Here is a 230,178-nt window from a genome sequence, read left to right as displayed (position 1 = left end):
CTCGAACAACTCGGCCAGCTCGCGGAGTATTGCGATCCGTCGTCCAAGGTCGTGGTCATCGGCCACTACAACGATGTCGGGCTCTACCGCGAGCTCATCCGTTCAGGCATTTCCGAATATGTCGTCGCGCCGGTCTCAATGTCCGACATCGTCAGCGTCGTGTCGTCGATCTTCGTCGATCCGGAATCGGAGCCGATAGGCCGCTCAATCGCCTTCATCGGCGCCAAGGGCGGCGTCGGCTCATCGACCATTGCCCACAATGCGGCCTGGGCGATGTCGTCGCTGTTCAAATCCGAAGTCGTCATCGCTGACCTCGACCTCGCCTTCGGCACCGCCAACATCAACTTCGATCAGGATCCGGCTCAGGGCATCGCAGAGGCCGTGTTTTCGCCTGAGCGGGTCGACGAGGTCTATCTCGACCGCCTGCTCGCGCAATGCGCCGAGCATCTGTCGCTGCTTGCGGCCCCCTCCACGCTCGAACGCGTCTATGATTTCGACGCCGAGGCCTTCTCGCAGATCATCGAGACGGCGCAACGCAGCGCGCCCCTGCTGGTTCTCGATATCCCTCACATCTGGAGCGGGTGGACGAAGAGCACGCTGATCAAGGCCGACGAGATCGTCATCACCGCCACGCCCGAGCTCGCAAATCTTCGCAACACCAAGAACTTGGTGGACATGCTGAAGCGGCTGCGCCCGAACGATCCGCCGCCGAAGCTGATCATCAACCAGGCAGGTGTGCCGAAACGGCCGGAGATAGCGCCTTCCGATTTCGCCGAGCCGCTTGGCATCACGCCCATGGCGGTGATCAATTTCGAACCGCTGCTGTTCGGCAATGCCGCCAACAACGGCCGCATGCTGACCGAGATGGACGCTAAGAACCCGGTCGTCGCGACCATCAACGAGATAGCGCATGTGCTGACCGGACGTAGCGAAATCAAGACAAAGAAGAAGGCGGGCCTGGGTTCGATCCTCGGCAAGCTCTCGCGCAACAGGAAATGACGCTGTTTGAGCGGCATCGGGTAGTCGATCATGTTTGGTAAGAGAAGCAAAGACGACGGCAACCGGGTGACGCCCGAATTCCGTCCGCCGGCGTCGGCTCCCGCCGCTCCCGCTTCGACGGGAACGATGACGGCCGAGCGGCCGGCCGTGCCGGCGTCCACCGCGCCGGCTGCGCCGCCGGCTCGCCGTCCCGTGGAGGCGCCGCCGATGGCGCCCGAGCCGCCAAGAAGGATCCAGCGCGAGCGCTCAGAGACTTACTACGACACCAAGAGCCAGGTGTTCTCCGCGCTCATCGACACGATCGATCTGTCGCAGCTCGCCAAGCTCGATCCCGAAAGCGCGCGCGAGGAAATCCGCGACATCGTCAACGATATTATCGCGATCAAGAACTTCGCGATGTCGATCTCCGAGCAGGAGGAGCTGCTTGAAGATATCTGCAACGACGTTCTGGGCTATGGACCGCTGGAGCCGCTGCTCGCCCGCGACGACATAGCCGACATCATGGTCAACGGCTCCAAGAACGTCTACATCGAAGTCAACGGCAGGGTCGAACAGACCGGCGTCCGCTTCCGCGACAACCAGCAGCTGCTCAACATCTGCCAGCGTATCGTCAGCCAGGTCGGCCGTCGTGTCGATGAATCGAGCCCAATCTGCGACGCGCGCCTGCCCGACGGCTCGCGCGTCAACGTCATCGCGCCGCCGCTCTCCATCGACGGCACCGCGCTCACCATCCGCAAGTTCAAGAAGGACAAGCTGACGCTGGACCAGCTGGTCAAGTTTGGCGCCATCTCGCCGCAAGGCGCGGAAATCCTCAAGATCATAGGCCGTGTCCGCTGCAATGTCGTCATCTCGGGCGGCACCGGCTCCGGCAAGACGACGCTGCTCAACTGCCTGACCAACTATATCGACCGCGAGGAGCGGGTCATCACCTGCGAGGACTCGGCCGAACTGCAGCTGCAGCAGCCGCATGTGGTGCGTCTCGAAACCCGGCCGCCCAATCTCGAGGGCGAGGGCGAGGTGACCATGCGCGATCTCGTCAAGAACTGCCTGCGTATGCGGCCCGAGCGCATCATCGTCGGCGAAGTGCGCGGACCGGAAGTGTTCGACCTTCTGCAGGCGATGAACACCGGTCACGACGGCTCGATGGGAACGATCCACTCGAACAGCCCCCGCGAATGCCTCAACCGTATCGAATCGATGATCGCCATGGGCGGCTATTCGCTGCCGCAGCGCACCGTGCGCGAGATCGTCGTCGGCTCGATCGACGTGATCATCCAGGCCGCTCGCCTGCGCGACGGTTCGCGCCGCATCACCCACATCACCGAGGTGGTCGGCATGGAAGGCGACGTCATCATCACCCAGGATCTCGTCCTCTATAACATCAAGGGCGAGGACTCGAGCGGCCGGCTGGTTGGCGAGCATGTGTCGACGGGCATCGGCCGCCCGCATTTCTGGGATCGCGCCCGCTATTATGGCGAGGAGCAGCGCCTCGCCAATGCGCTCGAGGCGATGGAGAAACGCGCTGACTGATTTGTCTGGAGGTCTGACGCAATTCCAGGAAAAGTGTGAAGCGGTTATCCGTCCGGAATTGCGTCCAAACAAAGAAATAGGGCGGTTCGCCGTTTCTTTGAAACGGCGAAAGGGCCTAGGGGCACCGGTCGATGTTCGGAATTGACACCACCGTCCTGGCGTTCATCGTGCTCGCCGGCTTCAGCGCCGGCGCGGTGGCTTATGCTTTCCTGTTCACGCGCATCGACAACGAGAAGCAGGCGGGCAAGCGGCTTCAAACCATCAAGACAGCCGAAACCGACAGGTCGGTGGTGAAGGCCACGCGCGATCGCGCCGCGGAGGCGGTCAAGCGCCGCAAAAGTCTCCAGGACTCGCTCAAGCAGCTCGACGAGAAACAGAAGACCAACGATAGAAACCTCAAGAAACCGCCGCTGAAGGTTCAGATCCGCCAGGCCGGCATGCAGGTGCCGATCGAGCGCTTCTACATATACTCCGTCGTCTGCAGCATCATCCTGACGGCCCTTCTCTTTTTCGTCGGCGCGCCTCTGTGGGCCCTGCCCGGCGCCCTGCTGGTGGGCGGGCTCGGTCTGCCGCGCTGGTTCGTTTCGTTTCGCCGCACACGTCGCGTCAAGGCCTTCCTGGAAGAGTTTCCGAACGCGCTCGACATCATCGTGCGCGCGGTCAAGTCCGGTCTGCCGCTCAACGACGCGATCCGCCTGATCGCCAATGAATCGCCCGAACCGGTCCGGTCGGAGTTCCGCCGCATCGTCGATTCCCAGCAGATGGGCATGTCGGTCCCCGACGCCGCCATGCGCATGTCCGAGACCATGCCGTGCAGCGAGGCCGGCTTCTTCGGGATCGTCATCCAGATCCAGTCGCAGGCCGGCGGCAACCTGTCCGAGGCGCTAGGCAACCTTTCGCGCGTCCTGCGCGACCGCAAGAAGATGAAGGCCAAGGTCCAGGCGCTGTCGATGGAAGCCAAGGCATCCGCCGTCATCATCGGCGCCCTGCCTTTTGTCGTCGCCTTTCTCGTCTATCTGTCGAGCCCGAATTATATCATGCCGCTGTTCACCACCAATGTCGGCAACCTGATCCTCGGCTGTGCGGGCGTCTGGATGTCGATCGGCATCCTGGTGATGCGCAAGATGATGAATTTCGAAGTGTAGGGGCGCGGATCCGGTGACAGAACAGGTCGTCAAAACACTCACCGATCCTTCCTTTCTGATCGCGATGCTGGTCGGCATCGCCGTGTTCGCGACCGTGTTCACCCTCATGCCGGCGTTCGGTGGCACGTCGCTCAAATCGCGCATGAAGTCCGTGGCGCTCGAACGAGACAAATTGCGCGCCGAGCAGCGCGCGCGGCTGGCCAGCGAGGCTGACCGCCGGCGCAAGGGCCTGCGCGAGGAACAGTCCATCGGCATGCGCAACATCGTCGACCGCCTGGATCTGAAGCGCGCGCTTGCCGATGAAAACACGATCCAGAAGCTCAAGGTCGCGGGCTTCCGCGGCCAGAACCCGCTGACGCGCTTCCTCTTCTTCCGCCTCGTCCTGCCATTCGTGGGCTTTGCGCTGGCGGCAGTCTACCTGTTCGTGCTCGGCGGCCTGCCGCAGCAGCCGGCTTTCATCAAGCTGTTCGTCTGTGTCGTCGTCGCCTATGGCGGCTTCTACGCGCCCATCCTCTATGTCAACAACCGCGCGACCAAGCGCAAGCAATCGATCCAACTGGCGTGGCCGGACGCGCTCGACCTGATGCTGATCTGCGTGGAATCCGGCATGTCGGTGGAAGCGGCCCTGCGCAGGGTCGCCGACGAAATCGGCGCGCAGTCGGTCCCGCTTGCCGAGGAATTCGTGCTCACCAATGCCGAATTGTCCTATCTGCAGGATCGCAAGATCGCTTATGAGAACCTGGCAAGCCGCACCGGCCTGGAATCGGTCAAGTCGGTGTCGCAGGCCCTGGTCCAGGCCGAACGCTACGGCACGCCGGTGGCGCATGCGCTGCGCGTGCTCGCCTCGGAAAGCCGCGACATGCGCATGAACGCGGCCGAGAAGAAAGCCGCCGCGCTGCCGCCGAAGCTCACCGTGCCGATGATCCTGTTCTTCCTGCCGGTTCTGTTCGCCATCATTCTTGGCCCGGCCGGCATCCAGGTCAGCCAGCGCGGCATCTTCGGCGACCAGCACAGCTCCTCGAGCAAGTAAAGCAATTCCAGGAAAAGTGTCGCGCGGGTTTCCGCCCGGAATTGCGTAGAAAAAGAGAAAGCATTCCAGGAAAAGTGTCGCGCGGTTTTCCGCCCGGAATTGCGTAGAAAAAGAGAAGGCAATTCCAGGAAAAGTGTCGAGCGGGTTTCCGTCCGGAATTGCGTAAAAAGCAAAGAGAAAGAGCCGTTCGTGTCAATCAAAAAAAGCCGCGCGGCTTTTGGATTGTCGGAGCGGGCGGCGCTTGGCGGCGTCCGTCAGTTCGTGGCGACTTTCGCCTTGTTCTTGTCCCGATCCTTCAGCTGGCTCCAGGCATTCTGCTGGGCAAGCATCTGGCGCAGATAGGCGACGTTGGCCTGCGCCTGTTCGGGCGACAATTCCTGCGAGGCGATCTTCTCGGCCTCGTCGAAGCGGCCCTGCAGGCCCACTACGAGTGCAAGGTTCTGCCGCACCCGGCTGTCGGCGCTAGGCTGCTGCGCGGCCGAGCGCATATAGGTCTCGGCCGTTCGCAGGTCGCCTTCGAGCACATAGGACATGCCGAGATTGGACAGCACCGAAGGCTCGTTCGGTTTGAGTTCCAGCGCCTTGCGGTAGTCCTGACGCGCTTCGTCCTTCTGGCCCATCTGGTCGAGGATCGCGGCTTCCGCCGACACCAGCTTCCAGTCCGGATATTCGGGCGTCTGCGCGCGGCGCACGGCGTCCAGCGCCGGCTCGAACTGGCCGTTGGCGGCGAGAGCCTTGCCATAGGCTGCAAGCACCTCGCGATCCTTGGGATAGGCGATCGCCAGCTTGCGCATCACGGCGAGCGACTGATCGGCATCGCCGTCCATCTGCAGCGCCGCCGCGAAATTCATCGCCATGCGCTTGTCATTGGGATTGCGGGCGTAGGATTCGCCAAGCCTCGACGTGGCGGTGTGCAGTTCGCCGGCCGACATCGTTTCCAGCGGCCTTCTATCGGAGCGCGAGATGGAGCCGGTGGTCATCTGGCTGGTGCTGCCGCAACCTGCCACGCTGGCTGCCAGTGCCGCCATGAAGGCTGTGCTGATCAGACGCTTGGCTCTATGGTTCAACGCTTTGATCGGCATCGGCGCCCGGTCTCCATTCCTGTGCGGCCATAGGCTGGCCGTCTTCCCTCCCGCAGAAATATTCTGTTAACCCTAATGGACCGTTAAGAAGCCGACTCATCCTGTTCGGCCGGAGATCATCGCATGCCTGTCGAACTCGTCGAACAAAAGCCGCAAGCCGCCTTGCCTGTCTATCTGGTGGCAAAGGACGCCCTTGAAGCCGCGGCATTGCCGCCGCCCGCCATCGCCTGGGCAAGAGCCAACGGTTTTTCCGGCGAGGCAGGGCGCACGCTCGTCCTGCCGGGCGAGGGCGGCGGTCTCGCCGGCGCGCTGTTCGGCATCGGCGACGGCGAAAGCGCTTTGGCCCTCGGCGCGCTCGCAAGATCGTTGCCGGAGGGCGACTGGCATTTCGCGTCGGCTCCCGCGCAGCCCGATCTCGCCGCGCTCGCGCTGGTCCTGGGCGGCTATGTGTATACGCGCTACGGCAAGAGGCCGGGCAAGGCCTTACGCTTCGCGCTTCCGGAGGGCGCGAACGCCGCGCATGTCCGCCGCGTCGCCGATAGCGTGTTCCTGACGCGCGATCTCGTCAACACGCCGACCAGCGACCTCGGTCCGGTCGAACTGGAAGAAGCCGCCCGGCAACTGGCGGCCGCCCATGCCGCCGATATTTCCGCAATCCACGGCGACGATCTTCTGGCGCGGAATTTCCCGATGATCCACGCTGTTGGCCGGGCTTCCGCCGATGCGCCGCGGCTGATCGACATGAGCTGGGGACCGAGCGCTGCGCCGAAGGTGACGCTGGTCGGCAAAGGCGTCTGCTTCGACACCGGCGGCCTCGACATCAAGCCGTCGTCCGGCATGCTTCTGATGAAGAAGGACATGGGCGGCGCCGCCAATGTGCTGGGCCTCGCTTCCATGATCATGGCGGCGAAACTGAATGTCCGGCTGCGCGTGCTGATCCCCGCCGTCGAGAATTCGATCGCCGGCAATGCCTTCCGTCCTGGCGACGTGCTGAAGAGCCGCAAGGGCATCACGGTCGAGATCGGCAACACGGACGCTGAAGGCAGGCTGATCCTGGCCGACGCGCTGGCGCTGGCCGATGAGGAACAGCCCGCCTTGCTGGTCGACATGGCGACGCTGACGGGCGCTGCCAGGGTCGCGCTCGGCCCCGATCTGCCGCCTTTCTACACCGCCGACGAGACGCTCGCGGCCGACATTGCCGCAGCCTCCATGGCGGTCGAGGATCCGCTGTGGCGAATGCCGCTATGGCGTCCCTATGATGCGAAGCTTTCCTCAAAGATCGCCGACATCAACAATGTCACCACGGACGGTTTTGCCGGCTCGATCACCGCGGCGCTTTTCCTCAAGCGCTTCGTCGAGAAGACCCACAGCTGGGCGCATTTCGACATCTTCGCCTGGAACCCGGCCGACCGCCCCCACGGCCTGACCGGCGGCGAGGCGCAGGGCATTCGGGCGCTCGAGCGGATAATTACGCAGCGATTTGCCTGAGCAATTGGTAGGCGCGCCCGTTACTGAAACGGAACCGAAACAATTTGCCGGCATGCTTGGGCGATGTCGATCTCGATGCGCCCGAGCCAGGCCTTGCGACTGTGGCAGCAAGTGATGCTGGCCCAGGTGCGCGATGGCGAGCCCGATCTCACCATGCGCCAGACGGCGATCCTGTTCACCATCTATCTCGATCCGCCGCCGCACACGGTGCGAGGGCTTGCGGCAAAACTCAACGTCACCAAGCCGGTCATCACCCGGGCGCTGGACACCATGGGCGCGCTGAAGCTCGTCTCGCGCCACCGCGACGAGCTCGACAAGCGCAACGTGCTGATCCGCCGCACGGTGGAAGGCGCGCTCTTTGTCGAGCGCTTCGGCGATGGTATCGTCGCCAGGGCGTACGAACTGCCCATCTGACCTCACTGCCAACGACTGGATTATCGATTTGACCGCAAGGGATGCCCGCCTTCACGCCTTCCGCTCCGACCTTGCCGATGCGAGGCTGAAAGGCGAAGTTGCCGCCGACCGCTTCGTCACCGGCCGCCCGGCGCGGATCACGGCCTCGGTCGCCGACCTGCGCAAGGCGCCGCGCCCCGATGCGGGCGTCAACACGCAGGCGCTGTTCGGCGACGACGTGCTCGTCTTCGAGGACGCGGAAGGCTGGGCCTGGGTGCAGGCCGAGCGCGACGGCTATGTCGGCTATGTGGCGGACAATCTTCTTGGCGCGCGCGACCATGCTCCGAGCCACATCGTCTGCGTGCCGCGCACCTTCCTCTATCCCGGGCCGGATCTGCGCTTTCCGCTCAGCGGGCAGCTGTCGATGGGCTCGACCGTGACCGTGAGCGGCTCGGCCGAGACGCGGGGCACGCATTATGCGCTGCTGCCCTCCGGCCAGGCGATCATCGCCGGCCATCTGCGGCCGATCGCCGAGCTGGCCGACGACTATGTCACCGTCGCCGAAAGTTTTCTCGGCACGCCCTATCTCTGGGGCGGCGTCTCCGGCTTCGGCATCGACTGCTCCGGCCTTGTGCAATTGGCGATGCGCATGACCGGCAAGGATGTGCTGCGCGACTCCGACATGCAGGCGGCGTCGATCGGCACGCCCTTCGAGCCGGGTCCGGACTATACCGGCCTCCAGCGCGGCGACCTCGTGTTCTGGAAAGGCCATGTGGCGACCATGACCGACGAAAGGGACATGATCCACGCCAACGGCCACACCATGCTGGTCTCGCGCGAAGGGCTGAAGGAAGCGGTCGAGCGCATCGGCTATCTCTATGGTGGCCCAACCGGGTTCAGGAGGCCGTGATCTTCCTTCTCCCCGTTTCACGGGGAGAAGGTGCCCGAAGGGCGGATGAGGGGCGGCGCCGATGTTCGCGGTTGGCCGCTATTTCCCGACCTATCATCGTCTAACTAAACCATCATCTCGATCGCCGGCGCCGCCCCTCACCTGCCTGCCGGCATCCTCTCCCCGTAAACGGGGCGAGGAACGCCGATCCCCTTTTGTTCCGATTTTCCTTGGCGATCGCGTGCCGCCGCGCTACCTGTTGCGCGTGACCGAGCAGCCGCGCCTTGCCGAACAGAACGCCGCCGTCCTGCTGCCTGAGCCATTCGTCAAATGGTTCGGCCAAAAGGGCTGGTCGCCGCGTGCCCATCAGCTCGAGCTGCTGGCGAAGGCGCAAAGCGGCCAATCGGTGCTGCTGATCGCGCCGACCGGCGCCGGCAAGACGCTGGCCGGCTTCCTGCCGTCGCTCACCGAGCTCGCCAACCGTCCCAAGCGCAAGCCTGGCCAGGCCCGTCGCGCCATCCACACGCTCTACATCTCGCCGCTGAAAGCGCTGGCCGTCGATATCGAGCGCAATCTCGGCAAGCCGGTCGAGGAGATCGGCCTGCCCGTCACCATCGAGACCCGCACCGGCGACACGCCTTCGCACAAGCGCCAGCGGCAGAAGCTGGCGCCACCCGACATTCTGCTCACCACGCCAGAGCAGCTCGCGCTGCTGATCGCCTCGAACGACGCGAGGCGCTTCTTCGAAGACTTGCGCTATGTCGTGTTCGACGAGCTGCATTCGCTTGTCACCTCGAAGCGCGGGCATCTCCTGGCGCTTGGCCTGGCGCGGCTGCGCGCTTTCGTTCCCGATCTCCAGACCATCGGCCTGTCGGCAACGGTCGCCGAGCCCGACGAATTGCGGCGCTGGCTGGTCAGCCAGGCTTCTCCCGGTGCCATGTCCGAGCTCATCGTCGTCACGGGTGGCGCCAAGCCCGATATCTCGATCCTTGATTCCGAAGAGCGCGTTCCCTGGGCCGGCCATTCGGCCCGCTACGCCACGCCGGAAATTTACCGCGAGATCAAGCGGCACAAGACCACGCTGCTCTTCGTCAACACCCGCAGCCAGGCCGAGCTGCTGTTCCAGGAACTATGGCGCGTCAATGAGGATACCTTGCCGATCGCCCTCCATCACGGCTCGCTGGACGTCGCCCAGCGCCGCCGCGTCGAGAAGGCAATGGGCGAGAATGCATTGCGCGCCATCGTTGCCACCTCGACGCTCGATCTCGGCATCGACTGGGGCGATGTCGACCTAGTCGTGCATGTCGGCGCGCCGAAGGGCGCCAGTCGTCTGGCACAACGCATCGGCCGCGCCAACCATCGCATGGACGAGCCGTCGAAGGCGATCCTCATCCCCGCAAACCGCTTCGAGGTTCTGGAATGCCGCGCCGCGCTCGACGCCAACTATCTCGGCGCCCAGGACACGCCGCCATTGGTCAATGGCGGGCTGGACGTCTTGGCGCAGCACGTGCTGGGCTGCGCCTGCGGCGCGCCGTTCCATGCCGACGCACTGTTTGATGAGGTAAGGACCGCCGCGCCTTACGCCAGCCTGGACAGGCCGACATTCGACCGGGTCATCGACTTCGTCGCCACCGGCGGCTACGCGCTCAGGAATTACGAGCGCTACGCGCGCATCCGGCAGACCAGGGAGGGCTTGTGGCGGGTTTCAAATCCGGCCGTCGCCCAGCAATACAGGCTCAATGTCGGCACCATCATCGAAGTGCCGGCGCTCAATGTACGCTACGTCCAGGCCGGCAGCCGGGGGGCAGCCTCGCGCGGCGGCAGGGTGCTGGGAAAGATCGAGGAAGCATTCCTGGAGACTTTGACCCATGGCGACACCTTCATGTTCGCCGGCAAGATCCTGCGCTTCGAAGGCATTCGCGAGAACGAGTGCTTCGTCTCGAACGCGCCGGGCAGCGATGCGAAAGTGCCCTACTATGGCGGCGGCAAATTCCCGCTTTCGACCTACCTGGCCGAGCAGGTCCGAGCCATGCTCGACGATCCGCAACGCTGGAAGAAGCTACCCGAGCAGGTTGCGGATTGGCTGCGGTTCCAGGCGGACAAGTCCATCCTGCCGAAACGCGACGACCTGCTGATCGAGACTTTTCCGCGCGGCAACCGCTACTACCTCGTGGCCTATCCGTTTGAGGGCAGGCTTGCTCACCAGACGCTCGGCATGCTGCTCACCCGCCGGCTCGATCGCGCGGGCGCGAAGCCGGTCGGTTTCGTGGCCACCGACTATGCGCTGGCCATCTGGTCGCTGGCCGACATGGGCTGGATGTTCAAGAACAGAAAACCGTCGCTGGCCACGCTGTTCGATCAAGACATGCTGGGCGATGATCTCGAAGCCTGGTTTGCCGACAGCTGGCTCTTGAAGCGCACCTTCCGCAACTGCGCGCTGATTTCCGGACTGATCGAAAAACGCCACCCCGGCAAGGAGAAAAGCGGCCGCCAGGTGACCGTCTCGACCGACCTGATCTATGACGTGCTGCGCAGCCATGAACCCGACCATATTCTGCTGCAGGCCACCCGCACCGACGCTGCGACCGGGTTGCTCGATGTCAGCAGACTTGCCGAGATGCTCTCGCGCATTCGCGGTCGAATCATGCATAAGAATCTCGAACAGATATCGCCGCTCGCCGTGCCGATCATGCTCGAAATCGGCAAGATGCCGGTGAATGGCGAGGCAGACGAGACGTTATTGATGGATGCCGCCACCCTTGTCGAAGAGGCCATGGGGCCGGAGATGATCGACTGAAAGAGAGGGACGAAGAGGGGATGAATTTTTCGCTCTCACGCGCAACGCTGATCGCCGAGGCCGACCCTGTCGGTATCGCCGGCGAGCGCGCGATCTGCGATCGGCGTGGCGTTCTCTACTTCCCCGATCTGCGCCTGCTCGCGGTCTCCGACCTGCATCTCGAAAAAGGCTCTTCTTTCGCCAGGCGCGGCGCGCTGATCCCACCTTACGATACCGGTGCCACCTTGCTCAGGCTGCAGTCGGTGATCGCCGACTATCAGCCGCGCATCGTCGTCAGCCTAGGAGACTCCTTCCATGATGGTGGCGGCGCCGGGCGCATGCATTCGAGTTTTCGCGAACGCCTGGAAGCGATGATGACCGGTCGCGACTGGTTCTGGGTCGCCGGCAACCACGATCCTGAGGCGCCCGCTGACTTGCCCGGCGAGACGGTGAGGGAACTTGCCATCGGCTCGCTGCTCTTTCGCCATGAGCCCTCGAAGACGCGGATCGAGGGCGAGATATCAGGCCATCTCCACCCATGCGCGCGCATCGTCCAGCGCGGCCGCTCGGTCCGGCGGCGCTGCTTTGCCGGCGATGGCGGCCGCATGATCATGCCGGCCTTCGGCGCCTATACCGGCTCGCTCAACGTGCTCGACCGCGCCTATGCCGGCCTGTTCCGCCTGGAAACGCTGGTTGCCTATATGCTCGGCGCCGAGCGCATTTTTGCGATCTCCGGCTCGATGCTGCGGCCGGGCTGATACAGCTTCATCTGCCATAGTACAGCGTGACCGTGTGCTTCGCCTCGGCGAAGAACAGCCAGCGCTCGACCAGCATGCCGGCCAACTGACAAACAGCTGCAAGCACCGAGGCAATCGCCGCGAACGGCCAAGGCAGGGCGAAGGCGATGACAAGCAGGACGGCGGGCGCAATGAATGCCAGCGTCTGCGTGATCCGTCGTAGCTTCGCGCTATGTTTGCGCGCGATGCGGAAGCCCATCTCCTTCAGCAGATAGTTCTCTTCCGTATGCGGCCATTCGATCGACCGCACCGTGCCGCCGGCGAGCCCGGTCGCGGTGTTGGCATTTGTCGGAATCTCCAGCCGGTCATTGTAGCGCCATGTCGCGAGCTTCCAGACCCAGCCGGCGAGGGTGGCAAGCAGGGCCCAGGCCAGCATCTCCGCTGAACCCAGCTCGAACCCCTGAAGCAGGGCGTTGGCGAGAACGCTTCCGGTCATGGCAGCAAAGATGAGATAGGCCGGCAACGTATATCGGCTGTGCCATTGCGCGACCGGCTTCAGCGAAGCGTAGATCATGCCCGTCGTGCAGACAGTCACGACGGCGCCAGCCGCCGCCAGCAGGCCGGCGGCCGCCACCCAGCCGCCGCTCTTGCCGAGAAACACCCAGCCGATGCCGAACAGCACGGCCGGGATGAAGGTCGCGACCGACGCCACGCCTTCGCGCGACAGCCACGAGCTGCGCCATTGCGAGAAGGCGCGCCAGGCGCGCCTGGGACGGCCGAGATGACCGGTGGAGGACAAAAGCCCGGCCACGATCAGCCCGAGCGCCAGCGCCATGCCGACAAGCCCAAGCCGGAAATCGGCGGGAATGAACCCCAACCCGCCAAGCAGGCCGAGCAGCGCCAACAGGCCGTAGCCGGCACCGGTGGCGGTTGTGAAGAAGACGACCGAGAAAGCGGGGTGCATGATCAGTTCGAAAGCACGCGGTCGATCCAACCGAGAAAGCCGCCCTCGGCCTTGATCGGCTCCAGCGCGGGCGCGTCGACCTTCGCCGCCCGTTCGCTGCGGGCGCGCGGCGGCAAATAGCGGTTGGTCGGCTTGTAGCCGAGTTCCGGCATCAGTGCCACGCCGCCACGCTCCTCGACGAGTTGCGAGATCGCCGAGGTGGGATCGCCGAGATCGCCGAAATGCCGGGCGCTGGTCGGGCAGGCGGCGACGCAGGCGGGCACGCGATCTTCCTCGGCCAGATTGTCGTTGTAGATACGGTCGACGCAGAGCGTGCATTTCTTCATGACGCCGACATCCGCGTCGAACTCGCGCGCGCCATAGGGGCAGGCCCAGCTGCACAATTTGCAGCCGATGCATTTATCCTCGTCGACCAGCACGATGCCGTCGGAGGCGCGCTTGTAGGAGGCGCCGGTCGGGCAAACGGTGACGCAGGCCGGCTGCTCGCAATGGAGGCAGGAGCGCGGGAAGTTCACTGTCCGGCAGCCCCGCTCCGTCGTGTGCTCGTAGGCATGCACCCGGTTGAACCAGACGCCGTCAACATGTCCGCCATAAGGGTCGATGTCGGTCAGCGGCGCCATATGGCCGCCGGTGTTCCACTCCTTGCAGGCGGTGACGCAGGCCTGGCAGCCGACGCAGGTGTCGAGGTCGATGACGAGGCCGAGCTTCTTGTCGGTTTGGGCGGGAAGGCAGGTCATTCGGCGGCTTCCCTTTTCATGCGGAATTCCGCGCCGAAGCGAAGTACGTCGGGCGACGGTTCGAAATGCGGCGGCTGAGCAAAACGCTCGAATTGCGGTTCGGTGAAGCCGGCTTCCTCGGCCGAGCATTTGACGATCCGCACGCGCACGTCGAACCACGCCGCCTGTCCCGTGACCGGATCGGAATTCGAATAGCGCTTGCCGTTGGCATCGGCCGATGTCTGGTCGCCGATGATGTGGTTGAGCAGGAAGCCGCGATTGCTCTCGGCCGCATCGTCCTTCAGCGCCCAGCTGCCGCGCCGCTTGCCGATCGCGTTCCAGGTCCACACCGTGTCCGGGTTGACGCCGTCGATCAGCTTGATCTGGCCCTTCACCCTTCCGTTGATGCTTTCGATCCAAACCCAGTCGTCGTCGGCAAGGCCGAGCTTGCTGGCCGTCTGGCGATGCACGAACAGCCGGTTCTGGCTGGTGATCTGCCGCAGCCACGCATTCTGCGAACCCCAGGAATGGTACATATGCATCGGTCGCTGCGTCAGCGCATGCAGCGGATATCTTTCAAGGTCGACGGCGTCGTCCTCGAAGGGCGCGTACCAGAACGGCAGCGGGTCCATATAGGCTTCGATGCGGCCGCGTTCGGCGTCGGGTGGCTGCACCTTGCCGTGGCCACGCGCTGCCAGCCTGAACCGTTGGATCGGCTCCGAGTAAAGCTGGAAGACGATCGGCTCTGCGCAGGGGATGAAACCCATCTCGACCGCGAAATCGAGATAGGCGCGGTTGCCCATCTTGTAATAGCGCTGGTCGTCGGAAAAATCGTGGTGCCAGAAGCCGCCATTGTCGATGTAGCGCTGCAACTGGTCTGGGTTGACGTCGCCCTTGCCGATCGAGCCACCATCCTTGCCGCGCCAGCCGGCTAGAGGGCCGATGCCGGGCGTGCGCTGATGGTTGACGATGTAGTCGGCATAGTCGCGGTATGTCGCCGAGCCGTCCTCGTTGACGAAGCAAGGCAGGCCGAGCCGCGCGCCGAGTTCGATCAGCACCGACTGGAACGGCCGCACGTCGCGATCCGGCTGCACCACGGGGTGGCGAATGGCGTCGGCGGCGCCGTCGGCATGGCTGATCGGCCGGTCGAGCAGGCTGATGCAGTCGTGCCGTTCGAGATAGGTGGTGTCGGGCAGCACCAGGTCGGCGAACGGCACGGTCTCGGAATAATAGGCGTCGGAATAGATGATGAAGGGGATCTTGTAGGCGCCGGCCTCGTCCTTGTCGGTCAGCATGGCAATGGTCTCGACCGTGTTCATCGACGAGTTCCACGCCATGTTCGACATGTACATCATCAGCGTGTCGATCGGATAAGGATCGCCGGCCCAGGCGTTGCGGATCACCGTGTGCATCAGCCCATGCGCGGCCAAAGGCGCTTCCCAGGAATAGGCCTTGTCGATGCGGACAGGCCGGCCGGCCTCGTCGACAAGAAGATCATCCGGTCCGCAGACGAAGCCGAGCGGCACGCCGTCCAGCGGCGTCATCGGCTGGGCGTTTTTTCCGCATGGCTTCGGTCCCGGCGGCGCGCAGCGCGGATAGGGCGGCTTGAAGCGGAAGCCACCCGGAACGTCCACCGTGCCGAGCAGAACCTGCAGCAAATGGATGGCGCGGCAGGTGTGAAAGCCGTTGGAATGGGCCGAGATGCCGCGCATGGCATGCATCGACACCGGCCGCCCCTTGATCGTCTCATGCCGCCGGCCCGCCCAGTCGGTCCAGGCGATCGGCAGCTCGATCGTCTGCTCGAAGGCGACATGCGCCAACTCCGCCGCGATCCGCCGGATCGTGTCGGCGCCGACGCCGCAGCGCGCGGCGACCGCGTCGGGCGAGTAGCTGTCGTCCAGATAGCGATCGGCGATGAGCTGGAACACCGGCACGCAGTGCCGCCCGCCGACGTCGTAGCCGCCGGTCAGCGCCGGCTTTGCTTCGGGATCGGCTGCATTGACCGGATGCTTGGCCACCCTGTCCCAAGCCAGCGGGTTGCCGTCGGCGTCGCGCACAAAGAGTCCGTCGTCGGCAGCGCCCGGCTCCTGCACGACCAGCACCGTCGCGTTGGTGTAGCGCAGCAGATAGTCGAGATCGACGCGGCCGGCCTTGAGCAGGTCGTGGACCAGCGCCAGCACGAACAGGCCGTCGGTGCCCGGCCTGATGCCGATCCAGTCGTCGGCGATGGCATTGTAGCCGGTGCGGCACGGGTTGATCGAAACCACCTTGGCGCCGCGCGCCTTGAGCTTGCCGAGGCCGATCTTGATCGGGTTGGAGTCATGGTCCTCGGCAACGCCGAACAGCATGAAATATCGGGTGTTGTCCCAGTCGGGTTCGCCGAACTCCCAGAACGAGCCGCCGATCGTGTAGAGCCCGCCGGCCGCCATGTTGACCGAGCAGAAGCCGCCATGCGCGGCGAAGTTCGGCGTGCCGAATTTCGACGCCCACCAGCCGGTCAGCGATTGCGACTGGTCGCGTCCGGTGAAGAAGGCGAGTTTTTTCGGATCGGTGCGGCGGATCGCCGACAGCCTCTCGGTGGCGATGGTCAGCGCCTCGTCCCATTCGATCTCACGGAATTCGCCCGAGCCGCGCGGGCCTGTGCGCAGCAGCGGTTTCTTCAGCCGCGCCGGGCTGTAATGCTGCATGATGCCGGCGCTGCCCTTGCCGCAGATCACACCGCGGTTCACCGGATGGTCCTTGTTGCCGTTGATGTAGCGGACCTTGCCGTCCTTGATGTGGACGTCGATGCCGCAGCGGCAGGCGCACATATAGCAGGTGGTCTTGGCGACGCGGTCGGAGACGCTGGGCGAAGTCTCGACGCCGTCGCCCTCATTTGGCGCGTGAGTGTCGGAAAGAGGCCGTTGCGAGGGTGCGGAATTGGCGCCGCGCGGCGCGGCGTTGCTCATGATTGGCGAACGCTCTTGCCGTTCGCCATCTTGGCCTTCGTCTTAGGCCCCGGGCCGCGCATGTAGTGAAGTTCAGGATGATAGCGCTCGCCGGCAAGCTGCCGCTTCAGCCGGCGGCTCCAATGCGCGAATAGGGATTTGAAGCGCCCTGCCATTTCCCACTCTTGGCCTCTGGCGACCAATTTTTTCCAAGTCCAGCTAAAAACTTAGAACAAAGCAATTGATCCGTCTAACAAGCAGCTCTTGTAATTCCGATCGATTTTGCTTCTTAGTTGCGCTATGACCCTCGACCAGTTGCGCATCTTCGTCGCCGTCGCCGAGCATGGCCACATGACCAAGGCCGCCGAGCGGCTCGGCATCTCGCAGTCGGCTGCGTCGGCGGCTATCCGCGCGCTCGAAACCCAGCACGACGTGCGCCTGTTCAACCGGGTCGGCCGCAACATCGAACTAGCAGAGACCGGCCACCGCTTCCTGCCGGAGGCGAAGGCGGTCCTGGATCGCGCCGCGGCTGCGCGTGGCGTGCTGGAGGATGTCTCGCAGACCGTCGCCGGCAGCCTGTCGATCGCGGCCAGCCAGACCATCGCCAGCTACTGGCTGCCGCGTCGCCTGGCTGCCTTCCACGAGGCCTATCCTGCGGTGAAGCTGAACGTGACCATCGGCAACACCAGGCAGGTCGAGACCAATGTGCTGGACGGCCGCGCCGATTTCGGCCTGGTCGAGGGCCGTACCGAGTCCGACATCCTGCGTCGCGCCACGGTCGACGAGGACCGCATGATGCTGGTGGTGGCGCGCTCGCATCCCGAGATCCCGATGACGCGGGCGGGAAACCTCGACATCAGGGCGCTGCGCTGGATCATCAGGGAAGGCGGGTCGGGCACGCGCGAGGCGCTGGAGGATTTCGCGCACAGCCAGGGCGTTCCGCCGGCGGAGCTGCAGATATTCCTGGTTCTGCCCAGCAACGAGGCAGTGCGCCAGGCGGTCGAGGCCGGCGCGGGCGCCACGATCATCTCGGAACTCGTCGTCGCGCGCTCCCTGGCGGAGGGGAGCCTCAGGGCCGTGCCGGTGGAATTGCCGAAGCGCGACTTCGCCATGATCACACACCGCGACCGCCAGGCGAGCCTCGCCCAGATGGCGCTGAAGGCGCATCTCACCGGCCGGGCGGACGCGCCGGCAAACGCCGAATAATCACGCGTATTTGCGCTGCGCATCCAGCGCGAGGCCAAGGCCGACCGAGCCGAACATGTCGCCTTCGATGACGGCTGCCTGCGGCACCAGCGACAGGATTTCCCGCTTCGCCAGCGGGATGGCGGTCGAACCGCCGGTGAGGAACACGGCAGTGATGGCCGAGGCATCGACGCCGGCGTCGGCGATCGTCTGCCTGACCGTCGCGGTCACGCGTTCGATGTCGTTCGCGATGGTCTCCTCGAGGCCTCCGCGCGTGATCTCGGCCGCAAAGCGCGCGCCGGGCAGCGACACCTTCACCTCGGCCGAGGACTGGTCGGTCAGCGCGATCTTAGCCCTTTCGACCAGGCCGGCAATTGCGTGGCCGTAGCGGTGCTCGACGACATGGATGAAGCGGTCGACGAGGTCGGCGCGCTCGGCCTCGTAGCGGATCTGGCGAAGATCCGACATCGCCTTGGCGGTGTAGACGAGGTTGATGCGCTGCCAGGTCGCCAGGTCGATGAAATAGGCCGCCGGCAGATTGCGCTTGTGGTCCTTGGTCCGCGTCAGATAGCCGAGCTCGGGCATGACATGGGAGATGCTGAGCAGCCGGTCGAAATCGGTGCCGCCGATATGGATGCCGCGATTGGCGAGGATGTCCGCCTTGCGGTCGGTCGAGCGCGCGCGCTCCGGCGAGACCCGCACGATCGAGAAATCGGAGGTGCCGCCGCCCATGTCGACGATCAGCGCCAGCTCCTCGCGGGTGACCTTCTGCTCGTAGTCGAGCGCCGCCGCGATCGGCTCGAACTGGAAGGCGATGTGCTTGAAGCCTTGCGCGCGCGCGGCCTTCTCCAATTCGCCCTGCGCCTTCGCATCGGCGGCCGTGTCCTCGTCGACGAACTGCACGGGCCGGCCGAGCACCACGTTCTCGACCGGACCGCCGGCGTCTTCTTCGAGCCGCTTCTTCAGATGGCCGACGAACATGCCGATAATGTCGATGAAGCCGATCTGGCGCGCCTTGATGCGGGTCTTCTCATTGGCGAGCGAGCTGCCGAGCACGCTCTTCAGAGAGCGCATCAGACGGCCTTCGATGCTATCGGTATAGTCGCTGATCGCGCGGCGGCCGAAATAAGTGTAGCCGTCCTCGAAGTTGAAGAACACGGCGCTCGGCAGAGTGGGTTGCTCGCCCTCCAGCGCCACCAGTCGCGCCCGGCCGTCGCGGATCACCCCCACGGTGGAATTGGACGTGCCGAAATCGATGCCGCCGAATGCTGATTGCATCGCAGCCTCCTCGTTACCTTGTGGCAGGGACGCCAAGCGCGCCGTCGTCCGGATGGCCGGACCGCTCTGCCGAACAGATTGTGCTTGTTTACCTTTGGGTTGGGAGGCGGCGGTTTATCGCATGATCGCCCGCAGGGAAACCCTTTGCGGGAAAATGGTCTTCCATTTTTCCCGTGTCTTCAATCCTTGCGGAAGATAATCCGACCTAGCCAGCCGGTCAGCATGGCGAGCGATATGGCGAACACGCCGTAGAGGAAGGAATAATCATGCGCGACCCGGAAGACCGACTGCTCGAAGCCCGATTTTCGGATCTCGAGCTGGGCCGAGCTTTCCTTGACGAACATGCCGCTCTTGAACAGGAACGCGCGGGCCTTGTGGGTTCCGACTGGCACGTTCGGCGCGAGCCTCACCGTGGCGCGAAACAGGTTCTGAGACAGGAACTGCACGCCGCCGACATTCTCGCTGTAGAGGCCTGTCGCTGCCTTGCGCTCGCGCAGCGCGGCGGTGAATTCCTGGATCGTCGCCGGGCTGTCGGTCTCGTCGGCGGGCTTCATGTAGAGGTTCTGCGCCCCGAGCGAGAGCTGCTTGTATTTGGCGGGCTCGGCGATGTCCTGCAGCGGCCGCGTCGTCGCGACGGAATAGGAGACAGGCACGTTCTCGAAGGTTTCGGAGTCCAGGTTGATCCAGACGCCGAGCACGCGGTCCTTGCGCCGCACCACGACCGGGCGCGGCGGCCCTTCGAGCACGACGACCACGTCGTAGCGGCCCTGTCTGGCGATCAGCGGGTCGGGATTTTCCAGCGATCCGAAGATGGTGAGGTCGGCGCCGGAGAAGCCCGCCGTGATGGAGATCGCGTCGGTCGAAAGGCCGATCTGGATGCTTTCGGTGGGCGGCGCCTGCGCCGTCGCCGGGGAAAGGGCAAAGAGCATCGACAACGAGGCGGCGGCTCCAAACGCTCTCAATCCCGCCATCAGTTGAGGCCCGCGGCGGACAGCGAATAGAGATTTGGCGGCGTCACGAAGAGATCGACGGCAAGGCGGATGGCGACGGCCAGCACCAGCATCGCCAAAAGCGCGCGCAGCTGCTCGCCGCGCAGCCTCTGGCCGGCCTTGGCGCCATATTGCGCGCCGGCGACGCCGCCGGCCATCAGCAGGAAGGCCAGGATCACGTCGACCGTCTGGTTGGTCGTGGCATGCACCAGCGTGGTGTAGGCCGAGGTGAAGATGATCTGGAACAGCGAGGTGCCGATAACGACATTGGTCGGCACCTTGAGCAGGTAGATCAGCGCCGGCACCATGATGAAGCCGCCGCCGACGCCCATGATCGACGACAGGAAGCCGATCCCGGCGCCGAGCCCGAGCACCGGGATGACGCTGACGAACAGCTTGGAGGCGCGGAAGCGCATCTTGAACGGCAGCCGGTGGATCCAGTTATGCTGGCCGGATTTCTTCAGCACGGGCGCCGCGCCGCTGCGGCTGGCGCGCAGCGCGTTGAGGCTCTCGACCAGCATCAGCCCGCCGACCGTGCCGAGCAGCACCACGTAGAGCAGCGAGATGAAGAGGTCGAGCTGGCCGAGCCGGCGCAACAGCGCGAAGACGTAGATGCCCGCGGTCGAGCCGACAATGCCGCCGGCCAGCAGCACGCCGCCCAGCTTGAAGTCGAGCGTGCCGCGCTTGAAGTGCGAGAGCGCGCCGGAGAAGGAAGAGGCGATGACCTGGTTGGCGCCGGTGGCGACCGCGATCGCGGGCGGGATGTTGTAGAAGATCAAAAGCGGCGTGATGAGGAAGCCGCCGCCGACCCCGAACATGCCCGACAGGAAGCCCACCGCCGCGCCCATCGCCAGCAGCACGAAGACGTTGACGGAAATTTCCGCGATCGGGAGATAGATGCCCACCCGGCTGTCTCGATCAGTTTGTCTGTCGGCGCACAGTGCCGTCCCCGGACACTAAAGCACCGAAAAGCCAATTTTTTCTTGCGCCGGTGCGGCGGCGGGTCAAAACCCCGCCGCCGCACCGAAACAAAAACCATCTCAATCAGTTAACAGGCAAATGTGTGGCAGGGCGTCGTGTATGCGACGCGCCTGCCGTTATTTCTTCGCCAAGAGCGCCTTGACGAGCGGCGCGTCGATCTCGCCGGTCGGCGTCATCTTGTTGTCGGTCTGGAAGGCCATGATCGCGGTCTTGGTCTTGCCGCCCATGACGCCGTCGGCGCCGCCGGCATCGTAGCCGTTCTTGTTGAGGATCAGCTGGATGTTCTTCACCGCCTTCTTCATGTCGATGCCGGCGGTGGTCTGCGGCGTGCTGTCCTGCCAGGATTCCGGAATGTCGGCCGAGTTGGCGGCGGCGTTGAGCGGCTTGGCCTTCCACAATTCCGTGGCGGCGCGCGCCCGCTCGAGCTGCTCGGGCCGCAGCGCATTGGCGATCTCGTCGCGCTTGGCTGAGGCGTCCTTGTCGCCGGTCTTGGCGACCAGGGCGAACCACTTGTAGGACTCTTCCAGGTTCTGCTTCATGCCGACGCCCTTGGCCGCCAGGATGCCGAGGTTGAACTGGCTGTCCTTGACGCCGAGGTCGGCGGCTTCCTGGAACCAGTGCGTCGCCGATTCATTGTCGGTCACCCCGTCCGCCGCCATGGCGAATAGCACCGCGAGATTGTGCATGGCGCTGGCGTTGCCCTGTTCGGCGGCGAGCTGGTAGTAGGTCTTGGCCTTCTTGATGTCGCGCGCGACGCCGATGCCCTTTTCGTAGAAATTGCCGATGCGGTATTCGGCCGGCGCGAAGCCGAGCTCGGCCGACTGCTCGTACCATTTGGCGGCGGCCTTCATGTCTTCCTTCACGCCGCGCGATTCAGCATAGCGCGAGCCGACCTCGAACAGCGCCTTGGCGTCGCCGCCGGCGGCGGCGTCGCGTAGCGCCACCGGACCGATTTCGGACGGAATGTCGAATTTGGCGGCTGCCGTCTGGCTCCCGGCCGGCGGCACGGTGCCTGTCGTGTCGGCGGAGGCTGCCGCAGGCGCGCTGGACGCGCCGCCGCCGGCTGCCGGACCGGCCGCCACGGGCTCCTTGGCCATCGGCTGCGTGTCGCCGTCCGTGTCCGTCGCAGTAGCAGCCGAGGCGGCGGGCTCGGATGGCGTCGCCGAAGCCATCGGGGCCGGTGCGGCAGGCGCTGCAAGCGCCACCGGCGCGGGTGCCGGTTCGGCCGGCGTGGCGGCTGCTCTTTCGGGACTTGCGGGGACAGATGCGGCCGGTGCCGTCTCTTGGACGGGCTCCGCCTGTCTGACGGGACGGGCAGGCGCGCTTTCGGGCTGTGCAGCGGCGTCAATCTTCGGTGTGTCGGTCTTCTGCGTGTCGGCCTGCGGCGCGGCGGTGGCGTTGAGCGAAGCCGTATCGACCGTTCGCGTGGAGAGAGCAGGCTGGTTGTTGGCCGTCTCGACCGGATCGGACAGGAAGGCTTTGCCCAGCTGCAGACCGGCCAGAGCCATCATGATGGCCGCCGCAGCCATCAGGATCGGCTTGCGCCGCGCCTTGAGCAGGTCGCCGATCCGCAGTGCCTTCACCGGGCCGGTCATGGTCGATTGCCGCTTCAGCGTGTCGGCTTCCGCCGCTGCCGCCTGGGCAGCGCGCCGGGCCGCGGCGATGAAATCCGACTTAGCGGCATCGCTGTCGGTGCGCCGGGCCGGCTGCCCGCCGCGCTCGTCTCGCACCCGCTTCATGATGGCATTGAGGTCCGGCGCACCGGAACCGGGCTCCAACGGCCGGTTGGCCGCCTTGGGGTCGAGTGGTTCGTCGATGTCGACGCCCGGCACGTCGCCGACCGGCGCCGAGCCGGCAAGCGGCTGCGTGTCCGCGTCCTTCTTGCTCTTGAAAGCGCGCGCCAGGCCGCTGAGCATGGATTTCCTGCGGCCGGCCGTCTCGCTCCTGTCGCCGACCGCATCCGGTCCCAGCGCCGCCATGGCGGCTGCTGCAGCAGCCTCGGCGGGCGTGCGCGGTACGCTCGGCTCGTCGCGCATGATCTCCGCGGCGCGGCCTTCAAGGCTAGCCATGTCTCCGGTGAGCGGCAGCGGCTGGTCGATATCCATCGAAGGCGCGTCCTGCACCGCGATCTTGCCGCCGCGGCCGCCGCGCTTGCTGGCCGGTTGCGGATCGACCAGCTCGCTGACCGCCTCGCTGGTCTCGGTCGCTTCCAGCGAGCCCAGCCTGTCGACGATCTTGAGCAGCGTGTCGTGGATTGCCTCGAAAGTCCGCGAATTGCGTTCGTCGGAGCGGCGGGTGAGCGCTTCGAGCGTCTTCAGATCCTGGGCGAGGCCGGCAACGGCGGTCGCGTTGGTCTGCGCCGTGCTGGAGGTCGACTCGGCGAGCGATTTGACGGCGCTCTCGGCCGCCTCGCGCGCCACGCTCAGAATGGAATCGCGCGTGCCGGCCAGCGACTTCTCGATCTCGTTTAGGCGCGGACTGATGTCCTCGAACTCGGGCAGCGGCGTGCCGGGCCTGGAAAGATGCGCCGATAGGCCGGCGACCTGCGCTTCCAGGCTGCGGATCAGCGCCGGATCGATGCCGGCGACCTGATGCGCCGACGATTCCAGCCGGCTGGAAATATCCTCGAGCCGGCTTTCGAGCCCGCGGATCGCCATATCGCTGGCGGGATCGGGCGCGCGCGTCTCGATGCGCTTGGCCAGAGCGGTGAAGCGGGCATCGATCGCTTCCATGATGCCGGCGCTGTCGTCTTGACGCATGCGCTGGTCGAGCCTATTCGCCACCTCGTCCAGCCGACGCTCCAGATCGTGGAACAACGCGTTGCTTTGTTCGATTGCGTCTCCCTGGCGGCGCTCGAGCAGCATCGACAGCGCGTCGAAGCGCTGCTCCAGGCCCTGGAAGATCTGGTCCGCGTCGGGCATGGCCGGCGCGCGGTCCATCTTGTCGGTGATGGAAGCGATCTGTTTGCCCAGACGCTCCATGGCCTGCTCGGGCAGATCGGTGCGGCCGGCCAGCTGGTCCACGCGGCTGGTGAGAAGATTGAGGCGGTCGAGGACCTCGGCGCCGGGCCGCGACTGCGCGACTTCTTCGATCTGCACCGCCAGCGAGGCCATGCGCTTCTCGATCCGGCCGAAGGTCTCGGGGTCGAAGGCATTGGCCTGCGCGGCTACCGTCGAGGCGACGATGGCGCGGGAAATCTCGTCCAGCCGCTCGTCGATCATGGCGAGCGTTTCGCCGCCGCGCGCGGTCTGCTGGCCGGCGAAGCGGTCGACCGCGCCGGCAAGCGTGCGCACCTTTTCCTCCAGCGAGCGCAGCGAAAGCGATTCCGGCAGGCTGTTGACGGCGCTGCTAATCTGCTCGAGCCGATCTGTCAGCACTGAAAGGCTAGGGCCTTCGGCGCGCTTGCGCTGGTCGGCGTCGACACGGTCCTCGAAAGCGCTCCAGCGGCGGTCGAAATCGTCCCAGCGGCGGTCGACCTTCTGCACGCTTTCCTCGCGCGCCAACGTGTCCAGCGCGCCCTTCACCTGTTCCAGTTCCAGCCGCAGCAGATTGACGCTGCGGTCATCACTTTTTTCGGCGAGCGACTGGATCGCTCCCGAAAGCCGCTCGAATTCGAGGCCGAGCTCGGCGCTGCTCTTGTCGGGCATCGCGCCGCGCTGGCTGTTGGCCTGCAGGGCGCGGTCGATATCCTGGCGAAACGCCTCGAATTCGCGCTGCAGGCCGGCGGTCATCTGGTGCCGAAGTTCCTCGCGCAGCCCGCGCAGCTCGACGGCGATCTTGCCGACCATGGCGACGCTGTCTTCCTGGCCGCGCACCCGGTCGATGTCGCGCGCGATCGCCTGATAGGCGGGCGCGGGGTTTTGCGGGGCGCGCTCCTGCGGCCACGGATTCTGCGGCGCCCGGTCCAGGGGTCTTTGCACGGCATAGGGATCCTCATACCAGCGCGGCGCCTGGCCGTAAGGCTGCGTGCTGGGATAACGCGGCTCGGCGGTCGGCCGTCGCGGGTCGGGGCGGTCGGGCATGTCGGCGCGCGTCCGGTCCAGCCTCTGCTCGAGCGTTTCGAGCGAGCGGTTCAGTTCTTCGAGCGAGGCATGCGGCCGACGTTGCCTGCCGGCGTTGAGTGTATCGAGATAGGACCGCTTGCTGTTCATCGATGCGCCCGTGTTCAGAGTGGCCGGCCAAAGACCGGTTTCCCAGTAGCCTGCCGGGTACGAAGCGAGCCGAGCGGTTTTGCTGCGGAGGAAGACGAGCTTCCCGGGTTTTACCCGCGCTTCGAAAACCGTGAAAAATTCGCTACAGGATAACCACGGGTGACCGACATGCGCACATTTCGCCCAACGTGGTAAACAAGGCGTTAACCAAGCTTAAGAAGTCGCGCATAAATCGTGAGCGGCATTTCGGGTGCGGCATAAAGGTTCGCTCCGACAACGCCCTTGCGTCACCCTGCGGCTGTCGATATAGGATTGACGTAAACGTAAAAGGTGCGAAGCCGTGCCTCTTGCGATTGATTTGTTGTTGCAACCACGATTGGAAGCACGCCCCCGCTTCCATTCAGGCGACGCTTGGTCCGCGACCGCGACGCCACCAGGGGAATGCCAGTGACCATGAAACTTGTTTCGCCCGGCGAAGCCGCGGCCAATACCAATGACATACCAGCCGAGGCAGGCGAGGAATTCGTCCGCATCGGTGAGATGGCCAAGAAATACGGCGTGACGCTGCGCACGCTGCGTTTCTATGAAGACAAGGGCCTTCTCAATCCTCATCGCGACGGCTCGACCCGTCTCTACACGCGCCGCGACAAGGCTCGGCTGAAGCTGATCCTGCTCGGCCGCAAGGTCGGGTTCTCGCTGCGCGACGTCAAGCAGATGATGGATCTCTACGATCCGACCGGCACCAACACCAAGCAGCTGCGGCTGGCGCTCGACAAGTCGGAGAAGCAGCTCGCTCGCCTGCAGAAGCAGCGGGCGCTGATCGATGATGCTATCGGCGAGCTGAGCAACTCGATGTCGGTCGTGCGGCAGATGCTCGTCGAGCGCACCGCGCCGCCGCAGGCCAGCGCCGCCGGCTGATCGCCCGCTCTTCCGGAATACCGGGACGTAGAAAGCCGCGTGGCTATGGCCGCGCGGCTTTTTTGTCGTCACAATGCCTGACCGCTCACAAAAATTTCAGGCTGCGACGAAGTTGACGTTTACGCAAACGTCAATATTTGCTATCGCAACATCGACATTGGCCCGGTCTCCCTGTCCGGGAGAGGCGACTTGCCGGCCGGGCCGGGACTGTAAGGGTGGAGGAAGGCATGACGATCTACAGGGCCCCGATCCAGGACACGCTGTTCGTGCTCAACGACGTGCTGGGCTATCAGCGCTATTCCAATCTTCCGGGCTTCTCGGACGCGACGCCCGACGTGGTCGAGGCGATCCTCGCCGAAGGCGCCAAGCTCGCCGAGAACGTCATGCATCCGCTGAACCGGGTTGGCGACATGGAAGGCTGCGTGCGCCATGACGACGGCTCGGTGACGACGCCGAAGGGCTTCAAGGACGCCTACGACCAGTATCGCGAGGGCGGCTGGATGGGGCTTGCAGCACCCGCCGAGTTCGGTGGCCAGGGCCTGCCCTATGCGGTCCACACTGCCGTCTCCGAATACATGATTTCGGCCAACATGGCGCTGATGATGTATCCCGGCCTGACGCAAGGCGCCATCGCGGCCATCGTCACCCATGGCACGGACGAACAGAGGGCCACTTGGCTGCCGAGGCTGATCGAGGGCGGCTGGACCGGCACCATGAACCTCACCGAGCCGCATTGCGGCACCGATCTCGGCCTGCTGCGCACCAAGGCCGTTCCCAACGGCGACGGCACTTACAGGATTTCCGGCCAGAAGATCTTCATCTCCGCCGGCGAGCACGACATGTCGGACAACATCGTCCATCTGGTGCTGGCCCGCGTCGAGGGCGCGCCGGAAGGCGTCAAGGGCATCTCGCTGTTCATCGTGCCGAAGTTCAAGCTTGATGCCGCTGGCAATCCCGGTGAGCGCAACACGCTCTCCTGCGGCTCGATCGAGGAGAAGATGGGCATCCACGGCAACTCGACCTGCGTCATGAATTATGACGAGGCCGAGGGCACGCTGCTCGGCGAATTGAACGGCGGCTTGAAGGCTATGTTCACCATGATGAACGAGGCCCGCCTCGGCGTCGGCCTGCAGGGGCTTTCGGTCTCCGAGATCGCCTATCAGAACGCCGTCTCCTACGCCAAGGACCGGCTGCAGGGGCGCTCGCTGTCGGGTGCCAAGGCGCCGGACAAGAAGGCCGATCCGATCATCGTCCATCCCGACATCCGCCGTTCGCTGATGACCATGAAGGCCTATAACGAGGCCGGCCGCGCGCTGGCATTGTGGACGGCGATCAAATCCGACGTCGCGCATCGTTCCGGCGACGACAAGGACCGCCAGGCGGCCGACGATTACACCGGCCTGATGACGCCGGTGGTCAAGGGCGTGCTCACCGACAAGGGTTTCGACCACGCGGTGATGGCCCAGCAGGTGTTCGGCGGCCACGGCTATATCGAAGAGCACGGCATGAGCCAGTTCGTGCGCGATGCCCGCATCGCCATGATCTATGAAGGTGCCAACGGCATCCAGGCGCTCGACCTCGTCGGCCGCAAGCTGGCGCAGAATGGCGGTCGCGCCGTGCAGGCCTTCTTCAAGGAGCTCGGCGAGTTCTGCGAGGAGAACCGCACTGATGAGAAGATGGCGCCCTTCACCAAGGCGCTGAAGAAGGGTCTCAACGACCTGCAAGCGGCTACGATGTGGCTGGTGCAGAACGCCATGGCCAAGCCCGACAACGCAGGCGCCGCCTCGACCGACTACATGCATCTCTTCGGTCTCGTGGCGCTGGGCTATATGTGGGCCCAGATGGCGAAGTCCGCGCAGGCCAAGCTCGCGGAAGGCGCCAACGGCGCTGCGCCATTCTACGATACCAAGCTGGTCACGGCGCGCTTCTTCATGGAGCGCATCATGCCGGAAACGGCGACGCGGCTTGCCCGCATTTCCAGTGGCGCGGACACGCTGATGGCGTTGCCGGCGGAAGCGTTCTAGATTCGGCGGGCCGGCGCCGCCGGCCCACAATCGTCGGAACGCGGAGGAAAACGTGGCGACAAATCCAGCCGAAATTCTTGGTCTTCCGAAGCCCGCCTGGGCGGCGGACGAGGTCGGCATGCTCTACGACATGGCGTCCCGCTTCATGGCCGAAGAGATCGCGCCGCGCTATGACGAGTTCGAGAAGAACGAGATGTTCGACCGAGAGAGCTGGCTGAAGGCGGGCGCCGCCGGGCTGCTCTGCGCTTCCATGCCGGAGAAATATGGCGGCTCGGGCGGGACTTTTGCGCATGAGAGCGCGATCATCGAGGCGATCGGCCATGTCGGCGTCGACGGTTTCGGCATCGGCCTGCACAATTCGATCGTCGCCCCCTACATCCTGCACTACGGCTCCGAGGAGCAGAAGCAGAAATGGCTGCCCAAGCTCGCGACCGGCGAGCTGATCGGCGCCATCGCCATGACCGAGCCCGGCGCCGGCTCCGATCTGCAGGGCGTCAAGACCCGTGCCGAGAAGGACGGCAACCACTACAAGATCAGCGGCTCGAAGACCTTCATCACCAATGGCCAGCTCGCCAATCTGATCATCGTCGTCACCAAGACCGATCCGGACAAGGGCGCCAAGGGCACCTCGCTGATCGTCGTCGAGACCGACGAGGCCGAGGGTTTTCAGCGCGGCCGCAACCTCGACAAGATCGGGCTGAAGTCGAACGACACGTCCGAGCTGTTCTTCAACGACGTGCGCGTGCCGACCTCCAACCTGCTCGGCCACGAGGAAGGCAAGGGCTTCGTCCAGCTGATGCAGCAATTGCCGCAGGAGCGCCTGCAGATTGGCACGGGCGCGATCGCCATGATCGAGCGGGCGCTGGCGCTCACCATCGATTACGTCAAGGAACGCAAGGCCTTCGGCAAGGCCGTCATCGATTTCCAGAACACCCAGTTCAAGCTGGCCGAACTGAAGACCGAGGCCACGATCGGCCGCGTCTTCTACAATGACTGCGTCGCCCGCCACATCGACGGCGGCCTCGACCCAGTGACCGCCTCGATGGCCAAATACTGGCTCAGCGACCTGCAGGGCAAAGTCGTCGACGAATGCCTTCAACTGCATGGCGGCTATGGCTACATGAATGAATATCCGATCGCCCGCATGTACCGCGACGCCCGCGTCCAGCGCATCTATGGCGGCACCAACGAGATCATGAAATTGCTGATCGGGCGCTCTCTCTGAGCGCGGCGGCCGGCAAAGCCAAGGAGCACGAAAATGACTGAGGCTTACGTCTATGACGCCGTGCGCACGCCGCGCGGCAGGGGCAAGAAGGATGGCGCGCTGCATGAGGTGCCGGCGGTGCGGCTCGCCGCGAAGACGCTCGAGGCGTTGCGCGACCGCAACGGGCTCGACACGGGCAATGTCGACGACATCATCTTCGGCTGCGTCGACCCGGTCGGCGAGGCGGGCTCGGTCATTCCGCGCGCCGCCGCCTTCGAGGCCGGCTACGATACCAAGGCGCCGGGCATGCAGATCTCGCGTTTCTGCGCTTCGGGCCTCGACGCCATCAATTTCGGCGCCGCCAAGATCGCGCAAGGGGCGGACGAGATCGTCATTGCCGGCGGCGTGGAATCCATGTCGCGCGTCGGCATGGGCATGTCCGGCGGTTCCTGGTTCATGGATCCGTCCGTAGGCCTGCCCGGCTGGTTCGTGCCGCAGGGCATCTCGGCCGACCTGATCGCCACGAAATACGGCTTTTCCCGCGATGACGTCGACGCCTATGCAGTCGAAAGCCAGAAGCGCGCCGGCAAGGCGTGGGAAGAGGGCCGCTTCAAGAACTCGGTGATCCCGATCAAAGACCAGAACGGCCTGTTGATCCTCGACCGCGACGAGCACATGCGGCCCACGACCGACATGCAGTCGCTGGCCTCGCTCAACCCGTCCTTCGTCATGCCGGGCGAAATGGGCGGCTTCGACGCGGTGGCGGTGCAGAAGCACCCGGAGGTCGAGGAAGTGAACCACGTCCACCATGCCGGCAATTCGTCGGGCATCGTCGACGGTGCTGCCGCCGTGCTGCTCGGCTCGAAGAAGGCCGGCAAGTCCATGGGCCTGAAGCCGCGCGCGCGCATCCGCGCCTTCGCCAATATCGGCTCGGAGCCGGTGCTGATGCTGACCGGTCCGGTCGACGTCACCGAGAAGCTCTTGAAGCGCGCCAAGATGAAGCAGTCGGACATCGACCTGTTCGAGCTCAACGAGGCCTTCGCCTCCGTCGTGCTGCGCTACATGCAGGCCTTCGACATCCCGCATGACCAGATCAACGTCAATGGCGGCGCGATCGCCATGGGCCATCCGCTCGGCGCCACCGGCGCCATGATCCTGGGCACGGTGCTGGACGAGCTGGAGCGCCGCGACCTCACCACCGCGCTGGTCACGCTCTGTATCGGCGCCGGCATGGGCACCGCCACCATCATCGAACGCGTCTGAGGGAGAGAAGAGATGAGCTACACCAATTTCACCCTCGACGTGGATGCCGACGGCATTGCCTTGATCACCTGGGACATGCCGGATCGTTCGATGAACGTCTTCACCGAAGAGGTGATGCGCGAGCTGGACGCCATCGTTGATAAGGTGGTCGGCGATGCCGCCATCAAGGGCGCGGTCATCACCTCCGGCAAGGATACATTCTCCGGCGGCGCCGACATCACCATGCTGCAGAAGATGCTGGCCACCTTCGCCGCGGAAAAAGAGAAGGATCTCGACAAGGCGACCAAGGCGCTGTTCGAGAATGCCGGCTATATGACCGGCCTGTTCCGCAAGATCGAGACTTCCGGCAAGCCTTGGGTGTCGGCGATCAACGGCACCTGCATGGGCGGCGCCTTCGAGATGTCGCTTGCCTGCCACGGCCGCGTCGCCGCCGATTCCGACAAGGTGAAGATGGCGCTTCCCGAAGTGAAGATCGGCATTTTCCCGGGCGCCGGCGGCACCCAGCGCGTGCCGCGGCTGACGGACCAGCAGCAGGCGCTGCAGATGCTGACCACCGGGCAGAACCTGTCGCCGCAAAAGGCGAAGCAGATGGGGCTGATCCATGAGATCGCGGAGCCGAAGAAGCTCGTCGAGACCGCCAAGGCGATGATCAAGAACGGCCTGAAGCCGGTGGCGCCCTGGGACGAGAAGGGCTTCAAGCTGCCGGGCGGTCCGATCTATTCGGCGGCCGGCGCCAATCTCTGGCCGCCGGCTATCGCCATCCTGCGCCGCGAGACCTATGGCAACTATCCGGCGGCGGCCGCGATCCTGAAATGCGTCTATGAAGGCCTGCTGGTTCCGTTCGACACCGCGCTCAGGATCGAGCAGCGCTATTTCACCGAGATCATGCAGACCAAGGAAGCGGCGGCGATGATCCGCTCGCTGTTCCTGTCGCTGCAGGAACTGAACAAGGGCGCGCGGCGCCCGGCCGGCGTGCCGGAAACCAAGTTCAAGAAGATCGGCATTCTCGGCGCCGGCTTCATGGGCGCCGGCATCGCCTATGTCACCGCGCGGGCCGGCATTCCGGTCGTGCTGCTCGACCGCGACCTGGCTTCGGCCGAGAAGGGCAAGGCGCATTCCGACAGCCTGATGGCCGATCAGGTCAAGAAGGGCCGCGCCAAGCCGGAAGACAAGGACAAGCTCCTGTCGCTGATCACGCCGACGGCGGACTATGCCGACCTTGCCGGCTGCGACCTCGTTGTAGAGGCGGTCTTCGAGGATTCGGGCGTGAAGAAGGATGCCACCGAGAAGGCCGAGGCGGTGCTGAAGTCGTCGGCGATCTTTGCTTCCAACACGTCCACGATTCCGATCACCGCCCTGGCAAAGAACTCGGCGCGGCCGAAGAACTTCATCGGCATCCACTTCTTCTCGCCGGTCGACAAGATGATGCTGGTGGAGATCATCCTCGGCAAGAAGACGGGCGACAAGGCCCTGGCCGTGGCCTTCGACTTTGTGCGCGCCATCAAGAAGACGCCGATCGTCGTCAACGACACGCGCGGCTTCTACGTCAACCGGTGCGTGCTGCGCTACATGTCGGAAGCCTACAAGATGCTGATCGAGGGCGTCCCGGCGCCGATGATCGAGAACGCCGCCAAGGCCGCCGGCATGCCGGTCGGCCCGCTCGCTCTGACCGACGAGACGGCCGTCGACCTTGCCCAGAAGATCATGAAGCAGACCATCCGGGATCTCGGCGAGAAGGCGGTCGACCCGAAGCAGATGGCGCTGATCAACACCATGGTCGACAGGCATGGCCGCTTCGGCCGCAAGAATGGCAAGGGTTTCTACGATTATCCGGCGAAGCCCGCGAAGAAGAAGCTGTGGCCGGGCCTGAAGGACCTCTATCCGCAGCTCAACCCTGACAAGATCGACTATGAGGAGTTGAAGCAGCGCCTTTTGGTCACCATCGCGTTGGAAGCGGCGCGCGTGATGGAGGAAGGCATCGTCACCGACCCGCGCGAGGCCGATGTCGGCTCGATCCTCGCCTTCGGCTTCGCGCCCTTCACCGGCGGCGCACTCTCCTACATCGACGGCATCGGCGCCAACCGTTTCGTCAAGATCGCCAAGGGCCTGCAGAAGAAATATGGCGCCGAGTTCAAGGTGCCGAAGCTTCTGCTCGACATGGCCGAGAAGGGCGAGACCTTTTACCAGCGCTTCGACCCCTACCAGAAGGGCGAGGTCAGAGAGGCGGCCTGACGAACCCCGACCATGTATGTCTGGGGGCGAATGGCACGCACCATGGCCACGGCGTCGAGCCGTGGTCCCTATCGGGCCGGCGAGGAAAGCCGGCTGGCCTTTCGCTGCCTGCCGATCGACATCGACTTCAACCTGCATCTGAACAACGCCCGCTACATGATGCTGGCCGATCTCGGCCGCATCGACATCTTCCTGCGCATCGGCCTCATCGCGCTGGCGCGCAAGAATGGCTGGGCGCCGATGATCGGCGGGCTTGAGGTCGCCTATGTGCGCGAGATCAGGCTGTGGCGCCGCTTCGAGGTCGTCTCGTCGATCGAGACCTGGGAAGGGACGTCAGTCATCGGCCGGCACCGCTTTGTCCTCGATGGCGGCGAGACGGCGGCACTGATCCTGACCACGGGCGGCGTCTATGACCGCGGCGGGCGTCGCTTCCTCGACATCGACGAGGTCGTCGCGGCGCTCGGCCGCGCCGCCCGGCCGCGTCCGCCGACCGAAACCGAGCGCGCCTTCATGATTTCGCACAAGAATTTGCGCGAGCAGGCCAAGCAGGTCTGATCGTCGGCGATCCGACCCTTCGCCAGTGGACAATCAGATGGTCGCGCGCTAGACAGGCTTGAGGCATTTTTTCCTGTTTTCGAAGGAGAGCGGACTTGCTCTCACACGATCGCGTCTGGGCCGCAATCGACGCTCTCGCCGAGCGCTATTCGCTGTCGGCTTCCGGCCTTGCCCGGCGCGCGGGCCTGGATTCGACGGCCTTCAACAAGTCGAAGCGCCTGTCGTCCGACGGAAGGCCGCGCTGGCCCTCGACCGAATCGCTGGCCAAGATCATCGAGGCCACCGGCGCGTCGCTCGAGGAATTCACCGGACTGGTCGAAGGGCGCGCTGCCTCCGTCGCCCAACACCGCAGCGCCGTTCCCCTGCTCGGCTTCGCCCAGGCCGGCGCGGGCGGCTTCTTCGACGATGCCGGCTATCCGGCGGGGCAGGGCTGGGATCTGGTCGAGCTTCCCGCGCGGGCGACCGAGACCTCATACGCGCTGCAGGTGCAAGGCGATTCCATGCTGCCGCTCTACCGCAATGGCGATGTGCTGATCGTCGAACCCGGCGCGCCGACGCGCAAGGGCGACCGTGTCGTCGTCAAGACCACCGCCGGGGAGGTGATGGCCAAGGTGCTCGACCGGCAAACGGTGAAGTCGATCGTGCTGGTTTCGCTCAACCCCGCCCATCCGGACCGTGACATCCCGACGCGCGAAATCGAATGGGTGGCGCGCATCGTCTGGGCGAGCCAGTAGGTTCGGGCCGGTGCGGCTTCTTCAAATCATCCTGACGGTTCTGGCGGTTCCGGTGATGGCCGCGCTCGTTGTGGCGGGCGGCCGCGTGGTCAAGGGGCATGAGAGCGTCATCACAGTCGATCAGATCGATCCCATCGCCGATGCGCTCCCCATTTCCGGGGACGATGCACTCTCCGCCTCCGGCGCGAATACGCTCCCGGAAGAGCCGACGACCGCGGCCATTCCCGCGCCAGCCGCTCCACCGAACCCCGCTGTTCACTCGAGGGCCATCGATCCCGACGTCGTGGCGCCGCCCGAGCTGTCGGACCAGGAACTCGAACGGGTCGAACCGCGCGCGCCGCTCAGCGATCTGGCGCTGGCCGGACCGCCCAAGCCGCCCAAAACGAAGATGCCGGGCGACTGGAACGGCACCAAATTGTTCCAGCCGGTCGCCACCGCCGCCGGGCTGATCGAGGCGAAGGGCTATGCGGTCTCCGTGTCCGGCGTGGACGCCGTCAAGACGGACGAGACCTGCAGCGACCAGGGCCAGACCTGGGCCTGCGGCACGCGCGCCAGGACAGCCTTCCGCGCGTTCCTGCGCGGCCGAGCGGTCGCCTGCGCGGTGCCGCCGGAGGGCGGCCGCGATACCATTTCCGCCGAATGCCATATCGGCAATCAGGACATCGGCCAGTGGCTGGTCGAGAACGGCTGGGCGCGCGCCGCGCAAGGCGGCCCCTATGTCGAGGCCGAGAACAAGGCCCGCTCCGGGAAGAAGGGTATTTTTGGCCCGGCGCCGAAGCTTGACGGCCTGCCGGCGGTGCCGGCCATGTCGGGTCCGGCGCCCGTGGCGCCGGATTCGATCCTGCCGGCCGAGGGCGGCGCCGTTACGCCGCCAACTGACCAGCCAGCGCCCGCTCAATAAGCGCGCGCGTCTCGGCAATGCCGTAGAGTGCGGCGAAGGAACCGAAGCGCGGTCCGCGTTCCTGCCCGATCAGCACCTGGTAGATCATCTGGAAGAAGGCGACGGACACGCCGGGTCCGCCTTCCGGGCTCTGCTTGGAATGGTCTTGGTAGCGCTCGATCTTGCGCGCCACGTTGAGCGCGGCATTCTGGATCGCTTCGCTGTCGGCGCCTTGCGGCAGCGCGCCGAGCGCGTCGGAAAGCCTCGCCAACGCCTCGCGCTCCACCTCGTCGGCGGCGCGGTAAACCTTGGTCGGCTTCACGAAGTCGTCGAAGTAGCGGATCGCGTAGCCGGTCAGCCGGTCGAGCTCCGGATGCGTCTTCGGCGTCACGCCAGGCGCATGCCGCGAGATGAAACCCCACAGCACCGCCTTGTCATGGGCGTTGGAGGCGCTCACCAGGTTGAGCAGCAGCGCGAACGGCACCGGCAGGTCGATGGCCGGCGGGTTGCCGTCATGCATGTGCCAGACCGGATTGCCCAGCCGCTCCTTCCAGTCCTGGCGCGGATAGGCGCCAAGGAAAGCGTAATACTCGTCCACCGCCTTCGGGATGACGTCGAAATAGAGCTTCTTCGCCTGCCGCGGCCGCTGGTACATATAGAGGCCGAGGCTCTCCGTCGGCGCATAGGTCAGCCACTCGTCGATGGTCAGGCCATTGCCCTTCGACTTCGAAATCTTCTGGCCTTCCTCGTCGAGGAACAACTCGTAGACGAAATGCTCCGGCGCGCGGCCGCCGAGGATGTTGCAGATGCGGTCGTAGATCGCCGCATTGGTCTGGTGGTCCTTGCCGAACATCTCGAAATCGACGCCGAGCGCCGCCCAGCGCATGCCGAAATCCGGCTTCCACTGCAGCTTCACATGGCCGCCCGTGACGGGCAGCGTCGTCTCGGTGCCTTCGTCGTCGAAAGTGACGGTGCCGGCCTTTGCGTCGACATTTATCATCGGCACGTAGAGCACGCGGCCGCTCTTCGGCGAGATCGGCAGGAACGGGCTGTAGGTCGCCTGGCGCTCCGGCCCGAGCGTCGGCAGCATCACACCCATGATGTCGTCATAGCGTTCGGCGGCGCGCAGCAGCACCTCGTCGAAGCGGCCGGCCTTGTAGTACTTGGTCGCGCTGGCGAACTCGTAATCGAAGCCGAACGTGTCGAGGAAGCGGCACAGCATCGCGTTGTTGTGGTCGGCGAAGCTCGCATAGTCGCCGCCGAACGGATTGGGCACCGAGGTCAGCGGCATATGCAGATAGGGCTCGAGCGCGGCGCGGTCCGGCACGTTGTCGGGGATCTTGCGCATGCCGTCCATATCGTCGGAGAAGCACAGAAGCTTGGTCTTGACCTTGTCCTGCGTCAGCACGCGGAAGGCATGCCGCACCATGGTTGTGCGCGCCACCTCGCCGAAGGTGCCGATATGCGGCAGGCCGGACGGGCCGTAGCCGGTCTCGAACAGCACGGTCTCGGGGAAATCCTTGCCCTTGTACCGGGCGATGATTTTCTTCGCTTCCTCGAACGGCCAGGCCTTGCTCTCGGCCGCCGCGGCAAGCATCTCGGGATTGAGATCGATGATGTTTGATCCCGTCATATCGAAGTTCCAGTCATGGCCGTCTTGCGGCGGATAAGATTTGTCGACCGGTCTCTAGGCGCGACGGGCCGGAGCGTCAACGATTTGCGGCGGTTTTCCTTGCGGCGCCACACTCGCGTCCCTACGTTCGAGCCTCACTTCCAAATGCATGTCACCCAGAAGTGTGTCGCGGTTTGTGGGAATGACATGCACGCTGCCAGGAGTTTTGAATGCCTTTGTTGACGCCGCACGAAGCCCTGATCCACCTGATGGTCATCACCTCGGCTTCCGATCGGGACATGACCGATGTCGAGCTGGCGCGGATCGGCGACGTCGTCCGTTCCTGGCCGGTTTTCGTCGACTTCAACCAGGACAGGCTGATTCCAGTGGCGCAAGCCTGCCAGAAGGCGCTGCATGAGAAGGGTGGGCTGGAAGGCGTGCTGGCCCGCATTGCCGAAGCGCTGCCGGAGCGGCTGCGCGATACAGCCTACGCCGCCGCTTTCGAGGTCGCCGCCGTCGATCTCGAAATGCGCATGGAGGAGGTCAGGGTGCTGCAGCTCATCCGCCTCAAGCTCGATCTCGACACGCTGACCGTGGCCGCGATAGCGCGAGCGGCCAAGGCGCGCCTACGCACGCTGACTTAGCGTTGGCAGCAACCTTCAGAAGAAGCTGACGGGAAAATAGCGCAGATAGAACTCGGCGAAGGTGCCCTTGATCGAGATTTCCTGCAGCGCATAGTCGAAGGCGGCGGCCAGCGCCGGATCGCCCGCCCTGGTGGCGATCGCCATGCCCGAGCCCAGATATTCCGGCGCCAGATACGGACCGCCAGCAAAGCGGCAGCAGCCGGCCGCGTCGGAGCCGCCCAGCCAGAAGGCGAAACGCATGCCGTCGCCGAAGGCGGCGTCGACCTTGCCGGCCTTGAGATCGGCATAGAGGGCTTCCGGTGTTTCGAAGGTCACCACCTGCACGGTGCTGAAGTAATCGCGCAGCATTTTCTCATGCGCCGAGCCGGCGACGACGCCGACCCGCTTGCTGCGCAGCTTGTCGAGGATCGGCTCGGCGAAGGCCTTCGCCTTCGGCATGATGAAGCGTGCCGGGAACTGCATATAGGAGCGCGAGAAGGCGTATTTCTCGCGGCTCGCTGGCGTCGCCGCGATGCCGGCAATGATCGCCTCGCCCTCGCCCTTCTGCAGGGCATCCTCCAACTCGTTCCACGGCAGGGCCTGGATCTGGCATTTCTCGGCGACGCCCAATTCCGCGCAGATTGCCCGCGCCAGGTCGATGTGGAAACCGGACAGGCGACCCGCGCCGTCGAGGAAGTTGAAGGGCGGAAAATCGGTGGTTGTGAGGAATCTGAGTCGCGGCAGAGCGGAGAGATCGGGTTTCGGCAACCGCTCCTTGGCATCCCACAGCACCGGCACCTGCGGCTCCGCGCCTTGAGTCGCGCCGGCAAAGGGCAATACGCCGGCAAGTGCGGACATCAGGGCCAGAGTTATCCACCGCAAGATCACGATATGGCTCCGCCCTCGTCCCCGTTCGCAGGCTTTTCGTATGAAAATGATGCAGGCACAACGGTTTTTGATTTCAAGCGGTTAAATTAAGCGTATGGTTCAACCCGTTGCAAACGACCCTGCGCGCCGGAAGGGGGAAGCTACCGGCTTTGCGGAGATCATTGCGACCCGTGGTTGATGGCGAAGGGGTGTTCGAGCGTCTACTATCGGCAATGAAAAAGCAGAAGCAACATGGGGTAGATGTTGCGATGGGCCTGTTTGACAGAACTCTGGAATATATTGACCAGTTGCAGAATGCTGGCACCGCGGCGGCGGTTTGCGAGAGGCTGCTGGGCGTCACTTCGAATTTCGGCCTGACCGCCCTGATGGCGGGAACCGTGCCGCAACCTGGCACGCCACGCGGCCGGCAGAAACAGCATGTGATGCTTTGCGATTGGCCCGGGGAATGGCTGGAGCGCTACGTGGCGCGCAACTATGTCGACCACGATCCGGTCGTCAGTCACATGAAGCAGCTTCAGGCGCCGTTCCAATGGCGGGACGCGTCCAAGAACGCCGTAATCGACAAGAGCAGCGACGAGGTCATGGGCGACGCGCGCCAGTTCAAGCTGCGCGATGGTCTTGCGTTTCCGTTGGTGACGCTCGACGGCCAGATCGTCATGGTCTCGCTGGGCGGTGAATCCGTTGAACTGTCGGACCAGGAATTCGGAATGGTCTCGCTGGCGTCGACCTATGCGATCGGCCGCGCCATGCAACTGCACACCAAGGCCGACAGCGTCGTCGATCATATAGAATTGACGGCACGTGAGCGGGAATGCCTGCAATGGGCGGCCGTTGGCAAGTCCGAATGGGAGATATCTCAAATTTTAGGCATCTCGGAACATACTTCCGAGAAACATCTTCTCAACGCCAAGAGCAAACTCGGCGCAGCCAATCGGGTGCAGGCAGTCGCGGAAGCGATCAGGCGTGGCTATATTAGCTAGGTCGGCCGTGCCGAGCTGGAAAATTTCAGCCTACGCGATCACGTGATATTTCCAGAAAAGCGCAGCCGAATCTCCCTCTTGGGAGAGGGCTAATGATTTCTTAACGCCAAATCAAACTGGGCACCGCCAACCGTGTGCAGGCTGTCGCGGAGGCGATTAGGCGTGGCTATATTAGCCGGATCGGCCGTGCTGGCCTAGAATTCTTGCCTACGCGTTCGCGTAATATTTTGGGGAAAGCCCGGCCGTATCATCCTCTTAAGCCCAGGAGACGGCTAATGCTTTTTGCCCTTACCACTCAGGAATTGATGGAACGCCCCGACCTTTGGGAGGCCGTCCATCGCCTGCGCTACAAGATCTTCGTCGAGGAGATGGGATGGACCGATCTCGACCGTCCCGACCAGCTCGAGATAGATCAGTTCGACCATGACGAGGCCGAACACCATCTTGTGATCCGCAACGGCGAACTGGCCGGTTACCAGCGCATGCTGCCGACGACGCGGCCGCATCTTCTGACGGACGTGCTGTCCGATCTCTGCGAGGGGCAGTCCCCCTCGGGACCGAATGTGTGGGAACTGACCCGCTACGCGGTGGCTCCGGGTTTTCGTGACGGCAAGCGCGGCGTCTCGACGGTCGGCACCGAACTGATCGCCGGCTTCGTGGAATGGGGCCTGAAGCGCAACGTCAACCAGGTCATCATCGAGTTCGAGCCGATGTGGGTGCTGAGAGCCCTGCAACTGCACTTCCTGGCAAAGCCGCTGGGCTACCAGCGCACCTATGGCAACCAGCAGGTCGTCGCGACCCTGCTCACCTTCACCGAGCATACGCTCGAGGTCGTGCGAGCCCGCCGCAACCACTTCCTGCCGGTGCTGAACCGGGGTTATCCGGGCCTGCTTGGCCTGAAGCAGGCTTCGTGAGCCGGGAGGTGATCATGAGTTTCCATCCCGAACCGGAACTGCGCGGCCATACACTGGTCGTCACCGTGTCCTCGCATGACGGCCGGCCGGTGCTAGATCGGCATGCCTATGCGAGCCTTGCCAGGACCCTCCACGAGGCGGCCGTCAATGACGAGGTCCGCGTCGTCATGCTGCGCGGCCTTGCCGGATGCTTCTGCCTTGGCGGCGATTTCTCGGAGTTCCTCGATGCCACCAAGCACCGGGAACTGATCGCCGCGGTCACCGACATGTTCCGCATGCTGGCGACCTTCCCCAAGCCGGTGCTTGCCTGCGTCGACGGCGATGCCGTCGGCGTCGGCTGCACCATCCTGTTCCACTGCGACATGGTGATCGCCTCGAAGGGCAGCACCTTCAGGGTGCCGTTCGTCGATTTCGGCCTGGTGCCGGACGCGGCGACCAGCATCCTGGCGCCCCAGAAGCTCGGCTATGCGGGCGCCTTCCGCTTCTTCTGCCTGGGCGACACGCTCGGCGTCGAGGATGCCAAGGCCCTCGGCCTTGTCGGCGAGATCGTGACGGAAGGCAGCGCCGAGGAAGCAACGCTGGCGAGGGCGAAACAGCTCGCCAAGAAGCCGGTGGCGGCATTGCTGCAGACGCGGAGCCTTCTCAAGGGCGATACGGCGGTGTTGTGCGATCGTATCGACCACGAGATCACGCTGTTCCAGCAGGCGCTTCAGGATGACACCACGCTGAAGCGGCTGCAGCGGATCGCCCGCCTAGCCGCCTGAGCGGCCGGCATGAAAGTCTCAGCGCCGCGCGAGCCGAAAGCCGCGCGGCGCTGTAATTCATGCTCTTGATTGGTGTATCCCGTTTTTCCGGGACCGCCGCGCACCTCCGGGCGACAGTGCGTCAGTCCTTCAGGAACCCCGGCCCTTCGCCGATGATCTTCTTGTCGGGCTTGCCGACGGCATCCAGGTCGCGGCCATCATAGGGCAGCGACAGAAGGATACGCTGGATCACCGCAAGCCGGGCGCGGCGCTTGTCGTTGGCGCGCACGATGATCCAGGGCGAGAATTCCTTGTGCGTGCGCTCGACCATCTGGTCGCGCGCCTTGGTGTACTCGTCCCATTTGCTGACGCCGGCGATGTCGATCGGCGAGAACTTCCAGTTCTTCAGCGGCGACCAGCGGCGGTCATGGAACCGCTCGAGCTGGGTCTCGCGACCGATATTCAGCCAAAATTTGAAGAAATGGATGCCTTCGTTGCAGATCATCCGTTCAAAATGCGGTGTCTCGTCGAGGAATTTCTCATGTTGCTCCGGCGTGCAGAACCCCATGACCGGCTCGACACCGGCCCGGTTGTACCAGGAGCGGTCGAAGGTGACGAATTCGCCCGAAGTCGGGAAATGGTCGACATAGCGCTGATAATACCATTGCCCGGCCTCGGTCGGCGTCGGCTTGGTCAGCGCGACGTTGCGGGCAGTGCGCGGGTTCATGTACTGCCGCAGCACGAAGATCGTGCCGCCCTTGCCGGCCGCGTCTCTGCCCTCGAACAGCGCCATCACCCGCTTGCCGGTCGCCTGAAGCCAGGCCTGCGCCTTGACCAGTTCGATTTGCAGCCCTTCGAGCTCCTTTTCGTAGTCCTCGCCCTTCATCTTCTTGTCGTAAGGATAGGCGCCGGCCGTCAGCTTGTTGTCCTCGATCCAGTCCGGCAGGACCGGATTGTCGATGTCGAACTCGCGCTCCTTGCCGCCGATCTTGATCTTGATCGGTGTTGTGGCGGGTGCCGCTTCAGCCGTTTGCTTGGCTTTTTTCATCCGGACGAACCTTTCCAGTTTGCGGACTCATGCTATGGAGCCTTGGCGGCGTGGCGCTCCCTCCGGACGCTTACACGCCGTAGCATTTTGATTTTGCGCATGAACCTTCGCGAAAATCGATCCTGATTTTCAAGAAGCCCATGCGTCGGGCCGGTCCAGCGAGCCGCTGACCGGTCGACGGGATGCGGGGTAGCACGGGCCTATGGCAGAGACCGGCGCGGGGCAGGACAGCAGGGGGCAAGCCTGGGCGGCGCGGCTTCGGGGCAACCGCTGGCTGCTTGCCGCGGGCGTTGTCGCGGTCATCGCCGTCTATTCTTTCGCCGGCGCTTCAATCTACGTGCTGGTGCCGGCTTTGGCCCTGTTGGCGGCCGCGGCGATGCTGCCCGCGGACGCCGAGCGCCGGTCGACCGAGACAGGCGCGGCGATCGAGGCCAGCGGACTGCAGCGGCTCTCCGGCGAGTATCTGGCGGCCGCGGTCGCCGATCCGCTGATCATTTTCGACCATTCCGCCGCGATGGTTCACGCCAACGCCGCCGCCTTCGCCGCTTTCGGCGGCCTGGCGCCGGGCATGTCTCTGGCATTGAAGTTTCGCGCGCCGGAAATGCAGGCGCTGCTGGACGGCATCCTGTCGGGCGAGGTCGCCGCCGATGCGGTCGACTACACCGAAAAGCTGCCGGTGGAGCGGACATACCGGGTCAGCGCGTCAACGGTCGGCCATGCCACAGGCCTTTATGTGCTGGTGTTCAAGGATCAGAGCGAGACGCGCCGCATCGACCGCATGCGGGCCGACTTCATCGCCAATGCCAGCCATGAATTGCGCACGCCGCTCGCCTCGATCGCCGGCTTCATCGAGACGCTGCGCGGGCCGGCCCGGAACGATCCGGCGGCGCGCGACCAGTTCCTGCAGATCATGCAGAACCAAACGGGACGCATGGCCCGCCTGATCGACGATCTGCTCTCGCTCTCGCGACTGGAGATGAAACCTTATCTGAGGCCGGGCACTGCGGTCGATCTTCGCCAGACGATCGACAGCGTCATCGATTCGCTCGAGCCGCTGGCCAGCGAGAACGGCATCGTCATCGAGCGGGACTTCATCGATGGCCCGGTTTCCGTCCCCGGCGACCGCGACGAACTCTTCCAGGTTTTCGAGAATCTCCTGGAGAATGCCTGCAAATACGGCCAGTCAGGCGGACGCGTGACCGTATCCATGGCACGCGTCGAGGACGGTCAGGACCCAGGCATCGACGTCACCATAAGAGACTACGGTCCGGGCATTGCCGAAGAACACATCCCGCGCATAACCGAACGCTTCTACCGCATCGATGTCGAAAACAGCCGCACCCAGAAAGGCACCGGGCTTGGCCTTTCGATCGTCAAGCATATATTGAGCCGTCATAACGCAAGATTGTCGATCAAGTCGGAAGTCGGCAAGGGTGCGGCGTTCACGGTTCATTTGCCGGCTCGCTGATCGTGTACCGGTTGCCAACCGAGATTTTCTTCTTTCTGTCATGCGGTTCGCGTATCAGCGACAGATTGAGGGAACGCACCAGCCGGCACAAACCGGGAAGGCATATCGATGCAGTCCGTGCATACAGTCAGTGCCTATGACGAAGAGCTGAAATTCCTGTCCAAGCGCATCGCGGCGATGGGCGGCCATGCCGAGCGCATGGTCGAACAGGCTGTCGCGGCCCTCGTCAATGTCGACCATGGCCTTGCCCAGAAGGTCATCCAGGACGACATCGTCCTCGACGAGGGGCAGCGCGAGATCGATGACAAGGCCATCATCATCATCGCCAGGCGCCAGCCGATGGCGACGGATTTGCGTGAGATCGTCGGCGCGATCCGCATCTCGGCCGATATCGAGCGGGTCGGCGATCTTGGCAAGAACGTCGCCAAGCGCGTCGCCTCGGTCGACGGGCGCCAGCCGAACAGCCTTTTCCGCGGTCTGGAGGCGCTTGCCAACCTGGCGCTGACGCAGCTCAAGGAAGTGCTCGACGTCTACGCCTCGCGCTCGGTCGAGAGGATCGGCTTCGTGCGCGATCGTGACGACCAGATCGACGCCATGTACACCTCGCTGTTCCGCGAGCTTTTGACCTACATGATGGAAGATCCGCGCAACATCACGCCCTGCACGCATCTTCTGTTCTGCGCCAAGAATATCGAGCGTATCGGCGACCATGCGACCAACATCGCCGAGACCATCTACTACATCGTCACCGGCGACCAGATGCCCGCCGAACGGCCGAAGGGCGACAAGACCGACAAGGTGGTGCTGCCAGGCACGGTGCCGGCTAAGTGAATTCAGGCCCCTCGAACGGTTTTCTGATTTAGGCTAAGCTCTCCAGTGCGTTTCACCGTTTCACGGAAGCGGCGAAACGCCCAACTATTGTTTTTACGCAATTCCGGGCGGAAAACCGCTCACACTTTTCCTGGAATTGCTCCAGGCACGGCGAATTGTCAGTCGCAGTCTCGGGAGGTTTGCGATGGAACAAGTTCGAAACCTGACCCCGGCCCCAACGTCGGGCATCATTGCGTCCAGCGTCTATTTGGGCGGCAAGCGTGTCGCCGACATCGCGATCGAACAGGCCGGCGAATGGGCGGCCAAACCCGGCCATGTCGTCTGGATTGGCCTGCTCGAGCCCGACCGCAACCTTCTGCTTAGGGTGCAAGCGCAATTCCACCTGCATGACCTCGCGATCGAGGACGCCGAGCACCCGCATGCGCGCCCGAAGATCGAGCAATATGGCGATGCCCTGTTCATCGTCGCCCGCACCGCGCAATTGATCGACGGTCGCGTCACTTTCGGCGAGACGCATCTGTTCGTCGGCACCGGCTACATCGTCAGCGTCCGGCACGGCCCGTCGACCTCCTACGCCGCCGTTCGCCAGCATTGGGAAAGCTGCCCGCATTCACTGGCCAAGGGTGAGGATTTCGTCCTCTACGCCATCCTCGATTTCATCGTCGACAATTACATGCCGGTGCTGGAGCAGATCGAAGACGAGGTCGAGGCGATCGAGGACAAGGTGCTTCTGAAGCCGATGACTGGTTCGGATATCGAGCGCCTCTACATGCTGCGCCGCGATCTCCTGCGGCTGCGCAACGCGGCCTTGCCGCTCGTCGAGGTCTGCCGCCGGCTGACCAGCGCCGACCTGCCGCAGATCCATGCCGCCATGCATCCGCTGTTTCGCGATGTGACCGACCACATCCGCACCGTGCAGGAAAAGATCGACTCCCTGCGCGAGGTTCTGGCCTTCGCTTTCGAAGCCAGCCTGCTCGTCGGACAGAGCCAGGAAACGGCGATCTCGAAGAAGCTCGCCTCATGGGCCGCCATCCTGGCGGTGCCCACCGCCTTCGCCGGCATCTACGGCATGAACTTCTCCGACATGCCGGAACTGAAGATGGAATATGGCTATCCCATCATCCTGCTGGTGATGGCCGCGATCTGCTCGTTCCTGTATTGGCGATTCAAGAAGAATGGGTGGCTGTGAAGAGAGGGGAGTAGGGCAGTAAGGCAGTAAGGCAGTAAGGCAGTAAGGGAGTGGTCATACGGAGCGACTGGCGAAACGTCGCGCGTGAAGCGCTCTTTCCCCTATTCCCCTCCTGCCTTACTCCCCTATTCCCTTATTCCCTTATCTTGCCCTGCGCCGTTCCGCCGCCGGCTGGAACGCAACCCGGGAATGATACTTGCAATACGGTCCCGTTTCGGCGGCGTCGTTGCCGCAGAAGCTGAAGTCTTCCGAGAGCGGGTCGCCATTCGGCCATTTGCAGGTGCGTTCGGTCAGCTCGACGAGCTGCAGATTGCGCGAGATCGGAACCACCACGTTCTCGACCGGGCGGATGTAGTGGCGCGCGACCGGCTCGGCGTCGAACTGCACCTGCAGCGCGGTGGCGCCGATGGTGGCGGTCACATGGCGCGCCGGGCTCGCCGCGCGGGCCACCGATTTCTGCATCGAGGCGCCTTGCGTCGCCTTCTTCTGGCGCGCCGGGGCAGCCGTCGCGCGGCCGCGGCCCGACAGCTTCAGGCGATGCACCTTGCCGATGACGGCATTGCGGCTCACTCCGCCAAGCTGTGCGGCAATCTGGCTGGCGCTCAGGCCCTCCGACCACAATTTCCTGAGAAGTTCTACCCGCTCGTCAGTCCAGTTCATGAGACCGCGCTCCTGCTAATGCGTGCGGCAGCCAGAATCCTTTCCCGAGCCGGCTCTCGCCGGGCAAACGACACCACATGTACCGGGTGATCTAGGTCCGCCGCACGAAATATAGTTATTTCTCGACTACAATTACCTTATGCGCTGACTCGGTGACAAGAGTCCCAAAGGCAACACCGATTCGGTTTTTACGGTTTTCCCCAACTTGCCTGACCACTGATGGGCCGGAGTGGCGTCGGGGCTTGCCACGCGCTTCTGCGTGACGTTTTCGTTGACTTCATGGCCGAAAAACATGATAAGCCGCAAAGGCCGCCGCATTGGCGGCTTTTTTGATTTCCGGTTCCGGAGACGCATATAATGAGCGGTTCGGCGCTTTACGAGACCTTTGCCCGCGCACCCCTGGCCTTCGACCGTGGGGAGGGGACTTGGCTGGTCACCGACAAGGGCGAGCGATATCTCGACTTCGCGGGCGGCATCGCGGTGAATTCGCTGGGCCACAGCCATCCGCATCTGGTCGCGGCGCTCACCGAACAGGCCGCCAAGCTCTGGCACGTCTCCAATCTCTACGAGATCCCGGAACAGCGCCGGCTGGGCGAGCGGCTGGTCGATGCCACCTTTGCCGACAAGGTGTTCTTCACCAATTCAGGCGCCGAGGCGCTGGAATGCGCCATCAAGACGGCCAGGCGCTATCAGTTCGTCAAGGGCCATCCGGAGCGGTTTCGCATCATTACCTTCGAAGGCGCCTTCCACGGCCGCACGCTGGCGACGATCGCCGCCGGCGGCCAGTACAAATACCTCGAGGGCTTCGGGCCCAAGGTCGAAGGCTTCGACCAGGTTGCATTCGACGACATCGATGCCGCGGAAAAGGCGATCACGGCGGAGACCGCGGCCATCCTGATCGAGCCCGTGCAGGGCGAGGGCGGCATACGCCCGGTGCCGACGCAGTCCTTGAAACGGCTGCGGCAGCTCTGCGACCAGCACGGCCTGCTTCTGATCTTCGACGAGGTCCAGTGCGGCATCGGCCGCACCGGCAAGCTGTTCGCGCATGAATGGGCCAGCGTCACGCCCGACCTGATGGCGATCGCCAAGGGCATCGGCGGCGGCTTCCCAATGGGCGCCTGCCTCGCCACGGATGAGGCGGCGACCGGCATGACCGCCGGCGTGCACGGCACCACCTTCGGCGGCAATCCGCTGGCGATGGCGATCGGCAACGCCGTGCTCGACGTGGTGCTGGCCGACGGCTTCCTCGAGGATGTGCAGCGCAAGGCTCTGTTGTTGAAGCAGGGCCTTGCGGCGGTCGCGGACGAATTTCCCGAGGTCATCGAAGGCATCAGGGGAACCGGCCTGATGCTCGGCCTGAAATGCGCCATGCCCAACACCAAGGTGAACATGGCGCTGCGCGACCAGCATCTGCTTGCCGTGCCGGCCGGCGACAACGTGATCCGCCTCCTGCCGCCGCTCACCGTCACCGACGAGGAGATCGGCGAGGCGCTGAGGCGCATCCGCGGCGGCGCCAAGGGCCTGACCGACGCGATAGCGGCCGAAGCCGCGAAATAAGTTCTGGAACCTGCCGATGAGCGTGCGCCACTTCACCGATCTATCCGCCGTTTCGGCGGGCGACCTGCGTATCATGCTGGACGACGCGATGGCGCGAAAGACCAGGCTCAAGGCGGGTGAGCGCTCAAAACCGCTCGACGGCAAGGTGCTGGCCATGATCTTCGACAAGCCCTCGACGCGCACGCGCGTGTCCTTCGATGTCGGCATGCGTCAGCTCGGCGGCGAGACGATCATGCTGACCGGCACCGAGATGCAGCTCGGACGCTCGGAGACCATCGCCGACACGGCGAAAGTGCTGTCGCGCTATGTCGACGCCATCATGATCCGCACCACCTCGCACGACCGGCTGATCGAGCTCACCGAGAACGCCACGGTTCCGGTCATCAACGGGCTGACCGACGACACGCATCCCTGCCAGCTCATGGCCGACATCATGACCTTCGAGGAGCATCGCGGCCCGGTGGCCGGCAAGACCTTTGCCTGGACCGGCGACGGCAACAATGTGCTGCACTCGTTGCTCGAAGCCTCGGCCCGGTTCCGTTTCAACTTGAATGTCGCGGTGCCGGAAGGCAGCGAGCCTTTCGAGAAATATGTCGACTGGTCGAAAGCCAATGGCGGCAAGGTCCGGTTTGCCAAATCCGCCGAAGAAGCCGTCGACCAGGCCGATTGCGTCGTCACCGACAGCTGGGTCTCGATGGGCCAGGAGCACCGTGCTCGCGGCCACAACGTCTTCCTGCCCTATCAGGTCAACGCGGCGCTTATGGCTAAGGCCAAGCCCGATGCGTTGTTCATGCACTGCCTGCCGGCGCATCGCGGCGAAGAGGTCACCGACGAGGTGATCGACGGGCCGCATTCCGTGGTCTTCGATGAGGCCGAGAACCGGCTGCACGCCCAGAAGGCGGTGCTGGCCTGGTGCCTGGGCGCTTGAGAGCGGCGGACCTGGCTTCCGGTCCGATCGGGGTCAACTTGATCTGGGGACAGGTGATGCCTATTTGCGGGCCATCACGTAAATTGAACGCGCTTCGACGCATGCGGCTCATCGGGTTGCATGGCTGCGCCCCGGAGTTTTGTCATGTTGGAAACCCAGACCTTGGCTGAGCATAAACCCCAACTCGGTGAATTCGGCTTCGCCGGCGACGACCACGTCGTGCCTTACGAGGTCGCGCCGCTCGATGTGCGCGGCCGCACCGTGCAGCTCGGGCCGATGCTCGACGCTATTTTGAGCCGCCACAATTATCCCGAGCCCGTCGCCCGCCTGCTGGCGGAAGCCTGCGTGCTCACCGTGCTGCTCGGCACCTCGCTCAAATTCGAAGGCAAGTTCATCCTGCAGACCCGCACCGACGGGCCGGTCGACATGCTGGTGGCCGATTTCACCACGCCGCAGGCGTTGCGTGCCTATGCGCGCTTCGACGCCGACCGGCTGCAGGCGCTGACCGACGCCGGCGAGACCTCGCAGCAGGCTCTGCTCGGCAACGGCGTCCTGGCTCTGACCATCGACCAGGGCGCGCACACGCAGCGCTATCAGGGCATCGTCCAGCTCGACGGCACATCGCTGGAGGATGCCGCGCGCACCTATTTCCGCCAGTCGGAGCAGATCCCGACCGATATCAAGATGTCGGTCGCCAAGCTGGTCACGCCCGGCCCGGGCGGCGCGCGCGAGCAGTGGCGGGCAGGCGGCATCCTGGCGCAGTTCCTGCCGCAGGCGCCGGAGCGCATGCGCATTCCCGATATTTCGGGCGGCGACGGCGACGACCGCGAGCTGACGGACCACCCGGCCGACAATTCCTGGCAGGAATTGCTGGCGCTGCTGGGCACCATCGAGCCGACCGAGCTGATCGACCCGACCGTGGGCGCCGAGCGGCTGCTTTACCGGCTGTTCCACGAGCACGGCGTGCGCGTCTTCCGCAGCGTGCCCGTCGACTACCAGTGCTCCTGCTCGCGCGAGAAGATCCACGGCATCCTCCAAGGCTTTTCGGCCGAGGAGATCAAGGACTCGACCGAGGAGGGCGGCATCCACGTCGCCTGCGAGTTCTGCTCGACGCAATACGACTTCGATCCGGCCGAGTTCGTGGTGGAGTAACACCCATTCCTTCTCCCCGTTCCACGCAGGGCTGTCCGGGGAAAGGTTCGGGTGAATCGAAATGCCGCATGTGCATGCCCCGTAAGACGGGGATTTTCCGTCTACCTTCTGGTTGTCGAGACTCAGAAAGGGAACGGGGCATGCGCTTTACGCCTAGCATTCTTGGCAAGCTGGTTGAACCGATCAATCGTCGCCGCTTCCAGACGATTGTGGATAGCCATGACGGGGATGCGTATGACAAGTCGTTCAAGAGCTGGGACCATCTCGTGGTGTTGATCTATGCTCAGCTCAGCGGCGCGACGAGCCTTCGCAGCCTGCAAGCCGGCTGGAACGCCAACTGCCAGCACCATTACCACCTCGGCAGCGACCTGTTGCGGCGCTCGACCTTGTCGGACGCCAACCGGCGCCGCCCTGTAGCCGTCTTCGCCGAGACGTTCGCCCTGCTTGCAGGCCAACTCGACCGGCAGATGCGTCGCGAAGGCAGTGCCATGCTGCGGCTGATCGATTCCACGCCCATCCCGCTCGGCAAGCTTTGCGACTGGGCCAAGTCGAACGGCCGCATCCGCGGCATGAAGCTGCATATCGTTATGATCCAGACAGCGACTGTCCGCGCGTCCTCGACATCACCGATGCCAACGTCAACGACGCCCAGATCGGCCGCACCATCTCTATCGAAGACGGTGCGACCTACGTGTTCGACAAGGGTTACTGCCACTACGGCTGGTGGACGGCGATCGCGGCGGCGCAAGCCTTCTTCGTCACCCGGCCCAAAACCAACATGGGGCTCAAGCTGGTGTGCGATCGTCCCCTCGCAGCCATGCACGGCGATGGCTTCACCGTGCTTGAGGATGCCGAGGTGAGCTTTGCCAGCAAAGGCGATTCCAAACTGCCGATCCGCTTGCGTCGCATCATCGTGAAGCGAGACGAAGGCGACACCATCACGCTGCTGACCAACGATCTCGAGCGCTCGGCCGCCGACATAGCAGCCCTCTACAAGGGGCGCTGGCAGATTGAGCTCCTGTTCCGCTGGATCAAGCAGCACCTCAAGATCCGTAAGTTCCTCGGCAACAATGACAACGCCATCCGCCTGCAGCTCTTCGCCGCCATGATCGCCTATGCGCTGTTGCGCATTGCAGCGCGCGCATATCGCGTTGCACTGCCGATCCTGCGCTTCACCGACCTGGTGACACGATGCCTGTTCGAGCGGCGCCACATCGCCGCCATCGACAAACCGCCGCCCGTCAATCCAAGTCGAAGGTACCCCCGCTGCTCTCCCGATCAGATGAGCCTCGACTATGTCTAACTTTCCCCGGACAGCCCTGCGTTCCACGGGGAGAAGGTGCCCGAAGGGCGGATGAGGGGCAGCGCGAACCTCCACGAAGATTGCGCCGGCACCAACGCTGCCATCTCACTCAACGAAAATTCTCGGAAGCCGGCGCCGCCCCTCATTGCCCTGCCTGTCCAGCGGATAGATGGGTAACACTTTGAACCGGATACATAGGTAACAGTTTTCTCTCCCTATGATGCGGTCGCCGCAGCGCCAAGCGGTCGGCTTGGCGCGGCGCTGCGGCGAACCAGTTTCATGTGCTTCTCATCGATGAAGCCGAGCGGATGGGTGTGGAAGCGCATCGTCCACTCGCCATCCTCGGTCTCTTCAATGGCAATCGGTTCGCCGGCCAACGTGGCCGAGACATAGATCTCGGTGCCCCGCCATTTGACCGCGCCGTTCTGGCGCACGCCGCGCACCGCTGCCTCGGTCGGATAATCGGGTTCAGGGGCTGTCTTCGGCATCGGTCGGGTCGAGGGGCGGTAATGCTGTGCCGGGGTGTCCATGCCCAGCGCCTCGTGCGGACGCTCCTCATTGTAGCTGCGCCGGAAGTTCTCGAAGGCCCTGGCTTGAGCCGCTTTGTCAGCCTTCGGTGCATCGGCCATCGGCAGCATGGTCAGATGGAAACGCTCATGGCGCCCGTTCTGCTGCGGCTTGCCTGGCTGGATGCGCTCCAGGGCGATGCCGAGCTTAATGAAGCGCACTGCCAGCGGCGTCAGCCCTGTGACGCCGGCCGACGCAAAGGGTGGGCCATTGTCGCTTCGAATGCGATCCGGCAGACCGTTTTCCTCAAACAATCGCTCAAACACCGGCCACGCCTCCTCGTCGGCCGTCGAGCCCGTCGCCTCGAGCCCCAGCAGGTAGCGGCTCAATGCATCCATCACCGTCAATGGCTCGCAGCGCCAGCCGTCACGGGTCCGGAACCAGCCCTTGTGGTCTACCGTCCACACCGCATTCGGCGCCGCAGGCTCCGGCCATGGCCCATTGCCCACAGCCCGCCAGCGCCGGCGCCGGCGTCCCACAAGACCATGCCGCTTCAGGATCTCGCCAGCTGTCGAGACTGCCGGCCAGCCACAACTGGGCTCCGCCCGCTTCAGCCGCGCCATGATCTTCTTCGGCCCCCACAGCGGATGCGCTTCCTTCTCCGCCACGATCCGCTCCACCAGCTCGGCTGCCGTTGCTCGGCCGTGATCGAGCGGCGCCCGCGGCCGGTCGTGCAGGCCTTCCGGCCCGGTCTCCCGGTAACGCCCAAGCCATTTGTAGCCGGTCTTGCGTGAGATCTCGAAGGCCGCGCAAAGCTGCGTCATCGTCTCCTCGCCAGCTAGGCATTCAACAACAAAACGAAGCCGCTCATCCATGATGCCAGTCTCTCGCCAAACCATCGCCGGTCCTCCCGGCTGGCAAGAAAACTGTCACCCATCTAATCGGTCCATTCTGTTACCTATCTATCCGGTTCGGACATGCCGGGCATTTCTCCCCGTAAAACGGGGAGAAAGTGGCTAATTCACCGTCCGCCTTGTACCTGGCATGTCGAGTGAGAAAGCCGGAATGGCGATGTCGAACGTCTCGCCGCGGCCGTTGCGCATCGTGTAGTGGCCGACCATGATGCCCGACGGTGTCGAGAGCGGGCAGCCTGACGTGTATTGATAGCTGTCGCCGGGATTGAGCTCCGGCTGGTCGCCGACGACCCCGGCGCCGCGCACCTCCTCGACACGGCCCTGGCCATCGGTTATGTGCCAGTAGCGCGACAAAAGCTGCACGAAATCGTCGGAGCGGTTGTCGATCGTCACCTGATAGCCCCAGACATAGCGGTTCTCCGACGGATCGGATCTATCCTCCAGATAGAAGGGTCTGACCAGCACTTCGATGTTGCGCGTCACTGCGCGATACATGGGCCACTCCGGTTGCCGCCGCGGAACATTTTGTCGCGCTTCGCTGTTAAACGCGCCGCGCCGACCATCCTGCCAGCCTTGTAGCGCACGTGCCGAAAAACAATGTCATTTAAGTGACACATGACAATGTTGGTGTGCACAAACCGTGCCGGGCGACTCGGGCGCTCTGTGACTGATGAAATGGTCGCATGCGGCCAAGAGCAATTCCAGGAAAAGTGTGAGCGGTTTTCCGTCCGGAATTGCGTGAAAACAAAGAGATAGAGTGACCAGATCTCGATGGAACTGACTATCGCAGCCGGCCTGGCTTCGTCAGCCCTTCTTTTCTCGAACCTCGCCAGCATCCTGCTCGCCGCGTCGCGGCTGAAACGAAGACATGTCATTGCGCCGCCCGTCGGCGCGCAGCCGGTCTCGATCATCGTTCCTTCGCGCGGCGTCGAGCCGTTCACGCAGGAGACCCTTCAGCGCGCCTTCTCGCTCGACTGGCCGCGCTATGAGCTGATCTTCTGCGTCGCGCATGCCGAGGACCCGGTGGTGAGGCTCATCGATGCGGCGATAGCGCGCCACCCGAAGGTTCCGGCGCGGTTGTTGATCGGCGACGACCATATCAGCGCCAATCCCAAGCTCAACAACTGCGTCAAGGGCTGGCAGGCGGCGCGGCACGATTGGGTCGTCCTCGCCGATTCCAACGTGCTGATGCCGAGGGACTATGTCCAGCACCTGATGGCGGCATGGCGGCCGGATACCGGCCTCGTCTGCTCGACGCCGATCGGTTCGCGGCCGGACGGCTTTTGGGCCGAAGTCGAATGCGCCTTCCTCAACACGCTGCAGGCGCGCTGGCAATATGCCGGCGAGGCGCTCGGCCTCGGCTTCGCCCAGGGCAAGAGCATGCTGTGGAACAAGCCGATGCTGGACGCCAATGGCGGCATCCAGGCCTTGGCCGCCGAGATCGCCGAGGACGCGGCCGCCACCAAGCTGGTCAATGGCCTGGGCCTGCGCGTCAATCTCGTCGCCTCGCCTTTCGAGCAGCCGCTCGGACAGCGCAGCTTCGCCGAGATCTGGTCGCGACAGACGCGCTGGGCGCGGCTGCGCCGGGTCACGTTCCCGCTGTTCTTCACGCCAGAGATCCTGACCGGCGCGGCGGCGCCGCTCCTGCTGGCGCTGGTTGCCGCGGCAAGCGCCGGCGTCAGCCTGTCCACCACGGCTTTGTGGGTGCTGGCGATCGCCTACCTGCCGGAATGCCTGCTGGCCTTGGCCAAGGGCTGGTACCTGTCGCCGCGCAGCGTCACCGCGATGATCGCGCGTGACGCCATGCTGCCGGCCATCTGGGCGCGCGCCTGGTTCGGCGGCGCCGTCGAATGGCGCGGCAATGAGATGACCATCCGCACCCGCGCGCTGACAGAACTTGAGGAGATCGCCTGATCTCCCACGATGTTTTCCGGCTTATTTTGCCGCCTTCAGCGCCTGCTCGATGTCCTCCAGCAGATCGTCGGTGTCCTCCAGGCCGACCGAGAGCCTGAGCGTGCCGGGGCCGATGCCGAGCTCGGCACGTGCCTCGTCACTCAGGTTCTTGTGCGTCGTCGTCGCCGGATGGGTGATCAGGCTCTTGGCGTCGCCGAGATTGTTGGAGATCAGCACGATGTCGAGCGCGTTCTGGAAGGCGAAGGCCGCCTGCTTGCCGCCCTTGACGTCAAGGCAGATCAATGTCGAACCGCCCGACATCTGCTTCTTGACGATATCGGCCTGCGGATGATCGGCGCGGCCGGGATAGATGACGCGCGCGATCTCCAACCGGCCGGCCAGGAAATCGGCGATCCTGCCGGCGCTCTCGGTCTGCTGGCGCACGCGCAGCGGGAGCGTCTCCAGCCCCTTGAGCAGCGTCCACGCGTTGAAGGGCGACAGGCTGGGGCCGGTGTGGCGGAAATAGTCGTGCAGGTTTTCGTCGATCCATTTCTTGTCCGACAGGATGACGCCGCCGAGGCAGCGGCCCTGGCCGTCAATATGCTTGGTCGCCGAATAGACGACGATGTGAGCGCCGAGCTGCAGCGGCTTCTGCTGCAGCGGCGTGGCAAAGACGTTGTCGACGATAACGCGCGCGCCGATCGAATTGGCGAGCTTGGCGACCGCGGCGATGTCGACCACTTCCAGCGTCGGATTGGTCGGGCTTTCCAGGAAGAACAGCTTGGTGTTCGGGCGAACCGCCTTTTCCCAGTTGGCGATGTCGGTGCCGTCGATCAGCGTCGCCTGGATGCCGTAGCGCGGCGCCAGCGTCTCCACCACCCAGCGACAGGAGCCGAACAACGCGCGCGCCGCAACGATGTGGTCTCCTGCCTTCACGCTGCAGAGCAGGGCGGCGGAAACGGCGGCCATGCCGGAGGCGGTGGCGCGGGCATCCTCGGCGCCTTCCAGAGCGCACATGCGCTTTTCGAACATGTCGACGGTCGGGTTGGCGTAGCGCGAATAGATGAAGCCCGGTTCCTCGCCCTTGAAGCGGGCTTCCGCCGCCTGCGCCGTCTCATAGACATAGCCCTGCGTGAGATACATCGCCTCTGCGGTCTCGCCGTACTGGGAACGCAGCGTTCCGCCATGCACGAGTGCCGTTTGAGGTTTCCAGTTGCGCTTCTTGGTGCTCATAGCCCTGCTTCCAGACATAAAAAAACCGGCCGCGAAGTCGCAACCGGTCCATATAGCCTTGCGGCTCGACGGTCCTTTAGCGACTTGTTTAACGTGGCTGCAAGCCGACCGGCCAAATCACCACGGGATAACGACCCTTTAAATGAGCGCCGCGCTTGCGTCAATTGCCGGCTTCATTAAGAGGTTTGTACCAGCCGGACGGCAAGAGCCTGCCTAGGTCCTCGCCCGGCCTTGTGAACGGAGCCAGCCTTTGCGGCAGACAGGCATTCTTCCGGATCAGGACATCGCGGCGCTGTTTGAGGCGAACGCGCTCAAGTCGCCGCGCGCGCTGGACACCAACCAGATCCAGCCGGCCAGCCTCGATCTCAGGCTCGGCGACAAGGCCTATCGCGTGCGCGCCTCCTTTCTGCCGGGGCCCGATCATCTGGTCGCCGACAAGCTCGAACGGCTGAAGCTTCACGAGATAGACCTCACCGGCGGCGCGGTGCTGGAAACCGGCTGCGTCTATATCGTGCCTTTGCTGGAAAGCCTGGCATTGCCGGCCGAGGTTTCGGCCTCGGCCAATCCGAAGAGCTCGACCGGCCGCCTCGACATCTTCACGCGGGTCATGACCGATCGCGGCCATGAGTTCGACAAGATCGCCGCCGGCTATCACGGGCCGCTCTATCTCGAAGTCAGCCCGCGCACCTTCCCGATCGTCGTGCGCGCCGGCTCGCGGCTGTCGCAGATCCGTTTCCGCATCGGCAATGCCGTGCTTTCGGAAAGCCAGCTGCGCGACCTTCACCGTGCCGAGATGCTGGTCGCCACCGAGCCGCCCAATATTTCCGGCGGCGGCATCGCGCTCTCCATCGACCTCGACGGCGACAAGGACGGGCTTGTCGGTTATCGCGGCAAGCACCACACCGGCCTGGTCGATGTCGACAAGCGCGCCGCGCAGGATGTCGTCGACTTCTGGGAGCCGATCTATAAGAGCGGCGCCGGCGAGATCGTGCTCGACCCTGACGAATTCTACATCCTGGTCAGCCGCGAAGCGGTGCACGTGCCGCCGCTCTATGCCGCCGAGATGACGCCCTTCGATCCGCTGGTCGGCGAGTTCCGCGTCCACTATGCCGGCTTCTTCGATCCGGGCTTCGGCCATTCCGCCGCCGGCGGCAGCGGCAGCCGCGCCGTGCTCGAAGTGCGCAGCCACGAAGTGCCTTTCATCCTCGACCACGGCCAGATCGTTGGCCGCCTCGTCTACGAGCACATGCTGAAGCGTCCGCAGGCGCTCTACGGCACCGATCTCGGCTCGAACTATCAGGCGCAGGGCCTGAAGCTTTCCAAGCATTTCAGGGCCGCGCGCTGAGCTGCCAACCTCCCCCCTTGAGGGAGGGGGAGATGCCCGGCAGGGCAGAGGGGAGCGCGAAGGATCGCGGCCTTTGTATTTGAGGCAGGTGAGGGCTTCCGAGGTCTGAGCTTGAACGAGTGGAGACGCTGGCGGGACAGCGCCCCCCTCTGGCCTGCCGGCCATCTCCCCCACGAGGGGGAGATCACCCTTCCTACAGCGCCTTCACCGCCACCTTCACCGGATTTTCGATCTCCAGCGGATTGCGCAGCGGAAGCCCGAAATCCGGCGCCTCGATCTCGAACGTGTCGCCGGCCTCGGTCTTGATGCCGTCGGCGAAGGAGAGCGTCGCGGTGCCGAACATATGCACATGCACGTCGCCCGGCTGGCGGAAGGCCGAATATTTGAAGTGGTGGTGCTCGAGATTGGCGATGGTGTGCGACATGTTCGCCTCGCCCGACAGGAACGGCTTTTCCCAGAGCAGCTTGCCGTCGCGCCAGATGCGCGATGCGCCGCGGATGTCGGCCGGCAGGTCGCCGATCAGGATCTCGGGGCCGAACGAGGCATTGCGCAGCTTGGAATGGGCGAGGAACAGATAGTTCACCCGCTCGGTGACATGATCGGAGAACTCGTTCGACAGCGTGAAGCCGACGCGGAACGGCGCGCCATCATCGCCGATGACATAGATGCCGGCGATCTCGGGCTCCTCGCCGCCGTCCTGCGCGAAGGCCGGCGACATCAGCGGCGCGCCCGGCGCCACCGCCATCGTGCCGTTGCCCTTGTAGAACCATTCCGGCTGCACGCCGACCTGGCCTTTGGCCGGCTTGCCGCCTTCGAGCCCCATGCGGAACATCTTCATGGAATCGGTGAGCTCCTGCTCGCCGCCCTCGCTGAGCTTCTTGTGCATGGAATCGCGCGTCGCCGCGGAGCCGAGATGCGTCAGCCCGGTGCCGGTGAGATGCAGATGCGCCGGGTCCGGATGGTTGATCGGCGAGACCAGCCTCCCCCTCTTGTAGGCGGCATCGAGATCGACCGTCTCGCCATAGCCCTTGCGCTCGATTAGCGCTTCGAGCCCGATGCCGGTGCGCGCGGCCTCCATCGCCAGCGAATAGACGCTGCGCGCGCCATTGATGACCCTGGTCTTGCCGCCGCCATTGCGGGCGACGACGCGGATCGTCTCGGCGTCGTCGAGGATCTGGGAGATCAGCATGTTCGAATCCTCTCTCATTTAGCGGCCGCCCGCGGGCAAGCCTTACCCGGCGCGGCGTGGAGCGATCCCCGCCGCGGTTGAAACTCTTCGTCCGGATTGCGTTCGCGCGCTCGGTCCTTGTGCGGACTTCTTGGCGCCGACGGGTTGCCGGCAGCGTCGCGATCTGGAACCCGTATGCCTCCTGAACTTTGTTCCGGCCCTTAAGCCTTGTTCTTGTTGTAGACGTCGAAGATGACGGCGCCGAGCAGCACCAGGCCCTTGACCACCTGCTGCCAGTCGACATTGACGCCCATGATCGACATGCCGTTGTTCATCACGCCCATGATGAAGCCACCGACCACGGCGCCGATCACCTGGCCGACGCCGCCCATTGCCGAGGCGCCGCCGATGAAGACGGCCGCGATCACGTCGAGCTCGCTGCCGAGGCCAGCGGCCGGCACGGCCTGGCCGAGGCGCGCCGCGATGATCAGGCCGCCGAGCGCCGACAGCACGCCCATGTTGATGAAGACCAGCAGCGTCAGCCGTTCGGTGTTGATGCCCGAGAGCTGCGCCGCCTTGGCGTTGCCGCCCATGGCGTAGATACGGCGGCCGATGGTCATGCGCTTGGTGACGAAGACGAACAGCGAGATGAGCACACCCATCACCAAGAGCACGACCGGCAGGCCCCGGTAGCTGGCGAACTGGAACACCAGGAACAGCGCCAGCGCGCTGCCGACCAGCGTCTTGATCACGAACAGCGGGAAGGGCTCCGCCTCATAGCCATGGCGCTCGCGCTTGCGCCGCGTCCTGAAACCGAAATAGGCATAGGCGAGCACGGCGATCAGGCCGAGCACGATCGTTGTCATATGCAGCGTCAAGCCGCTGCCGACGATGGTCTTGCCGGCGGCATTGACCGTCGGCGGGATCAGCACAAGCGGGCCGATGACGTCCGGGATGAAGCCCGAGCTCAGCGCCTTGAAGCTGTCCGGCAGCGGGCCGACCGACGAGCCGCCGCCGAGCAGCGCCTGGCAGATGCCGCGGAAGATCAGCATGCCGGCCAGCGTCACGATGAAGCTCGGTATCTTGTGATAGGCGATCCAGTAGCCTTGCGCCGCGCCGATCAGCGCGCCGACGATCAGGCAGACGATCGAGACCACCAATGGATTCGAGAATATGCCGAGCGGCCAGATGACCATCATCATCGCGGCAAGCGCGCCGATGAAGCCTGCCACCGATCCCACGCTGAGGTCGATATAGCCGGCGACGATCACCAGGAGCATGCCCAGCGCCATCACGATGATGAACGAGTTCTGCTGCACCAGGTTCGAGAGGTTGACCGGTTTGAACAGCGTGCCCGACGTCGTGTACTGGAAGAACAGCATGATGACGATCAGCGCGATGATCAGGCCGTATTCGCGCAGGTTCGTCGTCAGCGCCGACACGGCGATGCGTGGACCCTGCTTGACGTCTTCGGCTGTGCCGCTTTGCGGTGCGGGAGCGCTTTCTGTGCTCATGATGCTTTTTTTCCTTCTCCGCGAACGATGGCGCGCATGATTTTTTCCTGGCTGGCTTCGCTTGCCGCCATTTCGCCGACGATACGCCCTTCGTTCATCACATAGATGCGGTCGGTGATGCCGAGCAATTCGGGCATTTCCGACGAGATGACGATGATCGCTTTGCCCTCGGCGGCGAGGCGGGCGATGATCGTATAGATTTCGTACTTGGCGCCGACGTCAATGCCGCGGGTCGGCTCGTCGAGGATCAAGACTTCCGGATCGGCGAACAGCCATTTCGACAGCACCACCTTCTGCTGGTTGCCGCCCGAAAGGTTGCCTGTCAGCTGATAGACGCTGGAGGCGCGGATATTGGTCTTCTTGCGGTAGTCGTTGGCGACGCTCATCTCGCGCATGTCGTCGATGACGCCGCGGCTGGAAACGCCGCCAAGATTGGCCAAGGTCACATTGTGCTTGATGTGGTCGATGAGGTTGAGGCCGTAGGTTTTGCGGTCTTCCGTCACATAGGCGATGCGGTTCTCCACCGCCTTGCTCACCGACGAGAGGTCGAGCGGTTTGCCGTGGAGCGACACCTCACCGGTGATGTGCCGGCCGTAGGAGCGGCCGAACAGGCTCATCGCGAATTCGGTGCGGCCGGCGCCCATCAGCCCCGCAATACCCACCACCTCGCCCTTGCGCACATTGAGGTTTACGTTCTTGATCACCTGCCGCTCGGCGTGGATGGGGTGGTAGACCGACCAGTCCTTCACCTCGAAAATGACGTCGCCGATCTGCGGCTCGCGCGGCGGGTAGCGGTCGTCGAGGGAACGGCCGACCATCGAGGTGATGATGCGGTCTTCCGAGATGTCCTTCCTCGGCAAGGTCTCGATGGTGCGCCCGTCGCGGATCACCGTCACATTGTCGGCGACACGGTTCACCTCGTTCAGCTTGTGCGAGATCAGGATCGAGGTCATGCCCTGGCGCTTGAACTCGAGCAGGAGGTCGAGCAGCGCCTGGCTGTCCTTTTCGCTGAGCGAGGCCGTCGGCTCGTCCAGAATCAGGAGCTTCACTTCCTTGCTGAGCGCCTTGGCGATCTCGACCAGCTGCTGCTTGCCGACACCGATATTGGTGATCAGCGTCTTGGGATCCTCCTTGAGCCCGACCTTCTTGAGCAGGGCGGCCGTGCGCGTCTCATTGGCGTCCCAGTCGATGACGCCATAGCTGGCGTGCTCGTTGCCGAGGAAGATGTTTTCCGCGATCGAGAGCATCGGCACCAGGGCAAGCTCCTGGTGGATGATGACGATGCCCATATGCTCGCTGTCGTGAATGCCTTTGAAATTGCATTCCTGGCCGCGAAAGATGATTTGGCCATCATAGGTCCCGGACGGATAGACGCCCGACAGCACTTTCATCAGCGTCGACTTGCCGGCGCCGTTCTCGCCGACGATCGCGTGGATCTCACCTTCCTCGACGCTTAGATTGACGTTCGACAACGCCTTCACGCCGGGGAACGTCTTGGTGATGTCGCGCATCTCCAAAATCGTCGAGGCCATCGGGTCTGCTCCTTGGCGCACGCTTTCCATCATCGGAGAATGCCATGCGCGAAATCAAAATGCTGCGGCTGCCTTCGCACCGTGACGGCGCGCTGCGCTGCAGAAGCCGGCAAAAACAATACCGGGGTCGCTTCTGAACGAAAAGGGGCCCTGCGTCACGCAGGACCCCTCGTTTCAAGCCGGATTACTTCAGCTCTTCGGCCTTGATGTAGCCGGAGTCGACGACCAGCTTCTCGTAGTTCGACTTGTCGACCTCGACCGGCGTCAGGAGGATCGAGGGAACCACCTTGACATCGTTGTTGTAGGTCTTGGTGTCGAGGCCCTCAGGCTTGCCGCCCGAGAGTACCTTGTCGACGAGCTCCACGGTCGACTTGGCCAACTCGCGGGTGTCTTTGAACACCGTCGAATACTGTTCGCCCGAGATGATCAGCTTGACGGAGGCGGTCTCGGCGTCCTGGCCGGTCACGATCGGCCAGGGCTGAGCGTCCGTCCCGTAGCCGACGGCGCGCAGCGAGGCGGTGATGCCGCGCGAAAGGCCGTCATAAGGCGACAGAACGCCATCGACGCGGCTGCCGTCCGAGTAGTTGGCCGAAAGCAGGTTGTCCATGCGCGCCTGGGCGGTGGCGGCGAGCCAGCGCAGCGTGCCGACCTTGTCCATGCCCGTCTGGCCGGACTTGATCTTGATCGAGCCGTCATCGATCAGCGGCTGCAGGACCGAGATTGCGCCATTGTAGAAGAAGAAGGCGTTGTTGTCGTCCGGCGAGCCGCCGAACAGCTCGACGTTCCACGGCTTGGTGTTCGGGAAGCGCTCCTTGAGGCCCTTGACCAGCGAGTTCGCCTGGATCACGCCGACGCCGAAATTGTCGAAGGTGGTGTAGTAGTCGACATTCGGGGTCTTCTTGATCAGGCGGTCATAGGCAACGACGACGACGCCCGCGTCGTTGGCCTTCTGCAGCGCGTCGGCCATGGTGGTGCCGTCGATCGAAGCGATGATCAGCGCCTTCGGTCCCTTGGTGATTTCGTTTTCCAGCTGGCTGAGCTGGTTCGGGATGTCGTCCTGCGCGTATTGCAGGTCGACGGTGTAGCCGAGCTTCTCGAGCTGGGACTTGACGGCGTCGCCGTCGTTGATCCAGCGCTGCGAGGTCTTGGTCGGCATCAGCACGCCGATGAGGCCCTTGTCGGCCGCGTGTGCCGAGTAGGTCATGGCAGCGACGCCAAGGGCCGCGACGGCGGCCAGTGTCTTGATGATCTTCACGATTACTCTCCCTGGTTGATAGACGCGACACCTCGGGGCTTCGCGGGCCGCGCAGCCGGGCAGATGCGCTGGCGCGCCTCCGTCGGCTTTATCGATCTCCGGTATCCTCCCAATCGGCCCCGCGACGCAGGTTCAATCGATACGAATTCGCTCGTTACCGACCCCTGCGCCTCGGAACGCGCGAAGGGTGTGGCCCTTTGACATAACTGTCAAATGCGATCTTTGGTGATTGCTATATCGAAACTGATATGGCTTAGAAGGTTGAAAGGAAACCCGCTTCGGAGGTCTAGGATCATGGCGGCGATGCAAGATTTCGGCGCGATTTCAGGTGGTTACGAGAAATCGCCGGGAGACGGCGAGACGCTGCTACGCAGCGGCCTGAGCCTCCGACATATGCGCATGATCACCGCGCTGGACGATCACGGACGGGTGAGCGCGGCCGCACAGGTCATGAACATCTCGCAGCCGGCCGCCTCGCGCATGATCGCCGAGATGGAGGCCGTGCTCGACGTCAGATTGTGCGAGCGGCTGCCGCGCGGCGTGACGCTGACCCCTTATGGCAAGGCGCTCGCGCGGCGCGCCCGCTCGATCCTGCTCGAAATGCGCGAGGCCGATCGCGAGATTTCCGAGCTCAAGGCCGGCAAGGGCGGCGCGGTTTTCCTAGGCGCGGTGACGGCTCCGGCAATCGAGTTGGCCGTGCCGGCGATTCGCGAAATCCGCCGCATCTATCCGCGCATCGAGATCACCATGCAGGTCGAGACCTCCAACGTGCTCGCCCGCGAACTGATCGCGTCGCGCCACGACTTCATCATCGCGCGCATTCCCGACGATCTTAACCCGAGGCTCTTCGAATCGCGCGTCATCGGCGTCGAGAAGGCCTGCCTCATCGTACGCCGCGGCCACCCGCTGGCGAGTGGCAAGGCAGTGAAGCTGGAAGACACGGCAGCCTATGACTGGGTCTTCCAGTCCGGCGGCTCGCCCCTGCGCCAGGCGATGGAAAGCAACTTTCTCAACCGCGACATTGCGCTGCCCGACCGCATCCTCAACACCTCGTCGCTGCTGCTCACTTTGGTGATGGTGGCGCAGTCCGACGCCATCGCGCCGGTCTCGATCCAGGTCGCCAGGTTCATCCAGGGGGCCGACGGGCTGGCCGGCGCCATCGACGTGGTCCAGACTGAGTTCGATATCGAGGTCCGCCCCTACAGCCTGATCACGGTCAGGAATCGCGTGCTCTCGCCGGCCGCGAAAATGCTGCACGACTTCATCTTGCGCGAAGTGGGGTGATGGAACGAGAACGCTACTTCTACGTTCAAACCGATCGGTCGCTCGCTCGAGCCCGTTGCGGGTGAGGAAAGAGCTGCCGAGGCTCAACAAGCTCGGGAGGTTTTTGATGGAACGTCGGTTGTTTCTGACTGGAATGCTTGGCGTTGCGGGGGCGGCGGCACTTGCCAGCCTGGCCGGACCCGGCAAGGCTGTTGCCGGCATTCCCGGTGGCAACGGGATCCTGGACGAACTCGACAAGCCGGACAACGCGGTCCTCGAAGGCGAGGATCCGGCCGAAGTGGAGCTGGTTTCCCACCGGCGTTACCATCACGGCGATTGGTACTGGCGCCGCCGCAGGCGCCGCCGTCGGCGCGGCTGGAGACATGTCTGCCGCCGCTACTGGCGTCATGGCCGCTGGCGCCGCCGCTGCTGGCGCGAGCGCTACTGGATCAACATCTGGCTGTAGTTCAGGCGCCGGTTGAACGTTGGATGTCAAGCGTTGGGTCTTGCATGGTCACGCAAGACCCAACGCCGTTGCAAAGACAATGTGGTTGCAAGACAATGTGCCGGGGCCGTTCCGGCGGCGAGCCAACACGATTTCATTTCAGGCGGGGGACTGAAGCGGGTAGCGACCCCGACGTTCAACTGGGAGCTAGCCCTTCAGCGACCTGGGGGATCGCCGAGATCATGGCCGGCTAGGAAGAAACGGTCTCCCGCATCACTCGCCGTTACGTCGGTCGCGGCGCCGCGTTTCAAGAGCGAGTCCGAAAGCCGAACGAGCCGAGGAGACTGAAGTGAGAGTAACGGCCTGATGCGGTCCTTGCGGATGAGGCAGCATGACTACCAGCTAGACGGCCGTTGCGTCTACTGCCGAGTAAATTTAGATAGCTTACCTCCCGACGACAGAACAGATGAGCATGTAGTTCCTCTCTCGCTTAACGGGACGTTGGTAATCCGAGATGGCGCATGTAAAGAATGTGGCTGCCGGGTACATGTAGATCGGAATCTTGCCCTGCGACGTCTCTGAGAGAGAGTTAACCGTCCAGAAACCTGCTGCTTGTTGCAGCTGGGGCATTTCCCTACACGATATGGAATTTATCGGCCCCTCTTGATGCCCGGTGCAAGTAAACACCCCCACCTCGCCGCAATACCGGCATCTGGCACTCACTGCCGCCGGCTTGAGTCTGAGTCCACTAACATCGCCACCTCTCAAGGCCGATGATAATCTCTGCATCAGAAGTAGAACCCCGCCATTTCATTCCCCCGCTGAAACTAGTCGGGAGGTGGTCTCAAACGCAAGTCGGTCTTCATTGGCTTAGAATTGGGCGATGGAGCCGGAATCAGAACCGCTAAGGAACCGAACGCGAACCAATTATGTAAAACCGAGTGTAAACCGGCATTTCGGCGCCGTTTGAGAATCTGGCTCGGCACCTTGCGCCACAAGCTGGAGCGGGTAGCGGGAATCGAACCCGCGCGTTCAGCTTGGGAAGCTGACAGGCTACCATTACATCATACCCGCGCGAGCCCTCGTTACCATGATGGCGCCGCCTCAAGCAATCGGCAAAACGGAGCCGGTGGCTCCATTGCTTGATGCCTTTCCGCGGAATGCGTATCTCTGATACCGCGCCGCCGAATCAGGCGGCTCGAACCGGAGGATGGCCTTGTCCGCACTGACGCGCTTTCTTGGCGACACGCCGCTCAGGGTGTTCCTGAAGCTGCTCGTGGTCTCCTTCCTCGTCGGCCTCGTCATGCATGCCTTCGGCTGGTCGCCGATGGACGTCTTCTATGGCATCCGCCAGTTCTTCGTGGATTTGTGGAATCTCGGCTTCCACGCCGTCGACCGCTTCCTCGGCTATATCCTGCTCGGCGCCGCGATCGTCGTTCCTGTGTTCATCCTGCTTCGGATCGCCAGCTACAGGAAGTAGCCGAGCGTCCCATCACGCATATCGGGAGGCAGCTTCGAACAATATGGCGTGGCGCGCGGCGAGCGCCGGCACATCGGTCGAGTAGCCGCCTCCGATGACGCCGCACAGCGGAACGTCGTGACTACGGAAATGGCCGATGACCATGTCTTCGCGGGCGCGGAGGCCATCGTCGCTCAGCGCCAGCCGGCCGAGCCTGTCCTCGGCATGCACATCCACGCCGGCATTGTAGAAGACGATGTCCCAATGCCTTTGCCCGGATAGTTCCGGCAGGATGGCGGCGAGCCGGTCGACATAAGCGTCGTCGCCGGTGCCGTCCGGCAAGGCGATGTCGAGGTCGGAAGCGATCTTGCGCAACGGGTAGTTGCGCTCGCCATGCATGGAAAAGGTGAAGGCGCGAGGCTCGTCCTTGAGAATGTCCGCCGTGCCGTCGCCCTGATGCACGTCGAGATCGACAATCAGCACGTTTTCGACCGCGCCTTCGGCCAGCAGCGCCAGCGCGGCGACGGCGACATCATTGAAAGTGCAGAAGCCGGCGCCTTGCGCCCGCCTGGCGTGATGGCTGCCGCCGGCGGCGTTGCAGGCAATGCCGTGTTTAAGCGCCAGCCTGGCCGCCAGCACGGTGCCGGCCGTGGCGAGCTGAGCCCTCAGCGACACGCGCGGGCCGACCGGAAAGCCGATCTCGCGCTCTATCGTCTGCGGCACCTGGCAGGCGATCACCTGGTCGACATAGTCAGCTGCGTGGGCAAGCTTCAGCCATGGCGCCGGCGCCGGTTCCGGCATCGAGAGCGCTTCCGGCACCGCCAGCCCGCGCATGCGCAAGGCCTCCATCAAAAGCGGATATTTGCTCATCGGAAAGCGATGGTTGACGGCGAAGCCGGCGTCATAGTCGGGGTGATGGACGATCTGTAGCGGCATGGATCGGGAGGCCTGAGCCAGGTCTGAAATTCGGTTGTCAGCCCGGCGGATGATGGTTGCATGAGGCAGGCAAACTGGGGCACATCGGGTCCTCGATCAAGCCGCAAGCAAACAGGCAGCAATCCCCTTGGACGCGACCGAAGCCAATATCAGGTCCTTCGCCGTCACCAATCGCTCGGTGCTGGCGATCGCCGTGCCGATGACGCTTGCCTATCTGACGACGCCGCTGCTCGGCATCGTCGACACGGCGGTGGTCGGCCAGTTCGGCGACGCGCCCCTGCTCGGCGGCCTGGCGGCGGGATCGCTGGTCTTCGACGTCGTCTTCACCACCTTCAACTTCCTGCGCTCCGGCACCACCGGCCTCGTCGCTCAGGCCTTCGGGGGCGGCGATGCGCTGGAAGAGCAGGCGGTGCTGTGGCGCGCCGTGCTGATCGCGGTCGTCGCGGGCGTCATCCTTGCGGCACTCGCGCCGCTCTTTGCCGTCGCCGGCCAATGGTTCATGGGCGCCGAGCCGCGCGTGAGCGCGGCCATGTCGGTCTATATCCGCATCAGGCTGCTCGCAGCCCCCTTCTCGCTGATCAACTACGCCATACTGGGCTACGTCCTGGGGCGCGGCGAGGGCGGGCTCGGACTGATGCTGCAGGCGGTGCTCAACGGCATCAACATCGTGCTCTGCTTCCTGCTCGGCCTCGAGCTCGGCTGGGGCGTCGCCGGCGTCGCCTGGGCGACGGTCACCGGCGAGTTCCTGGCCATGCTGCTCGGTCTTGCCATCGTGCTCAACCGCTTCCGCATGCTGGAGCGACCGTCACGTCGCCGCATCCTCGATTTGCCGGCCTACCGGCGCATGCTGTCGCTCAACCGCGACATCATGATCCGCTCCTTCTCGCTGCTTGCCGCCTTCGCGCTGTTCACCAGGCAGGGCGCGCAATTCGGCACGGTGACGCTTGCCGCCAACGCCGTGCTGATGAACTTCTTCCTGATCGCCGGCTATTTCCTCGATGGTTTCGCTACGGCCGCCGAGCAGTTGGCCGGCCGCGCCATCGGCGCGCAGGCGCCTGCTCCCTTCCGGCAGGCCGTGCGGCTGACGCTGATCTGGGGTTTTGGCCTCGCGGCCGGCGCCAGCCTTATCCTGCTGACCGCTGGCGCTGGTCTGGTGGCTCTGGTCACGACCTCGCCGGAAGTCCGCGAAGTCGCCGACATTTATCTGCCATGGGCGGCCTTCACGGCGCTGAGCGGCGTGCTGGCCTTCCAGATGGACGGCGTCTTCATCGGCGCCACCTGGTCGCGCGACATGCGCAACATGATGCTGTTGTCGTTCCTCGCCTTCAGCGCCGCGCTGATCACGCTGGCGCCGGCCTTCGGCAACAACGGGCTATGGGCGTCGCTGCATGTCTTCCTGCTGGTGCGCGGATTGAGCCTGCTCGCGGTGCTGAGGCTCAGGGTACGAACGGCGTTTTAGGCGCCGATTGTTCGGTTCCGGCCAGGCGCCGGTGTTCCTCAGCTCCAGAGGTCGGTCGAGAGGTATTTCAGCCCGGAGTCGCAAATCACGACGGCGATCGTCTTCCCCGATTGATCGCTGCGTAGGAGACGCAGCGCGGCGGCGACATTCGCTCCGGACGAGAAGCCGCCGAAGATACCTTCGCTGCGCGCCAGCAGGCGCGCGGTCTCGCGTGCCTCGTCGCCGGAAACCTGAAGATAGCCATCGACGGGCGCGTTTTTCAGAAACGGCAGGTCCGGCATGGCGTAGCCGCCGCCTTGAATGGGGTGTTCGGGTTGGGTGACCGTCTCGCCCGCGGCCGCCGCCGCGCCTTCGGGCTCGACGATGAAGCACTTGATCAGGGGATTGCGTTCCTTGAGCGCCCTCGCCACCCCGGCATAGGTGCCGCCCGAGCCGATGAAGTCTACGAATGCATCGACGGCGCCATGGCTGGCGTCCCAGATTTCCGGTCCGGTCCCGTGATAATGCGCAAGCCAGTTCCCGTCGCGGTGGAACTGATCGCCGCGAAATGCGCCTCTTTCCGCCGTCACCGCCTTGGTGGCCTGCTCGACAAGCGCCAGATCGCCACCCGAGACCTGCCCCGGCACCGATCCCGGCAGTTGGTCCACGAGGATCACTTCCGCGCCGAGCGCCGCCATCATGCGGGCGCGCTCTTCGGAGTTGCCCTTCGACATCACCGCGACGAAAGGGTAACCCCTGACGGCGCAGACGATCGCGAGGCCCGTGCCCATGTTTCCGGAGGTAAGCTCGACCACCGTTTGCCCCGGCTTGATTGCGCCGGACTTTTCGGCCTCCTCGATTATCCCAAGCGCCGCGCGATCCTTCTTGGAAAAGCCCGGATTAAGATATTCCAGCTTGGCGAGGATTTCGCCTTTGACGCCCGCTTGCGCCGTCAGCCTTTCGAGCCGGACCAATGGAGTTCGACCGATCGACTCTACGACGGAGTTCAGAACCTTAGCCATGGCTGTCCTCCCGATTTCGTGGGAGCTTATCAGAGTCTTTTGGACCAGTCTGTGCAACCGGTATCGCGCAGTTCGCCAATAGATTTGAGCCGTTGCCGCTCCACGAACCGTGCCATGTCGGCCACGATGCGCCCGGGCAGCGCCGGGCCGGCATAGATCATGCCGGTGTAGAGCTGGACGAGGTCGGCGCCGGCGCGGATCTTCTCCAATGCGGCCTCGGCGGAGTCAACGCCACCGACACCGATGATCGCCATCTGCGGTCCGAGCAGTTTGCGCATGCGGGCCAGAACCGCGGTCGAACGCTCGAACAATGGTTTTCCCGAGAGGCCGCCGGTTTCATCCGCCACACCGCCGCTCCGCAATCCGGTCCGCGCCAGCGTCGTGTTGGAGACGATGACGCCGTCGATCTTCTTTTCGGCGACCTCGGCGGCGATATCTTCCAGCTCCGCCTCGACGAGGTCCGGCGCGATCTTGAGGAAGACCGGCGGCTGGGCAGGGGCTGCTGCACGCGCGGCCATCACCCGCGACAAGAGCTCGCCAAGCTGCTCGCGCGCCTGCATGTTGCGCAGGCCCGGCGTGTTGGGCGAGGAGATGTTGACGGTGAGATAACTCGCATAGGAGGCGAAGCGGGCGACGCCGCGCTCGTAATCGGCGATGCGGTCGGCGCTGTCCTTGTTGGCGCCGATGTTGACGCCGACGATGCCTGGCCGCCCCTTGCGCGCGGCAAGCCGCTTTTCCGCCGCCGCATGACCTTCATTGTTGAAGCCCAGCCGGTTGATCACCGCTTCATCCGCCGTTAGCCGGAAGATGCGCGGCTTCGGATTGCCGGGTTGCGGCAGCGGGGTGATGGTGCCGACCTCGGCGAAGCCGAAGCCAAGCCTAAGCAGCGCGTCCGGCACTTCGGCGTTCTTGTCGTAGCCGGCGGCCATGCCGAGCGGGTTCGGGAACTCGAGGCCACAAAGCCTGATCCTGAGCCGCGCGTCGCGCGGCGCGGCCGAGCCGACCGGCAGTCCGCAGCGCAGCGCGGCGATGGACATGCCATGCGCGGTTTCCGGATCAAAGGAGAAAAGCAGCTTCTGGCCGATCCGGTCGAGCACGCTCATTCGCCTTCCAGCGCCGGGAAGTCGTGGCCGCCGGCGCCGGGCGGCAGCGGCTTGACCCAAAGGACGGCATCGAGGTCGAGCGGGGCGTAGAGATGCGGGAACAGCGCGCCGCCGCGCGATACCTCGTATTTCAGCGCGTTCCCCAGCTTCTCCCCGTCGATGGCGACCAGCAGCAGGCCCGTCTGGCCGGCGAAATGCTTGGCCGCTGTCTCGCGCACCTGGGCAGCGGTGGAGAAATGGATGAAGCCGTCGGCGATGTCGATCGGCGCGCCAGTGAGGCGCCCGTTCTTCTCGGCTTCGCGCCAAAGCGCCTCGGGGGCGATCTTGTAGATAATCTGAGACATTCTCGCGCTATAGTCCGAACCGAAGGAGCGGGGAAGGCTTGAAGCTCGACTCTTCCCCATTTCCGGCGCAAACCTGTGATAGCCCGCCTTCACTGGCTCATGGAGGACGATATGCGTCTGCAGCACATCCTGATCCCCGCGGCGCTTTGCTCGTTGGTTGCCGCTTCCGCCTATTCCGAGGAGACCGACCACTACCGTCTGGAGAAGTCGGCCAACGGCTATGTCCGCATGGATGCAAGGACCGGCGCCATGTCGATCTGCGAGGAGCGCACCGGCCAGCTCGTCTGCAAGATGGCGGCGGACGAGCGCGCCGCCTACCAGGACGAGATCGACCGGCTGGACAATTCGGTCAAGGCCCTCGATGCGCGGGTCGCCAAGCTGGAGAATTCGCTCTCCGCCCGGCTGGAATCGCAACTGCCGAGCGAAGAGGATTTCAACAGGACCATGGGCTACATGGAACGCTTCTTCCGCACCTTCAAGGACATCGTCAAGGACATGGACAAGGAAGACGGCGACGGCGGCGGCAAGCTGAACCAGCAGAAGACCTGAGCCGGCGCGACCGGGCCGCCCCTGGGGAAAACTCCGCGCGCGGCCTTTGCCGCTTGAAAAAGCGCCGCGCCGCCGCATAATCATTCCGGTCCCCGCAAGAAGCACGAAAATGATGATGGGATCGGGGGAGGAATATTTGCCGTCGGGCCACACTTTCGTCATTGCCGACGATCACCCGCTTTTTCGCGGCGCCTTGAAGGAGGCGCTGGCCGGCGTCGGCGACGTTGCCGCCATCCATGAGGCCGGGGATTTCGAAAGCGCCAAGGCTCTGGTGCTGGCCAATGAGGATATCGACATGGTGCTGCTCGACCTGTCGATGCCGGGCGCCAGCGGCCTCTCCGGCCTGATTGCGCTGCGCGGCATCCATCCGGCGGTGCCGCTGGTCGTAGTGTCGGCGCATGATGATCCCGTCACCATCCGCCGCGCCCTCGATCTCGGCGCGTCCGGCTTCATCTCCAAATCGGCCAGCATGGAAGAAATCCGCGCCGCGGTGCAGGCCGTGCTCGCCGGCGATATCGCAGCACCTGCCGGTGTCGAGCTCGGCGTCGAGCGCGACCCGGAAATCTCCGACCTGATCAAGCGCCTGCAGGCGCTGACGCCGCAGCAGACGCGGGTGCTCGGCATGCTGGCGGAAGGCCTCCTCAACAAGCAGATCGCCTATGAGCTCGGCGTCTCCGAGGCCACCATCAAGGCGCATGTCTCGGCCATCCTGCAGAAGCTCGGCGTCGACAGCCGCACCCAGGCGGTCATCCAGCTCTCCAAGATCGGCAATGACCCGCTGCAGCCGGTAAGTTAGCTACTTCTGCCTCTACTCCGCCGCCGGCGCCAGCGGCCTGACCCGCGCCATCATCGAGCGCAGCACGGCGGGCTTCACCGGCTTGTTGACGACCGGAATGTCGAGCTGGCTTGCGGCGGCGCGCATCTCGCTGGAGCGGTCGGCGGTGACCAGCACGCAGGGCAGGTCCTGGCCGTAGGCGGCGCGTAACCTGGCGATCGCGTCGAGCCCGGTGCCGCCATCGAGATGATAGTCAGCAAGCACGACGTCCGGCCTCACCGCGCCGGGTCCCATGAGCTCTCCCGATCCCGAAGCCGTCTCGACATGGCAGTCCCAGCCTTCGAGCAGCAGCCGCATGCCGTCGAGGATGCGCGCATCATTGTCGATGCAGAGCACATTGAGCCCGGCAAGCGTCGACGCAGAGCGGGCCGGGGCTTTGCCGATTTCGCGCGGCGGCGCCGCGACCTCCGCGACCGGCAGGATGACGGAAAAGCGCGTGCCCTTGCCCGGGTTGGAGAAAATGCGGATTTCGAGTCGCAGCACCCGCGCGATGCGGTCGACAATGGAGAGCCCCAGGCCAAGGCCTTCTGCCTCGCGTACGCCCTCGTCGAGGCGTGTGAATTCGTGGAAGACAGTGTTGAGCTTGTCGCCGGCGATGCCAATGCCGGTGTCGATCACCTGGATTTCGGCCAGTTCGCCGCGTCGCCGCACCCCAACCAGGATGCGGCCCTTGCGCGTGTATTTGATGGCGTTCGAGACCAGGTTCTGGATCAGCCGGCGCAAAAGGTTGCGATCGGTCATGACGCCGAGCGAGGACGGCATGATCTTGAGCTCGAGCTTCTTTTCGGCGGCCAAAGGGCGGAAGTCATTGCCGATCTGCCCGAGCAGCCCGCCGAGGCTGAAGGCGGTGTCCTCGGGCTTCATGGCGCCGGCATCGAGCCGCGAGATGTCGAGCACCGCGCCGAGGATGGTTTCGACCGATTCCAGCGAGGATTCGATGTTGATGGCCGCCTTGCCGGCCGGCCCCTTGCCGGCCTTCTCGATCAGCGACGAGCAATAGAGACGCGCCGCGTTGAGCGGCTGCAGAATGTCGTGCCCGGCGGCGGCGAGGAAGCGCGTCTTGCCGAGATTGGCCTCCTCGGCCAGCATCTGCGCCTGCGCCAGCTCCTCGTTGACCCGGGTGAGCTCGACGGTGCGGGTCTTGACCCGCTGTTCCAGCGATTCATTGGCCCGTTTCAGCGCCAGGTCCTGCTCGACGCGGCCGGAGATGTCGGCATAGGTGGCGACGATGCCGCCGTCGGGCATCGGGTTGGAGCGCAGCTCCAGAATGCGTCCGCTGGTCTTCAGCTCCATCTGCCATGGCCCGGCGAAGCTGGTCAGCCGGTTGAGCATCGTCACGCGCTGGTCAGCCGGGATATCGCCGCGTTCGGCAAGATGGCGCAGGATCCGGTCAAGCGACACGCCGACCTGGCCCATCTCGTCCGGCAGGTCGAACAGCTGCCGGTATTGCCGGTTCCAGCAGATCAGCCGGAAATCGCGGTCGAAGACGGTGATGCCTTGCTCCATCTGGTCGAGGGCGATCTGGAGCAGGTCGCGATTGTGCTGCAGCGCCTCGGTGGCGTCGTCGAGCAGCTTGAAGGCATCCTTGGAATCGTGGTCGTTGCGGCGGAACAGCAGCGACAGGATCAGCCGCGCCGAGGACGAGCCGACGGCGCTTGCCAGCAATTGCTCCGAGAAGCGGATGACATCCATGCTCGCTTGCTCCTTGCCGTGGAGCGAGACGCTTGCGCTCTTCTCGAAGGACTGGAAGGAGCGCTCCGTGCGCTCGACGCCGAGATAGCGCGAGATCGTGTCCTTGAGATCATTGACGGTGACGGCGGTGCGGAAGCGCCTGAGGCTTGGCATTGGGCCTGCCTCGCGCGGCACGAAGATCGCCGCCTGGATGCGCTCCAGCGGCACCGACGCGCGCGACAGGGACCCCAGCACGAAAAACAGGGCGTTGACCGAGAGGCTCCACAGCACGCCGTGGTTCAGCGGCTCGCCGACGGTGCCGAACAGCGCCTGTGGCCTCAGCGCCTCGAAGCCGAACAGCCCGTGGACGACGATGTCGGAACCCGGGCCGGCGAGCGAAGGCAGAAGAAGCGTGTAACCCCAGACAGCGATGCCCGCGACCATGCCGAGCGCGGCGCCCCGGCCGTTGGCGCGGCGCCAGATCAGGCCGCCGATCAGCGACGGCGCGAATTGCGCGATCGCCGCGAAAGACATCAGCCCGATCGAGGACAGCCGCGCGCTGTTGGTGCTCTCGCGGTAGTAGAGGAAGGCGATGAACAGCAGGATGAAGATGGACGCGCGGCGTACGTTGAGGATCAGTGTCGACCAATCCTCATTCTCCGAGGCGCTGGTCTTGATCACGCGGCGCACGAACAGCGGGATGATGAGATCGTTGGAGATCATGATCGACAGCGCGACGCTCTCGACGATCACCATGGCGGTCGCCGCCGACAGGCCGCCGACGAAGGCGGCCATGGCGAGCACGTCATGGCCGCCGAGCAGCGGCAGCGACAGGACATAAAGGTCGCTGCTGGTCTTGGTGCCGACCAGCGACAGGCCGGCAAAGGCGATCGGCAGCACGAAGAGGTTGATCGCCACGAGATAGAGCGGAAACAGCCAGGTCGCCGTGCGCAGTTCCGCCTCGCTGCGGTTCTCCACGATGGTGACATAGAATTGCCGCGGCAGCATCAGGATGGCAAAGCCGCTCAAGCCCGTCAGCACCAGCCAGGTGGCCAGCGAGGTGTTGTAGCTCATCGCCTGGCGTACCTGGCCGTTCCCGGCGAGCCTGGCGAACATGTCGCCGGGGCCGCCGAAGATCAGGAACGTGACCATCAGGCCGATGGCTATGAATGCGGCGAGCTTCACCACGGTCTCGACCGCAACGGCCAGAACCAGCCCGTCCTGATGTTCCGTGGCATCGGCGTGGCGGGTGCCGAACAGCACCGCGAACAGCGCCAGAAGCATCGCTACCACCAGCGAGATGTCGCTGACGAACGGATCGAAAGAGGGCGGCGAGCCGGTATAGTGCTCGACCATCAGGCTGACCGAGCCCGAAATCGCCTTGAGCTGCAGCGCGATATAGGGCACCGCGCCGATCGTGGCGATCAAGGTCGCGATCGCCGCGACGGTGAAGCTCTTGCCGTAGCGGGCGCCGAGGAAGTCGGCGATCGAGGTGATCTTCTCGCTCTTCGCCAGCCGAACCAGGCGGTTGAGCAGCGGGAAGCCGAACACGAAGACCAGCACCGGGCCGGTATAGATGCCGAGGAATTCGAGGCCGCGCTCGGAGGAAAGGCCGACCGAGCCGAAGAAGGTCCAGGAGGTGCAGTAGATGGCCAGGCTAAGCGCATAGATGAACGGCCGCGCCCGGCCGAGCCCCGCGGCGGCCGCGCGCCGGTCGCCGACGCTGGCAATGGCGAAAAGCAGCGTCACATAGGCGATCGCGATGATGACGACGAACCAGCCTTGCACGGCCCGTGCTTCCTCCCTGGCCGGTCTCCCATCCGGCCTGCCCAACCATTCCGGAAAAATACCAGGCGATTTGCCGTCCGGAATTGCGTCTGAACAAATACCCGGAGCGTTCAGGCATCTCGATGAAACGCTCGACCACCCCGACGCAACCACAGCTCGGGGCCCAAGTCCATCGCGGCTTTCGGCGCATATGCGGCTGATGGACGATGCGTGACACAAACCGGTGCCTTCATTGTTTTTCCGGTTTTGCAACCGGGGGTTTTTGTTATTGTGGGCTCGGGTCGGCGCCCAAGGACAACTGGTGAGGCGGCAGTGCGGCCCGCCACGGCAAGGAGGGTCGAATGCTGAAAGAATTCCAGGAGTTCATTTCCAAGGGCAATGTGATGGACCTGGCCGTCGGCGTCATCATCGGCGCCGCCTTCGGCAAGATCGTCGATTCCTTGGTCAACGACATCATCATGCCGATCGTCGGCGCGATCTTCGGCGGGCTGGACTTCAACAATTACTTCTTCGGGCTGTCCTCCAACGTCCATTCGGCAACGCTGGCTGATGCCAAGAAGGAGGGCGCGGTGTTCGCCTATGGCAGCTTCATGACCGTCGTGCTGAACTTCCTGATCCTTGCCTTCATCATTTTCCTGATGGTCAAGGCGGTGAACAATCTGCGCAAGCGGCTGGAGCGCGAGAAGCCGGCTCCCGCCGCGGCTCCGCCGCCGGCTGACGTGCAACTCCTGACCGAAATCCGCGACCTGCTCGCCAAGAAGTAACGCAGAGCGGGCGCTCTGGACCAAAACCCCGGCCCCAGGCGGCCGGGGTTTTCCGTTTGGCGATCTGGTAAGAGCGCTGACGACACGAACACGGATTTTGCCCATGAGCCTTATCGACACCTTGCGCGCCGAAGCCCGCGCCGCGCCCGAAAGCGGCATTGTCGCCGTCATCAACCATGGTCGCCTGTGCGAAGGGCTGATCCCGCTCTGGGCCGGCGAGGGCGATCTTCCGACGCCTTCCTTCATCAGCGATGCCGCCGCACGCGGGCTCGCTGATGGCGAGACCTTCTACACCTGGCAGAAGGGCATTCCCGAGCTCCGGCAGGCGCTCGCGCGCTACTACGCCAGGCATTTCGGCAAGACCTTCGCCGAGGAGGAGTTCATCGTCACCGCCTCTGGCATGCATGCCATCCAGCTGGCCATCGACGCCATCGCCGGCGGCGGCGACGAGGTGATCTACCTCTCTCCCGCCTGGCCGAATTTCGCCGCGGCCGCCGGCGTGGCGGGCGCCGTGCCGGTGCCGGTCACGCTCGACGAGTCCGGCAATGGCTGGTCCTGCGACGTCGACAAGATCGCCTCGGCAATCACGCCGCGCACCAAGCTGTTGTTCATCAACACGCCCTCCAACCCGACAGGCTGGACCGCCGACAGAGAAACGCTCCAGGCGATCCTGGATCTTGCCCGGGCAAAGGGCCTTTGGATCATCGCCGACGAGATCTATTCGCTGTTCCACTACGGCCATGGCCGCGCGCCGTCCTTTCTCGATGTCGCCACGCCCGAGGACCGCATCCTGTTCGTCAACAGTTTTTCCAAGAACTGGGCAATGACCGGCTGGCGTGTCGGCTGGATCAAGACCCATCCCGCCTTGCAGCAGGTGTTCGAGAACCTGATCCAGTACTCGACCTCGGGCGTCGCCCAGTTCATGCAGCGCGGCGCTGTCGCCGCCCTCGACGAGGGTGACGGCTTCATAGCGGAACAGGTGGAGCGCGCGCATGCCGCGCGCGACCTCGTCTGCGGCATTCTCGGCGAAACCGGCAAGGCGCGTTTCACCGTGCCGCAGGGCGCCTTCTACCTGTTCTTCAGGGTCGACGGCCTCACCGATTCCCGAAAAGCGGCCTTCGACATCGTCGACAATGCCAATGTCGGCCTGGCGCCCGGCACCGCCTTCGGTCCCGGCGGCGAGGCCTTCCTCCGACTATGCTTCCACCGCCGCCTCGATCAGCTCGATGAAGCGGCGCATCGCCTGGCGAAATGGATGAAGACGGTTTGAGCCGAGCGTCGACGAAGCCCGGATTGAAACTCGCTCCGGTGAGTCAGCCGGTGTGACTTTCGAGAACCGGAGCGCAGCGGACATTCAGGTCCGTGAGCACCGGAAGCGCAGAAAGTTGCAGCGGATGGCCGCCGGAGTAGAGTTTAAACCGGGCTTCAGCCGCCTGACTTCGGCACCAGGAGGGGAATGATCCGATCGGTCTTGGCGACGGCGGGGCGGCCGGAGCCGGCATAGGGAATGCCCAGCGCATCCCAGGTCTCGACCAGCGCATCCTGCAATTCGGCGATCAGCGCGTCGGAGTGGAACGGCGTCGGCGTGATGCGCAGCCGCTCGGTGCCGCGCGGCACCGTCGGATAGTTGATCGGCTGGATATAGATGCCGTGCACGCCAAGCAGCCGGTCGCTCGCCATCTTGCAGAGCTCGGGATCGCCGACCAGCACCGGCACGATATGGGTGGCCGATTCCATCACCGGCAGGCCCGCCACGGCAAGCACCTGCTTGGTGCGCGCCGCCTGGCGCTGCTGCGCGTCGCGCTCGGCCTGCGAGCGCTTCAGGTGGCGGATCGAGGTGGTGGCGGCGGCCGCGATCGCCGGCGGCAGCGCGGTGGTGAAGATGAAGCCCGGCGCATAGGAGCGCACCGCGTCAATCACCGCACTGGTGCCGGTGATGTAGCCGCCCAGCGTGCCGAAGGCCTTGGCCAGCGTTCCCTCGATGATGTCGATGCGGTCGGCAAGGCCCTCGCGTTCGGTGATGCCGCCGCCGCGCGGTCCGTACATGCCCACCGCATGCACCTCGTCGATATAGGTCATGGCGTTGTAGCGCTCGGCCAGCTCGACGATCTCTCTGATCGGCGCGATGTCGCCGTCCATCGAATAGACGCTCTCGAACACGATCAGCTTGGCGCGCTCGCGCCCCGCCGCCTGCAGCAGGCTTTCCAGATGCGCGACGTCGTTGTGGCGAAAGATCTTCTTTTCTGCGCCGGAGCGGCGCACGCCTTCGATCATCGAGGCATGGTTGAGCTCGTCGGAGAGCACCAGGCAGTTGGGCAAAAGCCGGGCGATGGTCGAGATCGAGGCCTCGTTGGAGACGAAGCCGGAGGTGAAGACGAGCCCTGCCTCCTTGTCATGCAGGTCGGCGAGCTCCCGCTCCAGCTCGACCAGCGGGTTGGAGGTGCCGGAGATGTTGCGGGTGCCGCCGGCGCCCGAGCCCATCTTGCCGGCCGCGGTCTGGAAGGCGGCAATCACATCCTCGTTCTGGCCCATGCCGAGATAGTCGTTGGAGCACCAGACGGTGATTTCCTGGGCGCGGCCGTTGGAACGCCAGATGGCGCGCGGGAACTTGCCCACCATGCGCTCGAGGTCGGCGAAGACGCGGTAGCGCCGCTCCGCGTGGAGCTGGTCGATCGCATCCTCGAAGAACCGCTGGTAATTCATGTCGACTTCCCAATTTTCGGCCGGATCATAGTGGCTGCCCCATGCCGCGTCCACCGGACCCAACCGGTCAAAATGCCACGCCTTTACCCTGTTCCTAACGATGCCGGATCGTGGCCTATTCCCAGCTGTTTGAAGCAGATTTGTTTCAGTACGATGCCTCGGACGGGAGGAACTGTTACCGACTTAACGTTAGAGGGAGGCCAATGCATATCGCCCAAACGTGTACAGCGGTTTTGGGGGAACGACATGGACTTTAACGGGCTTGCGGCGGGGTTTCCAGCACGGTGGCTGTTGAGACAGTTTCCGATAAATCTTGATCAGCGAGGTAGAAGATGACGGTTTTGGTGACGGGCGGTGCCGGTTATATCGGCAGCCATATGGTCTGGGAGTTGCTGGACGCCGGCGAGAGTGTCGTGGTGCTCGACCGGCTTTCCACCGGCTTCGAATGGGCGGTGGCCCCGGAAGCAAAGCTCGTCGTCGGCGACGTCGCCGACCGAGACCTGGTCGGCCGGATCATCCGCGAAAACAAGGTCGACGCCATCATCCACTTCGCCGGCTCGATCGTGGTGCCGGAATCCGTCGCCGATCCGCTCGGCTATTACGAGAACAACACCTGCAAGACCCGCACGCTGATCGAGACGGCCGTCCGCGAGGGCGTGCCGCATTTCATCTTCTCTTCCACCGCCGCCGTCTATGGCGGCGCCGGGCTGGAGCCGGTGCGCGAGGATGCCCGCCTGGCGCCGGAATCACCCTATGGCCTCTCCAAGCTGATGAGCGAATGGATGCTGCGCGACGCGGCGCTGGCGCACGACATCCGTTACACGGCGCTGCGCTATTTCAACGTCGCCGGCGCCGATCCAAAGGGCCGCACCGGACAGTCGACGCCCGGCGCCACGCATCTGATCAAGGTTGCCTGCGAGACCGCGCTCGGCAAGCGCCCCTTCATGCAGGTCTTCGGTACCGACTATCCGACGCCGGACGGCACCTGCATGCGCGATTATATCCATGTCAGCGATCTCGCCGCCGCGCACCGGCTGGCGCTGCAGCGGCTGCGCGCTGGCGGCGCCAGCCTCGTCGCCAATTGCGGTTACAGCCACGGCTATTCCGTGCTCGAGGTAATCGACAGCGTGCGCCGCGCCTTCGGCCATGACTTCGATGTCCGCATGGGCGATCGCCGGCCCGGCGACGCCGCCGCCGTGGTCGCCAATTCCGAGCTTGCCCGCAAGGAGCTCGGCTGGACGCCGCAACGCGACGATCTCGACCTGATCGTCAACGACGCCCTGGCCTGGGAACGCATCCTGACGGGCAAGAATTCCGTGAGAAGCTAAGCAATTCCAGGAAAAGTGTGTAGCGGTTTTCCGTCCGGAATTGGGTCAAGACAAAAAGTCCAGCTGTTGGGCCTAGGGCTCGTCCGGCGCCTTTGGAAGCGGTATTGAGCCTCATGCGGCGGTGCCCTCCGGGTGTGCCGCCGCCATGATGCTTGAGGGGACGGCATGAAGATCCTGGTTCTCGGCGCCGGCGTGGTTGGCACGGCGGCCGCCTATTATCTGGCCAAGGACGGTCACGAGGTGACGGTGATCGAGCGCCACGAGGCGGCGGCCCGAGGCACCAGCCAGTCGAATGCCGGCCTGGTGTCGCCCGGCGACGCCACCGCCTGGGCTTCGCCCGCCGCGCTGAAGACCTTCCTGCGCGCGCTTTGGAACCACGATCTCGGCATCAAGGTGAGACTCCGCCTCGATCCCTATTTCTATGCCTGGAGCCTGCGCTTCCTGCGCGAATGCACCGTGAAGCGGCTGCGCGCCAACACCGACATCAAGCTCAGGCTCGCGCTGCATTCCCGCGCGTGCATCAATCAACTGTCGGAGGAGACCGGCATCCACTACGACGAGCGCAGGAAGGGCATCCTCTATTTCTTCCGCTCGCAGAAGAGCCTCGACACCGGCATCGACAATTACCGCTATCTCGGCGAGCACGGTCTGCCGATCGAGATCGTCGGTCGCGAGCGCCTGATCGAGCTGGAACCGGGCCTGGCCGGCGTGAAGGAAAAGATCGCCGGCGGCGTCTATTCGCCGATCGACCAGACCGGCGATTCCAAGCAGTTCACCGACAGGCTCGCCGCCCATGCCGCCGAGAAGCTCGGCGTGAAATTCCTGTTCGGCACGACAATCCAGGGCCTCGACATCGAGGGCGACCGGGCGCGCGCCGTCATGACCTCGGCCGGCCCGGTCACCGGCGACGCCGTCGTCATCTCCATGGGACCGGAAAGCGGTCTGCTCGGCCGCCGCTACGGCATCGACCTGCCGGTCTATCCGGTGAAGGGCTACACCGCGACGATTCCCTTGGAGGACGAAAGCAAGGGCCCGACCATGGGCGGCGCCGACGAGGACCGGCTGATCGGCTATTCGAGGCTCGGCAATCGCCTGCGCATGTCCTCGACGGCCGAGTTCACCGGCTTCGACCGCAGCTTCAAGCCCAGCGATTTCAGGACCATCCTGGAAACCGGCAAGGATCTTTTCCCGGGAGCCTTCGACGAGAAGAAAGCCGTGCTGTGGGCGGGATTGCGGCCGATGATGCCGAACTCGGTTCCCGTGATCGGCCAGGCGAAATACCGCAACCTCTATCTCGACACCGGCCACGGTCATGTCGGCTGGACGATGGCCTGCGGCTCGGGGCAATTCCTGGCGGATGTCGTCGCCGGCAGAAAGCCACAGATCGATCCCAAAGGATTGCTATACGGGACGGCACGCTGAAACCTATCCAATCGGCGACGTTGGCGCTGCCCCTCATCCGCCCTTCGGGCACCTTCTCCCCGTAAACGGGGCGAAGGGGCTGGCCGTGTCCGAACCGGATAGATAGGTAACAGAATGGACCGATTAGATGGGTGACAGTTTTCTTGCCAGCCGGGAGGACCGGCGATGGTTTGGCGAGAGACTGGCATCATGGATGAGCGGCTTCGTTTTGTTGTTGAATGCCTAGCTGGCGAGGAGACGATGACGCAGCTTTGCGCGGCCTTCGAGATCTCACGCAAGACCGGCTACAAATGGCTTGGGCGTTACCGGGAGACCGGGCCGGAAGGCCTGCACGACCGGCCGCGGGCGCCGCTCGATCACGGCCGAGCAACGGCAGCCGAGCTGGTGGAGCGGATCGTGGCGGAGAAGGAAGCGCATCCGCTGTGGGGGCCGAAGAAGATCATGGCGCGGCTGAAGCGGGCGGAGCCCAGTTGTGGCTGGCCGGCAGTCTCGACAGCTGGCGAGATCCTGAAGCGGCATGGTCTTGTGGGACGCCGGCGCCGGCGCTGGCGGGCTGTGGGCAATGGGCCATGGCCGGAGCCTGCGGCGCCGAATGCGGTGTGGACGGTAGACCACAAGGGCTGGTTCCGGACCCGTGACGGCTGGCGCTGCGAGCCATTGACGGTGATGGATGCATTGAGCCGCTACCTGCTGGGGCTCGAGGCGACGGGCTCGACGGCCGACGAGGAGGCGTGGCCGGTGTTTGAGCGATTGTTTGAGGAAAACGGTCTGCCGGATCGCATTCGAAGCGACAATGGCCCACCCTTTGCGTCGGCCGGCGTCACAGGGCTGACGCCGCTGGCAGTGCGCTTCATTAAGCTCGGCATCGCCCTGGAGCGCATCCAGCCAGGCAAGCCGCAGCAGAACGGGCGCCATGAGCGTTTCCATCTGACCATGCTGCCGATGGCCGATGCACCGAAGGCTGACAAAGCGGCTCAAGCCAGGGCCTTCGAGAACTTCCGGCGCAGCTACAATGAGGAGCGTCCGCACGAGGCGCTGGGCATGGACACCCCGGCACAGCATTACCGCCCCTCGACCCGACCGATGCCGAAGACAGCCCCTGAACCCGATTATCCGACCGAGGCAGCGGTGCGCGGCGTGCGCCAGAACGGCGCGGTCAAATGGCGGGGCACCGAGATCTATGTCTCGGCCACGTTGGCCGGCGAACCGATTGCCATTGAAGAGACCGAGGATGGCGAGTGGACGATGCGCTTCCACACCCATCCGCTCGGCTTCATCGATGAGAAGCACATGAAACTGGTTCGCCGCAGCGCCGCGCCAAGCCGACCGCTTGGCGCTGCGGCGACCGCATCATAGGGAGAGAAAACTGTTACCTATGTATCCGGTTCAAAGTGTTACCCATCTATCCGCTGGACAGCCGCGCCGCCGGCGCCCATTCTGTGCGTCGAAAATTGGCGAAGGCCGGGACAACAGCGTCTTTCTCCCCGTCACTATACGGGGAGAAATGCCCGGCAGGGCAATGAGGGGCAGCACCGGACTCTCAGAAAAAGGGCTACGTCTAGACGGCCAGCCGCCACGCCTCTGCGTAGTCGCCCCAGACCGGTTCCGCTTGTGGTTCCGTTTGTTCGCCCTTGCTTGCTGTGTCAATGCCATCCGACGCCAACAGCGCGGCGCCGATGCTGGTCCCGGTCGAGGTCTCCGACGCGACGACGGATCGGCCCGTCGCCGCCGCCAGCATTTTGATGAAAAGCGGGTTGCGCGCGAATGGTCCCTCGACGGTTGTCGGCCCATCGCCGCCGATCAATTCCAGGCAGGTCGCGCTCATCAGCGCGAGATAGAACGAGATGGCGGCGAAGCGTTGCCCGGGGCTCAAGCCCCCGGCATTGACCCACTGCGCGGCGCGATGCGGAAAGGGTCCGGAACCCTGCTGCGTCGAAGGCAGAAGCTGAACCTGGCGCGCCAGCACGGCGGCGACATCGTCATCGCTCCACTCCTGCGGCTGGCCCTCGGTCAGCAGCGAAAACTCGCGTCCCCCCATGAACCGCGCAGACGGCACCGGATCGCCCAGCGCGTTGACATTGACCAGCGTGTCGCGCGCCGCATCGAGCTCGACCTTCCGGCCGCCCACGGCCATCGACACCACCCATGTGCCGGTCGAGACGACGGAGAAGGGCGGCGCGTCGGACAGCAGGTGCGGCAGCAGCGAGGCGTTGGAATCGTGCAGTCCGCAGAAAACCGGGGTCTGTGGGGCGAGCCCCGTCCGTTGCGCAATCGTTGGCAGGATCGGGCCAAGCCGGTCCTTGGCCTGCCGCACCGGCGCCATCAACCGGCGCCAGCCCATCCTGTCGACCAGCGAGGAATAGTCGGATGTCCAGGGATTCCACAGATCGGTGTGGCAGCCGAGCGACGTCACCTCATTGGCGGCGACGCCGGTCAACCGCAGCGCCCAGTATTGCGGATACATCAGCATTGCGGCGGCTCGTGCGAATTCCGGCGGGAAGCGCTTCTGCTGCCAGAAGAACTGCGCGCCGAGATTGAGGCCGATCGGCAGCCGCGGCGTGCCGGTCTCGGCGAAGGGCGGACGAACAGCATCGTAGTCGGCCGCAAGCTGGTCGGGGCCGTCGAACTCGTAGTCGAGAACCGGCAGCGCCAGTTCGCCGGCGGCGCCGACCAGCGCGCCGGTCGCGCCATGCGTGGTGATCGAGATCGCATCGATGCGCCGTTCGCGGTTGAGATCGGCTAGGCTGTTCAGGATGAACGTCCACAGCGCCTCGACATCGTGATGCGGGTAGGGCGCCTGCCGCACCGGCGCGTTGGCGATACGGCGCAGCGCGATCTCGCTCAATGTCGCGAGATCGACCAGCGCCACCTTGGCGTTGGTCTTGCCGATATCGATGACGGCGACGATCATGCCATATGGAACATTGTTTCGAGCGGCACCGCCACCGGCTCGTTATCGGGCTTGGTCTCCATGAGGTCGGCCATACGCGCCCACCAGCGCTGCATCACCGGGTGCTTCGGCAGGTCGGCCATGCCATGGTCATCGCGGCGCCACAGCACCCCGAACAGGATATTAGTCTCCTCGTCGAGATGGATCGAATAATCGGAGACGGCGGCCTCTCTCAGAAGTGCAACCAGCTCAGGCCAGATCTCATCATGGCGGCGCTTGTACTCGGCCTTCATGCCGGGATTGAGCTTCATCTTGAAGGCGTATTTCTCCATCAGGCGAAGCGTCCTTCACGCAGCCGCCGCCAGACGATCGGCAATGCAATGACGATGATCAGCAACAAGCCGATGAAGATCGACATGACGATGCCCGGCACGTTGAGCAAACCAAGCCCAAACGTCACCAGCCCCATGATGAAGGCGGCCAGCACGACGCCAAGGATGCTGCCGGCGCCGCCGAGGATCGACACACCCCCAAGCACCACCATGGTGATCGCTTCGAGCTCATAACCCTGCGCGATCGACGGTCGCGTCGATCCGAGCCGCGAGGTGATCAGCACCGAAGCGATGCCCGACATCAGCCCGGTCAGGCAGAACAGGATGAATTTTATACGGTCGACCCGCACGCCGGAAAACTGGCAGGCGACCGGATTGTTGCCAATGGCGAAGACGCGGCGGCCGAAGCTCGTGCGGTGCAGCACGAACCAGTAGATCAGCGCCGCGACGAGGAACAGCGCCAGCTCGAACGAGAAGACCCACCAGGCATAGCCCTGGCCGAAGAACGCAAAACTTTCCGGATAGCCTTTGTAGGCCTGGTCGCCGAGGATGATGAAGGCGATGCCGCGAAACAGGCTCATCGTGCCGATGGTGACGACGATGGACGGCAGGCCGAGCCGCGTGACGAGCAGCCCGTTGAAGGCGCCGCAGGCGAGGCCGACGGCAATGCCGATCGCCACCAGCACCGGCGTGCCGGCGCCGGCCTGCACCGCCATGCCCATCATGGTCGAGGCCAAAGCCACGATCGCGGCGACCGACAGATCGATCTCGCCGGAGATGATCAGCAGCGCCATCGCAAGCGCGATCAGCCCCTTTTCCGTAAAGTTGAAGGTCAGGTCCGACAGCGACCACGGGTCGAGGAAATAGGGCGAAGCAAAACTGTTCACCGCGAAAATGGCGACCGCGATGACGACCAGCAGCGCCTCCCAGGAGAAGATCGCCGAGGAAAGCGGCTTGTCGAGCCGGTCGGGGATGTGGCGCGGGGCAGGGGTGTCGGTCATGCCGCTTCCGCCTTTCTCAGGATGATGCGGCCCTGCCGGCGCTCGCCGCGCGCGTTGAGCACCACGGCCAGGATGATGGCGCTGCCCGAGATCGCCATCTGCCAGAAGGGCGAGATGTTGATGACCGGCAGCGCGTTGGAGATGATGCCGAGGAACAGCGCGCCCAGCACTGCGCCGCCGACCGAGCCGATGCCGCCGGCGATCGAGATGCCGCCGATGACGCAGGCGGCGATGATGTTGAGCTCATAGCCGTTGGCGACCTCGACCGAAGCGATCACATAGCGCGAGATCCAGAGGTAGCCAGCAAGCCCGCCGATCATGCCGGAAATGCAAAAGACGATGAATTTGGTGCGGCCGACATCGATGCCGGCATAGACCGAGGCGGTGGGGTTGACGCCGATGGCGTAGATCGAGCGGCCGATCGCGGTCCGCGTCATCACCAGGAAGAACAGCGCGATCACGATGATGGCGATCCAGGACAGCACTGGAAGGCCGAGGAAGGCGGCGCGCTGGAAATTGATGAAGTCGGGGCTCATCTGGTCGGCATTGACCCAGGCGCCGCCGGAGACGACGAAGGTGGCGCCACGATAGATGGTGAGGGTGCCGAGCGTCACCACGATCGAGGGAACGTTCAGCCGCCACACCAGGAAACCGTTGATCGCGCCAAGCACCAGCCCGACGGCGAGCGCGATGACGATCAGCACCGGGATCGGGATCGCCGGATGCGCGGCGTTGAGCATCGCCACTACCATGCCGGTGAAACAGAGATTGGACGCCATCGAGAGGTCGATCGAGCGCGTCAGGATCACCACCATCTGTCCCAGCGCCAGGATCATCAGGATCGATGTGTCGTTGAACACCTGGCGCAGATTGGCCGGATCGGCGAAGCCGGGGAAGCGCGTCGAGATCAGTCCGATCAGCACGACGATGCCGGCGAGCAGCCAGATTTCTCGGTATTTGAGGAAGCTCTTCATGCCGCGATTCCCGCTGCGGTTCGAACCAGCGTCTCGGCGTCGAGGCCCTTGTTGTCATAGGTCGCGGCGATGCGGCCCTCTCGCATGACGACGACACGGTCCGACATGCCGAGGATTTCCGGCAGCTCCGACGACACCATGATCACCGAAAGCCCCTGCGCGACCAGCTCGGCCATGAAGCCATGCACGGCGGCCTTGGAGCCGATGTCGATGCCTTTGGTCGGCTCGTCGAGGATGATGACCTTGGGCGCTGTGGCCAGCCATTTGGCGATGACCACCTTCTGCTGGTTGCCGCCGGAAAGCGTGCCGACATCCTGGCTGAGCGATGAGGCGCGCAGGTCCAGCCGCTCGGTGTAGGAACGGGCGAGCGAGAACTCTTCCGCCAGCCTCAGCACGCCGGATTTCGAGGTGCGCGCCAGCGAGGGCAGGGATACGTTCTGGAATATCGGCAGGCCGATGACAACGCCCTGCTTGCCGCGCTCTTCCGGCACATAGACGATGCCGGCCCCGATCGAATCCGCGGCCGATTTCGGCGCGATCGATGTACCGTCCAACGAGATAGTGCCTCGGCTGGTGCGGGTGATGCCGGCGATCGCCTGCATGACCTCGCTGCGCCCGGCGCCGACGAGCCCGTAGAAGCCGAGGATCTCGCCCTTGCGCAGCTCGAAGCCGATGTTGTCGAACTCGGTCGGATGCGACAGGCCCGAAACCGACAGCACCGGCGCGCCGATCTTCGGCTCGCGCTGCGGGAAGATATGGTCGACGTTGCGGCCGACCATCATGCGCACGATCTCGTTCTGGCCGGTGTCCTTGAGCAGCCCTTCGCCGACCATCTCGCCGTCGCGGAAGACGGTGTAGCGGTCGGCGATGCGGTAGATCTCGTCGAACTTGTGGCTGATGAAGAGCACCGCCTTGCCGTCGCTCTTCAGGAATTCGATCAAAAGGAAAAGCTCCTCGATCTCCTTCATCGAAAGCGCCGCGGTCGGCTCGTCCATGATGACGATGCGCGCATCGATCGACATCGCGCGCGCCACCGCAACCAGGTGCTTGTTGGCGATGCCGAGGTCCTTCAGGCGCGCGTCGGCGTCGATATGGCCGGCGCGCATCGTCTCCAGCACCTCGCGGGCATTGCTGCGCATCGTGGGCCAGTCGATGGTGCCGAAGCGGGTGCGCGGCGCGTGGCCGAGGAAGATGTTTTCGGCCACCGAAAGGTCGTCGAACAGCACGGTTTCCTGGTGGATGGCGGTGATGCCGTGGCCGAATGCTGCGTGCGCGCTGGGCAGCGTGGTGGCCTGGCCGTCGATGCCGATCTCGCCGGAATCGGGCTGGTAAATGCCGGTCATGATCTTGACCAGCGTCGACTTGCCGGCGCCGTTCTCGCCGATCAGCGCCGTCACCTGCCCCGGGTAGAGCGACAGGCTGACATTGTGCAGGGCGCGGACGCCCGGGAAGCTTTTCGAGATGCCCGCGAGCGTCAAGCGGGGGGCCGAGGTTGCGAGCCGCTCGTCTGCTTTGCCGTGATGGGCCGTCGTATCCATAGTCGTATCAAGCCCAGTGAATCGCTTGCGTGTCGCCTCCCCCTCACCCGACCCCCGCTTCGCTCGGCCGACCTCTCCCCGAGGGGAGAGGAGGTTTGCGAGCTTGGCTCCAGGCTCTTCTCCCCGCCGGGGAGAAGGTGGCCGCGAAGCGGCCGGATGAGGGGGCAGCGCCGTCGGTCCAGGATCAGTAGATCTTGGAGAACTTCTCGATGTTGGTCTTGTCGAATTGGAAGGGCGGAGCCATCGCGGCCGAGTTGGTGTCGTCGAGCGTCACCTTGCCGACGCGGCCGATCGACAGCGTGGCGCCGGGCTTGGCCTCTTCCTTCTTCACCGCCAGGTCGTGCGCGAGGTAGATCGCCGAGTAGCCGAGGTCGATCGGGTTCCACAGCGCGACCGCTTGCGATGCGCCGTTGTCGATGAATTTCTTGAACTCGGACGGCAGTGCCAGCCCGGTGACATTGACCTTGCCGATCAGGTTCTCGTCGGTGACGACCTGCGCGGCGGCGACGACGCCGACGGTGGTCGGCGCGATGATCGCCTTGAGGTTCGGATAGGACTTCAAGAGGCCCTTGGCTTCGTCGGTGCTCTTGGCCGAGTCGTCGTCGCCGTAGACGGTGGCGACCAGCTTGATCTTCGGGAACTTCTCGGGCAGCACCTTCTTGGCCGCCTCGATCCAGGCATTCTGGTTGGTCGCCGTCGAGGAGGCCGAGAGGATCGCGACGTCGCCGCCTTCCGGCAAATAGTCGGCGGCGAGCTTGATGATGGTCTCTCCGATCAGGCCGGTGTCGGACGGGTTGAGGTGGAGCTGGCGGCCTTCCTTGGCGACGCCCGAGTCCCAGGAGATGACGGTGATGCCGCGATCCATCGCCTTCTTCAGCACCGGCACCAGCGCGTCGGCGTCATTGGCCGAAACGGCGATGGCATTGACCTTCTGCGCGATCAGCGAGTTGATCACCTCGATCTGCGCTTCGGCGGTGGCTTTGGTCGGGCCGGTGTAGATGACGTCGACATCGCCCAATTCCTTGGCCGCTTCCTCGGCGCCCTTGTTGGCGGCGTCGAAGAAGCCGTTGCCGAGCGACTTCACCACCAGCGCGATCTTGACGTTCTCGGCATAGGCGGCATTCACGAACATGGCGGCGGAAAAGGCCGCCGTGACCAGCAGTTTCTTCAAAAAGCTCATCGAATATCCTCCCTTGAGCGTTGCATTCCATCGCCGCTGCGGGCGTGAGTTTCCCTCAGGCCTGCAGTGAAGATTCTTCCCTGTCGCTTGGCTGTCTGCGGGCGACGATCAGCGCCACGCCCGCCGTTTCCAGCATCTTGGCCTCCCGGTCCTCGATGCCGTCGTCGGTGATCACGGTTGCGATGCGCGATAGCCCGCACAGGATCAGGCTGGAGCGCATGCGGAATTTGGTGGAATCAACCAGCACCACCAATTCGTCGGCTTGGTCGATCAGCTTCTGCTCGGCCTGGATCAGCAGCGGATCGCCCTCCATCAGCCCGAGCGGCCCCAGGCCCTGCGCGCCCATGAACATGCGCCGCGCATAGAAATTGCGCGTCACGTCATTGTCGAAGGGCGACAGGATGATGTTCTGCTCGCGGTAGATCGTGCCGCCCGACAGCATCACCGTGTTTTTGGAATGCTTGAGCAGGTGCTCGGCGATCGGGAACGAGTTGGTGAAGATCGGCATGCGGCGTCCGGTCAGTAAATGCACCATCTGGAAGGTGGTGGTGCCGCCATTGATGATGATCGGCTCGCCGTCGGCGCACAGATTCACCGCTTCCCGCGCGATCGCCCGCTTCTGCGCGGCGTTCAGCGTTTCGTTGACGGAGAAGGGCCGGCCGGCAAGGCCGATGAATTGCGGCGGCGAGATCGCCTCGGCGCCGCCGCGCACCCGGCGCAGGCGCTTTTGCACATGCAGCGCCGCGATGTCGCGCCGGATCGTCGCCTCGGAGGAGTCCGTCAGCTCGACCATCTCCTGCACCGTCACCACAGGCTTTTCCTGGACGGCGGACAGAATGATCCTGTGGCGCTCTTTTTCGTGCATGGTTCCTCCCTGCCCAAACATCAGGCCTCAGAAAACGCGCAGTGTCAATCATTTCCGATCATATATTTTCATTGTGCAGTGCAATATGATCGATATTGATCGTTTGTGATTGACAAGCGGGGCGCTTGCGTAGACATTCCCGAGCAAGAAATGAGGAGCGCGACATGCGCTCCAAGGGAGGATACCTATGCTCGACAAGCGCTCCGGCTCGCGCCTCGCCAATCTGTGGGACGATGCAAAAGCCGAAGGGATGAGCGGTCCCGAGCTCCTGGTCTATCGCTCGAACACGCTGGGATCCGACAAGCGCGTCACCAATTATGGCGGCGGCAACACCTCGTCCAAGGTCTGGCAGAAGGACCCGCTGACCGGCGAGGATGTCGAGGTCCTGTGGGTGAAGGGCTCCGGCGGCGACAGCGCCTCGATCAAGCTGGACGGTTTCGCCACCCTCTACATGGACAAGCTGCGCGCCATCAAGGGGCTCTATCGCGGCGTCGAGCACCAGGATGAGATGGTGGGCTATCTGCCCCACTGCACCTTCAACCTCAATCCGCGCGCGGCCTCGATTGACACGCCGCTGCACGCCTATGTGCCGAAGGCTTGCGTCGACCACATGCATCCCGACGCCATCATCGCGGTCGCGGCGGCCAACGATTCCAAGGCGATCACCAAGGAGATCTTCGGCGACGCCATCGGCTGGCTGCCCTGGAAGCGGCCGGGCTTCGAGCTTGGCCTGTGGCTGGAGAAATTCTGCCTCGAAAATCCTGAGGCCAAGGGCGTTGTGCTTGAAAGCCACGGCCTGTTCACCTGGGGCTGCACGCCCAAGGAATGCTACGAGACCACGATCTCGGTGATCAACCAGGCAATCGAGTGGTTCGAGCGCCGGTCGGAACGCGTGGCTATTTTTGGTGGCGAGGCGGTGCAATCGCTCGACGCGCCGGCGCGCCGTGCCATTGCCGCCAAGCTGATGCCGAGGATCCGCGGCCTGATTTCCGAAAAGAGCCATAAGCTCGGCCATTTCGACGATCAGCCGGCCGTGCTCGAATTCGTCAATTCCAGGGATTTGCGGCCGCTGGCGGCGCTTGGCACCTCCTGCCCGGACCATTTCCTGCGCACCAAGATCCGGCCGCTGGTCATCGAGTTCGATCCGGCGAAGCCAGATATCGACGCCGTCATCGCACGGCTTGCCGACGACATTGCCGAATACCGCGTCGGCTACCAGGCCTATTACGACGCCTGCAAGCATGCGGACTCGCCCGCCATCCGCGACCCCAATGCGGTGGTCTATCTGATGCCCGGTGTCGGCATGTTCACCTTCGCCGGCGACAAGGCGACGGCGCGCATCTCCGGCGAGTTCTATGTCAACGCCATCAACGTCATGCGCAGCGCCTCGACAGTCTCGTCCTATGTCGGCCTGCCGGCGCAGGAGGCTTTCGACATCGAATATTGGCAACTCGAGGAAGCCAAGCTCCAGCGCCTGCCGAAGCCGAAGGCGCTGGCCGGCCAGATCGCGCTGGTCACCGGCGGCGCCGGGGGCATCGGCCGCGCCACCGCCAACCGGCTGCTGCGCGAAGGCGCCTGCGTCGTGCTTGCCGATATAGACGAGGCCGCTTTGGCCAGTGCCAATGACGAGCTCTCGAAAACCTTCGGAAGGGACTTCGTCCGTCCGGTGCGGATCGACGTCACCTCCGAGGAGCAAGTGCTTTCCGGCTTCGCCGAAACGGCGGTCGAATTCGGCGGCATCGACATCCTGGTTTCCAATGCCGGCCTGGCCTCCTCGGCGCCGATCGAGGAGACGACACTGGCCTTGTGGAACAAGAATATGGACATCCTGTCCACCGGCTATTTCCTGGTTTCGCGCGAGGCTTTCCGTCTGTTCCGCGCCCAGAAGATCGGCGGCAACGTCGTCTTCGTCGCCTCCAAGAACGGGCTCGCCGCCTCGCCGAATGCGTCGGCCTATTGCACCGCCAAGGCCGCGGAGATCCATCTTGCCCGCTGCCTCGCGCTGGAGGGGGCCGAAGCGCAGATCAGGGTCAACGTCGTCAATCCGGACGCCGTGCTGCGCGGCTCGAAAATCTGGACCGGCGAGTGGAAGGAACAGCGCGCCGCGGCTTACAAGATGTCGACCGACGACCTCGAGGAGCATTACCGCTCGCGTTCGATGCTGAAGCGCTCGGTGTTCCCGGAAGACATTGCCGAGGCGATCTATTTCTTCGCCTCCGACATGTCGGCCAAATCGACCGGCAACATCGTCAATGTCGACGCCGGCAACGCGCAAAGCTTTACGCGCTAGGCGCCCTTTCCTTCTCCCCGTCTCTATACGGGCAGTTGAGGAGTGGCCGCGTAGCGGTCGAAAAGCCAATTGCTTGGCTTTTCGAAGGACGAAAGCCCGAAGGGCGGATGAGGGGCGGCGCCAGCCGAACGCATTCTTGGGAGGAATTGCATGTCCGAAACAATTATCCGCGCCGACATAGTCGCCAGCCACAACACCGCGCGCCAACCCGACCTCGAGCGCGACTACGCCTCGCTCGGCGAACGCCTCGACCGCCGCGGCATCGCCATCGACGCCATCCGCGACAAGGTCGAGAAATTCGGCGTGGCGATCCCGTCCTGGGGCGTCGGCACCGGCGGCACGCGTTTCGCGCGTTTCCCCGGTCCCGGCGAGCCGCGCGACATCTTCGACAAGATCGAGGACTGCGCCGTCATTGCCCAGCTGACGCAGGCAACGCCGACCGTCTCGCTGCACATCCCCTGGGACAAGGCTGATCCGAACCGGCTGAAGCAGGCGGCCTCGCGCTTCGGCCTCGGCTTCGACGCCATGAACTCCAACACTTTCTCCGACGCCAAGGATCAGAAGCTATCCTACAAGTTCGGCTCGCTCTCGCATGCCGATGCCGGCACGCGCCGGCAGGCGGTCGAGCACAATCTCGAATGCATCGAGATCGGCAAGACGCTGGGCTCCAAGGCGCTGACGGTGTGGATCGGCGACGGCTCGAACTTCCCCGGCCAGGTCAATTTCGCAAAGACCTTCGAGCGCTATCTGGACGCGATGCGGGAGATCTATGCCGGCCTACCGGACGACTGGCGGCTGTTCACCGAGCACAAAATGTATGAGCCGGCCTTCTATTCGACGGTCGTGCAGGACTGGGGCACCAACTACATTATCGCGCAAGAGCTCGGCGCCAAGGCCTTCTGCCTTGTCGACCTCGGCCACCACGCGCCCAACGTCAACATCGAGATGATCGTGTCGCGGTTGATCCAGTTCGGCAAGCTGGGCGGTTTCCACTTCAACGATTCCAAATATGGCGACGACGACCTCGATGCCGGCTCGATCGATCCCTACCGGCTGTTCCTCGTCTTCAACGAACTGGTCGATGCGGAGCTCTCCGGCGCCAAGGGTTTCAATCCCGCCCATATGCTCGACCAGAGCCACAACGTCACCGATCCGATCGAGAGCCTTATGCTGTCGGCGGTCGAGGTGCAGCGCGCCTACGCGCAGGCGCTGCTGGTCGACCGCAAGGCGCTCGAAGGTTTCCAGGAGGAGAACGACGCGCTGATGGCGACGCAGACGCTTAAAAGCGCCTACCGCACCGATGTGGAGCCGATCCTCGCCATGGCGCGCCTGCGGACCGGCGGCGCCATCGATCCGGTCGCGGCCTATCGCGAAGCGGGTTATCGCGCGAAGGTCGCGGCGGAGCGGCCGGCTGTCGCCAGCGGCGGCGGCGGCATCGTCTGATAGGCTGCGCCACTCCCCCTCATCCGGCCGCTTCGCGGCCACCTTCTCCCCGAGGGGAGAAGAGATCGGCGCAAGCTCCTCTCCCCTTGGGGAGAGGTCGGATTGCCCGAATTGCCCTTGCAATTCGACTTGGCAATCCGGGTGAGGGGGTCTCTCGCGCTACTTCAATTGTTATTGGACTAATTCGCTCCGACGGTTTTTCCTAGGCATTTCGACGCCAGGAGCACCGCCATGCCCTTGACCCGCCGGTCGCTGATCGCCGTCAGCCTTTCGCTTGCCTCTGCCTTCATTCCGGCCGTTGCCGCCTTCGCCGGTCGCCCGTTCCGGCCAAGGGTGAGCACGGCATGGTGGTCACGGAGCAGCATCTGGCGACCGAAGTCGGCGTCGACGTGCTGAAGAAGGGCGGCAACGCCGTCGATGCCGCTGTCGCGGTCGGCTACGCGCTGGCCGTCGTCTTTCCCGAAGCCGGCAATATCGGCGGCGAAGGGTTCATGACCATCCGGCTGAAGGACGGCCGCACCACCTTCATCGATTTCCGCGAGCGCGCGCCGCTCGCCGCCGCGAGAACCATGTATCTCGACAAGGACGGCAAGCCGATCAAGGGCGCCAGCCTCGATGGCTATCTTGCCGTCGGCGTGCCGGGCTCGGTGGCCGGCTTCGAGATGGCGTGCGAGAAATATGGCACGCTCTCAAGGCAGGATCTGATGGCGCTGGCGATTGCCTACGCCAGGGCTGGTTTTGTCCTCAACCAGGGCGACGCGGCTTGGTTCGCCGACAGCGCCGACCGGCTGGCGAAGGACCCGGCGGCGGCCGCGATCTTCCTGAAAAAGACGGCAAGCCTTATGGCATCGGCGAGAAGCTCGTTCAGCCGGACCTCGCCGCCTCGCTGTCGGCGATCTCGCAAAAGGGGGCGGACGCCTTCTAAAAGGGCGCCATCGCCGACGCCATCGTCAAGGCGAGCGGCGCCAGGGGCGGCATCCTCGCCAAGGGCGATTTCGAGCAATATGCGGTGCGCGAATTGAAGCCGGTGACCTGTTCCTACCGCCGCTACGAGATCATCTCCTCGCCACCGCCAAGCTCGGGCGGCGTCATCATCTGCGAGATTCTGAACATCCTGGAGGGCTATCCGCTCTCCTATCTCGGCTCGGCTTCCGCCGAGACGGTCCATGTCATGGTCGAGGCGATGCGCCATGCCTATGTCGATCGCAATTCGGCGCTGGGTGACCCGGATTTCGTCGAAAATCCGGTCTCGAAACTGCTTGACAAGGGCTACGCCATGGACATCCGGGACAAGATCGATCCCTTCCGCGCCGGCGTCTCGAAGGACTTGATGCCGAAGGGTCTTGGCGAGTCGAAGGAGACGACCCACTATTCGATCATCGACAAGGACGGCAACGCGGCCGCGGTCACCTACACGCTGAACGGCTCCTTCGGCGCCGGCGTCGTCGCCGAAGGCACCGGCATCCTGCTCAACAACGAGATGGACGACTTCACCCAGAAGCCCGGAGTGCCCAACCTCTACGGGCTGGTCCAGGGCGAGGTCAACGCCATTCAGCCGAAGAAGACGCCTTTATCCTCGATGAGCCCGACGATCGTAACGAAGGATGGCAAGCCGTTCATGGTCATCGGCAGCCCGGGCGGCTCGCGCATCATTACCATCACCCTGGAGGTGATCGTCAACGTCATCGACCACGGTATGGACATCCAGGAAGCCATCGACGCGCCGCGCATTCACCATCAATGGCTGCCGGACACGGTCTATGTCGAACCTTTTGGGCTTTCGCCGGACACGGAGCGGCTGCTTGCCGGCATGGGCTATCATCTCGACCTCAGCGACGAGACCTGGGTCCGGGCCGCCGGCATCCTTGTCGGCGGCAAGAGCCTGGCGGAGATCGAGAAGGGCGGCGGCGCCCGCTACAACGGCGCCATGGACAGTCGCGCGGCTGCCGGCGAGGCGCTGGGAGATTAATTGATCAGGTCACCAACGTGATGGTCGAGGCGATCAGCATGACGGCGGCAATGGCCACAAACAGCGCGTAGATGCGCGGGCGGTCGAGCAGCAGCGCATTGCCGGAAATCCAGGCCGCCGTGGCGCCGCCGAGCGCGAACAGGAAGCCGTTGCGGTGGCCGAAGGACATGGAGGCGGCCATCAGGCCGCCGATGATCAGCGCGCCGAAGACGATGATGACGGCGACCGCGTATTTCTCGAAATCATTGCCGCCGCCCATCACCGGCCCCATCGCGTTGAGATTGGGCAGGTCGTCCGGATCGAAAGGGTTGGCCGAGCCGTATTCGTCTTGACCGAGGGATTCGCGCATCATTCGTTCTCCGCTGGGCGGCAACAAACCATCAACGCCTGCCAAGCGCAACCCGGCAACGCCATCGCGCCGATGCGTTCACTGGCCGGCTGGTGCCAACGTGCCACGGTTTGCCGGACAAGCTCAACGGCCGGAGATTGGATCGGGTTCCACGAGCTTGATCTATCTGGAAAAATCGCTGCGCACGATGCCGTGCCGCTGCAACTTGTCATAGAAGGTCTTGCGCGGAATACCGAGCGCCTCGATGGTGCGGCGGACGTCGCCTTCATTGCGACCAAGTGTCTCGCGGATGATGTCGGCCTCGTAGCGATCGAGCCGTTCGGGCAACGGCATCGCGGCGTCGCTCTCCATTGCCGCAGGGGAAGGCGTTTCGGCGACATCCTCAAGCCCGAGCACCAAGCGTTCGGCGAAATGGGCGAGTTCGCGTACATTGCCCGGCCAGTCGTGCTCCCTGAGATGGCGCTGGACCGCCGCCGAGGTCGCCGGCACGGCTCGCCGGAACCGTGCGGCGGCCCGCTCGGCGAAATAGCCGAACAGCAGCGGCACGTCGTCCCGCCGTTCGCGCAGCGGCGGAATGGAGAGCGTCACCACATTGAGCCGGTAATAGAGGTCCTCGCGGAAAGCGCCGCGCTGGCTGGCATTGCCGAGGTCGACCTTGGCGGCGGCGACGACGCGCAGGTCGACCGGCCTGACTTCGTTGGTGCCGAGCGGCGTCACCTCGCGCATTTCGAGCACGCGCAGCATCTGCACCTGCGTCGCGGCCGGCATGCTTTCGATCTCGTCGAGGAAGAGCGTGCCGCCGCTCGAATGCTCGATACGGCCGACGCGCTTCTTCTGCGCGCCGGTGAAGGCGCCGGCCTCGTGTCCGAACAGCTCGCTTTCGATGACCGTCTCCGGCAGCGTGCCGCAATTGAGCGCGACGAAATTGCCATTGGCACGGCGGCTCCAGCGATGCAGCAGGTTCGCCACCACCTCCTTGCCGGAGCCGGTCTCGCCGGTCACCAGCACGTCGACATCGGTGTCGGCGATCTGCCTGAGCGTACGGCGCAGCCGCTCCATCGCCGGCGTCTGTCCGATCAGCGGCAAGCCCTCCTGCGCCTGCTCGGCCGCTTCGCGCAAGGCGCGGTTCTCCATCACCAGCCGGCGTTTTTCGGCGGCGCGGGCAACGCTCTGCGCCAGCCGCTCAGTGGCGAAAGGCTTGGTGATGAAGTCGTAGGCGCCGTCCTTGATCGCCTTGACGGCCATGGCGATGTCGCCGTGCCCCGTGACCAGGATCACGGGAATATCTGGGTCGAGATGCAAGACGCGGCCGAAAAGCTGCAGCCCGTCGATCTCCGGCATGCGGATGTCCGAGACAACCACGCCGGCGAAATTCCTGTCGAGCGTCGCCAGCGCTTCGCTCGCCACCGAATAGGCCGACACAGCAAAGCCGGCAAGCTCCAGCGTCTGCCTTGTCGCCTTGAGCAGGTCGCTGTCGTCGTCGATCAGGATCACCGTTGCTGGGTTGTGCTTCGTCATGCTGCGCCGGCTTTCGACAGATGGATGGTGAAGCGTGTGCCCTGGTCGCTGCTCGAAACCTCGATGCGCCCGCCATAGTCGGCGACGATGTCCTTGGAGATGACCAGGCCGAGCCCAAGGCCTTTCTCCTTCGAGGTGTTGAAGGGCGTGAACAGTGATTTCAGGATCGCGGGTGGGATACCAGGTCCGTTGTCGGAAACGACCAGCGCCACGTCTTCGCCGGTTTCGGCGGCGGAGACTTCGACCCTTGCGCCATCACGGCCATCGAGCGCCTCCAGCGCGTTCTGGAACAGATTGATCAACACCTGTTCCAGCCGCAGCCGATTGCCCATTACTTTTAGCGCCGTCGGCGGCAGCGTGATCGCCAGGGCATCCAGCCGGCCGGCGAAGCGGCTCCTGAGCAGCACGACTGCGCCCTCGATCACGCTGCGCAATTCGACGGGCTCGGCGGCGGTGCGGCCCTTGCGGGCAAAGGCTTTCAGCTCCTCCGTGATGGCTCCGATGCGCTCGGTCAGCGCGGCGATGGCGCCAAGATTCTCCTCGGCTGAGGCGCTTTGCTTGCGCTCGAGGAACACGCGCGCATTGTCGGCATAGGCGCGGATCGTCGCCACCGGCTGGTTGATCTCATGCGCGACGCCGGCCGCGACCTGGCCAAGCGTGGCAAGCCGGTTGGCCTGCACCAGCTCCTGCTGCATGACCTGCAGCCTCACCTCGGTGCTGCGATGGTCGGCGATCTCGGCCTGCAGCCGGTCGCGCGCCAGGCTGAGATCCTGCGTGCGCTCGACGACGCGCCGCTCCAGCTCGGCGCGCGCGGCCTGTTCGGCGGCGATCCGCATCTGGGCGGACTGCCGGCGCCAAAGCAGATAGGCGGCCAAGGCGATGAGCGGCACAAGGACGCCCAGCGCCAGGAGCCGCATTTCGCGCTGCGCGGCGGCGATCGGCGCTTCGGCTGGAACAAGATAGTCGAGCTGCCACGGTGTCGACGGCACAGCGGTCGAGAGCCGCAGATATTCCGCATCGCTGCCTCCAGGCGTGATGGCATGGACCAGCGCGACATCGGAGCTCAGCGCCTCCGGTCTCGTGATCGGCAAAGGCACCAGCGGCACGTCGCCGAATTGCTGGCTGGCGCGGATCTCGGCGAGCACCGGCCGGCTAAGCGGCTCCGTCGTCAGGAAGCGCCAGGAGGGGACGCTCGTGATCAGCACCACGCCATGCGCGTCGCTGACAAAGGCCGGCCGGTTCGCTTCGTGCCAGTCGGCTTCGAGCTGGTCGAACTCCATCTTGACCACGACGACGCCGAGAGGCCCCGAGGCGCCGTCGACGCGCCGCGAGATGTAGAGCCCGGGACGTTTGCTGACATTGCCGAGCGCGAAATATTCGGCGGTGCCGGTCTGCATCGCGCCTGAGAAATAGGCGCGGAAACTGTAGTCGCTGCCGACGAAACTCACCGGTTCGCGCCAATTGCTGGAGGCGATCGCCAGACCGTCCGTGCCGGTGACGTAGAGCACCGAGGCCTTGGTGCCGGAAACCAGCCCTTCCAGCTTGCGGTTGAGCACGTCGATCGCGGCAGGGCTTCGCTGGGTCAACGCGTCATTGACCTGCTGGTCCTCCGACAGGAGCAGCGGCAGCGCGCGCGGATTTTCCAGCACCGCGCGCAGCAGCGCGACCTTGAGATTGGCGTCCGTGCGTCCTTGCGTGGCTAATGCCTCGATCTCCGTCGAGCGGCCATAGAGGCCGGCGCCGTAGAGCGCTGCCGCGATGATCGCCAGCGCCACCGCCGTGAACAGCAGCCAGGCGCGCCGCGCCCGCCCGGCAAGCAGTTCGGGCGTCGAAGCGAGAGCAGCGGCAGGGCGTTGCAGCATGGCGTATTTGTGCATGCTTTCGCACAAGGCGCAATTGTACCTATGCGGATAACCACACTGATGCCGCGGAAAAGGCACCTCGCGAGCTCGAAAAATTCAGCAAAATCAACGAAGCGAAACTCCGGGCGCCATCTGGCACGCGCGTTGCAGGTAGGTCCGCAGCAGCCGCGAGGCTGTGAAGGTTAACAGCCCCCTGGGAGGTCGAGCGTTCTCGATCGGGGGCCGAACGGAGGATACCATGCAGACAGCAATCGCTGCCGCCGAACCGCGCGGCAAGGTTCCCTTTTACCGGCATCTTTATGTGCAGGTCCTGGTGGCGATCGCCGCCGGCATCCTGCTTGGCCATTTTTACCCCGATCTGGGCGCTTCGCTGAAACCGCTCGGCGATGCCTTCATCAAGCTGGTCAAGATGGTCATCGCGCCGGTGATCTTCCTCACCGTGGCGACCGGCATCGCAGGCGTCTCCGACCTGCACAAGGTCGGCCGCGTCGCCGGCAAGGCGATGATCTATTTTCTTGTCTTCTCGACATTGGCGTTGATCGTCGGCCTGGTTGTATCGAACGTCATCCAGCCCGGCGCCGGCATGCACATCAATCCCGCGACACTCGATGCTTCGAAGGTCTCGACCTTCACCGAGAAGGCGCATGACACGACCATCGTCGGCTTCCTGATGAACATCATCCCCGACACCATCACCGGAGCCTTCGCGCAGGGCGACATTCTGCAGGTGCTGTTCTTCTCGGTGCTGTTCGGCATCGCGCTGGCGCTGGTCGGCGAACGCGGCCGCCCCGTGGTCGATTTCCTGCAGGCGCTGACCTCGCCGATCTTCCGCCTCGTCGCCATCTTGATGAAGGCAGCCCCCATCGGCGCTTTCGGCGCCATGGCCTTCACCGTCGGCAAATACGGCATCGGCACGATCGCCAACCTCGCCTTCCTGATCGGCACCTTCTACCTGACGTCGCTGCTCTTCGTGCTGGTCGTTCTCGGCGCCGTCGCATGGTACAACGGCTTCTCCATCCTGGCGCTGATCCGCTACATCAAGGAAGAGCTGCTGCTTGTGCTCGGCACCTCGTCGTCCGAGGCGGCGCTTCCCGGCCTGATGGCCAAGATGGAGCGCGCCGGCTGCAACCGCTCGGTGGTCGGCCTGGTCATCCCGACCGGCTATTCCTTCAATCTCGACGGCACCAACATCTACATGACGCTGGCTGCGCTGTTCATCGCCCAGGCAACCGACACGCCGCTCACCTTCGGCGACCAGATCCTGCTCCTGCTAGTCGCCATGCTGAGCTCCAAAGGTGCGGCCGGCATCACCGGCGCCGGCTTCATCACCTTGGCCGCCACGCTCTCGGTGGTGCCTTCGGTGCCGGTCGCCGGCATGGCGCTGATCCTCGGCGTCGACCGCTTCATGTCTGAGTGCCGCGCGCTCACCAATTTCGTCGGCAATGCGGTGGCGACCATCGTCGTGGCGCGCTGGGAAGGCGAGCTCGACCAGAAGCAATTCGCCGCCGCCATGGCCGGCCAGTTGCCGGAAGAGGCGGATCTCGCGCTGTCCGGCGGCCTGCTGCCGGCCGAGTGACAGGCAAGTTAGGCATCCCTCCCAAGCCTGTGCAGGCCGCGGCTCAGCCGCGGCCTGTTCTTTTTGCCGGCCGCCGCATACGGTGCGCGAGCCGGATTCCCGGCGAAATAGTCAGCCGAGGGCGGTCAATGAGCAGCGCGTATCCCGAGATCTATCTTGTCCGTCATGGCGAGACCGAATGGAGCCTCTCGGGCAGGCATACCGGCCGCACCGACATCCCTTTGACGGCAAAAGGCGATGAGGCTGCGCGCGGTGTGGCCGAGCGGCTCAAGGGCCTGACCTTCCAGGCGGTCTGGTCGAGCCCGTCGCAGCGCGCCTTCGACACCTGCCGCCTGGCCGGCTTCGGTGAGGGCGCGGTCAAGAAGCCGGACCTGCAGGAATGGGATTATGGCGCTTACGAGGGCGTGACGACCAAGGAAATCCTGTCGAAGCGCCCCGGCTGGCAATTGTTCCGCGACGGCTGTCCTGACGGCGAGACGGCGGCCGATGTCGGCGCCCGCGCCGACGCGATCATCGCCGGGCTGCGTGCGATTGCCGGCAATGTGCTCATCTTCTCCAGCTCGCATTTCCTGCGTGTTCTCGCGGCGCGCTGGGTCGGCCTGCCGCCCGAAGGCGGCGAGCATTTCGTGCTCGACACCGCGAGCCTCAGCATCCTCGGCTACGAGCACGACCTGACGGAGCCGGTCATCCGGCGGTGGAACCAGAAATAACGAGCGCGACTCCCCCTCATCCGGCCGCTTCGCGGCCACCTTCTCCCCGAGGGGAGAAGAGGTTGGCGCCGGCGCTTACCTGCTCCTCTCCCCACGGGGAGAGGTCGGATTGCCCCGAATTGCTCTTCGCAATTCGGCTGGCAATCCGGGTGAGGGGGAGTTCGTGGCCCGGCGTCAAGTCGCCAAGGTCGCCAGCTCCTCGCTCGTCAGATGCCGTGCCTTGCCTTTGGCAAGCTCGCCGAGCTGAAGACCGCCGATCGCCACGCGAACCAGCCTTAGCACCTCGATATCGAAAGCGCCGAGCAGCCTGCGGATCTGCCGGTTGCGGCCTTCGTCGAGCACGATTTCCAGCCAGGCTGTCCGCCCGCCGCTGCGCAACAATGCAATCGAGCTTGCCGTGAGCAACTCGCCGTCGACGACCGCGCCTTGGCGAAAGCGTTCCAGCATCGCCTCGTCGGGCATGGCCGCGATCTGCACATGATAGGTCTTGGCGACATGCGAGGCGGGGTCGAGCAAACCGCTCGCCCAGCGTGTGTCGTTGCTCATCAACAGCAGCCCTTCGCTTGCCTTGTCGAGCCGGCCTACCGGCGACACGAAGGGCAGGTCGAGCCCTTTAAGGCAGTCATAGACGGTGCCACGGCCTTCGGGATCGTCGCGGGTGGTGACCAGCCCGCGCGGTTTGTTGAGCATCAGATAGACCTTGCGCTCGGCCGCAATGCGCTCGCCGTCGACCGTGATGCTCTCGCGCTCGGGATCGACCCACAGCGCAGGGTCGCGCGCCACCTTGCCGCCCACCCGCACGCGCCCCTTGCCGATCAAAAGCTCAGCCTGCTTGCGCGAGCAGAACCCGAGCTTCGACAGCGCCCGGTTGAGGCTGACCTTCCCGGCGGTGGATCGCCGCGCGGCCTTAGAAGGCTGTCCAAGGGGCTTGCTCGTCATTTGCCCCACAAATGCCATGCGGCGCGGCGCATGCGCAACCTTCGGGTGAAGTAAGATGGATTTTTGGAGACCGGTCGGCGCCGGGAAATCATTGATCCTTCGGCGCGCTCAGCCGCCGGTAGGGGACGCCGTCGAATGTTGCCGTCACGAAGCTCTGGACCGACATCTTGCGCTTGCGCCCGTCGCTGCAGGCATAGAGCGGCCAGCCGGCTTCGCTGCACTCGCTGGCCACGCAGAGGCGGTTCACGCAGTTGCCCGTGGTCAGGCGAAAGCCGCCCTTGCCGGCAAATCCCTGAAGCAGGCTGCCGTCCGCCGAACGCCATGTCCGTTGCTGGAATTCAGGCCGCAGCAGGCGAGGCTCGAGCGGCGCGGCCAAACCGGCCTGGGTTGCGGGACCCGAATATTGAAACCGGTAGCGCGCCATGCCGGTCGTATACGCGGTGACGAGATCGGGTTGCCCCGAATAGGCTGCCGTGAGGTCAGCTCGGTCAAAAAGATGGGACGCACGCGGTTCCGCCCCTGATGATGTCATCAGGGCAGCGATGGCGACAACCGCCAGGCAGACGCGCAACATCCCCATTTCCAGCAGCCATACCCCGTCCGGCGTGCCAGGTTGCCCGGCTGCCTGCGCCTACAATCTTTCCAATCGGATTTTCGCGCAAGCCAAGAGCTGCAACGAATGGCCTCGTTTTGGTCAGCTATTGGCGGCCGGCGGCAGCTCGAACAGATGGGCGCCGTTCTCCCGCCCACGGTCGACATAGCCGATCACGCGGAACCACTTCGCCACGTCCGGCCTGTCCAGCCAGCTGCGCGAATGTATGGGAAGGTTGCCGGCAAGCGCCTGGACATGGCGGATGTGCCGCCTGCAGAAGCGGACCGTCGCGGCGTTGAAGAAATCCTCCCGCGCCGCGAACAGCGTATCTGCGGCATCCGAGTGCTCATGCCAGGCGATGATCGCGACGGCCCTGTCGCCCTCGACAAGCGCGTGCGCCCGGCCTTCCTTCAAATTCATCATCAGATTGTCATAGGCGCTTTTGCTGTCCTTGCCGGCCGCGACATATTCGTCCGACATCCGCTTGGACAGGCCGTGGAACACATCTTCCAGGTCTCCGACCGTCGCCGCGCGTGCTCTCATTTCTCCTCCTGACAGCCCGCTAGCAGTTTGCCTCAGCAAAGGAAGATCACCAAGAAAATAAAATCCTCAACTGGCCTCATGAGCGCAATCGCATTCTGCATGAATGGGTCCGATCCATGACCGCGCTCGCATATAAGCACGGGCTTGAGATTGCATTTCCGCTGTCGGATACTGGAGCTCCCGGGCCGGCCCCATCCACATCGTCTCCAGGCGACCATGATCGAGCTGATTGAAACCCTATACGAGGCGGCCTCCGTTCCGAAGTGGTGGGACGACGGGTTGGCGCAGGCTGAGGTCGACGGGCTCGGTACGCTGCTGCCGCATCCGCCCGTGCCAGCCTTGCAGCCACTGGCGCCGCAATGACCGGTAAGTCGTGTCGAGACGGCGGAGAAAGGCGTATCGTTGAATTCGTCGACGGCCTGCCATAAAAGGCGCAAGTTCTCGACCGGCTTGAGGAATTCCGGACGTGCCCGCGGGCTGTCGGCGAAAGATCGGTCCGGTTGACCACAACGTTTTGGGGGCATGGATTGACGTCGAGCAGGCCCATACTGATCACCGGCGCCGCCGGCTTCATCGGCTTTCACCTCTGCCACCGGCTGCTTGCCGAAGGCCGGCAGGTTGTCGGCCTCGATTCCATGAACGAGTATTACGACGTTGCCCTCAAGCAGGCGCGGCTCGACCGGCTGAAAGGGTTCGCGAATTTTCGCTTCGAGCATGTCGACCTCGCCGACCGCGATGGCGTCTCGGCGGTCTTTGCTTCCGACGCGCCGGAGATCGTCGTCAATCTCGCCGCGCAGGCGGGCGTCCGCTATTCGCTGATCAATCCGCACGTCTATGCGCGCAGCAACCTCGACGGCTTCCTCAATATCCTGGAGGGCTGCCGTCAGGCCTCTGTCGGTCATCTCGTCTATGCATCGTCGAGCTCGATCTATGGCGGCAGCACGCGCATGCCGTTCTCGGTCCATGATTCCGCCGACCATCCCTTGAGCCTCTATGCCGCAAGCAAGAAGGCGAACGAGCTGATGGCCCACACCTACAGCCATCTGTTCGGGCTGCCGACCACGGGGTTGCGCTTCTTCACCGTCTACGGTCCGTGGGGCCGGCCCGACATGGCCTTGTTCATCTTCACCAAGGCCATCCTCGCCGGCCAGCCGATCGACGTCTTCAACCATGGCAACATGCAGCGGGACTTCACTTATATCGACGACATCGTCGAGGGCGTAATCCGCGTCATGGAGCATCCCGCGACGCCCAATACCGATTGGACAAGCGCTGCCCCGGATCCCGCGACCAGCAATGCGCCGTACAGGATCCACAACATCGGCGACAGCTCACCCGTCCAGCTGAGCCGGCTGATCGACGTGCTGGAAGACGCGCTTGGGCGCAAGGCAATCCGCAACCTGATGCCGCTCCAGCCGGGCGACGTGCTGGCGACCTACGCCGACATCACCTCGCTCGAGGAGGTGACTGGCTTCAAGCCCAGGATCCCGATCGAGGTCGGCGTTCCGCGCTTCGTCGAATGGTATCGGGATTTCTATCAGGTCTGATTAGGCGCCCGCGACAACGTGCTAGCGGCCGAGTACTAGCGGCCTGTCGTTGACGCCTGCCTGTCGATCCACAGCGCGATCAGCGTGCAGGCGGCGCCTGAAAGCAGATAGGCGCCGGCGGCGATGAGGCCGAAAGTGCCGGCGATCAGCAGCGCGGCAAGCGGCGCAAAGCCGGCGCCGAACATCCAGGCGAGGTCCGACGTCACCGCCGAGCCGGTATAGCGGTGCTGGCGCGAGAAGCTCGACGCGACGACGCCCGAGGATTGCCCGAAGCTCAAGCCGAGCAGAATGAAGCCCAGCACCATGAACACCGTCTCCCCGACGGTGCCGCCATTGAGAAGCTGCGGGGCAAAGCCGCTGAATGCGGCGATGGCGACGGCGCCGCCGCCGAGCAGGGCGCGGCGTCCGACACGGTCGGCCAGCGGCCCTGACGCGACGATCGCGGCGATGCCGAACAGCGCGCTCACCGCCTCGATGATCAGGAAGCGCTCCGGCCCCTCATTGGTGAACAGGAACACCCAGGACAGCGGGAACACCGTCACCATATGGAACAGGGCGAAGCTCGCCAGTGGCGCGAAGGCGCCGACGACGACGTTGCGGCCTTCCGTGCCGATCATGTCCCTGATGCGGGTCGGCTGCAGGTCGCCGCTCTCGTAGAGCTTCGAGAATTCGGGCGTGACGACGATGCGCAGCCTGGCAAACAGCGCCACGACATTGATGGCGAAAGCGACGAAGAACGGATAGCGCCAGCCCCAGGCGAAGAAATCGTCGGCCGAGAGGTTGGCGACGAAGAAGGCGAACAGCGAGCTCGCCACGATAAGCCCGATCGGCGCGCCGAGTTGCGGGATCATCGCATAGATTCCGCGCCGGTTCTGCGGCGCGTTCAGCGCCAGCAGCGAGGGCAACCCATCCCAGGTTCCGCCGAGCGCCAGGCCTTGCAGGAAGCGGGTAAGCGCCAGCAGCCAGGCGGCGACAGCGCCGACGTCTTCATAGGACGGCAGGAACGCCATGGCGACGGTCGAGGTGCCGAGCAGGAAAAGCGCGATGGTCAGCTTGGCGCCGCGGCCATAGGCGCGGTCGATCGCCATGAACAGCACCGTGCCGAACGGACGCGCGATAAAGGCCAGCGCGAAGATCGCGAAGGAATAGAGCGTTCCGACCAGCGGATCGTGCGTCGGAAAGACAAGCCTGGGGAATACGATCACGGAAGCGATCGCATAGACGAAGAAATCGAAGAACTCCGATGTCCTGCCGATGATCACGCCGACCGCGATATCGCCAGCGCTGACCTGGCCGTGATGCGAGCCGATCAGCCTGCTGTCCGTTTCGGCAGTCGAAGTTTCAGCCATCTTGTTCGTCGCCACCGAGCTCAAGTTCGGAACGCGATTGTCCTCGTCCCATTATGCGTGCACAGTTTCGCCAAAGCCATAGCAATCCGGCATTGGACAAATTGTCCAATGTCGTCCCCGTGCCGGCGGCAGTAGCCGTTGGCCCATACCGCGTTGTAGCTTGCAAAAGCCCGTTGCGACGCCATCGAGGGCAGCGTTGATGAAACGATCCGGAGCTTTGCTTCTGTTTCCCCTGGCCGTGCTGCTGAGCGGCTGCGACTTCGTCGTGCTAGCGCCCGCGGGCGACGTGGCAGTGCAGCAGCGCGACCTGCTCGTCGTCTCGACCCTTTTGATGCTGCTCATCATCGTGCCCGTCATGGCGCTGACCGTGCTGTTCGCCTGGCGCTACCGGCAGTCCAGCACGACGGCGACCTACACGCCCGACTGGGACCATTCGACCAAGCTGGAGCTGGTGATCTGGGCGGCCCCTCTGCTCATCATCATATGCCTGGGCGCGCTGACGTGGCTCGGCACGCATCTGCTCGATCCTTACCGGCGCATCGACCGAATCGAACCCGGACAGCCGGTCACGCAGAACCATAAGCCGCTCAGGGTCGAGGTCGTCGCGCTCGATTGGAAGTGGCTCTTCATCTATCCGGACTACGGCATCGCCTCCGTCAATGAGCTGGCGGCGCCGGTCAATCAGCCGATCGACTTCCGCATCACCTCGTCCAGGGTGATGAACTCCTTCTACATTCCAGCCCTTGCCGGGCAGATCTACGCCATGCCCGCCATGGAGACGAAGCTGCACGCCGTCATCAACCGTCCAGGCACCTATACCGGCTTCTCGGCCAATTACAGCGGCGCCGGCTTCTCCGGCATGCGCTTTGCCTTCCACGGCGTCTCGGACCAGGCCTTCGCCGATTGGGTGGCGCAGGCCAAGAGCGCTCAGTCCAGGCTCAGCCGCGAGACCTATCTCGAGCTTGAACGCCCGAGCGAGAACGAGCCGGTCCGGCAGTATGCCTTCGTCGACCACGACCTTTATGGCGCGATCCTCAATCTGTGCGTCGAGCCGGGCAAGATGTGCATGAACGAGATGATGTCCATCGACGCCAAAGGCGGCCTTGGCCTTGCCGGCGTTCGCAACACCCTGCCGCTGCAATATGACAAGCTTGCCCGGCGCGGCTCGGTGTTCGGTAGCGATCCGTCCTATGTCGCCAGCATCTGCACGGCGGAGGAGGCGGCAGCCGCCTCTCGCGCGGCTCGTAATGACGATGAAAAGAGCTGGCCGCTCAGGGACCTGTCCCCGCTGCGCGGCGTCGGCTTGCTCGCGCCCGGCGCCGGCAGCCGCCGCGCCGACGCCGAGGCGCCGTCGCTCGGCCTGCTGCGCTTCGAATTGTGAGGAATGGCGGATGCCTGAGACGCTGACCAAATTCATCTTCGGCCGCCTCACTTTGGAGTCGCTGCCGCTGCACGAGCCGATCGTCGTCGTCACCTTCATCGTGGTGGCGCTTGGCGGCCTCGCGGTTCTCGGCGCCATCACCTATTTCAAGCTCTGGGGCTATCTCTGGCGCGAGTGGTTCACCAGCGTCGACCACAAGAAGATCGGCATCATGTACATGGTGCTCGGCCTCGTCATGCTGCTTCGCGGCTTCTCCGACGCCATCATGATGCGCCTGCAGCAGGCGATCGCCTTCAACGGTTCGGACGGCTATCTCAACGCCCATCACTACGACCAGATCTTCACCGCGCACGGCGTGATCATGATCTTCTTCGTGGCGATGCCTTTCGTCACCGGGCTGATGAACTTCGTCGTGCCGCTGCAGATCGGCGCGCGCGACGTCTCCTTCCCCTTCCTCAACAATTTCAGCTTCTGGATGACGGTGGGCGGCGCCATCCTGGTCATGGCCTCGCTGTTCGTGGGCGAGTTCGCCCGCACCGGCTGGCTGGCCTATCCGCCGCTCTCGGGCATCAATTACAGTCCGGATGTCGGCGTCGATTATTATATCTGGGCGCTGCAGGTCGCCGGCGTCGGCACGACCTTATCCGGCATCAATCTGATCTGCACTATCGTCAAGATGCGCGCCCCCGGCATGACCATGATGCGCATGCCCATCTTCACCTGGACCTCGCTATGCACCAACGTGCTGATCGTGGCGTCCTTCCCGGTGTTGACGGCGGTGCTCACGCTCTTGGCGCTCGACCGCTATGTCGGCACCAATTTCTTCACCAACGACTTCGGCGGCAATCCGATGATGTATGTGAACCTCATCTGGATATGGGGTCACCCGGAGGTCTACATCCTTATCCTGCCGCTGTTCGGCGTCTTTTCCGAGGTCACCTCGACTTTCTCCGGCAAGCGCCTGTTCGGCTACACCTCGATGGTCTACGCCACGGTGGTCATCACCATCCTGTCCTATCTGGTCTGGCTGCACCACTTCTTCACCATGGGCTCCGGCGCCAGCGTCAACTCCTTCTTCGGCATCACCACGATGATCATCTCGATCCCGACCGGGGCAAAGATGTTCAACTGGCTTTTCACTATGTATCGCGGCCGCATCCGCTTCGAACTGCCGATGATGTGGACGGTGGCCTTCATGCTCACCTTCGTCGTCGGCGGCATGACCGGCGTGCTGCTTGCGGTGCCGCCGGCCGACTTCGTGCTGCACAACAGCCTGTTCCTGATCGCGCATTTCCACAACGTCATCATCGGCGGCGTGCTGTTCGGCCTGTTTGCCGGCATCGCCTACTGGTGGCCCAAGGCCTTCGGCTTCAGGCTCGATCCGTTCTGGGGCAAGGTTTCGTTCTGGTGCTGGGTGCTCGGCTTCTGGTTCGCCTTCATGCCGCTCTACATCCTCGGCCTGATGGGCGTGACGCGCCGCATGCGCGTCTTCGACGATCCCTCGCTTCAGATCTGGTTCGTCATCGCTGCCTTCGGCGCCGTGCTGATCGCCGCTGGCATCGCCGCCTTCCTTGTCCAGATCTTCGTCTCGATCCGCAAGCGAGCCGAACTGGTCGACGTCACCGGCGATCCGTGGGACGGCCGCACACTCGAATGGTCGACCTCCTCGCCGCCGCCCGCCTATAATTTCGCTTTCACGCCGGTCATCCGCGACAATGACGCCTGGTTCGACATGAAGAGAGCCGGCTACCGGCGCCCGCTCACCGGCTTCAAGCCGATCCACATGCCGAAGAACACCGGCACCGGCGTCGTCCTGGCCGTGTTCAGCGTGGCGCTCGGCTTCGGGCTGATCTGGTACATGTGGTGGCTGGCGGCGCTGAGCTTCGTCTGCCTCATCGCCACCGCCATCGGCCACACCTTCAACTATCACCGCGACTTTGACATCCCGGCCGCCGAGGTCGCGCAAACGGAAGAGGCGAGGACGGCGCTCCTCGCCGCTGAGGGGGCTAGGGCTTGAGCATGGCATCGACGGCAATCACGGCCGGCGCCGAGCCGGTCTTCCACCTGGAAGAGGAGCATGCGCACGCCGAAGGCGGCAGCACCATGCTCGGCTTCTGGCTCTACCTGATGAGCGACTGCCTGATCTTCGCCATGCTGTTCGCGGCCTTTGGCGTGCTCGGCGGCAATTACGCGGCGGGTCCTGCTCCGAAGGACCTGTTCGATCTCAGCCTGGTGGCGGTCAACACCACCATGCTGCTGCTCTCCTCGATCACCTATGGCTTCGCGATGCTGACCATGGACAAGGGCCGTGCCGGCGCGACGCAAGCCTGGCTCGCGGTGACCATGCTGTTCGGCCTCGCCTTCCTGTCGATCGAGCTCTACGAGTTCGCGCATATGATCCATGAGGGCGCGACGCCGCAGCGCAGCGCCTTCCTGTCGTCCTTCTTTACCCTGGTCGGCACGCACGGCCTGCATGTCACCTTCGGCATCGTTTGGATGGTGACGCTGATGGTGCAGGTCGCGCGATATGGCCTGATCGAGGCCAACCGCCGCCGGTTGATGTGCCTCTCGATGTTCTGGCACTTCCTCGACGTCGTCTGGATCGGCGTCTTCACCTTCGTCTATCTGATGGGGACGTTGCGATGAGCGCTCATGATCATGCCGGTCACGACCACGCGCATGGTGGCGCCGCGCACGGCTCGCTGAAGGGCTATCTGATCGGCTTCTTCCTGTCGGTGATCCTCACCGCCATTCCGTTCTGGCTGGTGATGGACGAAGTCATCGACAACAAGCAGGCCACGGCCGTCATCATCATGGCCTTCGCCGCGGTGCAGATCGTCGTCCACATGATCTTCTTCCTGCACATGAACCCGGCCTCCGAGGGCGGATGGTCGATGCTGGCGCTCATCTTCACGGTGATCCTCGTCGTCATCGTGCTGAGCGGCTCGCTCTGGGTGATGTACCATCTCAACGCCAACATGCTGCCCGGGCTCCACGAGATGCGGGAGATGCCATGAGCCCTGTTTCGGGCGTGGGGAGGGCCAATCTCAAGGCAGAAGTCACGGTCGGCCTGGCAGATACATGCGCTCACGCCGCGCCGTCGAAAGGCTCCGCGTCGCGCTTCTTGCTTGCGCTGCTCGGACTTGTCGGCGTTCTGGTGTTTCTTGGGCTCGGCATCTGGCAGCTGGAAAGACGGGTCTGGAAGCTCGACCTGATCGCCCGCGTCGACCAGCGCATCCATGCTCCGGTCGTCGATGCGCCAGGACCCGCGACATGGGCTGATATCAACGCGGCCGGCTATGAATATCGCCATGTACGCCTCACCGGCAGTTTCTCCGGCGGAGCCAACACGCTGGTGCAGGCGGTGACCGAGCTTGGAGGCGGCTATTGGGTGCTGACGCCGATGCGCGACGATCGCGGGTTCACGGTCCTCGTCAACCGCGGCTTCGTTCCGCAGGAGCGCAAGGCCGAATTTCAACAAGAGAGCGGCGGCCCGAGGTCGCCTACGGCGATTGACGGGCTGCTGCGCATCAGCGAACCCGGCGGCGGCTTCCTGCGCAGCAACGATCCGGCTGCCAACCGCTGGTATTCGCGCGACGTCGCGGCAATCGCCAAGGCGCGCGGCCTGACCGATGTCGCGCCCTATTTCATCGACGCCGGGGCATCCGGCGCGGACAGTTGGCCGCGCGGCGGCCTGACTGTCGTCACCTTCCGCAACAGCCACCTTGTCTATGCTCTGACCTGGTTCGCCCTGGCAGCGATGCTGGCGATCGTCATCGCCAGGCCGATTTTTGCCCGGCGTCGGAAGCGGGACGCGGCAAGATGAACATCTCGATCGCGCGGCTTCATCACGGGAAGGCGTTCCCAGCGGCTCCTCTTGCCGGCCACGGAGGCGCCGCCTCGAACGCCGACGTGACGAACAGGAAGAACCTGCTGCTTCTCATCCACTTGCGTTGGCTGGCGGTGGCGGGGCAGGTGCTGACCATTCTGGTGACGCAATACTGGTTCGCCATCCCGCTGCCGCTTACCGGGATGGCTGGCGTGGTGCTGTTCCTCGTCGCGTTGAACATCTTCAGCCTGCTCGCCCTGCGCGGCAATCGCCGCATCTCCAACGGCCAGCTTTTCGTCGCGCTGATTTTCGACATGGCGGCGCTGACCACGCAGCTCTATCTGAGCGGCGGCGCCTCGAACCCGTTCGTGTCGCTCTATCTGCTGCAGATCACGCTCGGCGCCGCGCTGCTGGCGCCATGGTCGACCTGGATCCTGGTCGTGGCCGCCTCGGCCTGCTTCGTCTTCCTCATCTTCGTCTTCCAGCCGATCGCGCTTTCGCATCACGGCGGCAGCGACCTCCTGGCGCTGCATCTGCGCGGCATGTTCATCTGCTTCGTGCTGGCGGCCGGCCTGATCGTGATCTTCATGACGCGCATCAACCGCAACCTGCGCGAACGCGATGCCTATCTCGCCGACCTGCGCCAGCGTTCGGCTGAGGAAGACCACATCGTGCGCATGGGCCTGCTCGCCTCCGGCGCCGCGCATGAGCTCGGCACGCCGCTCTCGACCATATCGGTCATCCTGTCCGACTGGCGCCAGATGCAGGGCATCAAGCGCAACCGCGAGCTTGCCGAGGACGTGGCCGAGATGCAGGCGCAGATCGAGCGCTGCAAAAGCATCGTCACGGGCATCCTCATGTCCTCCGGCCAGGCACGGGGCGAGGGCACGATCCGCACCACGATCCGTCACTTCCTCGACGATCTCGTTCGGGAGTGGCGTGTCAGCCGCCAGCCTTCCAGGCTGGACTTCAGCAACGGTTTCGAGCCGGACGAGCCGATCGTGTCCGACACGGCGCTGCGGCAAGTGATCTTCAATGTGCTCGACAATGCGCTGGAAGCATCGCACGATTGGGTCGGCATCGCTGCCGAGCGGCAGGATGAGAAGCTGGTGTTCACCGTCAAGGATCGCGGACCGGGTTTCGACAAGGATATTCTGGCCGGGCTCGGCCAGCCCTATATGTCGAGCAAGGGGCGTCCGGGCGGCGGCCTTGGCCTCTTCCTGGTGTTCAATGTCGTGCGCAAGCTCGGCGGCGACGTTTCAGCGCGCAACATGGAGGAGGGCGCCTGCGTTACCCTTTCGCTGCCTCTGGCGGCGCTGACCCATGGAGACGATCGTGAAACCTGATCGATCCTTGTTCATTGTCGAGGACGACGCGACTTTCGCGCGCACGCTCAAACGCTCGTTTGAGAAGCGCGACTACCACGTCGCGGTCTGCCATGACCGCGACGCCGTGAAGGCCGCGCTGGAAAAGGCCGTTCCGGCCTATGCCGTCGTCGACCTCAAGCTCGGAGCGGGATCGGGTCTCGAATGCGTCAAGCTGCTGAGCGCACGCGACCCGTCGATGCGGATCGTGGTATTGACGGGGTTTGCCAGCATCGCCACGGCGGTCGAGGCGATCAAGCTCGGCGCCTGTCACTATCTGGCCAAGCCCGCCAACACCGATGACATCGAAGCCGCCTTCGGCCGCGACGAGGGAGATGTGTCGGTGCCGCTCACCAGCCGTCCCACCTCGATCAAGAACCTGGAATGGGAGCGCATCCACGAGACGCTGGTCGAGACCGGCTTCAACATCTCCGAAACCGCGCGCCGCCTCGGCCTGCACCGGCGCACGCTCGCTCGCAAGCTCGAGAAGCGGGTGGTGCAGTAACTATCCGACGGCCACGGCCAGCACCGAGACGCAATCGCCCGCCTTGACCAGGCCCGGGAAGTGACGCGCGGCCAGCAGCCCCGACATCCGGGCCCTGATCTCCTGCGGTGCCTGGCCGGTGCGGCCGAGCGGATGGATGCGCGCGACCACCTGGCCGTCCTCCACCGGTTCGCCGAGATCGACCATGGTCTCGATCATGCCGTCATCCTCGGCGAAGGCGAAGCAATCGGCCGAAGGCATGTCGAGCCACTGAGTTCTGCCCTTCTCGATCGCACCAGACACTATGCCGGCATGGCGAAGCACGTTGAGGATGCCGCGCCGGGCAATCCGCACGGTTTCGGCCCGCGATGTCCCGCCGCCGCCGAGCTCGGTGGTGACGAAGACCTTGCCCATCTCCTCGGCCGCCGTGTCATACATGCCGACCGCGTCGATCTCGGTCATGCGCATCGAGAACGGCGCCGAGAAGGCCCCGACCGCGGCGAAGGCCTTTTTCTCTTGCGCCTTGTCCGGCAGCGTGTGCGCGGCACAGAAGGGCACGAAATCCAGCGTCTTGCCGCCCGAGTGGAAGTCGAAGACGAGGTCCGCGCGCGGCAGCAGCTCGCGCTGGAAATAGTCGGCGATCTTCTCCGTCACCGTGCCGTCCGGGCGGCCGGGGAAAGAGCGGTTCATATTGCCCTTGTCGATCGGCGAGGTGCGGGTGCCGGCCCGGAACGCCGGATAGTTCATCGCCGGCACGATGATGATCGTGCCGGAGACTTGTTTCGGATCGAGCGTGCGGGCGAGCTCGTAGAGCGCCAACGGCCCTTCATACTCGTCGCCGTGATTGCCGCCGGTCAGCAGCGCCGTCGAGCCCTTGCCGTTGCGCACGACGCAGACCGGGATCATCACCGACCCCCAGGCGGAATCGTCGCGGCTGTAGGGCAGGCGCAAAAAGCCGTGCTGGACGCCGTCGCGCTCGAAGTCGACGGTCGGCGCGACCGGCGATGGACGCAGAGCTGACATCGTTCAGTCCTTCACGAAGAGCTTGCGCGGCACATTGGCCAGGCATTCGACGCCGGTGTCGGTGATCAGGATCGACTCGGTGATCTCCAGTCCCATCGTCTCCAGCCACAGCCCCGTCATGAAATGGAAGGTCATGCCGGGCTGGAGCTCGGTGCGGTCGCCGGGGCGCAGGCTCATCGTGCGCTCGCCCCAGTCCGGCGGATAGGAAATGCCGATCGGATAGCCGGTGCGGTTGTCCTTGACGATGCCGTATTTCTTCAGGACCGCGAAGAAGGCATTGGCGATGTCCTCGCAGGTGTTGCCGGGCTTGGCGGCGGCCAAGCCCGCCTCCATGCCTTCCAGCGTCGCCTTCTCGGCGTCGAGGAACGCCTGCGTTGGCTTGCCGAGGAAGACGGTGCGCGACAGCGGGCAATGATAGCGGTTGTAGCAGCCGGCGATCTCGAAGAACGTGCCTTCATTCGCCTTCATAGGCTTGTCGTCCCAGGTGAGATGCGGTGCGGAAGCATCGGCACCCGAAGGCAGCAGCGGCACGATCGCCGGATAGTCGCCGCCGATCCCGGCGACGCCGCGCGTGCCGGCATCGTAGATCTCGGCGACGAGATCGCATTTGCGCATGCCGACTTCTATTCTGTCGACAATGCGCTGGTGCATCGCCTCGACGATGCGGGCGGCGTTGCGCATGTATTCGATCTCGGTCGGGCTCTTCACCGCGCGCTGCCAGTTCACCAGCGCGGTGGCGTCGGCGAAGCGGGCGTTGGGCAAGTGTTTTTGCAGTGCTGCGAAGGCAGCCGCCGAGAACCAGTAGTTGTCCATCTCGACGCCGATGCTGAGCTTGTCCCAGCCGCGTTCAGCCAGCACGCTGGCAAGGTAATCCATCGGGTGCCGCTCGGTCGACTGCACATAGTGGTCGGCGTAGCCGATGATGTTGTCATGCGCGAGATAGGCGGTGCGCTTGGCGCCGTTGGCATCCTGGCCGCGTCCATACCAGACCGGCTCGCCCGTAGGCGGCACGATGACCGCCTGATGCACGTAGAAGGACCAGCCGTCATACCCCGTCAGCCAGGCCATGTTGGAGGGATCGCTGACGATCAAAAGATCGACCCCCTTGGCCTCCATGGCCCTCCGCGTCTTGGCGAGGCGATCGGCAAATTCGCTCCGCGAGAATTTCAGGTTTGGCTGCATCGTTCTTGGTCCTCGTTTGTTGGGCCTTGCGGCCGGTACTAGCTCTCGAAAGTCGTTCCGGCGTTCGCCGCCCGCGCGCGATCCCGCGCAAGCGTGGCGATCGCGGTATCCTGCACGCCGGTGCCGGTGAGGTCGGCGACGGTGATGTCGCTTGCCGAGCGCCGGCCGGGCTTGCTGCCGGCAATGATCTGGCCGAGTTCGGTGACCTCGGCGTCGGCTGCGAAAACCGCAGCCTCGATGGCGTGATGGAGTTCGCCAAGGCGCCGCGTCTGCTTGGCGCTGTCGGCGACATAGAGATCGGCCATGCGCAGGATCGCCGGCGCGATCTCGTTCTTGTGCTCGGCATCCGAGCCCATAGCGGTGATGTGCTGGCCGGCAGAGACGAAGCCGGGCTTGATCAGCGGTTCGGTCGACGGCGTGGTGGTGACGATGATGTCGGCGCCGGCTGCCGCGTTCGCCGCATCCGGTTCGGCGCGAACCATGATGCCCAGCCTGTCGCGCAGGCGGGCTGCGGTTGCCTCGGCCCTGGCGGCATCGCGCGCCCAGATGCGCGCTTCCTCGATCGGCCGCACCAGACGCAGCGCTTCCAATTGCAAGCCGGCCTGCAGACCGGCGCCGAAGATCGCCGCGACCTTGGAGTCCTCGCGCGACAGATGCCTGGCCGCGACGGCGCCGGCAGCGGCGGTGCGGACATCGGTCAGATAGCCATTGTCGAGCAGCAGCGCCTCGACCACGCCGGTCTTGGCCGAGAGCAGCACCATCATGCCGCCGCCGCTCGGCAGGCCGAGCTTCGGATTGTCGAAGAAGCCGGAGCTGATCTTGACGGCGAAGCCGTCTATGCCCGGCACATAGGCGGCCTTCACGTCGACCTCGCCGCGATGCTCGTGAATGTCGAGCCTCAAGATTGGCGGCATCGCCACCGGCAGCGTGGCCAGGGCGCGAAAGGCGTTCTCGACGCAGGCGACGGCATCGAGGTCAAGCGTCACGATCTTGCGCAGTTCTGCTTCGGTCAGAATGGTCATACGGTTCATACGGCGCGCTCCGTTGCTGTGGCCGCCTCGCCGCAGACGATGCGGCGGTGCAGGCTCATGTCGATGTTGCGGCCGGAAAGGATGAGCACAGTCGGGCCGCTCACTTTGACCTTGCCGGCAAGCAGCGCGCCGATGCCGACAGCGCCCGCGCCCTCGACGATCTCGCGTTCCTGTTCATAGGCATGGCGAATGCCGGCGGCGATCTCGTCCTCGGCAAGCAGGACCACGTCGTCGAGCAGGTCGCGGCACATGGCGAAGGTCAGCTGGTTGTCGAGGCCGATGCCGCCGCCGAGCGAGTCTGCCAGCGTCGGCAGTTCCTCGACCTGCACGGGCCGGCCTGCGTCGAGGCTGGCTTTCATCGCCGCGCCCCCCGCCATCGAGATGCCGATGACCTTGGTGCCCGGGCTCACGCCTTTGACGGCCGCCGCGACGCCGGCCGCGAGCCCGCCGCCGGAGAGCGGCACCAGCACGCATGCTGCGTCCGGAACCTGCTCCATGATCTCCAACCCAAGCGTGCCTTGCCCGGCGACGATATCGGGATGGTCAAAGGGCGGCAGCATGACCAGCCCTTCCTTCGCCACCAGCCTGTCGACCTGCTGCTGGGCGTCGTCCTGGCTGTTGCCAACGATGCGCACTTCGGCGCCCAGGCGGCGGATGGCATCGAGCTTGTTCTCCGGCACCAGCTTCGACATGCAGATCACCGCGCGCATGCCTTTCAGCTTGGCCGCATGCGCCAGCGCGCGGCCGTGATTCCCGGTCGAGGCGGCGACGACGCCGCGCGATTTTTCGTCCGGGCTCAATGCCGCAATCGCGTTGGAGGCGCCGCGCAGCTTGAAGGCGCCGGTGGTCTGGTGGTGCTCAAGCTTGAGATGAACAGGATGCCCCACGCGCTCCGACAGGTTTTGCGACAGCACGCAAGCCGTCCGCTCGACCTTGCCGGCAATGCGTTCGCGCGCGGCGCGAATATGCTGAAGCGTAACTGGCATCTCGATCACGGGCATTACGATCACTGGGCCAGCGGCTTGGTCCACAAGCGGCCGAACTCAGGTCGCGGCGTCTCGTCGCCGCAGAGCCGCAGGCAGTTCCAGGCGCTCGCCTGGTTGCTGGTGACGACCGGACGCCCGATCGCCTCTTCCATACCCGGCACCGCGAGCGCGGCGCGCAGCGCGGTGCAGGAGACGAACAGCGCATCGGCCTGTGGATGCGTGACCTTGCGCGCCATCTCGACGAGGGACGCCGGCCTGATGCGGGCCATCTCGCGGTCATCCTCGAAGCCGAGGCAAGTGAAGCTCTGGATGTCGAAGCCCTGCGCGGCGAAATAGGCCGCCATCGGCCGGCTGGTCTCGACGGTGTATGGGGTTAGAATGCTGATGCGCTTCACCCCAAAAGCGTTCAGGCCGCGCATACCAGCCATCGGCGGCGTGATCACGGGCACGCCGGGCTTGGCCACCTGGATCGCTTGTTCGATCTCGGCGTCACCGATCACCACCGAAGCAGACGTGCAGGAGTAGCAGACGGCATCGAGCGTCTCGTCCGGCAGGATCTGCGCCGCCCCCGCCGAAAGCGAAGGCTGCATCTTGCGCAAATTCTCCGGCGTCGTTGGATTGGCGTAGGGAATGCGTGCGACATAGACGCCGATCCGCTCGCTCGCCACCATGCGGTGGAAGTCCACCTCGCTGGTGTGGTCGGTGGCTAAAGCGATCAGTCCGACGCGCTTTTCCAGCGGACGCGCGTCAAGCGCGGGGCGCGCCGTTTCGAGCCGGATCTCGGGCAATGCTTTCATGACTTTCATCTTTCGATCCTGCCGTAGCGATGCTCCAGCCAGCGCAACAGCACGACGGAGCAGAGGCTGATGACGAGGAAGAAGGCGCCGACCAGCGTCATCGGCTCGATGTAGCGGTAGTAGGTGTTGGCGACGCTCTTCGCCTGGTTCATCAGTTCAAGCACTGTGATCGCCGAAAGCAGCGGCGTCTCCTTGAACATGGCGATGAAATAGTTGGCCAGGGCCGGGATCATCGGCGGGATCGCCTGCGGCAGGATGATATGCGTCCAGGTGTGGCGTCCGTTGAGATTGCAGGCCTTGGCCGCCTCCCACTGGCCGCGCGGCACGTTGTCGATGCCGGCGCGGTAGACCTCGGCAGTATAGGTTCCGTAGTGCAGCCCAAGCCCGATCACGCCGGCCACCAGCGGCGGCAACAGGATGCCGATATCGGGCAGCACGTAGAAGATGAAATAGAGCTGCACCAGAAGCGGCGTGCCGCGGATGAACTCGGCGAACCAGCCGATGCTGCGCGCGACGAGCCGGTTCTCCGAGCGCCGCGCAAGCGCAATCCCGAGCCCCACGATCGCCGCCAGGATCGAGCCCAGAATGGTTGCCAATATGGTGATCTTCACGCCCTGGATCAGGGTCGGCATGATCTCCCAGACGAAGTTCCAATCCCAGTCCATTATTTGGCCCAATCCATCAGACGCGCACCCCATCAAGCCCGCGCGCCATGCGGCGTTCCAGCGTCCGCACGCCCCAGGAGATGATTAGCGCCAGCGCGAAATAGATGATCAGCACGGATAGGAACGGCATCAGCGTGCTGCCGGTCTGCGAACGCACCACCTGCGCCTGGAAGGTCAGGTCGGCGAGCGAGATCAGCGAGACGACCGAGGTCGCCTTGAGCAGCTCGATCGCGTTGTTGCCGAAGGTCGGCAGCATGACCAGCAGCGCCTGCGGCAGGATCACGTGCCGCATGCCCTGCCAGCGGCCGAGATTGAGCGCCGTGCAGGCCTCATATTGCTCGCGGCCGACCGACAGGATGGCGCCGCGCACAACTTCCGCCGCATAGGCGCCGACATTCAAGCCCAGCGCCAGCACGCCGGCCTGCAGTGGGGTCAGCGACAGGCCGGCGAAAGGAAGGACGAAATAGGCCCAGAACAGCTGCACGAAGATCGAGGTGCCGCGGAAGAATTCGATATAGGCCGTGGCGATCGCGCGCAGGATGAAGAAGCGCGACACGCGCCCCATGCCGGCAAGGAAAGCCATGATCAGCGCGAGCACCGACCCCATCAGCGTCAGCTCGATGGTGACAAGCGCTCCCTGCAATATCAGGCCGAGATAGCCGGACCACTGGGTCATCTGAGTGTAAAATTTCCTATCGTTTGCGGTTGTGCGGGGCAGCCGCGTCAAGTCCCTTCTCCCCGTTCACGGGGAGTTGAGGAGCGGTTCGCGCAGCGAACGAAAAGCCAATTGCTTGGCTTTTCGAGCGACGAAAGCCGGCAGGCAGATGAGGGGCGGAGCCAGCTTCTGATATCTTGGCGCCGCCCCTCATCCGTCACTTCGTGACACCTTCTCCCCGCAAGCGACGAGAAGGCAAAGAGCGCCTTACTTCGCCGCGCAGAGCTTCTCGCGGGTCGTCGACATCGCCGCCTTGGCGGAGAAGCCGTAGGGCTCGATGATCTTGGCGAACTCGCCGGACTTCTTCAGCTTGGCGAGCTCGACGTCATAGGCGTCGCGCAGCGCCTCGTCGCCCTTCTTGAAAGCGGCGCCGTCGCAATAGACCGGAGCGCCCTGCACCGGCGCGATCACTTCGAGGTTCGGATCATTGGCCTTCTTCATCAGGTCGTTGATCGACAGAACCGGCAGCGAATAGGCGTCGATGCGGCCGTCCTGCACCATCTTCAGGCCGCTCTGGCCGTCCGGCACGACGACCACGCGATCGCGCGGCACGCCGGCATTGAGCGCCAGCTTCTCCTCGGTGCCGCCGCCGGGCGCGCCGACGGTGGCGGAGCTGTCCTTGGCGATATCCTCATAGCTCTTGAAGCCTTTCGGATTGCCCTTCTTCACCAGCATCGCCTCGGCGTCGCACAGCACCGGTTCGGAATAGGCGACCGCCGCGCAACGCTCCGGCTTCATGAACAGGCCGGCGGTGACGACGTCGAAGCGGCCGGCCTGCAAGCCGGGGATCATGGCGCCATATTCGGAGATGGAGGCGACGATGTCGTTGACGCCGAGACGCTTGAAGATCTCGCGCGCCACGTCCGGCGCCGCGCCCGAGACCTTGCCGTCGGCGGCCACCGCCGTATAGGGCGGCTCGTTGGCGATGGCGACGCGGGCAAAGCCCTGCTGCTTGAGCTGCTCCAGCTTTGCATCGTCGGCCGAACGCGCGCCGGAGGCGAGCAGCATCGTGCTCACTGCGAGGCCGGCGACGCCAGCCAGAATCCCAAGTTTCTTCATCGTTCCCAACTCCTTGTTTCTGTTATTGGTCTGCTCGGTTCGGGACGGCCTTGGGCCGCCCGTGGACAGCTTGCGCCGCCCGTCTGCATAGCGGTCAGACGCGATGTCCGGCCGCGATGATCTTCTTCAGGAAGCTCTGCGTTCTTTCCTGCTTGGGATGGCGGAAAATCTCATCGGGCTTGCCTTCCTCGACGATCCTGCCGCGGTCGAAGAACAGCACGCGGTCGGCGAAGTCGTGGGCGAAGCCCATCTCATGGGTGACCAGAAGCATCGTCATGTCGGTCTCGGCCGCGAGCTTGCGCATGACGTTGAGCACCTCCTCGACCAGCTCCGGGTCGAGCGCCGAGGTGACCTCGTCGAACAGCATGATCTTGGGCGACAGCGCCAACGCGCGCGCGATCGCCACGCGCTGCTTCTGGCCGCCGGAGAGCTGCGCCGGCATCGCTTTCGCCTTGTCGGCGAGGCCCACCATGTCGAGCAGTTCCATCGCCCGTTTCTCGGCGGCGGCGCGCGCGACGCCCTTGGTCAGCATCGGCGCCAGCGTCACGTTGTCCATGACGCATTTGTGCGGAAAGAGATTGAAGAGCTGGAAGACCATGCCGATCTTCTGTCGCATCCTGGCCAGGTGGCGCTCGTCGGCCGGCAGCAGCTGGCCGTTGCGCTTCATGTGGTAGAGCTGCTCGCCATCGACCTGGATGTGGCCGCCGTCGATCTTCTCCAAGGTCATCAGGATGCGCAGGATCGTCGTCTTGCCGGAGCCGGACGGACCGATCAGCGCCAGCTTCTCGCCGGGCATCACCTGCATCGACAAACCGTCCAGCACCTTGAAGGTGCCGAAGCTCTTCGAAATCACATCGACCTTGATGATGGGCGCGGGCAATCCATTTCCCCGTTGCTGGAGAAGCATATGCCCTTAACGATGCGAAACGTACCAAATCATGTCAATTAGGAAAATAATATCATGACAATATTTCCGGCGCGGCACAATTTCAGGGCAATCTGGACTCCTTTTGTGCATCAGATGGCGAGCAGGAGATGCTCCGGATCGCCGAGCAGCAGCTTGGCGACAACGCTCAGGCCCACCCGCAGTTCCCCCTCTGTGGTCGATCCGAGCGAGATGCGCACGGCCGGATGCCATGGCGTGTCAGCGATGCGGAACGAAGTGCCCGGCGCGATCGCCACGCCGCGCAGGCGCGCTTGAGAGACAAAGCTTTCCTCGGCGCGGTCGCCCGGCAGCTCGAGCCACAGATGCAGCCCGTCGCGATGGACGCGGTAATCGACGCCCGCCAGCATTTCGGCGGCAATCTCCTGGCGTCGCCTCAGCGCCGCGCGCTGCCAGTTGACCAGTTCCATCGCCGTGCCGTCGTTCACCCAGCGCGTGGCGATCTCCGCCACCATCGGGGTCGCCATCCAGTTCGAGACGAGGTGGCGGTTGGCGACGGCGGCGACATAGCGGTCCGGCACCGCCAGATAACCGATGCGCAGGCCGGGCACGGTGATCTTGGTGAAGGAGGTGACGTAGAGCGTCCGCTCCGGCGCAAACGCGGCGACCGCCGGCGGCCGGCCTTCGACCAGCGGCCCCAGCACGTCGTTCTCGATGATGGCGATGTCGTGCTTGCGCGCGACCGCGGCGATCTGCTCGCGGCGGGCGGCGTCCATCAGGGTCGCCGTGGGGTTGATCACCGAGGGCTGCACGAAGACGGCGCGAATGTCCGAGAGACGGCAGGCCTCGTCGAGCGCCTCGGGGATCAGCCCGTTGCCGTCGATCGGTAGCCCTTCCAGGTTGAAGCCAAGATAGCGCGCAAGTGGCACCAGCGTGTGGTGGCCGATCGCCTCCGTCGCGACCGTCGAGCCGGGTGGCGCCACGCTCATCAGCGCCACCGTCATGCCGGCGGTGGCGCCGTTTGTGAGGCTGATGTTCTGCGGCGACGCCTCCAGCCCGCAAAGCTTCAACCACTCGACAGCCACCGCGCGGTGGCGCGGGAAAACCATGTTCGGCCGGAACGACAGGGCCGAGCTTGACGGCAGGTTCTCGGCGAGCCAGCCCAGCGCCTGCTTCAGTTTTTCCAGATGCATCGGCTCGCAGACCGGCTTCAGGATGGAAAGGTCGATGACCTCGCCCAGCCGCTCCGGAATGTACGGCGGCTCCGGTTCCCGGCGCTGCGTCTGCACGAAGCTGCCGCGGCCGACCTCGCCGGAAATCAGGCCGCGGCGGATCAATTCCTCATAAGCGCGGCTGACGGTCTGCACCGAAAGCTTCAGATCGTCCGCCAGCCGGCGGTGCGTCGGCAGCCGCGTGCCGTTGGCCAGCCGCCCGTCATGGATGGCGCGGGCGAACTGGTCGGCCAGCGAGAGATAGGCCGGGCGGCGAATGAGAGCAGGATCTGGCTGCCATAATGTCATGACTTATTAGAGATCGAAATCAGTGCAATTGACAATCGAAATAATGCATCGTCATGGTGTCCTGAACGAAAGGCGGATACCGCATGGCGGCAGCGAAGCTCGATCCGATCGACCTCAGGATTCTCGACGCCATCCAACGCGACGGGCGCATCACCAAGCTGGCGCTGGCCGAGAAGGTCGGCCTGTCGCCGACGCCGTGCTGGATGCGGCTGCGCAAGCTGGAGAAAGCCGGCATCGTCACCGGCTATCACGCCGCGATCGCCATGCGCGTCATCGCGCCGGTGGCGACCGTGCTGATGGAGGTGACGCTGGCCAACCATCGCCAGGCCGACTTCGACCGGTTCGAGCGGGTGGTGCGGGATGTCCCGGAGATCGTCGCCTGCTGGTCGGTAGGCGGCGGCGTCGATTACGTGCTGAAGGTCATGGCGCGCGACATCGACGCCTATCAGCGGCTGGTCGACGGTCTGCTCGAACGCGAGATCGGCATCGACCGCTACTTCACCTACATCGTCACCAAGACGGTCAAGGACGAGACCGTGCTGCCGGTGGCCGACCTGCTGCCGGAGCAAGGGTGAGTCGGCCTCGCGATCAGCGTGGAGATTAGCCGAAACGTCCGCACTTCGTCATCCACGGGCGGAGCAAGGAGCGAAGCGACGCGGCGCAGACCCGAGGATCCATGCCGACGCTAAGGCATTGCGACGGTGCAGAATTCTGTGCCGCTGCGCCCTTCGATCAAGGTAACGGCATGGATCCTTGGGTCTCCGCGACGGAGCTGCGCTCCTGCTTCGCCCAAGGATGACGAGGCTGAGGAGCCTCGGCCAATTTTCACCGTTTGGTGGCACCCGCCAGCTGGCAAGCTAGAGAGATCGACCTGCTCTCCCGGACAAATAGAGACAATCTCTCTACATCGGACCGCCGAAACAGCCTCTTTGTCTCGATCGCGCGTCTAGTCTCTCCCTATCGCCTCGACACCGGGAGACTTGACTGATGTCCGCGCATTTTGCCCGCACCAACCACCATGAAGCGCTCGACCGCCTCGCCGATCGCCGCCTGTTGCGCGCGCTCGCCTATGTCGACGGCCACTGGACGGCAAGCGAGGCGGCGGCAAGTTTCGAGGTCACCGATCCGGCGACCGGCGCTACCATCGCCTTTGTGGCGGCACTCGATGCCGCCCAGACGACGAAGGCGATCAACGCTGCATCCCGCGCGTATCCCGGCTGGCGGGCGCTGTTGCCGCAGGAGCGCTCGAAAATCTTGCGAAAATGGTTCGATCTGATCATCGCCGCCAAGGACGATCTGGCGCTGCTGATGACGCTCGAGCAGGGCAAGCCGCTGAAGGAATCGCTGAGCGAAATCGACTACGCCGCCTCCTTCGTCGAGTGGTATGCCGAGGAAGCGAAACGCCTCAACGCCGAAAGCGTCACCAGCCATCTGCCGAACGCCGAGATGTCGGTGCGCCGCGAGCCGCTCGGCGTGGTCGGCGTCGTCACGCCGTGGAATTTTCCGTCGGCGATGCTCACCCGCAAGGCCGCGGCCGCGCTTGCCGCCGGCTGCACGGTGGTGGCGCATCCGTCCTCCGAAACGCCGCTGTCGGCCCTGGCGCTGGCGGAACTTGGCGAGCGCGCCGGGTTGCCGGCCGGTGTCTTCAACGTCATCACCGGCGACGCGCGCACCATCGTTGGCGCCATGTGCGCCGACGCCAGGGTCCGCGCCATGAGCTTCACCGGCTCGACCGAAGTCGGCCGGCTGATCGCCGCGCAAAGTGCTGCGACGATGAAGCGCCTGGTCATGGAGCTCGGCGGCCATGCGCCGCTGATCGTGTTCGACGATGCCGACATCGACAGGGCGGTGACCATCGCGCTCGACGCCAAATTCGCCACCTCCGGCCAGGACTGTCTCGCCGCCAACCGCATCTATGTGCAGCGGCCGATCTACGACCGCTTTTGCGCCGCCTTCGCGCACCGCATCGAGCAGCTTCGCGTCGGCAACGGGCTATCCGCGGACGCCGAGATCGGGCCGTTGATGCATGAGCGCGCGGTCAAGAAGATCGAGGAACAGGTCGCCGACGCAATCGCTCATGGCGCGCGCTGCCTGACCGGTGGCAAGCGTCACGCTGCCGGCCCGCTGTTCTACCAGCCGACGCTGCTTGTCGATGTGCCGGACGAAGCGCTGATCATGCGCGAGGAAACTTTTGGGCCTGTCGCCGACGTCACTCCGTTCGACGACGAGGGCGAAGTCGTCGCCCGCGCCAATGCCACCGAATATGGCCTCGTCGCCTATGTCGTCACCGAGAACGGCGCGCGGCAGGCGCGCATGGGGCGTGCGCTGGACTACGGCATGGTCGCGATCAACCGCGTCAAGATCACCGGCGCGCCGATCCCGTTCGGCGGCGTCAAGCAATCCGGCATCGGCCGCGAAGGCTCGCGCCACGGCCTCGAAGCCTTTACGGACCTCAAATACCTCTGCCTCGATGTAGCCTAAGCTGCGCAGGCCCTCATTCTCGTCAGGAGTCAAAAAATGCTCGAACAGTCCAACGAACTCTCCGCCTGGGATCGCGACCACTTCTTCCATCCCTCGACGCATATGGGCACGCACGCGCGCGGTGAATCGCCGGCCCGCATCATGGCCGGCGGCGAAGGCGTCACCGTCTGGGACAACACCGGCAAGAAGAGCATCGATGCCTTCGCCGGCCTCTACTGCGTCAATGTCGGCTATGGCCGCCAGAAGATCGCCGACGCCATTGCCGAACAGGCCCGGAATCTCGCCTACTATCACGCCTATGTCGGCCACGGCACCGAGGCCTCGATCACGCTTGCCAAGATGATCATCGATCGCGCGCCGAAGGGCATGTCGAGGGTCTATTTCGGCCTCTCCGGCTCCGATGCCAACGAGACCAACATCAAGCTGATCTGGTATTACAACAACGTCTTGGGTCGTCCCGAGAAGAAGAAGATCATCTCGCGCTGGCGCGGCTATCACGGTTCCGGCGTGATGACCGGGTCGCTGACCGGGTTGGAGCTGTTCCACAATGCCTTCGATCTGCCGCGCGCGCCGATCCTGCACACCGAGGCGCCCTATTATTTCCGCCGCGCCGACCGCTCGATGAGCGAAGAGCAGTTCTCGCAGCATTGCGCCGACAAGCTCGAGGAGATGATCCTCGCCGAAGGCCCTGATACGGTCGCGGCCTTCATCGGTGAGCCGATCCTCGGCACCGGTGGCATCGTGCCGCCGCCGGCCGGCTACTGGCAGAAGATCCAGGCCGTGCTGAACAAATATGACGTGCTGCTCGTCGCCGACGAGGTGGTGACCGGCTTCGGTCGTCTCGGCACGATGTTCGGCTCCGACCATTACGGCATCAAGCCGGACCTGATCACCATCGCCAAGGGCCTGACCTCGGCCTATGCGCCGCTCTCCGGCGTCATCGTCTCCGACAAGGTCTGGCAGGTGCTGGTCAAGGGATCCGACAAGCTTGGATCGCTCGGCCATGGCTGGACCTACTCGGCGCACCCGATCTGCGTCGCCGCGGGCGTTGCCAATCTCGAGCTGATCGACGAGATGGATCTGGTCAGGAATGCCGGGGAGGTGGGCGCTTACTTTCGCGCCGAGCTCGCCAGGGCCGTCGGCGGCCACAAGAATGTCGGTGAGGTGCGCGGCGACGGCATGCTGGCCGCGGTCGAGTTCGTCAAGGACCGCGACGACCGCGTGTTCTTCGATCCGGCGCTGAAGGCCGGGCCGCAGATTGCGACCGCGCTGGCCGCCAGCGGCGTCATAGGCCGCGCCATGCCGCAGGGCGACATCCTCGGCTTCGCGCCGCCGCTCTGCCTGACGCGCGAGGAGGCCGACATCGTCGTCGCCAAGACCGCCGACGCTGTGAACAGCGTTTTTGCGAGCATCTGAGAAGCGACATCCGAGAAGTGATATGAATGCCATGACCAGAACCGTTCCCGCCACCATGGCCGCCGTCCAGCTTACCGGCCATGGCGGCCTGGAGAAGCTCGTCTACCGCACCGATGTGAAGGTGCCGGCACCCGCCGCCGGCGAAGTGCTGGTCAAGGTCAGCGCCTGCGGCATGAACAACACCGATGTCTGGGTGCGCCAGGGCGCCTATGGCACGGAGGAGAATGCCGCAGCCGTCTCGACCTGGCGCCGCCAGGGCAACACGCTGACCTTCCCGCGCATCCAGGGCACCGACACGGTGGGTACAATTGTCGCTATCGGCGACGGCGTGCCGGCGAGCCGCATCGGCGAACGGGTCATGGTCGACTTCTCGATCTACAACCGCGACGACGATTCGCTGGCCGACATCGACTATATGGGCCACGGCCGCGACGGCGGTTATGCCGAATACCAGGCGCTGCCGGCTGAGAACGCGCATGTCGTCGACACCGACTTGAGTGATGTCGAGCTCGCCACCTTCTGCTGCGCCTATCTCACCGGCGAGCAGATGCTGGAGCGTGCTGCGCTCAGGGCCGGCGAGCGCGTCTTGGTCACCGGCGCCTCCGGTGGCGTCGGCTCAGGCATCGTGCAACTGGCCAGGGCGCGCGGCGCCATCCCCTATGCCGTCGTCGGCAAGGGCAAGGAGCAGGCTGTGCTCGACATCGGCGCCGAGAAGGTGATCACGCGCGGCGTGGCCGACCTGCTCGCCGCCGTCAACGAAGCGACGGGCGGCCAGCCCATCGACGTGGTCGCCGACCTCGTCGGTGGCGCCATCTTCAACGACCTGCTGCGCATCCTGCGGCCCGAGGGCCGCTACACGACTGCCGGAGCGATCGCCGGCCCGGTCGTGCAGCTCGATCTCCGCACCATGTATCTGAAGCAGCTCCAGCTCCACGGCTCGAGCCAAGGCACGCGCGCCGACTTCCGCCGCATTGTCCGCTACATCGAGGAAAAGAAGATCAAGCCGCTGGTCGGCGGCGTCTACAAGCTCTCGGACTTCCACCGCGCCCAGACCGACTTCATGGGCAAGGACTTCGTCGGCAAGCTGGTCGTGGTGCCGGATGCGATGTGGAGCGGCGCCTGACCCCCGAAAGAGCGCCCGGCGCGGCTTCAGCCGCCGCTATCATCTGGCGCGGCGACTGCGGACGGCAAGCCGATATACGCCGGGAAGCAAACGCTTTGCGGGCGTGCGTATCCGAGGACGCCCGGACAAACCGGGGCGTCCTCGCCTCGCAGCCGGCGATGCGCTTGCCCAGGTCATTGCGGCGTCCGGGCCTCTGAGCTATTTTAGCAGTTTATTGGATACGCCTGCCTGCCATCGCGGGCGCGTTCCTTGCCGCCTTGGCAGATTGTGAAGTCTTTAACAGACCGCGATGCCGCAAGCTGAATTCTTGTGGCCGACAGGTCATAGCGGTTGGGGATTTTGCCATGCTGCGACGCTACGCGCTGATTGCGGCCTTGATCGTCTTGGGTCTCACGACGGTGCAAGCGCAGGCCGATCGAAGAGTTGCGCTTGTCATCGGCAATTCGCAATACCGCGAAATCCCGGCGCTCAAGAATCCTGACAAGGATGCCGAGGACGTATCGAACACGTTTCGGGTGGCCGGGTTCGATGTGTTCGTCGCCAAGGACCTCACCAAGCTCCAGTTCGAGAAGGAGTTCCGCAATTATCTCGCGGCGGCCGACGGCGCCGATCTGGCGGTCGTCTACTATTCCGGCCACGGCTTTCAAATCGGCGGCGAGAATTTTCTGATCCCGGTCGATGCGTCGCTCAAGGCTGCGGCCGACATCGAGGTCCAGGCGGTCAAGCTCGACGATGTCCTGCAGCAATTGCGCGCCAAATCGAAGATCCAGGTGATCATCCTCGACGCCTGCCGCAACAATCCGTTCCCGCGCAAGGACTACTGGCTGCGCGACCAGTTGATCGCGGCCGGCGGCACCGGCCTTGCGCAGGTGAAGAGTTCGCTGAACACGCTGATCGCCTTCGCCACCGAGCCGGGCGCCGTCGCCTATGACGGCGCCGGCGACCTCAGCCCGTTCTCTTCCGCCTTCTCCCGCCGCGCGCTGGCACCGAACCAGGAGATACGCTCCGTCATGGCGGCCGTGCGCCGCGATGTGGTCGAGGCCACCAAGGGGGCGCAGGTTCCTTGGGAAAACTCCTCGCTGATCGACGAGGTGGTGCTGATGCGCCGCGCCAACCGGCCGGCTTTGCCGCCGGTGCTGGAAAAGACCGTGCCGTCGGGCGTCGGACCGGTCGCGCTCGACCTGCCTGTGCCCGTCGATGTCGACGGCGGCGCGGTCACCATCAGCATCGAAAGGCCGCCGGCAATGGGGCACCTGATCCTGGACGGCAAGCCGGTCGCGACGGGCCAGCCAATAGAGGGCAAGGATCTGCCGCGGCTCCAGATGGACGTGCCGAAGGGCGCCGACGCCGAGGACCAGGTCGACATGCTGGCCTATGCTGCGCATGACGAGTGGGGCGGCGGATCGCAAGGCATCCTCGTGTTCCGGGTCAAGAACGGCGACGGCGCCGCCGGCAAGCAGCTCGTGGCCTCCCTGGAGTCCGAGCAGAAGCAGCAGGTGGTGGAGCGCGGCATCCACATCGCCGGCGCCGCCGAAGCGATCGAGAACCACGACGTGAACGTGCCGGTCGGTGTCGGCCCGGTTCCGCTGAAGCTGGATTTGCCGACCAAGGATCCGGCGGTCAGCGTGAAGCTCGCGAGCTATCCGGCAACCGGGACGCTGTCCCTGCCGGATCGGACACTGTCGCCGCAATCGAGCCTGACGGCCGATGAAGTCGATAAACTGCGCTACGAGCCGCAGATAGGCACGGTCCAGCCATTGATAGTCGGCGTCGAAATCAGGGCCGACAACACACCGTCAAAGCCGGCGACGATGAAGCTGTCGCCCAGTGTCGATCGGTGCGACCAGAAGGCAGGCGAGCCTTTGGACCTGCAGGGCGTCGTCCCCGGCCTCTTGCCGAATGAGATCGGCGCCGGCGCGGTGGACGCCTGCCGGGCGGCGGTGAAGGCCTATCCCGATGTCGCGCGATTCCACTACGAACTCGGCCGCGCGCTGCTGGCCGCCGGCAAGGTCGACGAGGCCAAGAAGGCAATCCAGGACGCCGCCGACAAGGGACATGTCCGCGCTGTGTTCGAGCTGGGCTATATCGCTTCGTCCGGCATAGGAACGGCCGTGGATCCGGCGAAGGCGAATGGCTTCTATGCAAAGGCGTCTGACAAAGGCGATCCCTATGGAATGACCGCCTGGGGACGCGCGCTGTTCAATGGTCTCGGCGTTCAGCGCGATACTGGCAAGGGCCTCGACCTGCTGCTGAAGGCGGCGGCTATGGGCCATACCTACGCGATGAACGATCTTGCGGCGATCTTCACCGAAGGCCGCAATGGCGTGCCCGCCGACCCGGCTCGCGCCGTTGCCTTCCTCAAGGCGGGCGTCGAGCGCCAGGACATGTATTCGATGAACATTCTCGGCCGCAACTATCTCAGCGGACGCGGCGTCGAGAAGGATACCAAGCAAGCCCAGGCGCTTTTCCAAAAGGCGATGGATCTCGGCCAGCCCTATGCGCCCGGCAGTCTTGCGCGCATGTACCGGGATGGTGACGGCGTCGACAAGAACCTTGCCGAAGCGCAGAGGCTGTTCGAGCTGGCGACCGATCGCGGCGACTACTCGGCGGCCTATGATCGCGCGGCTATCGAGATGCAGAAGGGCGACAAATCCGATCAGGCGGTCGCCGTTCGCTATCTGGCGTTCGCGGCAGGACTTGATCTTCGTAACGAGTTACCGGGCGCTCGGACGACCCTCGCGCAGTTCGGCACGAAGCCGAAGACGGCTGCGTTGAAGCAATTGCGTTCGGAGCTCAAATCGAAAATTTCCGCCGGCGGGTCGGTAGACGACCAATTGATCAAGACGGCCAGAGCCGTCTGGGAGCAATCCAATCCGCGTCGGGACCTATTCTGATCAACAAGGAGGCAGTGGTGGGCGGGGCATTGAAGCAAGCGGTCATTGCAACATTTTCCTTGCGGTCGCGGGATGCACGACCGTGGCGCCCAGGTTCGAGCCGGCGCCGACAGCGAAACAGCCGACCAAGCAAGTCCGCGTGACGACGACGCCGACGGTGGTCAAGCAAAAGAAGGCGACCGCCAGGAAGCCGATCAAGCCGGTGACGAGCGAACCCGCGCCTGTCATCGCGCCTCTGGGTGGGGGTGGTGGCGGCGGTGGCGGCGGGTGGTGACAGCGTTCACGACACGCGTGCTTCTTAGGGCAATTCCAGAAAAAGTGTGAAACGGTTTTCCGTCCGGAATTGCGTAGAAACAAAGAGACAGGGTGTTTCGCCGTCTCCGTGAGACGGTGAAACGCACCAGAGCATTGCGGGAAAGCATGCGGCGGTTCCGTCCGCAACTGCGGCTTCATGGGTATTCTCCGGCGGAAAACCCTAATACGCGCCGACCGACGGTCGTTGCGCTTCCATCTCCACCATCTGGATGCCCATTTCGACGAAGGCCGAAAGCACGGCGAAGCGGTCGGCGGTCGAAACGCGCGCCAGCCCCGCCAGGATCCCGGCGTTGACGGCGTGGGCGGCGGGGAATCCGGTCGACAGCATATCAAAGGCCGGGTCGCGCCACGCCGCCGACAAGGCGATCCAGGCAGCCGGCGTTGCCGGCGACGGATCGACAGCGCTGCTGAGCGCCGCCCGATGGCGAGGATTTCCGGGCTCGCCCACCCAGTCGCTGACGAGTGCCAGCAATTCGAGATCCCTTTCGGCAAGGAGCTCGGCGAGATGACTGAGGCATTCATGCCCCCACCAGACCGCGGCGCGCTCGGGCAGGAGATAGGCGCAGAAGGTGACGGCTTCCTCCGGCACGCGTCCGGCGAGCAGCGCGCGGCAGAATTCCAGCGGGGGTTGGGCCACGGCCGGCGACTTCATGTCCCGGGCGATCGCGGGACAGGCAAGAAACAGATCCCTTGCCGTTCTGTATCCGAGTTCATTGGCCATCGCTGCCACACCCCGAGCATCGGCACAAACAGCACTGAAACCCGCGGCCAAGCGCCGGTCAAGCCTCAACCTTATCAGGCGGCGGCCATCGGCAACGTGCGCTTGTTCACAGACAATCGCTTTGGGATTTGATATAGTCCGCGCCAGCGAAAACCCGCTCGAAACAGGTCAAAACAGGAGTGACGGTCATGCGGTGGGGCAGTTCAGCCTTGGCATTGGCGACCGTGCTTTTTTCAACGCACGTCTACGCCGATCCGCTTCAGAAATCGGAAGACATCGTAAAGTTCTTCGCCGGCCAGGGCAATCTTGGCGCCTCACGCGGCATCTGCGTCGGCACCGAGGAAGAGTGCAAGAGCAAGGCCGAGAAGAACGAGGCGCCGCCCCAGAAGGCTGGCCTCGACATGATGATCAACTTCGCCCTGGATTCGGCCCAGCTCGACCAGACCGCGCGCACGGAGCTGGACGAGTTCGCCAAGGCGCTGAACGACAATCGGCTGAGCACGTTCAGCTTCGTCGTCGAGGGTCACACCGACGCGACCGGCACGGACAGCTACAACCAGGGCCTCTCGCAGCGGAGAGCGCAATCGGTGGCCGCCTTCCTCGAAGCCAACGGCGTTGAATCGGCGCGGCTCGAAGCGATCGGCCTCGGCAAGTCGCACCCGCGCGTCGCAAATCCATACGATCCGGTCAACCGCCGCGTGGAAATGCGCATCAGGACGGAATAGCGGGCCGCAGGCAAGCCGGCCCGTCAACAGCGACACAGGTCAAGGGGAGCTCGGTCAAAACGCCGGCTCCCCTTTTGTTGCTGCCTATTTCGACCCAATTCCAGGCGGAAAACCGCTTCACACTTTTCCTGGAATTGCTCAACGATCAATTCTTGATCGCGTTGCCGATCACAACGCCGCTGCCGAAGATCAGCGCCTTGGTCAGGAAGTCGTTGTTTTCTCTCGGCGGCGGCGCGTCCTCGCGAACCACGGTGTCGCTGTTGCGGCGGCGCTGAACGACCTGCGTCTGTTTCCGGCGCGGCTTTTGCTGCGCCGTCGGGTCCAACGTGCGGGTCTTCTGCACGACCTGCTTCCTGGTCGGCGCGGCGCGCGCCTGGTCGGCGGCGTTCCTGGCGCGCACGGCATCCATCATCGGGTCGGTCTGGATCACCAGCAGAGCCAGCTGTTCGCGCGTCAGATAGGTGGTTGAGGGCAGGCCGTTCTTGCCCTGCCAGACGCCGATCGCTTGGCGCGTCCTCGGGCCGATATTGCCGTCGACCTGGCCGAGCTCGTTGCCCAGCGCTTCGATGCGCAATTGCAGGTCGATGCGGCCGTTGCGGTCGAGCCCGATGGCGCTTTCCGTCAGTTCGGTGCCTTGCGTCTTTCTCATCTCGTCGGTGATGCCGACCGAGGTGCGGACGGCCGAGCCGGGATTGGCACTGGCATCGTCCGCGCCGCGCGCCGCCACCTGCTTGCCCGTCGCCGGATCCTTCAGCTGGTCGATGTTGAGCTTCGCCACCGTAGCGAAACGGCCGTTCGGAAACTGGTCGAGATAGGCCTCGTAATAGGGGATGGCGTTCCTCTTCGAAGCCTCGTCCCAAAGCCGCTGCTCGACTTCCCAGGACGGCGGCTCGCTGGCCACGGGAGCAGGCGCTGAAGTCGCCTTGGCCGCGTCTGCCACCGGCGTCGCGGCGGGCGAGGCTGTTTCTGCCACGGGCTTGCCGAGGAATACCTCGCGTCCGAGCGAGGCATTGTGCCATGGCCGCTGCCGGCCTTGCGTGGTTTCCGTCACCTCGCCGCGCACCCGCGTCAAGGCACTCTGGATCTCGACGCCCGGCTCGGTCAGGTGCTTGGCGAGAGCCAGCGAATAGGGGCTGTCGACGCCGTTGCCGTCGAAGGCGATGGCGCCGGGGTCGGTCGCATAGGCGATCAGGACGCCGCCCGTGCCCATGCCGTCGGCCTTTGCGTCGACCGGCGCGAGGCCGGCGCCGAGCGAGCGGCTCTTCGGCAGCGCCGCTGCCAGCGTGCGCGCCAGCGGATTGTCGCGGCAGGCGTCCAGAATGATGATGCCGACGGCGGGATCGGCGGGCAGCGCCGCCATGAATTCGTCGATCTGGACCGTGCGGGTCTTGAGATAGGCCGGCGACGTCAGCTCGGCATCGACCGGAATAAGGTAGTTCCTGCCGTCGACCTGCATGCCGTGCCCGGCATAGTAGATGACGGCAAGGTCGGCATTGTAGGACTCTTCGGTGAATTTGCTGATCAGGCTGTGCATGCCGGCATTGTCCTGGTCGACGCCTTCGATCACCTGGAAGCCGGCGTTGCGCAGCGTGGACGCGATAAGGCGGGCGTCGTTCGCCGGGTTGGGCAAAGCGACGGCATTGACATATTTGCTGTTGCCGATGACCAGCGCGACACGCTTGCTGTCGGGCGTGGCGGCCTGTGCGCCGAACGCGGCGTGGAACAGCAGGATCAACCCGCCCAAAAGGATGGCGAACGCTTTCATGGGATCAGCCCTCCGCCCCCTCGGGGCGCGTTATAAATGTCTGCGCATGCTGAATGTCGTAAGCGACAACGTCGCTTCTGCCAAAATCGTCCTTGAGCGTCTGTGATCTCGACCACAGATTTGGTTCACGAGGGGCTCGAAATTTCCTCGGTGAGTATCCGCTAATTTACCATTGGCGGGCCTGAAAAACCAATCGGCCCATCCGGCCATGCGAGGTTTAGTGAACCGACTCGTTCCTCAACACAGAAGTTTTGACCGGTTGGCTAGTGTACGTTGGCAGACCCCATGCCTTGGCGATTGGCCGAGACGACTGTCGCGGTCGTCATCCACGGGCGGAGCAAGGAGCGAAGCGACGCGCGCAGACCCGAGGATCCATGCCGTGACTTGGAAGCGCTGCGGCGGTCCAGAATTCTGCACCGTTGCACACTTCGGTCCAGGTAACGGCATGGATTCCAGGGTCTGCGCGCGTCGCTTCGCTCCTTGCTCCGCCCTGGAATGACGAGGTTCATGCGCCTTCAGCTCACCACCAGCGTTTGCGCTGACTATTCCAAACGGACGTTGATAGCCTCGTCCAACAAGCCTGCAATCTTTCAAGATCACTGTGTCGTCAAGGACCTAACCGGGCTCCAGCGTCTCCTGGATCGAGCCTATCAGCGCGGTGATCGCCTGCTTGTATTTCTCGAATTCCGGTGACGTCTGCCGCACCTCGGTCGTGGTCGTCGTCGGCTGGCCCTGGTCGGTCGCCACGCGCGGCACTCTCTGCCCCATCTTCCGCTCGGCCCAGTCCACGACGTAGCTCGCGGTCTTGCCGGTGAGGAACGGGTTGGCTTGGATGACGGCCGACCCGAGCACCGCGCTCAGCTGGCTCGAGCCGGGCGCCGCCAGAACCTGGGCCGCGCCTTCCATGCCGAGGAAATGGCACAGATAGAGGCGGCCGGCGGTGATCTGGTGGCCGCGCGCGCGCAGATAGGCCTCGCCCTCGCGCGCCAGGTTGCGCACCATTTCGCGCGACAGCGTGGCGTCGTAGCGAAGCGCGAGCAGGTCGGCGGTCGACAGCGAGCGGGCAAGGTCGGGCCGATAGGTGTTCATCATCCGGATCCAGGTCTTGGAGATGAACTGGCCGGCGCCGGTCGCCGAGGAAAGCGGGTTCTTGGCGCGTGCGCTGCCGCCGCTTTCGACATGCACGATCCGGTCGGTCAGCGTTTCGACCGCGGTATCGCCGGAACCGCCGGAGCTGACGGCAACGGCGGTGGCCACCGTGGTGACCGTCCCCAGCGGGTCGATCGCCTCGCCGTTCTGGTAGAGCTCGAAATGCAGATGCGGGCCGGTCGAAAGCCCGGTGGTGCCGATATAGCCGATGACATCGCCGGCCTTCACCTTGGTGCCGACGCCGCTGGCGATGGCGAATTTCTGCATATGCGCGTAACGCGTCTCGCGGCCATTGGCATGCGTGATCTTCACCAGATTGCCATAGCCGCCGCCATCGCCTTGGAAGGAGATCTCGCCGTCGAAGGCGGCCATGATCGGCGTGCCGACCGGCGCCGCCCAGTCGACGCCCTTGTGGATGCGAACTGTGCCCAGGATCGGATGCTTGCGCGGGCCGAAGGTCGAGGTCATCACCCCGGCGACCGGCGTGACCATGCCGTTGGTGACGGTCAGCGAGCGCACCTGATCGTTGCCGGTCACGCAGGCATATTGGCCGTCGCTCTGCTGGAAAACGAAACAGTCGAGGCTCCTGTCCGCGCCCTGGACGCCGACATAGAGCACCCGTCCCGAGATCTCGCTTTGGCCGCGCGGCGTCTGCGAATAGATCAGCACCAGGCGCTGGTCCTCGCTGGCGAAGGCGTCGAGGTCCTGCCCGCGCGACAGATACATGATCGCCTCGCCGATGACGCTGGTCGGCACCTTGTTGCGCGCCGCCGTCGAATAGATCGCGTCGAGCAGGCGGTACTGCCGCTTGGGCCCACCCTGGTCGGAGGTGCCGGAATAGTTGAACAGATCCTCGCGGACCCAGGGGTCGACGCCCGACACGAAGGCGCCGGCCGCATTGCGTGTCAGCGTGCCGACATAGACGTTCTTGGCATAGATGGAGACCTGCATCAGCGACATGGTCGTCGTCTCGCGGTTCGGCCGGAACCCGCGCATGGCCACCACAAAGCCGGCCTCCAGCCCGTCGCGGTTGAAGAGGGCCTTCAGCGCCTCGCCCGCAAGCTTGGCGTCATCGGCGGAGAAATGCGCGTCGAGCGCCACGCTGTCCAGGCTGCGGTCGTTGAGGATCTTCACGAACGTGTCTTCGGTGGCCTCGAAGCGCTGATACTCGCTGGTGACGGTCGCGACGGTCGTGTTGTTCTCGATCGCGGTTTTCTTGAAGGCGGGGAGTGCTGCCTCGCCCTGGTCGATGGTCTCGCCCCAGCCGGCCTCGGGGTCGTCGGCGTCCGCCTTGGGCGCCGAGCCGGCGTCGCTCTCGTCCGGTGCCGCTTGGAGATCATTCTGCAGGTCGCCTTGCGGATCGCCCTGTTGATCGTCCGGCGCCACGGCCGGAGCAGGCGGGCCCGGTTGCTGGTCGTCGGGCGCCGTTGCCGAAGGCTTGGGAGCGACCTGCCGCTGCGCCTGGAAGAAGGCGAAATCCTCTTGCGTCGAGGGGATCGTCGTCATGAACTTTTCGCTGGCGCTCAGCATCACGTCGGACATGATTTCGATCTGCGGCGAAGCCTCCGAACTGTCGAGCTCAGCCGGGCGCGCCACGGTCTTGCCCTTCGTCGCGGTGTCGGCATCGGGCGCCAATGTGATCCACATCGGATCGCCGGCCAGATCGATGATCGCCGGCACATAGACTGAGGCGTCGGGCGGCACGTCTTCCATGCCCTCGACCGGATGCAGCTCCTCGTCCTCGTCGCCGAACGACCAATAGTCCTTGGTCAGATAGAAGCCGGTGGCGACGGCAACGACGGCGAGCGAGGCAAGGCCGGCAAGGGCCCGGCGCCAGAGCTTGCGCCGGCGCTCGGCCAGGCGCGCCTGCTTCTTCTGTTTGAAGCTCGTGTCGATCGAGTGCGTCACGGGCTGTTTCCGGTCAGGAAATAGGTCCAGCGCACCTGTTCGAGCGTATCGACCTCGACGAAGCGCGCCGCGATATGGCCGCGCTGCCAGCACTCCTCGATGCCGCGGATCGAGAAGCGCCTCCGGTCGATGCACATCTCGGTCGACCCGTTGAGGATCGCGTGGCCGAAGACGTCCGTGGCGTAGAGATAGATGTAGCGGTTGGTCAGCTCCTCGCGGATGACATTGACGCACTGGTTGGCGCCGATCGTCCACCAGCCGTCCGTCTGGTCGGCATTGTCGACCTTCTGTCCGACCGCGAGATTGACGACGTCGAGCGTCTGGTTGCAGACGGTGAATTCGGCATGCGCCTTGCCGGGCGAAAGCATCGAGAACAGCGCCGCGCCGAGCAAAGCGGCAAGCGTCATGCGGCCCGGAAACAGCAAGCTACGCAGCTTGCGTGGCGGGGGCTGTTGCAAAGAACGCAAGGTGCGAGGGTCCATCGGCGTTCATGCTATCCGCCAAGCCGGAAATAGCTGGCCGTGGCCGAGAACTGCGACCCGCCGGCCTCGATCTCTTCGAGGATCCTTGGCAACAGCTCCGAGGCCGGCGTCGGCCTTGAGAACATGGCGGCCTGGATGTCCTTGGGGCCGGTGATCACCAGCATGATCTGCGGCACCGCCTTGCCGGCCGCCTTGTCCGCGGCGGCGAGGCCGATAGGGATATTGAAGGTCACCTTGTCGGTTTGCGCCACCATGCGGTCGTCCAGGTTGAAGGCGACGCCCTTGTGGTCGATCAGCATGATGTTGGAGACGAGCCCGCCGCCCGTATAGAGCGCGCCGCTGACCGGCGCGCCATCCGGTATCGATGTCTTGTCGAGGACAAGCTGCGGCTTCGCGGCCGAACTCCGGTCGAGAAAGCGAAGGAAAGTCGGCACGCCGCACTGGGAGAGCGTGATGAGGCGCACGCTGATGTCTGGCTCGATATGGAACCTGGACTGGAAATCGCCGAGCAATTGTTCGAAGGGCTGGACCGCCGTTCCGTAACCCTCGATCGTGGGGGCGCCGCCGGGTCCGGATGTCACGTTGGCGTAGAAGCAATTGCCGCCGCTGAAATCGCGCACCCAGGAGCGCTGCTCGTTCCACTTGGCCATGTCGTCTTCCGCTGACGGAAGCGCCGGCTTTGGCACATTGACGGCGACGTCGGTCTCGGGCTGCTTGGTTGCCGGCGTCTGCGGTTGCTGCGCCGGCTGGGTTGGCGCGGTCGGCGTTGCCGGCTGGCTGGCTGTCGGGACCTTCGGCTCGGCCGGCGAGGGGGTCGGCTCCGTCGATGCCTGTCTTTGCGAAGTTGGGGGCAGGGATGGGGCCGGCTTAGGCAACTTGGAAAGCTTATCCACGAGGTCTTTCACGCTGGGCTTGGCTGCCGGCGGATTTGCCTCTTGCGCCGGCTTGTTCTCAGCCGCCTGGCTCGGTTCCGGCGTCTTGATCGCCGGCTCGCTTGCCGGCCGCGTCGGTTTCTCGCCTTCGGCAGCCGTTGGCCCGGGAGCCGGCGCGGGCGACTGTTGCGCTGAGGGCTGCACCGGCCTGGTCTCGACCTGAGGCGTCTGGCTTTTGGCCTCGCTCTCCGGCTGCGTGGCTGGCTGCTCGACGGGCGTCCTGGCCTCCGCCTCAGGTTGGGCGGATGGCTTCGCCGTGTCAGGTTTCGGTGCTTCCGGCTGAGCCGCGGCCGGCGCCTGCGGCTGAGCTTTCGGCGTCTCCGCTTGCTGCGCCTCGGCCACTGGTTTGGCGGTCTCGATGGCCGGCTTCGGAGTCAGCGGCTTGGGTGTCTCCGCCACCGGCATGGGCGCCAGGACGCCACTGAAATAGAGGCCCGCCACCGCCAGGACGGCGATCGCCGCGGCGCCGCCGGCGATGACAGGCATGCGCGAAGGCTTTTTGGGCGCGGCCGGCGCGGGCGCGCTGGCCGGGGTGGCGGCCGGCGCGGGCCTTGGCTCCGACAGGTAGGCGGGGCGCACATGCTCGACGAAACGCGGCTCGCCGGAAGGTGGTGTCTGGGGCTTGGAGTCCGGCGGCGCCGTCCAGCCGGCGCGCGGCAGGCCCGAGCGTTCGCGCGCGCCGAACGACACCGGCGGCGGCAATGTCGGCTCGAGATCCTCACCGCGCGTTGCTCGGGCGATCTCAGCCATGCTCGCCGGCCGGTCGCGCGGATCCGGTTGCAGCATGGCTTCGATGAGTTCGCGGAAATCGGGATCGATATCCGACAGGTCCGGCACGGTCCGGCGTTTCTCGATGACCTCATATTGCGAGCCGCTCATGTCGAGCGGCTTGCCGCGCAGCGCCGCCGCCAGCACCAGGCCGAGGCTGTAGATATCCGATTGCTCGCTGACCTCGCCGCCATAGAGGCCGAGTTGTTCCGGCGAAACATAATTGTATTTTCCGGCGAATTTGCCGCCGATCAGCGTTTCGCCGCCGACGGTCGCCGAGCGCGCGATGCCGAAATCGATGATCTTGGCGCGCTCGACCCGGCCGCCGGGCAGGATGATGTTGTCAGGCGAGAGGTCGCGGTGCACCGCGCCGGCCTGATGCACGGCGCTCAAGCCAGAGGCGAGGCGGTGGCAAAGCCGGCGCACATCGTCGCTTGGCATCGGCCCGCGCCGCATCATGTCGAACAGCGATTGGCCGTCCACGAACTCCATCGCGAGATAGGGGCGGCCGATCCCCGGGTCGATGGTGAACACGTGGTAGCGCACCACCGCGTCATGCGAGAGATGGTTGAGGATCGACGCTTCCTTGCGGAACAGCGACAGGATCGTCTGGTCGCGCGCGAATTCGGGCAGCACGATCTTGATCGCCACATGATCGCCGGTCTGGATGTTGTGGCCGCGATAGACTTCGCCCATGCCGCCCGAGGCGATCCGCTCGTCGAGCTCGTAAATGCCGCTGAGCTGCGTGCCGACGCCGGCATAGGTCACGTTCGGCGAGATCCGGGTCTTGTCGTCGTCGCTCATCTGGCCAGGCCCTCCGCTGCGGACCGATCCGGATGGGGCGCGCCGTTGCCGCCGATCTTCACAAGTACGATGGTCACATTGTCGGTACCGCCGCGCGCCAGCACCGTATCCAGGAGGGCCTGGCATGCCGCCCGCGGCGTGGCGGATCTGGCCGCGGCCTCGATCTCGGCGTCGCTGACATGCGCCGTCAGCCCGTCGGTGCCGAGGACGAAAACGTCGCCCGGCATCAATTCGCCCTGCTGGAAATCGATCTCGAGCTCGTCGCTGACGCCGACCGCATGCGTGATCACGTTGCGTCGCGGCCAGGTGCGCGCCTCCTCCGCGCTGATCATGCCGCGGTCGAGCAGTTCCTGCACCTCGGTGTGATCCTTCGAGACCTGGAAGATCGAGCCGTTGCGCACGAGATAGATGCGGCTGTCGCCGGCCCACAGGCAGGCGAAGCGCCCATCCATGGCAAGCAGGGCGGCGAAAGTGGAGCCGATGGTGATGCCGCGCGATCGCGATATGCCCCGGATCTCGGCATTGGCGCGGCTGAGCCTGTCCTCGAAGCGGGCGCGAAGGTCCGGGGCCGAGCTCGCAATGCCGATCGTCGCCAGATGGTCGACGATACTGGCCGAGGCGACCTCGCCGGCCTCATGCCCGCCCATGCCGTCGGCCACCACCCAGAGCCCGGTCTGCGGCTCGATGAGGTAATTGTCCTCATTGTGGTCGCGCACGCAGCCCTTGTGGCTCACGCCGAAGCTGTCGATGGGAAGGGCGACAGTGCTCAATTTGCCACCAAGCGCTCAGCGAGCGTCCTCTGTGACCAGCCATGGGCCGCGTGCCCACGCCACTCTGCCACAAGCGGGTACATTAGAGTATCGAAATGAAGCCCCGATCTGGCCATCTCAAAACGCCTTCGGACAGCTGAAGCCTGACAAGGCTGGCAGGACGAGGGGGTTGGCCCCAGAGCCCGCCTGGATCGTGTAGGCGACATCGCGTCCACCGATCACGAAACGCGCCTCGGTGCTGGCGCCGTCGCCGGTGATGGTCGCCTTGTCGAACAGTCGCTTCAACGCCCACGGCCCCTCGAATTTGAGCGCGGACTCGCGTCCCGGCATTTCCGGTATGAGGCTGAGGCTCGCCGATCCGGACGCGGCGCCGCTCGGCCATGTCACGATGCTCGGTGCGTTGCCGGCCTGGGCGCTCTGCACTGTCTGCCCGTCCACGTTGAGCACCGCGCTGTCGGCTTCGCTGTTCAGCGAGGTGGGTGTGAAGGTGATCGACACCAACGGCGTCGACCCGCCCGACGGGAAGAAGGCGGCGCGGATTTCCGCCGCCGCCTGGAACGCCTTCAGGGCCGATTTCGCCAGATCCTTGCTGTAGCGCGCATTCTGCTTCCAGCTCCATTCCTGGCCGGTCATGTCGATCAGCGGCGCAAGGTTTTGCGCGAAGAAGCGGTCCATCAGGCCTCCAGGCGCAAACAGCTTGGCGAAATCCGCCATCGAGATGTCCTCGCTGCTGTCGCGGGCGAACGGATATCGGCCGTTGACAGCCTCCTCGCAAGGGCGCGTCACCGTCTGGTCGAGGGTCTGGTTGAGATTGGCGATCGAGGTCTCCGCGACATTGCCCTCGAATTCGTCCGCCGCCGCGTTGACCATGCGCGCCAGCGGCTTGGGAAGGCGCGAGACATTGGCGCGCAAGGTCGAGATCTGCAGCTGCAGATTGGCGTTGACGCGTTCGGTCTGTGTGGGGACATCGGCCGCGAGCTTCAGGCTCTGAAAAATGTCGTGGAAGTTCTGCGTAAGCGCATCCAACGGCCGGCGCCCGGGGTTGCCGCTGACCAAAGCCTGGAACGAGCGGAACTGCGCCTCGACGCTCGCGCCGGCGTTCTGCGCAACGGCCGAGCTTGCGCCCGCCCGGCTCTGCGACTTGCCGCCGGCGATCTGCAGGCCGATGCGGGCGAGGCCCTTGGCCATGCTCGCGGGATCCGGCTCAGCCGTCCCGGTGTCGCCCTCGCCGGCACTGTCGCCCTTGGTCAACGCGGTCTCATTGGCGATCGCCGTGAACAGCTGGTCGAGAGGCGAGTCCGGCGCGGCGAGGGCGGAAAGCGCGAGATATTGCGGCTTGTCCTTCAGCATCGCCTTGAGTTTCAGCTGGTCGAGCACGCCGTTCCAGGCGGCGGCGAATTCCTTGCCGTAGCGGTCAACGAGTTCGGGACCGAGCTTGGGCAGGTCCTGGTCGATACCGCCCTGTTCGCCGCCGCCGCCGAGCACCCACCGGTCGTCGACGAGCATCTGCGCGATGCGCGACAGCTGCGGCAGGAAAAAGCGATTGAACCCGGCGCGCGTGTAGAGGCCGGGAACCTTAAGGTCCGCAAGCTCGCTGCCGTCGATGCGTTCGAACAACAGCTGCGCTTCCGGACCGGCTTTCGCGGCGACGGAGAAATCCTGCAGCCTTGCGGCGTAGACTGCCGACTTGATCTGCGCCGAGGCGCGGTCGGCAAGACTCATACGTCCGAGCGAGCGCTGCGCGGCCTCGACCAGCGGCTGGTTGAGCGCGAAGGCTGGATCGTAGGCGTCGTCGAGCGCAAGCATGGCGCGCAGATGCTTTTCGAGCTGCGCGCGTCCCTCGCGGTTGTTCTCGCCCGGATAGCGGTTCTCCTCCCAGTCCTGCTTCATCCACGAGACGATCAGCTCGTCGTCGACCTTGGGCGCCTTGCCGCCCAGCATCAGGTAGATCTTGAGCGGCTCATAGAGCGCTATCGGATCGGCCATCCTGGCCTGGATCGTCCGCTCTGCCTGCACCAGCAGCCGCGAGCGGAAGCTTCGTTCAAGCGCTTGCCGATAGGCGGTCTTGGAGGCCGACAGCAGCCTCTCGCGCTGGCTGAGCCCGAACGTCTCCTCGATCGGCTTTCCCTGGTCGCCGTTTTCGAAGCCGGCCGGCAGGTTGCGCAACTGGTCGAGCGAGCCGATGACGTTTTCGAGGTCGACGTCGGTCACCGTCGTGCTCTTCAGCAGGCTGTCGGCGCTGTCGCGATAATGCGCCATAGCCTGCCTTGTGGAGGCGATCAGCTCTCTGTTGGCGAAGAAGCTGAGGCCCAGCACGCCGAGCGCCGCCAAGGCCGCCAGCGCGATCGCGGCAAGGCCGCCGAACCTGGCGAGCCGGATGCGGCGCTCGGCCGCCCTATCGAACGAGACCCAGCCCGATTCCGGGAAGATCACCTTGGCCAGCAGGTCGTGCAGGAAGAAGCTCTTGCCGGCGCCGGAAAGGTGCGCTTGCGAAGCGCTGCCGAAACTGCGGCCGATCGCGCCCAGCACCTGGTCGAAGGGCGTCCCTTCCTGCGTGCCCGACGAGAAATAGAGCCCGCGCAGGCTGACATTGACCTGGCTGCGCGATGTGTCGAACAGGCTGCCGATGAACTGCGTTATCCGGTTCTTCAGCGCGCCGAACTGCGCCGGGAAGCCGAACAGCGCGATCCGGGCCACTGGGTCTGCCTCTTCCTGCAGGCGGTCGGCGACCTCTTCTGCGAGCCGTTTCGCCAGCCCGTCGAATTCCGCCGGCGCTTCGCCAGCCATGTTCCTGGTGCGGTCGGCGGTCTGGAACGTCGCGCCCCACACCTTGCGCCGGCGCGCCTCGTCGAAATCGCCGAAGTAATCCATGAAGCCGGCGACGAGATCGGCCTTGGTGAAGAGCAGATAGACCGGGAACTGGATCTTGAGCGTCTCGTGCAATTCGCGCAGGCGGCTTCTGATCTCGGCGACATGCCCGTCGAGCTGCCGGTCGTCGAAGCCGATGAGATCCGAGAGGCTTATGGCGAGGATGACGCCGTTGATCGGTTGCCTGGTGCGCTGCTTCTTGAGCAATCCCAAGAACGCCAGCCAGCTTGCCTTGTCGCGCTCGCGGTCCGACTCCTGCGTCGTGTAGCGGCCGGCCGTATCGATCAGCACCGCCTCGTCGGTGAACCACCAGTCGCAGGACCGCGTGCCACCGACGCCGGCCACCGGCTGCGCGCTGCCGGAGCCGGCAAGCGGGAATTTCAGCCCGGAATTGACCAGCGCCGTCGTCTTGCCGGCGCCGGGCGGGCCGATGATGATGTACCAGGGGATGTCATAGAGGAAATTGCGCTTACCGCTCGTCCGCTTCAGCGTCGCGATGGCTTCGCTCATGCGTGCTTCGAGCACCTGGGAATCGTCGTTGCGTTCATCGCTGCGCGCGATGGCCGCTTCGAGCGCCTTCTGCGCCTTCCGCCGCTGCCAGAAGCGGATCCCGTAGAACAGCGCGAGCGCCGCAACGGTGACGCCGATGATCGTGGCCCTCAGCCACACTGGACCAAGCGGGCGCGTATCGGCGAAGCGGATCAGCGGTCCGGCATACCAGATCGCCGCCGAGAAACCGGCGAGCGCAGCCAGGCTGAAGATCCGCCGCATCCAGCGCATCAGCCGCCGTTCTCCGCCGCGCTGGTCTGCAAAATCTCCTGTTTCGGGATCATCACGTCGACGCGGCGGTTCTTGGCACGGCCGTCCGCCGTGCCATTGTCGGCGATCGGTTCGTCCTCGCCCTTGCCGTCGGCACTGAGCCGCGACGGATCCTTCACCTGCTTGGCCATCATCGCCTGCACGGCCTTGGCGCGAGCGACCGAGAGGTCGAAATTCGATTTGAACGTGCTGGACTTCTTCGGTTTCACATTGTCGGTGTGTCCAATGATGTTGATCGGTCCAGGCTCAGCATCGAGCACGGTGGCGATATCGGCCGCGACCGGCTGGAACTGCGGCTTCGGCTCCGCCTGGCCGGGCGCGAACAGAAGCTGGTTGTTGATCTCGATGACGATGAACGCGCCCTTCTCGCCGACGCTCAGTCCGCCGCCGGCGATCTCCTTGGCAAGGGCGGCGCGGACACGGTCGATCTGGGCGGTGTCCGGAACCGCTGGCGGCGGCGGGGCGGCTTGCGCCGGCTCAGTGGGCGCCGCCACGCTGGCGCGCTCGATGGTGACGGGCGTCGAGGGGTTGAGCGCCAGCAACTCTCCCGCCGTCGCGTCGCCTTCATCGGTGATCAGCACCCGCAGCCCGAAGAAGGCCGCCGTGACCAGCGTCGCCGCGGCGGCCGCGACCGCCCAGAGCGGCAGCCGCGCCCTCGGCTTCGGCAGCGCCGCCGCCATGCCTTGCCAGTGGGGCGAGATGTCTTCGCCGGCGCGCGGCTTGAAGTAGCGCAGCGTGTCGTAGACGTCGCGCCGGACGCGTTCGAGCGTATCCCGTTCCTTGGCCAGCCCGCGATACTGGCCCTCGAACCCCAGCGACAGGCAGGCATGCATCAGTTCGAGCAGGTCGTAATGCGCTTCCGGCGTGGCGAGGATGTTGTTGAGGGCTTCGTAGAAACCGGCGCCGGTCGGTTGGGTCTGAAAGAACCGTGCCATCAGGGCGTGCTGAAGCCAACTGTCCTTGCTTGGCCAGGGCAGATTGCCGACAAGGTCGTCGGCGGTTTCGCAAAGCGCGAATTTGGCGATCCGTGCGTCTTCCTCGGCCACGCCTGCCTTCGCGATAGCAAGGTCGAAGGTCTCGATCGCGTCGGCGATATGCTCCGCCAAGGGTGCGGCTTGTCGGTCGACCGGCATCAGTCGCAATTGACCGAGAAGCATCAGCAGCGGTGCCGCCGCGGCAAGGATCGGGTTGGCGGCAGCGTATTTCACGCCGGAGGCGGCATCGAGCAAGGCATCCTGCTGCACGCCCGGCGCCGCATTCGCTGCGGTGCCCGGAGTTGGCCCTTGGAAGAGCACGGTTCCGGACGACCAGCCGGTAGGTATCTGCCGGCCGCCACCGGGATCGAACACCGTCGCTTCGCGGGAAGGCGATAGGGCTGGCCGCACGCTTTCGGGACCGGGCTTCTCCGCAGCCGCAAGCGGTCTCTGCTTCGGTCGCGGCGCGCGGATGACGGTCTTGTCCACCGGCCCGGAGGGGTGGTCCTTCGAGCTCATCGGCGGCCCCCCGCCTTCAAGCCGCAAGGGGCATGTTTTCGGCTGGGGAAACGCGTTTCAGGCTGAACCTCGGCGGCGGGCCGCTTGGAAAGGCTCATCTCGCCGAAACATGACATTGCTGCACACGCCCCAAGCCTCGCCGCCTTGCCCGCCGGGCTGGCGTCCTTGTGCATTCTAGTCGCCCGGATACCCAATTGAAACGGGCCGCCGATTGAAATCCGGAAGCAAGATGCTCGAAGCGGCCGCTTCTTCTATGAGGCCCGTCACATACGGCCGGCGTGGTCCGTGCCTGTACGGCTATTTCTGCTTGTCGGCCTTGGCGTAGGCTTCGGCGAAATAGGCGAGGAAGACATCCAGCATGCCGTTCTCATGCTTGTCTTCCATCGCCCGCCATGTCGCGACGAGCGCATCCCAGGCCTGGCTCTTCCTGGACGAGAAGGACGCAGGCGGAATTTTCTTCGCGATCGCCTCCGGCGACAGGTCGTCGAGCAGCCGCGACAGCGCCGCCTGCATGGCGGCATAGGTTGCGATCTCATGGGCCTTCAGGTCGCGGAACGCATCCTCGATGCTGCGCCTGGCATCGAGATAGCCCGCCCTGCGCTTAGCGAACATGATCTCCAATATGTCGTCGGTGCCCGGCACGAATTTCAGCGGGTTGTTGTCCTCGGCGCCGATCATCGTGCGGTTCGCGCTCTTGGCGAGCACCTTCGCCGCCGCGCGCGCCTTGAGCAGCAGGGACAGTTGCTCGACCGTGGTTCTCAGCACCGCGCCGATCTCGGCCGCGACGTCGTGAGGATCGCGCGACTGCAGCAAGTCTGGAGCGATGCCCGCCGCCCTGGCGATTTCTCGCAACATCGCATCCGCTTCCGCGGGCCGGTTGGCCGGGACTGCCGGCCCCGGCTGTTGCAACGCCGAGGATGTCGAGACGGGCGCCGGCCCGGACGGTCGCTGCTCCGCCGGATTGAGGAACGGTTCATGGCCGGGATCCAGCGGCCGGCCAGTCGAGGGCGGCAGCTCGCGCTGCGTCGATCCGGTCCTGGTCTGCGGATGTCCGGTCGCGGCTCTCTCGTCTTCGATCGAAACGCCGACGACATAGCGGCCGATCAGCAGCCGGTCGCCCTGTGCCAGCCGGTGCGGCCCGGCCATGCGCTGGCTGGAGCCGTTGACGAAAGTGCCGTTGCGCGAGAGGTCGTAGAGCCAGAACGAACCCGCCTGGAAGCGGACCTCGCAATGGCGGCCCGAGATGAACTTGTCCGGATCGGACAATGTCCAGTCGCAATTCTCGCGGCCGATCTCGAAGCTGCGGTCGCGGGCGGCATAGCTGGCGGCGGTGCCGGCCGGCAGCCTGTCGACATTGCTGATCTGGAGAGAGATGAACATCCGGAAGCGTCGCCGAACTTGGTCAACAAATGCTTATCTGTCGCGCAATTCCGGGCGGAAAACCATTGAGCGCCGTTCCGGAATTGCTCTGCTATTCTAGCAGCTTGCAAGCCGAGCGGGAGAGGAGCGTTTCACATCGGCGCGTGGGCGCGCTTTAGCCATCGCTATTATTTGGCCTCCCTCAAACATGTGCTAGGCTGACGCGGATACGGTGCGGTGAACTCGAACGCTCCCGAACGTGATGCAGTTAATAGAGCGGGGGTTTCAAACCATCACACTGGCGGCCGCGTCGAGGAGGGGCACGACCCATGCCGAACGAACGTGCCACGGTTGTACAGACGCCGGCTGGCTCCGACCTGACCTTCACTCATCTCATCGGCCGCGATGAGATCAGTCGCTGCTTCGCCTATACCGTCGGCTTCGTCTCGAAGAACCGCGACATCGACCCGCTGAAGATGCTGGGCGGCGTCGTTTCGGTCGAGGGCGAGTCCGATCCGAAGCGCTGGTTCAGCGGCCTCGTGTCGGATTTCAAGCTGACCCGCATCGAGGATCGGCTGGCTTTCTACGAGGCGACCGTCAGGCCGTGGCTCTGGTTCCTCGGCAACACCACCGATTGCCGCATCTTCCAGAACATGACGGCGGTGGAGATCGTCGAGAAGATCTTCTCGAAATATGGCATCGCCAAATTCGAGAAGCGGCTGCAGGGCTCCTATCCCCAGCGCGAATATTGCGTGCAGTATGACGAGAGCGATCTCGATTTCGTACAGCGGCTGCTCGAGCACGAAGGCATCTTCTATTTCTTCGAGCATGACGAGGGCAAGCACACGCTCATCCTCTGCGACGCGATGAGCAAGCTGAAGCCGGCGCCCGGTTACGAGAAGGTGCTTTACAACTTCGAGGGCCAGGCCTCGCGGCGCGATGTCGAATACATCACCGAATGGATACCTGGCAGCGCGGTGCGGCCGGGCGCCTATGCCCACACCGACTATGATTTCGAGAAGCCCGGCGCCGACCTGATGGCGAAATCCGCCCAGCCTTTCGCCCACAAGGAAGCGTCCGGCGAGAACTATCGCCAGCCAGGCGCGCATCTCGATGTCGGGCGCGGCGACAAGATCGCCGGAATCCGCCGCGAGGAGCTTCAGGCCGTGCACCAGCACAGCACGGCCGTGGGCACGATACGCGGCCTTTTTTCCGGCTGCAAGTTCACGCTGGAGAGCTTTCCGCGCGACGACCAGAACCAGGACTATCTTGTGGTCAGCGCCGAATACCGGCTGTTCGACCCGGGCTACCGGACCCAGAACGAGGCCCACAACGAGAATTTCAAGGTGGTGCTGGGCGTGGCTCCCACCAAATTGCCCTATCGCCCGCCGCGCATCACGCCGCGGCCGATCATGCGCGGCCCGCAGACGGCAACGGTGGTCGGCCCCTCGGGCGAGGAAATCTTCACCGACAAATATGCCCGCGTGAAGGTGCAGTTCCATTGGGACAGGCTCGGCAAGAAGGACCAGAACTCATCCTGCTTCGTGCGCGTCTCGCAGACCTGGGCCGGCAGCAACTGGGGCTTCATCCAGATCCCGCGCATCGGCCAGGAGGTCATCGTCGATTTCATCGAGGGCGACCCGGATCTGCCGATAATTACCGGCCGCGTCTACAACGCCTCGCAGATGCCGCCCTACGGGCTGCCGGGCAACGCCACGCAATCCGGATGGAAGTCGAATTCCTCGAAGGGTGGCGGCGGCTACAACGAGCTGATGTTCGAGGACAAGGCCGGCTCCGAGCTGGTCAACTTCCAGGCCCAGAAGGACCACCATTTGCTGATCAAGCACGACCGCAACAAGACGGTCCAGCACGACCAGTCCGACCGCATAGACCACGACGCCAAGCATTCCGTCGGCCACGACCTCGACGAAGACGTCGGCAACAACAAGACGGTCAAGATAGGCGTCGACCAGACGACGAATATCGGCAGCAACGACACCGAGACGGTGGGCAAGGACCGCTCGCTGACGGTGATGGCGAATGAGACGATCCACGTCGTTTCGAATTCGACCGAGAACATCGATGCGAACCATTCGCAGACGGTGGGGCTCAATCAGACAGTCACGGTGGGCGTGGCGCGCGTCGATACGGTGGGAGCGGCTGAGGCGAGGACCGTTGGGGCGTCTCAGACTAATACGATCGGCGTGTCACGATCCGTCAGTGTCGGCACGAATCAGAGTCACGATGTCGGTTCTGCGGATAGCTGGAACATCGGGGCGGCCCAAACCGTCAATGTTGGAGCCGATCAGAGTTTCACCGTCGGAGGGGCACACACTTCACAGATAGGCAAAGGACGCGATTCCAAAATTGCCGAGGATGACGCCACCGAGGTCGGAGGTGCGCGTTCCCTTAAAATCGCCAAAGGTAGCTTGGTGGAGGTTGGGGAGGACGGTGCCATTAAGATCGGCAAGGACCTGCTTATTGAGGCCGGCGACTCCATTGTGATCAAGTGCGGGTCTGCGGCAATCTCAATGAAGAAAGACGGAACTATCAATATCGAGGGCAAGGATATCTCGGTAAAGGGCTCCGGCAAGATCAACGTGAAGGCGTCAAGCGACATCACGATGAAGGGTTCGGAGATAAAACAGAACTGAGGGCGGCTGGATGACCAAGACCCGAAAGCGGATCGATGGGGTGGTGATAGGAGTGTTTCTGGGTTTCGACGACGAAGCGCCGCTCGTTGTATTCCCAGGCAATGCGAGCGAGACCGCTGTGAGGGCGCGAAGCCTGTCCGAAATCAACTCCCAAATGGTCGGTTCCGAAGTTGCGCTATTGTTTGAAGAGGGGGACGTTCGTCGGCCCTTAATCGTCGGACGTATTGTGGAGCCAAGCCGCAAGCCACAATTGCACGTCATACGCGACAGCAAAGAAGTCAAGATCGTAGGAGAAGAGCGGGTAGAACTTCGCTGTGGCAAAGCCACGATCATCATGGAGAAAGATGGCCATATCACCATCCGCGGCACTTATGTTACGAGCCACGCCAGCGCCGCAAATCGTATCCGTGGCGGCTCGGTGAATCTGAATTGATGGCAGCGCCAGTCCTGCGCGATATTGTCCGACAGCACGCCGAAATGGCGGCTTTCCTTTGGACGATTTACGACCATCACCTGCTTAATCCCGACGAAAATCCGGAGATGGACGAAGTACGTCTTGCCCGCCTGGTCGAACGGTTGGATGCGCATCTTGATGGTCTGCGGGTTGCCGGAGATCAGGGCAGAAAAATTGCGCAGGAGCGCTATGAGGAATTCCCTGAAGCCGGAGAACTCTTCGTGTTACGCATGCTGGCTGCCTCAAAGCCGATCCAGATTGTGGATTTGGACCTCATCAAAGTGAGGCAATATCTGGCGGTGACGCTGAGGCGGAAACGGCTTTAGCGATAGTTGCTCATGTCGACCGTTCGCAGAAAGATGTTGCCGTCATAGCCCAATTCGAAGCCGGACCACTCAGTGCCGTCGAACAAGAAGAATTCGTGCCACCCCGCGACAACAAGAAACTCCTCGGTCGCCGACATCGTAAAGCCTTGCTCCGTTTCCAGCAGCGGCACGAGTTGATGTCCCTTCTGCACGGAAACGCCATAGCTCGTGTCGGACCAATATCTTTTGCCGCGAAATTCGCAAATGTCGTAGTAGTCGACCTCGTCAGCTTTGAGGGCAATCAACTGGCTGTCGCGCAACTCGTAAGCCGCTCCGTTTGCGCCGCCAATATATACCTCACCTTGGGAGCCAGCTAGGACGGTCTTGAAGTTGTCCTCGACGCCCAAATCGATACGATCCCAGCGCCGCCCGTTGAGTCTCAGGAGAATCCCTCGGTCGCCGACGCAATAGATTGGCTGATTCTTGCGGCCATGGATATCGTTGAGCACAGCCTGCTCAAAGGTATCCAACTGACTCCATTGGCCACGCTCATGCACATAGCTTACGCCAAGATCGCCGATCGCAAAGACCCGGTCGCGCGATAGGCCCCACAGGCGCGTCAGCGCGCCTTCGGGCAGTTCCTCGCGTGATGCCGAGTCCGGCGGAAGGTCGTGGATGATCCCTCCAAGCTCAAGCGCAATATGGTCTTGCGGGCCGAAACTGATATGCGAGCGGATTGCGTCCTCGATCTGGAGTCGTGCATTGAAGCGGATGGTTCGCCCCATCTCGATTTCCAGGAGATAGGACCGGCTGAATTCGTCATCGGGGTCGCTCAACTCGAAACTGGCGCTGAAACGACTGCCACCGTGGTGGAAGCCGTCCACGGCCTGCACATCGATTTCTTCCGGGTCAAAGTCGGCTATGGTTTCGGGCTCACGCATCACTTCTTCCTTATCGGCTTGTTCAGCAACTCGGCGTGGGTTGGCTTGGGCGCCCTTGCGCAATCAACGAGGTAGTCGAGAAGCACGAGCTTCAGGCATTCGAGTGCATCCTTCTTTTCTTGTTTGGTGCAGCTCTGCAGCTTCTCGTGATGGTCACCAACTGCCTGCTGCACCTCCTTGATAGCATCGCCCAAAGTCGGACTGCGCTTCTTCTTCAGGAAATCGCGAACCCTCTTTGTTTTTTTGTGGTGCGGCGAGTCGCGTTTCGATCCAGATCCGGACTTGCGATAACCAGTCTTGGTCTTCTTATAAGATTCCATGCAGATGCACGGCGCGGTGTCGACATCGTAATTGCCCCAGCCAGAATAATTCTGGCCGCCGCGACTCCTCTGGAACATTTGATTCTCGAAGCAGTGCTCGGACTCCGTTGGATGCGCGCAATCAGAATCCTTGTGTTGATGGACGTAAATCCCGACATTGTTCAATATTGTTGCGCAATCCTGCCCGTTGACGGTTATGGCCGCTGTATGAGGCCAGGTGACCGTGTTTCCGGTTGGCGATGCATGGTTGTTGGTGGCCAGATCCGTCATGCGTATGACAGGTTCGCCATCGAATTTCACATCGTTGGACCATGAGTTGAAATAGCCCTTTCCTGTATTTTTTGAGGTGATGACGCCTTTCTTCGCGGCGCAGCCGGCTTCCGTGCCGGATGTTCTGGACAGGTCGGATTTGTTCTTGATGTTGACGGTCTTGCCGCCGATCTTGACAGTGCCGGTGCCTTGCTCAGTGTCGCTCGCCATTCCAAAGCTGGGATAGGGGATGGGTACTCCAGGCGGAGTCGCGGGATTTTCCGGTGGTGTGAAGCAGACGTCCGGGAATGCGGCGATGGTCTGGGCGTTCACAGCCTTGCCGGAGATTTCGAGGCCGTTGGCGAACACTCCACCCATTATGCTGCCCTCGATGCCACGATGGCTGCCCCGCAGGCGCCGGCATCGTTCGATGCCTCGATCAAGACCGGATTGCCAGCAGCATAGCCCTTGCGCGCGGCCGTGAAGGCCATGCCGAGCATCAGCGGCACCACGGCTGCGCCGACATTGCCGAGAGATTCCCCGGGTGACCAGATATCTTGAAACTCATGTCTTCCCCGTAGCAAGCGCAGGCTGGCCAGCGCGCTTTGCTTGAACCAGTACTGCTCTCCTACGAGGTCGGCTATCCGGTACCCGAGGCGGTTCATTTCGATCCCGGTTTCCTCAAACGCCGCGCGGTAGGCGGCCGTCATGCCGTCGGCTCGAAATGGCAGATCCTCGGCGTTGTAGATTGATGCATTTTCACGTGACAGCCCGAGACCGAACAATCGAATTCCTCTCTGTTGGCCTTGCGTGCAGATAATGGCGGCCGCCGCCTCGCCAGGTATGAACCCGTTAGGATTTTGAGCGGTTAGGAGTCGGTTGCGCGAAAGATAGTGGGCGACTGTCTGGCTTGTCAGATAGCTATCGACACCAGCAATCATCACATAAGGCACCTCGCCTGACGCCAGCAGCCGGCGTGCATGATCCAATGCGACAACGCCTGAGGGTCGCCCGTGCGCTATTGTTCTGGAACTTGGGTGCGGTTCCAACTCGACGATTTCGGCAATGCGCCGGATCAAGACGGAATTGTCGCTGACTGCCCGGCCCGGCCGGTCTCCCTCAGGAAGGCAGAGGATCAACGCAGTTTGGCCGCGCGCCTCCGGTATACGTTCGAACGCTTCGCAAATGGCACCGGCCGCTAGATGCGCCATGCGTCTGTCGCCGACCCAGTTGCGAGGAAGCGTTATCGGAGCACCGGTCAGCCATTCGCCAGCCGCGCCCCTGATTCGCGTTTGCTGGAATCCGTCAACCCGTGCCCGCATTGCCGCGCAGGCCGATGGCGCGTCGAGGCCGACAGCTGTGACCATGCCGATGGAAACGATATCGAGCTTCGCACTCATGCAGCTTTGCTCTCTTGTGCTGGGACGATGCGGTTGATGCGGATGTATCGTTTTCCCTTGTTCCTTGCTCTCAGCATTGCTGGCGTCGGCGGCCCAACCCAGCACTCCGAGAAATCCAGGATGGTCCGCTGGATGCGCTGCGAGACACGCCAGACCAGTGAGAAACGCCGATTCTCAGTATCGAGAAGGACTGTGTCTGGAAGTACGTCGGCCGCGTAAGCTATCTCCCTGCCCTTAAACAATGTCATCTGTAACGCGGTAGACGGCAGCCGAAAGCTGACGCGCTCCTCGGGCGTCAGGTTCATCAGCACCACTTCCTCGCCGCCGCGCGGGTGGTCGATTTGCTGGTCCCGCGGCGCCATCTGGAAATAGCGCTCGTCGAAATCCTCAGGCAAGAACGGGAAGACGTTGTCGATCCAATTCTGGTCATACGTTCCGCCATATTCGATGCGGCCGGGCCAGCCGCGGCCCATCGGCCCGAAGCTCATCGGCTTGTAGTCTCCGAAGGGTGAGCGGATTTCCTCGTCGATTGCCTGCGTATTAGGTAGCCGCAGGCCCGGAATGAGGCGCTGGTTCCTGGTGCGCGACCAGCCGGTGCCGACCGGGTTGTGCTTGTAGCTGGCGGGCAACTGGTCCTCGGGGTCGAGCCGGTCGACGCCGCCCCAGGCTACGTCGTAGGAAATCGGCAACTTCAGGAAGGGCTGCGGCGCCGTGGCGGTGAACACCGGTCCTATAGCCCGCCACTCACGGTGCCCGACGACTTCGAAAAGCTTCGACCAGTTGCCGATCTTGATGCCGACCGGCACGCGCTCGGCTGGGCGCCCTCCCGGCGCATAGGCGCAGCCATTGGCGATGACATCGCAGCGCGGCTTACGGAAGGCGAAATCCGTCTCCCACAGCGTCGCCGAATAGCCCGGCACGCCGGTGTGCGTGTCGGCCATCACCAGCGGCACCTGCTCGGCCGATTTTTGCACCAGCCCGCCCGGTTTCGTCGGGAAATCAAAGGTGCCCTTCACCACCACCACCAGCCACTCGTGGCCGGCCTTGTCCATGCCCATGGTGAACTGGTGCGGATAGCCCATCTGGTTCCAGATCTGCATCAGCTGGTCTCCCAGCTTGCGGCGAAGATCTGCTCGAGCGTCGCTTGCGGCGCCTGCGGATCGATGTCGAAGACATCCGTATGCGCCGTCCACGCCACGAAGCCGTCGATGACATCGCCCTCGCCGTCGACAGGCGGAACGGACAGGGCCGCAAGCACCGCGTCCAGTTCGTCGGGTGTCAGCTCTCCGCGCTGCGCGGCCAGCGCCGCATTCTCGATCCCTTCGAACCACGCGTCTGCATAAGCCAGCTTGAGGGGTGCTTCGGACAGCCTTGCGACGACGCTGAGCGGGAACCGCCTGCCGACTCGGTCGGCGCTCTGCAGCACGATACCCGCCGAGGCACCGAAGGAGCCGGGGCCGGCCAGGAAGCGCAGCGCCGTGCCCATTGGCCAGGTCTCGAGCCCGAACAACGGCACGATGTGCTGCGCCAGCCAGCGGTCCCACACACGCACGAAATCGCCCGGCAGCCGCCGCGTCACGAAGTCGCCGGCGGCAGGCATCTTGCCGTAGCAGCCGGGCAGGGTCAGATCTGCGGCGGACATGTGAACTTCTTGAACATCTCTAACGTGTAGGGGTTCTCGACGCTGGCCGCCTTGAGCTCGAAATCGGCCCACATCCCCTTGGTGCCGAGCCGCAGGCTGTAGACGTCGGTGAGCTTGGTCGCGTTGAAGCGGCCGCCGCGCAGCATTCTCAGCCACGCCCAACTGCCGGTTTCGTTGAGCATCACTTCTGGCGAGCCGTCGACCGGCTGGAAGGCGAGCGAGATTACGCCTGTGCCGTCCTTGCCTGGCCACGTCATCGGCTGCGGCCTCGTCGCGTTGTTGTAATAGACGAGGTTCTGGCCATCGAGGTTGAGCGTCACCCGCGCCACGTTGGGCGACAGGTCCTTCGGCTCCAGCGTGAAATTCATCACTGGCCCGGTGCCGCCGGGGAACAGGTCGTCGCGGATGTGACGCGCCTGCTCGAAGGCTGCCAGCGCCGCTGGATCGAGGCCGAAATCGGCGCGCCATTTCCACGGCTCGCTGGCGGTGTCGACATAGTTGATCAGATGGTCGTTGGTGAAGGCATCGATCAGGCCGGTCGGCCCGAACAGCCGCTGGAAGTCGCGCACATTGACGTCGACGGCGCTCTCCGGGCTGAACGGATAGCGGTTGTTGAGCGCCGCCTGGCAGAAGGGCAGGATGTCGGCGCGCCAGATGGCGTTGAGCTCGTTGGTGACGGCCTTCTGCGACAGGCCGCTGGTGTCGCCGGCAATGCCGCCCAGCCAGTCGTTGATCGGCGAGGGCAGGATCTGCGCCTGCCTCGCCACTGCGCCCGTCAGTTCGGCCAGCCCACCCTGCTTCTTGATGGCATCCTGCGGATCGGGGTTGGCGGTCACGGTCTGCAGCACATTGGACAGCGCCGTCAGCGCCACGACGGCGGCATCGAGCGCCGGCGGCTGGCCGTCGACCTGCGCGATCGTGCCCTTGAGCGGCTTGAAATGCTCGGCCACCAGGCTGCCGGTCATGTCGACCTGATCGGCCGAGCCGGCGCGCGGCAGCAACTTCGCTCCCGTCTTCACCACCTTGCCCAGTTTGCCGAGCTTGCTCAAAAGCTTCGAGCCGGTCTTGGCGGCGCCGCCGCTCTTGTCGTCGGCCGCCGCGTCGTCGGAGCGGGTGAGGTCCGTCTCCTGCACCACGGCCGTCAACAGGCGCTTCAATGCCGAGTCGGCGCTGGACAGATCCTTGAGGTTCTCGCTGGCGACATTGAGGTCGGTCAGCGGCGCAAGCCGCATGTCGCGCAGGAAGGAATCCCACTGCGCGATATAGTCGTCGTAATAGAGCTTCAGGATATCTTCCGACAGCGCCGACACCGACGTCTCCGAATTCTCCGAACAGCCGCCGGCAAACACGGCGCGGTCGAGCGCTGCCTGGCCGGCGACATCCTCGACCCGGTCGAGAACGGCGTCATGGAAACCGGCATAGGTATAGGGGCCTGGAACGCCGACGCGCAGCGTCTTGTCGGAGCGGCGCGCGAACACCTTGGCGCCGTTCGGTCCGGCGAAATTGGCCGGCACCCATTCCTTGACCGCCGCCACTTCCGGGTCGGCCAGAAGCTGCTTATAGGCGCGCTCCGGCAGCGAGATCGTGCACACCGTCTTCAGCGCCTCGGCGACCAGTTCCTTGTCCGGGGCGATATAGCTGTCGTCGACCGCCATGCGGCGGATCGCGGCAAGCTGGTGCTCTTCGGCGTCCGCGGTGGGGAAGGGCGGCGCGGGCGCGAATTGCGGCAGGCTGTTCACCCACCAGTTCTGCACGAAATCGGTGTCCATCTGCGACAGGCCGGTCATCATGCGGTAGGTCTTCAGCGCGCCGAGCATGAAATCCGGGTCGCGGATCTGCCGCCACATCGTGGCTTCGAGCAGCGCGACCATATGCGGCTCCAGCACGTTGCGCAGCGCATGGTCGTAAGTGTCGGTCTGCGCCCGCACCAGCTCAGCCGAAGCGGTTGGGCCGAGCAGATTGTGGACGGCATCCGGCGGCGCGGTTCTCGCCGCCGCCACCGCGTCCATCGCCGCCAGCGCGCCGTCCATGGTCGGCTGCTCGACCGCGGCCGGCATGGCGGCGACGTCGGTCAGCGGCTGCTGCAAAGCCTCGAACTGGCCCGCCTGTTCGGTGATCGCATTGCGGTTGTCGAGATAGGACCAGGTGAACAGCCCGCCGGCGAGCAGCGCCGCGAGCGCGCAGGCCGCTGCCGCGCCGCGCCAGATCCAGGCGCGGCGACGCTGCGCCAGCGGATCGAACGTGCCGAGGCCGGCCTCCTTGAAGATCACTTCGGTAAGCAGATTGCGCAGGAAGAAGCTGCGCTTCTCGACGCGCGCCGCCGCCATGGCGCGACGCGGCGGCAGTCCGAAGGATGACGACAGCGCCGCGGTCAACCGGTCGATCGGCGCGCCTTCCTGTGTCGCCGAGGTCAGATAGAGGCCGCGCAGCCAGGCGGCTTCCTCGTAGCGGCTCTCGCCGAACATCGCCTCGACCAGCACCTGGATCGGCTCGGACAGGCTCGCCAGCTGCGCCGGGAAACGGAAGATCTCGGCGCGCTGGCCAAGCTTGTCCTCGTCTTCCAGCCGCGGCACCAGCCGCCGCTCCAGCTCGGCGGCGAGCCTGGCGAGCTCCGTCTGGATGGTGCCAGCGTTGACGCGGGCGTCGAGCGGAAAAGTCGTCCCCCACACCTGCTCGCGCGCCGTCGTCGACAGACCGCCGAAGAAGGCTTCGAAGCCTTTGATCAGGTCGGCCTTGGTCAGCATCAGGTAGACGGGCAGGCGGATCTCCAGCCGGTCGTTCAGCTCCGCCAGCCGGCGGCGGATTTTGCGGCCATGCGCCTTGATCGCCTCGTCGCCCTCCGACAGCGCGTCGATCGACAGTGCGACGATGACGCCGTTCAGCGCGCGGCGGCCCCGGTGCTTCTTCAACAGGTCGAGGAAGCCCAGCCATTCCGTCGCGTCGACATCCGGCTGGCTCTCCTGCTGGACATAGCGGCCGGCGGTGTCGATCAGCACCGCGTTCTCGGAAAAGAACCAGTCGCAATTGCGCGTGCCGCCGACGCCCTGCAGATCGTCGGTGAGGTCGATCGGGAAATTGAGTCCCGACTGGCGCAAGGCCGTGGTCTTGCCGGTGGCCGGCGGACCGACGATCACATACCAGGGCATCTCGCGCAGAAATTTCCGGCCGCCGAGCTTGCGCCGCTTGAGCTCGGCCATCACCTCGCCGAACTTGGCGCCGACGGCCGCGACGCTCTCCTCTCCAGGCGTGAGCTGCTTTTCCTGAACAGGCGCCGCGATCTCGGCGACGAACATGCGGTTGGCGCGGATCGCGCGGCGCTGCGCGATGATCAGCCAGATCAGCCACAGGATGATCAGCCCGGCGATGATGGCGATGCGCACATTCTCGGACTCGAACGGCGCGTAAGGGCCGACCTGCACGATCGGCCCGAACACCCAGATCAGCAGTGAAAGCAGCGCGATGCCGATCAGCGTCCACAGGAAACGCGATGTGATGACAGCCCAGAGGAAGCGCAGGATGAACATCTCAGAGCCTCTTCTCGACCAACACCTCGACGCGCCGGTTGAGCGCGCGGCCTTCCCGAGTGGAATTGTCGGCCACCGGATCGGTTTCGGCGCGACCCTCGGATGAGATGCTCTCCGGCGGCACGCCGGCTTGCACCAGAAGCTTGGCTATGGTCTCGGCGCGCGCTTCCGACAGGCGCTGGTTGCTGGCAAGCGGGTTCGACTTCTGCAGGCGCACATTGTCGGTATGGCCGACGACCGTGATCTTTCCGATCAGCTCCTTGTTGTCGAGGATAACCTTGGCGATCGACGCGATCAGCGGCTCGTAACCCTCGGTCAGCGTCGGCCGCGACGACTGGAACAGCTCGGGATTGGAGGATTGGATGATGAGCTTCGCCAGCGAGACGCTCTCGGTGCCGCTGAGCGCGCCTTTGAGGTCATCCGGCGCCGCGGCCTTGAACTCGGGCAGCAGCGCGAAATCGACCGGCTGCGGCGCTTCGGGTTCAGGAGCATCCTGCTTGGGCGCGGCGCGGGTGACGTCGCCGCGCGAGGCCGGCGGCAGCGTGCGCACCAGCGCGGAAAGCTCGACCGCCTGGCTGCTCAGGCCCATCGACAGGCCGACATAAGCGGCAGCGGCGACGACAATCGCGGCGAGCGCCATCACCCAGATCGGCACGATGAAACGCTGCGGCTCGTCGGAGGCGATCACGCCTTTCCAGTTCGGCGACAGCGGCGAATCCTCGGCATCCGCATTGCGCAAGAAGCGCGCCGCGGCTACCCGCACGGCGTTGAGCGAACGGTCGCCGGCGCGGCCGGGCACCCGGTATTTGCCGCGGAAGCCGAGCGCCAGGCAGTAATATTGCAGCTCCAGCATCTCGCGGTCGCGGTTGGGATGCCGCTCCAGCTCGTCGAGCCGCGTGAAGAACTGGGTGCCGGCATCGACGTCGCCGCGCAGCATGACCACAAGCGGCTGGCGCGGCCAGGCGCTGGCGCCGCCCCATGGCGTGTTGAGTGCGAGATCATCGAGCAGCGCCGCCACGGCCCAGGCCGCCTGGTCCGCGCGCTCCAGCGATGAGCCCGCGGCAACAGCGGCGTCGCGCGCCCGCACCAGCTCGTCGAGCAGGCGCGTGCGCATCACTTCCGGGTTCTCCGGCGCCAGCGCGCTTTCGAGCTCCGGCGCGAATTCGAGCAGCGGGGCGAAGATATTGATCAGCGTGTTGGGATGGGCGCGCGCCCGCTTGACCGGCGCGCCCGGCGCCAGCGGTGCCATCGGCCGGGGCGCCGCACCGGTCAGCCGGATGCGTGTGCGCTCGCGATCCTCCGACAGTCCGAAGGGATCATCCCGGCTCATGGCCTCACCTGTTCACCGAATAGCAGTCGACCTGCGGCTCGCTCGGCAGCACGCCGGAAACGCCGATGACGAAGCCCGGCGCGTCGAGCAGCGAGGCCCAATGCTCGCTCTTCTGGTCGAGCTCCAGGCACAGCCGGTCGCCGTCATAGGGGATCTCGCGCGGCTGCGAATGCAGCGGCTTCAGCGGAATGCCGGGCAGGCGTGACTTCCACAGGCCCTCGAACTGGTCGGCCGAGCCGACCGTCGCCTGGTTGACGAAGATCTTGCGCAGTGCGTCTTCCGAAAGCTCGGAGCCGACGCGGATGACGATGCGGCTGGCGACCAGCAGCTTCGGGTTGTCGATGCGCACCTTCCAGACATTGGTCGCGTGTCGCATGACTGGAAGCGCGCGCGATTTCGGCTCGATGTAGCGCAGGCTGAGGATCAGCGAACGCAAGGCGTCGGCCAGCGCCATATAGGCGGGGCCGGGCGCCATGTGGTCGTAGGCCGGCAACTCGCCGAGCCGCCGCGAGCTCGAGCCGTAGGTGGCCATCTCGCCGGCGAGGCCGGCAAGTTCGAGATAGAGCTCGGCCGGATGGAAGACGTCCTGCGCCAGCATATGCGCCAGCCGCGGCCGCGCGGCATTGGCGAGGTGCAGCATCAAAAGGTCCTCGACGCTGCGGCCGGCCCCGCCCATCACCATCTTGCCATGCGCCTCGGCGATCTGGTCGAGGCCGGTGACGACCTCCTGCAGCAATTGCCGGTACCAGTGCACGGCGCCGGTGATCAGCGTCGGCGGCAGGAAGGACTGGTCGAGCGAGACGCCGCCATCGGCGCGCACGCCCGTGATATCGGCGATCGGCAAGGCGGTATAGCCGCCGACCGATTTGCCGGGCGCCAGCAGCACCGCTTGCGGCCGGGCGATCTCGATTTCTTCCGGATCGGCGCCGCCCTGCACGGCGTCGCGCACCGGGACGATCTTGCCGTGGTAGCGCGCGCCCGTCGATTGAGCATGCGCCGGATCGAATCCGACGCCGCCGGGCGGCTCCAGCGGCAGCGCCACCAGCACCGGCCCGGCGCCGGTGTCGGCCGTGACCGGCAGCGGCTTCGGCGCATCCATCAGCTCCGGGATGGAGAAGGGCGTGCCGTCCGGGAAGATGCCCCGGGCGGATACGATCGACACTTGGCCGGCGTCGAGCAGCGACTGGTCGAGCGTCAGCTGCTGGAAGCCGAACGTATGGAGCTGGCCCGCCTGCAAGGCGCCGCGCACCATCCCCTCGAAGAACCGGTCCTGCTGCTGGAAATGCTGGGTCCTCAAGAAGAGTCCCTCGGACCACAGCACCCTGTTTGCGTCGCTCATGCTGCCACTCTCTGCACTGCCCTGTTGACGCTTCGCTAGGCGGATATGCCGCCTTTGCCGAGGCTGACATTGATGGTGAATTTCGACCCCGGCGAAACCGACTTGGTCGTGCGCCAGTTGCGTCCGCCGGGTTCGCGGATCAGCGCGACGAAGCCGAGCGCCGTGGCGTTCGGCTCGACCGTGATGGTCTTGGCCGCCGTCTTGCCCGGCGCGACCGAGATCGCGTCCGAGCCGATCAGGTCGGCGCCCAGCGCCGAGCCGGCATCGCCCTGCAGCGCGAAATAATCGGCCGAGTTGAACTTGCCGGTGCTGGCAAGCCGCATCACCAGAACCGTCACCGGCCGGTCGCCGCCGCCCGGTCCCGGATTCATGCCGGCGCCGCCGGTCACGTTGACCGAGATCACCGATGGTTTCGGCGGGCCGCTCTGGCAAGCCGCAAGCAGCCCCGTCGCGCCGAGAGCAACGATGAATTCGCGTCTGTCGATCATGTCCCTACTCCTCTTCGTAAGCGTCCCTGAAGTCTGCGCCGATCTCGCCCAGGAAGCTCGATTCCGCGCTCTGGGCGATGTCGCGATGGCGTTTCTGGTAGAGCTCCCACAGCTTGGCGTTGCGCCCGCCTGCGAGCAGATTGCCGATCGCGGAATTGGACTTGAGCTCTTCCTCGATCGCGGCCGGATCGAAACGGTCGATCATGCGCCGAAGCGCGGCGTGAACGCCGCGCCAGGCGCGCACGTGATGCTGCGCGAGGTCCTTGACAGCATCGCTGATCGCCGCCTCGCCGGAGAGAAAGCCGGGGCTGCGCTCGGCGATGATGGTGACGATGACATCCTCGACCGTCGGCAGGAATTTGAGCGGGTTGACTTCCGAAGAACCGACCACCGTCTGCGCGACGCGCGCGCTCCCCTTCTCTTCGGCGCGCTTGCGCAAGAGCTGCATCAGGCCGTCGAGCATCAGCCTGTATTCGCGGCCGAATTTCTCCATCTCGACGAGCGGATCGCGCCCGGGAAAGTCGGCCTCCTCGACGCCCATGCCGCGCAGGAATGCCGCGCGCAGCGCCATGTCGCTCGGCGCAGGCTGCGCTGCACGCGATGGCCTCGGCGCGGAAACAGGGCGAGGTTGCGGAGTAGGGGGTTGGGGCGCCTGCGCCGGTATTTCCCAGGGACGGGCGGCCTTCGGCTTCTCGGCCGGCCGCTCGAAGCGATCGGCTGGATCGGCACCGTGGCCGGAAGCGGGCGTCGCGGCTGGCCCGAAGCTGAAATCGTCGAAGCCGGCGGCTTTGGGCGGGGGCTCGGGCATGTCGTTGCGCGCTGGCATGTCGCCAAAGCCGAACGGGTCCGCTCGGCCGGTGGCGGGCTCGTCGTTCGAGGTCGGCGTCGCCACCGGATCGAGGCTGAACGGATCGTCGAAGGCCGGCGAGCTGCGCTGGTTCGAAGCGCGATCGTAAGCTCCGGGCACAGGCTGCTCGAACGGATCGGGCAGCCCGGCCGGGCGCGGCCGCTGCGGCTCCTCCTCGGCCTTGGCCGAGAAGAAATCGTCGCCGCCGATATTGGCTGGCGTCCGCGCCTGTGGCGACGGCCATGCCGGCACAGCATTGGCGATCGGCGCCTGGCCGATCGAGGTGTGGCCGGCGCCCGGCTGGATCTCAACATGGAGCACATAGTCGCCCATGCGCAGCCGCATGCCGCTTTGCAAGCGCGTCGACCTGCCGGTTCCGAGCGGGCTGTCGGAGTCGTCGATGAACAATCCACTGCTCGACGTGTCGGTGACAAAATAGCCGTCGCGGCCGCCGCTGATCTTGCAGTGCGCGCGTGAGACGAACATGTCCGGGTCGTCGATCTGCCAGCCGGCATCGGCGCTGCGGCCGATCACCAACTCGCCCTCGTCCAGCCGGGTCTGCCTGACCACCTGCGAGCGCGGACCTTGTTCCAGGGTCAGAAGCAGGCTCATCAGGCTGCCTCCGCCATGTCCGGCCGCCAACCGACGATGGTGCGCAGCCTGAGATCGTCGGCGTCTCCCATTTCGGTGGGGCGCGAGAGCCATGAGGTCCGGCCGAGCTGGATCGTTCCCATCTTGGGCGCCGGCACGGCGTCGCGCGCGAGCACGATCCTGAGGTCGACATCAAGGGCTTCGCCGATCATGTCGCGCACCGCCTTCTTGAACAGGACAAGCCTCCGTTCTCCAGGCAGGAACGACTTGAAATCGTCGAGGCTGAGCGGGCCGACGCGCAATTCGATGCGGCTCTGCCGGCTGAAGACGCGCGGGCCGATCGTGGCCCCGCGCCCCAGCGCCGCATAGGCCTTGCCGACTTGGCTCTGCAGCGCCTTCGGAATGGCGATCCAGGCGGCGACGAATTCCTTGATCTCAACCGGCACCTTGAAGGCGGTGGCGAGGAACAGCGTCAGCCGCTCCGCGCCGTCGACCTGGTTCGCCAGCGATCCGGCCTGGCGCAGCCGAACCGTGTCGAGCTCGGGGTCCTGCGTGCCGGGAAGGCCGATGCCGGCCATGGCTTCCAGCATGGCGCGGACACGACCGCCGACCGAACGTTCGATCTGCACCGCCGGATGCGCGTCCGCCCAGGCGCGATAGTAGAGCGCGATCATGCGGTGCTGCAGGATGTTGACAAAGTCGACGAAGGTCGTGTCGCTGGTCTGCTCGGCGTCGGCACCGGTGAACCAGCGTTGCGACAGCCGGTCGAGCACCCAGCGCGTCAGATGCAGCGGCATCGGCCCTTCCGGCCCGAGCAGGCCGAGATTGGCGAGGGTCACCCGCGCCGGAGCCTTTTCGCCCGCATCTTGGAATTTGACCACGTCCCTGGCCGAGAAGCTCAGGCGCACATGCTGGCCGAGCCTTGCCGGCTCGCGCTCCGCGGTTCCCGAATGGCCGAACAGACCCCGTCGCTGCTCCAGCCGGCGCAGCAGCTCGAAGAAGTCGTACCCCTCCGACAGCGGCTCCGCCTCCGTTGGGGCCGGTTGCGCTAGATCAGGTAGCGATTGCCGGGCGTCATCGGCCATGGCACATCCTCCTGCTTCTGCAGCAACCGCGTGCGAGTCCGCACGAAACCATTTATCCCGGCATGGCGGGCGAACAGCCGCGCAAGCAGGGCCGAAAGCAGCAGTGTGCTTTGACCCGCCAGCACCGACTGGTCGACATGCAGCGTCACCTCGGTGCCGCGGCCGAAACACATCGGCCCGTCGATCTGCAGCCGCTCGATCACCGGGCGCGAGTCGATGCGGGTGATCGAATGCACGTTGCGGGCAAGGCTTGGATCGCCGCGATCGGCGTAGAGGTCGAGCAAGGCGTGCAGCGGGTCGACGCCGCGGCCCTCCTTGGCGAGGCTGAGGAAGTTGAGCGAAAGCTGCGCCACCAGCCGCCAGGCGAGATTGTCGGCGCGGGATTCGCCTTCGGCGCCGGCCGGCAGAGCTGCCGGGATGGCCGGCTGCGGCGGCCGCAGCGCGCCGAGCAGCCGCACCGCTTCCACCGGATCGGCGGTCTCCAGCGTCAGCGTCGGCGTGTCGTCCAGGATCGCCAGGTCGCGATTGGTGCAGAGCGCCATCACGTCGAGCCGCTTGAGCGGCCGGTTGGCCGGGCTCCCCGCCGGGCGCGACACCGCGATGAAGACATCGTCGCCGGTATAGGAGGTGCGGGTCAGGCCGTCGCGCCGCTCGTCCTCCGTTGCCCGGCGCGGGCGCCGCTCCGTCGAGTAGACCCAGCCGCTGCCGCGGTTCTGCCCGAGGCTGAACAATTCGGGAATGACCGCTTCGCTGCCTTCGGCGTCGGCGTCCTCAACCCGGGTGACGCGGAAGATCTCGAAGTCGCGCGCCCTGGTGCGATCAGCATGCAGCACCTGGCGCGTCCGGCGCGGATCGATCTCGATGACGTTGCATTCGCGTTCGAAGAGATTGATGATCGGCGTCGCGAACAGCTCGAAATCGGCGGCCGTCACATCGGCGAGCTCCGGCACCGGACGCCGGAACAGGAAGATGATCTCTATTGCACCATCGCACTTGCGCACCACCGGCTGCAGGCCGGCGACCCGCACATAGTGGAAGCGCTCCGGGATCATGAAATATTCGCGCAGCAGCCGGTACCCCTCGAAAGTCGGGCGGGTGCGCGGCATCAGCGCTTCGTCGTCGTGGATGCCGATCATCTCGGGCTCGGGCAGGGCGGTGAGCGGATTGGTCTTGCCTTCCGCCCGCGCGCCGACGGCCGAGCAGGCGCCGAAGATCGCGTCGAAGATGAGCGGCGCCTTGGCGCGCCCGGCGAAATAGAGGTCGAGGCGGTCGAGCGACAACTCGCTGAGCTTGCCCTTTCCGGTCCGCGCCAGCGTGATGCGGAACGCCGCCTCGCCGCGCACGCCGCCGATCGGCGCGATGCCGGCGGCCGCCAGCGCGCTGCGGTCCTGGAAATAGCCGACCGAGGTGATCGCGATCGGCCACAGCGTGACCTCTTGCGCGGTGGTGAAGGTCGAGCGCGTCGAGAGCCCCGGATGCAGGCCCGAGACCAGCCGCGTGCCGCGCGCGACGGCATGGCCGGCGATCATCGACTGCACTTGCTGTCCAGGTTTCAGCACGGCCATCGCCGTCGCAGGCGCCGGCGTCACCAGGTCCGGGTAAAGCACGTCGAGCACGGCTCGCGAGAAGCGCGAGCGCTCCGCGTCGACCTTGAGCCGCGTGCGCGCCGCAAGGAAGGCAACGCCGTCGAGCAGCCTTTCGACATAGGGGTCGGGGCAGGGGACGGTATCGAGGGAAAGGTTGCGCGCGACCGCCGGATGCATGTCGGCGAATTCCGCGGCCAGCGCCCGGATATGGGTTAGTTCCTCTTCGTAATACTCTACGAAGACCCGATCCATCTCAGGTCTCCCGGAATTCGGTTCGCGCCAGGCCGTTGTCGAGATTGATCGTGGTGCGCAGCCGCATGCGTTCCGGCGTCGGCGTCATGATCAGCACGGCGTCGATCTCGATCTTGAGGCCGACGCTTTTGTCGCCGAGCGTGACATTCACGGTTGTCGCGCTTTCCTTGAGACGCGGCTCGAAGGTGGCGAGCACCGCGCGGATTTCGCGCGCCAGCGTGTCGCGGTCGAAATCCCGCGAGGAGCGGCCGGAGAAGGACGGCACGCCGTAATTGACGACGCTGCGGCGCACTTCCGGAAAATCGGCCAGCGACGGCAACTCGTCCAAGGGCTGTTCGTGCTCGGCGTCGGACAGCATCGGCACGGATTCGAAACGCTCGGTGTTGAACAGCGCCTCTATGTCGCGCCGGACGGCTTCGCGCAGCACGCGCGCCGATACCACCACGCCGCGGCTTTCGATTTCGGCGCGATGCTCGGTCTGGAAGATCAGCCTATGCAGTCGCCGTTTCTGCTCGGCCGTAAGCTCGGCATCGGCATCGATGGCCCGCGCGCTGCCGGCAAGAAGAGCCTCGACGCGCTCGGCGCCGAGTTCTTCATCCAGCAGGCGACGCAGCCCGTCGATCTCCGACGTCAGCCCGGGCAAATCGTTGACGAGGCGGTCCCAGAGGGAGGGCTGAACCGCCTCGCGCTTTGCCCGGGAGCTGCCGGCGAGCTGCGCCTTTGCGCCGGGCCGCTTGGCCTCACTTGCCGACATAGACGTCCATTTCGATCTCATCGTCCTTGTCGTAGACGAACTTGATCTTCTTGTAGGCGAAGCTGACCTCTTCCTCGATCAGGTCTGGCTCGTCCTGCGCCTGCCGCATATCGTATTCCATGATCGAGGCGTCGGTGAGAGTCACCACCAGATAGTCGCTCGTCTCGCCGTCGATGGTGCGGCGTGCCGAGAACACCACCTCGTCCAGCGCCTTGTTCTCGAACAGCGCCTTCTTCAGGTAGGGCGACGACTTGTCGTAGTGCTTGAAGAATTTGATCATTCCCATGGACACGCGGCCGCGCCGCGACAGCGAGTTCGGGTCGTAGGGCGCGATCATCTTGTAGTCGACGCCGTGGATCTCGATCTCGTCTTCATGGCCGTCACGTTTGCTCGGGCCCTTGATGTCCGGCACTTTCAGGAAGCCGTCGATTTTCGTCGAGGGCGCATCGGTTCTGTCTGGCATTGTCTTTCTCCACCGCTACGAAACAAGATGACTTTGCTTAACGAGTTCAGCCCTTCACCGACGGCAGTTCCGACACCAGCCGGAGCGAGGCGTTGATGCCTTCCAACTGATAGTGCGGACGCAGATAGAAACGGGCGTTGTAGTAACCGGGCCGGCCTTCGACGCTGTCGACCTGCACCTCGGCCGCGGCAAGCGGGCGCTTGGCGCGCGCCTTGTCGTCGGCGAAGGCAGGGTTGGCCAGCACGTACCGGTTGATCCATTCTGTCAACCAGATCTCCATGTCGGTGCGTTCCTTGAACGAGCCGATCTTGTCGCGCGCGATCGCCTTGAGGTAGTGCGCGAAGCGCGAGACCGGGAACAGGTAAGGCAAGTTGGCGGAAAGCCGCTCGTTCGACTGCGCGTCAGGATCGACCAGACGTCCGGCGCGCGTCTCGTCGTCCTGCAGCGAATGCGCGCCGATGAAGGCCGCAAGGTCGGTGTTCTTGCGGTGCAGGATCGGCATCAGGCCGAGTTTGGCCAATTCCGCTTCGCGCCGGTCGTCGATGGCGACCTCGGTCGGACATTTCATCGCGATCGAGCCGTCGTCGGTTGGGAAGGCGTGCACCGGCAGGTTGAGCACCGTGCCGCCATTCTCGACGCCGCGGATCTGCGTGCCCCAGCCATAGAGCTTGTGGCTGCGGTTGATGTTGACGCCCATCGGGAAGGCGGCGTTCATCCAGACATATTTGTTGTGGTCGCCGCCCACCTCCTCCTCGAAGGTGAAGCCCTTCACCGGAACGGTTTCCGAACCATAGGGCAGGCGCGCCAGCACGCGCGGCATGGTGAGCCCGATATAGCGGGCGTCCTCGCTTTCGCGCAGCGACTGCCAGGAGGCATAGGCCGGGTTGTTCACGATCATCTGCAGGTCCTGCGGGTTCGGCAGTTCCTGCCAGCTGTCCATGCGGAACAGCCGCGGCGAGGCGGCAGCGATGAACGGCGTGTGCGCCGAGGCGCAGACGCCCGAGATGTTGCGCAGTAGGCCGACGTCGCGCGGGTGGTTGGAGAACTCATAGGCGCCGATGATGCAGCCGATAGGCTCGCCGCCCAGCATCGAATACTCGTCCGTGTAGACCTTCTTGAAGATCGGGCTCTGGTCCCACATCTGGCCTTCATAGTCTTCCAGCGTGTCGGCCAGCTGCTCCTTGGAGATGTTCATCACCCGGATCTTCAGCTTGGTATCGGTCTCGGTGTTGTTGATCAGGTACCAGAGGCCGCGCCACGTGCCTTCCATCTCGCGCACTTCCGGCGCATGCAGGATCTCGTTGACCTGCGTCGTCAGCATCTTGTCGATGCCGGCGATCAGCGACTTGATCGACTTGATCGCGTTAGAAGAGATGGTCGTCGTCTCGGAGCGCGATTGCGCCGCCAGTGCCAGGTTGCGCACCAGCTGCTGCAGCTTCTCGCTGTCGTCCTTCTTGACCTTGAAATCCTTTTCAAGGAGCCCGCTGAATTCGCCGAGATCGATGGCTTCCGCCTCGGCGGTGGCGGCTGCGGTTTTTTGCTGTTCGGCCATGACTTACTCCTCGCCCTTGCCGTCATCCATCGCCTGGCTGGCGATCTTGCTCAGCAGCGGCTCGTTGTTCAGAAGCTGCGCGATGCGCTTTTCGGCGTCGACGCGGCCGTCCATGAAGCCCAGCAACTCCTCGAGCTGGCGGCGCATCTTCAGGATCTCGGCCAGCTGCGGGACCTGCTCGGCGATCTTGTCCGGCGCGAAGTCGCCCATCTTGGAGAAGGTGAGGTCGATGGCGAGCTCTTCGTCCCGCTCCTGGCCCTCGGCTTGCGGCAAGGTGTTCTTCACCCGCGCCTTCACGCGCGGCCCCATCGCTTCCATGAATTTCGGGAAGCGGTTGGCGTCGGTTTCGACGAAGTTGCGGTCGAGGACCGATTTCGACGCTTCCTTGGTCTGCGAAGCGCCTGCAAGGTCCGCCATCACGGCCATGACGAACGGCAGTTCGATCGTCGTCGGGCTGCCGTAGGTTTCGACATCGTAGGCGATCTGCACGCGCGGCGCGCGGTTTCTTTCGATGACCTTCGCTTTGCTCTCTGCTGGCATGCTTGTTACCTTTCATCCTTCTGGGCCGGCTTCTTGGGATCCGGGACACCGGCAAGCAGCCGGAATTCCTTCAGCCCCGACGGGGCGAGATCTTCCATCAGTTCCACGAAATCCATGTGCACCATCCGGCGCACCCGCCGGGCGAGATGCGGGATGGGGCTGGACGGCTCGGTGCGGTCGTAGAAGGCGACGACGAGGTCCAGGCATTTGACGACTTCGTCGCGCGAGTTGATCCGGTCCGGCAGGCCGGCGCTCGCTTCGACTGGGCTTGCCACACTTGCCATCGGCTCGGCTCCATGACCGTTTCGGGCGGGCGTCGATGCCGGCTGAACCGGCTGTGGGGAGGCTTTCGCGGCACCATTCGCCACTTGGGCGCCCGCGCTGGAATTCCGCTCCAGCGTCGTCAGCAAACGCTGCAGGAACTTCTTCAATTCCGGGACGGTGGCGCCATTGCCTTCGATGCGGGCATTGAGGGCGGTATCAATCGCGTCGAGAGCGGCGATCGCGGCACGCGCGTCGGCCAGCAGCGACGTCATCGCGTCCGCTGCTTGATCGATCTGCGCCGCGCATCCTGTGCGCACACGGTTCAACAGCTGGTTGTGGGCGTTCGTCAGCGCCGCCTTTTCGGCGGTCCCGAGGCCGGAGGCTGCCTCCTGGAGCATGACGCGTTCGTCGAGCGCCGCCTGTTCCAGGTCCCGGCCACTGATCGGCCCGATCGCGCGCGGCGAGAAGAATACCGCCTGCCTGAGGTTCGCCAGCAGGCCTTCCTGGCCGTTTTGCAGGTCGAGCAGCGCATTGATGCGGCGCAAGGCGGCCTCGCGCGGCGCGCCCGTCCGCAGCGCAGGGTGCATCGTGTCCCAGTACTGTTCGAAGGTCCTGGCGATGAGCGTCAGGCCCTGGGCGAGGCCGGCCAGCCCTTCCTCGTTGGCCAAGGCCCGCGCAACGATGACCAGCAGCCGCAGATCCCGGCCGCGCGGACGCAATTCCTCGGCTTTTTCCAGCACGGCCGTCCAGTCGACCGGACTGGATTGCGAGGTGGGCTTGCTGTTGCCGTCGTGAACGACTTTGACCTGAGGCTCGGTCAGGCGCTCCAGGTCATGAAAAGCCGGGTCGTTGCGCAAGTCCTCTCCCGACGGATTCGCACCGTTCAGAGGATTCAGCCAGAGTGCGAGATCAATCACACCAACCCCCAGCCAGCGGCCCTGAGACCCATGTGACGTAACGTTATCACCGGCCTCACGCGACGACAATTGAGCACCTGCGCAAAAACTAACGGAAGCTAAACGCAGCCGCCTTCTCGGCGAACCCATTGCGCGATTGTCGGAACCGGTATGTGAAATGGCTCGCATAGTCCGGACGGCAATCCATGTTTGTTGCCACGAGTTTGCAAGGCTTGTGTAACCGGGCGGTGCCGCCCGGATGGATTCAAGGGCCCTATCCGCCGCACGGCTTTGTCAAGCAGCCGCTTATATGGCAGGGTATGGGTCGGCAGGTTGCGGGAGCAGGTTCGATGGAACAGCGCCGGTCATCGCAGAGCTTCAAGCGTAAGGAACTGGTCGCCAAGCTCAACGCCACGGGGGTGCGCGCCTTCAAGGCCGCCGCCGACACGGCCAAGCTGCGCGGCAATCCCTATGTCGAGCTCGCCCATTTCATCCAGCAACTGGTGCTGTCGGAGCGCTCGGATGTGCAGATGATCGTCGCCGACGCCGGACTGGATGTCAGCCGGCTGACGGCCGACATGACCCGCGCCATCGACAAGCTGCCCTATGGCGCCACTTCGGTGGAGGAATTCTCCGACCACATCTTCCACGCCATCCAGGAGGGTTGGAACCTGGCGACGCTGGAGTTCGGGGTCGAGGAGGTGCGCAGCGCCCATATCCTGCTCGCTTGTCTCAAGACGCCGGCGCTGGAAGGCCTGGTGTCGAAGATCAGCGCCGAATTCGACAAGATCGATGCGGATGGCGTCATTTCCCGCTTCGCCGATGTCACGGAAGGCTCGCTCGAAGCCGGCTCACCTCCCGCCGCGGCCGCCGCGGAGACACCGGTCAAGCGCGGCCCGGGCGGGGATTCCGCCCTGGCCAAATACGCCACCGACCTCACCCAGCGCGCCCGTGACGGCAAGATCGATCCGGTCGTCGGCCGCGATCCGGAAATCAGGCAGATCGTCGATATCCTGATGCGACGCCGGCAAAACAACCCGATCCTGACCGGCGAGGCCGGCGTCGGCAAGACGGCGGTGGTCGAGGGATTTGCGCTGCGCATCGCCCAGGGCGACGTGCCGCCGACGCTTCAGAATGTCTCCGTACGCATGCTCGATGTCGGGCTGATGCAAGCCGGCGCCAGCGTCAAGGGCGAGTTCGAAAAGCGGCTGAAGGCCGTCATCGACGAGGTCCAGGCCTCCGAAGTGCCGATCATCCTGTTCATCGACGAGGCGCATACGCTGATCGGCGCTGGCGGCGCGGCGGGAACCGGCGATGCAGCCAATCTGTTGAAGCCGGCGCTGGCGCGCGGCGAATTGCGCACCATCGCGGCCACGACCTGGGCCGAGTACAAGCAGCACATCGAGAAGGACCCGGCGCTCACCCGCCGCTTCCAGGTGGTCAAGATCGACGAGCCGTCGGAAGCCGTGGCCGTGCTGATGCTGCGCGGCGTCGCCGGCGTGCTGGAGCAGCACCACAAGGTGCAGATCCTGGACGAGGCGATCGAGGCGGCGGTCTCGCTTTCGCACCGCTATATCCCGGCGCGCCAGTTGCCGGACAAGGCCGTCAGCCTGCTCGACACCGCCTGCGCCCGCGTCGCGGTCTCGCAGCATGCGACGCCGGCCGAAGTCGAGGACATACTGCGCCGCCGCCAGGCGCTGGAGGTCGAAAGCGGCATTATCGGCCGCGAAGCGGCGATCGGCATCGACGTCTCCGACCGGCAGGCCCGTGTCGATGCCGGGCTGGCGGAAACCGAGACCGCCTTGGCCGCCGCCCAGGCGCGGTGGGATCGGGAAAAGGCATTGGTGGCTGAGATCCTCGACCTGCGCGCCAAATTGCGCGGCGAGGGTGTGCCGCTCGACGAGGCGGCGGCTGAGGAGACTGCCGGGACCGAGAGCGGGCACGGCGCAGCAAAGGCGCCCGAACAAAAGGCTGCCGAGAGCAAGGCTGGCGACGGCGCGGCTGCCGGGGCCAAGAAGGCCAAGACCCAGAAGGCCAAAGGGGCAAAGGCCGCAAAGGCCGAAACAGTTTCCGCCGAGCCGGCGGATGAAGCCGCCGCCGACCTGGCGAGGCTGCGCGAGTTGATGGCGGAACTTGCGGCCGCGCAGGGCGAGACGCCGCTGATCCTGCCGTCGGTCGACCGCAACGCTGTCGCCGCCGTGGTGCAGGATTGGACCGGCATTCCGACCGGACGCATGCTCTCCAGCCAGACCGAGAAGGCGCTGAAGCTCGCCGCCACCCTGTCCGAACGCGTCGTCGGCCAGGATCACGCCATGGAGATGATCGCCAGGCGCGTGCAGACCAGCCGCGCCGGCCTCGGCGCGCCGGAAAAGCCGGTCGGCGTGTTCCTGCTCTGCGGCCCTTCCGGCGTCGGCAAGACCGAGACCGCGCTGGCGCTGGCCGAGACGCTCTATGGCGGCGAGCAGAACCTGATCTCGATCAACATGTCAGAGTTCCAGGAAGCCCACACCGTCTCGACGCTCAAGGGCGCGCCGCCCGGTTATGTCGGCTACGGCAAGGGCGGCATCCTGACCGAGGCGGTGCGCAGGAAACCCTATTCGGTGATCCTGCTCGACGAGGTCGAGAAGGCGCATCCGGACGTGCACGAGATCTTCTTCCAGGTCTTCGACAAGGGCATGATGGATGACAGCGAAGGCCGCAGGATCGACTTCAAGAACACGCTGATCCTGCTCACCTCGAATGTCGGCTCAGACGTCATCATGGACCGCACCAGGAACGGCACCGTGCGGACCGGCATCGACGATCTCGACCAGGCCCTGCGCGCGCCGCTGCTGAAAGTGTTCCCGGCCGCCTTCCTCGGCCGCGTCGTCACCATTCCCTATTATCCGCTGTCGGACGCGATGATCGAGGCGATCGCCCGGCACCAGTTCGGCAAGATCGCGCGCCGGCTCAAGGCCACCAACGACGCCGAGCTGGTGATCGGCGATGGCGTGATGGATTTGGTCAAGGCGCGCTGCACCGAGATCGAGTCCGGCGGGCGCATGATCGACGCCATCCTGACCAACACGCTGCTGCCGGAACTCAGCCGCGGCGTGCTCAACCGCTCGCTCGAGGGCAAGAAGATGGCGAAAGTCATCGTGGGTGCGTCGCCGGAAGGATTCACCTACTCCTTCGAATAGGACCTTGCCGCGGCGGGTCAAGGTTCGACGGCGCCGCCGTCCGGCATGCCAAGTTCGTCGGCTTTGATGCTCCGGCATGATCTACGCCGAGGGGGGCGCTTCGACGGATTCGATCGCCTGGCACCGCCCGGAGGTGCTGACTGTCATCGAGGCGCTGCATTCCGCCTTCTGCTCGACTTAGCCGGTCGTTCATGGCCGTGCCCGGCTTTGATCAAGGTCAAAGCGACGCGAGGGGATCGGGGCTTACCTGTCTGGCAATGGCAGTGAAATGATCGGACGGTGCCGGAGTGCTCGGCTGATCCGACCTCGGAGAAACACATGATTCTGAATAACGGCACTCTCGTCGCGGTTACGGATGGCGAGAGCCTGCGGCTGTTTCACAACAAGGGGCACGAACCTCATCTCGACCTGATCGAAGTCGAGGATTCGGTCCTTGAAGTGGCCCACGCCGGATCCGGCGGCAGGCATCGCAGTTCAACCGCCAATCCGGACGAGTCCCGGCTGGGTGAAGACGACTTTGCCGCGTCGATCGCGAGCTACCTCAATCACAAGGCCCGCGAGAAAGCCTGCGAGCATATACTGGTGATCGCCGATCCGCGCACGCTTGGTGAGATGCGAAGGCACTATCAGCCGTCATTGAGCGCCAAACTTGTCGGCGAGGTCGCCAAGGACTTCGTCAAGCACCCCGTGACGTCGATCAAAAGCGCCATAGAAGCCGCCTGAGCCCATCGACACTCCGTTCGCCCTGATCGGCATAACCACATTGGCTGGGCGAGCACGCCGCGGTTCGTCGCCGGGCGTGCTCGGTGTCGTCTTACTGAACCTTGATGGTGGCCCACATGCCGTTCATGAAATGATCGGGGATGTTGCAGAAGACCGCGTAGAAGCCTGGCTTGAGGTCGAGCGTCAGCGAACCCGACTTGCCCGGATCGAGTTCCGAGACCTCACCCAGATGGCCGGCCGCATCCTCATCGACACGGTTCTCGTTCGAAATATAGGGCAGCGTCGTCTTTTTTGGGTCCGCCACGGGAACGACGATCATTTCATGGACCGTGGCCTTGGAGGTGTTGGTCACATCGAAGGTCACTTTGCCAGCCGGCACGACCTTCTTGTCGACCTGAACCTTCATCATCGCCATGTTCATATTCGCCGGCATGCCCATCCCCATCTTGGCGTCGGCGTTCATGTCGCCGTTCTTGTCCCACAATTTCACGTTGACCGTGGAATCCGCGAACGCCGGCGCCGCAACGGCCAGCGTGGTCAACGCAAGTCCAATTTTCAGAAACTGCATCGAATGTGCTCCTGTCTGCCGTCCGACGACCACAAAGGCGGACTGCTTGGAAAGATGATTGGTCGCGAGCGCTGTCTAGCAAGCCCAGCCTGACAACCCGCTGACGGTCCCGACGCCCGGTGGTTGGCGATCAACATCACAGTCGACGATGTCTACGCGGCCGAGACAGCCGCCCGGGAGATCGGCGGCGTCCCGACTGATTGCTAGGGGCGTGAAGACGGGTTAGCGACGCAATAACCGTGATCCTCGTCAAGTTGGACAGGATTCGGCCAAACCCTCAAGACGCCCGGCGCGGGAGCTCACAACAAAGAAAAATGCGAACCCAGGAACACGAGGACCTGGCCGGTGATCAAGGGAATCCTCAGCAGCGGACCGTCCTCTCCGCTGTCTTGCACCGGCTGCCCGAGCACGCAGGGATGCGCCTTCAGCACATCTCTCCAGATGGTTGGAAAGTCCGATCCCTTGCTTCTCTCAGCATTGCAGGTGTCGACAAGCCTCACGACGGCATTTCTCATTGAGCGGCGTTACCTTAAGTGCCTGAATGCGCCACATATGAAGGATTTCGATGCGAAGAATTTTGATTTCGGTCAATGCGTCGAAAAATAGTCGCCTGCAGCGACACCACGCATTCCCCTGCATGCAGCTGTGCCCTCAGTTGCGGCGTCAGTTCGACATCAGCCGATTGAGCCACACCTCGTCCAGCAAGGAGCGGGTAACGCCGCCGAACACCCACTCCCTCAACCGGCTATGCCCATAGGCGCCCGACACAATCAGCTCGGCATTCATCGAGGCGAAGAAATCGACGAGGCGATTGCCTTCATCATCGGCCGTCTTGATGATCTCGGTGCGCGCCTTGATGCCGTGACCGGCCAGGAAGCTCGCCACGTCCTTGACGCTGTCCCTGGTCCAGTCGTCCGGATTGCGATCGACCGCGACGATGGTGACTTCCTCGGCCATGGCCATAAGCGGTACAGCGTCCGCCACCGCCCGCCTGGCCTCACGCGTGTCCTTCCAGGACACCACGATCCTGCGAGCCGGCAAATCCATCGCGCCCTGAGCCGCGACCAGGACCGGCCGGCCCGCGCGCAGCACCAGCGCTCCTGGATCGACCGTGCGGTAAGAGTCGCCCGTCGACGCGCCCTGGAAAGCGCTGGTGACGACGATGTCGGCCATGCGGGCTCTCCGGGCCACGGCATGATTCGGATTTTCGATATCGCCATGCCAGTCCGTCTTGACCGCTCCGGCCACCAGGCCGTCGAACTCGCCGTTCAGGCTGGTCAGGCGGCGTCGGATCTCATCCCGCGACTGTTCCCAGATATCGGCGGCGATCGCCGCGCCCTCAGGCGCCATCGTCACCGGCAACGGAGCATCCGCGGCGCAAAACCCTATCAAACGGGCATCAAAGCGCCTGGCGAGATTCACGCCGATCCGCGTGATCGGTTCGATCGGACCGTCGATATTGAGGTTCAGGAGAATTGATTTGTAGCTCATCGTACGCGCCTTCGACTTGATCCTTCTCGAGGGACCAAACCCTATGTCGCAAGAGCCTGCGCGCCTTGATGTGGATCAAAGTCGTTTCTAAGCCGCGCCCCCGACTTTCAAGGCATCCGGGATTCGAAATGGATGACCTCGCCATCGACCACCGAAGGTGCCATGCCCGATGTGATGGATGGTTTTTGGCCTCGGCTGTTGCGGATCGATCCAAGCCTTGACGACTTCCAGCAGGAAGAGATTGTGTCTGTTGACCAGGCGCGTATCGACCACGCGGCACTCTAGGTTGGCGAAACATTCGGCCACCAGCGGCGCCGATACTTGTTCGGCGGGAAGCGGCGTGAACCATGCGGTCGCGAACTTGTCCGTGTCCCGGCCAGAGCAATTGCCGACCTTCACGACCTTCTCCGCAAGGCCGACGGCAGGGAGCGCGATCACGCATTCCCTGGTTTGACGCAAGGCGAAGAAGGAGAGGTCATTGCTTGACACGACGCAGGCGATCATTGGCGGCGCGACTTCCACCATCATGTGCCAGGACATCGTCATGATGTTCGAGCGGCCTTGCCTGGACCGCGTCGAAAGCAGGACGACCGGACCGGGCTCAATCAGCCGGTAGACATCGGCAAGCGGCAATTCCTTCATATCCGTCCCTCGCTTTGCGTCTGCGGGTGGGCTTGTGGGCTTGTTGTCCCGGACTTGTCGCGGGCATTGGCGTCACTCGCCTTGATCAGGGTCAAAGCCGGCATGCCGGGCCGGATTGATCATGATCAATGCCAGCTTGCGCGGCACCTGCGATGTTCGGCCAGGACGGCCAAAGGGGCTCGTTGATGGTCACTGAAGATTTCCTGCTATGGGGCGCCGTGCTCTGCCTCGGCTTCATCGCCGGAGCCGCGATCTATTTCGAGCGGGCGTCGTTCCGGCGAAGCAAAGGCTTGTCCGCAAGCCACGGCTTTGGGCGCCGCTCACGGCCGCATCACCCAAAATCAGAATTGAAGCGAGAAGCGAAGGGAAAGACACCATGATGTGGAATCCAGAAGAGTTTCGGGCGCCCGAGCTGCTCCCTTTCGCCCACACCGGCCAGAAATTCGTAAGAGCCGCCGCCGCGATGCAGGCGCATTCGGTCCGCGCGCTGCTGCGCTACCAGATCGAAGGCGTGTCCTTCCTCAAGCGGCGGTTCGAGGATGACCTGAAGCTTGTAGAGGAGCTGATCGGCGGTGACGAGTTCGTCGATGCGTTCGACGTGTTCGTGAATTTCGTCCAGAACGCCACCTCCGACTATGCGAAGGAAGCCGGCAAATTCGCTTCCATCGGCGCCAAGCTGGCTTCGGAGACAGCCGGGCAAGTCCGCAAGGAGGCGGAAGCAACGATGAACGACATGGCCGCGGCAACGCTTCCCGCCTGAAATGTCGCCATCAGGGAAAAGCTGGAAGCCAGCCGCCGATCGGTCCTCCGCCTGGAGCAGTCATGACATGGCGGAAGATCCGGGGACGCCGCAGGGCTCCATGGGCACCGAGGTGATGGCCGCGGCCCCGGCGCCGCTATTGCCGGACGAAGAAAGCGCAAGGGTCTATCGCGATGTCGACAGGCTCTCGCATGCTCTGGTAGCGGCCTTCACCGCGGGCATTTCGCCGATCAGCCTCCTGCAGGCCTGGCAGGACTGGCTGCTGCACTTGTCCACATCACCGGGCAAGCAGGCGGAGGTCTCCACCAAGGCGGTCGAGAAGCTCGTCAGGTTGAATGATTTTCTTTTTCGCTGCGGGCTTGGAATGGGGACCGCTGCGCCGACCATCACACCCCTGCCGCAAGACAGAAGGTTCCAGCATCAGGCGTGGCAGTCATTCCCCTTCAACGCCGCGCAGCAAGCCTTCCTGCTTTCCCAGCAATGGTGGCACAACGCGACCAGCGGACTTCCAGGCGTTACCAGAAGGCATGAGCGCCTCGTCGAGTTCTATAGCCGGCAGATCCTGGATACCGTCTCTCCTTCCAATTTCCCGGCGCTTAACCCGGAGGTCATCGACAAGACCCTGCGGAAAAATGGCGCCAATTTCGTCAACGGCGCCAGCAATCTGGTCGACGACCTGCTGCGTCTGGCCGACGGCAAGCCGCCGGCTGGCGTGGAAAACTTCCGGCCGGGCATCGAGGTTGCCGCCACACCGGGCGAGGTGATCTTCCGCAATGAACTGATCGAGCTGATCCGTTATGCGCCGATGACGGACACCGTGAAGGAGGAGCCGATCCTCATCGTCCCCGCCTGGATCATGAAATACTACATCCTCGATCTTTCACCGGAGAACTCGCTGGTCCGCTATCTTGTCCAGAGCGGCTATACGGTTTTCTGCATCTCCTGGCGCAATCCGGGCAGCGATCAGGCTGGAGTCTCGCTCGACGACTATCGCCGGCTCGGCGCGATGGCGGCCATGGACGCGGTCGAGGCGGCGACGGGAAGCAGCCGGATTCACGGGGTGGGCTACTGCCTTGGCGGGACGCTGCTGTCGATAGCGGCGTCGGCAATGGCCCGTGACGGCGACCACCGCCTGGCCAGCCTGTCGCTTTTCGCAGCGCAGGTGGATTTCGAAGAACCGGGCGAGCTCGGCCTGTTCATGGACGAGAGCCAGATCACGCTGCTCGAGGACGTGATGTGGGTGGAAGGCACCCTCGACCAGCGCCGCATGGCTGGCGCTTTCCAGATGCTTCGCTCGCAGGATCTGATCTGGTCACGCATGGTGCGCGAATATCTGCTCGGCGAGCGCGCTCCGATGACCGACCTCATGGCCTGGAATGCCGATTCAACCCGTATGCCGTTTCGCATGCAGTCGGAATATTTGCGGCAGCTCTATCTGGACAACGACCTTGTCGAGGGACGCTTTCGCGTCGAGGGAAGGCCTGTTCATCTGGAAGACATTCGAGCCCCGGTCTTCGCGGTCGGCACCGAGACGGACCACGTCGCGCCGTGGCGTTCGGTATTCAAGCTGACCTATCTCCTGGACACCGACATCGACTTCGTCCTGACCACCGGCGGGCACAATGCGGGTATCGTGTCGGAGCCCGGACACCCGAGCCGTTCCTATAAAAGGCTCAGTTGCCGCCATGCCGCCATTCGTCCCGGCCCGGACGAGTGGGCAAAAGAGGTGGCCGTGACATATGGCTCCTGGTGGCTGGCCTGGGTCGAATGGCTGGCCGGTCATTCCAGCCGTGAGGTCGCGGCCGACCGGGGCGATGCCTTGGGCGCCTTGAAGACGGTTTGCGCGGCGCCCGGCACGTATGTCCTCGAGCGGTAGCTGCGTTCCAGCCGTTTGAGCGAGGTCAAGGCGCGGCGTCCGCTCAAGACGTATTCAGCAGCCATGAAACGTCAAACAGCGCTCAAGGTTCTGCCGTTTGCTATCGCCTTCGCATCGCCGGCTTGGGCGGGCGATAATCTGCAGGTCGCCTATGGCAAAAGGCTGGTCGAAACAAACTGCGCGCGGTGCCACGCAGTCGGCCGGACTGGCGAAAGCACCCATCCCGATGCCCCGCCTTTTCGTCTATTGCACCGCCGCTATCCGATCGAGGACCTGCAGGAAGCCTTGGCCGAGGGAATCTCCACCGGCCATCCGGACATGCCCGAGTTTGTGGCCTCTCCGGATCAGATCGAGGCGATGATCGCCTATATCGGGAGCCTCGGCCAATGACGGGATCCGTGGCGCTGACGGCGCAAGAGGAGGTATCGGATGAAACGCGGGATCGGTAGTGAGGACACCGAGGCTCCTGAGCTGGCGATCTCCGCCGGCAAGGTCTGTTTCATAATCGCCAAGGCGCATGGATTCGATGTCAAGGTCGCCGTCACCGAGCCGGATGCGGGCTCCAATCCCACGGACGATGGCGAAGTCGCGGTGCTTCAGGACCATGATGATGACCCCGTGCGCGAAGAGCTTGGGTCGCTGATCTCGGATCTCTCCGTCGACGAGCAGATCGACCTCGTGGCGTTGACATGGCTCGGCAGGGATGACGGCAAGGCGGGCGATTGGGACGAGGTTCGTCAGCAGGCCGCCTACGCTCACAACAGGCACACGGCCGACTATCTTTGCGGCAACCCGCTGTTGGGCGATCACCTTGCGGCCGGACTCGATGCTCTCGGCCTGTCCTGTCCCGACTGAACCGAAGTTGATGCACATCAAAGCGGGGCGCTTTCGGCCGTGCTGGTCTACCCTCTCTGATGGAGCCCGGATATGATCTACACGACGATATTGGTCCAGCTCGATATCGACGCCCCGGCAACGCCGCGCCTGATTTTCGCGCGGCAGGTCGCAAGGAAGTTCGAGGCGGATCTGATCGCGCTGGCGGCTGCCGAGCCCTCCGCATTGGTGTCGCCGAGCGAGTCCTCTCCGGCTGTGGCCGAGGTGTTGCGTCGCCGGACGCTCGAGATCGAGGATCGGATCAGCAATCTCAAGGAGGAGTTCCTCGCCGTCGCCGGTGACAACGAGCGCGCATCCTGGCGTGCGGAACTCGACGACCCTACGCGCGCCGTGGCGCTGCACGCGCGGGCGGCCGATCTGGTGATCACCGGAGCGCCGGCCGCGGTCGCCGCCGGCGATTTCCGAAGGACCGTGGATCCGGGAGCATTGGTGCTTTCCGCGGGCAGGCCGGTTCTGTTTGCGGCCGACGATCTCGCCTCCTTCAAGGGTGAGAGGATCATGGTCGCCTGGAAGGATTGCCGCGAAGCGCGGCGGGCCGTGGTCGACGCGATGCCTTTCCTGCGCAACGCCAAGGAAGTGACGGTTTTCAATGCGGCCGAGGAAGGAACGCTCGTCGCGCGGGATGGCGCGGCGGACGTGGTGCGCTTCCTCATGAGGCATGGTGTGAAAGCCCGGTCCCAACTGCTCGAAAGCGAGGGAAGCTCGGTGGGCGACTCGATTATCGCTGGAGCTGATCGAATCGGGGCCGATCTCATTGTGGCCGGTGGTTATGGCCATAGCCGGTTCCGCGAATGGGCGTTCGGGGGCGCGACGCGATCCCTGCTCGGATCGGGCTCGTTCCACAGGCTGCTGTCGAACTGAGTAGCCACTGCATTCCATGTCCGCCAGGCGGGCATAAAATCCAAGGAGACAAGCTATGCAGATGCTGGCATCCCTGTTCCTGCCGACTTATCCGGACCCGCCGGGCCCGAAGATCGCGTCGAATGCGGTGGCCGTGGCCAAGCAGCTTGGCGCCACACTGGATGCGGCGGTCATCAATGTCGACATTCCGGACGTTTCCAACGCACTGTCCAGCTTCCTGCTCGACCTCCCTGCCAAGATCCGTGAGGTCGAGACTGCCAGCAGGAATCGCGGCAAGGCCCTGCTGGAGAATGTCGCGGCCGAAGCCGCGCGGTGCAAAGTTACCCTGACCACTCAGGAGTTGAAAGCGCAGCCCGCGTTCATAGGGGAAGCTGCCGCCCGGGAGGGCCGCTATTTCGACCTCTGCATGGTGGGATGGGCGAGGGATACCGAGTCCATCCGCATGACCGCGGAGGAGGTCGTGTTCAGCTCCGGCCGGCCGGCCTTGATTCTCCCGGGTGACGAAGATGTCGGTGCGCTCGACAACGTGGTGATCGCCTGGGACGGCAGCCGCGTGGCTGCAAGGGCAGTGGCCGACGCGAAGCCGTTCCTGGAACGCGCATCGGCTATATCGATCGTGAGCGTGAGCGATGAGAAGGTGCTGCCAGGCAAGGATATTGCTGAACGCCTTGCGCATGGACTTGCGGCGCGCGGGCTGCGTGCGAAGGCCCAGTCCATTCAAACTGGCGACAGTGAAATTGGCGTCGCCCTGCAGGAGCATGCGCTTAAAGTCGGCGGCAACCTGCTGGTCATGGGTGGCTGGGGCCACTCCCGCCTGAGGGACTTTGTGCTTGGCGGGGCGACGGAGGGGATTTTGTCGAATCTGCGTCTGCCGGTCTTGATGTCGCATTGATGCAAGCCGCCCGGAAGCGCGGTTCCGGGACAACAACGACATGCATCGAAACAGGGACTTGAAGCGCGTCGCCTGGATCCAGTTTCAACGCACCGCGCTTTGCGCTCGGGCAATATCATGATCATCGAAGGGATAGAAGTGGACCGCCTTCAACCTGATTGGCACGTCATGACCTTCAATGCGCACCGTTGTCCACCGGTCCCCCAGATCATCCTGCCAGGTGTCGGTGACGCGACATCTTACGGCCAGGTCCATGCCGACTTCGATCTTGTCAGTTCTCCTTGCCATCTCGAACTCCCTTTTCTCCGTGCGATCGTGCGATATCGCGTCCTGCTTTCACCGTCCTTCGCGCCGACTACATCGGCATTTCCGGCTCAAGCGCGCGCTCCTTTGCCGGCTCGGCTATCTCCGTCATGGTCGCCTCCGTCAGGAGCAGCACGCTGGCGACCAAACGATGGGCGCGCCCCATTTTTTCTCGATCAGAACCGAGTTCGAACGAGGACCGAGCGTCACCCGCACGGCGTCGGCGAGTTGGGTCGCGCCGCGCAGGATTTTTTCGCGCGCCGCCGAGCGGAACAATACCTGTTTGTGGGCCATGGTGGTCTCCAGACTATCCGACCGATTCCCATAGCCGCGTTGGCGCCGACCTGCCTTGACGCGCGTCAATTGTGCATTCCTGGCGGCGTTGACCGGAATCAATGAGGACCGGTTCGCCAGCTGGTCTGATGGGGCTCTCAGGTCAGGAGACGATGATGCGAACGAACGAGACGCCACACTACGATACCAGCGTGAACACGACCGGTTGCTGCCCGAAGTTCAACCCCGGCGGTTGGGATGATCAGGAGCTGCATTTCCGTGACAAGCCGTTCGTGAGAGCGGTGACGCACAGCGTCATGCATGTCCCCGTGAACATGGGCAGCGTTTTCACGCGCGTTAATCGGCACATCGACGATGCCGGCGCTTCGGCCGATGGCCAGTCCATCGTTCTCAGCCGCGATCTCTCGCCCTGGACCAGCGAACATCTCTTCTCGGTTTCGAAATCTGTCCCCGAGGAAGAGATGACGACGCTGAGCGGGGACTTCGTGACGAAAGTGTTCGAAGGCCCCTTCAGCCAGGCAAGGCAGTGGCACGAAGAGATGCTGCAGATGGCGCGTGATCGGAAATCGGAACCGGGCGACGTTTATTTCTTCTATACGACCTGCCCGAAATGCGCCGAAGCCTACGGAAAGAACTATGTCGTTGGGGTAGCGGCCGTGGGCTAGCCCACAACGCAACGCGCTGTCAGTTTGGATAGATGGACTTGCGTTCGAGCGAGGCAGGTCAATATGCGCTCACCCTGATGGAGCCCTTGCATGAGTCGAATTGGCGGTTTCCTGCTGGTCATGCTTATCGCCATGGCGACCGCGGCCGGTGTGGCTTTCGTGCTTTACAGGAACGAGCTTGGTCGCTTGCGCGACGCCGTCGGCCGAGGCAGTCTGGTCGCCAAGCTCGACATCGGCCCAGTTGAATATGCCGACAGCGGCGCGGGCATTCCGCTGCTTTCGATCCACGGCTCCGGCGGCGGCTTTGATCAAGGCCTTGCCCTTGCTTCCGGTCTTGTGGGGGAGGGCTTCCGTATCATCGCGCCGTCGCGCTACGGCTATCTGCGCACGCCTGTTCCGCAAGACCCTTCTCCGGCCGCTCAGGCCGATGCTCTCGCGGCGCTGCTCACCAAACTGAACGTTTCCAAGGCGGTGGTCGTCGGCGTTTCGGCTGGCGCGCGGTCAGCGGTCGAGCTGAGCCTTCGGCACCCGGACAAGGTCGCCGCTCTCATTCTGGTCGTCCCGGCCCTTTATTCGCCCACCAGTCCGGTCTCGGTCGACGTGGATCCGGGTAACAGGTTTGCGTTCTGGGCTGTCAACGCCGGCGGCGATTTCGCCTGGTGGGCAGCCGAGAACATCGCGCCATCGGTACTCATTCGCTTCCTCGGCATTCGGCCGGCGCTGGTAGCGGCCGCGCCCCAAGCCGAAAGAGACCGTGTGATGAGCTTCGTCAGAGGCGTTGAACCATTGTCGCTGCGCTTCTCCGGCATCAATATCGACAGCGCTCCGGAGCTGCATGAACAGCCGCTGGCTGAAATCGCTGCACCGACATTGATCGTCTCGGCGCGCGACGACCTGTTCAACACGCTGCCGGCAGCCGAGTTCGCGGCGGCCAGGATTCCCAGCGCCAAGCTGGTGGTCTACGATACCGGCGGACATCTTCTCGTCGGGCGGACGCAGGAGGTTCGCATGGCAATCCGCACCTTTCTGGCCGGCGAGGGCTTGATCCCGTCAAACCATTAGCCCGCGGAACCGGTGATTGTCGGCGTGACGACCGCCGCGGGGGCCGTTGCGTCTTGGCCAAGGGTCGGCGTCAGCCAACGGACGAGGCCAAGGCCGAAGAGCGCCAGCGCCGTGAAGCCCGCGCCCGCCAGGAAGGTCATCCTCGGTCCGAAAAAATCCCAGAGCGTGCCCGCCAGCAGGCTGGCGGCCAGCAGCGCAAGTCCAGTCGACAGGTTGAACATCCCGAAGGCGGTGCCTCGCAGTTCCGGCGGGGCCGTATCGGCGACGAGCGTTGCCAGGAGGCCCTGCGTAAGCCCCAGATGCAGGCCCCACAGGCCCACGCCGAGCGCTGCGCCCGCAAGATTTCCAGGGAACGCCAGCACGATGTCCGCGGCAATCAGGACCAGGAAGCCGAGGATGAGCATCGTCAGGCGATTGACGCGATCCGATAGCGCGCCGGCCGGATAGGCCGAGAGCGAGTAGACAACGTTCATGACCACCAGCACCAGCGGGACGAGCCCGATCGGCAGGCCCATGCCCTGCGCGCGCAGGATGAGAAACGCTTCGCTGAACCTGGCCAGGGTGAACACGGTGGCCACGCAGACAACCAGCCAGAAGGATGAGCCCAGGCGCTTGAGCTCCGGCAGGCTCAAAGGGGCGCGCACTTCGCGCAGCCCCGTGGGCCGGGCCGGCTCGCGGACGGCGGTAACCAGCAGCACGACCGCCAGAAGGCCTGGAACAACCGCGACCCAGAACACGGTCCGAAACTGATTGGCGGTCAGCCACATGAGGCCGATCGCCAGCAGCGGCCCGACAAACGCGCCAACCGTGTCGAGTGCCTGGCGAAGCCCGAAACTCGCGCCGCGCGCGTCGGCGGGGGCGATGTCCGCAACCAGGGCATCGCGCGGGGCGCCGCGAATCCCCTTGCCCACACGGTCGACAAATCGCGCCGCCACCAGCCAGCCAATCGAGGAAGCCAGCGGGAACACCGGCTTGGTGAGAGCGGCGAGGCCGTAGCCGATGACCGCCAGCAGCTTGCGTTTTCCCAGCCAATCGGACAGCGCGCCCGAAAACACCTTGGTGATGGCGGCCGTCGCTTCGGCAATGCCCTCAATGGTGCCGACCGTCACCATCGACGCTCCCATGATGGTGACGAGGTAGACTGGCAGCAAGGCGTGGATCATCTCCGAAGAGACGTCCATCAGCAGAGACACGAAGCCCAACGCCCAAATCCCCATGGGAATGGTTCTAAGGCGGGTGCGGGTGGTCTCCGCGGTCTCGAGCTGCTTCATTGATCCCTTCGGCACGTCGACATTGGGCACGTTCAACATAGCGAACTCGCGGTGCGCAAGTACACCGCGATCAGCTGTTTTGCGGTTCCTTGAGCGGGGCTTCCAACCAGGTACCGCGCTCGCCCCTGACGATTGCCAGGGCATCTTCGAGCTTGCCGATCGCGGCAGGCTTGCCCGTTGCTTCGGCGAACTCGATCGCGGCACCGACCTTCGGCCCCATGGATCCGGCCGGAAAATTCCGTCCCGATATCTCTGTCGTGGCAACGTGCCGGAGCGCGCGGGCCTGCGGCGTACCGAAGCCGGCATAAACCGCATCGACATCCGTCAGCATCAGCAGCATGTCAGCCTTCAATTGACGCGCCACAAGCGAGCTTGCCAGGTCTTTGTCGATGACGGCTTCGACGCCAATCATGCTGCCATCGTCGCGGGCGATGACCGGGACACCTCCACCACCCGTGCAGATGACGACGACGCCCTGCTCGACCAGATAGGAGATCACCGACACTTCCAAGATATCGAGAGGCCGCGGCGAGGGCACGACACGGCGCCATTTGTCGCCGTCAGGCGCAACGGTCCAACCGCGCTCGCCCACGAGCCGTCGCGCCGTCGCCTCGTCATAGACGGGGCCGATCGGTTTTGTCGGATGGGCGAAGGCGGGGTCGCCCGGGTCGACCTTCACCTGTGTCAGCAATGTCGCGAACAGCCTCTGGCTGATAAGGTTGGCAAGTTCCTGCTCGATCATGTAGCCGATCATGCCGGCGCTTTCGGCGCCGAGCACGTCGAGCGGGAACGCGCCGTCGCTCGAGGCCGCCGACTGGAGCGCCAGCAAGCCGACCTGCGGGCCGTTGCCATGCGTGATGACGAGCGAATGGCCTTGGTCGATAAGCGCCGCCAGGGCGGATGCCGCATGCTTGACATTGCCGCGCTGATTTTCGGCGGTCATGGGCTCGCCGCGCCGCAACAGCGCGTTCCCGCCGAGAGCCGCAACGATCAGCATCTCAATTGCCGATCGTCGCGACGAGCAGCGCCTTGATCGTGTGCATGCGGTTCTCCGCCTGGTCGAACACGATCGACGCGCCCGATTCGAAGACCTGATCGGTGACCTCCATGCAGTCGATGCCGAATTCGCGCGAGACCGAGGCGCCGACCTCGGTCTCGGTATCGTGGAACGCCGGCAGGCAATGCATGAATTTCACGTGCGGATTGCCGCTGGCCGACATCACCTCGCTCGTCACCCGATAGGGCGTCAGCAGGCGGATACGCTCGGCCCAGGCCGACTTGTCCTCACCCATGGAGAGCCAGACATCGGTGTAGATGAAGTCGGCGCCTTCGACGCAGCTCTTCACGTCTTCGTCCAGCCTGAAGCGGCCGCCGCTGCGCTCCACCAGGGTTCTGACATGGGCGCAGAACTCGTCGTCCGGCCAAAGCTCCTTGGGTGAAGCGATGCGCATGTCGACGCCGACCTTGGCGGCGCCCACGGCCAGGGATAGCGCGACATTGTCCCGACCCTCGCCGACGAAGGCGACCGTCATGTCGGACAGATGCTTATGCGTGAATTCACGCATGGTCATGAAATCGGCGAGGATCTGCGTCGGGTGCGCTTCATTGGTCAGGCCGTTGTAGACGGGTACGCCGGCATGCGTGGCAAGCAGCTCGGCCTGATGTTGCGCAAAGCCGCGATATTCGATCGCATCATACATGCGGCCGAGCACGCGCGCGGTGTCCTTCATGGACTCCTTGTGCCCGATATGGCTGCCGCTTGGGCCGAAATAGGTGACGTGGGCGCCCTGATCGTAGGCGGCCACTTCGAATCCCGTCCGGGTGCGGGTCGAGTCCTTTTCGAAGATGAGCGCGATGTTCTTGCGAACGAGGCGCGGTATCTCGTGCCCGGCCTGCTTGGCTGCCTTCAGATCGGCGGCCAGCTTCAGCAGGAAGCGGATCTCGTCCGCCGAAAGGTCGTCCAGCGAGAGCACCGAGCGTCCATGAAGGTTGATCGACATTGGGGGTCCTTTCAGAGCGGGTCTCGGGCGATGGGGCAGGTCATGCAATGGCCGCCGCCGCGGCCGCGGCTGAGCTCGGCACCCTCGACGGTGATCACCTCGACTCCCGCGCGGCGCAGAAGCGTGTTGGTGTAGACGTTGCGGTCGTAGCCGATGACGACGCCCGGCTCGACGGCGACGACGTTGTTGCCGTCGTCCCACTGCTCGCGCTCGGCCTCGTAGCGGTCGCCGCCAGTGGCGATGATCCGCAGCGATTTCAGCCCGAGAGCCTCCGCGACCACCGAGATGAAGGGCTCCTTCTCCTCCCTGACCTCGACCGCCGCATCGCCGTCTCCCGGCCGAATCGAGAAGGTGCGCAGCCTTTCGACCACGGGCGGGTACATGGTGGCGAGATCGCGGTCGCAGAAGGTGAAGACGGTGTCGAGATGCATGAAGGAACGGTCGCGCGGCATCAGAGCCGCGATCACGCGCGTGGCCTCTCCGGCCGCGAACAGGCTTCGCGCAAGATCGCCGACCGCTTGCGGCGTGGTGCGCTCGCCCATGCCGACCAGAACGACGCCTCCGCCGACAGGCATGACGTCGCCGCCTTCGAGGCTGACGCCCGTTCCGGCCCGGGGCGAGACGAACGGGATGCCGCTGTCGCGGAACCTTGGATGGAAGCGATAGACAGCCTCGACATTGGCCGCCTCGGGCCGCCTGGCCGGCCAATACATCGGGTTGGCCGACACGGAGCGGTAGATCCAGCAGGAGCTGTCACGGGTGAACAGCTGGTTGGGAAGCGGCGGCAGCACGAAGTCCTGCGGCGCGAGCGTCCTTCCGGTCAGGCCCTTGGGCTCGAACGGCAGTTCGGCGCGCGCAATGCCGCCGACGAGACAGGTTGCCAGCAGGCCGGCCGACATTTCGTTCAGCCAGCCACGCATCTCGTCGACCATGTCGAGGCCGACCACGCCGGCATGCACCCGGCGGTCGAGAAGCCAGTCGCGGGCCTTGCCGATGGCCATTGTCTCGGCAAGCAGCTCACCGAACGAATGCACCACCACGCCGCGCTCGCGCAACGCGTCGACGAAGACGTCGTGTTCCTGGCGCGCCCGCTTTACCCACAACACGTCGTCGAATAGCAGCGCCTTGCAGTTATCCGGCGTTAGCCTGCGCAGGCTGAGATCCGGCCTGTGGACCATGACCTCGCGCAGGCGGCCGACCTCCGAATGCACTCCGAGATTTGTCATTGTATGGCCTCTCAAAGCGCGCTGACAGCGCCGGTCCACATCTCGTAGACGGCAAGGATTGCGACCGCTACGAGCGCGACGGCGATGATGGCTTCCACCGGGTGGAAGACACGCTGGTTGCCTTCGCGGCGAGCCCATACGTAGAAGATGATGCCCGGGGCATAGAGGATCGCGCACATGAACAGGTACGCAGGCCCCGCCGCATAGACGAGCCACAGCCCGTAGATCGTTGCCAGCACGCCGGCGACGAGCGGTCCGGTGCGCCCTTCGCCGCCTTGGTAGCTTTCTCCGGTCAATGCCAGTTTCGCGGCGAAGGCTCCGGAGAAAATGTAAGGCACGAGGATCACCGTCGAAGCGATGTAGAAGAGCGCCTGGTAGGTGCTCTGGGCAAAGAGCGTGATCACCAGGAGGGCCTGGACGAGCAGGTTGGTGATCAGCAGCGACGTCGAGGGAACGCCGCGCTCGCTTTCCCGGCCGAAGAACTTCGGCAGGGTCCCGTCCTTTCCGGCCACATGCGGAACCTCCGCCGCAAGCAGCGTCCAGCTCAGGAAGGCGCCGATGACCGAGATGACGAGCGCGAGATTGATGAGCACGGCGCCCCAAGGTCCGACGACCGCCTCGAGCACGCCCGCCATCGACGGGTTTTTCAGGGCGGCGAGTTCGGGCTGGCTCAGGATGCCGAGCGAAAGCAACGAGACCAGCGCATAGAGGGCAAGGCAGGTGAAGAAGCCGAGCACAGTTGCCGTCGCAATGTCCTTGCGGCGCTCCGCCCGGGCGGAGAAAACGCTGGCGCCTTCGATGCCGATGAACACCCAAAGCGTCACCAGCATCGTGCTCTTGACCTGGGCGGCGATGGTGCCGAGCGAAGCGCTGCCGAGCCCGGTGAAATCGAGTGTCCAGACATTGAGCTTGAACGCGACGGCCACGATCCCGACGAACAGGACGACAGGCGCGATCTTGGCCACGGTCACGATGGTGTTGACGACCGCCGCCTGACGGATGCCCGCAAGGATCAGAACGTGGATGAGCCACAGCAGGATCGATGCACCGAGCACCGCCTGCCACGTGTTTCCGTCACCGAAGGCGGGGAAGAAATAGGACAGTGCGCTGAAAACGATCACCGCGTAGGAGACGTTGCCGACCCATGCGCTGATCCAATAGCCCCAGGCACTGTTGAAGCCTACGAACGGACCGAAGCCGGCCTTGGCATAGGCATAGGGGCCGGCGTCGAGGTCGGGACGGCGCACCGCCAGCGACTGGTAGACAAACACCAGCGCAAGCATGCCGACCGCCGTAATGGCCCAACCGATCAGGATCGCGAGCGGACCGGCGCCGGCCGCCATGTTCTGCGGCAGGCTGAAGACGCCCGAGCCGACCATGGAGCCGATGACGAGCGCGGTCAGCGACCCCAGCCGGAGCTTCGCCGAAGCCGGGGTCGCGGTTCTTTCCCGAATGGGGACGTTGATGTCTGTTGTGGCCATGAGGCCCTCCCACCTTTGCAATGATGGGGGCCATTCAACAGGAAAGCGGGCCGGCAGCTTTGATACGGGTCAAATCAGAATGATCCCAGCGCGAGCGTCACGGCCGCGACAACCCTACCGAAGCAGCATGGCGCCGTAGCCCGCGGCAGCGGCGGTCAAGGTCATGCCGGCCAGGGGCAACCAGAATCTCACCGGACCCGCGAATACGGCCAGAAACAGGCGTCCGATTGCGTTGGCCATCAGCGCCGTCAGCACCGCATGTCCAACGGTTTCGATCGGCATCGACTGCTTGACCAGCCGTATGGCGCTGAGCACCGAAGCGTCGACGTCAAACGCGCCCGCGATTGCGGAACTCGCCAGCAGGCCTTGTTCCTTGAATTGGAACGCCAACGCGGCGCTCGCTGTCGAGGCGCCCGCGAACAGCAGCGCAAAGATCAGCAACGGCACCAGTTCGAACGGATTGCGCGTCGCGCCGGGGCTCTCTGGCTTGCTGCCGCGAATTGCCAGCGCAATCGTTCCGCAGACGCCGAGTGTCAGCGCGGCAGCGAGCGCGGGTATGGCGATGTAAGCGGTCACCGGCGGCGCCAGTATCAAAACCACGAGGCAGACACGCAAGATTGAGATCATAGCGGCCAGCGAAGCCGCGCCGGCGAAGGACAAGGAATTGTCCGACCGATTGGCCGTGCGGGCCAGTGACAGGGTGACGGCGGTCGATGAGACCACGGCGCCGGCGAGCGCGCTCACAATCAGACCGCGGGCGTTTCCGAAGACGCGCCCCGCGACATAACCGACGAAGGAAATCGAGGCCATCAGCACCGTCAGGAGCCAGATCTCCCGCGGGTTGAAGCCGCCCCATGGGTCAAATGGACGGTCCGGCAGCAGGGGCAGGATTATGGCGGTCATCACCGCCAGAACCAGTGCCGAGCGAAGCTCGATCCAGGTCAGACGTTTCAGAAGCCCGTGCAGGATTTCGCGGCTGGCAAGGAGCGCCGCGAGCGCTGCGCCTCCCGCGGCGGCAACGCGAAAGTCGCCGGCCACGCAGAGCGCGCCAAGCGTAAAGACGGCCAGGCCCGCGATAACGGTTGTGACGCTGAAATCCTCGTCATGCGCGGCTTCGCGTGCCTTGTACCAAGCGAAAATGCCAGCGAAGGCAAGGAAGCCTGCAACCAGCACCGACATTGCGTTGAGCGCTTCGGCCAATGCCGCAACCAGGCCGCCGAGAAGCCCGGCGATGCCGAAGGTGCGAATGCCGGCTGTCCGGCTGCGGTCGGGCGCATCGCGCTCTCTCCAGCCGCGTTCCAACCCGACAAGCAGGCCTATTGCCAAGGCGACCCCGAGCCGGGCAATGAGCGTGTCCATGGCGGCTACCTCAGATTGGCTGCATACGCTGCCAGCTGCTTTGGCCAGCGGTCGGCTTGGCGCGGCTTCCGCCTCGGCCTCGCCATGTAAGGCTAGCTCTCCAACGCTTCGCGGCCCGAAACTTCGGCGATGGAGACGCGGAAGAACACGTGGGGCAGATGCTCCAGATCCGAGGCTGCGGCCGGCTTGAGCGCGCCTGGCTCCCACCAGTCGAAGTGCTTGCTCAGCACGAACCATGCATGGTCACGCTGCGCCTCGTGTCCGATCCGATCGGGAAGTTCTTCATAACGGCCGGTGACGATGACGCTTTTCCAACCGTGACCCGTGCCGGCGGCGTCGACCTGCACGGACACGAGCGGATTGGCGCGCATCCAGTCGATCTTCTTGCCCGGCAGGGAGAAGGCATAGAGGTGGTTGTCCGCATGCGCGTAATGGAACGGAACGACGTAGGGCCGCCCGTCCTTCGCGCAGGCCAGCCGGCCAGCGCGATTGGCCGTCAGCAGTTTGGTGCATTCCAGAGTGGACAAAGCGCGGATCTGCATCGGCGGGACTCCTAGCTATCGGTCTCGCGCCGCGATCTTTTCGCGGTGTGCTGGCCGGAGCGCCTTCTTTCGTCGGCATTTCCGCGGGCGAGGGCCATGATATCCAGAACCTCGTTGTCGGAGAGCTGCGGGAAGTTGCCGTAATAATAGCTCAGCGCCCGAAAACGTGCAGGCTGATTGAGGCAGATCAAATCCGCTTCCTGCGAGAGCTCGTCCGCGGTGTCCACCGGCGCCACGGGAAGAGCGACGATGATCTTGCGCGGCGAACGTCGCTTCAACGCGCGAATGGCGACCTTCATCGTCGTTCCGGTCGCCGCCCCGTCGTCAACGACGATCACCGTTTTGCCCGCCACCGACAGGGGCAGGTCTTTCCCACGATATACCGCCCGTCGCCGTTCCAGTTCGGGGCGCTCCTGCGCGATCAGGACACGAAGCGCGCCGTCATCGAGGGCGTATGCCTCCACGATTTCCCGGTTGAGAACGACGTCGGGAGGCTCGCCGTCCACGATGGCGGCCACGGCCAGTTCCGGATTGCCCGGCGCTCCGACCTTTCGAACGATCACGAGGTCCAGCGGCGCCTTGAGGGCCTTGGCTACCTCGGCAGCCACAGGGACGCCGCCTCGCGGCAAGGCGAGCACAATCGGGTCCTTCAGCTGAAGCAGGTCCAGCGATGCTCCGAGCTTCTGCCCCGCCTCCTGGCGATCGCGAAACATCGTCATTCCTCCGGCCACAGGTGGCGCAGTGACTTCTTCATCGAGTTTCGGACCTGGACGATCTCACCGTGGGAAATATGCCGGTCGAGAAGCCTGAACACCGCTACGATCGCCTTGTCGGTGTCGACCTCCGGCTCGTAGCCAAAGCTGTTGCGGACGCAAATGACGAAGTCGCTCTTTTTGCGTTCCCACGTCGGTTCGGCCGGGTTCCACCCTTCGAAATAGATGCCTCTGATCAGCGTCGGCAACTGGGCCGACAGGTCGGCCATTTCCTCCGGCGAAAGCCAGTCGCGCAAGGTATGCAGGACCGCTTTCAGCAGGCGAAATGCGCTTTGCTCATTCCAATCCAGGTCCCTGGCAAGCTCGTTCACCCATTGCTGCGTCTGCTCGGCGGCATGTGTGATCGAAGTGTGTGAAACTGCGTGTGTCATCCTCCTCATCCTTCGACTGTTTTGGTTCTCCCTAGCTGCCCTTGCTGGGAACGGCGCATCGCTCCGGACAAGTTCAACGTCCCGGATTTCAGCCGCCTGCCTTGTTCACCAGCAGCGGGATGATCCGATCGGTCTTGGCGACGGCGGGGCGGCCTGAGCCGGCATAGGGGATGCCGAGCGCATCCCAGGTCTCGACCAGCGCGTCCTGCAGTTCGGCAATCAGCGCGTCCGAATGGAATGGTGTGGGCGTGATGCGCAGCCGCTCGGTGCCGCGCGGCACCGTCGGATAGTTGATCGGCTGGATGTAGATGCCGTGCACGCCAAGCAGCCGGTCGCTCGCCATCTTGCAGAGCTCGGGATCGCCGACCAGCACCGGCACGATATGGGTGGCCGATTCCATCACCGGCAGGCCCGCCGCGGCAAGCACCTGCTTGGTGCGCGCCGCCTGGCGCTGCTGCGCGTCGCGCTCGGCCTGCGAGCGCTTCAGGTGGCGGATCGAGGTGGTGGCGGCGGCCGCGATCGCCGGCGGCAGCGCGGTGGTGAAGATGAAGCCCGGCGCATAGGAGCGCACCGCGTCAATCACCGCACTGGTGCCGGTGATGTAGCCGCCCAGCGTGCCGAAGGCCTTGGCCAGCGTTCCCTCGATGATGTCGATGCGGTCGGCAAGGCCCTCGCGTTCGGTGATGCCGCCGCCGCGCGGTCCGTACATGCCCACCGCATGCACCTCGTCGATATAGGTCATGGCGTTGTAGCGCTCGGCCAGCTCGACGATCTCTCTGATCGGCGCGATGTCGCCGTCCATCGAATAGACGCTCTCGAACACGATCAGCTTGGCGCGCTCGCGCCCCGCCGCCTGCAGCAGGCTTTCCAGATGCGCGACGTCGTTGTGGCGAAAGATCTTCTTTTCTGCGCCGGAGCGGCGCACGCCTTCGATCATCGAGGCATGGTTGAGCTCGTCGGAGAGCACCAGGCAGTTGGGCAAAAGCCGGGCGATGGTCGAGATCGAGGCCTCGTTGGAGACGAAGCCGGAGGTGAAGACGAGCCCTGCCTCCTTGTCATGCAGGTCGGCGAGCTCCCGCTCCAGCTCGACCAGCGGGTTGGAGGTGCCGGAGATGTTGCGGGTGCCGCCGGCGCCCGAGCCCATCTTGCCGGCCGCGGTCTGGAAGGCGGCGATCACATCCTCGTTCTGGCCCATGCCGAGATAGTCGTTGGAGCACCAGACGGTGATTTCCTGGGCGCGGCCGTTGGAACGCCAGATGGCGCGCGGGAACTTGCCCACCATGCGCTCAAGGTCGGCGAAGACGCGGTAGCGCCGCTCCGCGTGGAGCTGGTCGATCGCATCCTCGAAGAACCGCTGGTAATTCATGTCGAGCTCCTGTGCAGCCGAAATCCGTGTTGGGTAGCGCGTTGACCTACCTGGCCGACACCATACGAGGCATGCGAGGACCTCACTTTGAGCTATGTCAATTCCGGGATGCCTCCGGCGGTCGAGACAATGCGACTGGAGGTGGCTTCAGCCCGCGGGCTTGTGTTTCACAAAAAAAAGTGGATGACCGCGATATTTGGAGTAGGAATGATGAACAGCCTGCATTGAGGGTAGTCGTGGACCGGTTCATTGCACGGGCTAATATTGCCCATTTCGAAGACTTGCTTGCCGCGGAAACCGACCCGCAGAAGCGGCGGGTGATCGAGAACCTGCTTGCACGCGAGAGGCAGAAGCTCGAAATCGCGGAGCATCAAGCCGAGGCCGCAGGGAAACCTTCGGATCCAGAGAAATGAGGCCTGGTTGCGGGGAAGGCTCCTCAGTGCACCGGCCCGATGCACTGAGGAAATGATCATCCGTGGTTTCAGGCAGCCTTGACGGTGATCTTCTTCTCGGCCTTCTGCGCTTCGGCCGTCTTCGGCAGCTTTACAGTCAGAATGCCCTTGGTGAAACTGGCGTCGATCTTGTCGGCGTTTACACCTTCGGGCAGCCGGAACGAGCGCTGGAAGGAGCCGTAGCGGCGCTCCGAGAGATAGTAGTCCTTCTCCTTTTCCTCTTTTTCTTCCTTCTTCTCGCCCTTGATCGTCAGCACGTTGTTGGCGAGCTTTATGTCGACGTTCTTTTCGTCGATGCCCGGCAGTTCGGCCGTGATCTCATACGCATCGGCCTTTTCCACCAAGTCCATCGCCGGCGCCACCGGCCACTCGCCGCGCAACTTCGCGGGGAAGTCCCTGCCGAACAGCGAACGGGTAGCGGGCAAGTGGAAATCGAAGGGATGAAAGTCATCGAAAAGCCGGTCGATTTCGCGTCGCAGGCTCTCGAAAGGCCCCGCCCAGTTATCCGATCGGGCGGGAACGTTCTTCTCGGTTCTCACGGGCAGTTTGGTAGCGGCTTCAGCCATGGCTTTTCTCCTCAAAGGTGGATTGGGCAACAAGTACCGCCGCCTCCGCTCTTTCACCGCAGGTCTTCCAGCACGCGCCAGACAGAGGTCGGCGGACCTGCTCGACAGGCATCCTCGCTGAACTGACCCATCCGCTTCGCGACGTCCGCGTTTGACACGGGGTCGATGCGACCGCACTGCAATTCATGCGCGACCTGTCGAGACCGGCATCAAAGCACCGGTATGAGCAGCCATCGTTGATCCGCGTCAAACAAGCCGCAAGAAGGAACGATTGGGGTCAAAGAGCCCGAACCAGGCTCGTTCGATGGACGCCGGATCGCGCCAAGAGGCCTCCTGGCCGGAAAATCTGACTCAAATCAAAGCGCGGAGCGAATCTTCGATCACACTGGCCGAATGTGGAATCCGATCGCAAGCGCGCCACCCGGCCGCAACCTCGAACTGGCCGTCATCGACGACGATGGCGTGCACGCGCTCGTGTTCCCTTGCGAGAAGGCGCCGGTGGGCTGGAAGAATGTCGCGACCGGGGCGCGGGTCGACATCCGTCCGACCCACTGGCGTGTCTGGAATCCGGAGGAGCACCAGCTTGGCTTCCTGCAGATTCCGCACTGATGCGCGCCCTCTGGGGTGTAGCTTTTCAGGGCGGCATGCAGCGGAAGCAAGGACTTGAACCGCGTCGCTTCAATCCGCTTCAGCTCTTCGGATCGGCGATCAAGGCCATGCGCACCAGATGCGAGAGGCTGCTGGCGCCCATCTTGCTCATGACATTGGCGCGATGGATTTCAACGGTCCGCGGACTGATCCCGAGATCATAGGCAATCGTCTTGTTCGGTAGTCCCGAAACAAGGCCGTCGAGCACCTGGCGCTCCCGCTCCGACAGCGTCGCAAGGTTCTTTCGAATTCCGGCTGATTGCGGGTGCGCCGCGATCGGCTGGCTGCGGTGGTCCAGGGCGGAACGAATGGCATCGATCAGCACCTGATCGTCGAATGGCTTCTCGATGAAATCGGCAGCGCCCTCCTTCATCGCCTGCACGGCGAGGGCCACGTCGGCATGACCTGTCATCACGATCACCGGCGCATTCAGGCCGCGCGCCTTCAGCTGCCGCAGGAACTCGATGCCGTCAATGCCGGGCATACGCACATCGGTGACGATGCAGCCGTCGATCTCCTTCGGTTCCGGTGCCAGGAATGCGGTCGCCGACTCATGGAGGCGCACGGCAAAGTCGGCTGTCGCAAGAAGAAAACCCAGCGACTTGCGAACATCGACGTCATCATCGACGACATGAACGACATCATTAGCCACGGGCAACCTCGTCCTTCTCTACGGCACGCAAGGTGAACCGAAATGCCGTTCCTCCGCCGGGCATCGACTCGGCCCAAATATGACCACCATGCGACTCGACGATAGTGCGACAAATGGACAGACCCACTCCCATTCCCTGCTTCTTGGTAGTGACGAAAGGCTGGAAAAGCTGGGCAGAAACCTCGGGCGCCAGCCCCGGGCCGGTGTCGATCACGCCGATCTCCACCATCGCGTCATGTCGCGCCTTGGTCACGACGTGCAATTCGCGGCGGGGCGCGCCTTGCATGGCCTCCACGGCGTTTCTCATCAGGTTCAGCAATACCTGCTCGATCTGGATTCGGTCGGTCAAGACCAGTTCGGCCGACGGATCGAGATCGTAACTGACACGTACATCCGCTTCCCTGGCGCCGACCAGGGCCAGCGAGGAAGCATCCTCGATGAGCGCCGACAGGCGTTCCACCTGGCGCTCGCTTTCGCCCCTGGCGACAAAATCCCTGAGACGGCGGATGACGTCGCCGGCGCGCAACGCCTGTTCGGCGGCCCTCTCCACGGCTTCCCGCAACATTGTGGCATTCTCGTCCTTGCTCTTTTCGAGGAGACGGCGGCTACCCTTGAGATAGTTCGTGATCGCCGTCAGGGGCTGGTTAATCTCATGCGCCAATGTGGAGGCCATTTCGCCAAGGGCGGTGAAACGCGCCATGTGAAGCAACTCCTGCTGCTGTTCCTGCATCCTGGCTTCCGTCCTGTGGCGCTCCGTCAGGTCGCGGCAGAAGCCGGTGAAGAAGCGCCCTGTTCCCGGATGCATTTCGCCGACGGAGAGTTCCATCGGAAAGGTCGATCCGTCCTTGCGCATCCCGGTTACCGTTCGGCCGAGCCCGATAATGCGGCGTTCTCCCGTTGTCAGGTATCGCTGCAGGTATGTGTCGTGCTCCTCCCGGTATGGCGAGGGCATCAGCATCTTGACGTTTCGTCCGATGACCTCGCCGGCCTGGTAGCCGAACAATATCTCGGCCGCCGTGCTGAAGGATTGGATGTTGGCGCCTTCGTCGATGACGATCATCGCATCGGGTACTGTCGCCAGGATCGAACGTAGGTGATCCTCGCGCAGCTGCAGCGCGGCGTTGGCGAATGACAGATCGCTGACGTCGGTGCCCTGAATGAAGATTGCGGTGATCTGGCCATCCCTCGCCCTGACGGGCTGGTAGACGAAATCGAGGATACGCTCCTCCGCAAGGCCGGTTTCATCGTTGCGCAGGATGATCTTGGCGCTGCGGCCGACGTAAGGCTCGCCGGTTTCGCAGACGCGATCGAGCAATTCGAAGAATCCCTGACCCTCGAGCTCGGGCAAGGCCCCGCGAAACGACTTGCCGATAACCTGCCGCTGGCCGATCAAGTGCTGAAACGCGGCATTGGTCAGCTGAAAGACGTGGTCCGGCTCGCTGAGCAAGGCTATGAAGCCCGGAGCCTGGTCGAACATCAGGGCGAGAAGCTCGTGTTCCGGCAAGATATCGAGGGCGGCCAGCGGCGATGGCTTGGCTGCTTCTGGCCGGCCTTGTTCCGTCTTGCTCACGAGCGGTCTCCGGATCGAGAAACAGCAGCGGCCGACGATTTAGCACGCATCATTCCGCCCGCCAAACAGCGGCGCCGCTGTGACGATTTGATCTGTATCAAGGCGCCCCAAGCTCGCACAATGCAAGTGACAGACATTCCGCGTTCGGAGCGAGGTGCCTGCATGTCCTATAAAACGATAATCGTCAATCTGGCCGTTGATACAGACCCCGCGCCGGTCGTGAAGCTGGCGGTGGAACTGGCGCAGCGCTTCGATGCCCACCTCGTCGGCCTTGCCGCCGCGGACGTCCCGCCTTTGGTGTCCACGGGAGAGGGCCTGGTCTACGAAGGCGAGGTCATGCAGGTCCAGCGCACCGAGATCGAGAAGCGCCTTGCCGAATTGCGCGATATCTTCGAGAAGCTCGTCCCTGGCTCGGTCAGCAGCGAATGGACGCAATACATTTGCGGCCCGACCCGCGCTCTCGGCCTTGCGGCCCGCTCGGCCGATCTCATCGTGACCGCCGAGGGCGGGGAGGATGTCTTCCGTGCCGTCGACGTCGGTAGCCTCGTGCTTGGCGCCGGTCGCCCCGTGCTGGTCACGGCGGGCAATGCCGAGCATCTACTGGGCAAGACCGTCCTTGTCGCCTGGAAGGACAGCCGGGAAGCGCGAAGGGCCTTGTCCGATTCCTTGCCGTTTCTGGCGAAAGCCAACGAAGTGGTCGTCGCCACGATGGAAACCGAGTCCGGGGAAGATGTGCGAAACAGCATCGCCGACGTCGCGGTTTTTCTGGAGCAGCATGGCATCATGGCGCGAACCGAAGTGATCCCCGGCGACGCGGATGGCGACAGGCTGGCGGCGTTTGCGCGGTCAATCCACGCCGATCTGATCGTCTCCGGCGCCTATGGTCACAGCCGGCTGCGGGAATGGGCCTTCGGCGGCGTCACACGCACGCTCATCGGCGAGAGCAATATCAATCGCCTGTTGTCGAACTGATCGGTCGGCCATGGTGACCGGTGGAGCCGATCCGATGGAACGGGCGGCGGTCCGGCCCGCCGAACCGCAGTCGACCGGCCGTGCGCCCGACATCGCCAAGCAGGCCTACTGGTCGCTTGAAGCCGATCGGCTGGTCGGACAACTGGAGACCTCCACTTCCGGACTGCTGAGCGCGGATGCGGCGGCCCGGCTTGCCAAATTCGGACGAAACGCCCTGGTGCCTCGGTCGAACCGATCGGCGTTGGCTGTGCTCGCGCGTCAGTTTCGCAGCCCGCTGGTCCTGATCCTGGTCTTCGCCGCCGCCGTGTCGGTGTTCGTCGGCGAAGGTCATGAAGCAGCAATCATCGGCGCGATTGTGCTCGCCAGCTGTATCCTCAGCTTCACCCAGGAATATGGCGCCTCTCGTGCCATGGAGGCGCTGCAGCAGCGCATCTCCCGCAAGGCCACCGTGCTTCGGGACAGCTTCGAACGGACTGTCGATGTCGAGAACATCGTTCCTGGCGACGTCGTCTGCTTGTCGGCGGGAAATCTCATCCCCGTCGATGGCGTCGTCCTGGAGTCGCGGGATTTCAACGTCAGCGAATCCGTTCTGACCGGCGAAACCTTTCCCGTCGTGAAATCCGCCGGCCGCTCCGCGCCCGAAGCCGGTATCGCGCAACGGACCAACTCCGTGTTCACCGGCACCTCGGTTCGCAGCGGAACGGCAAAGGTGCTTGCCGTCGCCACGGGAGCGCGGACCGAGTTCGCGGCGATCGCCGAAGCCTTGGAGCGGCGGATCCCGGAAACCGAGTTCGCCCGAGGCATCAGAATGTTCGGATATCTGATGACCGAGATCATGCTTGCGATCGTCATCATGGTGTTCTTCGCCAATGTGATGCTCAACCGGCCACTGATCGAATCTCTTTTGTTTTCGCTTGCCCTCGCTGTCGGCCTGACGCCTGAACTGCTTCCCGCGATCATCAGCGTCACCCTGGCCAAAGGCGCGCGCACGATGGCCGCCAGCGGCGTCATCGTGCGTCGCCTCGACGCGATCGAGAATCTCGGCAGCATGGACCTGCTGTGCACCGACAAGACAGGAACGCTGACGGAGGGCGTCATTCACCTCGATGGATCGTTCGATGTCGAGGGCACCGCTTCGAAGGACGTCCTGCTTTGGGCGCTGCTGAACGCGACCTTGCAGACAGGGCTGAAGAATCCCCTGGACGAGGCAATTGCGAGTGCGCCGCATGACCACGAGGATCTGTCCGGTTTCACCAAGATCGACGAGATCCCTTACGATTTTGTCCGCAAGCGGTTGTCCGTCGCCGCGCGGGACAGCTCTCGCGAACAGATCCTCATCACCAAGGGAGCAGTCCAGAATGTCGTCGAGGCGTGTGGCTTCGTTCAAGGTCCGCACGGCTTGACACCCCTTGGCGCGGCGGAGCGCCAGGCGATCGACGAGAGATTCAGGCGCTGGAGCGCGCAAGGATATCGCGTTCTCGGCCTGGCGATCCGGAGATTTCAGGACAAGGCTGGCTTCAGCCGTGACGACGAAACCGGAATGGCCTTCGCCGGCTTCCTGCTCTTTCTCGATCCCCCGAAAGAGGGGGTGCGGAAAACGCTGTCGGCGCTTACTGACCGCGGCATTGGCGTAAAGGTGATTTCCGGCGACAACCGCTATGTCGCCGCGCACCTGGCCGAGGCTGTGGGCCTCCGGTCCGCCAGGATCATGACCGGCGAAGACCTGTCGAAACTGACGAAGAATGGGCTTCTCGCCAGTGTGCGCCATACCGATCTCTTCGTGGAGATCGATCCGAACCAGAAGGAGCGGATTGTCGAGGCGCTGCGCCGGAGCGGCCACGTCGTCGGCTATCTTGGCGACGGCATCAACGACGCGCCGGCGCTTCACGAAGCAGATATCGGCATCTCGGTCGATACCGCCGTGGATGTCGCGCGCGAGGCTGCGGACATCATCTTGCTGAAGCGCGACCTGGGTGTGCTGGTGCGGGGTGTCGATGACGGCCGAAAGACCTTCGCCAACACGATGAAATACATCTCCATCACGACCAGCGCCAATTTCGGCAACATGATCAGCATGGCGGCGGCCTCGCTCTACCTGCCGTTCCTGCCGCTGCTGGCAAAGCAGATCCTGCTGAACAATTTCCTCTCCGACATCCCGGCTCTGGCGATCGCGGGTGACAATGTCGATGCCGAACAGGTGCGCAGGCCGCGTCACTGGGACATCCGTTTCGTCAGGCGTTTCATGGTGAGCTTCGGGCTGGTGAGCTCCCTGTTCGACTTTGCGACCTTCGCTTTCCTTCTTCTGGCCGTTCACGCCACGGCCACCACGTTTCAGACCGCATGGTTCGTGGAATCCGTGCTCACCGAACTTGCCATTGTGCTCGTCGTGCGGACCCACAAAAGGCTGTGGCGCAGCCGTCCCAGCCATTTGCTCGCGGGCCTGACCCTCGGCGTCGGCATTATCTCCATCGCCATCCCCTTTGCCCCGTTTGCAAGCTGGTTCGGATTTGTGCCCCTGGCAGGACCGGTGCTGGCCGGGCTGCTCGCGATCACCGCGCTCTATGTGCTTGTGTCGGAAATGACCAAAAGCTGGCTCTTCGCCCATGGCAGCCGCGGCAAGCGCAGACGAAAAGCGGTTGGTCCACATCTGGATCGAGCCGCGACCAGACCGGGCCGCGCCGCGGGTTAAGCTCGGGGAGGCAGCTCGATGACCGCCGCTGGGCGCCACTCGCACCGGTCTAGAAGTGGAAGAGCGCGCTTCCTGTATGGCGGCGGATCGAGGTCGAGCATCGAAAAGTCGTCATCGGGCGCGATGGCCATTGATATGCGGCCCTTGCCGCCAGCTGACGATGATTGACAGCGGTTTGACAGCTTCCGCATGCGACAACTCCCTTCCATGAAAACCGTATCGATGAGCCTGGCAGCTCTGGGCGTGGCCGCGCTTGTGATGGCCTTGCCGTCGCCCGTCCGGGCGCAGGATGACGACGATGATCATGATCGGGCGCGCGATCTCCATGAGCGCGGCGAAATCGAGGGTCTTGCCGACATCATGGCCATCGTGCGCGCCAAGGCTCCCGGCAAGATTGTTTCGGTCGATCTCATTCGTGCCGAAGGCAAATGGATCTATCGGTTCCAGGTGGTCGCCGCCGACGGCAGGCGCCGGATCGTTGACGTCGATGCCGGGGTGGGCGGTGTCAAGGGTGATGAAGGCCACAGATGAAGATCCTCGTGGCTGAAGACGAACCGCGCATCGCGGCCGACATCGCGGCGGTCCTGAATGCCTCGGGCATGGCTGTCGACATCGTGGACAATGGTGCAGCGGCCTGGTTTGCGGGCGATGTCGAGAACTACGACGCGGCGATTCTCGACCTCGGCCTGCCGAAGCTCGACGGCCTCACGGTGCTGAAGCGCTGGCGCGCAAATGGCCGTCGCTTTCCCGTCCTCATCCTGACGGCGAGGGGGCTGTGGACCGAGCGCGTCGAAGGGATCAACGCCGGCGCCGACGACTATCTCCCGAAACCTTTTGAAATGGAGGAACTGCTGGCGCGGCCGCGAGCCATCCTGCGCCGCTCGAGCGGGCAGGCAGCACCAGTGCTGAAATCAGGCCCTTTGCTGCTCGACACGCGCCAGATGCGCATCTCGCTTCGCGGCGTTCCGGTGGCGCTTTCGCCGCTCGAATATCGGCTTCTCGCGTTCCTGATGCATCATGCCGGCCGTGTGGTCGCATCAACCGAGCTTGCCGAGCATCTGTACAGTTCCGACAACGAACGCGATCCCAACACAATCGAGGTCATCGTCGCGCGTCTGCGGCGCAAGCTTGGCAGCAAGATCATCGAGACGCGTCGCGGTTTCGGTTACTTTGTCCCCGACGGGCCGGATTGATGCGCAATTCGATCCGTTTCAGGCTCTGGTCGGCAAGGGCGATATCGATCGTCATCGCCCTTGCCATCGCCGGTGTCGGTCTTCGCTATCTGTTCGAACTGAACGTCGAGAGGCGTGTTGTCAGTGAGCTGACGGACGATCTCAACGAACTGATCGCCGCGACGAGCTTCACGGCCGATGGCCGTCTGTTTGTGGCGTCCACGCTGGCCGACCAACGCTTCTCCAATCCGCTGTCCGGCCACTACTGGCAAGTGGAAGACCTGGCCACCCACAGCCTCGTTCGGTCGCGCTCACTGTGGGATGCAACGCTGGCCCTGCCCAAACAGGCAGGCAATGGCGAGTTGCGGAAGGAAGAACTCAAGGGGCCCGGCGGCGAGCTCACCGTCGCCGTCATTCGCACGATCACCGATGCGGACGGGCGGGCCTTTCGCGCCGTGGTGGCGGAAGACCATCGCAATGTGGAAGTTTCCGTTGGCGAGTACGTCCGTGACCTTGCGCCGGCCCTCGTTGTGCTGGCCTCCGCCCTGATGGGAGCTTTCTTCATCCAGATCACCGTCGGCCTGGCGCCGCTGGAAAGCCTGAGGATCGCCGTCAAGAACGTGATCGCGCAGCGGACGGCACGGTTGGACGTGGCCGCGCCGAGCGAAGTGCAGCCACTCGCCGACGAGATCAACCGCCTGCTCGACGCCCAGGAGAAAGCCCTCTCTCGGGCGCGCTCGCGTGCCACCGACCTTGCGCATGGCCTCAAGACGCCGCTGCAGGTCCTGTCCGCCGACATCCGGACCCTGCGCAAGAAGGGCGAAAGCGAGCTTGCCGACGAAATCGAGAAGAGCGCGAGCGCGATTCGCCGTCATGTCGAGCGGGAGTTGGCACGCGCTCGTCTGGCGCCTGGTGTTTCGGGCGATGCCGCTTGCCTTGTCCGTGAGGTGGCGAGTGGCGTGGTCGCGGTCGTCAAGCGCACGCCGAGGGGCAAGCAGCTCTCATTCGTCATCGATGCCGCCGAGGATTTCATCGCGCCCGTCGACGAGGGCGATCTTTCCGAGATTCTCGGCAATCTGGTGGAGAACGCGACGCGTTTCGCAAGCTCCGCGGTTCATGTGAGCGCATCGGCAAGCGCTGGCGAGGTGATCATCAAGGTCGTCGATGATGGGCCGGGCATTCCCGAGGCCGCCCTGCACGCCGCTCTGGTACGTGGCGTTCAGCTCGACAGCAAGGGCGGCGGCAACGGCCTCGGCCTAGCGATCGTTTCGGATATCGTCGAAGCCTATGGCGGCCGTCTCGAAATGGCCAATGCCAACTCCGGTCTGGCGGTGACCATCCACCTGCCATGGCATGCTTGAGCGGCGCCCGTCTGGCGAAGCAATTCCACGAAATGGACAGCGCTCCTTGATCGAGATCAACGTCGCATGCCGCCTGAGATGGCAATGATTTGCCGTCTGAGGAGTGTAGCGAGATGAGCTTTCTCGATTATCTGATGGGCGTTGACGCCAGAATTGCCTTGATGGGACGCATGATGCAGAAAACGGGCGTCGACCGGCAGCTGCGGGTCGTGGCCGATCACGTCGCCGTCACCAATCGCGCCGTGGACCGGTGCCGCTCCTGCGGCCACCAGGACGAATGCGCGGCCTGGCTCGACGAAACCGAGCATGCGGATCACCCGCCGGCCTATTGCCGCAATGGCGACTTGATTGCGCGTTTGCAGTCTATCGGTTGATCGAGCGCCGAGGCCGCGGCCTTGATCGGTTGCCGCCGTGAGCCGCCCTGGCTACCCGGCCGACTAACAGGCGGCTCCTGTGATGCCCTCAACCCGAAGGCGTTCATCTATTGCGTGGCCATCGTGCCGATGGACATCGAGGCGGCCGCGCTGGGCATCGCCTGGATGGCGCTGCTCGTGATCAAGGCACTGACCGGATCGATATGGCTGCTGCTGGGCGGGCGGTTGAGCGGCGGCAAGAGGATGGCCGACGCCATCGCCGGCGCGGCGCTCATTGTCTTTGCGCTGCTGCTGGTTCGCCCCCTGATGCCGTTGTCCGCGATTTGAGTGCGTGCGCCGGAAGCGCGACGGTCTTCAGGAGACAAGCACCACCGAGAATGGCCCGGCGCAAAAGAGCTTGTCCGTGACCTTCTTGACCCCGGCAACGTTCTCGGCCGCAACCACGGCAGCTTTTCGCTGGCGTTCGTCGAAGATGGCGCCGCTCAGCTCAACGTCTCCCTTGTCGACGGTGACGCCGATAAGGTCGCCGCCGACGCTCCAGGACTGCCCCGCAGCTCGGCAAGAATGTTCCTGCGGATGACCTCGTCGTCGACAGTCGCAGAACCTGATTTGGGCAGAGTGCGGAGCATGATGCGCATCAGATCGGAGCGGCTGACGATGCCGACGATCTTGTCCGCGTCAAGGACAGGCACATTCTTGATGTCGTGGGTTGCCATGAGCTCGACGACCTCGGCAAGCGAAGCGCCTGGCGCTGCCGAAACGACGCCGGCGGTCATGACCTCGGCCACCCGGCGGCCGCTCGAACGGACATACTCGTCGGCGAGCTTGCCTGGACCGGCAAGAAACTCCAGCCAGCGAGGCCGCGCCCGTCTGGTGCCAAGTTCGCCCCGGCGCAGGAAATCGCCTTCGCTGATGATGCCAGCCAGCGATCCGTCGTCTCCCACGACCGGCAGGCAGCGGATGTTCCTGGTCAGCATCAGATCGGCCGCTTCGGCGACCGAGGCAGAGGTGGCGATTGTGACCACCGGCGTCGTCATGATGTCCCGAGCCTGCATCGAAGTCTCCCGCTATCGTCAGCCTTACTCTCGGACGTCGGCGGCAACGCCGCCTTGATCTACGTCAGTTTGATCGCGGGGCTTCCTTGTCTCGCGTATCGGGTTCGATCAGTATCCGCTCGGCGGCTCCGTCGAGATCCTCGTATTGGCCACTGCGCAAGGCCCACAGGAAGCCGGACAGACCGAGAGCGCCGAGGAACAGGGCCACTGGAATGAGATAGACGAGCGTGGTCATGGGTGCGCCGCTTCGATGGCGTCGCTGCGGCGCCTGGCGGGAGCGGCTTCAGGAGCCGCTTTCGCCGTCGTCTGAAGCCGCATCGCATTTGCGATCACGATCAGCGAGGAAGCGCTCATCGCGATCGCCGCAATCAGCGGCGTCACATGTCCGAGGATGGCGATCGGCACGGCGAACGCGTTGTAGATGATCGCGATTGCGATGTTCTGGCGGATGAGCCGGCCTGCCTTGCGCGAAACATCCAGGGCGAGCGGTACCGCCAGCAGGCTCTCGCGCAGGAAGACGAAATCCGCGGCCTGGCGGCCGATGTCGGCCGCGGTCGCCGGAGCCATCGAGACATGCGCGGCGCCGAGCGCCGGCGTGTCGTTGAGGCCGTCGCCCACCATCAGCACCTTGTGACCGGCGCGAGCCAGCGCCTCGATCCTCTCGACCTTGCCCGATGGCAGCAGGGCCGGCACGAAATTCTCGATGCCCAAGGCTCCCGCCGCCTCGCCGCAGGCTCTCGCGGTGTCGCCGGAAAGCATCTCGACCGAGATGCCGGCGTCCTTCAACCGTTCCACCGTCGCCTTCGCATCGGCGCGCGTGGCATCCTCGAAGGCGAAGCATGCGACGATCCTGCCATTCTTCGCGAGGACCGTGCCGCCAAGGCCGCCATACCGCCCTTCACCGCCGGTGCGGGCCTTCCATCCGGCCCAGCCGCGCCGGCCAAGGCGCCAGATATCGCCGCCCGCGGACGCTTCGATGCCGAAGCCCGGCTCCTCCTGCACGCGGTCGAATTGGGTTCGATCGCGAACGCTGCCATAGGCCGCCAGCGCCTTCGAGAACGGGTGCCGGGAATGCGCCGCCAGATCTGCCGCGATCGCCAGCATGGCCGGATCGATCGACGCCGCATTGACGAGCCTGGGCAGCCCCAGAGTGAGCGTCCCGGTCTTGTCGAACACAGCCGCGTCGATCGCCGCGAGACGCTCCATCGCCGAACCATCCTTGACCATGACGCCAGCCTCGAACAGGCGCCGGGCCGCCACCACCTGGACGATCGGAACCGCGAGGCCGAGCGCGCACGGGCAGGTGATGATGAGCACGGCGATCGCGATGGTCATGGCGCGGTGCCAATCGCCGGACGCAACCATCCAGCCGAGGAAGGTGACGAAGGCCGCCAGATGGACCACGGGTGCGTAGAGTGCCGATACCCGGTCGGCGATCCGCCTGTAGCGCGAGCGGCCACCCTCGGCGGCTTCCATCAGCCGGATCATTTCCGCCAAGAAGGAATCCTTCGCTGCGGCGCTAGCCTGCATCGTCAGCGGACCCGTCAAGTTCAGCGTGCCGGCCTGGACGTGCGTGCCGGCGCTCACGGCTTTCGGCGCGCTCTCGCCGGAGACGATCGAGCAATCGAGGTCGGAATTCCCGCTGACGATATCGCCGTCGACCGGGATCCGCTCGCCGGCCGCAATGAGCAGGCGCATTCCCCGAGCGAGTTCGGCGACGGGCACGTATTCGCGTATTCCGTCGTCCCGCAGGACCACTGCCCCTCGCGCGGCAAGCCGCGATAGGCCATTGACCGCGGTTCGCGCCCGCTCGCGCATCACGTGATCCAGCGTGCGCCCGATCAGCAGGAAGAAGAGCAGCGACACCGAGGCGTCGAAATAGGCGTGCTCGCCGTGATTGATGGTCTCGTAGAGGCTCATCGTGTAGGCGAGGGAAACGCCCACCGCGATCGGCACGTCCATGTTCATGCGGCCATGGCGCAGCGCGTTCGCAGCCGAGCGAAAGTAGATCCCGCCGGCGAAGGCGAGCGCCGGGATGGCGATCAGCGCGGACAGCCAATGGAACAGATCGCGAGTCGGGCCTTCCGCGCCGGACCAGACCGATACCGAGAGCAGCATGATATTGCCGGCCGCGAAGCCCGCCACGGCGACAGCGCGGATCAGCTCCGAGAGCGTCCTGTCCTTCTCGTGAATTTCCGGGTCGAACAGGTGCGCCTGATAGCCGAGCCGGCCGAGCACGGCGAAGAATGGCGGGACGATGTCGCCGCGCCAGCGGATCGACACACGCTTCGTCGACAGGTTGACGCGAGCGGACACGACATTCTCGACCGAGCCGAGCGCCGCCTCGATCGTCTGAATGCAAGCTCCGCAGTGAACCGTCGGCACCGACAGGTCGGTCTGGTGGATGTCGCCGCCCAGGGAGCGGCTGGCCAACTTGATCTCCTCGCTCGACGGCGATGCGGATGTCGCGGCAGCGACCTCCAACGCCATTTCAGCTCCAGGCGCGCAGCAGCTCATTGCAGGGCTCCATTCGAGATCATGACACGGCGGACATCGCGGAACGGCGACGCCAGCCCGGCATCCGCATCGATCTCCACGATCCAGACGCCGTTCCTGGGCGTGTGCCGGACAGCAAATGCGTCCGCGTTCCCGGCAGTGCCGGCCACCGCGGCAAGTGTCAGGGCTTCGTCCTCGGCCTCGTAGGCCGGGTGGCGGAACAGCACCTTGACGCCGCGCAGCGGCACCGGCTTGCCCTGGCTGTCGACAAGGCTGTAACGGACCTCGCCGGAAGCGACGCTCAGCTTGCCTGTCCAGCCCAGCGCCGCCTGCGCCCTGCCTTTCCTGGCTTCTTCGTTGAACTGCTGGCTTGCGACATAGGTGTTCTCGACGACGAGGCCGGTCCAGCTCTTCTGGGCAAGCGTGGCCATGGTGACATTGACCCCGATCACCACCGCGAAGAACGCCAGAATGGAGACCAACATATGCTTGCCGGTGAACTCGCGCGGCTTCGGCATTTCGGCGCTCATCTGCTGTTCTCCGGGGCATTGAAAGTTGCAGTGTATTCGGCGGTTTCGGAACTTGCCGTGTCGTCGATGCGGAATTCGAAACTCTGCGCCGGCTTCCTGATCTGATCGGCCGGTTGCCGGACGAAGACCTTCAGCGTCTTCAGCCGGTCGGGCTCGACCGGGATGGAGAAGGAGCGGCTCGCGGGCTGGTCGATGCCCACGATGCTCATCTCACCGCCGTCGAGGCCGTGCAGCGTGATCTCGACCGTCCTCGGCTCGGGTATCATGTTGAGCAGCTTGACCGTATAGCCGTTGCGGATCGAGCCGTCCGAGAGCGTCACGAACTGCGGATTGCGATCATGCAGGACGTTGAGCTCCAGCCGTTCGCGCGTCAGCAGCGAACAGACGAGCACCAGGCCGATCGCCGACCACACGCCGAGATAGATGTAGGTGCGCAACCGGAAGATCTTGCCCAGGTGGAAATGTGCCAGGCCGTCGGCGAAGCTGCCGCTCGGCGTCCTCACCAGCGCCGGATTGACCGGGCCGGTGCCTCCGGATGTGGCCAACGCCATGTTGGCGTTGTAGTCAGCCAGCGTCTCGTAGGAGATCAGCCCGCGTTCCCGGCCGAGCTTGTCCATGACGCTGTCGCAGGCGTCGATGCAAAGGGCGCACGTGATGCATTCCAGCTGCTGGCCGTCGCGGATGTCGATTCCCATGGGGCAGACGGCGACACAGGCGTTGCAGTCGACGCAGTCGCCGACCGATTGCCCGGCGGCCGAGGCCTTCTTGGCGTGGCGCGAGCGCGGCTCGCCGCGCCAGTCGTTATACGTCACCGTCAGCGAGTTTTCGTCGAGCATGGCGGCCTGGATGCGCGGCCACGGGCACATATAGGTGCAGACCTGCTCGCGCATCAGCCCGCCGAGCACATAGGTGGTGCCGGTGAGCACCGCGATCGTGGCATAGGCGATGGGCGCCGCCGTGCCGGTGACGACTTCGCCGAGCAGCTTCGGCGCATCGGCGAAGTAGAAGATCCAGGCCCCGCCCGTGGCCACAGCGATGACAAGCCAGATGGCGTGCTTGGAGACGCGCAGGAAAAGCTTGCGGGCGCTCCAGGGAGCGGCGTCCAGCTTCATGCGGGCATTGCGATCGCCCTCAATTGCGCGTTCGACGACAAGGAACAGGTCGACCCAGACTGTCTGGGGGCAGGTATAGCCGCACCAGGCTCGCCCGACCGTCGATGTGATCAGGAAAAGACCGACGCCCGCCATCATCAGAAGGCCGGCGACGTAGTAGAATTCCTGCGGCCAGATTTCGATGAAGAAGAAGTAGAAACGGCGGTTCGCCAGGTCGATGAGAACGGCCTGGTCGGGAGCGAAAGGCCCCCGATCCCAGCGCAGCCAGGGGGTCAGGTAATAGATGCCGAGCGTGATCGCCATCACCAGCCATTTGAACTGGCGGAAACGACCGGAGGCGCGCTTCGGAAAGATTTTCTTGCGCGCGGCGTAGAGCGGCTGTCGCGTCTTCGCGGAGTTGACCGCTTCGGCCTCGAGCCGTTCTACCTGCGACTGATCCAGCACGACGATCTCCAATCACGGCGAAATGATGCCGCCTTCTTTCCGGCAATCTCGCAATCGCGCGGGCGCGTCGCGTTGATGCAGGTCAAATTGAGCCATCAAAAAGCAAGTCGAGGCCCGGCACGGCCGGGCCTCGTCGCTTGAACGGCTGAGGGCCGAGAATAGGCCCCGCTCCTATTCTCCGCCGCCAAGCGAATGGACATAGACAGCCAGCTCCTTGACCGTCGTCTCGCCGAGACGGCCGACCCAGGCAGGCATCACCCCGTTCTTCGGGGCTCGCACCTGGGCAGCAATCGCGGCCTCGCCGGAACCGTGGAGCCAGATGGCATCCGTCAGATCAGGTGCTCCGAGGTCGCGGTTGCCCTTAGCGTTCTCGCCATGGCAGGCGGCGCAATTGTCCGCGAAAACCTTGGCGCCGGGCTCGATCAGACTCTTGTCCTGTACCGGTCCGGAAAGGCTCGCCACATAGGCGCTGACCTGGGCGATCTGTTCCGGCTTGAGCACGTCGGCAAAGGCGGTCATCTCGGACTGACGGGTGTCGGGGTCCGCTGCGAAGCGGATGCCGTGCGTGATCGTCTGCTGGATCTCCTCCGCCTTGCCGCCCCAGAGCCAATCGTCATCGTTGAGGTTCGGAAACCCTGTCGATCCTTGCGCGCCGGAGCCGTGGCACTGCACGCAATTCACCTTGAACGCCGCGCCGCCGGCGGCGACGGCGAACTCGCGCAACGTGTCGTCAGCGGCGATTTCCGAAACGGTCTTGGACTGTATTGCCGTGACGTATTTGGCCTTGGCGGCGTCAGCCGCGGCCATCTCGTTCTTGACGGCATTGCGGCTGGAGAAGCCCAGGACGCCCCTGGTGGCGGAACTCAGCATCGGCCAGGCGGGATAGGCAATCGTGTAAGCGAGCGCCCAGGCCACGGTGATGTAGAAGGTGATCACCCACCAGCGCGGCAGAGGATTGTTGAGCTCCTTGATACCGTCCCATTCATGGCCGGTCGTCGTGATGCCCGAGATTTCGTCGATATGCTCGTTGCTCATGATCAATCGTCCTGGAGAGGAATTTTAGCGGCGTCGTCGGCATGCTTTCTGCCACCCGGACGCAGCGCGAAGACAATGCAGCCGACAAAGAACAAAGCCATGGCAAGCAGGCCCCAACTGTCGGCGAACTCCCGCATCAAGTTGTATTCCATCGGTTGCCCTCCTCAGCGGTAGCCGGCTGCTTCGTCGTAGTTCTTGAAATCGACCAGGGTGCCGAGCATCTGGAGATAGGCTACGAGAGCATCCATCTCGGTGACCTGTTGCGGGTTGCCGTCGAAGTCGCCGATCTTGGCCTTGGGGTAGCGTTTCTCCAGGCCGGTCGTGTCGGCATTGGGATCGGCCTGCGCCGTCAGGTCGGCGTTTGCGTTGGCGACCATGTCGTCGGAGTAGGGCACCCCGACGCGCCTGTTCGCAACCAGATGCGTCGAGAAATCCTTCACCTCGATCGGCGTGTCTTTCAAGAAGGCGTAGTTCGGCATGACCGATTCCGGCACCACGGAGCGCGGGTCGGCAAGATGCTGAACTTGCCAGCTGTTGGAGTAGCGATCGCCGACGCGAGCAAGATCCGGTCCGGTTCGCTTGGATCCCCACTGGAAGGGGTGGTCGTACATCGACTCGGCCGCCAGGCTGTAATGGCCGTAGCGTTCCACCTCGTCGCGGAACGGCCGGATCATCTGGCTGTGGCAGAGATAGCATCCCTCGCGTACATAGATGTTGCGTCCGGCAAGCTCCAGCGGGGTGTAGGGCCGCATGCCCTCGACCTTCTCGATCGTGTTGTCGAGATAGAAGAGCGGCGCGATCTCGACGATGCCGCCAACGGTCACGACCAGCAGGGATCCGACGAGAAGAAGCGTCGCGTTCTTCTCGATCAGCGCGTGTTTGTCTATCAGGCCCATGTCTGGCTCCTTATTCGGCAGGCTGGAGGGCGGGGGCGGAACCCGGCAAAGGCTGCTCTTTGCGCTGGTAGCCACGGATGGTCATGGTGATGTTCCAGGCCATGATCAGCATGCCGGCCAGGTACATGGCGCCGCCCGCGGCGCGCATGATGTAGTAGGGATGCATCGCGGCGACCGTCTCGGCGAAGGAATAGACGAGGAAACCCTGCTCGTCGTATTCGCGCCACATGAGCCCCTGCATGATGCCCGAGACCCACATCACCGCCGCGTAGACAACGATGCCGAGCGTCGCCAGCCAGAAGTGCCAGGTGACGAGGCGCATCGAATAGAGCCGCTCGCGGTTCCAGAGCTTGGGCACCATGTAGTAGATCGCGCCGAAGCTGATCAGGCCGACCCAGCCGAGCGCGCCCGAATGGACGTGGCCGATTGTCCAGTCCGTGTAGTGCGACAGCGAGTTGACCGTCTTGATCGACATCATCGGCCCTTCGAAGGTCGACATGCCGTAGAAGGCGATGGCCGCCACCATCATGCGGACGATCGGGTCGGTGCGGATCTTGTCCCAGGCGCCGGAGAGGGTCATGAGGCCGTTGATCATGCCGCCCCAGGACGGCATCCACAGCATGATCGAGAACACCATGCCGAGCGTCTGCGCCCAGTCGGGCAGGGCGGTGTAATGGAGGTGGTGCGGTCCTGCCCAGATATAGAGGAAGATCAGCGCCCAGAAGTGGATGATCGACAGCCGGTAGGAATAGACCGGGCGGTTCACCTGCTTGGGCACGAAGTAGTACATCATGCCGAGGAAGCCCGCCGTCAGGAAGAAACCGACCGCATTATGGCCGTACCACCACTGCGTCAGCGCGTCCTGAACACCCGAGAATGCCGAGTAGCTCTTCGAGCCGAGGAACGAGACCGGCATCGTCAGGTTGTTGACGACATGCAGCATCGCGATGGTGACGATGAAGGACAGGTAGAACCAGTTGGCGACGTAGATATGCGGTTCCTTGCGCTTCAGAATGGTGCCGAGGAAAAGGATCAGATACGCGACCCAGACGATCGTCAGCCAGAGGTCGACATACCATTCCGGCTCGGCATATTCGCGGCCTTCGGTGATGCCCAGCAGATAGCCGGTCGCGGCCATGAGGATGAACAGCTGATAGCCCCAGAAGACGAACCAGGCGAGATTGCCGCCGAACAGCCTCGCGCGGGACGTGCGCTGCACGACATACATGGATGTGCACAGAAGGGCGTTGCCGCCAAAGGCGAAGATCACACCGGAGGTATGAAGCGGCCGCAGCCGGCCGAAATTGAACCAGGGCCCGATGTTAAGCTGAGGGTATGCAAGCTCCAGCGCGATGATCAAGCCGACCAGCATGCCGACGACGCCCCAGAACACCGTCGCAATGGCGCCGTAGCGGATCGGACCATCCATGTAGGCGGATGGGTCGATCGGCGCCGCGGGCTTGAAATCCGTAGTGCGCAGCAGGACCGCGGTGAATCCAGCCACGGCCAAGAACAAAACCCACATGTGCTGGCGAAAAGGTTCATCCACCCCGAAGCCGGCGGCTACGAGGGCGCCAAAGGCGAACAGGCTTAGAAGGACGATCTCCGTGCCAAATTTCATCGCAAGTCCCCGATCTCGTCTCGAAAGTTCCGGCGGAAATACCCGCCCGAGGCACCTTTTCGAGATTTCCCGGCCCCCCGGCCTTGATCCAGGTCAAACGCGCACTGCTTTTATTTGGAGGGCGTCGGAAACTGATCCCGCTTCAGGCAGGGACGCCAGCGAAACGACCTGCAAGGCCGAACCTTGGGGTCATGGTGAGGTCAAGCAAGCGAAGGCTCGCAGGAGGATCGTCGCCGGTCAGTCGCCGCAGCGTTCCTCGAGCTGAGCCATGCTTGCGAGGCTGATCTGCCGCTTGTTGACGATCCGGATCGTGCCGTCGGACCGCAACCTGGACAGTTCCCGGCTGACCGTCTCGATGGTCAACCCGAGAAAATCGGCGATATCGGTGCGTGTCAGCGGCAGGTCGAAGCTTATCGGGCTCGCCGGATGGTGCGCGGGATTGGTGTTTCTGGCGACCATGAGGAGGAAGCTTGCGACCTTCTCGGACGCGGTCTTGCGCCCCAGCGCCGCCATCCAGTCGCGTGCTTCGTCGAGCTCGTTCAGCGTATGCTTCAGCAGCAGACGTCCAAGCTCCGGCATCTCGTTTGCCATCCGATCGATGATTGCCTTTGGAAACGAGCAGAGCGCCACATTCGTCAAGGCTTCGGCCCTGATCGGCTTCTTTGCCTCGAACGGCCTGCCCAGGAAATCGGGCGCGAAATGGAACCCGACAATCTGCTGACGACCATCCGAGAGATTTCTCGTGAGCTTGACCACGCCGGACAGAAGATTGGAGTAGGTTCCGTCGTCGGGCAGTTCCGTGCCTGCCGGAACCTCATGCCTGGAGGAGGCTTTGGCCAACTCGGCGAGTTGGCGGGCGTTGAAGGCGCCGCATAATCCATCCTGCCGCGCTTCGCAGGATTTGCAAATTGCGGGGACGTCTGCTTGCTGAACATCCTGTCTGGCGGTCATTGCGACGCCCGTGGTCAAATAGGAGCGGCAATCTGCCCGGGTTTTGACCTGAGTCGCCTTGATCGAGATCAAGGTTTTGCCGGCGTCGTTCGGGCAGTTTGACCGTCATGACCCCGCCCGCCGCTCCCATCGATCCGCCGCGCCCAGCTCCGACCGTGAGCCCTGGCGACAACGTGCCGCGTTACACGAGCTATCCGACGGCGCCGCATTTTCATCCGGGCGTTGACGCGGTCACGGTTCGCGGGTGGATTGACGCGCTCGAAGGCGATGACGAGATATCGCTGTATCTCCATATTCCCTATTGCGATCGGCTGTGCTGGTTCTGTGCCTGCCATACCAAGCAGACACGTCACTATGCGCCCGTGGCCACTTTCCTTCGCTCCCTCCACAAGGAGATCGAAACGGTCGGCCTCGTCAGCGGCCGCGGCAGGGTCCGCGCCGTTCATTTCGGTGGCGGCTCCCCGACAATGCTGAAGCCCGACGACATCCTCATGCTCGGAAAGGCGTTGCGGGATCAATTCGACTTCCTCGGCGATGCCAGCCTCAGCGTCGAGATCGACCCCAATGACATGGACGAGGGTCGGCTGGACGCGTTTGCCGCGATCGGCATGACAAGGGCGAGCCTGGGTGTCCAGGATTTCGATCCCAAGGTGCAGAAGGCGATCAATCGCGAGCAGAGTTTCGCGCTGACCAAGAGCATTGTCGATGCGGTGCGGGCGCGGGGCGTCACGTCCGTCAACCTCGACCTGCTTTACGGCCTGCCGCATCAGACCGGCAAGAGCGTCGCGGCGACCGTTGCCCAGGCGCTGACCTTGGCGCCGGACAGGCTTGCCCTGTTCGGCTACGCGCATGTGCCGTGGTTCAAGAAGCATCAGACGATGATCGATGAAGCCTGGCTGCCCGATTCCGTCGCGCGCCTGGCGCAGTCACAGCTTGCCGCGCAGCTGATTGTCGATGCCGGCTACGAGGCATTGGGATTGGACCATTTCGCGAAGCCCGGGGACACGCTGGCGGTTGCCGCCCGCGCCGGCAAGATCCGCCGCAATTTCCAGGGCTACACCGAGGACCAGTGCGAAACCCTGATCGGTCTCGGCCCCTCGTCGATCAGCCGGTATCGCCAGGGCCATGCACAAAACATCGTTGCGACGGGTGAATACCAGAAAGCCGTGGATTCGGGAGAGCTGGCGATAACGCGCGGCATAGAATTCAGCGTCGAAGATGAGGCGCGTGGCTGGGTCATCGAGCGCCTGATGTGCAACTTCGCCTTCTCGGCGGTGGAGCTTGTCGACCGCTTTGGAAATGTCGGCCAAAGGCTGCTTTGCGAAGCGAGCCGACTGGCCATCGGCGGGGCGGGCCAGCTTCTTCGGCTGGAAGGCGAGAACTTCGTCGTGCCGGCGGCAAGCCGTCCGCTTGTCCGCACGGTGGCGGCGAAATTCGACAAATACCTCAGCAACGGAACCGGCAGGCATTCGGTGGCGGTTTGAATAGGCTTCAGTTTGAATAGGCTTCAGGTGGGGGGTCAGAAATGCTCGCCCACCCTGAACGGCCCGACACGGGTCCCGGCCGCGATCAGATAGGCTGTCGACCAGCCGATCAGCAGAAAGCCGTTGATGCCTTCCAGGGCCGCCAGCACGCGCCAGCCATGAGCCGGCACGACATCGCCATATCCGACCGTCGAAAAGGTGATGGTCGAAAAGTAAAGCGCCGTCTCGAAATCGCTGAAGATTCCGAGCAGCCGGTAGATCCCGGCCCATAGCCAGACTTCCGCCGTCATGACAGCGAAAAGCCCCATCACGACCGTGATCATGGCGATGACCCGGCTGCGCCTCCCGTGCATCCGGAACAGCGCAACGAGTCGGGACATCACGTAAGTGATCGCGATAAGGCCGAAAGTGTGGATCAGGACCGTCAGGCTGATGACGATCGTGCCGACGAAAAGATTGAGGATCATCGCGGAAATCAGGGGCTTGAACAGCTACAGTCCATCACAGTCCATGTGCGGAATCAAACCGGATGTCAGCTCGGTGGATTGCTCCCTGCTTGCCGGTCACTTGGAGCAAGGAAACGGCGAAACCGCTCCATCCCCGCGTTTTAGAAAATTGCGAACGAACAGCTATGGCGAGGGGTGCGAACCTGACCGCTCACACTTTTCCCGAAACGTCTCTGGCGGCAGGGCCGAGGTGGAAGAACATGGCGAGCCTGAGGCTCGTCGCTATCCTTTCCGCTCGCTCGACGAACACCGCCGCGATCTCGGGAGCGAACAGGCGGGATGCCGTCTCGCCGAAGAGAGCCAGCCAAATCCCGAAGTCTGCTTCGGTCACGTCCTTGAGCTTCAGATGGGCCGGCACAGGTCGGCCATGGTAGTCGCCGCTCTTCAAGATGACGGAACACCAGAAGTCCGTCATCTTCTCCAGATGGGGCTCCCAGTCAACGGCGATTTCCCGGGCGAAGATAGGCCCGAGCCGCTCATCCTTTCTCACCCTGGAATAGAACTCGCGCACCAGCACCCCGATCGAGGCCCGGTCCACGCCGGGGCGGGCCAGGGGCTGTTCGGCGACGGGGCGCACTCTGTCAAGCAGGGCCGGCTTCGAAGTCATCTAAGTTCCTTTTTGTGGGGCAGTCAGGTGAGGCCCAATCGGCGAAGCGCGGCCTGCAGGAAGTCGCCGCGTTCATGGACCAGGCGAAACCCGAGATTGTCCGGCGGAGTTCCGACCGCGCAGCCGCCGCTTTTGCCGTCGCGGATGAAGTTCGACATGTAGGTGCGGTGGAACCCCTCCACAACGTGCACGCCGCAATTGGTGAGCGAACTGGCAACGCCATCGCTGGTCATCGTCACATGGGCGTAGCAGGTCGATGTCCATTCCCAGACATTGCCGGCAATATCCGCAACGCCCTTTGAGTTGATTCCGAATGCCCCGAGAGGACGCGGTTCAGGATCCGCTTTACGGCCGAGCGCCGCCTCGTTGCGGTATTGGGTGAGCCATCGCCTCGCCGGATCCGCCGGGTCGCCGTCGCCCCCCTCGATGTCGGGCCGAAACCGCTCGCTAGCTGCATAGGCCCACTCTACGTTGGTGGGCAGCCGCCAGGTTTCACCCGTTTTTGCCGACAGCCAATTCGCGTAAGCCTGGGCATCGAGGAAGCTGACGCCCGTCACCGGAACGTTGCCGACGAGACGCGAGTCGGCAGGTTTGCAGGCGCCGTCCGAAACGCAAAGGTCATAGTCCGACGCCGTCACCTGGAACTTCATGATTTCCAGTGGCGTGTCGATGGTTTCCTTCGCCACGGGTGCGGGTACGGGATGATTGTCCCGGAGGAACTCACCAGGCTGCGGATTTTCGAGTGATCCGGGCGCCAGGGCGACCAGCTTCGCCACGGCAGCTGGAACCCGCGAGGGCGTCGCCCCGTCGATCGCATTGCTGACGCCGAGAGCGATGAGGGCGGCGGCCGCGATCGTTCCCAATGTGAAGACAGGATCGAAGGACATGCTCAAGCTCCGCTAGCGGCTGCGACCCGCCGATATCGCCGGCGGGTCGCAGGTCGATCGACCTTCTATGAGGCAATCGCCTTGGGAGCCTCGACCTGCATCATCAGATCGTCGTCCCATTTTCCGTCCACCGTGAAGTGCGCAGTCGCGCCGAGCTCTACGGCCTCGATGAGATTGTGATTGACGTAGGCGTAGACGCCCGGCTGCCGGAACGCGTAGAGCGCCGCGCCCGCCGATCCACCCCGGATGAACCAAGTTTCGAGATCCTTGGCGGGGGGATTGCCGAACTTTCCGTGTTCCCAGACGAAGTCGCCATGGCCGCCGATCAGGTGCGGACGGGTGTCGCGATTGGCCTGCGAGTGGACGATGAGCACCGTCTCTCCGACCTTGGCCTTCATGGCGTTTTCGCCGGTCAGCGATCCAGCCTTGCCGTTGAAAACGACATGCGTCGGGACAAGGCCGCGCATCACTTTCACGGTGTCGTCGTAGTTGTCGCCGGCCGAGTCGTACTTCTTGAACTTTCCCTGCTCGTCGCGCGGGATGTAGAAGTCGTTCTCGCCGATATAGTAAATGCGGTCGTAGCGTACGGGCTTGCCCTTTTCGTCCCTCAGGCCATCGCGCGGCAGGACCATCACCGCCCCGCTCATCCCCGACACCACGTGCCAGGGGATCATCGCCCCGCCAGGTGCGCAATGATAGACGAATGTGCCGGACCGGGTCGCCTTGAAGCGCAGCGTCACCTGCTCGCCGGGGTTGATCAGCGTCAGCGCACCGCCGCCGAGCCCGCCGGTCGCCGCATGGAAGTCGATATTGTGGGCGAGCGTGTTGGTGTCGGGGTTGATCAAGGTCAGCTCGAGATAGTCGCCCTCATGCACGACCATGAGCGGGCCCGGAATGGAACCGTTGTAGGTCATGGCGTTGAGCTGAGTGCCGTCGGCGTCGATGACCATCGGCTTCTCTTCGATCTTCATGGTGAACTCGACGATCTTGGGGCCGCCCTTGCCCACCTGGTCGTGAGCGTGCACGAAAGGCGGCGCGACAAGCGTGACCTTTTCGCGCGGCAGCTCTGCCACATCCGTCACGGCCGCCATCGCCGGCGTCGAGCCGATGGCGGCAACAGCGGCGGCGGTAAGAACAGAACCCAGCAAAGCTTCGCGTCTCGTAAGCATCATAACCTCTCCTCATTTCAATCATTTCGATATCGTCAGAATATCGACTTCGAAAATCTCGTCTTTGCGCTTGCGCAAACCTGTGACAGGTGCAGTTGCTCTTTGTTGAGGAGTTTGCTTCTACAGGAAGGCCAGATAGGCACACCGCGCACACGCGGCCGACAAAAAGATGGCCGGGCAGGACCTCTCCCAAGGTCTGCCCGGCCCGTGCCTCCGGCCCGCCATTGCCGGAGGCAGCCCCCCATGCTGTCGGATCAGTTCGAAGCGGCTTTGGTCGCCTCGGCGAACAGCTCGGCAAAGACGGGCTTTGCCTTGCCGATCTGTTTGACGGCTTCTGCCGCCTCCAGGTTGACCGGCTTGCCGACGACGATCAGCGCCACCATGCCCATGCCGTAGTGGGGAGCGCATTTCACGCCATAGACACCTTCCTTGGTGAGGGTGACCGTGATCTCCTCGCTCGCCTTGCCCTTGAAGGGCTCGGCGCCGTCCGGAAGCATTCCATTGATGACCTCGGCATTGTGGGTCTTGTCGGTCGGCACAAACTTGATCGTGTCGCCGGGCGCCGCCCGGACGAAGTTGGGCTGGAAGACCATCGCGCCCTTTTCACCCTTGTTCAGCATCTGGACGACATGTTCTTCGGCATTCGCGGCGCCGGCCATCGAGAGCAACGCGACCGCCGCGGCAATGAGGGGCAGTTTCATCGGAGAGTTCCTTTCTTGTTTCACCACGGCATCTACCGTCGCGCGCTTTTAGATCGTCGGAGGACGTGGCGATTTGCGCTAGCTCAAATGCCGCGACGAAAGTGATGGCGCGGAACATGATGGTCAGTGTCGGCCCAAGCGTTCATTCAGCGTTGTTACGCGCTTGCCGGCGTGGCCGCGTGAGCATTCCGCCAAAGAACACGGCGTAGCCGACGAAAGCGGTAACCCATAGCGCCGCCGAGACATGCAGGAGGATCGGAGCGCCGGGAGCCATGGCCGCAGCTATGCGCAGGATGGCAGCGATGACGATCGCAACGAAGATCGCACGCGTTCCGGCGCCTGCCGCCAGTTCGCGGCCTGTGTAGCCGAGAGAGGCGCGGGTCATCACGGCCAGCGTCATGCAGGCCACCGCTCCAACGGCAAATGCGTGAATGCCCGCCGCCGCTGGAACGACACCTGGTGCGAGGACGGTCAGTCCGGCAAGCAGCAGGCCTAGCGGCGCAAAGACGAAGGCAATATGCAGGATCAGCACCAACGGATCGCCCAGTGTCCGATCGCCCGCCCAGCGGGCAAGCCGAACACTATTGAAGACCGCTCCCGCGATCAGAAGCGCGCCGGTTGCAAGACTGGCGGGAAAGAAGGTCCAGGCCGCGAGGCCGACGGCGGACAGCGCGATCGTTCCGATGTCGAACTTGCCAAATGATGCCGGAATCCGGCCGGGGTTCTCGCGCACCAGCCAATTGCGGGTGAAGCTGGGGACTATTCGCCCGCCTACGATCATGATGAGGACGACGACCGCTCCAAGACCCAGGCGGCGGCTCATGTCGGAGATGCCTTGGTAATGCGCTTCAACATGAAATATGACGTTTGCCGCAAATAGGGTCGCGACTGGCAGCAGCACCTTGAGGTTCCGCCAGTTCCGTCCGGCGATGATCTCCGTTGTGGCGGCCGCAACCACCGCTAGAAGAAAAGAGCAGTCTATGGCCGCGCTCAGCAGCCATCCGGTTTCCGCGGAAAGGAACACGGCCGCCCGACCGGCAACCCAGAGCAACACCAGCGCAAGGAGGCGAAAGTCCTGAACGGGAAGCCGGCCGGTCCAGTTCGGAATTGCGGTCAGCAGGAAGCCGGTCACGACCGCCGGCAGGTAGCCGAAAAGCAACTCATGAATATGCCAGTCCACGGGCAGGAATGTGCTGAAGGTTACCAGCCTGCCGTAATAGAGGGGCAGCCACAGCAGCATCGCAATGGCGGCCTGGAGCGAGCCCAGAAGGAAGAATGGCCGGAACCCGTAGGAGAGAATTGCCGGATAGGCGCTTGGCCGCGTCCGTGGAATTGCCATGACATGCCCCATTGAAAACCAGGCAAGACGCCTGCTGGGCCGCTTTTATCTGGGCTCTGAGGTCCGGAATTTGCCTCAGCGCAAACAAGGGAGTGATCGCCTTGCCACACCGAGGGGGAGGCTTCACTTGTCGACGGGCGGTCGTCCGTGACACAGTCAGGCAGAGCCTGAACGCATCGCAGCGTTGAAGTTGGGGAGGAAGGCAGTTGGCAAGCCTTGATCGATCGCTGATTGCCGGACTGCCTGTCTTCGAGGGGATCGCCTCCGCGGACCTGGATCGCATAATCGGACAGGCAAGGTCCATTCGCATCGCCAAGGATCAGCCGGTTTTCGAGCAGGAGCAGGAGGCCCATTCGTTCTTCCTTCTGCTCGACGGCCATGTGCGCGTGGTGAAATCGACTCCGGATGGTCATGAGGTGACCGTGCGATACATAAGCCCGGGCGAATTGATGGGGATCGCCAGCGCGCTGGGCCGGACGACCTATCCGGCGAATGCCCTTGCGGCGGTCGATTGCGTGGCGCTCGCCTGGCCGAGCCAGCTCTGGGCTACATTCGCGGCGAGCTACCCGAGCTTCAGCGCCAATGCCTACAAGGCGGTGGGAATAAGGCTGCAGGATGCTCATGCTCGCGTCATCGAGATGTCCACCGAGCAGGTGGAGCAGCGCGTTGCGCATGCCTTGCTGAAGCTGATCAAGCAGTCGGGGAAAAAGACCGAGGCAGGCATCATGATCGACTTCCCCATTTCACGCCAAGACGTTGCCGAGATGACAGGCACCACGCTTCACACGGTCAGCCGGCTGCTTTCCGCCTGGGAAGACCAGGGGTTGGTCAAGAGCGGGCGACAAAGGGTGGTCGTGGTCGAACCCCATCGCCTCCTCGTCATCGCTGAAGGCCGCTCGGCAAAGGGCTAGCCCGCTCCGCCGGCGTCGATGGCCGCCTCCAGGTCGCAGCGAAGCTGATCCTCGTCCAGGTCATGCTCGCGTGCCGCGTCCGAAACGGTGTGGAAGGAAGCGATCGGGCAGCCGACGCACAACATTCCGTGCTGGAGGACGACACGAACAGCCGCCGGCGCCTCGCGCATGATCCCATCCATCGTCGCATCGTCATTCAATTTGCGTTTCATCTTGTCTGTCCGCATTTTGCGAACAACTATCCTGACGGGTCTTTTCAATGCGTTAGTTGCTCTGAAGCAAAGAAGCCGCTGTCTTGTCTCGCGTGATGCAGTTTTGTGATGCTGTTTGGAGCCGCGGCCGGCTTGCCTCGGCATTTTGCGATGGATCAAAGCCCGCCGGCCCCCTGCCGGATAGATCGAAGGCGCACCCGGTCCTGACATGGACCGGTCATGAACCGGTGGCAGCGTTGATGCGTTGTGTTTCATCCGCATCGGTTCAACCCAGCGAAGGAGTCGGAAATGACCGAGCATCCCAGCGCCAATCGTTTGTCCGCGCAGGAACTGCAAGACATCGATGCCTACTGGCGTGCCGCCAACTACCTGACCATCGGGCAGATCTATCTGCTCGACAATCCGCTGCTTCGCGAACCCCTTCGGCTGGAGCATGTCAAGCCAAGGCTGCTCGGCCACTGGGGGACCTCGCCTGGTCTCAGCTTCATCTATGCGCATCTCAATCGTGCCATCAAGCAACGCGACGCCAATGTCATCTATGTCTGCGGTCCCGGCCATGGCGGGCCGGCGATGGTGGCCAACACCTATCTCGAGGGCACCTACAGCGAGACCAATCCGGACATTGCGCTGGGCGAGGCCGGAATGAAGAAGCTCTTCCGCCAGTTCTCGTTTCCTGGCGGCATCCCGAGCCATGCGGCGCCTGATGTGCCCGGCTCGATCCATGAAGGCGGCGAGCTTGGCTACGCCCTCTCGCACGCTTATGGAGCGGCCTTCGACAACCCGGACCTTGTCGTCGCCTGCGTCGTCGGCGACGGCGAGGCGGAAACCGGGCCGCTCGCCACCTCCTGGCATTCCAACAAGTTCCTCAACCCGGCGCTTGACGGCGCGGTGCTGCCGATCCTCCACCTCAACGGCTACAAGATCGCCAATCCCACCATTCTGGCCCGTATCCCCGAGGAAGAGCTGCGTGCGCTGTTCGTCGGCTATGGTTACGAGCCGCTGTTCGTCGAAGGTGACGATCCGGCGTTGATGCATGAGCGGATGGCGGTCGTGCTCGACGATGCGCTCGACCGCATCAAGGCGATCCAGGATGCGGCCCGCGGCGGCGCGAAGACCGCGCAGCCGCGGCCGAAATGGCCGATGATCGTGCTACGAAGCCCGAAGGGCTGGACCGGTCCGAAGGAGGTCGACGGGCTGAAGACCGAGGGATTCTGGCGCGCCCACCAGGTCCCGCTTTCCGGCCTGGCCGAGAACCCAGAGCATCTGAGGATGCTTGAGGCGTGGATGAGAAGCTACCGGCCCGAAGAGCTTTTCGACGCCGCCGGCGCACCCCTGGCCGCGATCCGCGCCACCGCGCCGCAAGGTGACAGGCGCATGAGCGCCAATCCGAATGCCAATGGCGGCCTGCTGCGGCGGTCTCTCGAACTGCCTGGCCTGGATGAGCACGCTGTCCCGGTCGAGCGGCCCGGCGGCGTCAAGGCGGAGTCGACCCGTGTCATGGGCCGCTTCCTGCGCGACGTCATGACGTTGAACCGGGCTGCCAGGAATTTCCGCATCGTCGGCCCCGACGAGACGGCCTCGAACCGGTGGCAGGACGTCTTCGAGGTGACGGAGCGCGCCTGGATGGAAGAGATCGTTCCCGAGGATGTCCACCTGGCGCGGGAAGGCAGGGTTCTGGAAATTCTATCCGAGCATACGTGCCAGGGTTGGCTGGAAGGTTACCTGCTCACCGGGCGCCACGGCTTCTTCTCCTGCTACGAGGCCTTCACGCACATCGTCGATTCCATGTTCAACCAGCATGCGAAATGGCTGGATGCCTGCCGCAAGCTCCCCTGGCGGCGGCCGATCGCTTCGCTGAACTATCTGTTGTCCAGCCATGTCTGGCAGCAGGAGCACAATGGCTTCAGCCATCAGGATCCAGGCTTCATCGACGTGGCGCTGAACAAGAAGGCGGACGTCGTGCGCGTCTACCTGCCGGCGGACGCCAACAGCCTGCTTTGCGTGACCGACCATGTGCTTAAGACATGGAACCGCATCAACGTCATCGTCGCCGGCAAGGCCAATTCCTGGCAGTGGCTGTCCATCGACGAGGCGAAAGTCCACTGCGGCGCCGGCATTGGGATATGGGAATGGGCGTCGACCGACGGCGGCGCCGAGCCGGATGTGGTGATGGCCTGCGCCGGCGACGTGCCGACGCTCGAGACCCTGGCCGCCGTTCAGATCCTGAGGCGCCACATTCCCGACCTCAAGGTCCGTGTGGTGAACATTGTCGATCTGATGACGCTGCAGCCGAAGGAACATCACCCGCACGGGCTGTCGGACCATGAGTTCGACGCGTTGTTCACCAGGGACAAGCCTGTCATCTTCGCCTATCACGGCTATCCGTGGACGATCCACCGCCTGACCTACCGGCGGACCAATCACGACAACATCCATGTGCGCGGCTACAATGAGGAAGGGACGACGACGACGCCGTTCGACATGACCGTGCTGAACGGGCTCGACCGCTATCATCTCGTGCTCGGCGTGCTCGACCGCATTCCCGAGCCGGCCGGCGCGCACATCCAGCTGAGGCAGGCCATGGAAGGCAAGCTGATCGAGCACGCAGCCTATATCCGCAAGCACGGGCAGGACATGCCCGAGATACTCGGCTGGAAGTGGGAGCGGTAATCGATGACGAGGCGCCGGGCCGAGAGGATCGGGCTTGCAAAAGCGGCGGGGACCGGCCGGCCATGACCGACGCAATTCTCGTCCTCAATGGCGGCTCATCGAGCCTGAAGTTCGCCGTCTTCCAATGGCGCGACGAGCTCCATCTGCTGGTGCGCGGCAGCGTCTCGTCGATCGGCGAGCGGCCCCGGCTCCACGTCGCGCCCACGGCAATGACGCCGTCATTCGACAGGAGCCTTGGCGAACAGCCGATCTCCATCGGCACGGCGTTCGAAGCCGTTGCGTCCTATCTTGCGGACCGCGGCCTCCTGCGCCGGGTGGGCCGGGTCGGACATCGCATCGTGCATGGCGGCCGGGAGTTTGTCCGCGCAATGCTGCTCGACGAGCGCACGCTCGGTGCCTTGCGCAGGCTGGAGCCGCTCGCCCCGATTCATCAGGCGATCAACCTGGAGCTCGTCGACCTGGCCAGCCGCCTCCTGCCCGGCACCATGCAGGTCGGCTGCTTCGATACGGCCTTCCACGCGGCGCAGCCCGAGCACGCAAGGCTTTATGGCCTGCCGCATGAGATGGCGGAGCAAGGCATCGTCTCCTACGGCTTCCATGGGCTCTCCTACAGCCATATCGCCAGCGAGCTCAACAACCGTTATGGCGCCGCCGCCGGCGGCCGGACGATCGTTGCCCATCTCGGCAGCGGTGCGAGCCTGTGCGCGATGAAGGCAGGCGTAAGCCACGCCACCACCATGGGCTTCTCGACGCTTGACGGCCTGGTCATGAGCACGCGTTGCGGCGCGATCGATCCCGGCATCCTCCTGCACCTTCTGCAGGACCGGAAGCTGTCGTCGGACGAACTTGCCGACCTGCTCTATCAGCGATCCGGTCTGCTCGGGGTATCCGGCATCTCGGGAAACATGCAGACGCTGCTTGCATCGAAAGACCCGGCGGCGATGCGCGCCGTCGATCTCTTCGTCTATCGTGTCGGGCGCGAGATCGGATCGCTTGCCGCGGCGATTGGCGGGCTCGACACCATCGTGTTCACGGCGGGCATCGGCGAGCATGCGCCCGCGATCCGGCAGAGCATCTGCGAAGCCGCGGGATGGCTGGGCGTCGGGCTCGACGAGGAGTTGAACGCGCATGGCGAAGAACTGATCAGCGCCCCGGATTCCCTGGTCGACGTGCTTGTCATTCCCGCCGACGAGGAACGTGCGGTGGCCGCTGAGTTGCTCGGCTTCGAAGGCTTCGAAGGCAAAGACTAAATGATATCGCCCGGAAGCGCGCGGCGCTCCCGGGCGATATCATCAAACAAATGCGACTCGCCTCAGCCCGGCAACGAGGCGCCGAGCTTCCGCTGAACCAGGACGAGCGTCGGGTCGTCGGGATCCGTCGTGACGATGAAGCCCATCTCGCGCTCGAGTTCGATCGCTGCGCGGTTTTCGCGGCTCTCGATCGATTCGATGGTCTCTATCCCATGATCGTCGGCATAACGCGCGACATAGCCGAGAAATTCCCAGCTGACGCCGAGATGCTTGCGATCCTCGCGGATGCAGATGGCGACTTCGCCATGCCGATCGGCCGGGTCCGCGGCGAGGGTCGCCACCGCAATCAGCATTCCGTCGGTGGAGAAGGCGAGAAAATTATGGACGTGCGGATCGTCGGATCGGGTCATCGCCACAAGCCGCTCATGCGAGACTTCCTTCACGGCTCCGAGGAAGCGGAAGCGCAGATCCTCCGGTGTCACATGGGTAAAGAACTCGGCGACGATCGGCTCATCGTCGGGACGCGCTCGACGCACCTCGAAGCGAAATCCGGTGTGGGTCGTAAGCATGGTTTTCATTTTCAGCCCCTTTTCAGGATTGATGCGCGGGATTGGCGCAATGGCCTCATTCACCCATTGCCAGCAGCGTGTCGCGTTTCAGAATTTCGATGCTGCGCAGGCTGAGCAGGCGGATCACGCCCTTCTCTTTCAGGCGGGTGAAGACCCGCGACACGGTTTCGATGGTGAGGCCGAGATAGTCGCCGATGTCGTTGCGCGACATAGGCAGTTCCACCTGCCGCAGCCCGCCCTGACGCTCCGACATTTCGACGAGGAACGCCGCGACGCGCTCGATGGCGTTCTGGCGGCCGAGCACCAGGAGATGTTCCTGCGCCCGAGTCAGGCCTTTGAGCGCCAGAGGCAGGAGCTGACGCGACATGTCCGTGCCTGACGGAGCGCGGAAGACCCGGACACCAGTCGCGTTGATCGCCTCGGCGAAGAAGTGATGGGTGACGTCGGCCTCGAAACCGAAGGTCTCTCCCGCCAGGTGGAATGCGCTGATCTGCCTGCGACCGTCGGCGAGCAGGCGGTAGATGCGAACCGCGCCGAATTCGACTTGATAGAGCGCGCCGGCCTTTTCGCCCTGGGCATAGATTTCAGCGCCTGCCGTGAAGAAGCTGACCGGCGTCGCCGGCCCTT

The 230,178-nt window shown here is 64.2% G+C and carries 204 protein-coding genes, 1 tRNA gene, 2 pseudogenes and 1 riboswitch (2 of these 208 running past the window's edge); of the genes and pseudogenes, 91 read left to right on the top strand and 116 right to left on the bottom strand.

Annotation, left to right across the window (positions count from 1 at the left end):
- The 4 genes from EJ072_RS08945 to EJ072_RS08930 form a co-directional block, all read left to right on the top strand.
- Window positions 1-999, top strand: partial view of a CpaE family protein gene (locus EJ072_RS08945; RefSeq protein ID WP_189342051.1) — the 3' portion only. Its footprint begins 285 nt before the window's first position; the window shows 999 of its 1,284 coding nt (coding positions 286-1,284); the start codon falls outside the window, past its left edge; its stop codon occupies window positions 997-999.
- Window positions 1,000-1,029: 30 nt separating this feature from the next.
- Complete coding sequence (locus tag EJ072_RS08940) at window positions 1,030-2,529, top strand: CpaF family protein (RefSeq protein ID WP_126079376.1); 1,500 nt, start codon at window positions 1,030-1,032, stop codon at window positions 2,527-2,529.
- Window positions 2,530-2,660: 131 nt separating this feature from the next.
- Window positions 2,661-3,674 carry a type II secretion system F family protein gene (locus EJ072_RS08935; protein ID WP_126079375.1) on the top strand — a complete coding sequence of 338 codons (1,014 nt, stop codon included), beginning with the start codon at window positions 2,661-2,663 and terminating at the stop codon, window positions 3,672-3,674.
- Window positions 3,675-3,687: 13 nt separating this feature from the next.
- A complete protein-coding gene (locus EJ072_RS08930) occupies window positions 3,688-4,704 on the top strand; it encodes a type II secretion system F family protein (RefSeq protein ID WP_126079374.1) in 1,017 nt (338 codons plus the stop codon).
- A gap of 254 nt (window positions 4,705-4,958) precedes the next feature.
- On the opposite strand, the gene EJ072_RS08925 is transcribed toward EJ072_RS08930, so the two are convergent.
- Complete coding sequence (locus tag EJ072_RS08925) at window positions 4,959-5,786, bottom strand: tetratricopeptide repeat protein (RefSeq protein ID WP_126079373.1); 828 nt, start codon at window positions 5,784-5,786, stop codon at window positions 4,959-4,961.
- Between the two features lie 123 nt (window positions 5,787-5,909).
- Here EJ072_RS08925 and EJ072_RS08920 point away from each other — a divergent pair, with 123 nt between their 5' ends.
- From EJ072_RS08920 to pdeM, 5 genes are all read left to right on the top strand, one after another.
- A complete protein-coding gene (locus EJ072_RS08920; RefSeq protein WP_126079372.1) occupies window positions 5,910-7,274 on the top strand; it encodes a leucyl aminopeptidase family protein in 1,365 nt (454 codons plus the stop codon).
- Window positions 7,275-7,337: 63 nt separating this feature from the next.
- Window positions 7,338-7,688, top strand: a complete 351-nt coding sequence (locus EJ072_RS08915) for a MarR family winged helix-turn-helix transcriptional regulator (protein WP_042638647.1) — start codon at window positions 7,338-7,340, stop codon at window positions 7,686-7,688.
- A gap of 28 nt (window positions 7,689-7,716) precedes the next feature.
- Entirely contained in the window at window positions 7,717-8,577 is an 861-nt protein-coding gene (locus EJ072_RS08910; protein ID WP_189342044.1) for an NlpC/P60 family protein, read from the top strand.
- A 244-nt stretch (window positions 8,578-8,821) separates the two neighbouring features.
- A complete protein-coding gene (locus EJ072_RS08905; protein WP_189342045.1) occupies window positions 8,822-11,353 on the top strand; it encodes a ligase-associated DNA damage response DEXH box helicase in 2,532 nt (843 codons plus the stop codon).
- Between the two features lie 20 nt (window positions 11,354-11,373).
- Complete coding sequence (gene pdeM / locus EJ072_RS08900) at window positions 11,374-12,090, top strand: ligase-associated DNA damage response endonuclease PdeM (RefSeq protein WP_126079370.1); 717 nt, start codon at window positions 11,374-11,376, stop codon at window positions 12,088-12,090.
- 7 nt (window positions 12,091-12,097) lie between these two features.
- Here the strand turns inward: pdeM and EJ072_RS08895 are convergent, their stop codons facing one another.
- From EJ072_RS08895 to EJ072_RS35895, 4 genes are read right to left on the bottom strand one after another with little or no spacing between them, the layout of a single operon-like run.
- Window positions 12,098-13,033, bottom strand: coding sequence for a DmsC/YnfH family molybdoenzyme membrane anchor subunit (locus EJ072_RS08895; protein WP_126079369.1), 936 nt, complete (start codon window positions 13,031-13,033; stop codon window positions 12,098-12,100).
- A gap of 2 nt (window positions 13,034-13,035) precedes the next feature.
- Complete coding sequence (locus tag EJ072_RS08890) at window positions 13,036-13,770, bottom strand: 4Fe-4S dicluster domain-containing protein (RefSeq protein ID WP_126079368.1); 735 nt, start codon at window positions 13,768-13,770, stop codon at window positions 13,036-13,038.
- On the bottom strand, window positions 13,767-16,697 hold the full coding sequence (locus tag EJ072_RS08885) for a molybdopterin oxidoreductase family protein (RefSeq protein WP_126079367.1): 2,931 nt from the start codon (window positions 16,695-16,697) through the stop codon (window positions 13,767-13,769). Before EJ072_RS08885 ends, EJ072_RS08890 begins: the two co-directional genes overlap by 4 nt.
- The gene (locus EJ072_RS35895; RefSeq protein ID WP_189343264.1) at window positions 16,694-16,852 is read right to left on the bottom strand and encodes a hypothetical protein; all 159 of its coding nucleotides are present in this window, start codon (window positions 16,850-16,852) and stop codon (window positions 16,694-16,696) included. Before EJ072_RS35895 ends, EJ072_RS08885 begins: the two co-directional genes overlap by 4 nt.
- Before the next feature lie 124 nt (window positions 16,853-16,976).
- Here EJ072_RS35895 and EJ072_RS08880 point away from each other — a divergent pair, with 124 nt between their 5' ends.
- Window positions 16,977-17,882, top strand: coding sequence for a LysR family transcriptional regulator (locus EJ072_RS08880; protein ID WP_126079366.1), 906 nt, complete (start codon window positions 16,977-16,979; stop codon window positions 17,880-17,882).
- Here EJ072_RS08880 and EJ072_RS08875 read toward each other — a convergent pair whose 3' ends face one another.
- The 4 genes from EJ072_RS08875 to EJ072_RS08860 all read right to left on the bottom strand — a co-directional run bounded on the left by EJ072_RS08875 (window position 17,883) and on the right by EJ072_RS08860 (window position 25,260).
- Window positions 17,883-19,139 (bottom strand): Hsp70 family protein, encoded by a 1,257-nt coding sequence (locus EJ072_RS08875; protein WP_126079365.1) that lies wholly within the window; start codon window positions 19,137-19,139, stop codon window positions 17,883-17,885.
- Window positions 19,140-19,318: 179 nt separating this feature from the next.
- Entirely contained in the window at window positions 19,319-20,110 is a 792-nt protein-coding gene (locus EJ072_RS08870; protein ID WP_126079364.1) for a TIGR02186 family protein, read from the bottom strand.
- Entirely contained in the window at window positions 20,110-21,033 is a 924-nt protein-coding gene (locus EJ072_RS08865) for a sulfite exporter TauE/SafE family protein (protein ID WP_095819366.1), read from the bottom strand. Before EJ072_RS08865 ends, EJ072_RS08870 begins: the two co-directional genes overlap by 1 nt.
- Window positions 21,034-21,225: 192 nt before the next feature.
- Complete coding sequence (locus EJ072_RS08860) at window positions 21,226-25,260, bottom strand: SEL1-like repeat protein (RefSeq protein ID WP_126079363.1); 4,035 nt, start codon at window positions 25,258-25,260, stop codon at window positions 21,226-21,228.
- Between the two features lie 453 nt (window positions 25,261-25,713).
- Between EJ072_RS08860 and EJ072_RS08855 the strand changes: the two genes are divergently transcribed.
- The 8 genes from EJ072_RS08855 to EJ072_RS08820 all read left to right on the top strand — a co-directional run bounded on the left by EJ072_RS08855 (window position 25,714) and on the right by EJ072_RS08820 (window position 35,091).
- A complete protein-coding gene (locus EJ072_RS08855; protein ID WP_126083563.1) occupies window positions 25,714-26,178 on the top strand; it encodes a MerR family DNA-binding transcriptional regulator in 465 nt (154 codons plus the stop codon).
- A gap of 227 nt (window positions 26,179-26,405) precedes the next feature.
- Window positions 26,406-28,202, top strand: coding sequence for an acyl-CoA dehydrogenase (locus tag EJ072_RS08850; protein ID WP_126079362.1), 1,797 nt, complete (start codon window positions 26,406-26,408; stop codon window positions 28,200-28,202).
- 52 nt (window positions 28,203-28,254) lie between these two features.
- On the top strand, window positions 28,255-29,427 hold the full coding sequence (locus tag EJ072_RS08845) for an acyl-CoA dehydrogenase family protein (protein WP_126079361.1): 1,173 nt from the start codon (window positions 28,255-28,257) through the stop codon (window positions 29,425-29,427).
- A 33-nt stretch (window positions 29,428-29,460) separates the two neighbouring features.
- Complete coding sequence (locus EJ072_RS08840) at window positions 29,461-30,669, top strand: acetyl-CoA C-acetyltransferase (RefSeq protein WP_126079360.1); 1,209 nt, start codon at window positions 29,461-29,463, stop codon at window positions 30,667-30,669.
- Between the two features lie 12 nt (window positions 30,670-30,681).
- Window positions 30,682-32,901 carry a 3-hydroxyacyl-CoA dehydrogenase NAD-binding domain-containing protein gene (locus tag EJ072_RS08835; RefSeq protein ID WP_126079359.1) on the top strand — a complete coding sequence of 740 codons (2,220 nt, stop codon included), beginning with the start codon at window positions 30,682-30,684 and terminating at the stop codon, window positions 32,899-32,901.
- 12 nt (window positions 32,902-32,913) lie between these two features.
- Window positions 32,914-33,456 carry a thioesterase family protein gene (locus EJ072_RS08830; RefSeq protein ID WP_126079358.1) on the top strand — a complete coding sequence of 181 codons (543 nt, stop codon included), beginning with the start codon at window positions 32,914-32,916 and terminating at the stop codon, window positions 33,454-33,456.
- Between the two features lie 95 nt (window positions 33,457-33,551).
- A complete protein-coding gene (locus EJ072_RS08825; protein WP_126079357.1) occupies window positions 33,552-34,190 on the top strand; it encodes a helix-turn-helix transcriptional regulator in 639 nt (212 codons plus the stop codon).
- A gap of 10 nt (window positions 34,191-34,200) precedes the next feature.
- Window positions 34,201-35,091: a thermonuclease family protein gene (locus EJ072_RS08820; RefSeq protein WP_245467260.1), complete on the top strand. Its 891-nt coding sequence runs from the start codon at window positions 34,201-34,203 to the stop codon at window positions 35,089-35,091.
- Here the strand turns inward: EJ072_RS08820 and EJ072_RS08815 are convergent.
- Window positions 35,054-36,703: a lysine--tRNA ligase gene (locus EJ072_RS08815; protein ID WP_126079356.1), complete on the bottom strand. Its 1,650-nt coding sequence runs from the start codon at window positions 36,701-36,703 to the stop codon at window positions 35,054-35,056. The two genes, EJ072_RS08820 and EJ072_RS08815, sit on opposite strands and share 38 nt — an antisense overlap.
- Window positions 36,704-36,912: 209 nt before the next feature.
- Between EJ072_RS08815 and EJ072_RS08810 the strand changes: the two genes are divergently transcribed.
- Window positions 36,913-37,326, top strand: coding sequence for a tellurite resistance TerB family protein (locus EJ072_RS08810; RefSeq protein WP_126079355.1), 414 nt, complete (start codon window positions 36,913-36,915; stop codon window positions 37,324-37,326).
- 15 nt (window positions 37,327-37,341) lie between these two features.
- Here the strand turns inward: EJ072_RS08810 and EJ072_RS08805 are convergent, their stop codons facing one another.
- On the bottom strand, window positions 37,342-38,163 hold the full coding sequence (locus EJ072_RS08805; protein WP_189343263.1) for a transporter substrate-binding domain-containing protein: 822 nt from the start codon (window positions 38,161-38,163) through the stop codon (window positions 37,342-37,344).
- A 278-nt stretch (window positions 38,164-38,441) separates the two neighbouring features.
- On the opposite strand from EJ072_RS08805, the gene EJ072_RS08800 reads away from it, so the two are divergent.
- The 3 genes from EJ072_RS08800 (at window position 38,442) to EJ072_RS08790 (ending at window position 40,851) form a co-directional block, all read left to right on the top strand.
- Window positions 38,442-39,173: a LuxR family transcriptional regulator gene (locus EJ072_RS08800; protein ID WP_126064819.1), complete on the top strand. Its 732-nt coding sequence runs from the start codon at window positions 38,442-38,444 to the stop codon at window positions 39,171-39,173.
- A 275-nt stretch (window positions 39,174-39,448) separates the two neighbouring features.
- The gene (locus EJ072_RS08795) at window positions 39,449-40,087 is read left to right on the top strand and encodes a GNAT family N-acetyltransferase (RefSeq protein ID WP_126079353.1); all 639 of its coding nucleotides are present in this window, start codon (window positions 39,449-39,451) and stop codon (window positions 40,085-40,087) included.
- Between the two features lie 14 nt (window positions 40,088-40,101).
- On the top strand, window positions 40,102-40,851 hold the full coding sequence (locus EJ072_RS08790) for an enoyl-CoA hydratase-related protein (RefSeq protein WP_126079352.1): 750 nt from the start codon (window positions 40,102-40,104) through the stop codon (window positions 40,849-40,851).
- A 121-nt stretch (window positions 40,852-40,972) separates the two neighbouring features.
- On the opposite strand, the gene ppk2 is transcribed toward EJ072_RS08790, so the two are convergent.
- The gene (gene ppk2, locus EJ072_RS08785) at window positions 40,973-41,878 is read right to left on the bottom strand and encodes a polyphosphate kinase 2 (protein ID WP_126079351.1); all 906 of its coding nucleotides are present in this window, start codon (window positions 41,876-41,878) and stop codon (window positions 40,973-40,975) included.
- A gap of 202 nt (window positions 41,879-42,080) precedes the next feature.
- Between ppk2 and EJ072_RS08780 the strand changes: the two genes are divergently transcribed.
- From EJ072_RS08780 to EJ072_RS08770, 3 genes are all read left to right on the top strand, one after another.
- A complete protein-coding gene (locus EJ072_RS08780) occupies window positions 42,081-43,346 on the top strand; it encodes an ATP-binding protein (RefSeq protein ID WP_126079350.1) in 1,266 nt (421 codons plus the stop codon).
- Window positions 43,347-43,454: 108 nt separating this feature from the next.
- Window positions 43,455-44,177: a phosphate signaling complex protein PhoU gene (gene phoU, locus EJ072_RS08775; protein ID WP_126079349.1), complete on the top strand. Its 723-nt coding sequence runs from the start codon at window positions 43,455-43,457 to the stop codon at window positions 44,175-44,177.
- Window positions 44,178-44,361: 184 nt separating this feature from the next.
- Entirely contained in the window at window positions 44,362-45,366 is a 1,005-nt protein-coding gene (locus EJ072_RS08770; protein WP_126079348.1) for a magnesium and cobalt transport protein CorA, read from the top strand.
- A 141-nt stretch (window positions 45,367-45,507) separates the two neighbouring features.
- On the opposite strand, the gene EJ072_RS08765 is transcribed toward EJ072_RS08770, so the two are convergent.
- The gene (locus EJ072_RS08765) at window positions 45,508-46,026 is read right to left on the bottom strand and encodes a GcrA family cell cycle regulator (protein WP_042641251.1); all 519 of its coding nucleotides are present in this window, start codon (window positions 46,024-46,026) and stop codon (window positions 45,508-45,510) included.
- A 357-nt stretch (window positions 46,027-46,383) separates the two neighbouring features.
- Here EJ072_RS08765 and EJ072_RS08760 point away from each other — a divergent pair, with 357 nt between their 5' ends.
- The 5 genes and pseudogenes from EJ072_RS08760 (at window position 46,384) to EJ072_RS08745 (ending at window position 50,966) form a co-directional block, all read left to right on the top strand.
- The gene (locus EJ072_RS08760; RefSeq protein WP_126079347.1) at window positions 46,384-47,583 is read left to right on the top strand and encodes an aspartate aminotransferase family protein; all 1,200 of its coding nucleotides are present in this window, start codon (window positions 46,384-46,386) and stop codon (window positions 47,581-47,583) included.
- Between the two features lie 16 nt (window positions 47,584-47,599).
- A complete protein-coding gene (gene argF, locus EJ072_RS08755; protein ID WP_126079346.1) occupies window positions 47,600-48,511 on the top strand; it encodes an ornithine carbamoyltransferase in 912 nt (303 codons plus the stop codon).
- Between the two features lie 120 nt (window positions 48,512-48,631).
- Window positions 48,632-49,663, top strand: a complete 1,032-nt coding sequence (locus EJ072_RS08750) for an Hsp33 family molecular chaperone (protein WP_126079345.1) — start codon at window positions 48,632-48,634, stop codon at window positions 49,661-49,663.
- 68 nt (window positions 49,664-49,731) lie between these two features.
- Window positions 49,732-49,965, top strand: a pseudogene (locus EJ072_RS36685) (DUF4372 domain-containing protein); the annotation flags it as partial.
- A gap of 230 nt (window positions 49,966-50,195) precedes the next feature.
- A complete protein-coding gene (locus EJ072_RS08745) occupies window positions 50,196-50,966 on the top strand; it encodes an IS4 family transposase (RefSeq protein WP_245467259.1) in 771 nt (256 codons plus the stop codon).
- A gap of 215 nt (window positions 50,967-51,181) precedes the next feature.
- Here the strand turns inward: EJ072_RS08745 and EJ072_RS08740 are convergent, their stop codons facing one another.
- Window positions 51,182-52,372: an integrase core domain-containing protein gene (locus EJ072_RS08740; RefSeq protein WP_126078128.1), complete on the bottom strand. Its 1,191-nt coding sequence runs from the start codon at window positions 52,370-52,372 to the stop codon at window positions 51,182-51,184.
- Window positions 52,373-52,489: 117 nt separating this feature from the next.
- Window positions 52,490-52,882, bottom strand: coding sequence for a Co2+/Mg2+ efflux protein ApaG (gene apaG / locus EJ072_RS08735; RefSeq protein ID WP_042641259.1), 393 nt, complete (start codon window positions 52,880-52,882; stop codon window positions 52,490-52,492).
- A 276-nt stretch (window positions 52,883-53,158) separates the two neighbouring features.
- Here apaG and EJ072_RS08730 point away from each other — a divergent pair, with 276 nt between their 5' ends.
- Complete coding sequence (locus EJ072_RS08730; RefSeq protein ID WP_126079344.1) at window positions 53,159-54,301, top strand: ceramide glucosyltransferase; 1,143 nt, start codon at window positions 53,159-53,161, stop codon at window positions 54,299-54,301.
- A 21-nt stretch (window positions 54,302-54,322) separates the two neighbouring features.
- Here the strand turns inward: EJ072_RS08730 and EJ072_RS08725 are convergent, their stop codons facing one another.
- Complete coding sequence (locus tag EJ072_RS08725; RefSeq protein ID WP_126079343.1) at window positions 54,323-55,513, bottom strand: O-succinylhomoserine sulfhydrylase; 1,191 nt, start codon at window positions 55,511-55,513, stop codon at window positions 54,323-54,325.
- A 56-nt stretch (window positions 55,514-55,569) separates the two neighbouring features.
- Window positions 55,570-55,647: riboswitch (SAM riboswitch) on the bottom strand.
- Between the two features lie 116 nt (window positions 55,648-55,763).
- On the opposite strand from EJ072_RS08725, the gene EJ072_RS08720 reads away from it, so the two are divergent.
- Window positions 55,764-56,858, top strand: coding sequence for a 2'-deoxycytidine 5'-triphosphate deaminase (locus tag EJ072_RS08720; RefSeq protein WP_126079342.1), 1,095 nt, complete (start codon window positions 55,764-55,766; stop codon window positions 56,856-56,858).
- Between the two features lie 193 nt (window positions 56,859-57,051).
- On the opposite strand, the gene araD1 is transcribed toward EJ072_RS08720, so the two are convergent.
- The 4 genes from araD1 to chvE form a co-directional block, all read right to left on the bottom strand.
- Window positions 57,052-58,047, bottom strand: coding sequence for an AraD1 family protein (araD1, locus tag EJ072_RS08715; RefSeq protein ID WP_126079341.1), 996 nt, complete (start codon window positions 58,045-58,047; stop codon window positions 57,052-57,054).
- 200 nt (window positions 58,048-58,247) lie between these two features.
- Window positions 58,248-59,540 carry a multiple monosaccharide ABC transporter permease gene (gene mmsB, locus EJ072_RS08710; RefSeq protein ID WP_042641269.1) on the bottom strand — a complete coding sequence of 431 codons (1,293 nt, stop codon included), beginning with the start codon at window positions 59,538-59,540 and terminating at the stop codon, window positions 58,248-58,250.
- A complete protein-coding gene (gene mmsA / locus EJ072_RS08705) occupies window positions 59,537-61,072 on the bottom strand; it encodes a multiple monosaccharide ABC transporter ATP-binding protein (protein WP_126079340.1) in 1,536 nt (511 codons plus the stop codon). Before mmsA ends, mmsB begins: the two co-directional genes overlap by 4 nt.
- A gap of 184 nt (window positions 61,073-61,256) precedes the next feature.
- A complete protein-coding gene (gene chvE, locus EJ072_RS08700) occupies window positions 61,257-62,327 on the bottom strand; it encodes a multiple monosaccharide ABC transporter substrate-binding protein (RefSeq protein WP_126079339.1) in 1,071 nt (356 codons plus the stop codon).
- 294 nt (window positions 62,328-62,621) lie between these two features.
- Between chvE and EJ072_RS08695 the strand changes: the two genes are divergently transcribed.
- Window positions 62,622-63,611: a LysR substrate-binding domain-containing protein gene (locus EJ072_RS08695; protein ID WP_126079338.1), complete on the top strand. Its 990-nt coding sequence runs from the start codon at window positions 62,622-62,624 to the stop codon at window positions 63,609-63,611.
- A gap of 106 nt (window positions 63,612-63,717) precedes the next feature.
- Window positions 63,718-64,056 carry a protamine-2 (modular protein) gene (locus tag EJ072_RS08690; protein ID WP_126079337.1) on the top strand — a complete coding sequence of 113 codons (339 nt, stop codon included), beginning with the start codon at window positions 63,718-63,720 and terminating at the stop codon, window positions 64,054-64,056.
- 979 nt (window positions 64,057-65,035) lie between these two features.
- Here the strand turns inward: EJ072_RS08690 and EJ072_RS08680 are convergent.
- Window positions 65,036-65,109: transfer RNA gene (locus EJ072_RS08680), tRNA-Gly, on the bottom strand.
- A 136-nt stretch (window positions 65,110-65,245) separates the two neighbouring features.
- Between EJ072_RS08680 and EJ072_RS08675 the strand changes: the two genes are divergently transcribed.
- Entirely contained in the window at window positions 65,246-65,515 is a 270-nt protein-coding gene (locus EJ072_RS08675) for a DUF6460 domain-containing protein (protein WP_224603073.1), read from the top strand.
- 12 nt (window positions 65,516-65,527) lie between these two features.
- Here the strand turns inward: EJ072_RS08675 and EJ072_RS08670 are convergent, their stop codons facing one another.
- Window positions 65,528-66,430, bottom strand: a complete 903-nt coding sequence (locus tag EJ072_RS08670; RefSeq protein ID WP_126079334.1) for a histone deacetylase — start codon at window positions 66,428-66,430, stop codon at window positions 65,528-65,530.
- A 121-nt stretch (window positions 66,431-66,551) separates the two neighbouring features.
- Between EJ072_RS08670 and EJ072_RS08665 the strand changes: the two genes are divergently transcribed.
- The gene (locus EJ072_RS08665) at window positions 66,552-67,889 is read left to right on the top strand and encodes an MATE family efflux transporter (protein WP_189343339.1); all 1,338 of its coding nucleotides are present in this window, start codon (window positions 66,552-66,554) and stop codon (window positions 67,887-67,889) included.
- Between the two features lie 38 nt (window positions 67,890-67,927).
- Here EJ072_RS08665 and EJ072_RS08660 read toward each other — a convergent pair whose 3' ends face one another.
- Genes EJ072_RS08660 through EJ072_RS08650 form a run of 3 tightly spaced genes read right to left on the bottom strand, consistent with a single transcriptional unit; the run spans window position 67,928 to window position 70,337 of the window.
- Window positions 67,928-68,890: a cysteine synthase family protein gene (locus EJ072_RS08660; protein ID WP_126079333.1), complete on the bottom strand. Its 963-nt coding sequence runs from the start codon at window positions 68,888-68,890 to the stop codon at window positions 67,928-67,930.
- A gap of 29 nt (window positions 68,891-68,919) precedes the next feature.
- The gene (locus EJ072_RS08655) at window positions 68,920-69,993 is read right to left on the bottom strand and encodes a quinone-dependent dihydroorotate dehydrogenase (RefSeq protein ID WP_126079332.1); all 1,074 of its coding nucleotides are present in this window, start codon (window positions 69,991-69,993) and stop codon (window positions 68,920-68,922) included.
- Window positions 69,990-70,337: a DUF952 domain-containing protein gene (locus tag EJ072_RS08650; RefSeq protein ID WP_189343262.1), complete on the bottom strand. Its 348-nt coding sequence runs from the start codon at window positions 70,335-70,337 to the stop codon at window positions 69,990-69,992. The genes EJ072_RS08655 and EJ072_RS08650 overlap by 4 nt, the downstream gene beginning before the upstream one ends.
- 111 nt (window positions 70,338-70,448) lie before the next feature.
- On the opposite strand from EJ072_RS08650, the gene EJ072_RS08645 reads away from it, so the two are divergent.
- Window positions 70,449-70,886, top strand: a complete 438-nt coding sequence (locus EJ072_RS08645; RefSeq protein ID WP_126079331.1) for a hypothetical protein — start codon at window positions 70,449-70,451, stop codon at window positions 70,884-70,886.
- 136 nt (window positions 70,887-71,022) lie between these two features.
- On the top strand, window positions 71,023-71,682 hold the full coding sequence (locus tag EJ072_RS08640) for a response regulator transcription factor (RefSeq protein WP_126083558.1): 660 nt from the start codon (window positions 71,023-71,025) through the stop codon (window positions 71,680-71,682).
- A 12-nt stretch (window positions 71,683-71,694) separates the two neighbouring features.
- On the opposite strand, the gene EJ072_RS08635 is transcribed toward EJ072_RS08640, so the two are convergent.
- The gene (locus EJ072_RS08635; protein WP_189343261.1) at window positions 71,695-75,180 is read right to left on the bottom strand and encodes a PAS domain-containing hybrid sensor histidine kinase/response regulator; all 3,486 of its coding nucleotides are present in this window, start codon (window positions 75,178-75,180) and stop codon (window positions 71,695-71,697) included.
- Between the two features lie 341 nt (window positions 75,181-75,521).
- On the opposite strand from EJ072_RS08635, the gene mscL reads away from it, so the two are divergent.
- The gene (gene mscL / locus EJ072_RS08630) at window positions 75,522-75,944 is read left to right on the top strand and encodes a large conductance mechanosensitive channel protein MscL (RefSeq protein ID WP_126079330.1); all 423 of its coding nucleotides are present in this window, start codon (window positions 75,522-75,524) and stop codon (window positions 75,942-75,944) included.
- A gap of 103 nt (window positions 75,945-76,047) precedes the next feature.
- On the top strand, window positions 76,048-77,214 hold the full coding sequence (locus tag EJ072_RS08625) for a pyridoxal phosphate-dependent aminotransferase (protein ID WP_126079329.1): 1,167 nt from the start codon (window positions 76,048-76,050) through the stop codon (window positions 77,212-77,214).
- A gap of 155 nt (window positions 77,215-77,369) precedes the next feature.
- Here the strand turns inward: EJ072_RS08625 and hemA (EJ072_RS08615) are convergent, their stop codons facing one another.
- A complete protein-coding gene (gene hemA, locus EJ072_RS08615) occupies window positions 77,370-78,647 on the bottom strand; it encodes a 5-aminolevulinate synthase (protein ID WP_126079327.1) in 1,278 nt (425 codons plus the stop codon).
- 332 nt (window positions 78,648-78,979) lie between these two features.
- Here hemA (EJ072_RS08615) and galE point away from each other — a divergent pair, with 332 nt between their 5' ends.
- The 3 genes from galE to EJ072_RS08600 all read left to right on the top strand — a co-directional run bounded on the left by galE (window position 78,980) and on the right by EJ072_RS08600 (window position 82,753).
- Complete coding sequence (gene galE / locus EJ072_RS08610) at window positions 78,980-79,975, top strand: UDP-glucose 4-epimerase GalE (protein ID WP_126079326.1); 996 nt, start codon at window positions 78,980-78,982, stop codon at window positions 79,973-79,975.
- Between the two features lie 165 nt (window positions 79,976-80,140).
- Window positions 80,141-81,397 (top strand): D-amino acid dehydrogenase, encoded by a 1,257-nt coding sequence (locus EJ072_RS08605; RefSeq protein WP_126079325.1) that lies wholly within the window; start codon window positions 80,141-80,143, stop codon window positions 81,395-81,397.
- Window positions 81,398-81,562: 165 nt separating this feature from the next.
- On the top strand, window positions 81,563-82,753 hold the full coding sequence (locus EJ072_RS08600; RefSeq protein WP_126078128.1) for an integrase core domain-containing protein: 1,191 nt from the start codon (window positions 81,563-81,565) through the stop codon (window positions 82,751-82,753).
- 202 nt (window positions 82,754-82,955) lie between these two features.
- Here EJ072_RS08600 and EJ072_RS08595 read toward each other — a convergent pair whose 3' ends face one another.
- The 7 genes from EJ072_RS08595 to EJ072_RS08565 form a co-directional block, all read right to left on the bottom strand.
- A complete protein-coding gene (locus tag EJ072_RS08595; protein WP_126079324.1) occupies window positions 82,956-84,308 on the bottom strand; it encodes an FGGY-family carbohydrate kinase in 1,353 nt (450 codons plus the stop codon).
- Window positions 84,305-84,619 (bottom strand): L-rhamnose mutarotase, encoded by a 315-nt coding sequence (gene rhaM / locus EJ072_RS08590; RefSeq protein WP_189343260.1) that lies wholly within the window; start codon window positions 84,617-84,619, stop codon window positions 84,305-84,307. Before rhaM ends, EJ072_RS08595 begins: the two co-directional genes overlap by 4 nt.
- Window positions 84,619-85,620 (bottom strand): ABC transporter permease, encoded by a 1,002-nt coding sequence (locus EJ072_RS08585; RefSeq protein WP_126079322.1) that lies wholly within the window; start codon window positions 85,618-85,620, stop codon window positions 84,619-84,621. Before EJ072_RS08585 ends, rhaM begins: the two co-directional genes overlap by 1 nt.
- Window positions 85,617-86,594 carry an ABC transporter permease gene (locus EJ072_RS08580; RefSeq protein WP_126079321.1) on the bottom strand — a complete coding sequence of 326 codons (978 nt, stop codon included), beginning with the start codon at window positions 86,592-86,594 and terminating at the stop codon, window positions 85,617-85,619. The genes EJ072_RS08585 and EJ072_RS08580 overlap by 4 nt, the downstream gene beginning before the upstream one ends.
- On the bottom strand, window positions 86,591-88,132 hold the full coding sequence (locus tag EJ072_RS08575; protein WP_126079320.1) for a sugar ABC transporter ATP-binding protein: 1,542 nt from the start codon (window positions 88,130-88,132) through the stop codon (window positions 86,591-86,593). The genes EJ072_RS08580 and EJ072_RS08575 overlap by 4 nt, the downstream gene beginning before the upstream one ends.
- Before the next feature lie 184 nt (window positions 88,133-88,316).
- The gene (gene rhaS / locus EJ072_RS08570) at window positions 88,317-89,312 is read right to left on the bottom strand and encodes a rhamnose ABC transporter substrate-binding protein (RefSeq protein WP_042637283.1); all 996 of its coding nucleotides are present in this window, start codon (window positions 89,310-89,312) and stop codon (window positions 88,317-88,319) included.
- 55 nt (window positions 89,313-89,367) lie between these two features.
- On the bottom strand, window positions 89,368-90,177 hold the full coding sequence (locus EJ072_RS08565; RefSeq protein ID WP_126079319.1) for a DeoR/GlpR family DNA-binding transcription regulator: 810 nt from the start codon (window positions 90,175-90,177) through the stop codon (window positions 89,368-89,370).
- A 187-nt stretch (window positions 90,178-90,364) separates the two neighbouring features.
- Here EJ072_RS08565 and EJ072_RS08560 point away from each other — a divergent pair, with 187 nt between their 5' ends.
- From EJ072_RS08560 to ggt, 3 genes and pseudogenes are all read left to right on the top strand, one after another.
- Window positions 90,365-92,467, top strand: coding sequence for a bifunctional rhamnulose-1-phosphate aldolase/short-chain dehydrogenase (locus EJ072_RS08560; RefSeq protein ID WP_126079318.1), 2,103 nt, complete (start codon window positions 90,365-90,367; stop codon window positions 92,465-92,467).
- A 150-nt stretch (window positions 92,468-92,617) separates the two neighbouring features.
- Entirely contained in the window at window positions 92,618-93,910 is a 1,293-nt protein-coding gene (rhaI, locus tag EJ072_RS08555; RefSeq protein WP_126079317.1) for an L-rhamnose catabolism isomerase, read from the top strand.
- A 231-nt stretch (window positions 93,911-94,141) separates the two neighbouring features.
- Window positions 94,142-95,879, top strand: a pseudogene (ggt, locus tag EJ072_RS08550) (gamma-glutamyltransferase).
- A 4-nt stretch (window positions 95,880-95,883) separates the two neighbouring features.
- Here ggt and EJ072_RS08545 read toward each other — a convergent pair.
- From EJ072_RS08545 to EJ072_RS08535, 3 genes are all read right to left on the bottom strand, one after another.
- The gene (locus EJ072_RS08545; RefSeq protein WP_042637278.1) at window positions 95,884-96,231 is read right to left on the bottom strand and encodes a hypothetical protein; all 348 of its coding nucleotides are present in this window, start codon (window positions 96,229-96,231) and stop codon (window positions 95,884-95,886) included.
- Between the two features lie 159 nt (window positions 96,232-96,390).
- The gene (locus EJ072_RS08540; protein ID WP_126079316.1) at window positions 96,391-97,746 is read right to left on the bottom strand and encodes a sigma-54 dependent transcriptional regulator; all 1,356 of its coding nucleotides are present in this window, start codon (window positions 97,744-97,746) and stop codon (window positions 96,391-96,393) included.
- On the bottom strand, window positions 97,743-99,608 hold the full coding sequence (locus EJ072_RS08535) for a sensor histidine kinase (RefSeq protein WP_126079315.1): 1,866 nt from the start codon (window positions 99,606-99,608) through the stop codon (window positions 97,743-97,745). The genes EJ072_RS08540 and EJ072_RS08535 overlap by 4 nt, the downstream gene beginning before the upstream one ends.
- Before the next feature lie 238 nt (window positions 99,609-99,846).
- Between EJ072_RS08535 and EJ072_RS08530 the strand changes: the two genes are divergently transcribed.
- On the top strand, window positions 99,847-101,184 hold the full coding sequence (locus EJ072_RS08530; protein WP_126079314.1) for a dicarboxylate/amino acid:cation symporter: 1,338 nt from the start codon (window positions 99,847-99,849) through the stop codon (window positions 101,182-101,184).
- Window positions 101,185-101,312: 128 nt separating this feature from the next.
- Window positions 101,313-101,894, top strand: a complete 582-nt coding sequence (locus EJ072_RS08525; protein WP_126079313.1) for a histidine phosphatase family protein — start codon at window positions 101,313-101,315, stop codon at window positions 101,892-101,894.
- A gap of 174 nt (window positions 101,895-102,068) precedes the next feature.
- Here the strand turns inward: EJ072_RS08525 and EJ072_RS08520 are convergent, their stop codons facing one another.
- The 3 genes from EJ072_RS08520 to EJ072_RS08510 all read right to left on the bottom strand — a co-directional run bounded on the left by EJ072_RS08520 (window position 102,069) and on the right by EJ072_RS08510 (window position 103,968).
- Window positions 102,069-102,833, bottom strand: coding sequence for a pseudouridine synthase (locus EJ072_RS08520; protein WP_126079312.1), 765 nt, complete (start codon window positions 102,831-102,833; stop codon window positions 102,069-102,071).
- Between the two features lie 88 nt (window positions 102,834-102,921).
- A complete protein-coding gene (locus EJ072_RS08515) occupies window positions 102,922-103,407 on the bottom strand; it encodes a hypothetical protein (RefSeq protein ID WP_245467258.1) in 486 nt (161 codons plus the stop codon).
- A gap of 120 nt (window positions 103,408-103,527) precedes the next feature.
- Window positions 103,528-103,968 (bottom strand): hypothetical protein, encoded by a 441-nt coding sequence (locus EJ072_RS08510; RefSeq protein ID WP_126079311.1) that lies wholly within the window; start codon window positions 103,966-103,968, stop codon window positions 103,528-103,530.
- 216 nt (window positions 103,969-104,184) lie between these two features.
- Here EJ072_RS08510 and EJ072_RS35890 point away from each other — a divergent pair, with 216 nt between their 5' ends.
- Both EJ072_RS35890 and EJ072_RS08505 read left to right on the top strand, forming a co-directional pair.
- The gene (locus EJ072_RS35890) at window positions 104,185-104,331 is read left to right on the top strand and encodes a hypothetical protein (RefSeq protein ID WP_189343258.1); all 147 of its coding nucleotides are present in this window, start codon (window positions 104,185-104,187) and stop codon (window positions 104,329-104,331) included.
- A gap of 164 nt (window positions 104,332-104,495) precedes the next feature.
- Window positions 104,496-105,515, top strand: a complete 1,020-nt coding sequence (locus EJ072_RS08505) for an NAD-dependent epimerase (RefSeq protein WP_189343257.1) — start codon at window positions 104,496-104,498, stop codon at window positions 105,513-105,515.
- A 35-nt stretch (window positions 105,516-105,550) separates the two neighbouring features.
- Here EJ072_RS08505 and EJ072_RS08500 read toward each other — a convergent pair whose 3' ends face one another.
- Window positions 105,551-106,864: an MFS transporter gene (locus EJ072_RS08500; RefSeq protein ID WP_126079310.1), complete on the bottom strand. Its 1,314-nt coding sequence runs from the start codon at window positions 106,862-106,864 to the stop codon at window positions 105,551-105,553.
- Between the two features lie 199 nt (window positions 106,865-107,063).
- On the opposite strand from EJ072_RS08500, the gene cyoA reads away from it, so the two are divergent.
- From cyoA to EJ072_RS08465, 7 genes are read left to right on the top strand one after another with little or no spacing between them, the layout of a single operon-like run.
- On the top strand, window positions 107,064-108,245 hold the full coding sequence (cyoA, locus tag EJ072_RS08495) for a ubiquinol oxidase subunit II (RefSeq protein ID WP_126079309.1): 1,182 nt from the start codon (window positions 107,064-107,066) through the stop codon (window positions 108,243-108,245).
- Window positions 108,246-108,255: 10 nt separating this feature from the next.
- Entirely contained in the window at window positions 108,256-110,262 is a 2,007-nt protein-coding gene (gene cyoB / locus EJ072_RS08490; RefSeq protein WP_126079308.1) for a cytochrome o ubiquinol oxidase subunit I, read from the top strand.
- 2 nt (window positions 110,263-110,264) lie between these two features.
- The gene (gene cyoC, locus EJ072_RS08485) at window positions 110,265-110,891 is read left to right on the top strand and encodes a cytochrome o ubiquinol oxidase subunit III (protein WP_126079307.1); all 627 of its coding nucleotides are present in this window, start codon (window positions 110,265-110,267) and stop codon (window positions 110,889-110,891) included.
- Window positions 110,888-111,262: a cytochrome o ubiquinol oxidase subunit IV gene (cyoD, locus tag EJ072_RS08480; protein WP_126079306.1), complete on the top strand. Its 375-nt coding sequence runs from the start codon at window positions 110,888-110,890 to the stop codon at window positions 111,260-111,262. Before cyoC ends, cyoD begins: the two co-directional genes overlap by 4 nt.
- Window positions 111,259-112,071, top strand: coding sequence for an SURF1 family protein (locus EJ072_RS08475; protein ID WP_126079305.1), 813 nt, complete (start codon window positions 111,259-111,261; stop codon window positions 112,069-112,071). The genes cyoD and EJ072_RS08475 overlap by 4 nt, the downstream gene beginning before the upstream one ends.
- On the top strand, window positions 112,068-113,420 hold the full coding sequence (locus EJ072_RS08470; protein WP_126079304.1) for an ATP-binding protein: 1,353 nt from the start codon (window positions 112,068-112,070) through the stop codon (window positions 113,418-113,420). The genes EJ072_RS08475 and EJ072_RS08470 overlap by 4 nt, the downstream gene beginning before the upstream one ends.
- Complete coding sequence (locus EJ072_RS08465) at window positions 113,410-113,943, top strand: response regulator transcription factor (protein WP_189343256.1); 534 nt, start codon at window positions 113,410-113,412, stop codon at window positions 113,941-113,943. Before EJ072_RS08470 ends, EJ072_RS08465 begins: the two co-directional genes overlap by 11 nt.
- On the opposite strand, the gene doeB is transcribed toward EJ072_RS08465, so the two are convergent.
- From doeB to EJ072_RS08415, 10 genes are all read right to left on the bottom strand, one after another.
- A complete protein-coding gene (doeB, locus tag EJ072_RS08460; RefSeq protein WP_126079302.1) occupies window positions 113,944-114,945 on the bottom strand; it encodes a N(2)-acetyl-L-2,4-diaminobutanoate deacetylase DoeB in 1,002 nt (333 codons plus the stop codon).
- A gap of 3 nt (window positions 114,946-114,948) precedes the next feature.
- Complete coding sequence (gene doeA / locus EJ072_RS08455) at window positions 114,949-116,127, bottom strand: ectoine hydrolase DoeA (protein WP_126079301.1); 1,179 nt, start codon at window positions 116,125-116,127, stop codon at window positions 114,949-114,951.
- A 38-nt stretch (window positions 116,128-116,165) separates the two neighbouring features.
- On the bottom strand, window positions 116,166-117,158 hold the full coding sequence (locus tag EJ072_RS08450) for a cyclodeaminase (RefSeq protein ID WP_126079300.1): 993 nt from the start codon (window positions 117,156-117,158) through the stop codon (window positions 116,166-116,168).
- Window positions 117,155-118,144, bottom strand: a complete 990-nt coding sequence (gene eutB / locus EJ072_RS08445; RefSeq protein WP_189343255.1) for a hydroxyectoine utilization dehydratase EutB — start codon at window positions 118,142-118,144, stop codon at window positions 117,155-117,157. The genes EJ072_RS08450 and eutB overlap by 4 nt, the downstream gene beginning before the upstream one ends.
- 20 nt (window positions 118,145-118,164) lie before the next feature.
- Entirely contained in the window at window positions 118,165-118,941 is a 777-nt protein-coding gene (eutA, locus tag EJ072_RS08440) for an ectoine utilization protein EutA (RefSeq protein WP_126083555.1), read from the bottom strand.
- 5 nt (window positions 118,942-118,946) lie between these two features.
- A complete protein-coding gene (gene ehuD, locus EJ072_RS08435) occupies window positions 118,947-119,606 on the bottom strand; it encodes an ectoine/hydroxyectoine ABC transporter permease subunit EhuD (protein ID WP_112131195.1) in 660 nt (219 codons plus the stop codon).
- Between the two features lie 16 nt (window positions 119,607-119,622).
- A complete protein-coding gene (gene ehuC / locus EJ072_RS08430) occupies window positions 119,623-120,282 on the bottom strand; it encodes an ectoine/hydroxyectoine ABC transporter permease subunit EhuC (RefSeq protein WP_042638468.1) in 660 nt (219 codons plus the stop codon).
- A gap of 246 nt (window positions 120,283-120,528) precedes the next feature.
- On the bottom strand, window positions 120,529-121,380 hold the full coding sequence (gene ehuB / locus EJ072_RS08425; protein WP_126079298.1) for an ectoine/hydroxyectoine ABC transporter substrate-binding protein EhuB: 852 nt from the start codon (window positions 121,378-121,380) through the stop codon (window positions 120,529-120,531).
- A gap of 94 nt (window positions 121,381-121,474) precedes the next feature.
- The gene (ehuA, locus tag EJ072_RS08420) at window positions 121,475-122,260 is read right to left on the bottom strand and encodes an ectoine/hydroxyectoine ABC transporter ATP-binding protein EhuA (RefSeq protein WP_126079297.1); all 786 of its coding nucleotides are present in this window, start codon (window positions 122,258-122,260) and stop codon (window positions 121,475-121,477) included.
- Between the two features lie 137 nt (window positions 122,261-122,397).
- Window positions 122,398-123,783, bottom strand: coding sequence for a PLP-dependent aminotransferase family protein (locus EJ072_RS08415; protein WP_126079296.1), 1,386 nt, complete (start codon window positions 123,781-123,783; stop codon window positions 122,398-122,400).
- Between the two features lie 83 nt (window positions 123,784-123,866).
- Here EJ072_RS08415 and EJ072_RS08410 point away from each other — a divergent pair, with 83 nt between their 5' ends.
- From EJ072_RS08410 to EJ072_RS08385, 6 genes are all read left to right on the top strand, one after another.
- Complete coding sequence (locus EJ072_RS08410) at window positions 123,867-124,358, top strand: Lrp/AsnC family transcriptional regulator (RefSeq protein ID WP_126079295.1); 492 nt, start codon at window positions 123,867-123,869, stop codon at window positions 124,356-124,358.
- A 412-nt stretch (window positions 124,359-124,770) separates the two neighbouring features.
- Entirely contained in the window at window positions 124,771-126,264 is a 1,494-nt protein-coding gene (locus EJ072_RS08405; RefSeq protein WP_126079294.1) for an NAD-dependent succinate-semialdehyde dehydrogenase, read from the top strand.
- A gap of 36 nt (window positions 126,265-126,300) precedes the next feature.
- A complete protein-coding gene (locus EJ072_RS08400) occupies window positions 126,301-127,680 on the top strand; it encodes an aspartate aminotransferase family protein (protein ID WP_126079293.1) in 1,380 nt (459 codons plus the stop codon).
- Window positions 127,681-127,702: 22 nt separating this feature from the next.
- Window positions 127,703-128,803 (top strand): alcohol dehydrogenase family protein, encoded by a 1,101-nt coding sequence (locus EJ072_RS08395; RefSeq protein ID WP_126079292.1) that lies wholly within the window; start codon window positions 127,703-127,705, stop codon window positions 128,801-128,803.
- A gap of 344 nt (window positions 128,804-129,147) precedes the next feature.
- A complete protein-coding gene (locus EJ072_RS08390; protein ID WP_126079291.1) occupies window positions 129,148-131,697 on the top strand; it encodes a caspase family protein in 2,550 nt (849 codons plus the stop codon).
- Window positions 131,698-131,779: 82 nt separating this feature from the next.
- The gene (locus EJ072_RS08385) at window positions 131,780-131,971 is read left to right on the top strand and encodes a hypothetical protein (protein ID WP_127409660.1); all 192 of its coding nucleotides are present in this window, start codon (window positions 131,780-131,782) and stop codon (window positions 131,969-131,971) included.
- Window positions 131,972-132,172: 201 nt separating this feature from the next.
- On the opposite strand, the gene EJ072_RS08380 is transcribed toward EJ072_RS08385, so the two are convergent.
- Entirely contained in the window at window positions 132,173-132,784 is a 612-nt protein-coding gene (locus tag EJ072_RS08380; protein ID WP_245467257.1) for a hypothetical protein, read from the bottom strand.
- A 173-nt stretch (window positions 132,785-132,957) separates the two neighbouring features.
- Here EJ072_RS08380 and EJ072_RS08375 point away from each other — a divergent pair, with 173 nt between their 5' ends.
- Window positions 132,958-133,458 carry an OmpA family protein gene (locus tag EJ072_RS08375; protein WP_126079289.1) on the top strand — a complete coding sequence of 167 codons (501 nt, stop codon included), beginning with the start codon at window positions 132,958-132,960 and terminating at the stop codon, window positions 133,456-133,458.
- A gap of 145 nt (window positions 133,459-133,603) precedes the next feature.
- On the opposite strand, the gene EJ072_RS08370 is transcribed toward EJ072_RS08375, so the two are convergent.
- From EJ072_RS08370 to tagH (EJ072_RS08335), 8 genes are all read right to left on the bottom strand, one after another.
- Window positions 133,604-135,223, bottom strand: a complete 1,620-nt coding sequence (locus tag EJ072_RS08370; RefSeq protein ID WP_126079288.1) for a caspase family protein — start codon at window positions 135,221-135,223, stop codon at window positions 133,604-133,606.
- Window positions 135,224-135,838: 615 nt separating this feature from the next.
- Window positions 135,839-138,280, bottom strand: a complete 2,442-nt coding sequence (locus EJ072_RS08365; protein ID WP_126079287.1) for a M23 family metallopeptidase — start codon at window positions 138,278-138,280, stop codon at window positions 135,839-135,841.
- Window positions 138,277-138,747: a DUF1036 domain-containing protein gene (locus EJ072_RS08360; protein ID WP_245467256.1), complete on the bottom strand. Its 471-nt coding sequence runs from the start codon at window positions 138,745-138,747 to the stop codon at window positions 138,277-138,279. The genes EJ072_RS08365 and EJ072_RS08360 overlap by 4 nt, the downstream gene beginning before the upstream one ends.
- A 26-nt stretch (window positions 138,748-138,773) precedes the next feature.
- Complete coding sequence (locus EJ072_RS08355; RefSeq protein ID WP_126079286.1) at window positions 138,774-141,266, bottom strand: protein kinase; 2,493 nt, start codon at window positions 141,264-141,266, stop codon at window positions 138,774-138,776.
- Entirely contained in the window at window positions 141,263-142,036 is a 774-nt protein-coding gene (locus EJ072_RS08350) for a PP2C family serine/threonine-protein phosphatase (protein ID WP_126079285.1), read from the bottom strand. Before EJ072_RS08350 ends, EJ072_RS08355 begins: the two co-directional genes overlap by 4 nt.
- A 117-nt stretch (window positions 142,037-142,153) precedes the next feature.
- Complete coding sequence (gene tssM, locus EJ072_RS08345; RefSeq protein WP_189343252.1) at window positions 142,154-145,684, bottom strand: type VI secretion system membrane subunit TssM; 3,531 nt, start codon at window positions 145,682-145,684, stop codon at window positions 142,154-142,156.
- A complete protein-coding gene (gene tssL, locus EJ072_RS08340; protein ID WP_126079283.1) occupies window positions 145,684-147,216 on the bottom strand; it encodes a type VI secretion system protein TssL, long form in 1,533 nt (510 codons plus the stop codon). The genes tssM (EJ072_RS08345) and tssL overlap by 1 nt, the downstream gene beginning before the upstream one ends.
- Before the next feature lie 297 nt (window positions 147,217-147,513).
- Entirely contained in the window at window positions 147,514-148,596 is a 1,083-nt protein-coding gene (tagH, locus tag EJ072_RS08335; RefSeq protein ID WP_126079282.1) for a type VI secretion system-associated FHA domain protein TagH, read from the bottom strand.
- Between the two features lie 308 nt (window positions 148,597-148,904).
- Between tagH (EJ072_RS08335) and tssI the strand changes: the two genes are divergently transcribed.
- From tssI to EJ072_RS08320, 3 genes are read left to right on the top strand one after another with little or no spacing between them, the layout of a single operon-like run.
- Entirely contained in the window at window positions 148,905-151,229 is a 2,325-nt protein-coding gene (gene tssI / locus EJ072_RS08330) for a type VI secretion system tip protein VgrG (protein ID WP_126079281.1), read from the top strand.
- Window positions 151,230-151,239: 10 nt separating this feature from the next.
- Window positions 151,240-151,662, top strand: coding sequence for a DUF6484 domain-containing protein (locus EJ072_RS08325; protein ID WP_126079280.1), 423 nt, complete (start codon window positions 151,240-151,242; stop codon window positions 151,660-151,662).
- Window positions 151,659-152,009 carry a hypothetical protein gene (locus tag EJ072_RS08320; protein WP_126079279.1) on the top strand — a complete coding sequence of 117 codons (351 nt, stop codon included), beginning with the start codon at window positions 151,659-151,661 and terminating at the stop codon, window positions 152,007-152,009. Before EJ072_RS08325 ends, EJ072_RS08320 begins: the two co-directional genes overlap by 4 nt.
- Here the strand turns inward: EJ072_RS08320 and EJ072_RS08315 are convergent.
- From EJ072_RS08315 to tssA, 17 genes are read right to left on the bottom strand one after another with little or no spacing between them, the layout of a single operon-like run.
- Complete coding sequence (locus EJ072_RS08315; RefSeq protein ID WP_126079278.1) at window positions 152,006-152,929, bottom strand: hypothetical protein; 924 nt, start codon at window positions 152,927-152,929, stop codon at window positions 152,006-152,008. The two genes, EJ072_RS08320 and EJ072_RS08315, sit on opposite strands and share 4 nt — an antisense overlap.
- Window positions 152,929-153,876, bottom strand: coding sequence for a DUF4150 domain-containing protein (locus EJ072_RS08310; RefSeq protein WP_126079277.1), 948 nt, complete (start codon window positions 153,874-153,876; stop codon window positions 152,929-152,931). The genes EJ072_RS08315 and EJ072_RS08310 overlap by 1 nt, the downstream gene beginning before the upstream one ends.
- Window positions 153,876-154,898 carry a 3-oxoacyl-ACP synthase gene (locus EJ072_RS08305; protein WP_126079276.1) on the bottom strand — a complete coding sequence of 341 codons (1,023 nt, stop codon included), beginning with the start codon at window positions 154,896-154,898 and terminating at the stop codon, window positions 153,876-153,878. Before EJ072_RS08305 ends, EJ072_RS08310 begins: the two co-directional genes overlap by 1 nt.
- Window positions 154,895-155,998 carry a DUF2169 domain-containing protein gene (locus tag EJ072_RS08300; protein ID WP_126079275.1) on the bottom strand — a complete coding sequence of 368 codons (1,104 nt, stop codon included), beginning with the start codon at window positions 155,996-155,998 and terminating at the stop codon, window positions 154,895-154,897. The genes EJ072_RS08305 and EJ072_RS08300 overlap by 4 nt, the downstream gene beginning before the upstream one ends.
- Window positions 155,998-156,540, bottom strand: a complete 543-nt coding sequence (gene tagF, locus EJ072_RS08295) for a type VI secretion system-associated protein TagF (protein WP_126079274.1) — start codon at window positions 156,538-156,540, stop codon at window positions 155,998-156,000. Before tagF ends, EJ072_RS08300 begins: the two co-directional genes overlap by 1 nt.
- Complete coding sequence (tssM, locus tag EJ072_RS08290; RefSeq protein WP_126079273.1) at window positions 156,522-160,064, bottom strand: type VI secretion system membrane subunit TssM; 3,543 nt, start codon at window positions 160,062-160,064, stop codon at window positions 156,522-156,524. Before tssM (EJ072_RS08290) ends, tagF begins: the two co-directional genes overlap by 19 nt.
- Window position 160,065: 1 nt before the next feature.
- The gene (icmH, locus tag EJ072_RS08285) at window positions 160,066-161,394 is read right to left on the bottom strand and encodes a type IVB secretion system protein IcmH/DotU (RefSeq protein WP_126079272.1); all 1,329 of its coding nucleotides are present in this window, start codon (window positions 161,392-161,394) and stop codon (window positions 160,066-160,068) included.
- A 4-nt stretch (window positions 161,395-161,398) separates the two neighbouring features.
- Complete coding sequence (gene tssK / locus EJ072_RS08280; RefSeq protein WP_126062712.1) at window positions 161,399-162,733, bottom strand: type VI secretion system baseplate subunit TssK; 1,335 nt, start codon at window positions 162,731-162,733, stop codon at window positions 161,399-161,401.
- Window positions 162,734-162,768: 35 nt separating this feature from the next.
- Entirely contained in the window at window positions 162,769-163,221 is a 453-nt protein-coding gene (tssJ, locus tag EJ072_RS08275; protein WP_040985738.1) for a type VI secretion system lipoprotein TssJ, read from the bottom strand.
- Between the two features lie 4 nt (window positions 163,222-163,225).
- Window positions 163,226-164,680 (bottom strand): type VI secretion system-associated FHA domain protein TagH, encoded by a 1,455-nt coding sequence (gene tagH, locus EJ072_RS08270; RefSeq protein ID WP_126079271.1) that lies wholly within the window; start codon window positions 164,678-164,680, stop codon window positions 163,226-163,228.
- The gene (gene tssG, locus EJ072_RS08265) at window positions 164,680-165,744 is read right to left on the bottom strand and encodes a type VI secretion system baseplate subunit TssG (protein ID WP_126079270.1); all 1,065 of its coding nucleotides are present in this window, start codon (window positions 165,742-165,744) and stop codon (window positions 164,680-164,682) included. Before tssG ends, tagH (EJ072_RS08270) begins: the two co-directional genes overlap by 1 nt.
- Complete coding sequence (gene tssF, locus EJ072_RS08260) at window positions 165,708-167,582, bottom strand: type VI secretion system baseplate subunit TssF (RefSeq protein ID WP_126079269.1); 1,875 nt, start codon at window positions 167,580-167,582, stop codon at window positions 165,708-165,710. The genes tssG and tssF overlap by 37 nt, the downstream gene beginning before the upstream one ends.
- A 1-nt stretch (window position 167,583) precedes the next feature.
- A complete protein-coding gene (gene tssE / locus EJ072_RS08255) occupies window positions 167,584-168,336 on the bottom strand; it encodes a type VI secretion system baseplate subunit TssE (RefSeq protein ID WP_042638539.1) in 753 nt (250 codons plus the stop codon).
- Complete coding sequence (locus EJ072_RS08250) at window positions 168,323-168,799, bottom strand: Hcp family type VI secretion system effector (RefSeq protein WP_126062707.1); 477 nt, start codon at window positions 168,797-168,799, stop codon at window positions 168,323-168,325. The genes tssE and EJ072_RS08250 overlap by 14 nt, the downstream gene beginning before the upstream one ends.
- 46 nt (window positions 168,800-168,845) lie before the next feature.
- A complete protein-coding gene (gene tssC, locus EJ072_RS08245; protein WP_010910844.1) occupies window positions 168,846-170,351 on the bottom strand; it encodes a type VI secretion system contractile sheath large subunit in 1,506 nt (501 codons plus the stop codon).
- 3 nt (window positions 170,352-170,354) lie between these two features.
- Window positions 170,355-170,891, bottom strand: a complete 537-nt coding sequence (gene tssB / locus EJ072_RS08240) for a type VI secretion system contractile sheath small subunit (RefSeq protein ID WP_040985731.1) — start codon at window positions 170,889-170,891, stop codon at window positions 170,355-170,357.
- Between the two features lie 5 nt (window positions 170,892-170,896).
- Entirely contained in the window at window positions 170,897-172,072 is a 1,176-nt protein-coding gene (gene tssA, locus EJ072_RS08235) for a type VI secretion system protein TssA (protein WP_126079268.1), read from the bottom strand.
- A 329-nt stretch (window positions 172,073-172,401) separates the two neighbouring features.
- Here tssA and tssH point away from each other — a divergent pair, with 329 nt between their 5' ends.
- Together tssH and EJ072_RS08225 are read left to right on the top strand one after the other, a co-directional pair.
- Window positions 172,402-175,230, top strand: a complete 2,829-nt coding sequence (gene tssH / locus EJ072_RS08230) for a type VI secretion system ATPase TssH (protein ID WP_126079267.1) — start codon at window positions 172,402-172,404, stop codon at window positions 175,228-175,230.
- Window positions 175,231-175,509: 279 nt separating this feature from the next.
- Complete coding sequence (locus tag EJ072_RS08225) at window positions 175,510-175,953, top strand: host attachment protein (protein WP_245467255.1); 444 nt, start codon at window positions 175,510-175,512, stop codon at window positions 175,951-175,953.
- 91 nt (window positions 175,954-176,044) lie between these two features.
- On the opposite strand, the gene EJ072_RS08220 is transcribed toward EJ072_RS08225, so the two are convergent.
- The 4 genes from EJ072_RS08220 to EJ072_RS08205 all read right to left on the bottom strand — a co-directional run bounded on the left by EJ072_RS08220 (window position 176,045) and on the right by EJ072_RS08205 (window position 178,552).
- Entirely contained in the window at window positions 176,045-176,521 is a 477-nt protein-coding gene (locus EJ072_RS08220) for a plastocyanin/azurin family copper-binding protein (protein WP_126079266.1), read from the bottom strand.
- Window positions 176,522-176,820: 299 nt separating this feature from the next.
- The gene (locus EJ072_RS08215) at window positions 176,821-177,036 is read right to left on the bottom strand and encodes a hypothetical protein (RefSeq protein WP_126079265.1); all 216 of its coding nucleotides are present in this window, start codon (window positions 177,034-177,036) and stop codon (window positions 176,821-176,823) included.
- Between the two features lie 148 nt (window positions 177,037-177,184).
- Window positions 177,185-178,012 carry a universal stress protein gene (locus EJ072_RS08210; protein WP_126079264.1) on the bottom strand — a complete coding sequence of 276 codons (828 nt, stop codon included), beginning with the start codon at window positions 178,010-178,012 and terminating at the stop codon, window positions 177,185-177,187.
- An 87-nt stretch (window positions 178,013-178,099) separates the two neighbouring features.
- The gene (locus EJ072_RS08205) at window positions 178,100-178,552 is read right to left on the bottom strand and encodes a flavin reductase family protein (RefSeq protein ID WP_348526227.1); all 453 of its coding nucleotides are present in this window, start codon (window positions 178,550-178,552) and stop codon (window positions 178,100-178,102) included.
- A gap of 254 nt (window positions 178,553-178,806) precedes the next feature.
- On the opposite strand from EJ072_RS08205, the gene EJ072_RS08200 reads away from it, so the two are divergent.
- The 7 genes from EJ072_RS08200 (at window position 178,807) to EJ072_RS08170 (ending at window position 183,937) form a co-directional block, all read left to right on the top strand.
- Window positions 178,807-179,034: a hypothetical protein gene (locus EJ072_RS08200; RefSeq protein WP_126079263.1), complete on the top strand. Its 228-nt coding sequence runs from the start codon at window positions 178,807-178,809 to the stop codon at window positions 179,032-179,034.
- Window positions 179,031-179,414, top strand: coding sequence for a phasin family protein (locus EJ072_RS08195; protein ID WP_126079262.1), 384 nt, complete (start codon window positions 179,031-179,033; stop codon window positions 179,412-179,414). Before EJ072_RS08200 ends, EJ072_RS08195 begins: the two co-directional genes overlap by 4 nt.
- A 67-nt stretch (window positions 179,415-179,481) precedes the next feature.
- On the top strand, window positions 179,482-181,290 hold the full coding sequence (locus tag EJ072_RS08190) for an alpha/beta fold hydrolase (protein ID WP_126079261.1): 1,809 nt from the start codon (window positions 179,482-179,484) through the stop codon (window positions 181,288-181,290).
- 63 nt (window positions 181,291-181,353) lie between these two features.
- Complete coding sequence (locus EJ072_RS08185; protein ID WP_126083551.1) at window positions 181,354-181,680, top strand: cytochrome c; 327 nt, start codon at window positions 181,354-181,356, stop codon at window positions 181,678-181,680.
- A gap of 39 nt (window positions 181,681-181,719) precedes the next feature.
- Complete coding sequence (locus EJ072_RS08180) at window positions 181,720-182,145, top strand: DUF3775 domain-containing protein (RefSeq protein WP_126079260.1); 426 nt, start codon at window positions 181,720-181,722, stop codon at window positions 182,143-182,145.
- A gap of 72 nt (window positions 182,146-182,217) precedes the next feature.
- Window positions 182,218-183,045, top strand: a complete 828-nt coding sequence (locus EJ072_RS08175) for a universal stress protein (RefSeq protein WP_126079259.1) — start codon at window positions 182,218-182,220, stop codon at window positions 183,043-183,045.
- Between the two features lie 55 nt (window positions 183,046-183,100).
- Window positions 183,101-183,937, top strand: a complete 837-nt coding sequence (locus EJ072_RS08170) for a universal stress protein (RefSeq protein ID WP_126079258.1) — start codon at window positions 183,101-183,103, stop codon at window positions 183,935-183,937.
- 84 nt (window positions 183,938-184,021) lie between these two features.
- Here EJ072_RS08170 and EJ072_RS08165 read toward each other — a convergent pair whose 3' ends face one another.
- Together EJ072_RS08165 and EJ072_RS08160 are read right to left on the bottom strand one after the other, a co-directional pair.
- The gene (locus EJ072_RS08165) at window positions 184,022-184,225 is read right to left on the bottom strand and encodes a hypothetical protein (protein ID WP_126079257.1); all 204 of its coding nucleotides are present in this window, start codon (window positions 184,223-184,225) and stop codon (window positions 184,022-184,024) included.
- A gap of 138 nt (window positions 184,226-184,363) precedes the next feature.
- Complete coding sequence (locus tag EJ072_RS08160) at window positions 184,364-184,603, bottom strand: hypothetical protein (protein WP_126079256.1); 240 nt, start codon at window positions 184,601-184,603, stop codon at window positions 184,364-184,366.
- A gap of 32 nt (window positions 184,604-184,635) precedes the next feature.
- Here EJ072_RS08160 and EJ072_RS08155 point away from each other — a divergent pair, with 32 nt between their 5' ends.
- Together EJ072_RS08155 and EJ072_RS08150 are read left to right on the top strand one after the other, a co-directional pair.
- The gene (locus EJ072_RS08155) at window positions 184,636-185,199 is read left to right on the top strand and encodes a hydrolase (RefSeq protein ID WP_245467254.1); all 564 of its coding nucleotides are present in this window, start codon (window positions 184,636-184,638) and stop codon (window positions 185,197-185,199) included.
- A 90-nt stretch (window positions 185,200-185,289) separates the two neighbouring features.
- A complete protein-coding gene (locus EJ072_RS08150) occupies window positions 185,290-186,261 on the top strand; it encodes an alpha/beta hydrolase (RefSeq protein ID WP_126079255.1) in 972 nt (323 codons plus the stop codon).
- Here the strand turns inward: EJ072_RS08150 and EJ072_RS08145 are convergent.
- The 10 genes from EJ072_RS08145 to hemA (EJ072_RS08100) all read right to left on the bottom strand — a co-directional run bounded on the left by EJ072_RS08145 (window position 186,258) and on the right by hemA (EJ072_RS08100) (window position 196,650).
- Window positions 186,258-187,532 (bottom strand): MFS transporter, encoded by a 1,275-nt coding sequence (locus EJ072_RS08145; protein WP_126083550.1) that lies wholly within the window; start codon window positions 187,530-187,532, stop codon window positions 186,258-186,260. The two genes, EJ072_RS08150 and EJ072_RS08145, sit on opposite strands and share 4 nt — an antisense overlap.
- Before the next feature lie 70 nt (window positions 187,533-187,602).
- Window positions 187,603-188,529 carry a carbamate kinase gene (gene arcC, locus EJ072_RS08140; protein WP_126079254.1) on the bottom strand — a complete coding sequence of 309 codons (927 nt, stop codon included), beginning with the start codon at window positions 188,527-188,529 and terminating at the stop codon, window positions 187,603-187,605.
- A 1-nt stretch (window position 188,530) separates the two neighbouring features.
- Window positions 188,531-189,532 carry an ornithine carbamoyltransferase gene (argF, locus tag EJ072_RS08135; RefSeq protein ID WP_126079253.1) on the bottom strand — a complete coding sequence of 334 codons (1,002 nt, stop codon included), beginning with the start codon at window positions 189,530-189,532 and terminating at the stop codon, window positions 188,531-188,533.
- A gap of 11 nt (window positions 189,533-189,543) precedes the next feature.
- Window positions 189,544-190,758 carry an arginine deiminase gene (locus tag EJ072_RS08130; RefSeq protein ID WP_126079252.1) on the bottom strand — a complete coding sequence of 405 codons (1,215 nt, stop codon included), beginning with the start codon at window positions 190,756-190,758 and terminating at the stop codon, window positions 189,544-189,546.
- Window positions 190,759-190,769: 11 nt separating this feature from the next.
- A complete protein-coding gene (arcD, locus tag EJ072_RS08125) occupies window positions 190,770-192,239 on the bottom strand; it encodes an arginine-ornithine antiporter (RefSeq protein WP_126079251.1) in 1,470 nt (489 codons plus the stop codon).
- Between the two features lie 114 nt (window positions 192,240-192,353).
- On the bottom strand, window positions 192,354-193,598 hold the full coding sequence (locus tag EJ072_RS08120) for an MgtC/SapB family protein (protein ID WP_126079250.1): 1,245 nt from the start codon (window positions 193,596-193,598) through the stop codon (window positions 192,354-192,356).
- A 92-nt stretch (window positions 193,599-193,690) separates the two neighbouring features.
- Entirely contained in the window at window positions 193,691-194,140 is a 450-nt protein-coding gene (locus EJ072_RS08115) for a pyridoxamine 5'-phosphate oxidase family protein (RefSeq protein WP_126079249.1), read from the bottom strand.
- 11 nt (window positions 194,141-194,151) lie between these two features.
- Window positions 194,152-194,853 (bottom strand): phosphoribosyltransferase, encoded by a 702-nt coding sequence (locus EJ072_RS08110; RefSeq protein ID WP_126079248.1) that lies wholly within the window; start codon window positions 194,851-194,853, stop codon window positions 194,152-194,154.
- Between the two features lie 2 nt (window positions 194,854-194,855).
- The gene (locus EJ072_RS08105) at window positions 194,856-195,224 is read right to left on the bottom strand and encodes a DUF2267 domain-containing protein (RefSeq protein WP_245467253.1); all 369 of its coding nucleotides are present in this window, start codon (window positions 195,222-195,224) and stop codon (window positions 194,856-194,858) included.
- Window positions 195,225-195,372: 148 nt separating this feature from the next.
- A complete protein-coding gene (gene hemA, locus EJ072_RS08100) occupies window positions 195,373-196,650 on the bottom strand; it encodes a 5-aminolevulinate synthase (RefSeq protein WP_126079246.1) in 1,278 nt (425 codons plus the stop codon).
- A 41-nt stretch (window positions 196,651-196,691) separates the two neighbouring features.
- Here hemA (EJ072_RS08100) and EJ072_RS08095 point away from each other — a divergent pair, with 41 nt between their 5' ends.
- Complete coding sequence (locus EJ072_RS08095) at window positions 196,692-197,063, top strand: hypothetical protein (protein ID WP_126079245.1); 372 nt, start codon at window positions 196,692-196,694, stop codon at window positions 197,061-197,063.
- Between the two features lie 68 nt (window positions 197,064-197,131).
- Here the strand turns inward: EJ072_RS08095 and EJ072_RS08090 are convergent, their stop codons facing one another.
- Entirely contained in the window at window positions 197,132-197,668 is a 537-nt protein-coding gene (locus EJ072_RS08090) for an Hsp20/alpha crystallin family protein (protein WP_126079244.1), read from the bottom strand.
- A 393-nt stretch (window positions 197,669-198,061) separates the two neighbouring features.
- Here EJ072_RS08090 and EJ072_RS08085 point away from each other — a divergent pair, with 393 nt between their 5' ends.
- Window positions 198,062-198,277, top strand: coding sequence for a hypothetical protein (locus EJ072_RS08085; protein ID WP_126079243.1), 216 nt, complete (start codon window positions 198,062-198,064; stop codon window positions 198,275-198,277).
- 79 nt (window positions 198,278-198,356) lie between these two features.
- Here the strand turns inward: EJ072_RS08085 and fixJ are convergent, their stop codons facing one another.
- A complete protein-coding gene (fixJ, locus tag EJ072_RS08080; protein ID WP_126062679.1) occupies window positions 198,357-198,968 on the bottom strand; it encodes a response regulator FixJ in 612 nt (203 codons plus the stop codon).
- A complete protein-coding gene (locus EJ072_RS08075) occupies window positions 198,961-200,445 on the bottom strand; it encodes a PAS domain-containing sensor histidine kinase (protein ID WP_126079242.1) in 1,485 nt (494 codons plus the stop codon). Before EJ072_RS08075 ends, fixJ begins: the two co-directional genes overlap by 8 nt.
- A 255-nt stretch (window positions 200,446-200,700) precedes the next feature.
- On the opposite strand from EJ072_RS08075, the gene EJ072_RS08070 reads away from it, so the two are divergent.
- The 7 genes from EJ072_RS08070 (at window position 200,701) to EJ072_RS08040 (ending at window position 207,433) form a co-directional block, all read left to right on the top strand.
- On the top strand, window positions 200,701-201,510 hold the full coding sequence (locus tag EJ072_RS08070; RefSeq protein WP_126083549.1) for a universal stress protein: 810 nt from the start codon (window positions 200,701-200,703) through the stop codon (window positions 201,508-201,510).
- Window positions 201,511-201,544: 34 nt separating this feature from the next.
- Complete coding sequence (mgtA, locus tag EJ072_RS08065; RefSeq protein WP_245467252.1) at window positions 201,545-204,199, top strand: magnesium-translocating P-type ATPase; 2,655 nt, start codon at window positions 201,545-201,547, stop codon at window positions 204,197-204,199.
- 207 nt (window positions 204,200-204,406) lie between these two features.
- Window positions 204,407-204,730, top strand: coding sequence for a PepSY domain-containing protein (locus EJ072_RS08060; protein ID WP_189343251.1), 324 nt, complete (start codon window positions 204,407-204,409; stop codon window positions 204,728-204,730).
- Window positions 204,727-205,392 (top strand): response regulator transcription factor, encoded by a 666-nt coding sequence (locus EJ072_RS08055; RefSeq protein WP_126079239.1) that lies wholly within the window; start codon window positions 204,727-204,729, stop codon window positions 205,390-205,392. The genes EJ072_RS08060 and EJ072_RS08055 overlap by 4 nt, the downstream gene beginning before the upstream one ends.
- The gene (locus EJ072_RS08050; protein WP_126079238.1) at window positions 205,392-206,732 is read left to right on the top strand and encodes a HAMP domain-containing sensor histidine kinase; all 1,341 of its coding nucleotides are present in this window, start codon (window positions 205,392-205,394) and stop codon (window positions 206,730-206,732) included. Before EJ072_RS08055 ends, EJ072_RS08050 begins: the two co-directional genes overlap by 1 nt.
- A gap of 113 nt (window positions 206,733-206,845) precedes the next feature.
- On the top strand, window positions 206,846-207,106 hold the full coding sequence (locus tag EJ072_RS08045; RefSeq protein WP_126079237.1) for a DUF6455 family protein: 261 nt from the start codon (window positions 206,846-206,848) through the stop codon (window positions 207,104-207,106).
- Window positions 207,107-207,127: 21 nt separating this feature from the next.
- A complete protein-coding gene (locus EJ072_RS08040; protein WP_126079236.1) occupies window positions 207,128-207,433 on the top strand; it encodes a hypothetical protein in 306 nt (101 codons plus the stop codon).
- 27 nt (window positions 207,434-207,460) lie between these two features.
- On the opposite strand, the gene EJ072_RS37500 is transcribed toward EJ072_RS08040, so the two are convergent.
- The 11 genes from EJ072_RS37500 to EJ072_RS07990 all read right to left on the bottom strand — a co-directional run bounded on the left by EJ072_RS37500 (window position 207,461) and on the right by EJ072_RS07990 (window position 217,246).
- Window positions 207,461-207,580, bottom strand: a complete 120-nt coding sequence (locus tag EJ072_RS37500) for a hypothetical protein (protein WP_348639286.1) — start codon at window positions 207,578-207,580, stop codon at window positions 207,461-207,463.
- An 8-nt stretch (window positions 207,581-207,588) separates the two neighbouring features.
- Window positions 207,589-208,161: a CBS domain-containing protein gene (locus tag EJ072_RS08035; protein ID WP_348639281.1), complete on the bottom strand. Its 573-nt coding sequence runs from the start codon at window positions 208,159-208,161 to the stop codon at window positions 207,589-207,591.
- A gap of 64 nt (window positions 208,162-208,225) precedes the next feature.
- On the bottom strand, window positions 208,226-208,396 hold the full coding sequence (gene ccoS, locus EJ072_RS08030) for a cbb3-type cytochrome oxidase assembly protein CcoS (protein ID WP_126079235.1): 171 nt from the start codon (window positions 208,394-208,396) through the stop codon (window positions 208,226-208,228).
- Window positions 208,393-210,678, bottom strand: coding sequence for a cation-translocating P-type ATPase (locus tag EJ072_RS08025; protein WP_126079234.1), 2,286 nt, complete (start codon window positions 210,676-210,678; stop codon window positions 208,393-208,395). The genes ccoS and EJ072_RS08025 overlap by 4 nt, the downstream gene beginning before the upstream one ends.
- Entirely contained in the window at window positions 210,675-211,187 is a 513-nt protein-coding gene (locus tag EJ072_RS08020) for a FixH family protein (protein ID WP_126079233.1), read from the bottom strand. The genes EJ072_RS08025 and EJ072_RS08020 overlap by 4 nt, the downstream gene beginning before the upstream one ends.
- Window positions 211,184-212,743 (bottom strand): cytochrome c oxidase accessory protein CcoG, encoded by a 1,560-nt coding sequence (gene ccoG, locus EJ072_RS08015; RefSeq protein ID WP_126079232.1) that lies wholly within the window; start codon window positions 212,741-212,743, stop codon window positions 211,184-211,186. Before ccoG ends, EJ072_RS08020 begins: the two co-directional genes overlap by 4 nt.
- Before the next feature lie 171 nt (window positions 212,744-212,914).
- Complete coding sequence (gene ccoP / locus EJ072_RS08010; RefSeq protein ID WP_126079231.1) at window positions 212,915-213,778, bottom strand: cytochrome-c oxidase, cbb3-type subunit III; 864 nt, start codon at window positions 213,776-213,778, stop codon at window positions 212,915-212,917.
- Window positions 213,779-213,780: 2 nt separating this feature from the next.
- On the bottom strand, window positions 213,781-213,930 hold the full coding sequence (locus tag EJ072_RS08005) for a CcoQ/FixQ family Cbb3-type cytochrome c oxidase assembly chaperone (protein ID WP_042647191.1): 150 nt from the start codon (window positions 213,928-213,930) through the stop codon (window positions 213,781-213,783).
- 12 nt (window positions 213,931-213,942) lie between these two features.
- Window positions 213,943-214,674, bottom strand: a complete 732-nt coding sequence (ccoO, locus tag EJ072_RS08000) for a cytochrome-c oxidase, cbb3-type subunit II (protein WP_126079230.1) — start codon at window positions 214,672-214,674, stop codon at window positions 213,943-213,945.
- A 10-nt stretch (window positions 214,675-214,684) separates the two neighbouring features.
- The gene (gene ccoN, locus EJ072_RS07995) at window positions 214,685-216,295 is read right to left on the bottom strand and encodes a cytochrome-c oxidase, cbb3-type subunit I (protein WP_126079229.1); all 1,611 of its coding nucleotides are present in this window, start codon (window positions 216,293-216,295) and stop codon (window positions 214,685-214,687) included.
- 237 nt (window positions 216,296-216,532) lie between these two features.
- On the bottom strand, window positions 216,533-217,246 hold the full coding sequence (locus tag EJ072_RS07990) for a Crp/Fnr family transcriptional regulator (RefSeq protein WP_126083548.1): 714 nt from the start codon (window positions 217,244-217,246) through the stop codon (window positions 216,533-216,535).
- Window positions 217,247-217,353: 107 nt separating this feature from the next.
- Between EJ072_RS07990 and hemN the strand changes: the two genes are divergently transcribed.
- Window positions 217,354-218,730, top strand: a complete 1,377-nt coding sequence (hemN, locus tag EJ072_RS07985; protein WP_126079228.1) for an oxygen-independent coproporphyrinogen III oxidase — start codon at window positions 217,354-217,356, stop codon at window positions 218,728-218,730.
- A gap of 35 nt (window positions 218,731-218,765) precedes the next feature.
- Here the strand turns inward: hemN and EJ072_RS07980 are convergent, their stop codons facing one another.
- The 6 genes from EJ072_RS07980 to EJ072_RS07955 all read right to left on the bottom strand — a co-directional run bounded on the left by EJ072_RS07980 (window position 218,766) and on the right by EJ072_RS07955 (window position 223,939).
- Window positions 218,766-219,197, bottom strand: a complete 432-nt coding sequence (locus EJ072_RS07980) for an ion channel (protein ID WP_126079227.1) — start codon at window positions 219,195-219,197, stop codon at window positions 218,766-218,768.
- A 190-nt stretch (window positions 219,198-219,387) separates the two neighbouring features.
- Window positions 219,388-219,843 carry a group III truncated hemoglobin gene (locus tag EJ072_RS07975; RefSeq protein ID WP_126079226.1) on the bottom strand — a complete coding sequence of 152 codons (456 nt, stop codon included), beginning with the start codon at window positions 219,841-219,843 and terminating at the stop codon, window positions 219,388-219,390.
- Window positions 219,844-219,866: 23 nt separating this feature from the next.
- Window positions 219,867-220,730 (bottom strand): SUMF1/EgtB/PvdO family nonheme iron enzyme, encoded by an 864-nt coding sequence (locus tag EJ072_RS07970; RefSeq protein WP_126079225.1) that lies wholly within the window; start codon window positions 220,728-220,730, stop codon window positions 219,867-219,869.
- A 65-nt stretch (window positions 220,731-220,795) separates the two neighbouring features.
- Window positions 220,796-221,899: a copper-containing nitrite reductase gene (nirK, locus tag EJ072_RS07965; RefSeq protein ID WP_126083547.1), complete on the bottom strand. Its 1,104-nt coding sequence runs from the start codon at window positions 221,897-221,899 to the stop codon at window positions 220,796-220,798.
- 254 nt (window positions 221,900-222,153) lie between these two features.
- Window positions 222,154-222,600, bottom strand: coding sequence for a pseudoazurin (locus EJ072_RS07960; RefSeq protein ID WP_126062654.1), 447 nt, complete (start codon window positions 222,598-222,600; stop codon window positions 222,154-222,156).
- Window positions 222,601-222,742: 142 nt separating this feature from the next.
- Entirely contained in the window at window positions 222,743-223,939 is a 1,197-nt protein-coding gene (locus EJ072_RS07955) for an NnrS family protein (RefSeq protein ID WP_126083546.1), read from the bottom strand.
- A 206-nt stretch (window positions 223,940-224,145) separates the two neighbouring features.
- Here EJ072_RS07955 and EJ072_RS07950 point away from each other — a divergent pair, with 206 nt between their 5' ends.
- Window positions 224,146-224,850 (top strand): Crp/Fnr family transcriptional regulator, encoded by a 705-nt coding sequence (locus EJ072_RS07950; protein ID WP_126079224.1) that lies wholly within the window; start codon window positions 224,146-224,148, stop codon window positions 224,848-224,850.
- On the opposite strand, the gene EJ072_RS07945 is transcribed toward EJ072_RS07950, so the two are convergent.
- Window positions 224,847-225,062 (bottom strand): DUF1858 domain-containing protein, encoded by a 216-nt coding sequence (locus EJ072_RS07945; RefSeq protein ID WP_126083545.1) that lies wholly within the window; start codon window positions 225,060-225,062, stop codon window positions 224,847-224,849. The genes EJ072_RS07950 and EJ072_RS07945 overlap by 4 nt on opposite strands.
- Window positions 225,063-225,350: 288 nt before the next feature.
- Here EJ072_RS07945 and EJ072_RS07940 point away from each other — a divergent pair, with 288 nt between their 5' ends.
- Window positions 225,351-227,732: a phosphoketolase family protein gene (locus tag EJ072_RS07940; RefSeq protein WP_126079223.1), complete on the top strand. Its 2,382-nt coding sequence runs from the start codon at window positions 225,351-225,353 to the stop codon at window positions 227,730-227,732.
- Between the two features lie 62 nt (window positions 227,733-227,794).
- Window positions 227,795-228,982 carry an acetate/propionate family kinase gene (locus EJ072_RS07935; protein WP_126079222.1) on the top strand — a complete coding sequence of 396 codons (1,188 nt, stop codon included), beginning with the start codon at window positions 227,795-227,797 and terminating at the stop codon, window positions 228,980-228,982.
- A 62-nt stretch (window positions 228,983-229,044) separates the two neighbouring features.
- Here EJ072_RS07935 and EJ072_RS07930 read toward each other — a convergent pair whose 3' ends face one another.
- Both EJ072_RS07930 and EJ072_RS07925 read right to left on the bottom strand, forming a co-directional pair.
- Window positions 229,045-229,560 (bottom strand): GNAT family N-acetyltransferase, encoded by a 516-nt coding sequence (locus tag EJ072_RS07930; RefSeq protein ID WP_126079221.1) that lies wholly within the window; start codon window positions 229,558-229,560, stop codon window positions 229,045-229,047.
- A 46-nt stretch (window positions 229,561-229,606) separates the two neighbouring features.
- A protein-coding gene (locus EJ072_RS07925; protein WP_126079220.1) for a helix-turn-helix domain-containing protein crosses the window boundary here: on the bottom strand, window positions 229,607-230,178 show its 3' portion. 73 nt of this gene lie beyond the right edge of the window; 572 of the gene's 645 nt are visible here — the last part of the coding sequence; the start codon falls outside the window, past its right edge; its stop codon occupies window positions 229,607-229,609.

Source organism: Mesorhizobium sp. M2A.F.Ca.ET.046.03.2.1 (genome assembly GCF_003952425.1).
Lineage (GTDB): Bacteria > Pseudomonadota > Alphaproteobacteria > Rhizobiales > Rhizobiaceae > Mesorhizobium.
This window is presented reverse-complemented; position numbering and strand designations above follow the sequence as displayed.

Coding starts and splice junctions, on each gene's coding strand:
- apaG (WP_042641259.1), bottom strand. CDS start 52,882: ATGTATCGCGCAGTGACGCGCAACATCGAAGTGCTGGTCAGACCCTTC.
- EJ072_RS08315 (WP_126079278.1), bottom strand. CDS start 152,929: ATGCGTGAGCCCGAAACCATAGCCGACTTTGACCCGGAAGAAATCGAT.
- EJ072_RS08220 (WP_126079266.1), bottom strand. CDS start 176,521: ATGCAGTTTCTGAAAATTGGACTTGCGTTGACCACGCTGGCCGTTGCG.
- EJ072_RS08165 (WP_126079257.1), bottom strand. CDS start 184,225: ATGGCAAGGAGAACTGACAAGATCGAAGTCGGCATGGACCTGGCCGTA.
- EJ072_RS08670 (WP_126079334.1), bottom strand. CDS start 66,430: ATGCCGCTACAGATCGTCCATCACCCCGACTATGACGCCGGCTTCGCC.
- EJ072_RS08655 (WP_126079332.1), bottom strand. CDS start 69,993: ATGAGCGTGCTCGACCGGATCGGCCAGAAGCTGCTTTTCTCCTTTGAT.
- nirK (WP_126083547.1), bottom strand. CDS start 221,899: ATGCTTACGAGACGCGAAGCTTTGCTGGGTTCTGTTCTTACCGCCGCC.
- EJ072_RS08695 (WP_126079338.1), top strand. CDS start 62,622: ATGGCGGCGATGCAAGATTTCGGCGCGATTTCAGGTGGTTACGAGAAA.
- EJ072_RS08005 (WP_042647191.1), bottom strand. CDS start 213,930: ATGGAATACAACTTGATGCGGGAGTTCGCCGACAGTTGGGGCCTGCTT.
- rhaI (WP_126079317.1), top strand. CDS start 92,618: ATGTCCGAAACAATTATCCGCGCCGACATAGTCGCCAGCCACAACACC.
- EJ072_RS08600 (WP_126078128.1), top strand. CDS start 81,563: ATGGTTTGGCGAGAGACTGGCATCATGGATGAGCGGCTTCGTTTTGTT.
- EJ072_RS08195 (WP_126079262.1), top strand. CDS start 179,031: ATGATGTGGAATCCAGAAGAGTTTCGGGCGCCCGAGCTGCTCCCTTTC.
- EJ072_RS08645 (WP_126079331.1), top strand. CDS start 70,449: ATGCGTCTGCAGCACATCCTGATCCCCGCGGCGCTTTGCTCGTTGGTT.
- mmsB (WP_042641269.1), bottom strand. CDS start 59,540: ATGAGCACAGAAAGCGCTCCCGCACCGCAAAGCGGCACAGCCGAAGAC.
- doeA (WP_126079301.1), bottom strand. CDS start 116,127: ATGCAGCCAAACCTGAAATTCTCGCGGAGCGAATTTGCCGATCGCCTC.
- arcD (WP_126079251.1), bottom strand. CDS start 192,239: ATGGCCACAACAGACATCAACGTCCCCATTCGGGAAAGAACCGCGACC.
- ccoN (WP_126079229.1), bottom strand. CDS start 216,295: ATGAAATTTGGCACGGAGATCGTCCTTCTAAGCCTGTTCGCCTTTGGC.
- EJ072_RS08880 (WP_126079366.1), top strand. CDS start 16,977: ATGACCCTCGACCAGTTGCGCATCTTCGTCGCCGTCGCCGAGCATGGC.
- tssE (WP_042638539.1), bottom strand. CDS start 168,336: ATGTCGGCAAGTGAGGCCAAGCGGCCCGGCGCAAAGGCGCAGCTCGCC.
- EJ072_RS07990 (WP_126083548.1), bottom strand. CDS start 217,246: ATGACCGCCAGACAGGATGTTCAGCAAGCAGACGTCCCCGCAATTTGC.
- cyoC (WP_126079307.1), top strand. CDS start 110,265: ATGGCATCGACGGCAATCACGGCCGGCGCCGAGCCGGTCTTCCACCTG.
- tssL (WP_126079283.1), bottom strand. CDS start 147,216: ATGAGCTCGAAGGACCACCCCTCCGGGCCGGTGGACAAGACCGTCATC.
- EJ072_RS08190 (WP_126079261.1), top strand. CDS start 179,482: ATGGCGGAAGATCCGGGGACGCCGCAGGGCTCCATGGGCACCGAGGTG.
- EJ072_RS08815 (WP_126079356.1), bottom strand. CDS start 36,703: ATGACGGGATCAAACATCATCGATCTCAATCCCGAGATGCTTGCCGCG.
- EJ072_RS08560 (WP_126079318.1), top strand. CDS start 90,365: ATGCTCGACAAGCGCTCCGGCTCGCGCCTCGCCAATCTGTGGGACGAT.
- EJ072_RS08870 (WP_126079364.1), bottom strand. CDS start 20,110: ATGGCGGGATTGAGAGCGTTTGGAGCCGCCGCCTCGTTGTCGATGCTC.
- hemA (WP_126079327.1), bottom strand. CDS start 78,647: ATGAATTACCAGCGGTTCTTCGAGGATGCGATCGACCAGCTCCACGCG.
- EJ072_RS08830 (WP_126079358.1), top strand. CDS start 32,914: ATGTATGTCTGGGGGCGAATGGCACGCACCATGGCCACGGCGTCGAGC.
- EJ072_RS08805 (WP_189343263.1), bottom strand. CDS start 38,163: ATGTCCGCACTTGCCGGCGTATTGCCCTTTGCCGGCGCGACTCAAGGC.
- EJ072_RS08170 (WP_126079258.1), top strand. CDS start 183,101: ATGCAGATGCTGGCATCCCTGTTCCTGCCGACTTATCCGGACCCGCCG.
- EJ072_RS08060 (WP_189343251.1), top strand. CDS start 204,407: ATGAAAACCGTATCGATGAGCCTGGCAGCTCTGGGCGTGGCCGCGCTT.
- EJ072_RS08740 (WP_126078128.1), bottom strand. CDS start 52,372: ATGGTTTGGCGAGAGACTGGCATCATGGATGAGCGGCTTCGTTTTGTT.
- mgtA (WP_245467252.1), top strand. CDS start 201,545: ATGGAACGGGCGGCGGTCCGGCCCGCCGAACCGCAGTCGACCGGCCGT.
- tssI (WP_126079281.1), top strand. CDS start 148,905: ATGCCGAACGAACGTGCCACGGTTGTACAGACGCCGGCTGGCTCCGAC.
- ehuC (WP_042638468.1), bottom strand. CDS start 120,282: ATGACCCAGTGGTCCGGCTATCTCGGCCTGATATTGCAGGGAGCGCTT.
- EJ072_RS08085 (WP_126079243.1), top strand. CDS start 198,062: ATGTGGAATCCGATCGCAAGCGCGCCACCCGGCCGCAACCTCGAACTG.
- icmH (WP_126079272.1), bottom strand. CDS start 161,394: ATGAGCCGGGATGATCCCTTCGGACTGTCGGAGGATCGCGAGCGCACA.
- EJ072_RS08450 (WP_126079300.1), bottom strand. CDS start 117,158: ATGAACCGTATGACCATTCTGACCGAAGCAGAACTGCGCAAGATCGTG.
- cyoA (WP_126079309.1), top strand. CDS start 107,064: ATGAAACGATCCGGAGCTTTGCTTCTGTTTCCCCTGGCCGTGCTGCTG.
- EJ072_RS08055 (WP_126079239.1), top strand. CDS start 204,727: ATGAAGATCCTCGTGGCTGAAGACGAACCGCGCATCGCGGCCGACATC.
- EJ072_RS08200 (WP_126079263.1), top strand. CDS start 178,807: ATGTTCGGCCAGGACGGCCAAAGGGGCTCGTTGATGGTCACTGAAGAT.
- cyoD (WP_126079306.1), top strand. CDS start 110,888: ATGAGCGCTCATGATCATGCCGGTCACGACCACGCGCATGGTGGCGCC.
- tssK (WP_126062712.1), bottom strand. CDS start 162,733: ATGAGCGACGCAAACAGGGTGCTGTGGTCCGAGGGACTCTTCTTGAGG.
- EJ072_RS08625 (WP_126079329.1), top strand. CDS start 76,048: ATGAGCCTTATCGACACCTTGCGCGCCGAAGCCCGCGCCGCGCCCGAA.
- phoU (WP_126079349.1), top strand. CDS start 43,455: ATGCAGTCCGTGCATACAGTCAGTGCCTATGACGAAGAGCTGAAATTC.
- doeB (WP_126079302.1), bottom strand. CDS start 114,945: ATGTCAGCTCTGCGTCCATCGCCGGTCGCGCCGACCGTCGACTTCGAG.
- EJ072_RS08605 (WP_126079325.1), top strand. CDS start 80,141: ATGAAGATCCTGGTTCTCGGCGCCGGCGTGGTTGGCACGGCGGCCGCC.
- EJ072_RS08035 (WP_348639281.1), bottom strand. CDS start 208,161: ATGCAGGCTCGGGACATCATGACGACGCCGGTGGTCACAATCGCCACC.
- EJ072_RS08675 (WP_224603073.1), top strand. CDS start 65,246: ATGGCCTTGTCCGCACTGACGCGCTTTCTTGGCGACACGCCGCTCAGG.
- EJ072_RS08545 (WP_042637278.1), bottom strand. CDS start 96,231: ATGATGCGCGAATCCCTCGGTCAAGACGAATACGGCTCGGCCAACCCT.
- EJ072_RS08475 (WP_126079305.1), top strand. CDS start 111,259: ATGAGCCCTGTTTCGGGCGTGGGGAGGGCCAATCTCAAGGCAGAAGTC.
- EJ072_RS08045 (WP_126079237.1), top strand. CDS start 206,846: ATGAGCTTTCTCGATTATCTGATGGGCGTTGACGCCAGAATTGCCTTG.
- EJ072_RS08075 (WP_126079242.1), bottom strand. CDS start 200,445: ATGTTCGACCAGGCTCCGGGCTTCATAGCCTTGCTCAGCGAGCCGGAC.
- EJ072_RS08180 (WP_126079260.1), top strand. CDS start 181,720: ATGAAACGCGGGATCGGTAGTGAGGACACCGAGGCTCCTGAGCTGGCG.
- EJ072_RS08355 (WP_126079286.1), bottom strand. CDS start 141,266: ATGAGCGACGACGACAAGACCCGGATCTCGCCGAACGTGACCTATGCC.
- EJ072_RS08790 (WP_126079352.1), top strand. CDS start 40,102: ATGAGTTTCCATCCCGAACCGGAACTGCGCGGCCATACACTGGTCGTC.
- pdeM (WP_126079370.1), top strand. CDS start 11,374: ATGAATTTTTCGCTCTCACGCGCAACGCTGATCGCCGAGGCCGACCCT.
- tssB (WP_040985731.1), bottom strand. CDS start 170,891: ATGCCAGCAGAGAGCAAAGCGAAGGTCATCGAAAGAAACCGCGCGCCG.
- EJ072_RS35895 (WP_189343264.1), bottom strand. CDS start 16,852: ATGGCAGGGCGCTTCAAATCCCTATTCGCGCATTGGAGCCGCCGGCTG.
- EJ072_RS08585 (WP_126079322.1), bottom strand. CDS start 85,620: ATGACCGACACCCCTGCCCCGCGCCACATCCCCGACCGGCTCGACAAG.
- EJ072_RS08185 (WP_126083551.1), top strand. CDS start 181,354: ATGAAACGTCAAACAGCGCTCAAGGTTCTGCCGTTTGCTATCGCCTTC.
- tagH (WP_126079282.1), bottom strand. CDS start 148,596: ATGTTCATCTCTCTCCAGATCAGCAATGTCGACAGGCTGCCGGCCGGC.
- EJ072_RS08780 (WP_126079350.1), top strand. CDS start 42,081: ATGGCAGAGACCGGCGCGGGGCAGGACAGCAGGGGGCAAGCCTGGGCG.
- tssJ (WP_040985738.1), bottom strand. CDS start 163,221: ATGATCGACAGACGCGAATTCATCGTTGCTCTCGGCGCGACGGGGCTG.
- EJ072_RS08730 (WP_126079344.1), top strand. CDS start 53,159: ATGGAACTGACTATCGCAGCCGGCCTGGCTTCGTCAGCCCTTCTTTTC.
- EJ072_RS07960 (WP_126062654.1), bottom strand. CDS start 222,600: ATGAAACTGCCCCTCATTGCCGCGGCGGTCGCGTTGCTCTCGATGGCC.
- EJ072_RS07930 (WP_126079221.1), bottom strand. CDS start 229,560: ATGAAAACCATGCTTACGACCCACACCGGATTTCGCTTCGAGGTGCGT.
- EJ072_RS08540 (WP_126079316.1), bottom strand. CDS start 97,746: ATGACGAAGCACAACCCAGCAACGGTGATCCTGATCGACGACGACAGC.
- EJ072_RS08145 (WP_126083550.1), bottom strand. CDS start 187,532: ATGAAGCAGCTCGAGACCGCGGAGACCACCCGCACCCGCCTTAGAACC.
- EJ072_RS08215 (WP_126079265.1), bottom strand. CDS start 177,036: ATGAGAAATGCCGTCGTGAGGCTTGTCGACACCTGCAATGCTGAGAGA.
- EJ072_RS08595 (WP_126079324.1), bottom strand. CDS start 84,308: ATGATCGTCGCCGTCATCGATATCGGCAAGACCAACGCCAAGGTGGCG.
- EJ072_RS07975 (WP_126079226.1), bottom strand. CDS start 219,843: ATGACTTCGAAGCCGGCCCTGCTTGACAGAGTGCGCCCCGTCGCCGAA.
- tssH (WP_126079267.1), top strand. CDS start 172,402: ATGGAACAGCGCCGGTCATCGCAGAGCTTCAAGCGTAAGGAACTGGTC.
- EJ072_RS08155 (WP_245467254.1), top strand. CDS start 184,636: ATGAGGACCGGTTCGCCAGCTGGTCTGATGGGGCTCTCAGGTCAGGAG.
- EJ072_RS08750 (WP_126079345.1), top strand. CDS start 48,632: ATGGCTGCGCCCCGGAGTTTTGTCATGTTGGAAACCCAGACCTTGGCT.
- EJ072_RS08405 (WP_126079294.1), top strand. CDS start 124,771: ATGTCCGCGCATTTTGCCCGCACCAACCACCATGAAGCGCTCGACCGC.
- argF (WP_126079346.1), top strand. CDS start 47,600: ATGAGCGTGCGCCACTTCACCGATCTATCCGCCGTTTCGGCGGGCGAC.
- EJ072_RS08935 (WP_126079375.1), top strand. CDS start 2,661: ATGTTCGGAATTGACACCACCGTCCTGGCGTTCATCGTGCTCGCCGGC.
- EJ072_RS07970 (WP_126079225.1), bottom strand. CDS start 220,730: ATGTCCTTCGATCCTGTCTTCACATTGGGAACGATCGCGGCCGCCGCC.
- galE (WP_126079326.1), top strand. CDS start 78,980: ATGACGGTTTTGGTGACGGGCGGTGCCGGTTATATCGGCAGCCATATG.
- EJ072_RS08920 (WP_126079372.1), top strand. CDS start 5,910: ATGCCTGTCGAACTCGTCGAACAAAAGCCGCAAGCCGCCTTGCCTGTC.
- EJ072_RS08110 (WP_126079248.1), bottom strand. CDS start 194,853: ATGTTTCGCGATCGCCAGGAGGCGGGGCAGAAGCTCGGAGCATCGCTG.
- ccoO (WP_126079230.1), bottom strand. CDS start 214,674: ATGGGCCTGATAGACAAACACGCGCTGATCGAGAAGAACGCGACGCTT.
- eutB (WP_189343255.1), bottom strand. CDS start 118,144: ATGCCAGTTACGCTTCAGCATATTCGCGCCGCGCGCGAACGCATTGCC.
- EJ072_RS08875 (WP_126079365.1), bottom strand. CDS start 19,139: ATGCAATCAGCATTCGGCGGCATCGATTTCGGCACGTCCAATTCCACC.
- EJ072_RS07945 (WP_126083545.1), bottom strand. CDS start 225,062: ATGAAACGCAAATTGAATGACGATGCGACGATGGATGGGATCATGCGC.
- EJ072_RS08020 (WP_126079233.1), bottom strand. CDS start 211,187: ATGAGCGCCGAAATGCCGAAGCCGCGCGAGTTCACCGGCAAGCATATG.
- EJ072_RS08050 (WP_126079238.1), top strand. CDS start 205,392: ATGCGCAATTCGATCCGTTTCAGGCTCTGGTCGGCAAGGGCGATATCG.
- EJ072_RS07980 (WP_126079227.1), bottom strand. CDS start 219,197: ATGATCCTCAATCTTTTCGTCGGCACGATCGTCATCAGCCTGACGGTC.
- EJ072_RS08580 (WP_126079321.1), bottom strand. CDS start 86,594: ATGAAGAGCTTCCTCAAATACCGAGAAATCTGGCTGCTCGCCGGCATC.
- rhaS (WP_042637283.1), bottom strand. CDS start 89,312: ATGAGCTTTTTGAAGAAACTGCTGGTCACGGCGGCCTTTTCCGCCGCC.
- EJ072_RS08250 (WP_126062707.1), bottom strand. CDS start 168,799: ATGCCAGACAGAACCGATGCGCCCTCGACGAAAATCGACGGCTTCCTG.
- ppk2 (WP_126079351.1), bottom strand. CDS start 41,878: ATGAAAAAAGCCAAGCAAACGGCTGAAGCGGCACCCGCCACAACACCG.
- araD1 (WP_126079341.1), bottom strand. CDS start 58,047: ATGCTGATCTCCCAGATCCTCGACGACGCCGAGACGATCCGCGTCGTC.
- ccoP (WP_126079231.1), bottom strand. CDS start 213,778: ATGAGCAACGAGCATATCGACGAAATCTCGGGCATCACGACGACCGGC.
- EJ072_RS08885 (WP_126079367.1), bottom strand. CDS start 16,697: ATGAGCAACGCCGCGCCGCGCGGCGCCAATTCCGCACCCTCGCAACGG.
- EJ072_RS08810 (WP_126079355.1), top strand. CDS start 36,913: ATGCCTTTGTTGACGCCGCACGAAGCCCTGATCCACCTGATGGTCATC.
- tssM (WP_126079273.1), bottom strand. CDS start 160,064: ATGTTCATCCTGCGCTTCCTCTGGGCTGTCATCACATCGCGTTTCCTG.
- EJ072_RS08800 (WP_126064819.1), top strand. CDS start 38,442: ATGGGCCTGTTTGACAGAACTCTGGAATATATTGACCAGTTGCAGAAT.
- EJ072_RS08300 (WP_126079275.1), bottom strand. CDS start 155,998: ATGCAGATCTGGAACCAGATGGGCTATCCGCACCAGTTCACCATGGGC.
- EJ072_RS08535 (WP_126079315.1), bottom strand. CDS start 99,608: ATGCTGCAACGCCCTGCCGCTGCTCTCGCTTCGACGCCCGAACTGCTT.
- EJ072_RS08940 (WP_126079376.1), top strand. CDS start 1,030: ATGTTTGGTAAGAGAAGCAAAGACGACGGCAACCGGGTGACGCCCGAA.
- EJ072_RS08090 (WP_126079244.1), bottom strand. CDS start 197,668: ATGGCTGAAGCCGCTACCAAACTGCCCGTGAGAACCGAGAAGAACGTT.
- EJ072_RS08120 (WP_126079250.1), bottom strand. CDS start 193,598: ATGGACACGCTCATTGCCCGGCTCGGGGTCGCCTTGGCAATAGGCCTG.
- EJ072_RS08650 (WP_189343262.1), bottom strand. CDS start 70,337: ATGTCTCAGATTATCTACAAGATCGCCCCCGAGGCGCTTTGGCGCGAA.
- EJ072_RS08795 (WP_126079353.1), top strand. CDS start 39,449: ATGCTTTTTGCCCTTACCACTCAGGAATTGATGGAACGCCCCGACCTT.
- EJ072_RS08890 (WP_126079368.1), bottom strand. CDS start 13,770: ATGACCTGCCTTCCCGCCCAAACCGACAAGAAGCTCGGCCTCGTCATC.
- mmsA (WP_126079340.1), bottom strand. CDS start 61,072: ATGGCCTCGACGATTTTGGAGATGCGCGACATCACCAAGACGTTCCCC.
- EJ072_RS08410 (WP_126079295.1), top strand. CDS start 123,867: ATGGCGGCAGCGAAGCTCGATCCGATCGACCTCAGGATTCTCGACGCC.
- EJ072_RS07935 (WP_126079222.1), top strand. CDS start 227,795: ATGACCGACGCAATTCTCGTCCTCAATGGCGGCTCATCGAGCCTGAAG.
- EJ072_RS08070 (WP_126083549.1), top strand. CDS start 200,701: ATGTCCTATAAAACGATAATCGTCAATCTGGCCGTTGATACAGACCCC.
- EJ072_RS08525 (WP_126079313.1), top strand. CDS start 101,313: ATGAGCAGCGCGTATCCCGAGATCTATCTTGTCCGTCATGGCGAGACC.
- argF (WP_126079253.1), bottom strand. CDS start 189,532: ATGTCGATCAACCTTCATGGACGCTCGGTGCTCTCGCTGGACGACCTT.
- eutA (WP_126083555.1), bottom strand. CDS start 118,941: ATGAAAGCATTGCCCGAGATCCGGCTCGAAACGGCGCGCCCCGCGCTT.
- EJ072_RS08325 (WP_126079280.1), top strand. CDS start 151,240: ATGACCAAGACCCGAAAGCGGATCGATGGGGTGGTGATAGGAGTGTTT.
- EJ072_RS08765 (WP_042641251.1), bottom strand. CDS start 46,026: ATGAACTGGACTGACGAGCGGGTAGAACTTCTCAGGAAATTGTGGTCG.
- EJ072_RS08205 (WP_348526227.1), bottom strand. CDS start 178,552: ATGTCCTGGCACATGATGGTGGAAGTCGCGCCGCCAATGATCGCCTGC.
- EJ072_RS08115 (WP_126079249.1), bottom strand. CDS start 194,140: ATGCAGATCCGCGCTTTGTCCACTCTGGAATGCACCAAACTGCTGACG.
- EJ072_RS08575 (WP_126079320.1), bottom strand. CDS start 88,132: ATGGATACGACGGCCCATCACGGCAAAGCAGACGAGCGGCTCGCAACC.
- tssC (WP_010910844.1), bottom strand. CDS start 170,351: ATGGCCGAACAGCAAAAAACCGCAGCCGCCACCGCCGAGGCGGAAGCC.
- tssF (WP_126079269.1), bottom strand. CDS start 167,582: ATGGATCGGGTCTTCGTAGAGTATTACGAAGAGGAACTAACCCATATC.
- EJ072_RS08210 (WP_126079264.1), bottom strand. CDS start 178,012: ATGAGCTACAAATCAATTCTCCTGAACCTCAATATCGACGGTCCGATC.
- hemN (WP_126079228.1), top strand. CDS start 217,354: ATGACCCCGCCCGCCGCTCCCATCGATCCGCCGCGCCCAGCTCCGACC.
- EJ072_RS08390 (WP_126079291.1), top strand. CDS start 129,148: ATGCTGCGACGCTACGCGCTGATTGCGGCCTTGATCGTCTTGGGTCTC.
- EJ072_RS07955 (WP_126083546.1), bottom strand. CDS start 223,939: ATGGCAATTCCACGGACGCGGCCAAGCGCCTATCCGGCAATTCTCTCC.
- EJ072_RS08660 (WP_126079333.1), bottom strand. CDS start 68,890: ATGGCTAAGGTTCTGAACTCCGTCGTAGAGTCGATCGGTCGAACTCCA.
- EJ072_RS08305 (WP_126079276.1), bottom strand. CDS start 154,898: ATGAGTGCGAAGCTCGATATCGTTTCCATCGGCATGGTCACAGCTGTC.
- EJ072_RS08770 (WP_126079348.1), top strand. CDS start 44,362: ATGGAACAAGTTCGAAACCTGACCCCGGCCCCAACGTCGGGCATCATT.
- EJ072_RS08925 (WP_126079373.1), bottom strand. CDS start 5,786: ATGCCGATCAAAGCGTTGAACCATAGAGCCAAGCGTCTGATCAGCACA.
- EJ072_RS07940 (WP_126079223.1), top strand. CDS start 225,351: ATGACCGAGCATCCCAGCGCCAATCGTTTGTCCGCGCAGGAACTGCAA.
- hemA (WP_126079246.1), bottom strand. CDS start 196,650: ATGAATTACCAGCGGTTCTTCGAGGATGCGATCGACCAGCTCCACGCG.
- ccoS (WP_126079235.1), bottom strand. CDS start 208,396: ATGACCACGCTCGTCTATCTCATTCCAGTGGCCCTGTTCCTCGGCGCT.
- EJ072_RS08150 (WP_126079255.1), top strand. CDS start 185,290: ATGAGTCGAATTGGCGGTTTCCTGCTGGTCATGCTTATCGCCATGGCG.
- EJ072_RS08310 (WP_126079277.1), bottom strand. CDS start 153,876: ATGGGTGGAGTGTTCGCCAACGGCCTCGAAATCTCCGGCAAGGCTGTG.
- tssG (WP_126079270.1), bottom strand. CDS start 165,744: ATGGCCGATGACGCCCGGCAATCGCTACCTGATCTAGCGCAACCGGCC.
- EJ072_RS08565 (WP_126079319.1), bottom strand. CDS start 90,177: ATGCACGAAAAAGAGCGCCACAGGATCATTCTGTCCGCCGTCCAGGAA.
- EJ072_RS08855 (WP_126083563.1), top strand. CDS start 25,714: ATGAAACTTGTTTCGCCCGGCGAAGCCGCGGCCAATACCAATGACATA.
- EJ072_RS08400 (WP_126079293.1), top strand. CDS start 126,301: ATGCTCGAACAGTCCAACGAACTCTCCGCCTGGGATCGCGACCACTTC.
- EJ072_RS08515 (WP_245467258.1), bottom strand. CDS start 103,407: ATGTTGCGCGTCTGCCTGGCGGTTGTCGCCATCGCTGCCCTGATGACA.
- tagF (WP_126079274.1), bottom strand. CDS start 156,540: ATGTCCGCCGCAGATCTGACCCTGCCCGGCTGCTACGGCAAGATGCCT.
- EJ072_RS08760 (WP_126079347.1), top strand. CDS start 46,384: ATGAGCGGTTCGGCGCTTTACGAGACCTTTGCCCGCGCACCCCTGGCC.
- EJ072_RS08025 (WP_126079234.1), bottom strand. CDS start 210,678: ATGAGCTGCTGCGCGCCTGGAGCTGAAATGGCGTTGGAGGTCGCTGCC.
- EJ072_RS08850 (WP_126079362.1), top strand. CDS start 26,406: ATGACGATCTACAGGGCCCCGATCCAGGACACGCTGTTCGTGCTCAAC.
- EJ072_RS08370 (WP_126079288.1), bottom strand. CDS start 135,223: ATGAAAGCGTTCGCCATCCTTTTGGGCGGGTTGATCCTGCTGTTCCAC.
- EJ072_RS08840 (WP_126079360.1), top strand. CDS start 29,461: ATGACTGAGGCTTACGTCTATGACGCCGTGCGCACGCCGCGCGGCAGG.
- EJ072_RS08725 (WP_126079343.1), bottom strand. CDS start 55,513: ATGAGCACCAAGAAGCGCAACTGGAAACCTCAAACGGCACTCGTGCAT.
- EJ072_RS08690 (WP_126079337.1), top strand. CDS start 63,718: ATGGAACGTCGGTTGTTTCTGACTGGAATGCTTGGCGTTGCGGGGGCG.
- EJ072_RS08130 (WP_126079252.1), bottom strand. CDS start 190,758: ATGACAAATCTCGGAGTGCATTCGGAGGTCGGCCGCCTGCGCGAGGTC.
- mscL (WP_126079330.1), top strand. CDS start 75,522: ATGCTGAAAGAATTCCAGGAGTTCATTTCCAAGGGCAATGTGATGGAC.
- EJ072_RS08895 (WP_126079369.1), bottom strand. CDS start 13,033: ATGCACCCCGCTTTCTCGGTCGTCTTCTTCACAACCGCCACCGGTGCC.
- EJ072_RS08395 (WP_126079292.1), top strand. CDS start 127,703: ATGAATGCCATGACCAGAACCGTTCCCGCCACCATGGCCGCCGTCCAG.
- tssM (WP_189343252.1), bottom strand. CDS start 145,684: ATGCGCTGGATGCGGCGGATCTTCAGCCTGGCTGCGCTCGCCGGTTTC.
- ehuD (WP_112131195.1), bottom strand. CDS start 119,606: ATGGACTGGGATTGGAACTTCGTCTGGGAGATCATGCCGACCCTGATC.
- cyoB (WP_126079308.1), top strand. CDS start 108,256: ATGCCTGAGACGCTGACCAAATTCATCTTCGGCCGCCTCACTTTGGAG.
- EJ072_RS08835 (WP_126079359.1), top strand. CDS start 30,682: ATGAGCTACACCAATTTCACCCTCGACGTGGATGCCGACGGCATTGCC.
- EJ072_RS08415 (WP_126079296.1), bottom strand. CDS start 123,783: ATGACATTATGGCAGCCAGATCCTGCTCTCATTCGCCGCCCGGCCTAT.
- EJ072_RS35890 (WP_189343258.1), top strand. CDS start 104,185: ATGATCGAGCTGATTGAAACCCTATACGAGGCGGCCTCCGTTCCGAAG.
- arcC (WP_126079254.1), bottom strand. CDS start 188,529: ATGCTGATCGTTGCGGCTCTCGGCGGGAACGCGCTGTTGCGGCGCGGC.
- tagH (WP_126079271.1), bottom strand. CDS start 164,680: ATGAGCCTGCTTCTGACCCTGGAACAAGGTCCGCGCTCGCAGGTGGTC.
- rhaM (WP_189343260.1), bottom strand. CDS start 84,619: ATGGAGAAATACGCCTTCAAGATGAAGCTCAATCCCGGCATGAAGGCC.
- EJ072_RS08915 (WP_042638647.1), top strand. CDS start 7,338: ATGTCGATCTCGATGCGCCCGAGCCAGGCCTTGCGACTGTGGCAGCAA.
- ehuB (WP_126079298.1), bottom strand. CDS start 121,380: ATGAAGAAACTTGGGATTCTGGCTGGCGTCGCCGGCCTCGCAGTGAGC.
- EJ072_RS08860 (WP_126079363.1), bottom strand. CDS start 25,260: ATGAACAGCAAGCGGTCCTATCTCGATACACTCAACGCCGGCAGGCAA.
- EJ072_RS08175 (WP_126079259.1), top strand. CDS start 182,218: ATGATCTACACGACGATATTGGTCCAGCTCGATATCGACGCCCCGGCA.
- EJ072_RS08520 (WP_126079312.1), bottom strand. CDS start 102,833: ATGACGAGCAAGCCCCTTGGACAGCCTTCTAAGGCCGCGCGGCGATCC.
- EJ072_RS08470 (WP_126079304.1), top strand. CDS start 112,068: ATGAACATCTCGATCGCGCGGCTTCATCACGGGAAGGCGTTCCCAGCG.
- EJ072_RS08500 (WP_126079310.1), bottom strand. CDS start 106,864: ATGGCTGAAACTTCGACTGCCGAAACGGACAGCAGGCTGATCGGCTCG.
- EJ072_RS08530 (WP_126079314.1), top strand. CDS start 99,847: ATGCAGACAGCAATCGCTGCCGCCGAACCGCGCGGCAAGGTTCCCTTT.
- EJ072_RS08510 (WP_126079311.1), bottom strand. CDS start 103,968: ATGAGAGCACGCGCGGCGACGGTCGGAGACCTGGAAGATGTGTTCCAC.